Origin of the sequence: Agrococcus sp. Marseille-Q4369 (genome assembly GCF_018308945.1) — a bacterium.
Lineage (GTDB): Bacteria > Actinomycetota > Actinomycetes > Actinomycetales > Microbacteriaceae > Agrococcus.
Window position 1 is genome coordinate 1,948,115 of sequence record NZ_CP070501.1, and the last position, 222,972, is coordinate 2,171,086.

Annotated in this window: 222 protein-coding genes, 1 tRNA gene, 4 pseudogenes and 1 riboswitch (2 of these 228 only partly in view); of the genes and pseudogenes, 112 read left to right on the forward strand and 115 right to left on the reverse strand. The window is 71.5% G+C overall.

Annotated features, from left to right (window positions below; genetic code table 11):
- The 3 genes from paaK to JSQ78_RS14030 form a co-directional block, all read left to right on the forward strand.
- Positions 1-1,007 carry the 3' portion of a phenylacetate--CoA ligase PaaK gene (gene paaK, locus JSQ78_RS09780; RefSeq protein ID WP_211447274.1) on the forward strand. Its footprint begins 334 nt before the window's first position, so 1,007 of the gene's 1,341 nt are visible here — the last part of the coding sequence; its start codon lies beyond the left edge, outside the window; the stop codon is at positions 1,005-1,007.
- Positions 1,004-1,615, forward strand: coding sequence for a TetR/AcrR family transcriptional regulator (locus JSQ78_RS09785; protein WP_211447275.1), 612 nt, complete (start codon positions 1,004-1,006; stop codon positions 1,613-1,615). Before paaK ends, JSQ78_RS09785 begins: the two co-directional genes overlap by 4 nt.
- A 274-nt stretch (positions 1,616-1,889) precedes the next feature.
- On the forward strand, positions 1,890-2,570 hold the full coding sequence (locus JSQ78_RS14030) for a LysM peptidoglycan-binding domain-containing protein (RefSeq protein ID WP_283245018.1): 681 nt from the start codon (positions 1,890-1,892) through the stop codon (positions 2,568-2,570).
- A 60-nt stretch (positions 2,571-2,630) separates the two neighbouring features.
- Here the strand turns inward: JSQ78_RS14030 and paaZ are convergent, their stop codons facing one another.
- The 5 genes from paaZ to JSQ78_RS09815 all read right to left on the reverse strand — a co-directional run bounded on the left by paaZ (position 2,631) and on the right by JSQ78_RS09815 (position 8,134).
- Positions 2,631-4,751 carry a phenylacetic acid degradation bifunctional protein PaaZ gene (gene paaZ, locus JSQ78_RS09795; RefSeq protein ID WP_249295614.1) on the reverse strand — a complete coding sequence of 707 codons (2,121 nt, stop codon included), beginning with the start codon at positions 4,749-4,751 and terminating at the stop codon, positions 2,631-2,633.
- Between the two features lie 135 nt (positions 4,752-4,886).
- Positions 4,887-5,807, reverse strand: coding sequence for a 3-hydroxyacyl-CoA dehydrogenase family protein (locus tag JSQ78_RS09800; protein WP_211447276.1), 921 nt, complete (start codon positions 5,805-5,807; stop codon positions 4,887-4,889).
- Entirely contained in the window at positions 5,804-6,565 is a 762-nt protein-coding gene (locus tag JSQ78_RS09805; protein ID WP_211447278.1) for an enoyl-CoA hydratase/isomerase family protein, read from the reverse strand. Before JSQ78_RS09805 ends, JSQ78_RS09800 begins: the two co-directional genes overlap by 4 nt.
- A 121-nt stretch (positions 6,566-6,686) precedes the next feature.
- Positions 6,687-7,871: a thiolase family protein gene (locus JSQ78_RS09810; protein WP_211447279.1), complete on the reverse strand. Its 1,185-nt coding sequence runs from the start codon at positions 7,869-7,871 to the stop codon at positions 6,687-6,689.
- Between the two features lie 113 nt (positions 7,872-7,984).
- On the reverse strand, positions 7,985-8,134 hold the full coding sequence (locus JSQ78_RS09815; RefSeq protein ID WP_021009582.1) for a hypothetical protein: 150 nt from the start codon (positions 8,132-8,134) through the stop codon (positions 7,985-7,987).
- A 167-nt stretch (positions 8,135-8,301) separates the two neighbouring features.
- On the opposite strand from JSQ78_RS09815, the gene JSQ78_RS09820 reads away from it, so the two are divergent.
- The 4 genes from JSQ78_RS09820 to JSQ78_RS09835 all read left to right on the forward strand — a co-directional run bounded on the left by JSQ78_RS09820 (position 8,302) and on the right by JSQ78_RS09835 (position 9,574).
- On the forward strand, positions 8,302-8,517 hold the full coding sequence (locus JSQ78_RS09820) for a BrnT family toxin (RefSeq protein WP_211447281.1): 216 nt from the start codon (positions 8,302-8,304) through the stop codon (positions 8,515-8,517).
- An 11-nt stretch (positions 8,518-8,528) separates the two neighbouring features.
- Positions 8,529-8,768 (forward strand): hypothetical protein, encoded by a 240-nt coding sequence (locus JSQ78_RS09825; protein ID WP_211447283.1) that lies wholly within the window; start codon positions 8,529-8,531, stop codon positions 8,766-8,768.
- Positions 8,769-8,795: 27 nt separating this feature from the next.
- Positions 8,796-9,314, forward strand: coding sequence for a DinB family protein (locus JSQ78_RS09830; RefSeq protein ID WP_211447285.1), 519 nt, complete (start codon positions 8,796-8,798; stop codon positions 9,312-9,314).
- Positions 9,315-9,397: 83 nt separating this feature from the next.
- Positions 9,398-9,574: a hypothetical protein gene (locus JSQ78_RS09835; protein WP_211447287.1), complete on the forward strand. Its 177-nt coding sequence runs from the start codon at positions 9,398-9,400 to the stop codon at positions 9,572-9,574.
- A 16-nt stretch (positions 9,575-9,590) separates the two neighbouring features.
- Here JSQ78_RS09835 and JSQ78_RS09840 read toward each other — a convergent pair whose 3' ends face one another.
- From JSQ78_RS09840 to ku, 3 genes are all read right to left on the reverse strand, one after another.
- On the reverse strand, positions 9,591-10,748 hold the full coding sequence (locus JSQ78_RS09840; RefSeq protein ID WP_211447289.1) for an acyl-CoA dehydrogenase family protein: 1,158 nt from the start codon (positions 10,746-10,748) through the stop codon (positions 9,591-9,593).
- Positions 10,749-10,841: 93 nt separating this feature from the next.
- Complete coding sequence (locus JSQ78_RS09845) at positions 10,842-13,322, reverse strand: ATP-dependent DNA ligase (protein ID WP_249295615.1); 2,481 nt, start codon at positions 13,320-13,322, stop codon at positions 10,842-10,844.
- A gap of 1 nt (position 13,323) precedes the next feature.
- Positions 13,324-14,349, reverse strand: coding sequence for a non-homologous end joining protein Ku (ku, locus tag JSQ78_RS09850; protein ID WP_211447291.1), 1,026 nt, complete (start codon positions 14,347-14,349; stop codon positions 13,324-13,326).
- A 109-nt stretch (positions 14,350-14,458) separates the two neighbouring features.
- On the opposite strand from ku, the gene JSQ78_RS09855 reads away from it, so the two are divergent.
- Positions 14,459-14,824, forward strand: coding sequence for a glutamate-cysteine ligase family protein (locus tag JSQ78_RS09855; protein WP_211447292.1), 366 nt, complete (start codon positions 14,459-14,461; stop codon positions 14,822-14,824).
- An 81-nt stretch (positions 14,825-14,905) separates the two neighbouring features.
- On the opposite strand, the gene JSQ78_RS09860 is transcribed toward JSQ78_RS09855, so the two are convergent.
- On the reverse strand, positions 14,906-15,562 hold the full coding sequence (locus JSQ78_RS09860) for a dienelactone hydrolase family protein (protein WP_211447294.1): 657 nt from the start codon (positions 15,560-15,562) through the stop codon (positions 14,906-14,908).
- Between the two features lie 57 nt (positions 15,563-15,619).
- Here JSQ78_RS09860 and JSQ78_RS09865 point away from each other — a divergent pair, with 57 nt between their 5' ends.
- Positions 15,620-16,465 carry a DUF1206 domain-containing protein gene (locus JSQ78_RS09865; RefSeq protein WP_211447296.1) on the forward strand — a complete coding sequence of 282 codons (846 nt, stop codon included), beginning with the start codon at positions 15,620-15,622 and terminating at the stop codon, positions 16,463-16,465.
- Between the two features lie 184 nt (positions 16,466-16,649).
- Here JSQ78_RS09865 and JSQ78_RS09870 read toward each other — a convergent pair whose 3' ends face one another.
- Positions 16,650-17,144, reverse strand: coding sequence for a hypothetical protein (locus JSQ78_RS09870; RefSeq protein WP_211447297.1), 495 nt, complete (start codon positions 17,142-17,144; stop codon positions 16,650-16,652).
- A 96-nt stretch (positions 17,145-17,240) separates the two neighbouring features.
- Between JSQ78_RS09870 and dcd the strand changes: the two genes are divergently transcribed.
- Positions 17,241-17,819: a dCTP deaminase gene (gene dcd, locus JSQ78_RS09875; protein WP_211450597.1), complete on the forward strand. Its 579-nt coding sequence runs from the start codon at positions 17,241-17,243 to the stop codon at positions 17,817-17,819.
- Positions 17,819-18,709: a hypothetical protein gene (locus tag JSQ78_RS09880; RefSeq protein ID WP_211447299.1), complete on the forward strand. Its 891-nt coding sequence runs from the start codon at positions 17,819-17,821 to the stop codon at positions 18,707-18,709. Before dcd ends, JSQ78_RS09880 begins: the two co-directional genes overlap by 1 nt.
- 8 nt (positions 18,710-18,717) lie before the next feature.
- Here JSQ78_RS09880 and JSQ78_RS09885 read toward each other — a convergent pair whose 3' ends face one another.
- From JSQ78_RS09885 to JSQ78_RS09925, 9 genes are all read right to left on the reverse strand, one after another.
- Positions 18,718-19,251: a 2'-5' RNA ligase family protein gene (locus JSQ78_RS09885; protein WP_211447301.1), complete on the reverse strand. Its 534-nt coding sequence runs from the start codon at positions 19,249-19,251 to the stop codon at positions 18,718-18,720.
- A 96-nt stretch (positions 19,252-19,347) separates the two neighbouring features.
- A complete protein-coding gene (locus JSQ78_RS09890) occupies positions 19,348-20,154 on the reverse strand; it encodes a hypothetical protein (protein ID WP_211447302.1) in 807 nt (268 codons plus the stop codon).
- Positions 20,151-20,762 carry a hypothetical protein gene (locus tag JSQ78_RS09895; RefSeq protein ID WP_211447304.1) on the reverse strand — a complete coding sequence of 204 codons (612 nt, stop codon included), beginning with the start codon at positions 20,760-20,762 and terminating at the stop codon, positions 20,151-20,153. The genes JSQ78_RS09890 and JSQ78_RS09895 overlap by 4 nt, the downstream gene beginning before the upstream one ends.
- On the reverse strand, positions 20,762-21,370 hold the full coding sequence (locus tag JSQ78_RS09900) for a hypothetical protein (protein ID WP_211447305.1): 609 nt from the start codon (positions 21,368-21,370) through the stop codon (positions 20,762-20,764). The genes JSQ78_RS09895 and JSQ78_RS09900 overlap by 1 nt, the downstream gene beginning before the upstream one ends.
- A 30-nt stretch (positions 21,371-21,400) precedes the next feature.
- Positions 21,401-22,636, reverse strand: coding sequence for a hypothetical protein (locus JSQ78_RS09905; protein WP_211447307.1), 1,236 nt, complete (start codon positions 22,634-22,636; stop codon positions 21,401-21,403).
- Between the two features lie 8 nt (positions 22,637-22,644).
- A complete protein-coding gene (locus JSQ78_RS09910; RefSeq protein WP_211447309.1) occupies positions 22,645-22,944 on the reverse strand; it encodes a hypothetical protein in 300 nt (99 codons plus the stop codon).
- 104 nt (positions 22,945-23,048) lie between these two features.
- A complete protein-coding gene (locus JSQ78_RS09915; RefSeq protein ID WP_249295616.1) occupies positions 23,049-24,491 on the reverse strand; it encodes an MFS transporter in 1,443 nt (480 codons plus the stop codon).
- A 116-nt stretch (positions 24,492-24,607) separates the two neighbouring features.
- Complete coding sequence (locus JSQ78_RS09920) at positions 24,608-25,222, reverse strand: endonuclease domain-containing protein (protein ID WP_211447311.1); 615 nt, start codon at positions 25,220-25,222, stop codon at positions 24,608-24,610.
- Positions 25,223-25,454: 232 nt separating this feature from the next.
- Positions 25,455-26,144, reverse strand: coding sequence for a DUF1345 domain-containing protein (locus tag JSQ78_RS09925; RefSeq protein ID WP_211447313.1), 690 nt, complete (start codon positions 26,142-26,144; stop codon positions 25,455-25,457).
- 236 nt (positions 26,145-26,380) lie between these two features.
- On the opposite strand from JSQ78_RS09925, the gene dnaK reads away from it, so the two are divergent.
- The 7 genes from dnaK (at position 26,381) to JSQ78_RS09960 (ending at position 32,996) form a co-directional block, all read left to right on the forward strand.
- Positions 26,381-28,240 (forward strand): molecular chaperone DnaK, encoded by a 1,860-nt coding sequence (gene dnaK, locus JSQ78_RS09930; RefSeq protein ID WP_211447314.1) that lies wholly within the window; start codon positions 26,381-26,383, stop codon positions 28,238-28,240.
- A gap of 2 nt (positions 28,241-28,242) precedes the next feature.
- On the forward strand, positions 28,243-28,911 hold the full coding sequence (locus tag JSQ78_RS09935; RefSeq protein WP_211447316.1) for a nucleotide exchange factor GrpE: 669 nt from the start codon (positions 28,243-28,245) through the stop codon (positions 28,909-28,911).
- 54 nt (positions 28,912-28,965) lie between these two features.
- On the forward strand, positions 28,966-29,931 hold the full coding sequence (locus JSQ78_RS09940; protein WP_211447318.1) for a DnaJ C-terminal domain-containing protein: 966 nt from the start codon (positions 28,966-28,968) through the stop codon (positions 29,929-29,931).
- Complete coding sequence (locus JSQ78_RS09945; RefSeq protein ID WP_211447320.1) at positions 29,931-30,365, forward strand: heat shock protein transcriptional repressor HspR; 435 nt, start codon at positions 29,931-29,933, stop codon at positions 30,363-30,365. Before JSQ78_RS09940 ends, JSQ78_RS09945 begins: the two co-directional genes overlap by 1 nt.
- 68 nt (positions 30,366-30,433) lie before the next feature.
- Entirely contained in the window at positions 30,434-31,660 is a 1,227-nt protein-coding gene (locus JSQ78_RS09950; protein ID WP_211447322.1) for a hypothetical protein, read from the forward strand.
- Positions 31,657-32,253: a hypothetical protein gene (locus JSQ78_RS09955; protein WP_211447323.1), complete on the forward strand. Its 597-nt coding sequence runs from the start codon at positions 31,657-31,659 to the stop codon at positions 32,251-32,253. The genes JSQ78_RS09950 and JSQ78_RS09955 overlap by 4 nt, the downstream gene beginning before the upstream one ends.
- 77 nt (positions 32,254-32,330) lie before the next feature.
- A complete protein-coding gene (locus JSQ78_RS09960) occupies positions 32,331-32,996 on the forward strand; it encodes a dihydrofolate reductase family protein (protein WP_211447324.1) in 666 nt (221 codons plus the stop codon).
- A gap of 6 nt (positions 32,997-33,002) precedes the next feature.
- Here the strand turns inward: JSQ78_RS09960 and JSQ78_RS09965 are convergent, their stop codons facing one another.
- A complete protein-coding gene (locus JSQ78_RS09965) occupies positions 33,003-33,611 on the reverse strand; it encodes a uridine kinase family protein (RefSeq protein WP_211447325.1) in 609 nt (202 codons plus the stop codon).
- Between the two features lie 108 nt (positions 33,612-33,719).
- On the opposite strand from JSQ78_RS09965, the gene JSQ78_RS09970 reads away from it, so the two are divergent.
- From JSQ78_RS09970 to JSQ78_RS09985, 4 genes are all read left to right on the forward strand, one after another.
- Entirely contained in the window at positions 33,720-34,397 is a 678-nt protein-coding gene (locus JSQ78_RS09970) for a response regulator transcription factor (protein WP_211447326.1), read from the forward strand.
- Positions 34,390-35,733, forward strand: a complete 1,344-nt coding sequence (locus JSQ78_RS09975; RefSeq protein ID WP_211447327.1) for a sensor histidine kinase — start codon at positions 34,390-34,392, stop codon at positions 35,731-35,733. The genes JSQ78_RS09970 and JSQ78_RS09975 overlap by 8 nt, the downstream gene beginning before the upstream one ends.
- Positions 35,734-35,789: 56 nt before the next feature.
- On the forward strand, positions 35,790-36,527 hold the full coding sequence (locus tag JSQ78_RS09980) for a hypothetical protein (protein ID WP_211447328.1): 738 nt from the start codon (positions 35,790-35,792) through the stop codon (positions 36,525-36,527).
- Between the two features lie 153 nt (positions 36,528-36,680).
- Positions 36,681-37,970: a D-alanyl-D-alanine carboxypeptidase family protein gene (locus tag JSQ78_RS09985; RefSeq protein WP_211447329.1), complete on the forward strand. Its 1,290-nt coding sequence runs from the start codon at positions 36,681-36,683 to the stop codon at positions 37,968-37,970.
- A 3-nt stretch (positions 37,971-37,973) separates the two neighbouring features.
- On the opposite strand, the gene JSQ78_RS09990 is transcribed toward JSQ78_RS09985, so the two are convergent.
- From JSQ78_RS09990 to JSQ78_RS10000, 3 genes are all read right to left on the reverse strand, one after another.
- Complete coding sequence (locus tag JSQ78_RS09990; RefSeq protein WP_249295617.1) at positions 37,974-38,738, reverse strand: alpha/beta fold hydrolase; 765 nt, start codon at positions 38,736-38,738, stop codon at positions 37,974-37,976.
- A gap of 89 nt (positions 38,739-38,827) precedes the next feature.
- On the reverse strand, positions 38,828-39,325 hold the full coding sequence (locus JSQ78_RS09995) for an Hsp20/alpha crystallin family protein (RefSeq protein ID WP_211447330.1): 498 nt from the start codon (positions 39,323-39,325) through the stop codon (positions 38,828-38,830).
- A 167-nt stretch (positions 39,326-39,492) separates the two neighbouring features.
- Positions 39,493-40,260 (reverse strand): hypothetical protein, encoded by a 768-nt coding sequence (locus tag JSQ78_RS10000; RefSeq protein ID WP_211447331.1) that lies wholly within the window; start codon positions 40,258-40,260, stop codon positions 39,493-39,495.
- Positions 40,261-40,642: 382 nt separating this feature from the next.
- On the opposite strand from JSQ78_RS10000, the gene JSQ78_RS10005 reads away from it, so the two are divergent.
- Genes JSQ78_RS10005 through JSQ78_RS10015 form a run of 3 tightly spaced genes read left to right on the forward strand, consistent with a single transcriptional unit; the run spans position 40,643 to position 42,637 of the window.
- Positions 40,643-41,023, forward strand: a complete 381-nt coding sequence (locus JSQ78_RS10005; protein WP_249295619.1) for an ArsR/SmtB family transcription factor — start codon at positions 40,643-40,645, stop codon at positions 41,021-41,023.
- Complete coding sequence (locus JSQ78_RS10010) at positions 41,007-41,945, forward strand: cation diffusion facilitator family transporter (protein ID WP_211447333.1); 939 nt, start codon at positions 41,007-41,009, stop codon at positions 41,943-41,945. Before JSQ78_RS10005 ends, JSQ78_RS10010 begins: the two co-directional genes overlap by 17 nt.
- A gap of 56 nt (positions 41,946-42,001) precedes the next feature.
- A complete protein-coding gene (locus JSQ78_RS10015) occupies positions 42,002-42,637 on the forward strand; it encodes a copper resistance CopC family protein (RefSeq protein ID WP_211447334.1) in 636 nt (211 codons plus the stop codon).
- Here the strand turns inward: JSQ78_RS10015 and JSQ78_RS10020 are convergent.
- Positions 42,634-43,728, reverse strand: coding sequence for a M23 family metallopeptidase (locus JSQ78_RS10020; RefSeq protein WP_211447335.1), 1,095 nt, complete (start codon positions 43,726-43,728; stop codon positions 42,634-42,636). The genes JSQ78_RS10015 and JSQ78_RS10020 overlap by 4 nt on opposite strands.
- A 505-nt stretch (positions 43,729-44,233) precedes the next feature.
- On the opposite strand from JSQ78_RS10020, the gene JSQ78_RS10025 reads away from it, so the two are divergent.
- Positions 44,234-45,547 carry a M23 family metallopeptidase gene (locus JSQ78_RS10025; protein WP_211447336.1) on the forward strand — a complete coding sequence of 438 codons (1,314 nt, stop codon included), beginning with the start codon at positions 44,234-44,236 and terminating at the stop codon, positions 45,545-45,547.
- Positions 45,548-45,716: 169 nt separating this feature from the next.
- Here the strand turns inward: JSQ78_RS10025 and JSQ78_RS10030 are convergent, their stop codons facing one another.
- The 5 genes from JSQ78_RS10030 to JSQ78_RS10050 all read right to left on the reverse strand — a co-directional run bounded on the left by JSQ78_RS10030 (position 45,717) and on the right by JSQ78_RS10050 (position 49,898).
- Entirely contained in the window at positions 45,717-46,022 is a 306-nt protein-coding gene (locus tag JSQ78_RS10030; RefSeq protein WP_211447337.1) for a hypothetical protein, read from the reverse strand.
- A gap of 4 nt (positions 46,023-46,026) precedes the next feature.
- Positions 46,027-46,662 (reverse strand): signal peptidase II, encoded by a 636-nt coding sequence (locus tag JSQ78_RS10035; protein ID WP_211447338.1) that lies wholly within the window; start codon positions 46,660-46,662, stop codon positions 46,027-46,029.
- Positions 46,659-48,563 carry a heavy metal translocating P-type ATPase gene (locus JSQ78_RS10040; RefSeq protein ID WP_211447339.1) on the reverse strand — a complete coding sequence of 635 codons (1,905 nt, stop codon included), beginning with the start codon at positions 48,561-48,563 and terminating at the stop codon, positions 46,659-46,661. The genes JSQ78_RS10035 and JSQ78_RS10040 overlap by 4 nt, the downstream gene beginning before the upstream one ends.
- Positions 48,560-48,916 carry a Cd(II)/Pb(II)-sensing metalloregulatory transcriptional regulator CmtR gene (cmtR, locus tag JSQ78_RS10045; RefSeq protein WP_211447340.1) on the reverse strand — a complete coding sequence of 119 codons (357 nt, stop codon included), beginning with the start codon at positions 48,914-48,916 and terminating at the stop codon, positions 48,560-48,562. Before cmtR ends, JSQ78_RS10040 begins: the two co-directional genes overlap by 4 nt.
- 199 nt (positions 48,917-49,115) lie before the next feature.
- Complete coding sequence (locus tag JSQ78_RS10050) at positions 49,116-49,898, reverse strand: NlpC/P60 family protein (protein WP_211447341.1); 783 nt, start codon at positions 49,896-49,898, stop codon at positions 49,116-49,118.
- Between the two features lie 153 nt (positions 49,899-50,051).
- Here JSQ78_RS10050 and JSQ78_RS10055 point away from each other — a divergent pair, with 153 nt between their 5' ends.
- Genes JSQ78_RS10055 through resB form a run of 3 tightly spaced genes read left to right on the forward strand, consistent with a single transcriptional unit; the run spans position 50,052 to position 53,099 of the window.
- The gene (locus JSQ78_RS10055; RefSeq protein ID WP_249295621.1) at positions 50,052-50,729 is read left to right on the forward strand and encodes a TlpA family protein disulfide reductase; all 678 of its coding nucleotides are present in this window, start codon (positions 50,052-50,054) and stop codon (positions 50,727-50,729) included.
- The gene (locus JSQ78_RS10060) at positions 50,726-51,487 is read left to right on the forward strand and encodes a cytochrome c biogenesis CcdA family protein (RefSeq protein WP_211447342.1); all 762 of its coding nucleotides are present in this window, start codon (positions 50,726-50,728) and stop codon (positions 51,485-51,487) included. The genes JSQ78_RS10055 and JSQ78_RS10060 overlap by 4 nt, the downstream gene beginning before the upstream one ends.
- Positions 51,471-53,099 carry a cytochrome c biogenesis protein ResB gene (gene resB, locus JSQ78_RS10065; protein WP_211447343.1) on the forward strand — a complete coding sequence of 543 codons (1,629 nt, stop codon included), beginning with the start codon at positions 51,471-51,473 and terminating at the stop codon, positions 53,097-53,099. The genes JSQ78_RS10060 and resB overlap by 17 nt, the downstream gene beginning before the upstream one ends.
- Positions 53,100-53,525: 426 nt before the next feature.
- On the opposite strand, the gene JSQ78_RS10070 is transcribed toward resB, so the two are convergent.
- Complete coding sequence (locus tag JSQ78_RS10070) at positions 53,526-54,485, reverse strand: cytochrome c oxidase assembly protein (RefSeq protein ID WP_211447344.1); 960 nt, start codon at positions 54,483-54,485, stop codon at positions 53,526-53,528.
- Between the two features lie 571 nt (positions 54,486-55,056).
- Between JSQ78_RS10070 and ccsB the strand changes: the two genes are divergently transcribed.
- The 3 genes from ccsB to JSQ78_RS10085 all read left to right on the forward strand — a co-directional run bounded on the left by ccsB (position 55,057) and on the right by JSQ78_RS10085 (position 58,451).
- Positions 55,057-55,941: a c-type cytochrome biogenesis protein CcsB gene (gene ccsB / locus JSQ78_RS10075; RefSeq protein WP_211450601.1), complete on the forward strand. Its 885-nt coding sequence runs from the start codon at positions 55,057-55,059 to the stop codon at positions 55,939-55,941.
- Positions 55,942-56,165: 224 nt separating this feature from the next.
- Entirely contained in the window at positions 56,166-56,852 is a 687-nt protein-coding gene (locus JSQ78_RS10080) for a DsbA family protein (protein WP_249295623.1), read from the forward strand.
- Positions 56,853-57,137: 285 nt separating this feature from the next.
- On the forward strand, positions 57,138-58,451 hold the full coding sequence (locus tag JSQ78_RS10085; RefSeq protein WP_211447345.1) for an Nramp family divalent metal transporter: 1,314 nt from the start codon (positions 57,138-57,140) through the stop codon (positions 58,449-58,451).
- Positions 58,452-58,479: 28 nt separating this feature from the next.
- On the opposite strand, the gene JSQ78_RS10090 is transcribed toward JSQ78_RS10085, so the two are convergent.
- Entirely contained in the window at positions 58,480-59,430 is a 951-nt protein-coding gene (locus JSQ78_RS10090) for an arsenic resistance protein (RefSeq protein ID WP_211447346.1), read from the reverse strand.
- Positions 59,431-59,746: 316 nt separating this feature from the next.
- Here JSQ78_RS10090 and JSQ78_RS10095 point away from each other — a divergent pair, with 316 nt between their 5' ends.
- Positions 59,747-61,144 (forward strand): CPBP family intramembrane glutamic endopeptidase, encoded by a 1,398-nt coding sequence (locus JSQ78_RS10095; RefSeq protein ID WP_211447347.1) that lies wholly within the window; start codon positions 59,747-59,749, stop codon positions 61,142-61,144.
- A 151-nt stretch (positions 61,145-61,295) separates the two neighbouring features.
- Here the strand turns inward: JSQ78_RS10095 and lnt are convergent, their stop codons facing one another.
- The 6 genes and pseudogenes from lnt to JSQ78_RS10125 form a co-directional block, all read right to left on the reverse strand.
- On the reverse strand, positions 61,296-62,852 hold the full coding sequence (lnt, locus tag JSQ78_RS10100; protein ID WP_211447348.1) for an apolipoprotein N-acyltransferase: 1,557 nt from the start codon (positions 62,850-62,852) through the stop codon (positions 61,296-61,298).
- Positions 62,849-63,235: pseudogene (locus JSQ78_RS10105) on the reverse strand (heavy metal translocating P-type ATPase); the annotation flags it as partial. The gene lnt and the pseudogene JSQ78_RS10105, both read right to left, overlap by 4 nt.
- A gap of 248 nt (positions 63,236-63,483) precedes the next feature.
- Positions 63,484-63,999 (reverse strand): GNAT family N-acetyltransferase, encoded by a 516-nt coding sequence (locus JSQ78_RS10110; protein WP_211447349.1) that lies wholly within the window; start codon positions 63,997-63,999, stop codon positions 63,484-63,486.
- Between the two features lie 194 nt (positions 64,000-64,193).
- On the reverse strand, positions 64,194-65,234 hold the full coding sequence (locus JSQ78_RS10115) for a S66 family peptidase (RefSeq protein ID WP_211447350.1): 1,041 nt from the start codon (positions 65,232-65,234) through the stop codon (positions 64,194-64,196).
- Between the two features lie 84 nt (positions 65,235-65,318).
- Positions 65,319-66,092: a toll/interleukin-1 receptor domain-containing protein gene (locus tag JSQ78_RS10120; RefSeq protein WP_211447351.1), complete on the reverse strand. Its 774-nt coding sequence runs from the start codon at positions 66,090-66,092 to the stop codon at positions 65,319-65,321.
- A 371-nt stretch (positions 66,093-66,463) separates the two neighbouring features.
- Positions 66,464-66,823 (reverse strand): hypothetical protein, encoded by a 360-nt coding sequence (locus JSQ78_RS10125; protein WP_211447352.1) that lies wholly within the window; start codon positions 66,821-66,823, stop codon positions 66,464-66,466.
- Between the two features lie 306 nt (positions 66,824-67,129).
- On the opposite strand from JSQ78_RS10125, the gene JSQ78_RS10130 reads away from it, so the two are divergent.
- A tRNA-Leu gene (locus tag JSQ78_RS10130) sits at positions 67,130-67,214 on the forward strand.
- Between the two features lie 274 nt (positions 67,215-67,488).
- On the opposite strand, the gene JSQ78_RS10135 is transcribed toward JSQ78_RS10130, so the two are convergent.
- Genes JSQ78_RS10135 through JSQ78_RS10150 form a run of 4 tightly spaced genes read right to left on the reverse strand, consistent with a single transcriptional unit; the run spans position 67,489 to position 72,885 of the window.
- Positions 67,489-69,108: a TniQ family protein gene (locus JSQ78_RS10135; RefSeq protein ID WP_211447353.1), complete on the reverse strand. Its 1,620-nt coding sequence runs from the start codon at positions 69,106-69,108 to the stop codon at positions 67,489-67,491.
- Complete coding sequence (locus JSQ78_RS10140; protein ID WP_211447354.1) at positions 69,077-70,144, reverse strand: ATP-binding protein; 1,068 nt, start codon at positions 70,142-70,144, stop codon at positions 69,077-69,079. Before JSQ78_RS10140 ends, JSQ78_RS10135 begins: the two co-directional genes overlap by 32 nt.
- Complete coding sequence (locus JSQ78_RS10145; protein ID WP_249295624.1) at positions 70,141-72,150, reverse strand: TnsB C-terminal domain-containing protein; 2,010 nt, start codon at positions 72,148-72,150, stop codon at positions 70,141-70,143. Before JSQ78_RS10145 ends, JSQ78_RS10140 begins: the two co-directional genes overlap by 4 nt.
- Before the next feature lie 21 nt (positions 72,151-72,171).
- The gene (locus JSQ78_RS10150; RefSeq protein WP_211447356.1) at positions 72,172-72,885 is read right to left on the reverse strand and encodes a TnsA-like heteromeric transposase endonuclease subunit; all 714 of its coding nucleotides are present in this window, start codon (positions 72,883-72,885) and stop codon (positions 72,172-72,174) included.
- Positions 72,886-73,086: 201 nt separating this feature from the next.
- Between JSQ78_RS10150 and JSQ78_RS10155 the strand changes: the two genes are divergently transcribed.
- A complete protein-coding gene (locus tag JSQ78_RS10155) occupies positions 73,087-75,327 on the forward strand; it encodes an ATP-dependent Clp protease ATP-binding subunit (RefSeq protein ID WP_211447357.1) in 2,241 nt (746 codons plus the stop codon).
- Between the two features lie 86 nt (positions 75,328-75,413).
- Positions 75,414-76,880: a sugar porter family MFS transporter gene (locus tag JSQ78_RS10160; protein ID WP_502756149.1), complete on the forward strand. Its 1,467-nt coding sequence runs from the start codon at positions 75,414-75,416 to the stop codon at positions 76,878-76,880.
- Between the two features lie 17 nt (positions 76,881-76,897).
- On the opposite strand, the gene JSQ78_RS10165 is transcribed toward JSQ78_RS10160, so the two are convergent.
- A complete protein-coding gene (locus tag JSQ78_RS10165; RefSeq protein WP_211447358.1) occupies positions 76,898-78,220 on the reverse strand; it encodes a cytochrome P450 family protein in 1,323 nt (440 codons plus the stop codon).
- A gap of 456 nt (positions 78,221-78,676) precedes the next feature.
- Here JSQ78_RS10165 and JSQ78_RS10170 point away from each other — a divergent pair, with 456 nt between their 5' ends.
- Positions 78,677-80,224 carry a DEAD/DEAH box helicase gene (locus JSQ78_RS10170; RefSeq protein WP_211450604.1) on the forward strand — a complete coding sequence of 516 codons (1,548 nt, stop codon included), beginning with the start codon at positions 78,677-78,679 and terminating at the stop codon, positions 80,222-80,224.
- Positions 80,225-80,484: 260 nt separating this feature from the next.
- Here the strand turns inward: JSQ78_RS10170 and JSQ78_RS10175 are convergent, their stop codons facing one another.
- On the reverse strand, positions 80,485-81,438 hold the full coding sequence (locus JSQ78_RS10175; protein WP_211447359.1) for an ROK family protein: 954 nt from the start codon (positions 81,436-81,438) through the stop codon (positions 80,485-80,487).
- Between the two features lie 60 nt (positions 81,439-81,498).
- Here JSQ78_RS10175 and JSQ78_RS10180 point away from each other — a divergent pair, with 60 nt between their 5' ends.
- On the forward strand, positions 81,499-82,260 hold the full coding sequence (locus tag JSQ78_RS10180; RefSeq protein ID WP_211447360.1) for an endonuclease/exonuclease/phosphatase family protein: 762 nt from the start codon (positions 81,499-81,501) through the stop codon (positions 82,258-82,260).
- A gap of 19 nt (positions 82,261-82,279) precedes the next feature.
- A complete protein-coding gene (locus tag JSQ78_RS13890) occupies positions 82,280-83,419 on the forward strand; it encodes a pyroglutamyl-peptidase I family protein (protein WP_249295625.1) in 1,140 nt (379 codons plus the stop codon).
- Here JSQ78_RS13890 and JSQ78_RS10195 read toward each other — a convergent pair.
- Entirely contained in the window at positions 83,404-84,093 is a 690-nt protein-coding gene (locus JSQ78_RS10195) for a YdeI/OmpD-associated family protein (protein ID WP_211447361.1), read from the reverse strand. The two genes, JSQ78_RS13890 and JSQ78_RS10195, sit on opposite strands and share 16 nt — an antisense overlap.
- Before the next feature lie 168 nt (positions 84,094-84,261).
- Here JSQ78_RS10195 and JSQ78_RS13895 point away from each other — a divergent pair, with 168 nt between their 5' ends.
- The 3 genes from JSQ78_RS13895 to JSQ78_RS10205 are packed head-to-tail and all read left to right on the forward strand — an operon-like array spanning position 84,262 to position 86,425.
- Complete coding sequence (locus JSQ78_RS13895; RefSeq protein WP_249295627.1) at positions 84,262-85,320, forward strand: ATP synthase subunit B family protein; 1,059 nt, start codon at positions 84,262-84,264, stop codon at positions 85,318-85,320.
- Positions 85,321-85,367: 47 nt separating this feature from the next.
- Positions 85,368-85,787 carry a phage holin family protein gene (locus JSQ78_RS13900; protein ID WP_349305118.1) on the forward strand — a complete coding sequence of 140 codons (420 nt, stop codon included), beginning with the start codon at positions 85,368-85,370 and terminating at the stop codon, positions 85,785-85,787.
- Positions 85,784-86,425, forward strand: coding sequence for a DUF3618 domain-containing protein (locus JSQ78_RS10205; protein WP_211447362.1), 642 nt, complete (start codon positions 85,784-85,786; stop codon positions 86,423-86,425). The genes JSQ78_RS13900 and JSQ78_RS10205 overlap by 4 nt, the downstream gene beginning before the upstream one ends.
- A gap of 58 nt (positions 86,426-86,483) precedes the next feature.
- Here JSQ78_RS10205 and JSQ78_RS10210 read toward each other — a convergent pair whose 3' ends face one another.
- On the reverse strand, positions 86,484-87,542 hold the full coding sequence (locus tag JSQ78_RS10210; RefSeq protein ID WP_502756150.1) for a threonine aldolase family protein: 1,059 nt from the start codon (positions 87,540-87,542) through the stop codon (positions 86,484-86,486).
- A 134-nt stretch (positions 87,543-87,676) separates the two neighbouring features.
- Here JSQ78_RS10210 and JSQ78_RS10215 point away from each other — a divergent pair, with 134 nt between their 5' ends.
- The 4 genes from JSQ78_RS10215 (at position 87,677) to JSQ78_RS10230 (ending at position 89,978) form a co-directional block, all read left to right on the forward strand.
- Positions 87,677-87,922, forward strand: coding sequence for a hypothetical protein (locus tag JSQ78_RS10215; protein WP_211447364.1), 246 nt, complete (start codon positions 87,677-87,679; stop codon positions 87,920-87,922).
- Positions 87,923-87,932: 10 nt separating this feature from the next.
- Positions 87,933-89,282, forward strand: coding sequence for a cryptochrome/photolyase family protein (locus JSQ78_RS10220; protein WP_211447366.1), 1,350 nt, complete (start codon positions 87,933-87,935; stop codon positions 89,280-89,282).
- Between the two features lie 106 nt (positions 89,283-89,388).
- A complete protein-coding gene (locus tag JSQ78_RS10225) occupies positions 89,389-89,670 on the forward strand; it encodes a hypothetical protein (protein ID WP_211447368.1) in 282 nt (93 codons plus the stop codon).
- A 125-nt stretch (positions 89,671-89,795) separates the two neighbouring features.
- Positions 89,796-89,978: a hypothetical protein gene (locus JSQ78_RS10230; RefSeq protein ID WP_021009644.1), complete on the forward strand. Its 183-nt coding sequence runs from the start codon at positions 89,796-89,798 to the stop codon at positions 89,976-89,978.
- Between the two features lie 66 nt (positions 89,979-90,044).
- Here JSQ78_RS10230 and JSQ78_RS10235 read toward each other — a convergent pair whose 3' ends face one another.
- From JSQ78_RS10235 to JSQ78_RS10275, 9 genes are all read right to left on the reverse strand, one after another.
- Entirely contained in the window at positions 90,045-90,785 is a 741-nt protein-coding gene (locus JSQ78_RS10235) for a hypothetical protein (protein WP_211447370.1), read from the reverse strand.
- An 11-nt stretch (positions 90,786-90,796) separates the two neighbouring features.
- Positions 90,797-91,696, reverse strand: coding sequence for an ABC transporter ATP-binding protein (locus JSQ78_RS10240; protein ID WP_211447371.1), 900 nt, complete (start codon positions 91,694-91,696; stop codon positions 90,797-90,799).
- Positions 91,693-92,052 (reverse strand): GntR family transcriptional regulator, encoded by a 360-nt coding sequence (locus tag JSQ78_RS10245; RefSeq protein WP_211450607.1) that lies wholly within the window; start codon positions 92,050-92,052, stop codon positions 91,693-91,695. The genes JSQ78_RS10240 and JSQ78_RS10245 overlap by 4 nt, the downstream gene beginning before the upstream one ends.
- 98 nt (positions 92,053-92,150) lie before the next feature.
- Positions 92,151-92,963, reverse strand: a complete 813-nt coding sequence (gene erm / locus JSQ78_RS10250; protein ID WP_211447373.1) for a 23S ribosomal RNA methyltransferase Erm — start codon at positions 92,961-92,963, stop codon at positions 92,151-92,153.
- Between the two features lie 232 nt (positions 92,964-93,195).
- Positions 93,196-94,344: an ABC transporter permease gene (locus JSQ78_RS10255; RefSeq protein ID WP_211447375.1), complete on the reverse strand. Its 1,149-nt coding sequence runs from the start codon at positions 94,342-94,344 to the stop codon at positions 93,196-93,198.
- Positions 94,341-95,222, reverse strand: a complete 882-nt coding sequence (locus tag JSQ78_RS10260) for an ABC transporter ATP-binding protein (RefSeq protein WP_211447376.1) — start codon at positions 95,220-95,222, stop codon at positions 94,341-94,343. Before JSQ78_RS10260 ends, JSQ78_RS10255 begins: the two co-directional genes overlap by 4 nt.
- Positions 95,223-95,358: 136 nt before the next feature.
- Entirely contained in the window at positions 95,359-96,174 is an 816-nt protein-coding gene (locus JSQ78_RS10265; RefSeq protein ID WP_211447378.1) for an MBL fold metallo-hydrolase, read from the reverse strand.
- Complete coding sequence (locus tag JSQ78_RS10270) at positions 96,171-96,641, reverse strand: SRPBCC family protein (protein ID WP_211447380.1); 471 nt, start codon at positions 96,639-96,641, stop codon at positions 96,171-96,173. The genes JSQ78_RS10265 and JSQ78_RS10270 overlap by 4 nt, the downstream gene beginning before the upstream one ends.
- A 41-nt stretch (positions 96,642-96,682) precedes the next feature.
- Positions 96,683-97,078, reverse strand: a complete 396-nt coding sequence (locus tag JSQ78_RS10275) for an ArsR/SmtB family transcription factor (protein WP_349305119.1) — start codon at positions 97,076-97,078, stop codon at positions 96,683-96,685.
- Between the two features lie 105 nt (positions 97,079-97,183).
- Here JSQ78_RS10275 and JSQ78_RS10280 point away from each other — a divergent pair, with 105 nt between their 5' ends.
- Complete coding sequence (locus JSQ78_RS10280; RefSeq protein WP_211447381.1) at positions 97,184-98,050, forward strand: DUF72 domain-containing protein; 867 nt, start codon at positions 97,184-97,186, stop codon at positions 98,048-98,050.
- A gap of 3 nt (positions 98,051-98,053) precedes the next feature.
- On the opposite strand, the gene JSQ78_RS10285 is transcribed toward JSQ78_RS10280, so the two are convergent.
- Both JSQ78_RS10285 and JSQ78_RS10290 read right to left on the reverse strand, forming a co-directional pair.
- The gene (locus JSQ78_RS10285) at positions 98,054-99,922 is read right to left on the reverse strand and encodes a hypothetical protein (protein ID WP_211447382.1); all 1,869 of its coding nucleotides are present in this window, start codon (positions 99,920-99,922) and stop codon (positions 98,054-98,056) included.
- 28 nt (positions 99,923-99,950) lie between these two features.
- Complete coding sequence (locus JSQ78_RS10290) at positions 99,951-100,361, reverse strand: arsenate reductase ArsC (protein ID WP_211447383.1); 411 nt, start codon at positions 100,359-100,361, stop codon at positions 99,951-99,953.
- 210 nt (positions 100,362-100,571) lie between these two features.
- Here JSQ78_RS10290 and JSQ78_RS10295 point away from each other — a divergent pair, with 210 nt between their 5' ends.
- Positions 100,572-100,919 carry an ArsR/SmtB family transcription factor gene (locus tag JSQ78_RS10295; protein ID WP_211447384.1) on the forward strand — a complete coding sequence of 116 codons (348 nt, stop codon included), beginning with the start codon at positions 100,572-100,574 and terminating at the stop codon, positions 100,917-100,919.
- 27 nt (positions 100,920-100,946) lie between these two features.
- On the opposite strand, the gene JSQ78_RS10300 is transcribed toward JSQ78_RS10295, so the two are convergent.
- Positions 100,947-101,630 (reverse strand): response regulator, encoded by a 684-nt coding sequence (locus JSQ78_RS10300; RefSeq protein WP_211447385.1) that lies wholly within the window; start codon positions 101,628-101,630, stop codon positions 100,947-100,949.
- A 95-nt stretch (positions 101,631-101,725) separates the two neighbouring features.
- Here JSQ78_RS10300 and JSQ78_RS10305 point away from each other — a divergent pair, with 95 nt between their 5' ends.
- From JSQ78_RS10305 to JSQ78_RS10310, 3 genes and pseudogenes are all read left to right on the forward strand, one after another.
- Positions 101,726-102,472: a hypothetical protein gene (locus JSQ78_RS10305; protein ID WP_211447386.1), complete on the forward strand. Its 747-nt coding sequence runs from the start codon at positions 101,726-101,728 to the stop codon at positions 102,470-102,472.
- Between the two features lie 105 nt (positions 102,473-102,577).
- Positions 102,578-102,724, forward strand: a pseudogene (locus JSQ78_RS13905) (cell wall-binding repeat-containing protein); the annotation flags it as partial.
- Positions 102,704-103,408 (forward strand): cell wall-binding repeat-containing protein, encoded by a 705-nt coding sequence (locus tag JSQ78_RS10310; protein WP_349305143.1) that lies wholly within the window; start codon positions 102,704-102,706, stop codon positions 103,406-103,408. The pseudogene JSQ78_RS13905 and the gene JSQ78_RS10310, both read left to right, overlap by 21 nt.
- Positions 103,409-103,418: 10 nt before the next feature.
- On the opposite strand, the gene JSQ78_RS10315 is transcribed toward JSQ78_RS10310, so the two are convergent.
- On the reverse strand, positions 103,419-104,705 hold the full coding sequence (locus tag JSQ78_RS10315) for a sensor histidine kinase (RefSeq protein ID WP_211447388.1): 1,287 nt from the start codon (positions 104,703-104,705) through the stop codon (positions 103,419-103,421).
- Between the two features lie 128 nt (positions 104,706-104,833).
- Here JSQ78_RS10315 and JSQ78_RS10320 point away from each other — a divergent pair, with 128 nt between their 5' ends.
- The 3 genes from JSQ78_RS10320 to JSQ78_RS10330 all read left to right on the forward strand — a co-directional run bounded on the left by JSQ78_RS10320 (position 104,834) and on the right by JSQ78_RS10330 (position 105,796).
- The gene (locus JSQ78_RS10320; RefSeq protein ID WP_211447389.1) at positions 104,834-105,115 is read left to right on the forward strand and encodes a hypothetical protein; all 282 of its coding nucleotides are present in this window, start codon (positions 104,834-104,836) and stop codon (positions 105,113-105,115) included.
- Positions 105,102-105,299: a hypothetical protein gene (locus JSQ78_RS10325; protein WP_211447390.1), complete on the forward strand. Its 198-nt coding sequence runs from the start codon at positions 105,102-105,104 to the stop codon at positions 105,297-105,299. The genes JSQ78_RS10320 and JSQ78_RS10325 overlap by 14 nt, the downstream gene beginning before the upstream one ends.
- 119 nt (positions 105,300-105,418) lie before the next feature.
- Complete coding sequence (locus JSQ78_RS10330; protein WP_211447391.1) at positions 105,419-105,796, forward strand: hypothetical protein; 378 nt, start codon at positions 105,419-105,421, stop codon at positions 105,794-105,796.
- Between the two features lie 18 nt (positions 105,797-105,814).
- Here the strand turns inward: JSQ78_RS10330 and JSQ78_RS10335 are convergent, their stop codons facing one another.
- From JSQ78_RS10335 to JSQ78_RS10365, 7 genes are all read right to left on the reverse strand, one after another.
- The gene (locus tag JSQ78_RS10335; protein WP_211447392.1) at positions 105,815-106,948 is read right to left on the reverse strand and encodes an MFS transporter; all 1,134 of its coding nucleotides are present in this window, start codon (positions 106,946-106,948) and stop codon (positions 105,815-105,817) included.
- A 176-nt stretch (positions 106,949-107,124) separates the two neighbouring features.
- Positions 107,125-108,801, reverse strand: coding sequence for an HNH endonuclease signature motif containing protein (locus JSQ78_RS10340; RefSeq protein WP_211447394.1), 1,677 nt, complete (start codon positions 108,799-108,801; stop codon positions 107,125-107,127).
- 160 nt (positions 108,802-108,961) lie between these two features.
- The gene (locus JSQ78_RS10345) at positions 108,962-109,786 is read right to left on the reverse strand and encodes a MetQ/NlpA family ABC transporter substrate-binding protein (protein WP_211447396.1); all 825 of its coding nucleotides are present in this window, start codon (positions 109,784-109,786) and stop codon (positions 108,962-108,964) included.
- Between the two features lie 9 nt (positions 109,787-109,795).
- Positions 109,796-110,623 carry a methionine ABC transporter permease gene (locus JSQ78_RS10350; protein ID WP_211447398.1) on the reverse strand — a complete coding sequence of 276 codons (828 nt, stop codon included), beginning with the start codon at positions 110,621-110,623 and terminating at the stop codon, positions 109,796-109,798.
- The gene (locus JSQ78_RS10355) at positions 110,620-111,600 is read right to left on the reverse strand and encodes a methionine ABC transporter ATP-binding protein (RefSeq protein WP_211447399.1); all 981 of its coding nucleotides are present in this window, start codon (positions 111,598-111,600) and stop codon (positions 110,620-110,622) included. The genes JSQ78_RS10350 and JSQ78_RS10355 overlap by 4 nt, the downstream gene beginning before the upstream one ends.
- A 127-nt stretch (positions 111,601-111,727) precedes the next feature.
- A complete protein-coding gene (locus JSQ78_RS10360) occupies positions 111,728-112,723 on the reverse strand; it encodes an HNH endonuclease signature motif containing protein (protein ID WP_211447401.1) in 996 nt (331 codons plus the stop codon).
- Positions 112,724-112,780: 57 nt separating this feature from the next.
- Positions 112,781-114,154, reverse strand: coding sequence for a DNA cytosine methyltransferase (locus tag JSQ78_RS10365; protein ID WP_211447403.1), 1,374 nt, complete (start codon positions 114,152-114,154; stop codon positions 112,781-112,783).
- 18 nt (positions 114,155-114,172) lie between these two features.
- On the opposite strand from JSQ78_RS10365, the gene JSQ78_RS10370 reads away from it, so the two are divergent.
- The 5 genes from JSQ78_RS10370 (at position 114,173) to JSQ78_RS10390 (ending at position 124,255) form a co-directional block, all read left to right on the forward strand.
- Positions 114,173-115,159: a NaeI family type II restriction endonuclease gene (locus JSQ78_RS10370; RefSeq protein ID WP_211447405.1), complete on the forward strand. Its 987-nt coding sequence runs from the start codon at positions 114,173-114,175 to the stop codon at positions 115,157-115,159.
- Positions 115,160-115,164: 5 nt separating this feature from the next.
- On the forward strand, positions 115,165-117,186 hold the full coding sequence (locus tag JSQ78_RS10375; protein WP_211447406.1) for a hypothetical protein: 2,022 nt from the start codon (positions 115,165-115,167) through the stop codon (positions 117,184-117,186).
- Positions 117,183-118,115 (forward strand): hypothetical protein, encoded by a 933-nt coding sequence (locus tag JSQ78_RS10380; protein ID WP_211447408.1) that lies wholly within the window; start codon positions 117,183-117,185, stop codon positions 118,113-118,115. Before JSQ78_RS10375 ends, JSQ78_RS10380 begins: the two co-directional genes overlap by 4 nt.
- Before the next feature lie 21 nt (positions 118,116-118,136).
- On the forward strand, positions 118,137-123,563 hold the full coding sequence (locus JSQ78_RS10385) for a DEAD/DEAH box helicase (protein WP_211447410.1): 5,427 nt from the start codon (positions 118,137-118,139) through the stop codon (positions 123,561-123,563).
- 74 nt (positions 123,564-123,637) lie between these two features.
- A complete protein-coding gene (locus tag JSQ78_RS10390; RefSeq protein ID WP_211447411.1) occupies positions 123,638-124,255 on the forward strand; it encodes a PD-(D/E)XK nuclease family protein in 618 nt (205 codons plus the stop codon).
- A gap of 659 nt (positions 124,256-124,914) precedes the next feature.
- On the opposite strand, the gene JSQ78_RS10395 is transcribed toward JSQ78_RS10390, so the two are convergent.
- Together JSQ78_RS10395 and JSQ78_RS10400 are read right to left on the reverse strand one after the other, a co-directional pair.
- Positions 124,915-126,303 carry an LLM class flavin-dependent oxidoreductase gene (locus JSQ78_RS10395; protein ID WP_211447413.1) on the reverse strand — a complete coding sequence of 463 codons (1,389 nt, stop codon included), beginning with the start codon at positions 126,301-126,303 and terminating at the stop codon, positions 124,915-124,917.
- Complete coding sequence (locus JSQ78_RS10400; protein ID WP_211447415.1) at positions 126,300-127,697, reverse strand: MFS transporter; 1,398 nt, start codon at positions 127,695-127,697, stop codon at positions 126,300-126,302. Before JSQ78_RS10400 ends, JSQ78_RS10395 begins: the two co-directional genes overlap by 4 nt.
- A gap of 90 nt (positions 127,698-127,787) precedes the next feature.
- A riboswitch (SAM riboswitch) is annotated at positions 127,788-127,875 on the reverse strand.
- 142 nt (positions 127,876-128,017) lie between these two features.
- On the opposite strand from JSQ78_RS10400, the gene JSQ78_RS10405 reads away from it, so the two are divergent.
- Together JSQ78_RS10405 and JSQ78_RS10410 are read left to right on the forward strand one after the other, a co-directional pair.
- Positions 128,018-128,572: a KwaA family protein gene (locus JSQ78_RS10405; protein ID WP_211447416.1), complete on the forward strand. Its 555-nt coding sequence runs from the start codon at positions 128,018-128,020 to the stop codon at positions 128,570-128,572.
- An 11-nt stretch (positions 128,573-128,583) separates the two neighbouring features.
- On the forward strand, positions 128,584-129,579 hold the full coding sequence (locus JSQ78_RS10410; protein WP_211447417.1) for a hypothetical protein: 996 nt from the start codon (positions 128,584-128,586) through the stop codon (positions 129,577-129,579).
- 220 nt (positions 129,580-129,799) lie between these two features.
- On the opposite strand, the gene ocd is transcribed toward JSQ78_RS10410, so the two are convergent.
- From ocd to JSQ78_RS10430, 4 genes are all read right to left on the reverse strand, one after another.
- Complete coding sequence (gene ocd / locus JSQ78_RS10415) at positions 129,800-130,825, reverse strand: ornithine cyclodeaminase (RefSeq protein WP_211447418.1); 1,026 nt, start codon at positions 130,823-130,825, stop codon at positions 129,800-129,802.
- 26 nt (positions 130,826-130,851) lie between these two features.
- Positions 130,852-132,102 carry a M24 family metallopeptidase gene (locus JSQ78_RS10420; protein WP_211447419.1) on the reverse strand — a complete coding sequence of 417 codons (1,251 nt, stop codon included), beginning with the start codon at positions 132,100-132,102 and terminating at the stop codon, positions 130,852-130,854.
- Positions 132,099-133,391: an MFS transporter gene (locus JSQ78_RS10425; RefSeq protein ID WP_211447420.1), complete on the reverse strand. Its 1,293-nt coding sequence runs from the start codon at positions 133,389-133,391 to the stop codon at positions 132,099-132,101. The genes JSQ78_RS10420 and JSQ78_RS10425 overlap by 4 nt, the downstream gene beginning before the upstream one ends.
- A 125-nt stretch (positions 133,392-133,516) precedes the next feature.
- Positions 133,517-134,398 carry a LysR family transcriptional regulator gene (locus JSQ78_RS10430; protein ID WP_211447421.1) on the reverse strand — a complete coding sequence of 294 codons (882 nt, stop codon included), beginning with the start codon at positions 134,396-134,398 and terminating at the stop codon, positions 133,517-133,519.
- A gap of 270 nt (positions 134,399-134,668) precedes the next feature.
- On the opposite strand from JSQ78_RS10430, the gene JSQ78_RS10435 reads away from it, so the two are divergent.
- Together JSQ78_RS10435 and JSQ78_RS10440 are read left to right on the forward strand one after the other, a co-directional pair.
- Positions 134,669-134,923, forward strand: coding sequence for an addiction module protein (locus JSQ78_RS10435; RefSeq protein WP_211447423.1), 255 nt, complete (start codon positions 134,669-134,671; stop codon positions 134,921-134,923).
- Positions 134,920-135,237 carry a hypothetical protein gene (locus JSQ78_RS10440; RefSeq protein ID WP_211447425.1) on the forward strand — a complete coding sequence of 106 codons (318 nt, stop codon included), beginning with the start codon at positions 134,920-134,922 and terminating at the stop codon, positions 135,235-135,237. Before JSQ78_RS10435 ends, JSQ78_RS10440 begins: the two co-directional genes overlap by 4 nt.
- A 38-nt stretch (positions 135,238-135,275) precedes the next feature.
- On the opposite strand, the gene JSQ78_RS10445 is transcribed toward JSQ78_RS10440, so the two are convergent.
- Positions 135,276-137,045 (reverse strand): nuclease-related domain-containing DEAD/DEAH box helicase, encoded by a 1,770-nt coding sequence (locus JSQ78_RS10445; RefSeq protein ID WP_211447427.1) that lies wholly within the window; start codon positions 137,043-137,045, stop codon positions 135,276-135,278.
- Between the two features lie 94 nt (positions 137,046-137,139).
- Between JSQ78_RS10445 and JSQ78_RS10450 the strand changes: the two genes are divergently transcribed.
- The 8 genes from JSQ78_RS10450 (at position 137,140) to JSQ78_RS10485 (ending at position 145,127) form a co-directional block, all read left to right on the forward strand.
- On the forward strand, positions 137,140-138,036 hold the full coding sequence (locus JSQ78_RS10450) for a LysR family transcriptional regulator (RefSeq protein WP_211447428.1): 897 nt from the start codon (positions 137,140-137,142) through the stop codon (positions 138,034-138,036).
- A gap of 108 nt (positions 138,037-138,144) precedes the next feature.
- The gene (locus JSQ78_RS10455) at positions 138,145-139,443 is read left to right on the forward strand and encodes an aminotransferase family protein (protein ID WP_211447429.1); all 1,299 of its coding nucleotides are present in this window, start codon (positions 138,145-138,147) and stop codon (positions 139,441-139,443) included.
- On the forward strand, positions 139,440-140,918 hold the full coding sequence (locus JSQ78_RS10460) for an NAD-dependent succinate-semialdehyde dehydrogenase (RefSeq protein ID WP_211447430.1): 1,479 nt from the start codon (positions 139,440-139,442) through the stop codon (positions 140,916-140,918). Before JSQ78_RS10455 ends, JSQ78_RS10460 begins: the two co-directional genes overlap by 4 nt.
- A 19-nt stretch (positions 140,919-140,937) precedes the next feature.
- Entirely contained in the window at positions 140,938-142,059 is a 1,122-nt protein-coding gene (gene ald / locus JSQ78_RS10465) for an alanine dehydrogenase (protein ID WP_211447431.1), read from the forward strand.
- A gap of 87 nt (positions 142,060-142,146) precedes the next feature.
- The gene (locus JSQ78_RS10470) at positions 142,147-142,350 is read left to right on the forward strand and encodes a hypothetical protein (protein ID WP_211447432.1); all 204 of its coding nucleotides are present in this window, start codon (positions 142,147-142,149) and stop codon (positions 142,348-142,350) included.
- A gap of 88 nt (positions 142,351-142,438) precedes the next feature.
- Positions 142,439-143,032 (forward strand): helix-turn-helix domain-containing protein, encoded by a 594-nt coding sequence (locus JSQ78_RS10475; protein WP_211447433.1) that lies wholly within the window; start codon positions 142,439-142,441, stop codon positions 143,030-143,032.
- A 65-nt stretch (positions 143,033-143,097) separates the two neighbouring features.
- Positions 143,098-143,499 carry a hypothetical protein gene (locus JSQ78_RS10480; RefSeq protein ID WP_211447435.1) on the forward strand — a complete coding sequence of 134 codons (402 nt, stop codon included), beginning with the start codon at positions 143,098-143,100 and terminating at the stop codon, positions 143,497-143,499.
- A 125-nt stretch (positions 143,500-143,624) separates the two neighbouring features.
- Positions 143,625-145,127 (forward strand): SulP family inorganic anion transporter, encoded by a 1,503-nt coding sequence (locus JSQ78_RS10485; RefSeq protein ID WP_211447437.1) that lies wholly within the window; start codon positions 143,625-143,627, stop codon positions 145,125-145,127.
- A 46-nt stretch (positions 145,128-145,173) separates the two neighbouring features.
- Here JSQ78_RS10485 and JSQ78_RS13910 read toward each other — a convergent pair whose 3' ends face one another.
- The 3 genes from JSQ78_RS13910 to mgtE all read right to left on the reverse strand — a co-directional run bounded on the left by JSQ78_RS13910 (position 145,174) and on the right by mgtE (position 147,294).
- A complete protein-coding gene (locus JSQ78_RS13910; protein WP_249295629.1) occupies positions 145,174-145,422 on the reverse strand; it encodes a PIN domain-containing protein in 249 nt (82 codons plus the stop codon).
- A gap of 149 nt (positions 145,423-145,571) precedes the next feature.
- Entirely contained in the window at positions 145,572-145,823 is a 252-nt protein-coding gene (locus JSQ78_RS10495) for a type II toxin-antitoxin system Phd/YefM family antitoxin (RefSeq protein ID WP_211447438.1), read from the reverse strand.
- A 97-nt stretch (positions 145,824-145,920) separates the two neighbouring features.
- A complete protein-coding gene (gene mgtE, locus JSQ78_RS10500; RefSeq protein WP_211447440.1) occupies positions 145,921-147,294 on the reverse strand; it encodes a magnesium transporter in 1,374 nt (457 codons plus the stop codon).
- A 163-nt stretch (positions 147,295-147,457) separates the two neighbouring features.
- On the opposite strand from mgtE, the gene JSQ78_RS10505 reads away from it, so the two are divergent.
- From JSQ78_RS10505 to JSQ78_RS10525, 5 genes and pseudogenes are all read left to right on the forward strand, one after another.
- On the forward strand, positions 147,458-147,985 hold the full coding sequence (locus JSQ78_RS10505) for an HNH endonuclease (protein ID WP_211447441.1): 528 nt from the start codon (positions 147,458-147,460) through the stop codon (positions 147,983-147,985).
- 88 nt (positions 147,986-148,073) lie between these two features.
- Positions 148,074-148,775: pseudogene (locus tag JSQ78_RS10510) on the forward strand (alcohol dehydrogenase catalytic domain-containing protein); the annotation flags it as partial.
- 28 nt (positions 148,776-148,803) lie between these two features.
- Positions 148,804-149,274, forward strand: a complete 471-nt coding sequence (locus tag JSQ78_RS10515; protein WP_249295631.1) for a transporter substrate-binding domain-containing protein — start codon at positions 148,804-148,806, stop codon at positions 149,272-149,274.
- Positions 149,271-150,278 carry a cation diffusion facilitator family transporter gene (locus JSQ78_RS10520; protein ID WP_211447443.1) on the forward strand — a complete coding sequence of 336 codons (1,008 nt, stop codon included), beginning with the start codon at positions 149,271-149,273 and terminating at the stop codon, positions 150,276-150,278. The genes JSQ78_RS10515 and JSQ78_RS10520 overlap by 4 nt, the downstream gene beginning before the upstream one ends.
- Before the next feature lie 36 nt (positions 150,279-150,314).
- Positions 150,315-150,992 (forward strand): DNA alkylation repair protein, encoded by a 678-nt coding sequence (locus JSQ78_RS10525; protein WP_211447444.1) that lies wholly within the window; start codon positions 150,315-150,317, stop codon positions 150,990-150,992.
- Positions 150,993-150,995: 3 nt separating this feature from the next.
- Here the strand turns inward: JSQ78_RS10525 and nhaA are convergent, their stop codons facing one another.
- The 3 genes from nhaA to JSQ78_RS10540 all read right to left on the reverse strand — a co-directional run bounded on the left by nhaA (position 150,996) and on the right by JSQ78_RS10540 (position 154,640).
- Positions 150,996-152,255 (reverse strand): Na+/H+ antiporter NhaA, encoded by a 1,260-nt coding sequence (nhaA, locus tag JSQ78_RS10530; protein ID WP_249295633.1) that lies wholly within the window; start codon positions 152,253-152,255, stop codon positions 150,996-150,998.
- Positions 152,256-152,379: 124 nt separating this feature from the next.
- A complete protein-coding gene (locus JSQ78_RS10535) occupies positions 152,380-153,342 on the reverse strand; it encodes a glycosyltransferase family 2 protein (protein ID WP_211447446.1) in 963 nt (320 codons plus the stop codon).
- Positions 153,343-153,353: 11 nt separating this feature from the next.
- Complete coding sequence (locus JSQ78_RS10540) at positions 153,354-154,640, reverse strand: M18 family aminopeptidase (protein ID WP_211447448.1); 1,287 nt, start codon at positions 154,638-154,640, stop codon at positions 153,354-153,356.
- 117 nt (positions 154,641-154,757) lie between these two features.
- Here JSQ78_RS10540 and JSQ78_RS10545 point away from each other — a divergent pair, with 117 nt between their 5' ends.
- Positions 154,758-155,324, forward strand: a complete 567-nt coding sequence (locus tag JSQ78_RS10545) for a dihydrofolate reductase family protein (protein WP_211447450.1) — start codon at positions 154,758-154,760, stop codon at positions 155,322-155,324.
- A 110-nt stretch (positions 155,325-155,434) separates the two neighbouring features.
- On the opposite strand, the gene JSQ78_RS10550 is transcribed toward JSQ78_RS10545, so the two are convergent.
- Entirely contained in the window at positions 155,435-156,262 is an 828-nt protein-coding gene (locus JSQ78_RS10550; protein ID WP_211447451.1) for a class I SAM-dependent methyltransferase, read from the reverse strand.
- A 131-nt stretch (positions 156,263-156,393) separates the two neighbouring features.
- On the opposite strand from JSQ78_RS10550, the gene JSQ78_RS10555 reads away from it, so the two are divergent.
- Positions 156,394-157,161: a winged helix-turn-helix transcriptional regulator gene (locus JSQ78_RS10555; RefSeq protein ID WP_211447452.1), complete on the forward strand. Its 768-nt coding sequence runs from the start codon at positions 156,394-156,396 to the stop codon at positions 157,159-157,161.
- A 208-nt stretch (positions 157,162-157,369) separates the two neighbouring features.
- Here the strand turns inward: JSQ78_RS10555 and JSQ78_RS10560 are convergent, their stop codons facing one another.
- From JSQ78_RS10560 to JSQ78_RS10575, 4 genes are all read right to left on the reverse strand, one after another.
- Positions 157,370-157,639: a ribbon-helix-helix domain-containing protein gene (locus JSQ78_RS10560; RefSeq protein WP_211447453.1), complete on the reverse strand. Its 270-nt coding sequence runs from the start codon at positions 157,637-157,639 to the stop codon at positions 157,370-157,372.
- A 66-nt stretch (positions 157,640-157,705) separates the two neighbouring features.
- Complete coding sequence (locus JSQ78_RS10565) at positions 157,706-158,137, reverse strand: LapA family protein (protein WP_211447454.1); 432 nt, start codon at positions 158,135-158,137, stop codon at positions 157,706-157,708.
- A 160-nt stretch (positions 158,138-158,297) separates the two neighbouring features.
- Positions 158,298-158,534 carry a putative acetyltransferase gene (locus JSQ78_RS10570; protein WP_211447455.1) on the reverse strand — a complete coding sequence of 79 codons (237 nt, stop codon included), beginning with the start codon at positions 158,532-158,534 and terminating at the stop codon, positions 158,298-158,300.
- A 22-nt stretch (positions 158,535-158,556) separates the two neighbouring features.
- Positions 158,557-160,062: an SDR family NAD(P)-dependent oxidoreductase gene (locus JSQ78_RS10575; RefSeq protein ID WP_502756124.1), complete on the reverse strand. Its 1,506-nt coding sequence runs from the start codon at positions 160,060-160,062 to the stop codon at positions 158,557-158,559.
- Between the two features lie 269 nt (positions 160,063-160,331).
- Here JSQ78_RS10575 and JSQ78_RS10580 point away from each other — a divergent pair, with 269 nt between their 5' ends.
- The 4 genes from JSQ78_RS10580 to JSQ78_RS10595 all read left to right on the forward strand — a co-directional run bounded on the left by JSQ78_RS10580 (position 160,332) and on the right by JSQ78_RS10595 (position 163,985).
- Positions 160,332-160,580, forward strand: coding sequence for a toxin HicA (locus JSQ78_RS10580; protein WP_249295636.1), 249 nt, complete (start codon positions 160,332-160,334; stop codon positions 160,578-160,580).
- Positions 160,577-160,906 carry a type II toxin-antitoxin system HicB family antitoxin gene (locus tag JSQ78_RS10585; RefSeq protein WP_211447457.1) on the forward strand — a complete coding sequence of 110 codons (330 nt, stop codon included), beginning with the start codon at positions 160,577-160,579 and terminating at the stop codon, positions 160,904-160,906. The genes JSQ78_RS10580 and JSQ78_RS10585 overlap by 4 nt, the downstream gene beginning before the upstream one ends.
- Positions 160,907-160,941: 35 nt before the next feature.
- On the forward strand, positions 160,942-163,449 hold the full coding sequence (locus JSQ78_RS10590) for a DEAD/DEAH box helicase (RefSeq protein ID WP_211447459.1): 2,508 nt from the start codon (positions 160,942-160,944) through the stop codon (positions 163,447-163,449).
- Between the two features lie 92 nt (positions 163,450-163,541).
- On the forward strand, positions 163,542-163,985 hold the full coding sequence (locus JSQ78_RS10595; RefSeq protein ID WP_211447461.1) for a nitroreductase family deazaflavin-dependent oxidoreductase: 444 nt from the start codon (positions 163,542-163,544) through the stop codon (positions 163,983-163,985).
- 2 nt (positions 163,986-163,987) lie between these two features.
- On the opposite strand, the gene JSQ78_RS10600 is transcribed toward JSQ78_RS10595, so the two are convergent.
- From JSQ78_RS10600 to JSQ78_RS10635, 8 genes are all read right to left on the reverse strand, one after another.
- Entirely contained in the window at positions 163,988-164,149 is a 162-nt protein-coding gene (locus JSQ78_RS10600; RefSeq protein WP_249295638.1) for a hypothetical protein, read from the reverse strand.
- Between the two features lie 37 nt (positions 164,150-164,186).
- Entirely contained in the window at positions 164,187-164,375 is a 189-nt protein-coding gene (locus JSQ78_RS10605; RefSeq protein ID WP_211447463.1) for a hypothetical protein, read from the reverse strand.
- Positions 164,372-165,010, reverse strand: coding sequence for an SDR family NAD(P)-dependent oxidoreductase (locus JSQ78_RS10610; RefSeq protein WP_211447464.1), 639 nt, complete (start codon positions 165,008-165,010; stop codon positions 164,372-164,374). Before JSQ78_RS10610 ends, JSQ78_RS10605 begins: the two co-directional genes overlap by 4 nt.
- 17 nt (positions 165,011-165,027) lie before the next feature.
- Entirely contained in the window at positions 165,028-165,408 is a 381-nt protein-coding gene (locus JSQ78_RS10615) for a hypothetical protein (RefSeq protein WP_211447466.1), read from the reverse strand.
- Between the two features lie 157 nt (positions 165,409-165,565).
- Positions 165,566-165,757 carry a helix-turn-helix transcriptional regulator gene (locus JSQ78_RS10620; RefSeq protein ID WP_211447468.1) on the reverse strand — a complete coding sequence of 64 codons (192 nt, stop codon included), beginning with the start codon at positions 165,755-165,757 and terminating at the stop codon, positions 165,566-165,568.
- Positions 165,757-166,227, reverse strand: coding sequence for a hypothetical protein (locus JSQ78_RS10625; protein WP_211447470.1), 471 nt, complete (start codon positions 166,225-166,227; stop codon positions 165,757-165,759). Before JSQ78_RS10625 ends, JSQ78_RS10620 begins: the two co-directional genes overlap by 1 nt.
- A 110-nt stretch (positions 166,228-166,337) precedes the next feature.
- A complete protein-coding gene (locus JSQ78_RS10630; RefSeq protein ID WP_211447472.1) occupies positions 166,338-166,979 on the reverse strand; it encodes an NAD(P)-dependent oxidoreductase in 642 nt (213 codons plus the stop codon).
- Between the two features lie 310 nt (positions 166,980-167,289).
- Positions 167,290-168,663: a DUF6421 family protein gene (locus JSQ78_RS10635; RefSeq protein ID WP_211447474.1), complete on the reverse strand. Its 1,374-nt coding sequence runs from the start codon at positions 168,661-168,663 to the stop codon at positions 167,290-167,292.
- A gap of 287 nt (positions 168,664-168,950) precedes the next feature.
- Here JSQ78_RS10635 and JSQ78_RS10640 point away from each other — a divergent pair, with 287 nt between their 5' ends.
- Positions 168,951-169,415: a hypothetical protein gene (locus JSQ78_RS10640; protein ID WP_211447476.1), complete on the forward strand. Its 465-nt coding sequence runs from the start codon at positions 168,951-168,953 to the stop codon at positions 169,413-169,415.
- 8 nt (positions 169,416-169,423) lie between these two features.
- On the opposite strand, the gene JSQ78_RS10645 is transcribed toward JSQ78_RS10640, so the two are convergent.
- Complete coding sequence (locus JSQ78_RS10645; protein WP_211447477.1) at positions 169,424-169,768, reverse strand: hypothetical protein; 345 nt, start codon at positions 169,766-169,768, stop codon at positions 169,424-169,426.
- Between the two features lie 43 nt (positions 169,769-169,811).
- A complete protein-coding gene (locus JSQ78_RS10650) occupies positions 169,812-170,624 on the reverse strand; it encodes an exodeoxyribonuclease III (RefSeq protein WP_211447479.1) in 813 nt (270 codons plus the stop codon).
- Between the two features lie 72 nt (positions 170,625-170,696).
- Here JSQ78_RS10650 and JSQ78_RS10655 point away from each other — a divergent pair, with 72 nt between their 5' ends.
- The 3 genes from JSQ78_RS10655 to JSQ78_RS10665 all read left to right on the forward strand — a co-directional run bounded on the left by JSQ78_RS10655 (position 170,697) and on the right by JSQ78_RS10665 (position 172,974).
- Positions 170,697-171,308, forward strand: coding sequence for a DinB family protein (locus tag JSQ78_RS10655; RefSeq protein WP_211447481.1), 612 nt, complete (start codon positions 170,697-170,699; stop codon positions 171,306-171,308).
- A gap of 51 nt (positions 171,309-171,359) precedes the next feature.
- Complete coding sequence (gene pyrE / locus JSQ78_RS10660; RefSeq protein WP_211447483.1) at positions 171,360-171,917, forward strand: orotate phosphoribosyltransferase; 558 nt, start codon at positions 171,360-171,362, stop codon at positions 171,915-171,917.
- Between the two features lie 130 nt (positions 171,918-172,047).
- Positions 172,048-172,974, forward strand: coding sequence for an AEC family transporter (locus JSQ78_RS10665; RefSeq protein ID WP_211447484.1), 927 nt, complete (start codon positions 172,048-172,050; stop codon positions 172,972-172,974).
- Here JSQ78_RS10665 and JSQ78_RS10670 read toward each other — a convergent pair.
- Positions 172,971-173,345: a hypothetical protein gene (locus JSQ78_RS10670; RefSeq protein ID WP_211447487.1), complete on the reverse strand. Its 375-nt coding sequence runs from the start codon at positions 173,343-173,345 to the stop codon at positions 172,971-172,973. The two genes, JSQ78_RS10665 and JSQ78_RS10670, sit on opposite strands and share 4 nt — an antisense overlap.
- Positions 173,346-173,406: 61 nt before the next feature.
- Here JSQ78_RS10670 and JSQ78_RS10675 point away from each other — a divergent pair, with 61 nt between their 5' ends.
- A complete protein-coding gene (locus tag JSQ78_RS10675; RefSeq protein ID WP_211447489.1) occupies positions 173,407-173,799 on the forward strand; it encodes a hypothetical protein in 393 nt (130 codons plus the stop codon).
- Positions 173,800-173,836: 37 nt separating this feature from the next.
- Here JSQ78_RS10675 and JSQ78_RS10680 read toward each other — a convergent pair whose 3' ends face one another.
- Positions 173,837-174,556, reverse strand: coding sequence for a TetR/AcrR family transcriptional regulator C-terminal domain-containing protein (locus JSQ78_RS10680; protein WP_211447491.1), 720 nt, complete (start codon positions 174,554-174,556; stop codon positions 173,837-173,839).
- Between the two features lie 146 nt (positions 174,557-174,702).
- On the opposite strand from JSQ78_RS10680, the gene JSQ78_RS10685 reads away from it, so the two are divergent.
- From JSQ78_RS10685 to JSQ78_RS10695, 3 genes are all read left to right on the forward strand, one after another.
- The gene (locus tag JSQ78_RS10685) at positions 174,703-175,242 is read left to right on the forward strand and encodes a hypothetical protein (RefSeq protein WP_211447493.1); all 540 of its coding nucleotides are present in this window, start codon (positions 174,703-174,705) and stop codon (positions 175,240-175,242) included.
- A 136-nt stretch (positions 175,243-175,378) separates the two neighbouring features.
- On the forward strand, positions 175,379-176,533 hold the full coding sequence (locus tag JSQ78_RS10690; RefSeq protein ID WP_249296049.1) for an NAD(P)-binding domain-containing protein: 1,155 nt from the start codon (positions 175,379-175,381) through the stop codon (positions 176,531-176,533).
- Complete coding sequence (locus tag JSQ78_RS10695) at positions 176,530-177,129, forward strand: hypothetical protein (protein ID WP_211447497.1); 600 nt, start codon at positions 176,530-176,532, stop codon at positions 177,127-177,129. The genes JSQ78_RS10690 and JSQ78_RS10695 overlap by 4 nt, the downstream gene beginning before the upstream one ends.
- Before the next feature lie 41 nt (positions 177,130-177,170).
- Here the strand turns inward: JSQ78_RS10695 and JSQ78_RS10700 are convergent, their stop codons facing one another.
- Complete coding sequence (locus tag JSQ78_RS10700) at positions 177,171-177,989, reverse strand: HAD-IIA family hydrolase (RefSeq protein WP_026372756.1); 819 nt, start codon at positions 177,987-177,989, stop codon at positions 177,171-177,173.
- A gap of 242 nt (positions 177,990-178,231) precedes the next feature.
- On the opposite strand from JSQ78_RS10700, the gene JSQ78_RS10705 reads away from it, so the two are divergent.
- The 5 genes and pseudogenes from JSQ78_RS10705 to JSQ78_RS10725 all read left to right on the forward strand — a co-directional run.
- Positions 178,232-182,857, forward strand: a complete 4,626-nt coding sequence (locus JSQ78_RS10705) for a SpaH/EbpB family LPXTG-anchored major pilin (RefSeq protein WP_211447499.1) — start codon at positions 178,232-178,234, stop codon at positions 182,855-182,857.
- A 72-nt stretch (positions 182,858-182,929) separates the two neighbouring features.
- Positions 182,930-183,889: a class C sortase gene (locus JSQ78_RS10710; protein WP_211447501.1), complete on the forward strand. Its 960-nt coding sequence runs from the start codon at positions 182,930-182,932 to the stop codon at positions 183,887-183,889.
- Positions 183,890-183,906: 17 nt separating this feature from the next.
- Positions 183,907-184,050, forward strand: coding sequence for a hypothetical protein (locus tag JSQ78_RS10715; protein WP_211447503.1), 144 nt, complete (start codon positions 183,907-183,909; stop codon positions 184,048-184,050).
- A 48-nt stretch (positions 184,051-184,098) separates the two neighbouring features.
- A complete protein-coding gene (locus JSQ78_RS10720) occupies positions 184,099-185,352 on the forward strand; it encodes an integrase core domain-containing protein (protein WP_211447505.1) in 1,254 nt (417 codons plus the stop codon).
- Positions 185,353-185,413: 61 nt separating this feature from the next.
- Positions 185,414-185,956: pseudogene (locus JSQ78_RS10725) on the forward strand (TrmH family RNA methyltransferase); the annotation flags it as partial.
- A 209-nt stretch (positions 185,957-186,165) separates the two neighbouring features.
- On the opposite strand, the gene JSQ78_RS10730 reads toward JSQ78_RS10725, so the two are convergent.
- Complete coding sequence (locus JSQ78_RS10730; protein WP_211447506.1) at positions 186,166-186,966, reverse strand: DNA-formamidopyrimidine glycosylase family protein; 801 nt, start codon at positions 186,964-186,966, stop codon at positions 186,166-186,168.
- Between the two features lie 28 nt (positions 186,967-186,994).
- Positions 186,995-191,716 (reverse strand): DEAD/DEAH box helicase, encoded by a 4,722-nt coding sequence (locus JSQ78_RS10735; protein WP_211447508.1) that lies wholly within the window; start codon positions 191,714-191,716, stop codon positions 186,995-186,997.
- A gap of 132 nt (positions 191,717-191,848) precedes the next feature.
- Between JSQ78_RS10735 and JSQ78_RS10740 the strand changes: the two genes are divergently transcribed.
- The 3 genes from JSQ78_RS10740 (at position 191,849) to JSQ78_RS10750 (ending at position 193,675) form a co-directional block, all read left to right on the forward strand.
- The gene (locus JSQ78_RS10740) at positions 191,849-192,361 is read left to right on the forward strand and encodes a DUF2231 domain-containing protein (protein ID WP_211447510.1); all 513 of its coding nucleotides are present in this window, start codon (positions 191,849-191,851) and stop codon (positions 192,359-192,361) included.
- A gap of 61 nt (positions 192,362-192,422) precedes the next feature.
- The gene (locus JSQ78_RS10745; protein ID WP_211447512.1) at positions 192,423-193,058 is read left to right on the forward strand and encodes a hypothetical protein; all 636 of its coding nucleotides are present in this window, start codon (positions 192,423-192,425) and stop codon (positions 193,056-193,058) included.
- 53 nt (positions 193,059-193,111) lie between these two features.
- The gene (locus JSQ78_RS10750; protein WP_249296054.1) at positions 193,112-193,675 is read left to right on the forward strand and encodes an RES family NAD+ phosphorylase; all 564 of its coding nucleotides are present in this window, start codon (positions 193,112-193,114) and stop codon (positions 193,673-193,675) included.
- 3 nt (positions 193,676-193,678) lie between these two features.
- On the opposite strand, the gene argG is transcribed toward JSQ78_RS10750, so the two are convergent.
- Entirely contained in the window at positions 193,679-195,100 is a 1,422-nt protein-coding gene (gene argG / locus JSQ78_RS10755; RefSeq protein WP_211447514.1) for an argininosuccinate synthase, read from the reverse strand.
- Between the two features lie 175 nt (positions 195,101-195,275).
- Between argG and JSQ78_RS10760 the strand changes: the two genes are divergently transcribed.
- The 4 genes from JSQ78_RS10760 (at position 195,276) to JSQ78_RS10775 (ending at position 197,840) form a co-directional block, all read left to right on the forward strand.
- Positions 195,276-195,701 (forward strand): SRPBCC family protein, encoded by a 426-nt coding sequence (locus JSQ78_RS10760; RefSeq protein WP_211447515.1) that lies wholly within the window; start codon positions 195,276-195,278, stop codon positions 195,699-195,701.
- Positions 195,702-195,740: 39 nt separating this feature from the next.
- Positions 195,741-196,223, forward strand: a complete 483-nt coding sequence (locus JSQ78_RS10765; RefSeq protein WP_211447516.1) for an SRPBCC family protein — start codon at positions 195,741-195,743, stop codon at positions 196,221-196,223.
- A gap of 77 nt (positions 196,224-196,300) precedes the next feature.
- A complete protein-coding gene (locus tag JSQ78_RS10770) occupies positions 196,301-197,650 on the forward strand; it encodes a TIGR01777 family oxidoreductase (protein ID WP_211447517.1) in 1,350 nt (449 codons plus the stop codon).
- A gap of 43 nt (positions 197,651-197,693) precedes the next feature.
- Positions 197,694-197,840, forward strand: a complete 147-nt coding sequence (locus JSQ78_RS10775) for a hypothetical protein (RefSeq protein ID WP_211447518.1) — start codon at positions 197,694-197,696, stop codon at positions 197,838-197,840.
- 66 nt (positions 197,841-197,906) lie between these two features.
- Here JSQ78_RS10775 and JSQ78_RS10780 read toward each other — a convergent pair whose 3' ends face one another.
- Entirely contained in the window at positions 197,907-199,916 is a 2,010-nt protein-coding gene (locus JSQ78_RS10780) for a YhgE/Pip domain-containing protein (RefSeq protein ID WP_211447520.1), read from the reverse strand.
- Positions 199,913-200,560 carry a hypothetical protein gene (locus tag JSQ78_RS10785; RefSeq protein ID WP_211447522.1) on the reverse strand — a complete coding sequence of 216 codons (648 nt, stop codon included), beginning with the start codon at positions 200,558-200,560 and terminating at the stop codon, positions 199,913-199,915. Before JSQ78_RS10785 ends, JSQ78_RS10780 begins: the two co-directional genes overlap by 4 nt.
- Before the next feature lie 92 nt (positions 200,561-200,652).
- Between JSQ78_RS10785 and JSQ78_RS10790 the strand changes: the two genes are divergently transcribed.
- Both JSQ78_RS10790 and JSQ78_RS10795 read left to right on the forward strand, forming a co-directional pair.
- Positions 200,653-201,210 carry a TetR/AcrR family transcriptional regulator gene (locus tag JSQ78_RS10790; protein WP_211447523.1) on the forward strand — a complete coding sequence of 186 codons (558 nt, stop codon included), beginning with the start codon at positions 200,653-200,655 and terminating at the stop codon, positions 201,208-201,210.
- A gap of 38 nt (positions 201,211-201,248) precedes the next feature.
- Positions 201,249-202,535 carry an adenylosuccinate synthase gene (locus tag JSQ78_RS10795; protein WP_211447525.1) on the forward strand — a complete coding sequence of 429 codons (1,287 nt, stop codon included), beginning with the start codon at positions 201,249-201,251 and terminating at the stop codon, positions 202,533-202,535.
- Between the two features lie 19 nt (positions 202,536-202,554).
- Here JSQ78_RS10795 and JSQ78_RS10800 read toward each other — a convergent pair whose 3' ends face one another.
- From JSQ78_RS10800 to JSQ78_RS10810, 3 genes are all read right to left on the reverse strand, one after another.
- Entirely contained in the window at positions 202,555-203,877 is a 1,323-nt protein-coding gene (locus JSQ78_RS10800; protein ID WP_211447527.1) for a glycosyltransferase 87 family protein, read from the reverse strand.
- A gap of 59 nt (positions 203,878-203,936) precedes the next feature.
- On the reverse strand, positions 203,937-205,283 hold the full coding sequence (gene gdhA, locus JSQ78_RS10805; RefSeq protein WP_211447528.1) for an NADP-specific glutamate dehydrogenase: 1,347 nt from the start codon (positions 205,281-205,283) through the stop codon (positions 203,937-203,939).
- 80 nt (positions 205,284-205,363) lie between these two features.
- A complete protein-coding gene (locus JSQ78_RS10810) occupies positions 205,364-205,987 on the reverse strand; it encodes a maleylpyruvate isomerase N-terminal domain-containing protein (RefSeq protein ID WP_211447530.1) in 624 nt (207 codons plus the stop codon).
- A gap of 56 nt (positions 205,988-206,043) precedes the next feature.
- Between JSQ78_RS10810 and JSQ78_RS10815 the strand changes: the two genes are divergently transcribed.
- From JSQ78_RS10815 to JSQ78_RS10825, 3 genes are all read left to right on the forward strand, one after another.
- Positions 206,044-206,652: a GNAT family N-acetyltransferase gene (locus JSQ78_RS10815; protein ID WP_211447531.1), complete on the forward strand. Its 609-nt coding sequence runs from the start codon at positions 206,044-206,046 to the stop codon at positions 206,650-206,652.
- 95 nt (positions 206,653-206,747) lie between these two features.
- Positions 206,748-208,280 carry a glycosyltransferase family 2 protein gene (locus JSQ78_RS10820; RefSeq protein ID WP_211447532.1) on the forward strand — a complete coding sequence of 511 codons (1,533 nt, stop codon included), beginning with the start codon at positions 206,748-206,750 and terminating at the stop codon, positions 208,278-208,280.
- Positions 208,281-208,323: 43 nt separating this feature from the next.
- Positions 208,324-208,614, forward strand: a complete 291-nt coding sequence (locus JSQ78_RS10825; protein ID WP_211447533.1) for a chorismate mutase — start codon at positions 208,324-208,326, stop codon at positions 208,612-208,614.
- Between the two features lie 6 nt (positions 208,615-208,620).
- On the opposite strand, the gene JSQ78_RS10830 is transcribed toward JSQ78_RS10825, so the two are convergent.
- From JSQ78_RS10830 to purS, 7 genes are all read right to left on the reverse strand, one after another.
- The gene (locus JSQ78_RS10830) at positions 208,621-209,130 is read right to left on the reverse strand and encodes a TM2 domain-containing protein (protein WP_211447534.1); all 510 of its coding nucleotides are present in this window, start codon (positions 209,128-209,130) and stop codon (positions 208,621-208,623) included.
- Positions 209,131-209,144: 14 nt separating this feature from the next.
- Positions 209,145-209,612: an SRPBCC family protein gene (locus tag JSQ78_RS10835; RefSeq protein ID WP_211447535.1), complete on the reverse strand. Its 468-nt coding sequence runs from the start codon at positions 209,610-209,612 to the stop codon at positions 209,145-209,147.
- Entirely contained in the window at positions 209,609-210,046 is a 438-nt protein-coding gene (locus JSQ78_RS10840; RefSeq protein ID WP_211447536.1) for a DUF1761 domain-containing protein, read from the reverse strand. Before JSQ78_RS10840 ends, JSQ78_RS10835 begins: the two co-directional genes overlap by 4 nt.
- A gap of 52 nt (positions 210,047-210,098) precedes the next feature.
- Positions 210,099-212,381, reverse strand: coding sequence for a phosphoribosylformylglycinamidine synthase subunit PurL (purL, locus tag JSQ78_RS10845; protein WP_211447538.1), 2,283 nt, complete (start codon positions 212,379-212,381; stop codon positions 210,099-210,101).
- A gap of 108 nt (positions 212,382-212,489) precedes the next feature.
- Complete coding sequence (locus JSQ78_RS10850) at positions 212,490-212,984, reverse strand: DUF3817 domain-containing protein (RefSeq protein WP_249295640.1); 495 nt, start codon at positions 212,982-212,984, stop codon at positions 212,490-212,492.
- Positions 212,985-213,049: 65 nt separating this feature from the next.
- Positions 213,050-213,739 (reverse strand): phosphoribosylformylglycinamidine synthase subunit PurQ, encoded by a 690-nt coding sequence (gene purQ, locus JSQ78_RS10855; protein WP_211447539.1) that lies wholly within the window; start codon positions 213,737-213,739, stop codon positions 213,050-213,052.
- Positions 213,736-213,996: a phosphoribosylformylglycinamidine synthase subunit PurS gene (gene purS / locus JSQ78_RS10860; protein WP_211447541.1), complete on the reverse strand. Its 261-nt coding sequence runs from the start codon at positions 213,994-213,996 to the stop codon at positions 213,736-213,738. Before purS ends, purQ begins: the two co-directional genes overlap by 4 nt.
- Before the next feature lie 119 nt (positions 213,997-214,115).
- On the opposite strand from purS, the gene ypfJ reads away from it, so the two are divergent.
- Positions 214,116-215,015, forward strand: coding sequence for a KPN_02809 family neutral zinc metallopeptidase (gene ypfJ, locus JSQ78_RS10865; protein WP_211447543.1), 900 nt, complete (start codon positions 214,116-214,118; stop codon positions 215,013-215,015).
- Positions 215,016-215,039: 24 nt separating this feature from the next.
- Here ypfJ and JSQ78_RS10870 read toward each other — a convergent pair whose 3' ends face one another.
- Both JSQ78_RS10870 and purD read right to left on the reverse strand, forming a co-directional pair.
- The gene (locus JSQ78_RS10870; RefSeq protein WP_211447545.1) at positions 215,040-215,909 is read right to left on the reverse strand and encodes a phosphoribosylaminoimidazolesuccinocarboxamide synthase; all 870 of its coding nucleotides are present in this window, start codon (positions 215,907-215,909) and stop codon (positions 215,040-215,042) included.
- A complete protein-coding gene (gene purD / locus JSQ78_RS10875; protein WP_211447546.1) occupies positions 215,906-217,165 on the reverse strand; it encodes a phosphoribosylamine--glycine ligase in 1,260 nt (419 codons plus the stop codon). Before purD ends, JSQ78_RS10870 begins: the two co-directional genes overlap by 4 nt.
- Positions 217,166-217,318: 153 nt before the next feature.
- Between purD and JSQ78_RS10880 the strand changes: the two genes are divergently transcribed.
- Genes JSQ78_RS10880 through JSQ78_RS10895 form a run of 4 tightly spaced genes read left to right on the forward strand, consistent with a single transcriptional unit; the run spans position 217,319 to position 219,969 of the window.
- A complete protein-coding gene (locus tag JSQ78_RS10880) occupies positions 217,319-217,825 on the forward strand; it encodes a DUF2243 domain-containing protein (RefSeq protein WP_211447548.1) in 507 nt (168 codons plus the stop codon).
- Positions 217,826-217,827: 2 nt separating this feature from the next.
- Positions 217,828-218,640 (forward strand): cytochrome c oxidase assembly protein, encoded by an 813-nt coding sequence (locus JSQ78_RS10885; RefSeq protein WP_211447550.1) that lies wholly within the window; start codon positions 217,828-217,830, stop codon positions 218,638-218,640.
- Between the two features lie 36 nt (positions 218,641-218,676).
- The gene (locus tag JSQ78_RS10890) at positions 218,677-219,042 is read left to right on the forward strand and encodes a sterol carrier family protein (protein WP_211447552.1); all 366 of its coding nucleotides are present in this window, start codon (positions 218,677-218,679) and stop codon (positions 219,040-219,042) included.
- A gap of 21 nt (positions 219,043-219,063) precedes the next feature.
- Positions 219,064-219,969: a hypothetical protein gene (locus JSQ78_RS10895; RefSeq protein ID WP_211447554.1), complete on the forward strand. Its 906-nt coding sequence runs from the start codon at positions 219,064-219,066 to the stop codon at positions 219,967-219,969.
- 33 nt (positions 219,970-220,002) lie between these two features.
- On the opposite strand, the gene JSQ78_RS10900 is transcribed toward JSQ78_RS10895, so the two are convergent.
- On the reverse strand, positions 220,003-221,376 hold the full coding sequence (locus JSQ78_RS10900) for a short-chain fatty acid transporter (protein ID WP_249295641.1): 1,374 nt from the start codon (positions 221,374-221,376) through the stop codon (positions 220,003-220,005).
- A 56-nt stretch (positions 221,377-221,432) separates the two neighbouring features.
- On the reverse strand, positions 221,433-222,972 hold the 3' portion of the coding sequence (locus JSQ78_RS10905) for a cation-translocating P-type ATPase (RefSeq protein WP_249295642.1). Its footprint extends 1,355 nt past the window's final position; the window shows 1,540 of its 2,895 coding nt (coding positions 1,356-2,895); its start codon lies beyond the right edge, outside the window — the gene reads right to left on this strand; its stop codon occupies positions 221,433-221,435.

The following is a 222,972-nucleotide window of genomic DNA, read 5'->3' on the forward strand; positions in this document are numbered from 1 at the left end:
AGGAGGACCTCGACAACTGGGCCGATGTCGTCGCGCGCTCGCTGCGCGCTGCGGGGGTGCGGCCGGGCATGAAGGTGCACAACGCCTACGGCTACGGCCTGTTCACCGGCGGCCAGGGCGCGCACGGGGGCATCGAGCGGCTCGGCGCGACCGTCATCCCCGTCTCGGGCGGGCAGACGACGCGGCAAGTGCAGCTCATCCGCGACTTCGAGCCCGACGCGATCATGTGCACGCCGTCGTACCTGCTGACGATCGCCGATGCGTTCGAGGACGCCGGCTTCGACCCGCGCGGCACGTCGCTCAAGGTCGCGATCTGCGGCGCCGAGCCGTGGACGAACGAGATGCGGCACGAGCTCGAGCAGCGCATGGGCATCGATGCGGTCGACATCTACGGGCTCTCGGAGGTCATGGGCCCGGGGGTCGGCAGCGAGTTCGCCTCGACCAAGGACGGGCCCACGATCTGGGAGGACCACTTCCTGCCCGAGATCATCGACGGCGAGACGGGCGAGCCGCTGCCCGACGGCGAGGTGGGCGAGCTGGTCTTCACGTCGCTGACGAAGGCGGCGTTCCCGGTGGTGCGCTACCGCACGCGCGATCTCACGCGGCTGCTGCCGGGCTCGGCGCAGCCGACCATGCGGCGGATCGAGAAGATCACCGGGCGCAACGACGACATGATCATCCTGCGCGGCGTGAACCTCTTCCCCACGCAGATCGAGGAGCTCGTGCTCGCGATCGAGCACCTCACGCCGCACTTCATCCTCGAGCTCACGCGCTCGGGCCGCATGGACGACCTCACGGTCAAGATCGAGCCGACGCCGCACGTGCCGCACGAGGTGTCGGAGGCGGCTGCGCACATCCTGCGGGTGCGCATCAAGGAGCAGATCGGCACCTCAGTGCGCGTGCAGATCGTGCCGTGCGGCTCGCTGCCGCGCTCGGAGGGAAAGTACAAGCGCGTCTACGACTTGCGCGGTGGAGCTGCTGAAGAGGCTGGGAGACTGGTGAGATGACGACCGCCACCGAGCCCGCCCGCCGCGGCCGCCCCGGCTACGACCGCGACTCGATGCTCGAGGTCGTCGTCGAGGTCTTCAACGAGCGCGGCTACGACGCGGCGTCGCTCGGCTCGATCGCCGACAAGCTCGGGCTCTCGAAGTCGGCGATCTACCACCACTTCGCGTCGAAGGAGCAGATGCTCGAGGTCGCGCTCGGGCGGGCGCTCGACGCGCTCGAGGCCGTCTTCGAGTCCCCGGGGGCGACGACGGGGCCGGTCGTCAGCCGCATCCGTCACGTCGTCCGCGGCGCGGTGCTCGTGCTGTGCGAGGAGATGCCGTTCGTGACGCTGCTGCTGCGGCTGCGCGGCAACACGCCCATCGAGCTCGAGGCGATGCGCCGCCGGCGCGAGTTCGACCGGAAGCTCCGCGCGCTGTTCGAGCTCTCGCGCGACGAGGGCACCCTGCGCGCCGACATGGATCCGCGGATCGCTGAGCGGCTCACGTTCGGCATGGTCAACTCGATCGTCGAGTGGTACCGCCCTGACGGGACGATCACGCCCGAGCAGCTCGCCGACTCGGTGCTCGAGCTCGTGCGCACGGGCCTGCACGACCCGGCTTCGCTCTAGCAAGCGCCTCGATAAGTTTATCAAGGCGCTCACCGCTCGGTAAATTTATCGCCCACCGCGCAAGACCCGAGCGCGGCGACGGGAGCTCGAGTCCGCGCGTTCGCGCTCAGCGGAATTCGTTACCAAACCGTGATCTTCGCGTAGTGTCGTCACCCTGAACCGCGAAGGGCAGCCGTCGTGTCCGCCCCGAGAGCCCTCGCGCCATCGAATCCAATTGCACCGGTCGGGCGGTCGCGCGCCCTGAGCGCCGCGAGGCGGGACCGCGGAGTTCATCGTGACCAAGCAGCACACCACCACTCGCGCGCGCCGTTCGAAGCGAGCCATCGGCGGGATCGTCGCCACCGGCATCGCGACCGTCGCGGGCGCCGTCCTCGTGCCGACCGCGGCGAACGCGGCATCCGACTCCACGTGGGACGCGCTCGCGCAGTGCGAGTCGGGCGGCAACTGGGCCATCGACACGGGCAACGGCTACTACGGCGGCCTGCAGTTCTCGCTCTCGACCTGGCAGGCCTACGGCGGCACGGGCAACCCTGCCGACGCGTCGCGCGCGGAGCAGATCCGCGTCGCCGAGAACACCCTCGCCGGGCAGGGCTGGGGCGCGTGGCCGACGTGCTCGGCACGCATCGGCGCGAGCGGCGCGGCCGAGCCGCGCGCGGCCGCCCCGCAGCCCGCGCAGCAGGCCCAGCCCGCGCGGCAGGCCGCTCCCGCCCAGGCGCCCGCCCAGCAGGCGCCGTCCGCGCAGCCCGCGCAGGCTGCGCCCGCCGCCCTGCAGCTCCCCGACGTGCAGCCGGGCGACGACACCTACGAGGTCGTGCCGGGCGACACGCTCTTCGAGATCGCCGAGGCGCAGGGCGTCGAGAGCGGCTGGCTCGGCATCTTCGCCGTCAACCAGGACGAGCTCTCGAACCCCGACCTCATCATGGCCGGCCAGCAGCTCGTGCTCCCCGCCGAGTAGCAGCGACGCGAGAGCGCCCCAGCACGCGACGTGCTGGGGCGCTCTCGCGACCGCGACCGATCAGGCCGAGGCGACCGGCGGGTTCGAGGCGTCCTCCTGCGTCTTCGCGACGTAGGTGAGCAGGTCGTACTGCGCGACGACCTCGTCGTCCTGGTTCGTGAGCACCGCATCCCACCGCACCTCGCCGTAGGGGTCGGTCTCGCGGGGCGTGATCTGCTTCGCCGTGAGCGTCACCCGCAGCGAGTCGCCGGGCGAGACCGGCGTCATGAAGCGCAGGTTGTCGAGACCGGTGTTGGCGAGCACCGGGCCCGGCGCCGGCTCGACGAACAGGCCCGCCGCGAACGACAGCAGCAGGTAGCCGTGCGCGACCCGGCCCGGGAAGAACGGGTTCGCCTCGGCGGCGGCCTGATCCATGTGCGCGTAGAACTTGTCGCCCGTGAACTCGGCGAAGTGCTCGATGTCCTCGAGCGAGATCTCGCGCCGTTCCGAGACGACCTGATCGCCGATCGCGAGATCGGCGAGCGACTTCCGGAACGGATGCGGTGCCTCCGTCGACGACGGAGCACCGGGGTGCCAGACGCCCGTGAGCGCCGTGAGCATGGTCGGCGAGCCCTGGATCGCGGTGCGCTGCATGTAGTGGAGCACCGAGCGGATGCCGCCGAGCTCCTCGCCGCCGCCAGCGCGACCGGGGCCGCCGTGCACGAGCATCGGCAGCGGCGAGCCGTGGCCGGTCGAGGCGCGCATGTCGTCGCGGTCGAGCAGCAGCACGCGGCCGTTGTGCGGCGCGATCCGTCGCGTGAGCTCGGCGACGAAGACCGGATCGTGCGAGGCGACGGAGGTGACGAGCGAGCCGCCGCCGCGCGCGACGATCTCGGCGGCCTGCTCGGGCGAGCCGTACTCGACGAGCGACGAGACGGGGCCGAACGCCTCGATCTCGTGCAGCGCATCCGCCTCGGCGTCGCGGAACGCGAGCAGCGTCGGCGCGACGAACGCGCCGCCCTCGGCGACGCCCCCAAGGACGGATGTCACCGTGCCGTCGGCGAGTCGCAGCTCGACGTCGCCGCCGACGACGATCTGCCCGCCGCCCTCGCGCAGCTTCATGACCTGCCCGAGCACTTCGTCGCGCTGCTCGATCGAGGCGAGCGGCCCCATCGTCACGCCCTCGGCGCGCGGGTCGCCGACGACCACCTTCGCGACGATCCGCTCGCGCACCGCGTCGGTCACCGCCTCCGTGAGCCCTGAGGGCACGAGCGCGCGGCGGATGGCCGTGCACTTCTGGCCCGCCTTCGACGTCATCTCGCTCACCAGGCCGCGCACGAACGCGTCGAACTCGGGGGTGCCGGGCTCGGCGTCCGGGCCGAGCACGGATGCGTTGATCGAGTCGGTCTCGACCGTGAAGCGCACGCCGCCCGTCTGCACGGCATCGTGGAGCCGCAGGCTCGCGGCCGTCGACGCGGAGCCGGTGAAGCTCACGGTGTCGCCGAGCCGCAAGTGGTCGAGGATGTCGCGCGCCGAGCCGGAGACGAGCTGGAGGCCGCCTGCCGGGAGGAGCCCCGACTCGACGAGGATCCGCACCATGTGCTCGGTCACGTAGCCCGTCGGGGTGGCGGGCTTGATGATCGTCGGCATCCCGGCGAGGAACGCCGGCGCGAGCTTCTCGAGCGCGCCCCAGACGGGGAAGTTGAACGCGTTGATCTGCACCGCAACGCCCGGAAGGGTCGTGCAGATGTGGCGGGCGAGGAAGGAGCCGTCCTTCGAGAGCTGCTCGACCGGCCCGTCGAGGTAGATCGTCGACTGCGGCATCTCGCGGCGGCCCTTCGACGAGTAGGTGAAGAGCACGCCGATGCCGCCGTCGATGTCGACCCACGAGTCCTGCTTCGTCGCGCCCGTGCGGCTCGAGAGCTCGTAGAGCTCGCCCTTCCGCTCGGTGAGCGCGAGCGCCATCTGCTTCAGCAGGATCGCCCGCTCGTGGAAGGTGAGCGGCGCGAGCGAGTGCTGGCCGACGGAGCGAGCGTGCTCGAGCGCGGCGGGCAGGTCGAGGCCGCTCGTCGAGACGCGCGCGACCTCCTCGCCGGTGGAGGCGTCGCGCACGACGGCGGCGCCCTCGTCGCTCGCGGGCTCCCACCAGGCGTCCTGCACGTAGCTCGGCAGCAGTCGGGTGCGGGTCATCGTGTCGGTCATCGTCGTCTCCATCACTCGTCGGGGTGCATGTGCGGAACGCCGGCCGGTCGCGCTCCGTCGAACTTCCCTCTCCGGCGGGCTCGGGCGCCGGAGAGCCTCGGTTTCGGGAAGTTCGACGGCATCGGGGGCGGGGGATCAGTCGTTCCAGTCGTAGAAGCCGCGGCCGCTCTTCTTGCCGAGCCGGCCCTCGGCGACCATGTCGCGCAGCAGCTGCGGCGGCGCGAAGCGGGGGCCCAGCTCGCGGTGCAGCTGCTCGGCGATGCCGAGGCGCACGTCGAGGCCGACGATGTCGGTCGTGCGCAGCGGCCCCACGGGGTGCTTGTAGCCGAGCTCCATCGCGAGGTCGATGTCGCCGGGGCTCGCGACGCCCTCCTCGACCATGCGGATCGCCTCGAGCCCGATCGCGACGCCGAGCCGGCTCGAGGCGAAGCCGGGCGCGTCGTGCACAGTCACGGGCGTCTTGCCGATCGCCTCGACCCACGCGCGGGCGTCGTTCGCGAGCGCGGGGTCGGTGCGCTGGCCCAGCACGATCTCGACGAGGGCGGATGCGGGCACCGGGTTGAAGAAGTGGAGGCCGAGGAAGCGCTCGGGGCGCGAGAGCGCCGCGGCGAGCCGGTCGATCGAGATCGACGACGTGTTGCTCGCGAGCGACGCGGACGGTGACACGACCGCCTCGACGCGTGCGAGCGCATCCGCCTTGAGCCCCTCGTCCTCGGGCACGGCCTCGATCACGAGGTCGCAGTCGACGAACGCGCTCGCGTCGAGCGCGACGCGCAAGCGCCCCTCGAGCTCGGCGAGCGGCTCGGCCCAGCCGCGCTCGACGCTCTTGCGCAGGCTCTGGGCGACGCGGTCCTGGGCGGCGCTCGCGGCGGCGGGGTCGCGCTCGACGACGACGACGCCGCTGCCGGCGAGCACGAAGGCGTGCGCGATGCCCGCCCCCATGCGGCCGCCGCCGAGCACGCCGACGCGCTCGGGGGCGCCGGCGCCGACCTGCGCGTCGGTGTCGTCGGCCTGCGGCCGCTCGTCGGGGGCGACCGCCTCGGTCACGTCGGTCATCGGGACTCCTTCATCGCTCGCTGCTCGCCGCGGCGCTCGAGGAACTCGGTCATGCGCCGCTGCTTCTCGGGGCTCTCGAACAGCACCGCCTGCTCGGCGAGCTCGATCTCGGGGTGCGCGCTCGCGGGCGCGATCAGCGCGCGCTTCGTCGCCTGCGTCGCGGCGGGGTCGAGCGCCGCGATGCGCTCGGCGAGCGATGCGGCGTGCTCGAGCGCCGCGTGCGACTCGACGACCGTGCTCACGAGCCCGGCGGCGAGCGCCTCGTCGGCGCCGAGGATGCGGCCCGTCAGCAGCATCTCGGCCGCGAGCGCGTCGCCGACGATCTCCTTGAGCCGCCACGTCGCGCCGGCGGCGGCGATGATGCCGAGCCCGGTCTCCGGGTTGCCGATCTTGAGGCTCGAGGTGCCGATGCGGATGTCCGCGGCGTAGGCGAGCTCGGCGCCGCCGCCGAGCGCGTAGCCGTCGAGCACGGCGATCACGGGCATCGGCAGGGCGCGGATGCGCTGGAAGCAGCGGGTGTTGATGCCCTTGAGCGCGTCGGTCGCGCGCCGCTCGCGCAGCTGCGCGATGTCGGCGCCGGCCGCGAACGTGCCCCCCGAGCCGGTGATCACGAGGGTGCGGCGCTCGACCTCGAGCCGCGCGCACAGCGCGTGGAGCGCATCCACCAGGTCCTGGTCGATCGCGTTGCGCTTCTCGGGCCGGTCGAGGGTCGCGAGCACGAAGGCACCGCGGTCCTCGACGCGCAGGGACTCGCTCATCGCTGCACCTCCCCGCCCGCGCCACCCGAGGGATCTTCAACCGGATAGCCGGTAGGGCGCGACAGATATCGGCTCGCCGCACCGGTCATCCGGTTGAAGATGGCTCGAGTCGCGGGCCCGCTCACGCGCGCTCCAGCAGGATCGAGGTGCCCTGGCCGACCCCGACGCACATCGTCGCGAGGCCGATCTCGGCCTGCTCGCGCTCCATGCGGCCGAGCAGCGTCACGATGAGGCGCGTGCCGGACGAGCCGAGCGCGTGGCCGAGCGCGATCGCGCCGCCGTCGGCGTTCACGATGGCGTCGTCGAGACCGAGCCGCCGGATGGTGCCGATCGACTGGGTCGCGAACGCCTCGTTGAGCTCGATCGCGCCGATGTCGTCGATCGCGTAGCCCGTGCGGGCGAGCAGCTTCTCGGTCGCGGGCACGGGGCCGAGGCCCATGATCTCGGGAGCGATGCCGGCGCTCGCGCCGCCCACGATGCGCGCGCGGGGCGCGAGCCCGAAGCGCTCGACCGCGGCTTCGCTCGCGACCACGATCGCCGAGGCGCCGTCGTTGAGCGACGAGCTGTTGCCGGCGGTGACGACCGAGCCGCCGCCCACGACGGGCCGCAGCGCGGCGAGCCGCTCGAGGCTCGTGTCGCGGCGAGGCTGCTCGTCGACCGTGACCTCGCCGCCGCGCGTCGGCACCGCGACGATCTCGGCCTCGAAGCGGCCCTCGTCGATCGCGGCGATCGCGCGCTGCTGGGAGCGCAGCGCGAACTCGTCGGCCTCCTCGCGCGTGATGCCGTCGACGCGCGCGACCTCCTCGGCCGTCTCGGGCATCGCGAAGGTCGCCTTGTCGCGCGCGACGAGCCTCGGGTTGGGGAACCGCCAGCCGATCGACGTGTCGTACGCCTCGCCCGGCTTCGCCCACGCGCGCTCGGGCTTCGCCTGCACCCACGGCGCGCGCGTCATCGACTCGACGCCGCCCGCGATGACGATGTCGGCGTCGCCGGCCTTCACCATCTGTGAGGCCATGATGACGGCCGACATGCCGGATGCGCACAAGCGGTTGACCGTGATGCCAGGGATGTCGTCGGGGAGACCGGCGAGCAGCACCGACATCCGGGCGACGTTGCGGTTGTCCTCGCCGGCCTGGTTCGCGCCGCCGAGGATGACCTCGTCGATCGCGTGGGCGGGGATGTCGGCTCGCGCGATCGCCTCGGCGACGACGAGCGCCGCGAGGTCGTCGGGCCGCACGCCCGCGAGCGCGCCACCGTAGCGGCCGACCGGGGTGCGGGCTCCGCCGATGAGGAAGGCCTCGGGCAATGGGGGCTCCTGACTCCGTCGTCGTGACACCGGATGCGGTCGTGAATTAGTGACCGATCGTTCAGGAATACCTTACGGGGCGGCTCGAGGCCCCGCAACATGCGTGCGTCGCGTCAGTGGCGCCGCGTGCGGCGCACGAGCTCGCCGGCGCCCCACGCCGTCACGATGACGGCGCCGCCGACCGCGAGGATCGTGGCGGCGGCGATCGCGAGGGCGGCGAGCGCGAGGTCGGCGGCGACGAACAGCAGGTCGAAGATCTCCATGCTCCGACGGTAGGAATCGGCGCGCATCCGCCGCGTCCGCCCGAGGTCGACGGATCGTCATCCTTCGGGATGATCCCGTCGGGAAGCGGCTGGGACTGCCGCCGACGCCGCCGCGTCGCCGTCAAGTTGGTCTTGACAGCAGCGATGCTCCACGAGATGGTGGACGAGTGGAGATCCGACCGTCGGCTCGCAAGCACGGGGTCGACGACGCGGACATCGAACACGCGTGGAGGAACGCGATTCGCCTGGTCGAGTACGACTACCAGGGTGAGGCCCGACTGCTGGCGATCGGCCCCGAGCTTGTCGCGCTCCCCGTGGAGGCGCCCGCACGCATCATCCATGCCGACAGGCTCCGGCCGAAGTTCTACGACTGCTTGAGATGAGGTGACCGGCGATGAGCACCCGAACCGACCCCGACCGATCCGGACTGAACGCGCTGGATCCGGACGAGACGACCGCCCGCGACGCCGTCCACTTCCGGCGGATCCTGGCCGCGCGTGCCAAGCTTGCCGCGGCCGAAGCCGAGCTGCGCGAAGCCGTCAGTGCCGCTCGCGAAGCCGGTGACTCCTGGACCATCATCGGTGCAGCGCTCGACACGAGTCGACAGGCTGCACAGCAGCGATTCGGGGGCTGAACGACCGCCAGGTGGCATGCTCGACCCATGCCGATCGAGCCCGACACGAAGGACTGGACCTGGGTGCTGCGCGAGCGGTGCCCCGAGTGCGGCTTCGACCCCGCGCTCGCCGAGCGGGGCGAGCTCGGCCCGCGCATCCGCGATGCCGCCGCCGCGATGCACGCGCGGCTGCACGGCGACGCCGTGACCGAGCGGCCCGACGACTCCACGTGGTCGCCGCTCGAGTACGCCGCGCACGTCCGCGACGTCTGCACCGTGATGCGCTCGCGGCTCGACCAGATGCTCACCGATGACGACCCCGAGTTCGCGAACTGGGATCAGGACCGGGTCGCGATCGACGGCGACTACGCGAGCCAGGAGCCCGAGCACGTCGCGGTCGAGCTCGACCTGGCGGCAGCGGAGCTCGCGAACGCGGCGGATGCGGTGCCCTCCGACGCGTGGGACCGCGCCGGCACGCGCTCCAACGGCTCGTCGTTCACCGTCGAGACGCTGCTCGTGTACGCCCTGCACGATCTGGAGCACCACGTGCAGGACGTGCAGCGCTGAGCGAGGAGCATCCGGGGCACGACGCCTCGGGGGAGAGCGCGATCGCGCTCGGAGTCGTCGCGGTCGCGTGCCTCGCGCTGCCGATGGTGGGCGACGTCGTCTCGCTGCTCGTGGCGCTCGCGGCGGTCGGCGTCGGCCTGCTCGGCATCCGGCGGCACGCGCGCGGCCGCGCGAAGCGCGTGTGGCCCGCGCTGCTCGGCACGATCGCCGGCGGCCTCGTCGCGCTCGTCGCGGCGGTGCTCCTCATCGCGTCGCTCTGACCCTGCGACGAGGGCGTCAGCCGCGGAAGGCGCTGATGCCCGTGAGTGCCTGGCCGATCACGAGCGTGTGCACCTCGTCGGTGCCCTCGTAGGTGCGCACGCTCTCGAGGTTCGCGGCGTGCCGCATGGGCGAGTACTGGAGCGAGACGCCGTTGCCGCCGAGGAGCGCGCGTGCCTCCCGCGCGACGTCGATCGCCGCGCGCACCGAGGCGAGCTTGCCCATCGAGATCTCGTGCGGGCGCAGCACCCCGGCCTCCTTGCGCCGCCCGAGGTGCAGCGCGAGCAGCTGCGCCTGCTGCAGCGCGAGCGCCATCTCGGCGAGCCTCGCTTGCGTCAGCTGCATCGCCGCGAGCGGCTTGCCGAACACCTCGCGCTCGGCGGCGTAGGCGAGCGCCTGCTCGAGCGCGTCGCGGCCCGCGCCGAGCGCGCCCCACGCGATGCCGAACCGCGCCTCGTTCAGGCACTCGAACGGCGCCCGCAGCCCGCGCGCCTCGGGCAGCCGCATCGACTCCGGCACCCGCACCCCCTCGAGCGCGATGTCGCACTGGATCGACGCGCGCATCGAGAGCTTCGGCTCGATCGGCGTCGCCGTGAAGCCGGGCGAGGAGGTCTCGACGAGGAAGCCGCGCACGCCCTCCTCCGTCTGCGCCCAGATGACGGCGACGTCGGCGATCGAGGCGAGCCCGATCCACCGCTTCGCGCCGTCGATGACCCAGTCGTCGCCGTCGCGCCTCGCGAACGTGCGCATCGCACCCGGGTCGCTCCCCGCATCCGGCTCGGTGAGGCCGAAGCAGCCGATCGCCTCCCCGCGCGCCATGCGCGGCAGCCACGCCTCGCGCTGCGCCTCCGAGCCGTGCTTCGCGATCGCCGACATCGCGAGCGAGCCCTGCACCGACACGAAGGTGCGGATGCCGCTGTCGCCCGCCTCGAGCTCCTGCATCGCGATGCCGTACTCGACCGCCCCGCGGCCCGCGCAGCCGTAGCCGGTCAGGTGCATGCCGAGCAGGCCCGCCTCGCCGAACACCGGCACGAGCTCGCGCGGGAAGACGCCGCGCTCGAACCACTCGGCGATGTGCGGGCGCACCTCGCGGTCGACGAGCGCCCGCACCCGTGCGCGGGTCGCGCGCTCCTCGTCGGTCAGCAGCGACTCGATGTCGAGCAGGTCGGTCGTCATGGGGCTCCTTCGTCGGTCGCGGGGTGCGAGAGCCAGGCTCGCACGGATGCGTCGTGCAGGGCGGGAGCGAAGAGCGGTGATCGAGACGGCGGCTCAGCCAGCGGTGGGATTCAGGTCGGCGAGCGCCTTGTCCGGCCGCAGCCCCTTCCACACCGGGTGCCGCAGCGCGCCCGACGTCGTCTGCTCCGTGTGCTCGACCTCGGCGACCGCTGCGCGCACCCACCGCACCTTCCGCGCGACGTCGCTCGGGAGCCCCTCGAGCGCCGGCGCCGTCCGCCGCGGGCGCAGCTCGTCGCGCAAGCGGTCGCGCTCCTTGCTCGAGAGGCCCGTGCCCACCCGGCCGGCGTAGCGCATCCGCCCGCCTTCTCCGGGGAGCGCGAGCACGAGCGAGCCGACCGTGCCCGAGAGCGACCCGTTGCCCTCGAGCCAGCCGACCACGACGACCTCCTGCGACTGCTGGTGCTTGAGCTTGCGCCAGTCGTCGCTGCGCTTGCCGGGCCGGTAGCGGCTGTCGTGCCGCTTCGCCATGACGCCCTCGAGGCCGCGCTCCCGCGTGACCTCGAGGATGCGCGCGAGCGAGCCGCGGAGCGGCTTCGAGACCTTCACTCGCCGGCTCTCGTGCACGAGCTCGTCGAGCCGCGACTGCCGGTCGTCGAGGCGCTCGTCGACGAGCCGCTCGCCGTCCTCCTCGAGCAGGTCGAACAGCACGAGCGTCGCCGGGCTCGCCTTCGCCGCCCGCGCCGCCTGGCGCCCTGAGAGCCCGCCGCGATCCTGCAGCGCCTCGAAGTCTGCGACCCCGCGCTTCAGCATCACCACTTCGCCGTCGAGCACGGCGTCCGCCTCGATCGCGGCCGGCACCGCCTCGACGAGCTCGGGGAACGCGCCAGAGAGGTCGCGGCCGTTGCGGCTCAGCAGCCGCACCGCGTCGCCACGGCGCTCGACGAGCACGCGCCAGCCGTCCCACTTCACCTCGAACGACCACTCGCGCTCGTCGTCGATCGCGGATGCGTCGCTCTGCGTCGCGAGCATCGGGCGGAGGTCGGTCGGGCGGTCGCCCTTGTCGCGGGCGGTGGCGCCGCCGAGCCGCTTGCCGAGCCGCCGCTTCGGCGCCGCCGCGGGCGCGGCCGGTGCCTCGTCGTCGCCCTCGCCCCGCGCCGCCCGCGCGGCGGCAGCCTTCGAGGGCGCGTAGCCCTTGAGCCGCGCGTCGCGCTCGGCGTCCTGCTCCTTCATGCGGTGCACGAGCCACTGCCGCTTCTCGGCGTCGGTGCGGATGAGCGCGAAGCGGTACGGCTCCCCGCCGAGCCCACCGTCGGGCCGCCCGTGGAGCGTCGCGATCACCTCGTCGTCGCGCCACTTCTCGAGCTCGTACGTGCCCGCGTCCCAGATCTCGACGACGCCCGCGCCGTACTCGCCCTTCGGGATCGTGCCCTCGAACGAGCCGTACTCGAGCGGGTGGTCCTCGGTCTGCACGCCGAGCCGGTTCTGCTTCGGCGTCGACGGCAGCCCCTTCGGCACCGCCCACGAGACGAGCACGCCGTCCTGCTCGAGCCGGAAGTCGTAGTGCAGCCGGCTCGCCCGGTGCTTCTGGATGACGAACGAGCGGCCGTCGGTCGACGTCGGCGGCTCGGCCGGCACGGGCTCGGGCGTGCGCGCGGCCGAGCGCATGCCGCGGTACTTCGCGAGCCGGTCGGGCGGCGGGTCGAGCGAGGCGATGAGGTCGCCGTCGCGCTCGAGCCGCTCGAGCACCTCGGTGTACTCGAGCTGCTCGAGCCCGCCGGCCTCGATCTCGTCCCACGTGCGCGGCGCGGCGACGGTCGGCCGCAGCCGCCCGCGCAGCGAGTAGGGCGCGACGGTCGTCTTCGAGCCGGAGTTCTGGCTCCAGTCGAGCAGCACCTTGTTCGTGCGCAGCGCCTTCTTCATGTCGCTCACGATGAGCTCCGGATGCATCTGCTCGAGCGATCGCGCGAGCGTGTGCGCGACCTCGCTCGCCTGCTCGCTCGTGACGGTGCCGTCGAGCCGCGCGTAGAGGTGGATGCCCTTCGACCCGCTCGTGAGCGGCACGGGGTGCAGGCCGATGTCCTCGAGCAGCTCGCGCACCCACAGCGCGACGCGCGCGCAGTCGTCCAGGTCGGCGCCGGGCCCCGGGTCGAGGTCGAGCACGAGCCGGTCCGGGTTCTGGCGGTCGCCGTCGAGCATCCGCCACTGCGGCACGTGCAGCTCGAGCGCCCCCATCTGCGCCATCCACGCGAGCACCGCGGGCTCGGTCAGCACGGGGTACTGCTTCGGCCCCGTCGAGTGCTGCAGCTCGACGGTCTGCACCCACTCGGGCGCGCCCTTCTCGAGCGTCTTCTGGAAGAACACCTGCCCCGGCTTCTTCTCGGTGCCGACGCCCTCGGTCCAGCGCTTGCGCGTGACGGGGCGGCCGCCCGCGTGGGCGATGATGGGCTCGGATGCGCGCAGCACGTACTCGAGCACGTCGCGCTTCGTCGTCCCGGTCGACGGGTACAGCACCTTGTCGGGGTTCGAGAAGCGCAGCGACCGCCCGCCGACGACGATCCGATCGGCCGCCGCCACGTCAGGCGGACTTCCGCTTGCTCGCCGCGGTCGCCGTCGTCTTCGCCTTCGTGCTCGTGCCGGTCGACTTCTTCGCAGCGGGCTTCTTCTCCGCAGGCTTCCGCTCGGCCGGCTTCTTCGCGGCAGCGCCGCTCTTGGCCGTCCGCTTCGCCGTGCTCCTCGCGTCGGAGGCGGCGGCCTTCGAGCCGGTCGCCTTCGACCCCGACGGCTTCCCGCCCGAGTCCTCCGACGCATCCGACCCCGACCCCTTCCGCTTCTCGACCGAGCGCTGCAGCGCCTCGAGCAGGTCGATGACCTCGGCGCCCTCGTCGTCGTCGGTCTCGCCGAAGGTCGCAGCCGTGTCGAGCGCGTCGCCCTGCTCGAGCTTCGCCTCGACGAGCTTGTGCAGCTGCTCCTGGTACTCGTCGACGTACTGCTCGGGGTCGAAGTCGGCCTCGAGGTCGCGCACGATCGAGCGCGCGAGGTCCATCTCGCGCTTGCCGACTGTGACGTCGTCGCCGAGCGAGTCGAACTCGGCCGCGCGCACCTCGTCCGACCAGCGGATCGTCTGCACGAGCAGCACGTCGTCGCGCACGCGCATCGTCGCGAGCCGCGTGCGCTGCCGCAGCGAGATGCGCACGATCGCGGTGCGCTCGGTCTCCTCGAGCACGCGCCGCAGCAGCACGTAGGCCTTCGGGCTCTTCGAGTCGGGCTCGAGGTAGTAGGAGCGCTCGAACAGGATGGGGTCGATCTGCTCGTTCGGCACGAACTCGAGCACCTCGATCTCGCGCGAGCGCTCGGCCGGCAGCGCCTCGAGGTCCTCGCCCGTGAGCACGACCGTCTGGTCGCCGTCGTCGTAGGCCTTGTCGATGTGCGCGAACTCGACCTTCTTGCCGCACACCTCGCACTTGCGCTGGTAGCGGATGCGGCCGCCGTCGGCGTCGTGCACCTGGTGCAGCTGCAGGTCGTGCTCCTCCGTCGCCGAGTAGAGCTTCACCGGGACGTTCACCAGCCCGAAGGTGATCGAGCCCTTCCAGATCGCGCGCATGGCGACACTCTCCACCATGGGTGCGCGCTCCACCATCTGCGACCTCTCAGGGAATGAGGGATGCGTCAGGCACGACGGTGCCGGCGCGGCGCGTGCGAGAATCCCGGCCATGACGGCATCGCGGCCGGCAGGACCGCCTCCTCTCACCTTCGGGGTCGAGGAGGAGGTCGTGCTGCTCGACCCCGCGACCCCTGACCCCGTCGACGACGCCGGCGAGGTCGTCGCCGAGGTGCGCGCGGCCGATCCGGCGGCGCGCGTCGGCCACGAGTTCCTGCAGGCGCAGCTCGAGTTCGCCCCGCCCGTGCTCGAGGCTGCCGATCGCGCCGTGCGCGGCTTCCGGCTCGGCGAGGCCCGCGACGACGCCGCCGTTCGACCGCTGGCACATCGCGCTCCACAGCGCGAAGAACCACGCGACGGCGCGCGTGTGCGGCGTGATCGGCTGCTGCGCGCCGAGCAGCTGGGATGCGCGCGATGAGCTCGCGCAGCCGCGGCTAGCGCGACTCCGACGGCTAGGACATCATGAGCATCGATCAGCGCAAGATCGGCTCAGGCCCGATCAGGGCTCCCGGTTCAGGCGCGAGCGGAGGAACTGCTTCGTCTCCGCCCAGGCCGCCTCCGACGCATCCCGGCTGTACTTCGGCACATCCGCGTTCTGGAAGCCGTGGATCGAGGCCGGGTAGGAGCGCACGTGCACGTCGTCGTAGCCCTCGGCTTCGAGCCGCGCGCGGTAGTCCTCGGGCGCCTCGCGGCCGCTCCAGTCGTCGCTCTCGGCGAGCTGGAAGAGCACCGGCACGCGCGGGCCCGACTCGATGCCGGGGAAGGGCGCGCCGTAGTAGGCGACGATCGCGTCGAGCGTCGGCTGCTGCGCGGCGTACATGAGCGCGATCGTCGAGCCCATCGAGAAGCCCACGACGCCCGCGCGGCGGCTGCCGCCCGCGCGCGCCTCGCCGAGCGTCTCGCTCAGGATGTGGAGCGCGCCCTCGAGGTCGGCGTAGCGCTCCTGCAGCAGCTCGCCCGCCTCGGCGTCCTCGCGCGTCGACCGGCCGGCGTAGAAGTCGGGCACGGCGACGCGGAAGCCCTCGTCGGCCAGGCGCCGGCCGAACGCATCGATCCACGGCAGCCGGCCGTTCCAGTCGTGCGCGAGCACCACCACGGGGTCGCCCTCCGCGCCGTACCAGCGGGTCGCGGTGTCGTCGGTCGTCTCGATCGCCATGCTGCGCTCCTTCGCTCTCTCCAGGGAAACGGTAGCCCAGCCACGTACGGTGCCCCCATGGCAGACGGAGAGAGCTCGCGCATCCATCCATCGAGGGCAGCGGATGCGGCGGGTCGCGCAGGCGACAGGGCGCAGGACGCGGCGGGGCGGGCGAAGCGCCACCCGGCCGCGTCGATCGCGCAGGGCGTCGGCCAGGTCGCGAACGGCATCGTGCACCTCATCATCGGCGGCATCGCGCTCGGGATCGCGTTCGGCGCCGGCGGCTCGGCCGACCAGTCGGGGGCGATGCGGGCGCTGCAGGACACCCCGGTCGGCGCGATCGCCATCTGGTTCGTCGGCATCGCGCTCGCGGCGCTCGCGGTGCACTCGGCGGTCACCGCGATCGCCGAGTCGCGCGAGGGCTGGAAGGAGGCGGTGCGGCCGGGCGGTCGCGCGGTCGCGTACGCGGCCGTGTCGGTCACCGCGCTCAGCTTCGCGCTCGGCAGCGGCAGCGACAGCGAGGAGGGCGCGCAGTCGGTCTCGGCGCAGCTGCTCGCGACTCCCTTCGGGCCCTGGCTCGTGGGCCTGCTCGGCCTCGCTATCGTCGCGGTCGGCGTCGCCTTCGTCGTCCGCGGCGCGAAGCGCGAGTTCCGCGAGGACGTGTCGCCGCCCGCGCGCTACCGGAAGGCCGTCGACGTGCTCGGCACCGCCGGCTACATCGCGAAGGGCGGCGCGGTCGCGATCGTCGGCGTGCTGTTCGTCACCGCGGCCTCCCAGCAGGACCCCGAGGAGGCGGGCGGTCTCGACGGAGCGCTGCAGTCGCTCACGACCGTGCCCGGCGGCGTGATCGTGCTCGTGGCGATCGCGCTCGGCCTGATGCTCTACGGCGTCTACTGCTTCGCGCGGGGTGCCTGGTCGCGCTGACCGCCGGGCGCGCTCGCCGCGCGACTCGACCGGTTCGCGCCGACCGGAGCCCTTGCAGCGGGTCGCCTCGGCGAGAACCGGTCGAGTCGCGGCTGCAAGCGGTCGGCTCGACGAGCAGGGGTCGGCTCGGGGAGCAGGGGTCGCCTCGGCGAACTCCGCGACCGCTGCCGCGCGGCCTGACGGCTCAGCGTGGCCCCGGCCGCGTGCGCGGGTGCGGCAGGATCGGGTTCCGCAGCCGCAGCAGCTCCTTCGCGAGCTCCGCGGGGGTCTTGCCGCCGCGCTCGCGCACCGGCAGGTCGTCGAGGGTCGGCTCGGGGTTCCGGCCGGATGCGTCGTCGTCGTCGAGCGCAAAGCCGGGCTTCGCGCGTGGCGCGCGCGACGCATCCGCCGCCTCGCGCTCCGCGCGCCCGGCGTCCTCCGGCGCTTCGGGCACGTGCGGGTGCGGCTCGACGTGGCCGCGCAGCCGCGCGTCGAGCACCGAGAGGTCGGGGCTCGTCGCCTGCAGGTCGCGACCCATCGTGCGCAGCACGCGCACGGTCGTCTCGTAGTCCTCGTCGGAGACGGAGCGCTCGACGCGGCGCGAGACCTCCTCGTCGCCGAGGGAGCGGCGGGCTCGCTCGACGGCTGCTGCGGCGAGCTCGACCCAGTCCTCGAGCCGGCGACCCCGGTGCACGGCCATGGCGACCTCCTTCCCCCCATCGTGCTCCCTCCGGCTGTGAACCGCACGCCCCGACGCGGCGCGGCGCGGCGCGCGACGGGCGATACGCTCGGGCTCGTGCTGCTCAGCGATCGCGACATCCGCGCCCGGCTCGCATCGGGCGACCTCGGCCTCCACCCGCTCGATGTGCAGATGGTGCAGCCCTCGAGCGTCGACGTGCGGCTCGACCGCGCCTTCCGGCTCTTCGACAACCACAAGTACCCGTTCATCGATCCCGCCGAGGACCAGCCCGAGCTCACCCGGCTCGTCGAGGTCGGTCCCGACGAGGCGTTCATCCTGCACCCCGGCGAGTTCGTGCTCGGCGCGACCTACGAGCGCATCACGCTGCCCGACGACGTCGCCGCGCGGCTCGAGGGCAAGTCGTCGCTCGGCCGCCTCGGCCTCCTCACGCACTCGACGGCGGGCTTCATCGACCCGGGCTTCTCGGGCCACGTGACGCTCGAGCTCTCGAACGTCTCGACGCTGCCGATCAAGCTGTGGCCGGGCATGAAAATCGGGCAGGTCTGCTACTTCCAGCTCTCGTCGCCCGCCGAGACGCCCTACGGCAAGGGCGGCAACCTCAACCGCTACCAGGGCCAGCGCGGACCGACCGCGTCGCGCTCGGCGCAGTCGTTCCACCGCACGCGCATCGACTGATGGCAGGTCCCCTGCGGGTCGAGCGCGACGTCTCCGTCGCGGCCTGGCTCCCGGACGCGCTCGCGTGGGGCGGCACGACCGCGACGGTCGTGCCGCCGATCTTCGATGCCTACGCGCGCATCCTGCACCCCGCGACGCTCGAGACACCCACGGGCGAGGCGGATGCGTGGGGCGCTCCGCAGTACGCCGACCGCCCACTGCGATGGGACGAGGCGGCGCAGCTGCTCGGCGAGCGCACCCCGAAGCCGACCGACGCCGCGTTCGCGGTGTGGGAGGCGCGGTTCGGTCAGTCGCCGTTCGAGCTGCGCGACGGCCGCCGCATCATCGAGCCGCAGCTGGGCGACATCCCTGTCGCGACGCTCGCCGCGCTCGCGACGCTGCTGCTCGACGAGCACGGCGACGCCGAGGTGCTCGCCGCCGTGTGGGAGGGCAGCGGCCTCGACACGAGCGGCGTCGGCTTCATGTTCTGGGCCGGCCCCGGCGAGCCGCCCCTCACCGACGCCGACCACCGTCGCCTCGAGCGCGAGCGGCGGGCGGAGCTCGACGCGTCGATCGACCCCGAGGTGCGCGCGGCGATGGCGGATCGCGCGCTGCTGCCGCTGCCGGAGGGCACCGGCCGCGACCACGTGCTGCTGCGCGGCCGGCTCGAGGCCTTCGCCGACCCGGCGTGGGAGTGCGCGGCCGGTCTCGGCTGGCAGCCCGGCGGTCGGGGCCGCACGCCGAACGCGCTCTGGCCGACGGAGCCGCCGGGCGCCCCGGCGTGGTTCGTCGCGACCGACATCGACCTCGACGTGACGCACGTCGGCGGCAGCGCGCACCTCATCGGCCGCGTGCTCGGGCATCCCGCGCTCGAGGCCGAGCGCATCCGCCCCACCGACCCGCTGCTCTGACGCCCGCGTCACGGGGCGACGTGCGTGACGACCCGGGTCGACGCATCCCATCGCCGCACCGCGACGCCGCGGGCCTCGATCGCCGGACCGAGCAGCGCGAGCGCCGCCGCGAGGTCGACGACGCGCAGCCGGCGCGCGAGGGTGACGTGCGGCAACCAGCGGCCCGGCAGCAGGTGCGGGGGGTCGTCGCCCTCGCCCGCCGCGCGCAGCACGGCGGCATGCAGCGCGAGGAGCGCTGCCGAGGGAACGACGGCGCGCGCGAGCACGCGCCGCTCGCCCGAGCCGAACAGCAGCGGCGGCCCGAGCTCGATCGGGATCGGCAGGCCGGCGTCGATCGAGAGCGGATGCGGCACAGGGCTCGAGCGCATCGCGAGCGTGACGTGCGGGCGGTTGCTCGCCGCGGTGTGCCCGGCGAGGCTCGAGAAGCCCGCCGCGGCGAGCGCGTCCCACTCGCGGCGCACGGCCTCCTCGGCGGCCTCGTCGAGCAGCAGCTCGAGGCTCGTGATCGCCTTCGTCCCGTCGCCCGGCTCGCGCGGCTCCATGCGGCCATCCTCGCGCATCCGCTCCGAGCACGGCCGAGGGGCGGCCGGGACGACCGGTCACTGGAGCCAGCGGCTCCGCGGCGGGATCGATCCGGCTCAGGCCGTCGCGCGCTCGGGCGCCATCGTGGCGGCGAGCTCGCCGAGCCGCGCGGCGCGCGCGCGGCGCGCCTCGGCCGCGTCGATCGCGCCTGCCCGCTCGAGGGTGTCGATCGCCGCGCGGACGTCGAGCGCGATCTCCTCGCGGCGCCCCAGCGGCAGCGCGCCGACCGCGTCGGCGAGCCGAGCCACGGAGCGCTCGCTGCGCAGCGTCGGCGCGGAGCGGGCGCCGCGGCGGGCGAGCAGCACGAGCGCGACGCTCAGCACCGCGTCGGCGACCATCGGGATGACCCACGCGCCCGAGACGGGGATGCCCGACCCGACGAGCGAGTCGTCGACCTCGGCGCCGGAGGAGAGCCACGCGATCGCGCCGATCGCGCCGAGCACCGCCGGCACGCCGCGCACGATCCAGACGCCGGCGCCGGCGCGATCGGCGCCGCGCGAGCGCAGCTCGCCGACGAGGCCAGGGATCCCGAGCAGCAGCGAGACGGTCGCGATGATGCCGAAGCTCGCGACCGCGAGGCCGCCGCCGTCGCCGAGGAAGATCCACGCGAAGACCGGCAGCCCCCAGACGAACGTGAGGGCGAGCCCGCCGATGATGAGCGCGACCTTGGGGACGCTGAGGGCGCGCTGCCACGCGGGCGCGCCGCGCCGCTCGCCGCGCAGCATGAGCGCGAGGTGGCCCGGCGCGGTCAGCGCGAGCGCGTCGCGCACGCGATCCTCGCCGCGGAACGCTGCCGCCTCCATCCGCCACCAGTCATCGGCCGTGAAGCTCGAGCGGTGGGCGGCGTAGCCGGCGGCGCTCACGGGTTCCAGCTCTCGACCGGCGGCACGACCTCCACGAGCCGCGAGCGCTGCTCGAGCCACGGCCTGCCGTCGAGCTCGAGCCCGATGGGGCGGGCGCTGCCGACGACGGCCTCGGCGTAGGGCCGGAACGCCGCGATGCCCTGGGGCGGGAGCGGGCCGAGCGAGACGATCACCGAGCCGCCCTCCCGCACCGCGAGCCACTGCACGAGCGAGTACGGCTCGCCGGCGCGCTCGGCGAGCACCTGCATGCGCAGCGCCTCGCCGAGGCCCGCGAGCTCGACGACGTCGAAGCGGGGCGGGAGCGTCGCGGGGGGCTCGAGGATCGTGCGCTGCACCTCGTCCGGCAGCGCTCCCTCGATCACGTCGAAGCGCAGCACCGCGAGCGCGCTCAGCTGCGGCGAGCGCACGGCGAGCGTGTAGGTCGCGGTCGGGGCGACGCCGCCGCGCACGGCGTCGAGCCAGCGCACGACGCCCGCGCGGTCGTCGAGCAGCCCGGGGTCGTGCGCGCCGAGGCGCTCGAGCTCGGCCTGCGCCCAGCCGGGGAAGGGCTCCTCGCGCGGCACCTCGACGGTCAGCGTCGGGTCGAAGTCGACTTCGATGCCGTGCATCAGGGCTCCCAGGCGAAGGTCGCGACGTGCGCGTCGATGAGCGCGATCCACTGCTCGAGCACCTCGTCGTCGGCGGGCAGGTCGGTCGGATGCGTGATGACGGCCGTGAGCTGCAGGGCACGGCGCCGCCCGGTGCCCGGCACGGCGATGAGGTAGACGATCGAGGTCGTCGCGCTCGACTCGCCGTCGAGCGCGACGTCGCGGCGCTCGAGCCAGCGGACGATGGCGCCCTTGTCGTCGAGCGGCTTCGCGCCCTTGCGGCGGATGGCGTCGATGACGACCTCGCGCACCGGCGCGTCGGGCGTGCTGACGCGCTCGACCGCGGTGATCGTCGCGGGGAGGAAGAGCGACTGGGGCGTCCCCTCGCCGGGCATCATGATGAGGATCGCGCGCTGCTCGCGCAGCTGGCTGAAGGCGGTCGCGGCGTGCCGGCGGAGCTGCACGAGCAGGTCCGGTCGGCCGGCCGTCGCGAGCCGCTTCGCGGCTGCGCCGAGGAGCTCCTCCTGCGTCTGCTCATCGGGCCGGTGCGAGGTCCAGCCCTGTGGCAGCAGCATGCGGAACGCGGGCACCTTGCCGTCGCCGCGCAGCAGCGTGCGCAGATCACTCATCCGGCCACCTCCGCGGCCAGGCTATCGGGGTCAATACGTCGGCCAGCGCAGCTGCTCGTAGGTGCCAGGGATGCCGGTGAAGAGGCCGACCGTGTCGCGCACGACGCCGGGGAGGACGCCGAAGTAGTTGCCCATCGTGTCGCCGATGTGCGCCAGGGTCCACGGCAGGTGGTCGATGCTGCCGAGCGCCTCCCACGTGTCGTCGCCGTGCGTCGACAGGAACTCCCCGACGATCTCGAAGCTCTCGCCGGCCAGGTACCCGGCCTCGGGCGCGAGGCCGCGCATGTTGGCGACCCAGGCCTTCGGGTTCAACCCGGAACCGGTCGCCGACAGGCTCCAGCGCGCCGCGTCGTCGCCGAACGACATGCCGCCCGACATGCCGACCCAGCTCTTCATGCCGGTCTTGAAGCCGCCCGAGGCGAAGTCGCCGAGCGAGCCGATCGGCAGCACGCCGACGATCGCGAAGCCGAGGTCCCAGCCGCTCGCGTCGCCGCGCGCGAACTGGTAGATCGTCAGGCCGAGCGCGACGACGCCCACGATGAGCGCGAGGAGGCCGACGATCGGGCCGCCGACGATGAGCGCGAGCGCGGCGAGCACGAGCCCGGCGACCGAGAGCACGGTCTGCACGAACTCGACGAGCCCGTCGAGGTTGTCGAGCCAGCTGTCCTCGAGGCCCTTGCCGTTCTGCGTCTCGATGCCCTTGTACGCATCCTCGAACTCGCCCCACCACGTGTCGTAGGCGGTGTCGTAGTCCTTCGCCTCGGCCTCCCAGTTCTCGTACGCGGTGTCCTTCGCCTGCCGCGCCGTCTCGACGGCGGTCTCCTTGGCCGACTCCGCCTGCGAACGCGCGGTCGGATCGTCGGCGTCCTCGCCCGTCGGGTAGGCGACCGGCACCGCGAGCGCGTCGTGGTAGGCCTCGAGCTTCGTCTCGTAGATGCCCCAGAGCCGCTCGCACTCGGGCACGATGCGCTTCATGGTCGACTGGGCGGTCGACAGGGCGGTGCCGTAGTCGCGCACGTACGGGCCGACGCGCATGTAGAATGTGCCGGCCTTGTCGAGCTCCTGATAGACCTCCTTCGAGACCTCCGTGAGCTTGTCGACCCACTGGCCCTCCTGCTCGGCGCCATCGGTGACGAGCGTCTCCATCGTCGAGGCGGCGAGGGTCATCTTGACGCCGAGGCTCACGATGTCGCTGCCGCGCTGCCAGATGTCGGACGCGTTGCCCTCCAGCACGTGGATGTCGTGCTTCCCGGGGGACTGCTCCATCGCGGCCACTACTGCTCCTCGCTCTGCATGCCCTCGGCGAGCTCCTTGTCGCCGGTCTGCCATCCCTCGCGCAGCTTCGTCGCGCTCTCCAGCACCGCGTCGAGGCCCTCGCGCAGCTGCTTGCGGCGGTCGTCCCACTGAGACTCGAAGTCGTGCACGCGGCTCTGGAGCTCGCCGTGCCCGTCGGGGCGGCCGGCGGCTGCGGCGAGGTCCTCGCGGCGCGCGGAGGCCTGCTCGAACTCCTCGATGATCTCGGCGACGCGCGACTCGAGCCGCTCGAGCATCGCGTAGTTGACCTTGATGTCCATGGGGCTTCCGGGTCGGGGAACGGGGACGCCTCAGACGATAATCACTCAGCTCTGAGCCCGCGATGGGGACTACTCCCCGCCGGGCGCCGTGAGCGCGGTCGGGCTCAGTCGCGGTCGTCGATCGTCGTGGGCTTCGGGTGCACCGGCAGCACGAGCAGCAGGCCCGCGAGCAGCACGAGGATGATGCCGAGGATGCCGAAGCGGGTGTCGCCCGTGAGCGAGACGAAGACGCCGAAGAGGGTCGCGGTGAGGAAGGAGACCGAGCGGCCCGTCGTGGCGTAGAGCCCGAACATCTCGCCCTCGCGCCCCTCGGGCGTGATGCGGGCCATGAAGCTGCGCGACGCCGATTGCACGGGGCCGACGAAGGTCGCGAGCGCGAGCCCGCAGAGCCAGAACATGTGCTTGCCGTCGACGAAGATGACCGCCGATCCCGAGGCCACGAGCACCGCGAGCGAGATGATGATGACGAGCTTCGGCCCGAAGCGGTCGTCGGCCCAGCCGCCCACGAACGTGCCGATGCCCGCCGTCACGTTCGCGGCGATCGCGAAGAGGATGACCTCGGTCGGGCTGAAGCCGAACACCTGCGCCGCGATGATCGCGCCGAAGGTGAAGACGCCCGAGAGCCCGTCGCGGAAGATCGCGGAGGCGAGCAGGAACAGCAGCGTCTTGGGCGCGCGGCGGCCGATGCGGCCGATCGTGCGGAAGAGGATGCGGTACGACTCGAGGATCCCGACGCGCTTCGGTGCGGCGCCGGTCGGCGGCACCTCCGGCACGCGCACGAGCAGCGGGATCGCGAAGGCGAGGAACCACACGGCGCTCGCGAGCACCGCGAGGCGGACGTCGAGGCCGCCGCCGTCGCGGCCCGCGGGCACGTCCAGGATGCCGTTGCCCTCACGGCCCATGTCGAAGATGAACAGCACGAGCAGCAGGCCGAGCAGCACGATGCCGCCGACGTAGCCCATGCCCCAGCCGAAGCCCGACGTGCGGCCGAGCGCCTCTTTCGTCGACACCTGGTGGAGCATCGCGTTGTAGTTGACGCTCGCGAACTCGAAGAAGAGGTTGCCGGCGGCGAGCAGCGCCGCGCCGAGCCAGATGCCGCCCGGCACCGGGGTGACGAAGAACATCCCGAGCATCGCCAGGATCGTGAGCCCCGTGTTGACCGCGACCCACAGCTTGCGGCGGCCGCCACCGTCGGAGCGCTGCCCGACGATCGGCGCGAGCAGCGCGACGAGCACGCCGGCGATCGCGACGGCCCACGCGACGATCGAGGCGTTGTCGGCGAGCGCGCGCGTGAGCGGGGCGCCGCCGGCCTCGGCGACGTCGGCGTCGACGAAGAGGCTCGAGGCGAGGTAGGTGCTGAAGATGAACGTCGTGACGACCGCGTTGAACGAGGCGGAGCCCCAGTCCCACAGCGCCCACGCGCGGGCGCGGCGCTTGAGCTCGCGGCGCGGGACGGGCGCGAGCCCCGCTTGCGACGGCTGCACGAGGTCGTCGGGCGACGGCTTGCGGGTGACGGATGCCTCCATGGGCTCCTGCGAGACGCTCATGGGCTGAGCGTATGGCCGCGAGGCGAACGGCGGGTGCCGCGCCACGGTCGCGGTCGAGGGTGGTACCGATTCGTCGCCTGGAGCCCGTCCCGAGCGACCATTCGGTACCACCCACGTCAGGCGGCGCCGAGTCGTCGCGCCCGAGCGGCGCGCACTCGCGTCACGAGCGAGCGCCCGCCGTCGCGCAGGTCCGCCTTCGTCGCCCGGATCACGATCCAGCCGAGTGCCTCGAGTCGCTCCTGGCGCCGGATGTCCTTCGCCCACCGCGCGCTGTCGGTGCGGTGGTGGTCACCCTCGTACTCGATCGCGATCCGCAGCTCGGGGTAGGCGAGGTCGAGCTCGGCGACGAGCCCGCCCTCGTGCCAGACCTGGTGCTGCACGACCGGCTCCGGCAGCCCTGCCGCGACGATCGCCAGGCGCGAGCGCGACTCACGGGGCGAGTCGACGCCGAGCCGCCCAGCCGCGATCGCGGCGAGCAGCGCGGCGGCGCCGGGCGCGCGCCGGTACTGCTCGACCGCCGCCGAGAGCTCGTCGAGCGTCGCGTATGGCCGCTCGAAGCGCAGGTCGCGGTAGCGCTGGGAGGGCGTGACGAGCGCATCCACGAGCATCACGAGCTGCTCGTGCTCGGCGCTCCGACCCATCGTCACGAAGGCGCCGATCGGCCCGAGCGTCGGCAGCCCGTCGATCTCGCCGACGCTGAGCCTCGAGCTGGCGAACTGCAGGGATCGCACCCCAGCGGCTCGAGTCCGCGCCATGCCGTCGGGCACGCCGATGACGAGCGGCTCGCCGAGCTCCCACGCCGGATCGACCGGCAGCCCCCACAGCCGAGCCGCAGCGCCGCTGCGGTCGAGAAGGCGCCGCTCGCGAGCGGCTCGGGCAGCGGTGCGGGACGCGGCATGCGTGCATGGTGCGCCGTCCCGGGTGCCGACGCAGACGCATCCGCCCACCGGTGTGGAGAGCGCGTCAGGCGGCGAGCGAGATGAGCAGCGACGCGAAGACGGCGATGATGACCGTGCTGTAGGCGAAGCCGACGATCGACTGCACCGTGACGAGGCGCCGAGCCGGCCGGGTGGTGAGGGCGACGTCGGCCGATGAGAACGTCGCGGAGAGCTGCACCGAGAGGTAGACGAAGTCGGAGAAGTCGCGCTCCTCCTCGCCGGGGAACTCGAGCCCGCCGCGCTCTGCCCAGCCGCGCATGTGCTCGACGGCGAACACCGCGACGAGCAGCACCCACGTGCCCCCGACACCCAGCACGCACGACGCGATGAGCCAGAGGTCGATCGAGTCGCCGCTCGTCGCGAGCAGCACGACCGAGATGACCCCGACCACGACGATGAGCACCGCCCACGACGTCGGCCCGCCGCCGTAGAGCACGCGCACGATCGCGCTCAGCTCCTCCGAGCGGCGCAGCCGCGCGCGGAGCCGATCGCCCGAGAGCGAGCGGAAGGCGAGGTGCGAGAGCCACAGGAACGCCGGCCCGTAGGCGCCGAACGCGAGCGTCAGCACGCTCGCGAGCGACGACCGCATCGAGAGGTCGACGCCGCCGAGCGCGCTCATGCCGAGCACCGCGAGCGCGGCGGAGGCGCCCGCGATGAGCGACGCCAGGGTGTGCCGGGTGCTCTCGCGGTGGAGCCGCCGATTGCCTCTCGCCACGGCGTCAACGCTACCCGCGAGCGGCGAGACTCTCGGCCGATGCACAGGTGCGAAAGTTGACACGGTTCGACTCAAGATGAGAAAATTGAGCCATTGCGACTCAAGTCAGCAGCGCCCGCCGGGCGCGGTCGCAGCCGGGGTTCCGGGAGACGGACTCACCGCCATGCACGTCGGCGGGCTCGTCTGCCGGAATCAGGCAATGAGCGCAGCGCGAGCTGCGAACAGGAGGCAAGCACATGGCACGAGCAGTCGGCATCGACCTCGGCACCACCAACTCCGTCGTCGCGTTCCTCGACGGCGGCGAGCCCACCGTCATCGCGAACGCCGAAGGATTCCGCACCACCCCTTCGGTCGTCGCGTTCGTCAAGGATGGCGAGACCCTCGTCGGCGAGCCGGCGAAGCGACAGGCGGTCACGAACGTCGATCGCACCATCACGTCGGTCAAGCGCCACATGGGCACCGACTGGAAGAAGGAGATCGACGGCAAGCAGTACACGCCGCAGGAGATCTCGGCGCGCATCCTCGGCAAGCTCAAGCGCGACGCCGAGACCTACCTCGGCGAGAAGGTGACGGATGCGGTCATCACCGTGCCCGCGTACTTCAACGACGCCGAGCGCCAGGCGACGAAGGAGGCCGGCGAGATCGCGGGCCTCAACGTGCTCCGCATCATCAACGAGCCCACCGCGGCGGCGCTCGCGTACGGCCTCGACAAGGGCAAGGAGGACGAGCTCATCCTCGTCTTCGACCTCGGTGGCGGCACGTTCGACGTCTCCCTCCTCGAGGTGGGCAAGGACGACGACTTCTCCACCATCCAGGTGCGCGCGACCGCCGGCGACAACCGCCTCGGCGGCGACGACTGGGACGACCGCGTCGTCGAGTGGCTCAAGCAGCGCTTCAAGGAGCAGTCGGGCGTCGACGTCTCGAACGACAAGATCGCGATGCGCCGCTTGAAGGAGGCCGCCGAGCAGGCGAAGAAGGAGCTCTCGTCGTCGGCGACCACGAGCATCCAGCTGCCCTACTTCTCGCTCACCGAGAACGGCCCCGCCAACCTCGAGGAGACGCTCACCCGCGCGCAGTTCGAGAACATGACGAAGGACCTGCTCGAGCGCACCCGCAAGCCCTTCGAGGACGTCATCCGCGAGGCCGGCATCAAGGTCGACGACATCGCGCACGTCGTGCTCGTCGGCGGCTCGACCCGCATGCCCGCGGTCACCGAGCTCGTCAAGCAGCTCACCGGCGGCAAGGAGCCCAACAAGGGCGTCAACCCGGATGAGGTCGTCGCCGTCGGCGCCGCCCTGCAGGCCGGCGTGCTGCGCGGCGAGCGCAAGGACGTGCTGCTCATCGACGTCACCCCGCTCTCGCTCGGCATCGAGACCAAGGGCGGCATGATGACGAAGCTCATCGAGCGCAACACCGCCATCCCGACGAAGCGCTCCGAGACCTTCACGACCGCCGAGGACAACCAGCCCTCGGTCGCGATCCAGGTCTTCCAGGGCGAGCGCGACTTCACGCGCGACAACAAGCCGCTCGGCACGTTCGAGCTCACCGGCATCGCGCCGGCGCCGCGCGGCGTGCCGCAGATCGAGGTCACCTTCGACATCGACGCGAACGGCATCGTGCACGTGTCCGCGAAGGACAAGGGCACGGGCAAGGAGCAGTCGATGACGATCACGGGCGGCTCGAGCCTCTCGAAGGAGGACATCGACCGCATGGTGAAGGACGCCGAGGCGAACGCGGCAGCCGACAAGGCGCGCCGCGAGGCCGCCGAGCTGCGCAACACCGGCGAGACGCTCGTCTACTCGGTCGAGAAGGTGCTGACCGACAACGCAGAGCAGCTGCCCGGCGACGTGAAGAACGACGTGCAGGCGGATGTCGACGCGGTGAAGTCGGCGCTCGCGGGCGACGACGACGAGGCGGTGAAGACGGCGGTCGAGAAGCTGCAGCAGTCGCAGTCGAAGCTCGGCGAGGCGATCTACCAGCAGGCGCAGGCACAGGGCCAGCCGGATGCGTCGGGTGACGAGCCGCAGGCCGCCCCGGCGGAGGACGACGATGTCGTCGACGCCGAGGTCGTCGACGACGAGGACGAGAAGAAGTAGTCATGACGGGTCACGAGGACGACAAGCGCGACGAGACCGAGGGCCGCGAAGAGCCCAGGGTGCACGACAAGCGCCGCATCGACCCCGTGACGGGGGAGCCCCGCGAGGCGGCAGCCGACGCTGCCGCCTCCGGGGCCGCCCCGTCGGAGGGCGCGGCGCCCGAGGGTGCCGCGAGCGACGACATGAGCGAGGCCGACCGCGCCCTGCTCGCGGGCGAGGCCGCGGCCATCGAGGCGGAGCGCGCGGCGCTGCAGGCGAAGTCCGAGCAGCAGCAGGACGAGCTCGCGCGGCTCAAGGCCGAGTACGTCAACTACCGCAGCCGCACCGAGCGGGAGCGCGCGGGCGACCGCGACGCGACCATCGCATCCGTCATCGCCTCGATGCTGCCGGCGCTCGACGACCTCGATCTCGCCGACAAGCACGGCGATCTCGTCGAGGGCCCGCTCGCGATCGTGGCGCAGAAGCTGCGCGCCTCGTTCGAGCAGCTCGGCGTCGTGAAGCTCGGCGAGGTCGGCGAGGCGTTCGACATCGACAAGCACGAGGCCGTCGCCCAGCTGCCGAACCCGGAGGTGACCGAGATGGTCGTCGCCGACGTCGTGCAGGCGGGCTACCGCGTGGGCGACCGCGTGCTGCGCGCGGCCAAGGTCGCGGTGTTCGTCCCGGCGGAGTGATGCCGGCGCGAGAGGGGAGCGGCGTGAGCCGCGGGTGGCCGAGGGAGGTGGAACATGGCTAGCAACGACTGGTTCGACAAGGACTTCTACGCCGTGCTCGGCGTGCCCAAGGACGTCTCCGAGGCCGACCTCAAGAAGACCTACCGGAAGCTCGCGCGGCAGTACCACCCGGACTCCAACCCGGGTGACGCATCCGCCGAGGCGAAGTTCAAGGAGATCTCCGAGGCGCACGCCGTGCTCTCGGACCCGAAGCAGCGGCAGGAGTACGACGCCGTCCGCGCGATGGCGGGCGGCAGGCCGCGCTTCGCGCCCGGCGGCTCCGGCGGCTTCGAGGACATCTTCGGCGGCTTCGGCGGCGGTGGCGGCGGCCCGCGCGTGCAGTACTCGCAAGGCGACTTCGAGGACCTGCTCGGCGGCATGTTCGGCGGCCAGAGCGGGTTCGGCGGGGGCTTCGGTGCCCGTCGGCCCGCGAAGGGCCGCGACGTCACCGCGCGCGCGGCGCTCGACTTCACCTCGGCGGTGCAGGGCGACACGCTCAAGCTCACCGTCGGCGGGAAGACCATGACCGTCAAGATCCCGGCGGGCGTGCACGACGGGCAGAAGATCAAGCTGCGCGGCAAGGGCGACCCCTCGCCCTCCGGCGGCGAGCCGGGCGACCTCATCCTCACGGTGCAGGTGCGCCCGCACCCGGTCTTCACGATGGACGGCCTCAACCTGCGCGTCGACGTGCCGGTGACGTTCGCCGAGGCGGCGCTCGGCGCGACGATCGAGGTGCCGACGCTCGGCGGCAACCCCGTGCGGCTCAAGGTCGCCCCCGGCACCCCCTCGGGTCGCGTGCTGCGCGTGAAGGGGCGCGGCGTCGCCGGCAAGCAGGGCACGGGCGATCTGCTCGCGACCATCCAGGTCGTGGTGCCGAGCCACCTCACGAAGGCGCAGGTCGAGCACCTCGAGGCGTTCGTCGAGGCGGGCCCGAAGGAGTCGCCGCGCGCCGAGCTGCTCGCGAAGGCGAAGGCGTCGTGATGCGTGCAGCGCCGTCGGGCCTCGACGAGACGTCGCCGATCTTCTCGATCGCGGCGGCCGCCGAGCTCGCCGGCCTGCACGCGCAGACGCTGCGCCAGTACGACCGGCTCGGGCTCGTCGAGCCCGCCCGCACCGCGCGCAACACGCGCCGCTACTCGATGCGCGACGTCGGGCGGCTCAAGCAGGTGCAGCTGCTCTCGAGCGAGGGCGTCTCGCTCGAGGGCATCCGCCGCATCCTCGCGATGAGCGACGAGAACCGCGAGCTGCGCGCGCGGGTGCGGGAGCTCGAGGCGGCACTGGCGGATGCGGTGATGCAGCAGCAGGGACGCCGCGTGTTCGCGGCGGGCTCGGCGGGCATCACGACGCTCCGCGCGGGCGCACGCCCCTCGAAGCCCGGCTCCGTCGTGCTCTGGGGCACGCAGCCGCGCGACTGAGCGGCAACCCCGGGTCGGTCGCGCCGCCGCAGCCGACGCATCGAGACACCGATGCGATGATGGTGCCCGTGGACGACCCGGCACGCCGCGACAGCGCAGAGCGCGGCGCTCGCGACGAGCCCGGGCCCGCCCGGCCGGATCCCGCCGCGCCGCCGCTGCCCGGCACGGCGACGCCCGTCCCGGTCGACGCGGCGGCGCGGGCGGCCGCTGCCGGCAGAGCACACGCTGTGCGCGCCGAATCCGCGCCGGCTCGCGATGCGCTCGTCCCGACGACCGCGCTGCAGACCCGCGCGGCCGAGCGGGAGCGCCGCCGCCGCGAGCGCGAGCGCGAGCTCCAGCTCGCCGCGATGCCCGCGTACGCGCCGCCGCCCATCCTCCAGCCCCCGCACGCCGCCGCGCCGCCGGTCGCCCCTTCCCTCCCGCCGCGGAGTGTCGGCACTCTGCTGTCCGGCGGCCCCGCAGCAGCAGAGTTCCGGCACTCTGCGCCGGTCGCGGCGGCGCTGCCCGGCTATGCGCCCGCGCCGGGCTACGGTGCGCCCGCGGGCTACGCCGTGCCGATGCACCCGGCGGCGCCGTACGCATCCGCAGCCCCGTACGCCTCTGCGGCCTACCCGCCACCGCCACCGCCGCGGCTGCCGTGGTCGCGCCGGCAGACGCGCGCCGCGGTGCTCAGCTCGTGGCTCGGGCAGACCGTCATGGCGCTCGCGACGCACTTCCTCGTGACCTACTTCTCGATCGTCGGGTTCGCGTGGCTGCTGCACGCCACCGGCGAGCCGATCGGCACGATCGAGGCCGACTCGCTCACCTCGACCGTCGCGCTCTGGACGATGCCCGACCGCGTCGTGGCCACCGCGATCATCGGGGCGATCGTCGGCGGCGGGCTGCTCGCGCTCGGCGCGATCCTCAGCCGCCAGTGGGGCAGGGCCGCCGGGCTCGCGAAGCCGCACCGCTCGGCGTGGCTCGCGTGGCTGTGCACGACCGCCGTGACGGGGCTGTTCGGCTTCGCCTACTGGCCGGGCGCGATCGTGTTCGCGTTCGTCGCGACCGTCGCGAGCTCCTCGGCCTCGCTCACGCTCGGCTCGATGTGGGCGACGCTCTTCGGGCTGCTGGGGATGGCGGTCGTGCTCACGGGCGGCGTCGGGCTGCTGTTCGGCTGGCTCTTCCTCTCGACGTCGCGGCCGCGCGTCGACCCGCGCGCGATCGCCGCCGCGCAGGAGGCCGCCGCCGAGGCGGCGGCTCGAGCGCGCGACGAGGCCGAGCTCACCGAGGTGCGGCTGCGCGGAGCGCGCGCGTGAGCCGAGCCGCTCGCGCGCCGCGACCCGATGTGCTCGACGAGGCGCAGCGCGCGGCGGTGCGGTCGGCGGGCGCGGTCGGGCTCTCGCTCGTCGCCGCGGGCGCCTCGCTCGTGTGGGGCATGCTCGCCGCCGCGCTCGTCGTCATCGTGCTGCGCGCCGCGATCATCGACCTCTTCGACGACGCCGAGTGGGGGCTCGCGGTCGTCGACTGGATCGAGCGGCTCGACGCCTCGTGGCTCGTGCCCGTCGTGCTCGTGCTCGTCGTGCTCGCCGTCGCCGCCGGCGCGCTCGGCTGCTGGCTCTCCACCCGCCGCATGCGGCGGGCCGGCGTCGTCGCCGCGGCAGCCGTGACGTTCCGCGGCGCGGCCCTCGGCACGGCGCTGCAAGCGGCGCTCTCGACGCTCTCGAGCTGGCTGCTCGGGCTGCTGACGCTCCTGACCGGCACGCTCGGCTTCTGGATCGTCGCCGGCATCTGGGTGCTCGCCTCCATCGCCCTCTCGACGCTCATCGGCTGGCTCGCCGGCCCGCGCACGTGGCTCGCGATCGCGCGCCGCGAGGCGCGGCGAGCGCAGGAGGCCAGCGCGCTCTCCTGACCCTTGCGCGCCCGCACGCCGCCGAGCATGCTCGGAGCCGCGGCGGCGCGCGCGTCGCCAGGAGCGAGGAGGCACGGATGCGACTGGTCGCGCACGAGTTCATGACCCTCGACGGCGTCATGCAGGGCCCCGGCGGCCGCGACGAGGACACCGAGGGCGGCTTCCGCTGGGGCGGCTGGGTCGGGTTCGGCTTCGACGAGGCGGTCGGCGAGGCCGTCTCGGGCTGGTTCGAGCGCACCGATGCGCTGCTCTTCGGCCGCCGCACCTACGACATGATGGCCGGCTACTGGCCGCGGGTGACCGACGACGGCGATCCCGTCGCGCAGCGGCTCAACTCCGCGCCGAAGCACGTCGTCTCGACGACGCTGCGGCTCGACGAGGCGCCCTGGGCCGGCACCGAGTCGGTCATCGCCGACGACGTGCCCGAGCGCATCCGCGCGCTCAAGTCGGCGGGCGACGGCGAGCTGCAGGTGCACGGCTCCTGGCTGCTGCTGCAGACCCTGATCGCCGAGCACCTGCTCGACGAGCTGCGGCTCATCGTCTTCCCCGTCGTCGTGGGCGCGGGCAAGCGCGTCTTCGACCGCGTCCCGCAGCCGACCGGGTTCGAGGTGGCGGATGCGCGAGTCGCGCCGAGCGGTGCCGTGGCGATGTCGCTCACCCCGGCGCCGTTCCGCACCGCGACCTACGAGGTCGTCGACGGCCGCGAGGTGATGGTCGAGGAGGAGCGCGACGACCTCGACTGACGCGGTTCAGCGGGCCGCGACGGCCTTCGCGAGCATGCGCCTGGCCGCGCGCACGCGCACGGGCCGGCAGCCCGCATCCGTGAGCCTCGCGATGATCTCGGGCTCGCGGCCGGCGAGGATGAGGCCCCGCTTGACGAGGAACGCCGGGCTCTTGCGCCGCTCGCGCAGGTCGCGGGCGAAGCGCAGCGTCATCGTGAGCCATCGCGAGCGGTGCACGCACAGCGCGTCGGCGAGGATGCCGCGCCGCTCGGCCTCGGCGACGACCTCGGCGACGAAGACCCCCTCGGCGACGAACAGGCGCGCGCCGTCGAGCGCGACGGGATGCTCGCCCACGGTCGCGCTGCGGGAGATGTCGTAGACGGGCGCGGTCGTGCGGCCGGTGCGGGCGAGCTGCTCGAGGGCGTCGAGCGCCCGCTCGCGGTGCCACGAGCCGGGGTGGTCCCAGTCGACCTCGCCAGTCTCGAGCCGAGGGAGCGCGGGGTCGTCGCCCTCGCGGTAGAAGTCGTCGAGCCGCAGCACCGGGAGCCCGGAGCGCTCGGCGATGCGCGACTTGCCGGAGCCGGAGGCCCCGCCGATGAGCACGACGCGCGCGAGGGGCTCGTCGGCGGCGGGCATGGGCTCCATCTTCTCACGGCGCCCTCGAGGCCCTGGTCGCGGCGCCGCCGTCGGCGAGCGCGCGTGCCGTTCAGCCGCGCGTCAGTGGCGAGCCGCCATGCTCGAGGCATGCGCGTGCTCCTGGTCGACGACGAGGTGCGCCTCGCCGACGGGATCCGGCGCGGCCTGCTCGCCGAGGGGATGACGGTCGACGTCGCGCACGACGGCGTCGACGGGCTGTGGCGCGCGCGAGAGTTCGCCTACGACGTCGTGCTGCTCGACGTGATGATGCCCGGCATGAGCGGCTATCGCGTGTGCCAGGCGATGCGCGCCGAGGGCATCTGGACGCCGGTGCTCTTCCTCACCGCCAAGGACGGCGAGTGGGATGAGGTCGAGGGGCTCGATACCGGCGGCGACGACTGGCTGACGAAGCCGTTCTCCTTCCCCGTGCTCGTCGCGCGCATCCGCGCCCTCGCGCGTCGCGGGGGCCGCGAGCGGCCGGTCGTGCTGGAGGCGGGCGACCTGCGGCTCGACCCGGCGGCGCGCACCGCGCATCGCGGCGACGAGCGGCTCGAGCTGAGCGCTCGCGAGTTCGCGGTGCTCGAGCTGCTGATGCGGCGGCGCGGCGAGGCGGTGACGAAGCGCGAGCTGCTCGACGACGTGTGGTCGGAGGACTTCGAGGGGGATCCGAACATCGTCGAGGTGTACGTCGGCCGGCTGCGGCGGAAGATCGACCGGCCGTTCGGGCGCGAGGCGATCCAGACCGTGCGCGCCGCGGGCTACCGGCTGGCGGCCGACGGTGGCTGACGACGCGGCCGAGCGGCGACCGCGCCGCCGCCCGTCCATCCGGCTGCGCATCGTCGCCGCCGCCGTCGCGGTCGTCACCGCCGCGCTCGGGGTCGGCGCCGCGACGCTCGTCTGGACGCTCGAGCGCATGCTGCAGGCATCCGTCGCCGAGCAGCTCGCCGACGAGCTCGACGCCCTCGCGCAAGGCATCGACGAGGGCACCATCCAGACCGCGGCGCTCGTGCAGCGCGACGACGACGTGCTCGTCGCGCTGCGCTCGCCGACCGGGGTCGTCGTCAACACCGACGCGGCTGCCGCGCTGCCGGTGCCGGAGGGGCGGGCACCGATGACCGCGACGGTCGACGGGGAGCGCTTCGTCGTGGTCGCGGCGGAGGCGGAGGCCGGCACGATCGTCGTCGCGCGATCGCTCGCATCGGTCGACGACGCCGCGCGCTCGGCGACCGCGCTGCTCGCGGTCGCGGTGCCGCTCGCCGTCATCCTCGTGGCGACGGTGGTGTGGATCGTCGTCGACCGCGCGCTCGCGCACGTCGACCGGATGCGGGCGCAAGTGGACGACATCGACGCGACCGGGCTCGACCGCCGCATCGAGGCGTCGAGCCGCGGCGATGAGCTCGACCGGCTCGCGGCGACCATGAACCGCATGCTCGACCGCATCGAGGCCGACGCGCGGTCGCGCCGCCGCTTCGTCTCGGATGCGTCGCACGAGCTGCGGTCGCCGCTCGCCTCGATGCGGCAGTTCGCCGAGCTCGCGCGCGCCCACCCGGACGCGGTCGCGCCGGGCGAGCTGTCGGAGGTCGTGCTGCACGAGGGCGAGCGGATGCACGGCATCGTCGAGGCGCTGCTGCTGCTCGCGAGGCTCGACGAGCGTGGCCGCGGGAAGCTGCAGCCGGTCGACCTCGACGGCCTCGCGCTCGAGGAGCTCGAGCGCACCCGCGCCCTCGGGCTCGCCGTGGACGGCGCCGCACTGCGCGCCGCGCCGGTCGAGGGCGACCCGCGGCTGCTCGCCCGGGCGACCCGCAACCTCGTCGACAACGCGCTGCGCCACGCGCGCGAGCGGGTCGCGCTCGGCTCGGTCGTGCGCGACGGCCGGGCGATGCTCTGGGTCGACGACGACGGCGCGGGCGTGCCGATCGAGGACCGGGAGCGCGTCTTCGAGCGCTTCGTGCGGCTCGACGAGGGGAGGGCCCGCGACGACGGCGGATCCGGGCTCGGCCTCGCGATCGTGCGGCAGGTGGCGCGGACCCACGGCGGTGACGCCTGGGTGACGGGCGCACCGCTCGGCGGGGCGCGGTTCGTGCTCGAGCTGCCGGCAGCGCCCGAGCCGCGCGGCGCCTGACACCGCGTTCAGCATCGTTCAGTCGTGCGTCAGCGCCGGCCGAGGAGGGTGGAGCCATGAACGAGCACCAGCACCCAGAGGACCAGACGCGCGACGCCATCGGCGCCGACGACCCGACGCCCCGGCACCCCGACGCGCCCGCCGAGGCCGACACTCCCGACATCATCCTGGACGACGCGGCCGAGCCGACGGCGCGCCGTCGGGGCCGCGGCATCCTGCGGCCCATCCTCATCGGCACCGGCGCCGCCGCGGTCGTCCTCGCGGTCGCGGGCGTCGGCCTCTCGATCGCCGACGCGATGGACGACGACGATCCCGCGCCCGCCGCGTCGTCCTCGGCCTCCGCCGAGCCCGGCGACGACCGCGACGACGACGTCGCCGCAGTCGCGGACGGCACGGTGCCCGCCGAGCCCGCCGACCTCGAGGCCGCGATCGAGGCCGCCGTCGTCGCCGCGGGCGGCGGCGACGCGACGAGCGTCGAGGTCGAGCGCGACGGCTGGAAGGTCGACGTGCGGCTCGCCGACGGCAGCGAGGTCGAGGTGCGAGTGCCCATCTCGGGCGAGCCGGTCGTGCGCGCCGACGACGACGGCGACGACTCGAGCGACCTGCCGCTCGACCCCGCGCGCGTCGCGGAGATCAGCGAGGCGGCGATCGCGGCCGCGGGCGGCGGCGTCGTGGTCTCGATCGAGACCGAGGACGACGTCGACGTGCGCTTCGAGGTCGAGGTCGTCCTTGGCGGCGAGGATGTCGACGTCGAGCTCGCGGAGGACCTGTCGGTGCTCTCGGTCGAGCCCTGACACGTCCGGAGCGCCCGGCGAGCCCCGCTCGTCGGGCGCTCCGGCTGTGTCGGGGGCGCCGGATCACCGGGACGACACGCCGAGGCGCGTGGAATCGGGGGCGCAGGATGCGCGTTCCCGATGCCGTGCGCGCAGTCCTGGCGCGCGCAGCGCATGGGGGAGAGCAGGCTGCAGATCGAGCACGAGCCGGCGCCGGAGTACGCGTCCGGCACGCCCGCGTCGGGCGCACGACGCCGACGGATGAAGCAGGATCCTCGGATCGCCGTCGCGGCCCTCGCCGCCGCGGTCATCGCGATCGCCGGCGTCGGCGGCACCGCCGTCGCGAGTGCGGTGCCCCCGACCGCGCCGCTGAGCGTCGCTGACGTGCACCCCGAGGTGGGCGCGGCCGAGGTCGACTGGCCGGCGGGCGTCGCCGCAGCGGCCTTCCGGGTCGAGGGCGTCGACGGTGCTGTCGGCAGCGCGGGCGAGGCTGGACCGCTCCCCATGGCGAGCATCGCGAAGCTGCTGTTCGGCCTCGTGCTCCTCGACGCGCAGCCGTTGGCGGCCGGCGAGGAGGGGGCGTCGATCACGCTCGACGACAGCGACGTCGCCCACCTCGTCGATGGCGTGCGCGACGGCGCCTCGGTGCTGCCGGTCGCGGTGGGCGACGTGCTCACGCAGCGCCAGCTGCTCGAGGCCGCGATGCTCATGAGCGCGTCGAACGCCGCGATGACGCTCGCCGACTGGGCCTTCGGCAGCCACGACGGCTACCTCGCAGCCGCCGAGCGCTATCTGGCCGAGCGCGGCATCGAGGGCATCCAGGTCGCCGACGCGAGCGGCTTGAGCGACCGGGGGGTCGCCAGCGCCGCCGGCCTCCTGCAGCTCATGGGCGCTGCCGATCGCGAGCCCGCGCTGCTCGAGATCACCGGCACCGCCACGACGACGCTGCCGCGCGTCGGGCAGGTGAGCAACACCAACGAGGCGCTCGGCCGCGCCGGGATCGACAGCGGCAAGACCGGCAATCTGCACGCGCACGGACGCACGGTGCTCGCGGGCGCGACGCGCACCGTCGACGGAGCGCCCGTGCGCATCCACGTCGCCCTGCTCGGCATCCAGCCGGGCGTCGACCGGGGTGCGGCGGCCGCCGCGCTCGTCGACAGCGTGGTCGCGAACGTGCACTGGCTGACCGTGCTGCCCGCTGGCGCCGCGGTGGCGCAGTATGACGTGCCGTGGGACGACCCGGTCGCGCTCACGACGACCTCGCCCATCCGCTTCCTCCATTGGCGCGGAGCGACGGTGACGGTGACGGTGGATGCGCCGCCCGAGTGGCGATCGGAGGGCGCGGCGGCGCTCCGGGTCGACTCGAGCGCGACCTCCTGGGCGCTCGAGGCGGCCCGGCAGCCGAGCGAGCCGAGTCCCTCCTGGCGGCTGCAGCAGGCCGCGGGCGCGTTCCTTGCGCTGTAGGCGTCAGGCGGCGTCGACGAAGCGCGCGAGCACCTCGGCGAACACCTTCGGCTGCTCGGAGTGCACCCAGTGGCCCGCGCCCTTGATCGTCACGCGGCGCACGTTCGGGAAGCGCGCCTCCATCTGCGGAGCGAACTCGTCGCGCACGTAGCCCGAGTCGGCGCCCGCGATCCAGAGCACCGGGCCGTCGTAGACGGCGTCGGTCTCCGGGAAGCCGCGCAGCACCGCGAGGTCGCGGCGCAGCACCTCGAGGTTCGGCAGCCACCGCCAGCCGTCGCCCTCGCGCTGCAGGCTCTGCAGCAGGAAGCCGCGCACGCCCGGATCGGGTGCGGCCTCGGCGAGCGCCTCGCTGGCCTCGGAGCGGGAGCCGAGCGCCGACAGGTCGATCGCGAGCATCGCGTCGATGTAGCGCGCGAACTCGTCGGTCGAGCGGTAGGCGACGGGCGAGACGTCGACGACGCACAGCCGCTCGACCTTCTCGGGGTGGCGCAGCGCGGCGAGCATCGCAGCCTTGCCGCCCATCGAGTGGCCGACGAGCGCTGTCGGCTCGTCGATCGCGCTCGCCACCGCATCCGCCATCTCGAGGTAGTCGAGGCGCTCGGTCCAGCCGGAGCGGCCGTGGTTCGGCATGTCGACGAGCGTGACGCGGTGCCGGTCGGCGAGCGCCTTCGCGATCTGCGTCCAGTTCTTGCCCTGCCCGAAGAGCCCGTGGCAGAGCATGACGGGCGAGCCGCGCTCGCCCAGGCGGGTCAGGTGCAGGTCGGTCACGTCGCCACGCTACCGGCGCGACCCGCGAAGGCAGCAGGAAGGCGCGGCGACCGCCGGGTGGCGGTGCCGCGCCTGCGGAGCGGCACGGCTCAGCTCGTCGAGCCCGCGGGCGCCGTCGCCGAGTCGCTCTCGCTCGAGCGCGAGCCCTCGCCGGTGCCGATCTGCGTCTGCCCGCCGCCGGCGTGCTGCACCTCGATCTTGCGCGGCTTCGCGCGCTCGGCGACCGGGATGGTGAGCGTGAGCACGCCGTGCTCGTACGACGCCTCGATGCGGTCGAGGTCGACGTCGTTGCCGAGGCTCAGCTGGCGCATGTAGCGGCCGGCGGGCCGCTCCTGCGCGATCCACTGCCGCTGGTCGCCGCCGCCGATCGTGCGCTCGGCCTGGATCGTCAGCGTGCCGGCGTCGATGCCGAGGTCGATCGAACCCGGGTCGATGCCCGGCAGGTCGACGTGCACGACGTAGTGATCGCCGGAGCGGTAGAGATCCATCGGCATCCAGCTCGAGGCCGCCGCGGCGCCACCGGCGCCGCTCAGCAGTCGAGCGGTCATCCTGTCCATCTCACGGAACGGGTCGAAGGTCAGTGCCATTGACAACCACCTCCTCCACGTGCGGCCGCGCCCTGTGCGACGGCCGTCGGTGTCTTCGGCAGCTCCCTCGGGCTCTGCCCCGAGGAGCGCCTCCATTTTAGCACTCGACCCAAGAGAGTGCTAACGCCTCGCTTCGAGACTGCTGGGAGCCGGAGGCGTGCTGGCGGCTAGCTGCGATCGCTCACGTCGAAGCCCGCGCGATCCACGCGGCGGTGGAAGCGCATGCCCGCGAGGCCGCCGAGCACGGCCCCGATGAGCGCGACGACCGCGACCACGACCGCCGAGATGATCGTCGCGAGCGTCGCCTGGTCCTCCGGGAGCGGCAGGGTCGGCATCGAGCCGGGCGGCAGCGCGAAGTTCTGCCCCGCGACGAGCCCGATGATCGCTGCGACGATCGCGATCACGACCGCCCACACCCAGACGGCGACGCCTTGCTTCGCGCCGTCGAAGCGCGCCATCCGGCCGGCGACGTAACCGCCGCAGTAGTAGGCGATGAACCAGATGACGAGCAGGATGACCGCGCCCCAGATGCCGGCGGACTGCAGGTCCTGCTGCGCTCCCTCGACGACGTCGTCGACGTCGCGGCCGGAGAGCGATGCGATGAGCGCGCCGATCGCGGCGGCGAGCGCGATGAGGAGCACCACGGCGCCGGTGGCGGTGAGCCAGCCGAAGAACGCCGCGCCCGCCTTCACCCCGCCGAAGCGCTCGCGCTCGCGCGCGACGACCGCCTCGCGATCGTGGCGCAGGTCGCCGGTCACGCGGTCGTCGTCGTGCCGCCGCTCGCGAGCGTCGGTGGCTCCGGAGCGGTCGTCGTCGTGCCGGTGCGCTCGCGCCTCGGTGGCAGCGGAGCGGCCGTCGTCGAGCGTCGAGGCATCCCGGTCCGGATCGTAGGGGCGGCTCCGCGGAGTGGAGTCGTCCGGGCCCTGTGCGGTCATGTCGAGCTCCTCACATCGGTCACGTCGTCGTGGTCGATCGGGGCGCCGGTGCGGCGACCGTCCCTTCAGTATCCGCCGCCGAGCTGTAGGTTCTCGCGCGCCGTGCCGCACGAGATCCCCGTGGTTCCGGGGAAGTCGGGCGGCAGTTGTGCGCCCGCGATTCTCACGTTCTTGTCGCACTCTTCAGGGAACGGCTGAGGCCGTGGTGCTGCGGCTTCCGCCTCTTGCGTGATTCCCAGAGCTGATAATCGGGTTCGCCAACGAATCCGATGTCTGAGCTGTCTGCTCGATCCGCGGACCGGGTGCCTTCATCTGGCGCGACAGCATCGTTCTACGGTGATAACATCGTCGTATGTCGATAACTAGGCGCCGAGTCTCCTTCTTGGATGTCGAAGCCACAGACGCGTTCGCGCATCTATTTCAGGCGATGGCCGATCGGTCCCGGCTGAGCGTGCTTCAGCATCTCTCCTTGGGTGAACACCGCGTGCGCGACCTGGTGGAGCACCTGGATCTTGCGCAGTCCACGGTCAGCAAGCACATCGCGTTTCTTGGCGAGTGTGGCTTGGTCGATGCGCGGATCGACGGGCGGTCAACCTGGTATGCGTTGGCGGAGCCGGTGGCGCTCGGCGCTTTGATTGTCGCGGCAGAGCGGCTGCTTGAGGCTACCGGCTCGCGGTATGCGCTTTGCGCGCATCTGACCGCGGCCGCGCGCAGCGTCGAGGGCGCTTCACGGGAGGAGGATGTGCATGGGAACGACGCATAGCCACGGGTCGAGCAGCGGCACTGGGGAGGCGGGTGACTTCCGAGTCCGGCTCGGCATCGCTTTCGGTCTCACGATCACAATCGTTGTTGCGCAGTTGATCGGCTCTATCGTGACGGGGAGCCTCGCGCTTCTCACCGACACGGCGCACGCCATTACTGACGCCTCAGGGCTGTTGGTCGCGCTGATCGCGGCGACACTCATGCGGCAACCGTCAACGTCAAAGCGAACATGGGGATTCAGGCGCATCGAGGTAATCGCTGCACTGGGGCAGGCCACGCTGCTGCTCGCCGTGGGCGTGTATGCGGCCGTCGAAGGCATTCGTCGGCTCTTCGAGCCTCCCGAGATCCCAGCATCCGAGTTGATCGTGTTCGGCGTGGTCGGACTCGTCGTGAACATCATCGCGATCGTGGTGCTCTCCGCGAATCGCGGCGCGAACTTCAACATGCGGGCCGCGTTCCTCGAGGTGCTGAACGATGCGCTGGGTTCCCTCGGCGTCATCGCCGCCGCAATCATCATCTGGACGACCGGCTTCCAGCAGGCGGACGCGATCGCCGGCCTCTTCATCGCCGCGCTGATCGCGCCGCGAGCGTTCCTCCTGATGAAGGAGACCGCGGGTGTACTCATGGAGTTCACCCCGAAGGGGCTCGACCTTGACGAGGTCCGTCGCCACATCCTCGAGCTCGAGCACGTGGTCGCTGTCCACGACCTGCACGCCTCCACCGTCGCGACAGGATTGCCGACGATCAGCGCGCACGTGGTGGTCGACGACGAGTGCTTCACCGACGGGCACGCAGCCGAAGTCCTCCAGGACATTCAACAGTGTGTCGCCGGGCACTTTTCGATCGCGGTGCCGCATTCGACCTTCCAGATCGAGACCGCGCGGATCAGTGAGCAGGAGGCGACTGGCGTCAGGCATCCGTAGGTGGTGCCGACGCCGGGTCACGCTGCAGAGTCCTGGTGTCGGCCTAGCATGGGAGCATGCTGCTTATCGTTGCCGCCGCTGCGGCTGTCATCCTCCTGCCTTCCCACGCATCCGTCACCGGCTCGACTCCGGCCAACGGAGATGTGGTCGTGGAGCAGCCGGGCACGTTCAGCGTCGTGATGAACGAGGAGATCCTTGCGATCGAGGGGGCGAGCGGGGCCAACGTGATGCAGTTGACGGGCGCCGAGGGGTTGTTCTATGGCGATGGCTGCATCGCCGTAGAGGGCGGAACCATCGCGCTCGACGCCGAACTCGGTGGAGCTGGCGACTATACCTTGACGTATCAGCTCGTGTCGGCCGATGGACACGCGGTCGACGGTGTCATCGATTTCGCGTTCGAACCAGCATCGGGTGCTGGAGGTGCGAGGGGCGGTGAAGCCGCACCGGTGTGTGGAGACAGCGCTCCCGCGTCGTCGGCGCCCGCTTCCCCGGAGACGGGCGACAGTAGTTCATCGAGCTCGCCGGAGGCTACCGCGGCGGCTGAGACGGGTGCTGAGGACCAGGCGGCAGAGGGAGGCAACCTGCCGCTGTTGGTCGCCGGAGGGATCGCAGCGATTGTCGTGGCCACGGGGATCGTCTTCGCGATCAAGCGCCGCTCTGGCCGGGGGGGCGGGGGAGCCGACCCGAGCTAACGGCTCTCGAGCCGCGTTTCGCGGGTCTGCAACCAGAGCAGGGGGTCGAAGGACACGTAGTCGCTGTTCTTCAGTTCGAGGTGCAGGTGCGGTCCGGTGGATCTGCCGGTGCTGCCGACCTGACCGACGACAGTCGACACGTCGACGACCTGACCGACTTCGACCCGGATGGACCCCGCCTGCATGTGCGGGTACCAGGACTGCACGAATTGACCGTTGATGTTGTGGTCCACGAAGACGGCATAGCCGCCGCCGCCCGGGTTGTTGCCCTGCCAGACGGCTGAGACGACGCCGTTAGCGATCGGGCGGATCTCCTGCCCAGGGGGAAGCGGGATGTCGGTGCCACCGTGCATGCCACCGGACCGGTATCCGAAGCCACTCGAGATCGGCAGCTGCGAAATCTGCGGAAACGGTGTCTGCACATAGTCGGTCTCGAGCATCGACCAGGCATCGGGGAAGGCGGGGCTCCCGCCGTAGTACGTGCCGCCGCGCTCCGTGTCCGCGACCACCTGGATTGCGGCTCGTTCCTCGGGTGACATCAGCGCCGCTTCGAGGGGGTCGTTGACGATGATCTCGTCGCGGGCGAAGAGGGTCGTCGCCTCCGCGGTGACGGGATCCAGTGCTTGCACATCCGGTTCGAGCTGCGCGACCTCGGGATCGAGCTCGGCGGGAAGCTGCATCGCTTGGGCGGGCAAGGACGTGACGACGACGAGCGAGCCGATGAACAGCAGGGCCGCACCGGCGGTCACCTTCCGCGCGATCCGGCGGAGGCGCCTGGACGCCGTGTCGGATGGGCGCGACGGCGGGGCAGGAGGGGCGGCCCGGAGCGGCAATACGCGAGCGGCCCGAATGGTGGGAACATGCTCGCCGCCGTTTCCCAGCGCCGCGGCGTCGACGACGATGTGCGAAGCGCGCGCCGGCTCGGCAAGCTGGACAGGGATGGCGCGCGCCGTGCGCGTGGCGGCTTCGCGGATGGCGCGGCGGCTCGTGTAGATCGGTGGCGAGCCCTCCGCCACGGTGGCCCGCGCGCTAGTACGAGCTTCCGCCGCGGTCTGCGCGATCTTCGCAGCAGCACGCTCGCGCTCGCGCATCGACTTACGAGTCAAGACCTGAGGCGTGTCTGGCGAGGCGGTTTCATGTAGTGCGCCAGCTGACCGGTCGGGTTCTGGTGTCACGCGTAGCTTGGTCCTTGGTTGGGAACGATCAGTATCGACATTCGAGACAAGGCATGAAGCAGGTCATGCTCATGCCGTCGTCGCGCGCGCAACCTGTGTCGCCAGCGCAATCCTCCGTCTAAAGTAACGGAACGGTAACGGAGGGGCAAGTCTTGACTGCGCGCCTGCAAGGGAGGTGCCGGCGCCAGCGCTGATTCCAGACACGCCCCGCCAGCCTTCGCCGATCGCGACTCTCAGGTGGAACATGAATGTTGATATCTTGGCCAGGCTCGGCTTTGGCCGGGCTTGGCTTGCGACGACTGGCTTGAGTCAGCGGGTAGTGCAGCGCTTTAGTGCTGCCGGACGGGAAGAGATGGCACAGTCTGACGGGCGGGCACTCGGCGCGCGTTCGCGTTCGCGCTGGAGCAGCCTCCGATTCGGCATGGCCGCGACCGTCGCCGTGGGTGCCATGGTTGCGACGTTGATCGCGCCGGGCGTGCCGCGGGCCGATGCTGTCGACGAGTACGGCTTCCCGACCTGGGCGGAGGTCGAGGCCGCCCGCGGCAATGTGAGCGCCAAGAACCAGCAGATCAGCGAGATCCGCGCCCTCATCTCGCAATTGGAGACCGACGCGGTCAACGCGCAGGCCCTCTCCGACCAGCGCGCTGCCGAGGCGATCGAGGCCCAGCGCGTCTACGACGAGGCCGTCGCGGTCGCCGAGCGGCTGCAGGAACAGGCCGACGAGGCCACGGCGAGTGCCGAGCAGTCACAGCTCGCTGCTGGCCAGCTCGCCGCCCAGCTCGCGCGCTCCGGCGGCACGGGCGACATGAGCGCCGAACTCTTCGCCAACCCCGGTTCCGCCGACACCTGGCTCCACCGCCTCGACATGATGGATCGCGCTGCCGGCACCGCAGACACGCTCTACGAGCAGGCGCAGCAAGATGCCAACACCGCGCAGGCGCTGCAGGACCAGGCCGCGGTCGCCCGCGACGAGCTCCAGGCGCTCAAGGTCACCGCTGATGAGGCCTACGCAGTGGCACAGGCTGCGGCGATCGCGGCGCAAGAGGCCGTCGAGGCCCAGCAGGAGCGGCGGGTCGAGCTCGAAGCGCAGCTCGAGGTGCTGGTCGAGGACCGTGCCGCGACCGAGGACGACTACCAGGCAGGGCAGCGTCACCGCGCGTGGCTAGCCGAGCAGGAGCGGCTACGGCTTGAACGTGAGGCGCGTGAGCGCGAGGAGGCCCGCCAACGCGCGCTCGAGGAGCAGCGACGGCTCGCCGAGCAGGCCGCTCAGAATGGTGGCGGGTCGGGTGGCGGCGGCTCCGTGCCGCCGACTGGCCCGAGCAGCAGCGGCTGGGTCACGCCGCACTACGGCCGCTTCACTTCTGCCTACGGCTGGCGCAACGACCCGCTCGGGCAGCTGGGCCGCAAGTTGCACGCCGGCGTGGATATCGCCGCCGGCTGCGGCACCCCGATCTACGCGGTCGCCGACGGCACCGTCGCGCTGCGCTCGCGCGACACCTATGGCGCGAACATGCTCTACATCGACCACGGCGGCGGCGTGCAGAGCGAGTACTTCCACATGATCCGCCCCGCGAACGTCTATCCCGGGCAGCGCGTGAGCGCTGGACAGGTGGTCGCCTACGAGGGCTCGACGGGCTACTCGACGGGCTGTCACCTGCACTTCCAGCTGCGCGTCGGCGGTACACTCACCAACCCGGAGTCGTTCTTGAACTCGCGCGGAGTCTCCCTACGCTGAGATGTAGGCGCTGCGACCAAGTTGGCAGGGCGGATCGCGCGTTGGCATGGCTGCTGCCGGAATTGGTCCGTGGCTGAATGTGGCGGGTCTTCGACGTGCGGCTCGTCTGATGTTCGTGGGGGCGGTTCGCGCAGATCGGAGTGGCTAACCGGAGCCGACGAGTTCGCGCCTAGAGACGATCGCGCAGCGCCTCCTCGAGCTGTGCCTGCGTTGGCGCCCCAGCGAAGCCTTTCTCCGTCGCGTAGACCCGGCACGCTAGCGAGCGGACCGGCGTCGCCGGGAACAGATCGGCCCCATCGACCAGGGCCGTGGGGGAGCCTCCAAACCGGTTGCTCGTAGCCTCTGCTTCGGTGCGAATCGTCACCGATTCGATGAGCACGTCGGTGAGACCCAGTGTGTCCAATGCCCCGCGCGTACGCGCTTCGGCGTCCCCAGTGTTCGGGCAATCGTCGAGGTGCAGCAGCTGCACTTTCATGCGGTCAATCCTCTCGCTCGTTCCTCGAGAATGGCCGCCCTTCGCGGGCGGCGAACTGAGGGCGACCCCGGCGCTCCCGGTCCTGCACGATTCCTGCCCGGTCCGACTTGAAGAGAAGCAGGCAGAGGAGTGCGACCCCGGCGAGGACGAGGATGTCGGCGACGTTCCCGACGAAGAGGTCCCCGTACGCGATGAAGTCCGTGACGTGCCCGTGCCCGAACGACGGCGGGTTCACGAGCCGGTCGACGAGATTGCCGCCCGCACCGCCGAGGATCAGCCCCAGGGTGAGGCCCCACCGAACGCCGCGCAGTCGCGTGGCGAAACCGATCGTCACGATGACCGCGGCGGCGGCGGTGATCGTGAACACCCATGTGGCGCCGGAACCGATCGAGAACGCGGCTCCGGGGTTGGAGACCAACGACAGACCCAGCAAGTCGCCGACGAGCGGGACGCGATGGCCCGGCTGCAGCTGGGCCGACGCGAGCGCTTTCGTCCCCTGGTCGAGGATCAGCCCGACTCCAGCGACGGCGACGGCGATGCCGAGCGCGCGCCGGGGGGTAGTCCTGGACCTGCCCCCCGGCGGCCCGGCGTGCGCCATGGTTGACTCGGCGGCGCGTGTCCCGTCCTCTCGCGCGCTCATGAGGCCGCCTTCCGCGTGCGCGCGGCGCGGAGCCCGTTGAGGATCACGATGACCTCTGCGATCTCGTGCACCAGGACAACGGCGGCGAGTCCGAGGACGCCGAAGAGCGCGAGTGGAAGCAGCGCGGCGATGATCAGCAGAGACAGGATGATGTTCTGGTTGATGATGCGGCGTCCGCGGCGGGCGTGGTCGAACGCACGCGGGATGAGGCGCAGGTCGTGGCCGGTGAAGGCGACGTCCGCGGACTCGATCGCGGCGTCGGACCCGGTCGCGCCCATCGCGATCCCGATGTCCGCGGCGGCGAGGGCGGGGGCATCGTTGATGCCGTCGCCGATCATCGCCGTGGGTGCAGCGCGGGACAGTTCGACGATCGCCGTCGCCTTGTCCTCGGGGCGGAGTTCGGCGCGCACGTCGTCGATTCCGGCGCGCTTGGCGAGCGCGTGCGCGGTACGCGCGTTGTCGCCGGTGAGCATGGTCACGCCGACGGACTGACCGGCGAGCGTGCGGACGACCTCCGGAACCTCGGGCCGCAGCTCGTCGCGGACGCCGATCGCGGCGACCGGCGCCTCGTCGCGGTGGACGATCACGACGGTCATGCCCTGCTCCTCCAGGCCTGCGACCTGGCTGGCGAGCAGGCCCGCATTGAGCCAGCGGGGGCTGCCGACGGTGATCCTCGCCCCATCGACGGTGCCTGCGATGCCGTGTCCGGCCTGCTCGGTCACATCGACCGCCGCGCGGGCAGCGGGCGCTGCGGCGGTGATCGCAGCGGCGAGGGGGTGCGTGCTGCGCTGCTCCAGCGCAGCCGCCCAGTCCAGCGCCTGGTCCTCTGACACGTCGTCGGCGGTGAGGACCGCGGTGACGGCGGGCTCGTTGCGGGTGAGTGTGCCGGTCTTGTCCATGGCGACGTGGCGGACCGTGCCGAAGCGCTCGAAGACCGCGCCGGACTTGATGATCACGCCGAACTTGCTGGCAGCGCCGATCGCGGCGACGACCGTGAGCGGTACCGAGATAGCCAGCGCGCACGGCGACGCGGCGACGAGCACGACAAGGGCACGGGTGATCCACAGCTCAGGGTCACCGAGCAGCGAGCCGACGAGCGCGACCAAGGCTGCAAGGATCAGCACACCAGGCACAAGCGGTCGCGCGATCCGGTCGGCGAGGCGGGCCCGGTCGCCCTTCTCGGCCTGCGCTTGCTCAACGAGCTCCACGATCGTGGTCAGGGAGTTGTCGGTCCCCGCCGCGGTCGTCTCCACCTCGAGCGCACCAGCGGTGTTGATCGCCCCGGCCGACACGGCGTCGCCGGGCTCGACCTCGACCGGGATCGATTCCCCGGTGATCGCGGAGGCGTCCAGGCTGGAGCGTCCCGAGCGGACGATCCCATCCGTCGCGATCCGCTCCCCGGGACGGACCAGCATGATCTGCCCGACCGTGAGGTCCTTCGCCGCGATCTCGGCAGTGGCCCCATCGCGGCGGATGGTCGCGGTGTCGGGGACGAGCTTCAGCAGTGCCCGTAGCCCGTCGCGGGCACGGTCCATCGCCTTGTCCTCCAGCGCCTCCGCGATCGAGTACAGGAACGCCAGCGCTGCGGCTTCCTCGACGTAGCCGAGGATGACCGCGCCGACCGCGCTGATCGTCATCAGCAGCCCGATGCCGAGCTTGCCCTTGAACAACTTCCGGATCGCGCCGGGGGTGAACGTCGACGCGCCCAGCACCAAGCCAATCCAGAACAGCACCAGCGCCGGGATCTCCGCCCCGGACCATTCACAGAGCAGCCCTGCGAGGAACGCCATGCCGGAGAAGACTGGGACGAGGATCCCTCGATCCTTCCACCACGGCCCGTCGTGGTCCTCGTCCTCGTCGATCACGGGCCCGTCCACTGGGGCCTTCGTCACGGACCTCATGCGTTCACTCCCGCGCAGCAGTCTGGCACGGTGCACGAGGCGTCCACGCACGGCGCGCTTTCGTCCACGGCCAGCGTCACGTCCACGAGGGAGGTCAGGGCCGCAGCGAGGTGAGGGTCGGCGATCTCGTAGCGGGCCTGCCTACCCTCGGGCTCGGCGACCACGATGCCGCAGTCACGCAGGCACGTCAGGTGATTCGACACGTTCGATCGACTCAGCCCCAACTCGCGCGACAGCACAGCGGGGTAGCTCGGCCCCTCGAGCAGGGTCATCAGGATCCGGGAGCGCGTCGGGTCGGCCATCGCCCGGCCGAGCCGGTTCATGGCGTCGCGACGCGAAACAATAGTCAGCATGCAATGACTATACAGTTCTCGATGAACTGAAGTCGCATCCCTCCGGCTCGCGCAACGGCCGAGTTAGCTCGGGCACCCGATCATCCGTCGACGTCCTATGACGTCCACAAGCGATGGCGGTCGGAGTGGCTGCGACGCGACGTGGAGTCGGGTCACGCGGCGCCGAGGTCCGCTGTTACGGCGGCGCGGGCTCTCTTGCTCAGGTGATGTCGATGAACACCGGTGCCGAACCTCCGATGTCGACACCGGCGATCACGGTGTTGAAGCCTGACCAGCCGCCATGCACGGCGCGTCCGCCTCCGATGTAGATGCCGATGTGCGCGCGACCCACCCCGCCGTCTGCGTAGTAGATGACGTCGCCGGGCGAAGCAGCCGACATCGGGATCGTCGGACCGAGGTTGAACAGCGAGCTCATTCCCGAGTACGGCAGTCCCGCGGCCCCGATTGCGCGGCGCACCATGGCGACGCAGTCCTGGGAGACGCCGACCTGCGCGATTGCGGCATCCGCGATGACGCTGCCGGTGGCTCCGGCTGCAGTCACGGGCTCCGCCTGCGTGGCGCTCGGCGCTGCGGCACCATTGCCCGCGGTACCGGTCGCGGCTGCCTGTCCTGCCTGTTCCTGCCGCTCCAGCGCTTCCTCGCGTTCTAGCGCTTCCTCGCGTTCGAGCGCTGCTTCCAGTTCTGCGCGGATCTGGGAAAGCTCTTCGGCCGTCGTGGCCTGGACATCGAGGCGGTCGTCGCTGAGGCCGTTGTCGCCGGCGGTCACGACGCCCGATACCGCCTGTGCGCCGGTCACCATGTTGGGCAGCGGCTGCCCGGAGCCGGGGTCAGCGGCGAGGGCCGGCAGTGCGAGAGGTGTCGCGAGGGCGGCGGCGATGGTGATCACGCCGACGCGTCGCGCGCCTCGAGCGATGGAGGCTCGGGTCACGCGCCCCTTGTTGCGCGAGTCGGTGGGGTTGGTGTTGTCGATCGGGGTTGGCACAGGCAGCTTCTCCGTGGGTTCGGGTGCCAGCGGCACAGGAGCCGACGTTACCAATCCGTTACCTGCCTGTCACCTGACACGCAGAGTTGGCGGCGTGCCGCCTGCAACAGCGTGCGCGCACCATTCATCGGAGCGATCAGTATGCTCGAAGGGATGCTCACCCGGTACTCCATGGTTGGCGCTGCAGAGCGCGCTGACCGATCCCAGCGTGGGCCCAAGCTCTCGACACTGCGGTTCCGTGGCCGCAGCCGCCGCTACACAGTCCGTGGCCTTTTGATCCCGGCGGTCACGTTGAGTGCGCTGGTACTCACCGGCTGCGGCGGCGCAGCAGGTGTCGACGGCCAGGCCGGCGATGCCGGCTACATCGCGGGCGACGGCATCGTCACGGAGATCGCGCCGGAGGCACGCGCCGCTCCCGGATCGTTCACCGGCCCCTTGACCACCGGCGGCGAGTTTGACTCCGCAACGCTCGACGGGGTCGCGCTCGTCAACTTCTGGTACGCGGCCTGCCCGCCCTGCCGCGTCGAGGCGCCCGTGCTCGCGGACCTGCACGCCGAGTACGGCGACCGAGTCGACTTCGTCGGGATCAACGTGCGCGATGGCGCCGCCCAAGCGCTGGCCTTCGAGGAGGAGTTCGGCATCGAGTACCCCTCGGTGCTCGACGACCGATCCGCTCAGGGCCAGCTTGCGTTCGCAGGCATCGTCGCCCCCAACGCGGTGCCAACGACGATCATCCTCGACGCCGAGGGTCGTGTCGCTGCGCGCGTCTCCGGTGCCGTCACGGACACCAGCATCCTCGCGACCCTGCTGCAGGAGGAACTGGAGCGATGACCCTGCTGCTCGTGCTGAGCGGTGCCCTGGACCCAGGCGGGGCCGTGCTCAGCGGGCAGCTGCTGCTCTCCGCCCCGATCGCGTTGCTTGCGGGCATCGTCTCCTTCGCGAGTCCCTGCATCCTGCCGCTGGTCCCGGGTTATCTGGGCCTGATGGGGTCGCTGGTCGGGGAGGAGGGCGGCCGTGCCAGGCTCATCACCGGCGTGGCGCTCTTCGTCGGCGGCTTCACCGCCGTGTTCGTGCTCGGCACCGCCCTCGTCGGCGCCATCAGCTCATTCCTGCTCGTTTGGTCCGCGGTGCTCGTGCGCATCCTCGGCGTGCTGCTGATCCTGCTGGGGCTGGTGTTCATCGGGCAGCTCCGGGTCCTCCAACGCGTCTGGAAGCCGCCGCAGCTGAAGGGCGGCGGAATGTGGACAGCGCCCCTCGTGGGGATCATCTTCGCACTCGGCTGGACCCCGTGCTCGGGCCCGACCCTCGCCGCCATCAGCGCCCTCACCGTCACCACCGGCAGCGCCTGGCAAGGCGCCCTCCTCGGCTTCGCCTACGCCCTGGGGCTGGGCATACCGTTCCTGCTGCTCGCGGTGGGGCTTGCTTGGATGGGCTCGGCGATGGCGTGGATGCGACGGCATATCCGGGCGATCAACATCGGCGGAGGGGTCACGCTGATGATCATCGGCCTGTTGATGGTGACCGGCGTCTGGGACGCGATCATGAACGAGATGCAAGGGTGGATCTCCTCGTATGTCACCATCATCTAGCCGCGATCACGCGGCCGCCACGGACCCGTTGCGCCCGGCCGACCACGTCGATGAGCCAGAGCGCGACGAGCTCGCCTCCGGTAGCGGGCCGAAGCTCGGCGTCGCCGGCTGGCTGCGCTTCCTGTGGCGGCAGCTCACCTCGATGCGCACGGCGATCGTGCTGCTGCTGCTGCTCGCAGTCGGTGCGATCCCCGGCAGCCTCGTGCCGCAGCGATCGAGCGACCCGAACGGCGTCATCCAGGTGCGCGCCGACAACCCCGATCTGGTCTGGCTCTACGACGCGCTCTCGCTCCACGACGTCTACACCAGCCCGTGGTTCTCCGCGATCTACATCCTGCTGTTCACCTCCCTGGTGGGCTGCGTCATCCCGCGCCTGGCGCACCACTGGAAGGCCATGCGCGCGCTGCCGCCGCGCACGCCCGCCCGCCTGTCTCGCCTCGTCGGCTTCCAGACCGTGGCGGGCGGCGCATCCGACCTCGACCGCGCGGATGGGGTGCTGAAGAAGCTCGGGTACCGCACGACGCGCTATGGCGACTCGGTCTCCGCCGAGCGCGGCTACCTGCGCGAGACGGGCAACCTGCTGTTCCACATCTCGCTGCTGGCGATGATCCTGGTCGTCGGGCTGGGCTCCGGCTTCGGCTACAACGGGCAGCGCCTCGTGGTCGAGGGTCGCGGATTCGCGAACACGCTGTCGAGCTACGACACGTTCTCGGAGGGTCAATGGTTCGACGACGCGACCCTGCCGCCGTTCGCGGTGCAGCTCGACGAGCTCGACGTGGTCTACGAGACCGAGAACCCCAATGCCATCGGTGCCCCGCTCGACTTCACGGCGCACGTGTCGGTGACCGAGGGCGGCGAGTCGCGTGAGGAGCAGATCAAGGTGAACGAGCCGTTGGGCGTGGCCGGCGCCGACCTCTACCTGATCTCCAACGGCTACGCGCCGCGCATCTCGGTGCGCGACGCCGTGGGCGAGCTCGTCTACGACGAGTACACCCCGTTCCTCGCGCAGGATGACCTGATGACGAGCCTGGGCGTCATGAAGCTGCCGGACGGCCTCGAGGAGCAGCTGGGCCTGCGCGGCTTCTTCTACCCGACGGCCGTGGAGCTCGACACCGGTGCGCTCGCGTCCGCCTACCCCGACATCGCCAACCCCGTGCTGTCACTGCAGGCGTTCACCGGCGACCTGGGGCTCGACGCCGGGATCCCGCGCTCGGTGTACGCGCTCGAGACCGACGAGATGACGCAGATCGCCGGCGGCGACTCCGACACGGCGGCACTCATGCTCGCGCCCGGCCAGACGGTCGAGATCCCCGGTGGGCTCGGCACCATCACGTTCGAGGATGTGCGCCGCTACGGCGTGATTGAAGTGCACGTCGACTACACGCAGACGCCGGTGCTCTGGATCACGGTGGTGCTGTTCCTCTCGATGCTGGGTTCGCTGCTTATCCCGCGTCGCCGCCTGTGGGTGAAGGCTGCGGGAGGGAGGCTCGAGCTCGCTGGGCTCGCGCGCGGCGAGGACCCGTCGCTCGAGCGGGCGGTCGGCGACCTGGCAAAGCGCATTGGGGGCGACGCGGTCGCCGCCAATGACGGCGTTGGCCGGAGATTCGACTAACCGTATGAAGTGACCGGTGGGCGGGCGGGCATCGGCAAAGGGGTTCCGAACGACCGCTGTGCACGGGTCAAGGGCGAAGGTGCCGCAGTCTTAGTTGCTGGCAGTGCAGTGGGTGCCTCGTCAGATCTTGGCGCCGGAGACTGTTGCAGACCAGCAGTGTTGAGGAGAGCGGCATCGCGCCGGCTGCGATGCGCGGATCGAGGAGGGCCAGCTGCGGCGGTCGGGATCGCCGCAATGTGGCGCTGGGTAGTTGTGGCCCGGGGCGGGCCCACCACCGTCCCGACGAAGAGACCTCGAGCGCGGATTGGATGTCGTCGGTCAGCGTCGAGCGGTCGGCACGGGGTCAGCACGACTGCTGGAGCACTGGCTCGGCGCCTGGACAGCCTGGGCGGCAGCGCGGTTACGATCGCTCCCGGGTTGGGCTGTTCAGCTCTGCCGGTCCGCGTCGCTGCCCTGGGCCCGCTGCTGCATCTGCCGCAGGTACTCGTTGTATGCCTCCGTGTCTTCATCGGCGCGGCGCTGGTCCCGCCCGGCTTGCCTCGTGTCTTGGCGTCGCCATCGTGCGAGCGTCACGATCAGCATCGCCAGCAGCGGCAACTCTCCGAACGTCCATGCCAGAATCCCGGCTACCCCCTGGTCGCGAACCGGGTCGACCTCCCAAGATTCCGGAGCAGCGGCGGCGAAGTAGGGGACGACCGGCGTCGCCGAGAACAGCATCACAAGCCCGAAGGCGGCATGAACCTGCATCTCGAGAAAGACGTCGAACATCCGGCTCGGATACGAGGTTCGCCGCGGGAGCGGATCCGAGGACACCAGTGGCGCGGTGATCAGGATCCCCACAATGAGGAACACGACTTCGAGAAGGATGTGGCCGAACCAGAATCGCAGCACCATATCCGCGATGCCACCGACGTAGAGTCCGAAGAATGACAGCAGCATCAACGGGATGACCAGCGCCGGATGCAGCGCGAATCGAGCTGCTCTCGAACGCAATCCACACAGCGCGACTCGGAGCACCGTGTTGCCCAGGCCACGATGCGGTGTGGCGCGCAGGAGCAGGGTTCCCGGGGATCCGAGAACGAGCAACGGGGCGATCACCACCATCAACGCGAGCTGCTGGAACATGAATATGGAGAACATCAGCCGGCCATAGGCGTCGACGCCTGCGCCCGTGACCACCGCCATCAGCAGGCAGGCGAGCAGGAAGCAGGCGGTGCGCAGCCACGGCCAACGATGTCCGTGCCGTCGCAATCGCACGACCCCCGCCACGTAAACGATGGCGAGCAGAACGGAGATCGTCGGCAACACAGGCACGGACGAAGAGACCGCGAGCAGGAACTGGTCGAAGCTCGGGGGCGCCAGACCGACGGCGTCGGCGGCGCTCATCACCGAAGGTCGCGATCTGCTGCGACGGCCCGGCGATCACACGCAGTTCGATGCCGGTGCTGAATGCATCGTGAGTGGCTCACGACACCCACCACAACTGCGACATGGTCCACTCCTGGTTCGCTGGCCGCGTGTTGCCGCAGCACTGTCCCGGTGCGCCTTCACGAGCGCGCGCGCTGCTGTCCATCCGCGGCTGATCTCACGCAGCTGGCAGCAGATCTGCGCGCTTCTGGGGCAAGCGTAGTCGGCACAGGCAAGCCGGCGCCGCGAGGCATCCATCTGACGACCGCGCGCACTCTCCTGACGAGAGGCAGCGAACTCCGATAGCTGGGGGACTGGACGGCACCAAGCTGCGCCGAGAGCCGCTCTCTGGATCTCAAGTCGCGGCTGCGGTCGTGGGCGGCTGGTCCGGCGTGACCGCCATCGTCCCTGCCAAGCAGGATTGGGGACGGTCCACGATGCGTCGCTGCAAGTGTTGGGGTTCGATGGGGCTCTCAACACGGAAAGGTACAATCGACCCGTGCCCGCCGCTGATCTCGACTCCTACTCGCTGCTGCTCGTTTACTCAGCGATGGCGGTGTACACGCTCGCGTTCATCGCCTACGCGGTCGACGTCGCACGCCGCTCGGCCACAAAGATCGTGCCCGCCGAAGCGCGCATGCTCGTCGGCGCTGGCGCGCCAACCTCTGCGGCCGAGCCGACGGTAGCCGGCACCCCGAGCGCGGCAGCCGGGCGCGGCGCCCGCATCGGCTTCACCCTCACCGTGCTCGCATGGGCGCTCCACCTGGGCGCGACACTGCTGCGCGGACTGGCTGCCGGACGTGTGCCGTGGGCGAACATGTACGAGTTCGCCCTCACCGGCGTCGCCGTCATCGTGGGCGTATTCGTGCTGTCGCGGCTGTGGAAGGACCTGAACTTCTTAGGCGTGTTCTTCACTGGGCTTGCGACCGTGTTCCTGGGCGTTGCGACGGTGAACTACTACGTGGCGCCCACACCGCTACCGCCCGCCCTGCAGACGTACTGGCTCGTCATTCACGTCTTCGTCGCGACGCTCGCGACGGGCTTCATGGGCCTCGGCACGGGCCTGAGCATCCTGCAGCTCATCAAGGAGAAGCGCGACAACGGCTTCCTGCGGTCGCTGCCGAGCCCGGTGCAGCTCGAGGATCTCGCCTACCGCGTCGGGGTGATCGGGTTCATCTTCTGGACCTTCACGCTGATCGCCGGCGCGATCTGGGCGGAGCACGCCTGGGGCCGCTACTGGGGCTGGGACACGAAGGAGGTGTGGACCTTCGTGATCTGGGTCGTGTACGCGGGCTACATCCACGCGCGTGCGACGCGCGGCTGGCGCGGCTCTCGCTCTGCCTGGCTGCAGATCATCGGCTTCGCCGCGATCATCTTCAACTTCACGATCGTCAACCAGTTCTTCACCGGCCTGCACGCGTATAGCGGGCTTTGACTGTCAGCACTCACCTCCACCACGAGTCGATCTGTGTCGTGTCCTAGGTGCTAGCGCGGCCAAGGCAGGAAGCGATAGGCAGCGTTGAATGGCGCTGCAGGCTGACGATTTCGCATCGTCGTGACGTGGCGCCATCGTCGTGACGTGGCGCCGAGGCAGGAGAGGCGAACGCAGCCGCGTGCTGCGCTTCGAGCAAGCCCGAGGCGGGAGGTAGAGTGAGGAGAGTGCGTACCCGCCCCGTTGTTGCTGTCTCGATCATCGTTGCGGCCGCGGCTGTCGTCATCATCGCATTGCTGCTCGTCGTGCGGCCCTGGGAGGGGAGCGGCTCACCGGTCGTCAGCGAAGAACCGGTCGACTCTCTTGCTTCCCCCGCTGCGCTGCCACCACTCGTGGACGAATCGACGCACATCCTGAACGACGCGGGCCCCGGCGCCCCTGTCGTGGTCGAATTTCTCGACTTCGAGTGCGAGGCCTGCGGAGCCGTGTACCCCACGATGGAAGAGCTCCGTGAGAAGTACGACGGCGAGGTGACCTTCGCTGTCCGCTATTTCCCACTGCCCGGGCACTCGAACTCCGTCAATGCGGCCCTCGCCGTCGAAGCGGCTGCGCAGCAGGGCGCGTTTGAGGCGATGTATCAGCGCATGTTCGAGACGCAATCCGAGTGGGGAGAACGACAGGCCTCGGAAGCCGACCGATTCCGCGGCTATGCCGAGGATCTAGGCCTCGACGTGGCGGCCTACGACGCTGCCGTCTCGGACCCTGCGACGCTGGCCCGCATCGAGCAGGACTTCCAGGCCGGCGCCGAGCTCGGCGTCGACCGGACGCCGACGATCTTCGTCGACGGCGAGCGGCTGGAGCTATCGCAGCTGAGCGACATCGAGACGGCGATCCAAGCAGCGATGCCCGAGTAGGCGCTTCCGACTTCACGCCGGAGAGTCCTTGACAACGGCAGAGCGGGCTCGCCTGGCACCGGCAGGGTGTGTGCCGACAGGTCGCTGCTACGCCATACCTCACAAGGGCACGGAAGAGACGCGAGGCTCAGAGCCGGTGCCGAGTCGCCGTGACCGCAACAGCTAAGTAAGTCACGCCGGGCGGCGGTAGGCCCCTGCCCCGGCGGCTTCGTCGCGAGCTTGCGCTCCGGGAGCGGGTGTGCTGCCAGCTATCGTCAGTACGCGGAAGCGGCATAGGATTTCGGTATGCCGAAAACCGTGCGTGAGAAGCGTCGTTCGCAGCCCGGGGCGCAGACAACGCGGCAACGTCCATCTGCTCCCCGGTTGGTATGGCTGCTGGGCCCCGCTCTGGTGGCGGGGGTCGCCTATCTCGACCCCGGCAACGTGGCCAGCAATATGACGGCCGGCGCGCGCTACGGGTATCTGCTGGTCTGGGTGGTGGTGCTGGGCAATGTCATGGCGTGGCTCATCCAGTACCTCTCGGCCAAGCTCGGCATCGTCACGGGCAGCAGCCTGCCGGAGATGCTCGGGGTACGCATCCGCAATCCTTGGGTGCGCCGTGCGTACTGGTTGCAGGCCGAGCTGGTGGCTATGGCGACCGATATCGCCGAGGTGATCGGTGGTGCCGTCGCGCTGAATCTGCTGTTCGGCATTCCGTTGCTGTGGGGAGGACTGATCACCGGAACCGTGTCGCTGGTGCTGCTGGTGATGCAGTCCCGGCGCGGTGCACGCAGCTTCGAGTTCGTCGTCATCGGACTGGTCGCGATCATCGCGATCGGCTTCACGTTCGGAGTGTTCGTCGCGCCCCCGGACCCGGGCGGTGTCGCAGCCGGCCTCCTGCCCCGATTCGAGGGCACCGACTCCGTGCTGCTCGCGGCATCCATCCTGGGTGCCACGATCATGCCGCACGCGATCTACGCGCACAGCGCCCTGGCCCGAGATCGCTTCGCCCCTTCGCAGTCGCAGGTGCGCTTCACGGTTCCGCTGGAGGAGTTACGAGGCATCTCGACCCGTCGCCTCCTGCGTGCGACGCGCTGGGATGTCAGCGTCGCGATGCTGATCGCGGGCACCGTCAATCTCTGCATCCTGTTGCTGGCGGCTGCCAACCTCGCTGGCGTTCCGGGGACTGACACCCTCGAGGGCGCCTATGCCGCACTACGGGACGGGATCGGGCCGCTCGTCGCGACTCTCTTCGCAGTCGGCCTGCTCGCCAGCGGCCTCGCGAGCACCTCAGTGGGCGCGTACGCCGGTGCTGAGATCATGCATGGACTGTTGCGCGTGCGCATTCCGCTCATCGCTCGACGGCTCGTCACCCTCATCCCCGCGCTCGTGATCCTCGCGCTCGGGGTGGACCCCACCCTCGCGCTGGTGTTGAGCCAGGTCGTGCTTTCGTTCGGCATCCCGTTCGCGCTCATCCCGCTCGTCGCCCTCACCGCCAAACGCGAAGTGCTCGGCGAGTTCCGCAACCGCGCGGTGACGACCGCAGCCGGGATCGCGGCATCCGTCGCGCTCATCGCACTGAACGCGATGCTGCTCTGGCTGGTCGCGTCCGGCACGTGACGGTGCGACCGGATCAGTGCACCGAGGTTTAGAGCCGTGCTGCTCGCGGCGGGAGCAGTCGGGGGATCAGCCTGACGTAGGTGGCCATGCCGATGAGTTCGACGAGGGTCTGCGTCACGATGACGGCGGCCGCCAGCTGGAGGTCTGCCGGAAGCGCGAGGGCGAGTGGGAGGACGACGAGCGAGTTCCTGGTCGCGCCGCTGAACACGAGCGCCCTGCTGCGAGAGACGTCGAGGCGTGCAAGCCGCGCGACGCCGGCCCCGAGGGCGGCCATGATCGCAAGGAACGCGATATAGATCGGCACGAGCCCAACCAGCAGGACTAGGTCGCTGGCGATCGCCGGCGTCTGCGACGCGACGACGACGAGCAGCACGAGCATCATCAGCGGCACCATCGCGTGCAGCGCGTTCGCCGTGGTGACCGCGGCGAGACGCACGCGCCGCGCGGCCCACTGGGTGAGCGTTGCAGCGCCGAGCGGGATCAGGATGAGCAACACCAGAGCCTCCATGAACGGTCCCGGCTCCACGCTCTCGGTCGCAACGGGGCCCGCGATGATGAACAGGTAGAGCGGCAAGAGAAGCAGCTGCAGCACCATCAGCAGGGGAGTGGCGGCGAGCAGCCGCTCATGCGCGCCGCCGGCGGCGGCCGCGAACACGATCACGTAATCGACACACGGGGTCAGCAGCACGAGCAGCACGCCGAGCAGGAGCGCATCATCATGCGCCACGAAGCGGGAGAGGCCGACGGCCACGACGGGCACGATGACGAAGTTCAGCACCAGCAGCGCGGTCAAGAATCGCACGTCGCGGAACCCGCGCGCGATCTCAGCAAAGGGCACGCCGAGGAAGGTGACGAACAGCAGCACGGCGATGGCCGGGTTGATCGCGACCGCGAGCCGCTCCGTCTCCGGTGCCAGCAGCCCAAGCGTGAGGCCGGTGACGATCGCGGCGAGGTAGAGGCGGACTTGGTGGCGTTCCATCCATGACGCGAACGCCGGGGCGCTACTCGTCACCTGGCGAGTGGGCCGGTGAGCTCGGCGACCTCTACAACGGAACCGGCTCGCTCGAATGTGCGCGCACGTGTTCGTCGCGTCAACCAGCAGGCACCCACGTACCTAACGTAATGCCTGTAGCGGAGGATCTCTCGCAGCCTCTACTGACGACTCGACGAACTGCTGCTGAGAGGAGCCACGATCTGCGACATGCTCGGGTGCCAGCCGGGTGGCCTGTTCCCGGTCGACGCTCACGGAACGCAAGGCTGAGGTCGATAGCCTCGGGGGGACAGACGCGAGGAGCATGGTGACCGATCAGTCCGCCCAGCCCTGGGATCACTCGCAGCAGGGGCAGCAGCCTCGGCCTGCCTACAATCGGCAGCTGCCGCACGGCCAGCAGCCGCCTTACGGCGCTGCTCCCGTCGGCTCGCCTGCGCTCGGTTACGGATACTCCGGCGACGGCCAATCGCCCTATGGACAGTCGCCCTACGGTCAGCCGCAATACGGGTACGCCTTCCCGCGGCAGCTGGGCTTTGCGATGCAGCCGCCCAAGAAGCCGGCACTGCTGGCTGCCGCGCTGCCGATGGCGGGAATGTCCTTCGCGATGGTGCTTCAGCCGCTCGAGCAGCGCGTCGGCCGCTGGTTCCTGGCATGGGCGATCGCGATCGGCTTCTTCTTCGCTGGGCAGGTCATCTCGCTCGCGCTGCTGATGCCGGGCCTGGTCGCCTTCTTCCTGCAGCGGGACCCGACCGCGACCCCGACCGACGAGGCGGAGCTCACGGCCGACATGCTCGCCGAGGTGATTGGCTCGCCGCTGGGCATGGCCGGGGTGAACATGGCCTGGGCCGCGATGATCCCGGGCGTCATCGTCGCGTTGGCGGCCTTCGGCAAGGGTGCGGCCGGGTATGCCTCCAGTGTCGTCGGCCGCTGGCGCTGGGGTGCTGTGGCCCGCTCGGCGCTGCTGATCCTCCCCATCTTCGCGATCTACATCGGCGTCTCGCTCTGGATGGACCCGAGCGTCGAGTGGCAGTGGAATCCCAACTGGGGCCTCGTCGCGGTGGTGCTGCTGACCACACCGCTACAGGCGACCGGCGAGGAGTTCACCTTCCGCGGGCTGCTGCCGCAGCTGATGGGCGGCTGGCTGCGCCACCGCTACGTGCCCGCGCTCGTCATGCTGCTGCCGGTGCTGACTGTGATCATGCTGCAGCCAGCGACCTGGTACCTCTCGCTGCTCTCGCTGGTCATCGCGGCGGTCGGGCCATGGGTGCTGCGTGGACCGCTGGGGAACGCGGTCTGGACCGGCCTTGCGACCGGTCTGCTGTTCGGCGCGATGCACACGCACCCGTCGATCGCGGCGACGCTGCAGCTCTCGCTGGTCGGCTTCACCTGCTCGATGCTCACCTACCGCACGGGCGGGCTCGAGGCGGCGTCGGTGCTGCACACCGCCAACAACGTCTTCATCATGGTTCCGCTCGCGCTCACGGGCGTCTCAGCGTTCTCATCCGCGCAGCCGGTCGCCGGCGAAGACTGGCTCTCCTTCGGTATCACCGCGCTGGCGCTCGGCCTCGCGTACCTCGCGGTGCACTTCGCCATGCGCGGGGCGCAGCGGTTTACGACGGGGGTGCCTGCTGCCGACCTGCTCGTGCCGCAGCCGCAGCCGCAGCCGCAGCCGCCAATGGCGGCACCCACCGTGACGCGCTGAGCCGAGTCGCGCGCTGCTGAGGATTCAGCGATGAGCGTCGTCGCGCGCTGCGAAAAGATTCGGCGCTGACCGGTGTCTCGAGCGACCTATGCATTGGGTAGGGGTGGGTGCGGCGTCGCACTTCGCGTCCACCACGTTCCTCCTCTGATGCTCACCGGAGTGCGCGACGGGCGGGCGAGGCGGCGGCGCCGGCGAGCACGGTGAGCAGCGCTGCGATCGCGATGGCGACCTCGATCCCGCGGCCGAAACGGATGGCGGGCGTGACCGTGGCGGACAGCGGTAGCGTGGCGACCATCGCGCCCGGCTCGTACTGCGGCAGGCGTTGCAGGATGCTGCCGTCCGCGAGCACGATTGCGCTCGTGCCGACGGTGGAGATCATGACGAGCGACCGTCCGCTCTCCATCGCACGCAGTCGCGCGATCGCGAGTTGCTGCACGTTCTGCGCACTGCCCTCGCCGAAGTCGGCGTTGTTCGACGGAACCAGGATCAGTTGCGCGCCACGATCGAGGACCATCTCGCGGGCGAGTGCATCATCGACGACGTCGAAGCAGATGGCCAGGCCCGCGCGGACGCCGCCGACGTCGAAGACGTTCGCGCTGTCGGGGTCGATCGAGAAGTCCCGCGGGATCAGATCGAGGAACCCGAACGCATCCAGCACGGGGGCGAGCACGGCACGGCTCGGGAGGTACTCGGCAAAAGGGACCGGGTGTCGCTTGTGATAGACCGCGTCGACGCCGTCATCCCAGAGCAGCAGCGAGTTGTACGTCCGCGTGCCCTCGGCCGTCACCGCTCCCAGGATGATGGGGGCCGTGAACTGCCGCTGCAGGTCTTCCAGCAGCGCGATGGTCGGGGGGTCCGTCTGCGGCTCGCGTTCGCCTGCGTTCTCGGGCCAGACGAGCAGATCGAGATCCTCACCGTCGAGGAGCGTGGTCGCGGCGGCATGCTCGGCGATGATCTGGCCTGGCTCGTAGGGGGCGAGCAGTCCAGCCTCCGACGCCCCCTGAGCAGCCCCGACCCGGATCGTCCCATCGTACTCGACGGGGACGGCGGGAACGAGCGCGAGGATGGCTGCGACGGCTACGGGTGCGACGGCGCGGCGGGTCACGTGGGCCCGGGAAGCGGACCTCACCGTCACCGCGGCTGTGGCGCCGAGCAGGGCGATCGCGAACGTCAGGCCCGCGATCCCCGCCCAACCGACGACAGGCCCGAAGGGGCTGTCCGCCTGGGAGTAGGCGAGCCGCCCCCAGGAGAACCCACCCCAGGGGATGGTGGATGCGAGCAGCTCGCGCGTCGTCCACACGGCGGCGAGTCCGATGATGGCGAGCACCGTCGAGAGCCACCTGGCCGCAGGGACGAGTCGCCACACGGAGGAGCTCGCGATGCCGCCGAGCCCGAACCACGCCGCCATGACGATGGTGAGGCCGAGCAGCGGCGCGGGTCCGAGGTAGACCGTGATCCATGAGATGTGGACGGCGTACTGGGTCACGCCCGTGATGAACCCCAACGCGAATGCGGCACCCGGAGTGCTGCCGCGGACGGCCAGGAGTGCCAGGGCGACCCCGACCGGGGCGAATGGCCACAGGTCGTACGGCGACCCGGATGCGGCCAGCGCTATCCCGCCGCCGGCCGCCAACAGTACCCGTGCGAGATCGACACGCGCCCGGTCGTCCTGACCGGGCGTGGCGGCAACCCGCTCGTGGCCGCTCACGCGGACGCGAGCGTCCGGACCGCGGACGTGACGGATACCGAGAGGATCGCTGGCCACCGGGCGGCGCGCACGCCGTTGAGGATCACGATGACCTCCGCGACCTCGTGGACCAGCACGACACCGCCGAACCGAGCACGCCGAAAAGCGCGAGCGGGAAGAGGATCACGATGATGAGCAACGCGAGGACGATGTTCGCGGCCCAGATGCGTCGGCCGCGACGCGCGTGACGGATGGCGGCAGGGATCAGTCGCAGGTCGCGGCCGGTGAAGGCGACGTCCGCGGACTCGATCGCGGCAACTGACCCCGTCGCGCCCATAGCAATCCCCCACGGTCGCTTCGGCGATTGCCCGGGTGACGTTGATCCCGTCACCGATCATCGCCGTCCAGCGCCGCTCATGCCTTCGAGTGTGCGCTACGACAAGTTCGTGGACACGTTGCGACACACGTGCGACAAGAACGTGGGATTACGACAACTTAGTCGGGATCCGACATGTAGGTTCTCACGCTCCGTGCCGCACGAGATCCCCGTGATTCCGGCGAAGTGGGGCGGCCGTTGGGCGCCTGCGATTCTCAGGTTTGTGTCGCAATCCGCAGAATCGGTGAGGGATCCAGCCGAGTGCAGTCCCGTGTCCTACCTGACGTCGATCGGAGCAAGCCCGCGCTTCATGATCAGGCTTCGGTACCGCTTGCCGGGCCACTGGACTTTGTCGACGGTCGTGAAGCCCCACCTTGCGTACAGCTCCACGAGGTGGCCGGCGGGCTCAGCGGTGTCGAGACCGATCGATGTGGCGCCCTGGTCAACGCACCAGGCGTATCCGGTGTCGCGGAGACGCTGGGCAAGTCCTTGACTCCGATAGTCAGGATCGACCGCGAGTTGATTGAGCCATGCCCGAGCAGGAATGCGGGCCTCAGGTGTCAGATCGCGTACCGTCTGCTCGGCAGGCCAAGAGATCGTCATCGTCGCCACCGTGCGGTCGCCGTCGACGAGCACCCACGACGCGCCAGCCGAGGCTCGGCGCAGCGTCGTCTCCTCATCCTGGTCGACGGCCGTGAAGTTCAGTCCGCGATCACCGAGCTCCGCGTAGGCGCGATGCAGCAACGTTGTCAGATCTGCGGCGTCGGCGGGCCTGAACGGTCGGATCTCCACGCCCCCATCGTGTCGTATGGAGTAGCCGGCGACCGACCTCTCATGGCGACCGTTACTCATGAGTCCGCGAGGACCTGTGCCACGAATTTGAGAACGGTATGCCAACTCTGCCCCGTGGACCGACAGGTGGTCCAGCGAGAGCACCGTGAAGGGTCATTGCGCAGTGGACAGCCGGCCGCCGTGACTTCTGTCCACTACGGCGTCGCGGCTCGCGCGGAGCGCGGCCAACTTTGCTTGATCTGACGAACGTGATCGTCGACGGTAACCCGGGCGAGCGCGCCGTTTAGGAGAGGCAGATGTGGCGGAACGTGCCCTATCTCCATGTCGAAGATGATTGGCAGCCCAAGTCCGCCAGTCGCGTCGAGCACCGCCTCGCGCTGGGTCAGGCCGCCGTCGCCCGGCGCGGCTGGAGCGCTCGTACGCCCGATGAGGATTGCGACTGCGTGATCGAACCATCCGGCGTATCGAAGGTTATGGAGGTGCCGACAGATGGCAAACGCGTCTTCCTCGGCGGCTTCGAGGTACACGATGAGGTTTCCGTGTTCCTGACCGAACGCCCGAACGTCGCCATAGGGCGTGCCCGCGATTCCCGCCATGACCTCGATGCAGCCACCGATTAATGTGCCGGAGACGTCTAGAGCGCGCGCGCCATGAAGTTGCCACCTCCCGGGTGTGGGGTCCTTCCATTCGGTGGCCGTTGCGTTCATCAGGGAGTGCCATTCCGCAACGACCTCGCTGTCGCGCTGGATCACGGTCGCCTCCGAGGTCGCGACATCCAGCCAATGCGCGAGCCCACTTGGCGTCCGGTACGGCGTGTCTGCCAGGTTGTCACCATGGAGCGTGGGCAACCCCGCGCGGAGGGTGAGTGGGACCATCCACGCTGATGAATCGGAGTACCCGACAACCCAGGTTGGCTCCGCCTTTGCGATCGCGTCGTAGTCCAGCTGGTCCAGCAGGTCGGGTGCCGTCCCTGCGCCGCCCCAAGGTGGAACCACGGCACGGATACGGGGGTCGGTGAGCATTGCGGTCAGCTCGGTGGCGCGTTGCTCCTTGGATCCGGAGACCCACCGGTCAGCCGACATGCAATCACCAACGATGACTTCGAAGCCGCGCTGTCGTAGCCAAGTGATGGAGAAGTCGATTCGAGCACGTCCCCGCTCACCAACTCCTGCCGATGGGGACGTCACCCCAATTCGATCGCCCAGTCGGAGCGGTTCCGGGAAGTGCAGCTGCATGAGGTTGATTCAATCAGTGGACCGCCGACTGCAAGTCGCGAGCGGCCAGCGCCGTCGGCTGGCCGCTCGCGACTCCACAGTGCGTCAGGCGACCGCTTCCTCTTGCGGCAGCACCGCGGCCGCGATCTTCTCCGCGATCGCGTCGGTCGTGTCGCGGCAGGTCTCGAATCCGGCGAGGTCGGGGAGGATGCCGCTGTATTCCGCGACCTGTTCGAACGTCACGTTGTGAAGGACCGGGATCAGGGTCCGCTTGTGCAAGAGTGCGCCGAGCTCACGCTCGGTCCAGAATCGCCCTGCGAGGTACGCCGGGGTCAGTAGCGCAATGCCACAGCGCGCCGATCTGAGGCCACGGTCCATCTGCAGGGACTGGCTCTGGCCGGGGGTGATTGTCAGTTCGTCGAACCAGACCGAGACTCCCATTTTCTCGAGAGCGGTCCGCAAGCTCTGCGCAACGTCTGCCCCGTCGATCCGAGCGTAACTGAGGAACGCGTCCCACTTCCGATCTGGGTGCTTCGTGGCCTCTGCCTGGATGCGGTCGGCCAGGACTTGCTCGTTCGAGGTGAACGAAGGGCGACCAGACCCTGCGCGCAACCGGCGGTTGGCTTCCGCGACGGCTGCGGCGTTGTCGACCGAGACCCGTTTATTGTGCTCGTTGACGCGCTGTACCTCGCGGTTGTACGCGTCGACCTTGCGCTGTGCTTCTTGCGTCACACGGGCGTTGTGCTGCCGCACTTTCCGGTTGTGTTCCTCGACGCGCCGTCGGTTCTCGCGGTTCACCCGGTCGACCTCGGACTGGACCTTGCGTTGTGCTGCACGCAGGTTGGCCTCGAACTGTGCGCGATTGAGACGTTGTGCCATGGTGGCGTTCCGTTCTGGACGCCCACGCCTCACCCGACTCGACCAAACTCGGCGCCGAATGCGCCAGCCTGCTCATTGCTGGGCTTAGGCTCTGGGTGATCGCCTACCAAGAGATCATCCAGGACCCCGAGCCGCCTGACCGTCTTCCGCGTCCAGTGCGAGCGCGGGGTCTTGGCGTCCACCTTCCAGTGTCGCTGGGGGAACGTACGTTCGACGTAGCGACACACGTACGACCGCCGGGTCCGCCAGACACTGTCGGCGACGCGCGCCGGTTTGCGTTGCACGGCGTCGGGAACCGACCGAGCGTCATTGTCCCTGCGAGTGCGATCGCGATTGCCCAACGGCGTTGGAACGCCGGCGGCTACCTGCTGCTACCGGCCGGTCGCTGCGCGATGCAACTCGGCACTTGTGCGGCTTCCAAGGTCGGTGCCGTCTGCCAGCCGCGTCACCACCTGATCGACGTGCGGCCGGAGTCGGAGGCCAAGCTCATCATCGAAGGCGATGACGGCACCCATGAAGTCCGCGACGTTCTCGAATGCGCTCGTGTCGCGCAACGCTGCCGTCGTCACCCCAGCGATCGCTGGATCGAGAATGATCGACACCGTTCGATGTTCGTATCGGATCGAAGCAACCGAGCGAGCCAGGGCCACGCCGGCTGCCGCCCGCTCTGCCAGGAAGTCCTTGAATGCTGACTCGATTTCGTGCGCGGTGGACTCGTCATCGTTCGTCATCCCGACACCGTAGCCGTGCCCACCTGCATTGGCGTGCGTAGTTTCAGCACGGAACGACGAGGGCGGTCCGCGCGATCCCGCCGGACGAGCACTCTGATGCAGTTGCGGAGGCCGAGGTCGCCATGCGCATCACGGGTTGCCAGGGTCGACGACCACCGCCTGTTCCCCGGTGACAACGCTGTCTCCCCGCGCCGCTTCGCGATGACCAGCTCAATGAATGCGCAATTGTCCAGCGACCTGCTGGACAATCTCCATGAGAACCTGCCACGGGCGTGGGAAGGGCCGGACGGCCTATGCTCGATGCGGGCCGACGTGGCTGGAACTGGCAGACGCGGCGCATTCAAACTGCGCTCCACGGACGTGGGTGCGGGTTCGACTCCCGCCGTCGGCACTCACCATCTCCTGCCGGCAACCACGAGGTCGTCCGCACCCCGGCTTGGGCTGTCGAGCTGCCATTGCAGCGCGGCCTCTCGCTCGACAGCGACCGCTGCGACCGGGCCGAGCGTCTGCTCGACCACAAGTTCGCAGGAATCCTCGGCGGGCCAGTCGAAGGTGCCGGAGTGGGCGTACTCGTCGCTGGCACCGGGGCTGTTGAGGCTGGGCGCGGCGAGGTAGCCGATGAACTCCTGCAGGGGCCGTGGCTTGATGCGCCAGTGCTCGTTCCTTCATGGTGGCCGTCGCGGTTTCGCGGGTCTCAGTGCTGCCGCGACGAGCGCAAAGCCCGCTTCGTCGATCGGCCGGTTCTCATCGCCTGGACTGACCGGCGTGTAGGCGGGAGGGGCGAGCGCGGGGTGGCTGGCGGTGTACCAGGCCCAGAAGTGGGTGATGGTGGTCTCGTCGGCGACGAGCCCGGCCGTCTCGAAGGCTTCGGCGACGGCGAGGTAGTCGATCGCGGTCCGGCGTCTTGCGCGGAAGTCGATGGTCGGGGGATCGCCCTGCAGCTGCTCGAAGTGCGCTTCGAGGCGATCGAGATAGACGTGCCAGTCGGGGTCGGCGACGTGTCGGAGCCGTGCGGCGGCGACGCGCTGGATGTCGACTGGCAGGCAGAGCTCGAGGGCGAGTTCCGCCCAGCTGTCGGCGCGGCCCAGCGCGAGAAAGCAGAGCGCGTTCAGCGAGCCTCCGATCGCGTCGCACCGCCACGGCGGCGACACGAGACTGTCGGGCAGGAACGCCGGCACCCACTCCGCCGGCGGACTCGGGCGGGTCATGGCGTGTTCGGGGAGGTGGTCGATCTTGACGTTGAGCTTCACCTGGTGCGCTGGCGGTGCGGCGAGGTTCCTCCTGCCTGCGCGCCAGGCGAGCTGAGCGCGCCGGCTGAGGTGCTCTCGTTGCCGGTTCGCGAACCAGGTGAGCAGGATCGGGTTCACGTCGATCGGGTGCTTGGGCTGCTGTGCGAGGAAGTACCGCTGGAAGTGGTGCGTCGTCGTTGCGCGGTGCAGCGCGGGGTGCTCGTCGCGGCCGTCACGCAGCGCCTCGAACGCGGCGACGGCCGCGATCGCCGCCTCGATGGGGTCGTGCGTCTCGGCGCCTGCGGCCAGTTCGTAGAAGCAGTGCAGCAGGCCCGCCTGCTGCTTCGAGGTGACGAGCATGCCGGCGAAATCCCGGTGCTCGCCGCTGCGCTGCTCGCCGACGGCGTGCGTACGCTGGAGCACCTGCTGCGCGTGCGCGGCCCGCTCATCGACGGGGACGTGGGGTGCGTCGCCGAGGTCGCTGCCGCACCAGTTCCTGCCGGTGCGGCCCCCGACGCGCTGTGCGCACATTGCCGGCTTCAGTCTGAGGGTGAGCCATGCCCTGTTGTGCCAGGGTCGGCCGCCGCAGGCGGGGCAGCGGTCGAGCAGTCGGAGGCGGTGCTGCGGGCAGATCAGCGCCCACGGCTCGCGCCAGCTACTGCGCCAGATGCCGTCGTCGGCCAGGCATGCGGGGCAGTAGCGGCCGCCGTCGGGGTGCGCGTCGAGCTGCCAGCCGCGCAGGTTCTCGCGCTTGGGGATCGCGGGGTCCGGTGAAGGCATGGGGAAGCCGAGCAGTGCCGGTGCCCGGTCGGCGGAGCGGATCCACGTGTTCAGGTGGCTCGTGGCGGCGAGCGGTCTGGGGGAGAGGGCTTGCAGCATGCGCTTGGGGGTGAGGCCGTGGCGGTGGCTGGCGCGGCGTAGCCAGCCGAGGGTCGTCTCCCCGTCGGACGGGGGCACGTGTAGGGGCCAGCCGGTGAGAGAGTAGCCGCCGGGGATGCTCCGCAGACTCGCCTTGGCGGGCGGGTCAGGCGCTGCGGCGGGCTTGCTCTGCGGCATGGTCGACGCTCACCTGCTGGAGGATGTCGGCATCGAGGGCTTCGCTGCCGTCGCGGATGGTCCGGTAGCAGGCGCGGTCGATCAGCGTCGTCAGTGACGCGATTCTGCCCTGGGTGCGCTCGTGCAGCAGCCGGGCGTGGGTGGCGAGGTTGCCGGGCTGATGGGCGGCCAGGTGCAGGTGTGCCTCGAGCCGGTCGAGCATCAGCGTCCAGGCGCGCATGCCAGCGTCGCTGGTGATGGAGAAGGCGGGGACGGTGCAGCGGGTGGTGCGGCGGGAGGTCTGGGCCATGGCGCGCTCCTCGCCGACGAGGCCTTCGTCGAGGAAGCGCTTCTCGGTCAGGCCGACGCCGACGAACACGAAGGTGGCCGGGATCTGGTTCGCGAGCCCTTTGAAGTGGTTGCTGACGTCGAGACCGTTGCGGACGCGCAGGTTCACGAAGTGGACCTCGTCGATGATGATGAGCTTCGTCTCGCAGCTGGTCGCGCAGTCGACCACCGCCCGGGTGAGGTCGGTGGTGGACGCGGCCTGCGCAGTGGGGTGGCCGTAGAAGCGCAGGATCTGCCGATTCAGACCCTTCAGCGTGACGTCGGCGGTGAGTGGCACGTACGCGACCGGCAGTCGCTGGTGCCCGTCGGTCGTGCGTGGCCCGTAACGGCGGTACTGCTGCCGGTGCAGCCGCTTGGCGTAGCCGGTCGCGATGGTGGTCTTCCCCTGCCCGGGCTGGGCGTCGATGACGACCGCACCGCGCAGCCGATCCCCGTCACGCCTTGCGGAGGCCAGCACCTGGTCCATCAGCTCGAAGGCGTGCTCCATCTGCGGGGTGCGGATCGTCGGCGGGTTCGCGTTCCACACATGCCGCGCCTCGTCGCAGTCCGCGCGCTCATCATCGTTCATCGCCCGCAGCTCGGCGAGCGAGAGGTCGGGCGGTCGCGGCCGGGCTGGCGCGTTGACAAAGGCGTCCCAGCCGGTCTTGGTGGCGAGCTGGAACGGCTGCGTGTCCCAATCGCGCAGCCACACCGCCCACGAGTTGGTCATTCTTCGAGCCCGATCTCGTCATGGTCGAGGAAGTACTGCTCGAATAGCGCATCGACATCGTCTTGCGCCTCGAGCTGGCGGCGTTGCTCGCGCTGCATGGCGAGGTCGATGACGACGGACACGTCCAGCGTCTGCAGTGGAGTCGTTGCCGTGACGCTGCCCCTCGACGCGCGGGTGCCGATCTTCCGTGCGGCGGAGCGGTGTTTGCGGTCGAGTCGTTCATCGGATGCCCATGCGTCGAGCAGCTGCCGCACCGCCTCGCGTGGATCCACGAAGCGGTCCTTCTGGAGTGCGAGCCGCTTCACGTACTCGGCCGCGTCCTTGGAGAACGGTTGGTCGAGCGCTGCTGTGTGTTCCCACGCCAGCGGCTCGTACTGGCGCGTCTCCGGGTCCTGGAACCAGACCGTGCGCACGTCGTGGCTGTCGACAAAGATCGGCCACTTGCCGGCGTGCGCTCCGCCGAAGGTTGAGCGCTGGTTGCGGTAACGGGTCAGCGCGGCCCCGTCGTAGCGGCGCCCGTCGATCTCCACGCCGTAGTGCTGGATCGTGCGCCAAGCGACATCGAGGAACAGGAACGGCAGGTCGGGGTCGGTGGGGATGTAGAGGCCGCCCGTCTTCGCCAGGCCGACCTCGAACATCTCCGCTGGCGAGAGCGGCTGCCCGGGCAGCTCGGGTACGCAGAGCCCGTCATGCTTGGTGCGGTGGTAAATCGTGCCGACCCAGTCGCGGATGATCTGCTCCAACTCCTCGACCAGGTAGAACGACTGCCCCTCGACGTCGGCACCGCGGTGGTGCACGTCGGGGCCTTTGTAGCCGGGCAGGTGCTGCAGCAGGCCCTCGCGCAGGGTGCGGAAGAAGCGCTCGATCGTGGGCTTGTCGGTCGGCTTGTGCGGGATCGCCGGCTGGACCGTGATGCCCAGCCGCGCGCAGGCGGCGATGATGTGCGCCGACAGGTAGGGCGCGCCGTGATCGACGATGATCGCCTCCGGCAAGCACGCCGGCAGCCCCGCGACTCGCTCTTGCGACACGCCGTCCGGCACCTCGGTGCGGATCAGCAGATTGCGGGGCACGCCGTGGAACGGCCAACTCTGCTCACTGTCGACATCGAGGCGCGTGGTCGTGCACTGGTAGAGCACGCTCGCGACGTCGGAGGCGCACGTCGACCCCACCGTCAGCCGCAACCCCAGGATGCAGCGCGTGTAGAGGTCCTGCGCGACCGTCAGCTCCGCCGGGAGCCACCGCCCGGTCGCCGCCTCCATCGCATAGACGTCCAGTGGTGTCGTGTCGAGCACGACATACTCGCCGGGTCTCGTGGGGCGAAGCCTGCCGAACGGGCCGGCGGGCCGATCGGCAACCGAGCGGCGCTGCTTCGCAGACCCGAACGCGTGCCGACCCTTCGACAGCTCCTTCACTCGGCGATACGCCGTAGTCCGTGCAGGGCAGACGACCACGTCCTCGCCGTGCGCCTCGAAGACCCGGCGATTCGTCCGATCGATGACGACATCGATGGTCGGGGTCGAGGCGGACACGAACTCGCGGAGGACCGCCAGGCAGGCTTCGTCCCAGCGTGAGTCAACGGACGACCGCTGGGAGGCGACCCGTGAATCGACGAGCCCGGCGGGACCAGCATCCGTGTACGCCGACACCCAGCGCCGCAGGGTCCTTGAACTGACCGGCATCGAAGCCTCAAGCTCCTCGCAAGCACCGCGAGTCGACGTGCCCGTTTCGCACAGTGCCATCACGGCCGCCACTGCCTGGAGCCGCGTCTCGAGGTTCCGTCGATCGCGGTCGGTGAGGTTGCTCAAGACAAGGTTGGACGCCGCGGCCGGACCCGATTCTGCTGGGTCAGGGTCGACGTTGAGTGGTGCGGCGTGCAGCAGCACCTCACGCGCGGGTACGGTGCGCAGCGCCCCGCCCGCCTCGAGCACAATCGTGTCCGATCGGAGTTCGCGCACTTCGACGAGCTCGCCCTCGAACCACAGCTGCGACCCGGTCACGACTTCCACGACTCGAGCACGCATTGATACCTACCGCAGCCAGACCTCTGTGCGCCCGTCTACGGGTCGCTCGAAGTCGATATCCAGGATGCCTTCCCAGACGAGGCGCATGATGCCTTGTCGGCCGACGGCATCAACGAGGGCAAGCTCATCGATGGTCACGCCAGGCAGGACAGCTTCGGCAACATGCCCGATCGTTGTCCGATTCGGTAACGGTCGGCGGCGCGCGACCGCGATCGCCTGCACCCCAGCGACGCGCGCACGGCTCACTTCACCGGTCCAGACTTCGTACGCGAGCCCGCGGGCGGAGCAGACCCGCCGAGTCCATTCGAAGACCCGAGCGACATCTGCTCTGGCCGCGAACGCCGCGGGCTTCACGTCGACGACGAGCAGGCAAGCGTCATGCCGCAAGACGCAGAAGTCCGGCACATGTCTGATCGAGCCGTCAGCGTCCGCGCCCCGGAGCTGAAACGGCTGAGCCGCGAGCCAGATGGTCACGGGATCACGATCGGCGAGCAGGAGTCGCTCGAGCTCGAGCCGACTCTCGTACGCGACATGTGTCCGAGTGCGGAACGACCAGTACAGGCCCGAGTAGTGGCGCTGGCCCCGATGGGAACGGATCCGGCGGATCGGTTGGGAATGTGACACCCGGTCCAGATCCATCGCCCCGACGGTCGTCGTGACGTCCTCGCCGGTATCCGTGAGGTAGCGAACCTCGGTGTCAAGCAGCCCCGTGCCGCTCATGCCTCCGAGTGTCCGCTGGGACAACCTCGTGGACAGTTTGCGACACGCGTGGGACAAGAAAGTGGGACTGGGACAACTTAGATGGGATCCGACACGAGCGCATCGGGCCCGGTTTTCCTAGCCAACGTCCAGCATCCGTAGTAAACTTGAGCCAACGGCACTCAAGTTCGGATTGCCAGGACCAGCAACGATGGAGGAGCCATGGCACGCATGGGCGGCATGATGCCGGGCCAGGAGGAGCAGCAGTCGGCGCTCGAGCAGTTCGGCACCGACCTCACCGAGATCGCCCGCTCGGGGCGGCTCGACCCCGTGATCGGTCGCGACGAGGAGATCCGGCGCATCAGCCAGGTGCTCTCGCGCCGCACGAAGAACAACCCCGTGCTCATCGGCGAGCCCGGCGTCGGCAAGACGGCCGTCGTCGAGGGCCTCGCGCAGCGCATCGTCGCGGGCGACGTGCCCGAGAGCCTCAAGGGCAAGTCGCTCGTCGCGCTCGACGTCAACGCGATGATCGCGGGCAGCAAGTACCGCGGCGACTTCGAGGAGCGCATGAAGAACGTGCTCGCCGAGATCGCGAAGGCCGAGGGCCGCATCGTCACGTTCATCGACGAGCTGCACATCATCATGGGCGCCGGCGCGGCCGAGGGCAGCCAGGGCGCGAGCAACATGCTCAAGCCGATGCTCGCGCGCGGCGAGCTGCGCCTCATCGGTGCGACGACGCTCGACGAGTACCGCGAGTTCATCGAGAAGGACGCCGCGATGGAGCGGCGCTTCCAGCAGGTCTACGTCGGCGAGCCGAGCGTCGAGGACACCGTCGCGATCCTGCGCGGCCTCAAGGAGCGGTACGAGGCGCACCACAAGGTCACGATCGCCGACAGCGCCCTCGTCGCAGCCGCATCCCTCTCGAACCGCTACATCACCGCCCGCCAGCTGCCCGACAAGGCGATCGACCTCATCGACGAGGCCGCGAGCCGGCTGCGCATGGAGATCGACTCGGCCCCGACCGAGATCGACCAGCTGCGCCGCACGGTCGACCGCATGGAGATCGAGCGCCTCGCCCTCAAGCGCGAGCGCGACGACGCGTCGAAGGAGCGGCTCGCCGAGCTCGAGGCTACGCTCGCGGAGCGCCGCACCGAGCTGAAGGCGCTCGACGAGCGCTGGCAGACCGAGCGCGCGAGCCTCAACCGGATCGGCGGGCTGCGCGAGCAGCTCGACGAGCTGCGCGGCCGCGCCGAACGGGCGCAGCGCGAGGGCGACCTCGAGCGTGCCTCGCGGCTGCTCTACGGCGAGATCCCGCAGGTCGAGCAGCAGCTCAAGGAGGCCGAGGCGCAGGCCGCGGCGTCGGGTGCGCGCATGGTCGGCGACCAGGTGACGGAGGACGACATCGCCTCGGTCGTCGCGGCGTGGACGGGCATCCCCGTCGGCCGCCTGCTGCAGGGCGAGACCGAGAAGCTCCTCGCCCTCGAGGACGAGCTCGCGAACCGCGTCGTCGGCCAGCGCGAGGCGGTCTCGGCGGTCTCGGATGCGGTGCGCCGCAGCCGCGCGGGCGTCTCGAACCCGAACCAGCCGACGGGCTCGTTCCTGTTCCTCGGCCCGACCGGCGTCGGCAAGACGGAGCTCGCGAAGGCGCTCGCCGAGCTGCTCTTCGACGACGAGAAGGCGCTCGTGCGCATCGACATGTCGGAGTACGGCGAGAAGCACTCGGTCGCGCGCCTCGTCGGTGCCCCTCCCGGCTACATCGGCTACGAGCAGGGCGGGCAGCTCACCGAGGCCGTGCGCCGCCGGCCCTACTCGGTCGTGCTCATGGACGAGGTCGAGAAGGCGCACCCCGAGGTCTTCGACCTGCTGCTGCAAGTGCTCGACGACGGCCGCCTGACCGATGGGCAGGGTCGCACGGTCGACTTCCGCAACACGATCCTCATCCTCACCTCCAACCTCGGCTCGGCCTTCCTGACCGATCCGACCATCTCGACCGAGACGGCGCGCGAGCAGGTCATGGGCGCGGTGCGGGCCGCCTTCAAGCCCGAGTTCATCAACCGGCTCGACGACATCGTCATCTTCGACGCGCTGACGCAGGAGGAGCTCGGCGCGATCGTCGGCATCCAGGTGCACGCGCTCGACCGGCGCCTGCGCGAGCGCCGACTCACGGTCGACGTGACGGATGCGGCGAGGCAGTGGCTCGGGGAGCGCGGCTACGACCCCGTGTACGGCGCGCGGCCGCTGCGCAGGCTCATGCAGCGCGAGATCGACGATCGGCTCGCGCGGGCGCTGCTCGCGGGCGAGGTGCGCGACGGCGACCGGGTGATCGTCGACGTCGCTCCCGGCGGCTCGGGCCTGTGGGTCGGCGCCGAGGGCGCGGAGCGGCCCGCGCAGTGGTCGTTCGACGCCGACGTGGTCGACGACGTCGACGAGGTGATCGACGCGGAGCCGCTCGACGAGCCCTGACGGTCGTGCACGGGGCGGATGCCGTGCGGGCGCGCTGAGCACGGCAGAATCGAGCGGTTGCCCATCGCTCGTCGACCGGAGGACCCATCGTGGCGATCGCCCCGCCCAGCTCCGGCAGCGAGGCGGCGCTGCCACCGCTGAGCGGCGGGCCGCATCGCTCGCGGCTCGGCGTCATCTCGATCGTCGCGTGCTTCGGCGGTCTGCTGTTCGGCTACGACACGGGCGTCATCAACGGCGCGCTGCAGCCGATGAGCGCGGAGCTCGGCCTCGAGGCGCTCACCGAGGGCATCGTCACGAGCTCGCTCGTCTTCGCGGCGGCCCTCGGCGCGCTGCTGGGCGGGCGAGTCTCGGATGGCGTCGGCCGGCGCTCGATGCTCATCGCGCTCGCGGTGCTGTTCTTCGTCGGCACGTTCGTGGTCGTGCTCGCGCCGGGCTTCCCCGCCGTCGTGGTCGGTCGCGTGCTGCTCGGCCTCGCGGTCGGCGGCGCCTCGACCGTCGTCCCCGTCTACCTCGCCGAGCTCGCGCCGTTCGAGATCCGCGGCTCGATCTCCGGCCGCAACGAGGTCGCGATCGTCTCGGGACAGCTCGCCGCCTTCGTCGTCAACGCGGTGCTCGGCAGCACCCTCGGGCACGTCGACGGCGTGTGGCGCATCATGTTCGCGGTCTGCGCGCTCCCCGCGATCGCGCTCTTCGTCGGCATGCTGCGCATGCCCGAGTCGCCGCGCTGGCTCGCCGAGCGAGGGCGGCGCGACGAGGCGCTCGCGGTGCTGCGCTCCGTGCGCGCGAGCGAGCGCGCCGAGGCGGAGCTCGAGCACATCGAGGCCCGCGTCGCCGCCGGGGTCGCGCCGCGCGGCCGGGCTCGGCTGCGCCCGCTGCTCGCGGACCGCTGGCTGCGCCGCGTGCTCCTCGTCGGCGTCGGCGTCGGCGTCGCGCAGCAGCTCACCGGCATCAACGCGATCATGTACTACGGCACGGCCGTGCTCGAGGAGTCGGGCTTCGACCGCTCGGCGGCGCTCATCGCGAACATCGCGCCGGGCATCATCGCCGTCGTCGGCGGGCTCGTCGCGCTCCGGCTCATGGACCGCATCGACCGGCGCACGACGCTGCTCACGGGCTTAGCCCTCACGACGCTGTGCCACGCGCTCATCGGGATCGCATCGATCGCGCTCGAGCCGGGGGACCCCATCCGCCCCTTCGTGCTCCTCGCGCTCGTCGTCGCCTTCGTCGGCGCGATGCAGACGTTCCTCAACGTCGCGACCTGGGTCTACCTCTCCGAGATCTTCCCGCTGCGCGTGCGCGGCCTCGGGATCGGCGTCGCCGTCTTCGCGCACTGGCTCGCGAACGGCGCGCTCGCGCTCGCGTTCCCCTCGCTGCTCGAGGCGGTCGGCATCACGGGCGCCTTCTTCCTCTTCGCCGCCGTCGGCGCGCTCGCGCTGTGGTTCATCGCGACCCACGTGTTCGAGACGCGAGGCCGCAGCCTCGAGGGGCTCGAGGCCGACATCGCGAGCGGCGAGCTGTTCGCGCGGACGAGGCGAGGCCGCGCGCGCGACTGACCTCAGTGGCCGCCCGATCAGTGGAACGGGCAGCGCCCGCCCGTGCCGCTGCTGCGCGGCCGGCGGTGCGCGCTCCGCACGATGCCGCCCGAGGCGGGCTTCGTCGGCATGCGCCGGCGGCCCACGTCGAGACCCTCGCCGAGGATCGTCACGCGCGGGTCGCTCAGCGCGGCGATCGCGCTCGTGAGCGTCGAGAGCGTGACCTTCTCGCCCGGGCAGCGGTGGCCGGTCGAGGGATGCCCGCCGCCTTGCGGCACGAACGCGCCCATCGCCTCGATCTCCGCCCAGTCGTCGATGCCGACGAAGCGCTCCGGGTCGAACTCGCCCGCGCGCTCCCAGCTCGACTCGTCGAGGTCGGTGCCGAGCACGTCGAGCAGCAGCAGCGCGCCCGCGCTCACCCTCTCGCCGTCGAGCTCGACCTCGTCGATCGCGCGACCCGGGAGCATCGGCACGAACAGCGCCGTGCGCCGCACCTCGTGCGCGAAGGCGGTCGCGAGCGCGCCGCCCGTGAGCTTCCCCCGCTCGGCGGTCTCGGCCGCGATGCGCTCGCGCCACTCGGGCCGCTCGTGGAGCGCCTTCGCGGCGAAGGCGACGAACCGGCACACCGCGATCGCGGGTCGGAAGGAGTTCTGCAGCTCGATGCCCGCGAGCCGGGCCGGCAGCAGCTCGCCCTCCTGGTCGCGGTGCCAGGCCCAGGCGTGCAGCGCGGTGCCCGCCGTCGCCTCGAGCTCGCCCGCGCGCACGGCTTCGATGAGCGCGCTCGCGTGCCGGTCGGACCACCAGCGGTTGGCCATCGTCAGCAGGAACTCGGGGGAGTAGGGGACGCCGAAGCCGTCGACGATCTGCGCCTGCCGCCTCGCCCAGCGGGTCTTGGCCTCGGGGGTGCCGGGCAAACCGGCCCAGCGCTGCATCGCGCGCCCGATCGCGCCGATCGCCGCGTCGTACGCGGAGCGCTCGCCGCCGGCGATCCAGTCGGCGAGCTCCTCGCCCCACTCGCGCTCGAGGTGCGGCTCGAGGCGGCGCACCTCGGCGTCGTCGTACGCGAGCCCGAGGAAGGTCTGCTTGCGGTGCCGGTGGGCCGCGGTGTCGAGCGAGTGCACCGAGCCGTGGCCGAAGAGCGATTCCTGGATCGCCATCGGCATCGCGCCGTGCCTGCGCACCTTGGACTCGTCGTAGAAGAGCTCGACCGCCTCCTCACCGCGCATGAAGAGCGCGTCGCCGCCGAGCGCCGTCGTCCGCACCGCGCGGGCTCCCGGGCGAGCCCGCTGCCAGATCGCCTCGCTCGTGTCGTAGCCGCGCGTGAGCAGCAGGAGGGCGTCGTCGTTCAGGGGGTTGGCCATGCTCCGGACCGTATCGAGCGCACCTGAGCGCCCCTGCGGAGCCGCGGCCCCGCGCGCTGTCCGCGACCGAGGTCGTGCTCGTCAGCCGGAGTACGCCTTCCTGGCACTCGACGGCGCCGGGGCTAGGCGATGTCAGACCGCTGCTGATAGGCTGGGGTCACTGCGCGAGCAGGGCATCGCTGCCGGCTCGCCTGCGTCGTTGAACGCTCCTCTCTCCGCCCGGTTCTCGGGCGTCGATGAACCTTCCACGGCGAACGATCGCGGCCACCGCCGCGCTCGCCGAACTGCGTCGACGCATCCACCCAAGAACCCTGCCCGCACGAGTGTGCGGTCGGCCCGGATGCGCGTGCACGCTCACAGAAAGAGCAACCGTTGACTGACACCATCACCCCCGAGGTCACCACGACCTTCGCCGAGCTCGGCGTGCCCGCCAAGCTCGTGACCGCCCTGAAGGCGATGGACCGCGAGCACCCGTTCCCGATCCAGGCCGACACCCTGCCCGACACGCTCGCCGGGCGCGACGTGCTGGGCCGCGGCAAGACCGGCTCGGGCAAGACCCTCGCGTTCTCGATCCCGCTCATCGCGCGCCTCTCGGGCGAGCTCGCGGGCGGCAACCGCCGCAAGGGGCTGCCGCTCGGCCTCGTGCTCGCCCCGACGCGCGAGCTCGCGACGCAGATCGCGACCGAGATGGCGCCGCTCGCGAAGGCCGCCGGCCTCACCGTCACGACCATCTTCGGCGGCGTCTCGCAGCGCCCGCAGGAGACCGCGCTCCGGAACGGCGTCGACATCGTCGTCGCGTGCCCGGGCCGCCTCGAGGACCTCATGAAGCAGGGCATCGCCTCGCTCTCGGCGATCGAGATGACCGTCATCGACGAGGCCGACCACATGGCTGACCTCGGCTTCCTGCCGGTCGTGACGAAGATCCTCGACAAGACGCCCAGCTCGGGCCAGCGCCTGCTGTTCTCGGCGACCCTCGACAACGGGGTCGACAAGCTCGTCAAGCGCTTCCTCACGAACGAGGTCATGCACTCGGTCGACGAGGCGAACTCGCCCGTCGCCGCGATGACGCACCACCTCTTCGAGGTCTCGCCCGACGACAAGAACCTGCTCGTCCGCCGCCTCGCGTCGGGGCTCGGCCGCCGCATCCTCTTCACCCGCACGAAGCACCAGGCGAAGAAGCTCGCGAAGCACCTCACCGCTTCCGGCATCCCCGCCGTCGACCTGCACGGCAACCTGTCGCAGAACGCCCGCGACCGCAACCTCGCCGCCTTCAGCGACGGCTCGGTGCGCGTGCTCGTCGCGACGGATGTCGCCGCTCGCGGCGTGCACGTCGACGGCGTCGAGCTCGTGGTGCACGTCGACCCGCCCATGGAGCACAAGGCCTACCTGCACCGCTCGGGCCGCACGGCTCGCGCCGGCACCGAGGGCGACGTCGTGACGGTCATGCTGCCCGCGCAGCGCGGCGACACGATGTCGCTGCTGCGCAAGGCGAAGATCGGCGTCCAGTCGCAGCCGGTGACGGCGTCGTCGGATGCGGTGGACGCACTCGTCGGACCGTACGCGCCGCACGTGGCCCCGGTCCCCGGTGGCCCCGGCTCGGGCAACGAGATCCAGCAGCAGCAGGGCGGCGGCGGCCGCTCGACCGGTGCGAACGCGCGCCGGAAGCGCGCGGCGCGCGAGGGCGTCGCCGGCTCGGGCGCGCACGGCGCGACGGTCGGCGCGGCGCGCTCCGAGCGGCCCCGCAAGGACCGCTCGGGTCGACCCGAGGTCAAGCAGGGCGCCGGTGCAGGCGGTGGTCGCGGCGGCCAGGGCGGCGCCCGCTCGGGCGGCCGCGCCGGCGGCCAGCGCTCGGGCGGTCAGCGCTCGGGCGGCCAGGGCGGCGCGCCGCGCGGCGGCTCGGCCGTCGCGTGGTCGTCGAGCGGCGGCGGCTCGCTGCAGTCGGGCGCGGCCCCGGCCCGCTCGGGCGGCCAGCAGCGCCGCGGCCCGCGCCGCGCGCAGGGCTGAGCCCAGCACCTGCATCTACGCAAGAACGGCCCCCGGCTCGCGCCGGGGGCCGTTCCGCGTCCCGTGGCACGCGGATGTGCACGCTCTTGCGGCCTGATCGGGCTGCGAGCGACAACAGCGTGCACATTGCTGCAGAGCAGCGGGCCGCGCCGCGGTCGGCGCCGCGACGCACCACTCGACGATGGGATCGAAGCCTCGCTCGGCGCCGCTCGCAGGCGACGACTCGGTACCACCGAGCGAGGGCGGCGGCCGGGCGTCGATCAGCGCGCGGCGAGCACCGCCGCGCCGATCGCCGCCGCGTGGTCGCCGAGCCGCGCGAGCTCGAGCCGGCGCGGCTGCGGCACGCCCTGCAGCGGCGCGTGCTCCGCGAGCTCCCGCTCGATGACCGGCAGCAGCAGGTCGGCCGTCTGCAGCATCACGCGACCGCCGAGCACGACGACCTCCGGGTCGAACGCCGGCAGCAGCCGCCGCAGCCCCGCCGCGACCGCGCGCCCCGCGCCCTCGAGCACCTCGAGCGCCCGCGCGTCCCCGGCGCGCGCCGCTTGCTCGAGGTGCATCGCGCTCGGCCGCCCGCCGGGCGCGAGCGCGACGGCCGCCGCCACCGCTGCCGCGTCGCGCGCGAGCGCGTTCCCGCCGGCGAACGCCTCGACGCAGCCGCGCGCCGTGCACGAGCACACCGGCCCCGCCTCGTCGACCGTCACGTGGCCGAGCTCGCCCGCGAGCCCGTGCGCGCCGATGAGCGGCCGCCCGTCGGCGACGAACGCGCCGCCCACCCCGGTGCCGAGCGCGAGCAGGAGCGACGACGACGCATCCGCCGCGGCCCCCATCGCCGCCTCGCCCATCAGGTAGCCGTCCGCGTCGTTGTGGATCGTGACGGGCATGCCGAGCCGCTCGGCGAGCGCGGGCCGCAGCGCGAAGTCGCGCACGCCGAGGTGCGCGGCCCACGTGATCGACTCGCGGTCGCGCGGCATCCACGCGGCGATCGCGAGCCCGACGGCCTCGATGGGCGCGCGCCCCGCCGCGGCGAGCTGCTCGTCAAGGTCGCGCACTGCCGCCTCGAGCGCGTCGAGTAGCGCTTCGGGCCCGTGGATGCGGTGGGGCCGGTGGCTGCGCGCGAGCACGTCGTCGACGTCCCAGCGGGGCACCGCACCCCTCGGCGCGAGGGCGGCCCCCGCGATCTTCGTCCCGCCCACGTCGAGGCCTGCGATCGTCATCGCCCCATCTTGCCTGCTCGGCCTGCCACCTCGAGCCGCCGCGAGCGGCAGGATGGGCGCATGCGGCTCGCGACCTGGAACATCCTCCACGGGCGCACGCCCGCCGACGCCGCCGTCGACGGCGACCGGCTCGCCCGGGCAGTCGAGGCGCTCGGCGCCGACGTGCTCGCGCTGCAGGAGGTCGACCGCGGCCAGCCGCGCTCGGACATGCTCGACCTCACGGCGATCGCGGCCGAGGCGATGGGCGGGGCCTCGTCGCGCTTCGCGCCCGCCCTCATCGGCGATCCGGCGCGGCAGTGGCGGCCCGCGCGCGACGACGACCTCGACGCGACCGCCGACGGCTACGGCGTCGCGCTCGTGAGCCGCCACCCCGTGCTGCGCTGGCACGTGCTGCGGCTCGAGCCCTCGGCGCGCTTCCGCGCCCCGCTCCGCGAGCCCGGCGCACAGGAGGTCACGTGGATCCGCGACGAGCCGCGCGTCGCGATCGCCGCGACCATCCGCACCCCGACGGGCGATCGCACGATCGCCGCGACGCACCTCTCGTTCGTGCCGGGCGTCAACGTGCGGCAGCTGAAGCGCACCCTCCGCTGGCTCGAGGTGCTCCCCGGCCCGCGCATCCTCATGGGCGACCTCAACCTGCCGGCCGCGGTCGTGCGGCGCATCGACGGCTGGCACTCGCTCGCGCGGCAGCGCACCTTCCCGGCCGATCGGCCGATGGTGCAGCTCGACCACGTGCTGAGCGATGAGCGGCTGCCCGCCCGCCGCATCCGCGTGCCCAGACCGCCGCTCTCGGACCACCTGCCGCTCGTCGTCGAGCTCTAGCCGAGGCACACTGGGTGGCATGCGCATCCTGGTGACGGCCTTCGAGCCCTTCGGCGGAGATCCCGAGAACGCGAGCCTCGAAGCGGTGCGGCGCCTCGAGCAGGCATGGCGCGACGATCCGCAGCCCCGCATCGAGCTCGTGACGGGCACGCTCCCGGTCGCGTTCGCCGCCGCGGGGCCGGCGCTCGCGGCGCTCGTCGAGCGGCATGCCCCGGATGCGGTGCTCGCGGTCGGCGAGGCGGGCGGACGCTCGGCGATCACCCCGGAGCGCTGGGCCGTCAACGAGGACGACGCGCGCATCCCCGACAACGTCGGCGACCAGCCGCGCGGCACCGCGATCGAGCCGGACGGCCCGGCGCGGCGCCCCTCGGGCCTCGACACCGACGCGCTCGTGAGCGCGATCCTCGCGGTCGGGCTGCCGGCGCACGCGAGCGACGACGCCGGCCGCTTCCTCTGCAACCACGTCGCCTACCTCGTCGCGGGCCTGCCGGTCGCGGGCGGCTTCATCCACGTGCCTGCGGTGCGCTCGAGCGGCACGGCGGGCGTCGGGGACGAGACCGATCCGGGGTCGTCGGCCGACGCATCCGTCGTCACGCACGACGGTCGCGCGCTCTCGTTCGACGACCTCGCGCTCGCGCTCGCCGCGGCGGTGCGGGCGATCGCGCGCGGCGACCGCGAGCCGCACGACGGGCGCGCCGAGGCCGCCGCGCGCGTCGACCGCGCCGACACGATCGTCGCCGCCCCGCCGCAGCGCGTGTACGAGGCGCTGCTCGACGCGAACGCGCTGCGCCAGTGGCTCGCACCCGACGGCGCGACCGCGACGATCGAGGCGTTCGACGGGCGCGAGGGCGGCGGCTTCCGCGCCGTGCTGCGCTTCGACGCGCCCGTCGACGCGAAGTCCGGCGACGACGTCGACGTCTCGCGCGTCACGTTCGTCGAGCTCGTGCCGAACGAGCTCGTCGTGCAGCGCGTCGCGTTCGAGAGCGCCGAGGAGCGCTTCGCCGGCGACATGCTCATGACGTGGCGGATGCAGCCGGTCGAGGCGGGCACGCGCGTCACGGTCGCGGCGTCCGACGTGCCGCCGGGCATCTCGCCCGCCGACCACGAGCTCGGCCTCGGCCAGTCGCTCGCGAAGCTCGCCGCCTACGTCGAGGGCTGACCGCCGGCCGCCGCCGCGGCGGCCGCGGCGCGCTCGACCCACTTCGGAGTCTCACCGTAGCGCTGCGGCGGGATGAGCCGGCCGGCCGCGGAGTCGTCGGCGAGCTGCCTCGCCCGCTGCTCGCGCGTCGCCTCGCGCTTCGCGCCGAGCACCCACGCCATCGCCCCGCGACGGTAGGTCGCCGTCGCCTCGCCGAGGAACGCGAGCGCCGCGGGCTGCTCGTCGAGGTGCCGCTGCAGCTCGGGCGGCAGCGCTCCGTCGGCGTTCTCGTAGGCGTAGACCGCCGTGCGATCCGCCCGCCGCGCCTCGAACGCGGCGATGCCCGCTGGTCGCATGCGCCCCTCTGCGAGCAGGCGCTCGACGTGCGCGACGTTGACGGCCGACCAGTTCGAGCCGGTCTTCCGCGGCGTCCACCGCTGGCGGCGCGCGTCGTCGTCGATGCGCTGCGAGAGCGAGTCGATCCAGCCGAAGCACAGCGCCTCGGGCACCGCCTCGGCCCACGTGAGCCCGCGCGGCGAGACGTGCTTCGCGTTGAGCCCCATCCACAGCTCGGTCGCGGTCTCGTGGTTCGCCTCGAGCCAGGCGCGGAACTCAGCGGCGTCGCGGAAGAAGACCGCCGGGCGCTCCGCCGTGCCGCCACGGGTGCCCGGTTGCGCGTCGTCGAGAGCGTCCATGCGAGACAGCGTGACAGAACTGACCCATATACCACTCGACCTTCAGGTCGCGCTTGACCGCCATGCGGCCCATTCGCCGCCCACTCCCAGGTTCGAGGTACATCGTCGGGAGCACGGCAACACACCGCAGCGGAGGCACGCCTCCGCCCGAATCAGGATGGACGGACGATGACGAACGTGCAGCAGCCCGGCGGCCCCACGGAGGACCGGACCACGGTCGGCGGAGCAGCGTCGGGAGCCGGCATGCCCGGCCAGACGACCGCCGGCGGAACCAGCAGTGCGACGAGCGGCACCACGAGCGGTGCCCACGCGGCAGGCAGCGGCAGCAGCGGCTCCGGCAGCGGCGGCTCGAGCGGCGGCGGCAAGGCCGACGCGGCGAAGGAGGAGGCCTCGAAGCTCGGCGGCACCGCGAAGGACGCCGGTCGGCGCGTCGCGGGCACCGCGAAGGAGGAGGCCCACAACGTCGCCTCGGAGGCGAAGACGCAGGGCAAGCGCCTGCTCGACCAGGCGATGCACGAGGCGTCGTCGCAGACGAAGGCGCAGCAGCAGCGCGCGGCCGAGGGCATCAGCACCTTCGCCGGCGATCTGCGCGGCATGGTCGACGGGTCGGGCGGCGGCGAGGGCTTCGCCGCGCAGCTCGTCACCGAGATCGGCGACCGCGTCGAGGCCGCCGGCCGCTGGCTCGAGGACCGCGAGCCGAGCGACCTGCTCGACGAGGTCAAGTCGTTCGCGCGCCGTCGCCCCGGCACGTTCATCGCGATCGCCGGCGTCGCCGGTCTCGTGGTGGGCCGCCTCACGGCAGGCATGATCAGCCAGGCGAAGGCGGAGCACGACCGCGAGAGCGGCTCGGGCTCCTACAGCGCGAGCTATGGCGCCGGCTCCTACGGCACGACGCCGACGGGCGCGTACGGCTCGAGCGGCTTCGACGCGACCGGCACCACGGGCTACGGCACGACCGGCACCGGCACGACGGGCTACGGCACGACGGGCACCGGATCGTCGGGCTACAGCACGGCCGACTACACGACCGGCACCGCCGGCGCCGGCGTGCAGGGCTCCGCCGCGACGGGCACCTACGGCTCCGGCCACGCGGCGACCGACGCGCAGACGAGCGGCACCGACCCGGCCATCGGCGGCTACGACGCCGACACGGCCTACCCGGGCGCCGACGAGTCGGGCAGCCCCGCCGACCGCCAGCCCGGCACGCGGGGGGAGAGCGGGCTGTGACCTCCGAGTTCAACGCCACCGGGCGCCACTCGCCGGAGGATCCCGCGGTGATCGCCGCGGACACCCCCGCCGAGACGCGCGCGGCGAGTCAGTCGGTCGGCGACATTGTCGGCGACCTCATGCGCGACATGTCGCAGCTCATGCGCGACGAGATCGCGCTCGCGAAGGCGGAGGGCACGCAGCAGGCGAAGCGCCTCGGCAAGGGCGCGGGCATGCTCGGCGGTGCCGGGTACGCGGGCCACCTGCTCGTCCTGTTCCTGTCCCTCGCGCTCATGTTCGTGCTCGGTGACCTCCTCGACCACCTCGGCTGGGGAGCCCTCATCGTCGGCGTCCTGTGGGCGATCGTCGCGGCGATCCTCTACTCGATGGGCCGCAAGGCCCTCAAGGAGGTCGAGCCCATGCCCGAGACGGTCGACTCCGTCAAGCACATCCCAGACGCACTGCACACCAAGGAGGAGAACCGATGACCGAGACACCCGAGGAGATCCGCGCGCGGATCGATCGCACGCGCGAGAGCGTGAGCGGGGACGTCGACGCGCTTGCCGAGAAGGTGTCGCCGAGCGGCATCGTCGGCCGGGAGACCGAGCGAGTGAAGGGCAAGGTGAACGAGGTGAAGGAGCGACTGTTCGGCTCTGACGACAGCAGCGACCACGGTGTGGTCGGCCAGGCCGGCCACGACGTCCGCGGAGCGGTCGGCCACATGGGCGAGAACGTGCGCGGCACGGTCTCGAACGCCGGCGACAGCGTCCGCCACGGTGCCGACATGGCCGTGCGGAAGGCGAAGGGCAACCCGCTCGCGGTCGGCCTCATCGCCTTCGGTGTCGGCGCGCTCATCGCCTCCCTCATCCCGGCGAGCGAGCCCGAGAAGCAGGCCGCCCAGAAGGTGAAGGAGGGCGCCGAGCCGCTCGTGGAGGGCGCGAAGGACGTCGCCAAGGAGGCTGCGGAGAATCTCAAGGAGCCCGCCCAGGAGGCGGCGCAGCACCTGAAGGACACCGCGCAGAGCGCCGGCGAGCACGTCAAGGGCGAGGCGCAGGGCGCCGCCAGTGACGTGAAGTCCGACGCCGAGCAGGCTCGCGACCGCGTGCAGGGGCAGTCCGGCTCCTGATCGTCAGCCACAAGATCGAGGCCCCGGCGGAGTACCGCCGGGGCCTCGATCGTGCAACCTACGAGGCCGCGGCCTCGCGCACGGCGCGAGCGAGCGCATCCACGTCGTCCTCCGTCGTGTCCCACGTGCACATCCAGCGCACCTCGAGGGCGGATGCGTCCCAGTCGTAGAAGAAGAAGCGCTCCCGCACGCGGTCGGCGACACCCGCGGGCAGCCGCGCGAACACGCCGTTCGACTGCGTCGGGTAGGCGAAGGAGACGCCCGGCACGTCCTCGACCGCAGCGCGCAGGCGCGCCGCCATCGCGTTCGCGTGCTCGGCGTTCCGCCGCCACAGCTCGCCGTCGTAGAGCGCGACGAGCTGCGCCGAGATGAAGCGCATCTTCGACGCGAGCTGCATGTTGAGCTTGCGGAGGTAGACGAGCGCCTCACCGACGCGCTGCTCACCGGCGCGCGCCGAGAGCACGACGACCGCCTCGGCCCCCATCGCGCCGTTCTTCGTGCCGCCGAGCGAGAGGATGTCGACGCCCGCGTCGGTCGTGAATGCGCGCAGCGGCGCGTCGAGCGCGACCGCGGCGTTCGCGAGCCGCGCGCCGTCCATGTGCAGGAGCATCCCGCGCTCGTGCACGTGGTCGGCGATCGCTCGGATCTCCTCGGCGGAGTAGAGGGTGCCGAGCTCGGTCGACTGGGTGATCGAGACGGCGAGCGGCTGCGCGCGGTGCTCGTCGCCCCATCCCCACGCCTCGATGTCGATGAGCTCGGGGGTCAGCTTGCCGTCGGGCGTCGGCACGGTGAGCAGCTTGATGCCGCCGACCCGCTCGGGCGCGCCGCCCTCGTCGACGTTGATGTGGGCGGTCTTCGCCGAGACGACCGCGCCCCAGCGCGGCAGCAGCGCCTGCAGCGCGACCACGTTCGCGCCCGTGCCGTTGAAGACGGGGAAGGCCGAGGCGGCGTCGCCGAAGTGCTCGCGCACGACCTCCTGCAGGCGCGCGGTGAAGGCGTCGGCGCCGTAGGCGGTCTGGTGGCCGCCGTTCGCTGCCGCGATCGCGTCCAGCACCTCGGGGTGCACGCCGGAGTAGTTGTCGGAGGCGAAGCCGCGGAGGTCAGCGTCGTGGAGCATCTGCACGCATCCATCCTCGCAGGATCCGGATGCGCGAGCATCGCCGCGCGAGACGTCCAGTGCCGTCCCAGCCGCGGCGGGAAGACTGCTCGACACACGCGGCGCCGCGGCGCCGCTCGAGGATCGGAGGACGGATGCCCGACAGCACGCAACCCGGAGACGGCGTCGAGGCGGTCGACCCCGCCGCGAGCGACGCGAGCCTCGGCGCCGCCGAGTGGCCCGCCGGCGAGGCCGACGAGCCGCACGGGCGGGCGCAGGTCGCCGACTCGATGCACGGCACCGCCGCGGAGCAGGCCGCCGAGGAGCAGGGGGCTGACGCCGGGGGCGGCGGCACGGAGCGCGAGAGCGACGACGGCGAGCTCACGCCGAGCGACTCCTAGCCGCCGACGCGTGGCCGCCCAGCTCGTCTGGTTCCGCCGCGACCTGCGCGTGCGCGACCACCCCGCGCTCGTCGCCGCGGCCGCCGCGGGCGAGGTGCTGCCCGTGTTCGTCGCCGACCCGGCGTTCGCGGGCGCCGGCGCACCGCGCACCGCCGCGCTCCGCACGGCGCTCCGCGCGCTGCACGAGGCGACCGACGGCGCGCTCGTGGTGCGATCCGGGCGGCCCGAGGAGGTCATCCCCGCGCTCGTGCGCGAGGCAGGGGCGGATGCGGTGCACGTTTCGGGCGAGTCGACCCCGTACGGGCGGCGGCGCGACGCGCGCGTCGAGGCGGCGCTCGACGTGCCGCTCGTCGCGACCGGATCGCCCTACGCCGTGACGCCGGGCCGCGTGCGGAAGGGCGATGGCTCGCCGTTCCGCGTGTTCACCCCCTTCTCGAGGGCGTGGCTCGAGCGCGGCTGGCGTGCGCCCGCCGAGCGGCCGAGCCCGCGCTGGGTGCGGCGCGTCGAGGGGGAGCCGCTGCCCGAGCCGCCCGAGACGAGCGCCGGGCTCTCGTGGGCGAGCGAGGAGGGCGCGCGCGAGCGCTGGGCGACGTTCCTCGACGGGCCGATCGACGACTACGACGCCGCGCGCGACCGGCCCGACCTCGACGGGACGTCGCGGCTCTCGATCGCGCTCAAGCTCGGCACCGTGCACCCGCGCACGCTGCTCGCCGACCTCGACGCGGTCGCGCCGCGCCGCAGCAGGGCGGCCCAGCGCTCCCTCAAGCGCTTCCAGGCCGAGCTCGCCTGGCGCGAGTTCTACGCCGACGTGCTGCTCCACCACCCGCGCTCCGCCTGGCGCGACCTCGGCGCGCAGCTGCGCGGCATCGCCTACGACGAGCCGGGCCAGCTGTTCGAGGCGTGGTGCGCGGGGCGCACGGGCTTCCCGTTCGTCGACGCCGGCATGCGGCAGCTGCTCGCCGAGGGATGGATGCACAACCGGGTGCGGATGGTGACCGCGAGCTTCCTGACGAAGGACCTGCACGTGTGGTGGCCCTACGGCGCGCGCTTCTTCCTCGAGCACCTCGCCGACGGCGACCTCGCCTCGAACAGCCACGGCTGGCAGTGGACGGCCGGCACCGGCACCGATGCGGCGCCCTACTTCCGGGTCTTCAACCCCGTGCTGCAGGGCCAGCGCTACGACCCGGACGGCGACTACGTGCGCCGCTGGGTGCCGGAGCTGCGCCACATCCCCGGCGCCGCGGTGCACGAGCCGTGGAAGGTGCCCGTCGGCCTCGCGCACGGCTACCCGCAGCGCATCCTCGACCACGCCGTCGAGCGGCGCGAGGCGCTCGACCGGCTCGCGGCCGTCTCGGCGTGACGACGGAGCGATTGCTCAGTCGCGGCCCAGGTGCACGGGCGAGACTCGCTGCAGCGGAGTCAGCGGTGCCGCCCGGCGTCGCCCGCTCGGAGCGAGGGAGATCCCGATGACGGATGCAACGGACGACGGCCTGCAGCCCGGCGGCACGACCGGCGCCGAGCACGACGGCGGCGAGCAGCAGGTCGCGGCGGAGTCGCAGGACGCGCTCGACGAGGCGCTCGACGGCCGCTCGCCCACCGGGGCGGAGCGCCCGGTGAGCGGCGGGAACGCCGACCCGCTCGCGGGCTCGGGCGCGCCGGCGGAGGGCGCGACGGGACCGGAGCTCGGCGGCGCCGGCCAGGTCATGCAGGACGGGGCGAGCGACGACGGCGCCGACGCGCAGCCCTGAGGCGGGCGAACCCGCGGAACTCCTCACGCGCTCCACAGTCCCTCACCAGGTTGGGGTACGAGACTGAGCGATGCGGAACCAGCGGCGCCAGCCGGTGCCGCCCGCGCAGCTGGAAGGAGTTCCAGATGACGGACGCGCCCCAGACAGGTTCGATGACCGCGATCCCGGAGGAGGCTCACGCCATCCCTCCGGTGGGCGAGGGGATCGAGCCCAAGGGCGACGCCGATGTGCCCGGCACGACGCGGCACCTCGATGCCGGCGAGCAGCCGCCCGGCGGCCTCCCGCAGCAGGCGGACCCGCTCGGCTGACGTCGCGAAGAGGGCCCGCCCACGAGTCGCAGTCGACTCGCGGGCGGGCCCTCTCGCTGCGCGCGGCTAGCGTGCCTGCGCCCGTCGCACGAGCGTGAACCAGATGGCTCCGCCGATCGCGCTGAGCGCCGCGGCGACGACCATCCATGGCATCCAGCCCATCGCGGCGATGTCGACGACGAGGCCGCGGAAGCCCTCCGAGAGCAGCGCGCCGGCGAGGATCCCGACGACGATCGTGGCGAGCGCGATCCAGAAGATCCAGAGGAACGGCTGCCCCCAGCGGTGGAATGCGCTCGTGATGGCCGCGCCGATGAGCGCGACGCCCAGGATGAGGATGAAGGTCTGGATGAGCGTCTGCCACCACTCGCCGACGCCGGTGTAGACGACGTCGAAGAAGCGCACGCCGAGCCCGTAGCCGCCGGTCGCGACTTCGATGACCTTGCCGATCGTGACGATGACGGCGTAGAACGCGGCGTTGAAGGCGAAGACGAGCGCCGTGCCGATGGCGAACTCGCGGCGCGTGAGGCCGAGGCCGAGCGCGAGCGGGAAGTACTGCCCCATCGCGGTGAACCCGAACCCGATGAGCGGCCCGAGCAGCGCGAAGATCGCGCCGTTGAACATCATGCCGGTGTTCATGCCCTCGCGGGCCTCGGCGAGCGACTCGGCGCCGGCGGCGGTCGCGACGTTGACGACGATGCCGCCGATCACGAGCACGATCGCGAGCGACGCGAGCATGATGAGCAGCGGCCAGCCGAAGGCCTGCATGCGGTTGACGGTGTGGAGCTGGATGACGTTGCGGATGCGCATGGTCAGTCCTCTCAAGCGGTCGCGACCGGAGTCGCGGGGTCGGTGGCGGATGCGTTGGCGGTCGTGAGGCGCACGAACAGCGCCTGGAGGGAGACGGGGGAGATGTCGAGCCCCGCGGCGCGCGCGGCGCGCTCGTCGCCGTCGCGCGCGGCGAGCGTCGCGGTCGCGAGGGAGCCGAGCCGGGTGTGCTCGAGCGGCTCGCGGCCGGCGAGGAACGCATCCACGTCGTCCGCTCGGCCCGACACGGTGAGCGCCGCGTCGTGCAGCTCGTCGGTGTCGGCGTCGAGCAGCACCTTGCCCTGGTCGAGGATCACGACGTGCTCGAGCAGGTTCGCGACCTCGTCGATGTGGTGCGTCGAGAGCACGATCGTGCGCGGGTGCTCGGCGAAGTCGTGCAGCAGCGCGTCGTAGAACATGCGCCGCGCGACCGCGTCGAGGCCGAGGTACGGCTCGTCGAAGAACGTCAGCGGTGCCCGCGAGGCGAGCCCGAGGACGATGCCGATCGCCGAGAGCTGGCCGCGCGAGAGCTTCTTGATGAGGCGCTTCGTCGGCAGCTGGAACCGCTCGACGAGCCGGTCGGCGTACGCCTGGTCCCAGTTCGGGTAGGCGCCCGCCGCGATGCGCAGCACGTCGATGGGCCGGAACGTGTCGGGGTACTTCTGGCTCTCCTGGATGAACGCCGTCTGCGAGAGCACGTCGACGTTCTCGACCGGGTGGCCTCCGAGCACCTCCATCGAGCCGCGCGAGGCGAAGATCTGGCCGGTGAGCAGCTTCATGAGCGTGGTCTTGCCGGCGCCGTTGCGGCCGAGGAGCCCGTGGATGCGGTGCTCCTCGAGCGAGAGCGTCACGCCGTCGAGGGCGTTGACCTCGGCGTAGTGCTTGGCGAGGTCGGTGGTGACGATGGCGGTCATCGGGCGACTTCCTTCGTGATCATGTTCGCGAGCTCCTCCGGGCTGAGCCCTAAGGCTGCTGCCTCGCGAAGCAGGGGTGCGATGAACTGGTCTTCGAACGCGAGCTTGCGGCGCTCGCGGAGCGCCGCTCGGGCGCCGGGGGCGACGAACATGCCGATCCCTCTCCTCTTGATGAGCACGCCCGCGTCGACGAGGAGGCCGAGGCCCTTGCCGGCGGTCGCGGGGTTGATGCGGAGGAAGGCGGCGAGCTCGTTGGTCGAGGGCACCGCCGCATCCTCCGGGTAGCTGCCGTCGAGGATGCCGTCCTCGATCTGCTCGGCTACCGCGACGAAGAGCGGCTTGCTGTCGTCTAGAATGCCTGCCTCCTAGTGGTCGGGAGAGCGCTGCGCATCGGACTCCATGGGTTCATTACTCGACTAATGAACCATCGAACCAGCGTTGTGTCAAGCACGAGTCACGGAGCGTGCGTCCGGCGGTGGGCGAGCCACAGGTCGGCCCAGTCCTCCGGCCCGAGATCTCGAGGCAGGCCGCCGGCGCGGGAGCGCTCCCGCAGCCAGCGCTTCGCGGCCGCGCGCGGCAGGACGCCGGCCGCGGGGAGGATCGCGGCGAGCCCGGCCCCGGGGCTCGCGAAGACTCGCGCGACCATCGCGGCGTACTGCCGGCGATCGGCGGGATCGACGAGCGGCTGCGCTCGCCGCTGCACCGCGAAGAGCCCGGCGTCCACCTGCGGCATCGGCCGGAACGCCGAGCGCGGGATGCGCCGGCCGAGCGAGAACTCGAACCACGGGGCCGCCTGGGCGGTGAGCTGCGTCGCGCCGCCCACGCCGGCACGGCGGCGGGCGACCTCCCACTGCGCGATGAGCACCGCATCCGTCCATCCGGGCGCCGCGAGCAGTCGCCGCAGCAGCGCGGTCGTGATGTGGAACGGCAGGTTCGAGACGACGACGTGCGGATGCGCGTCGAAGCGGTGCGCGAGGGCGTCGGCGTGCTCGACGCGCACGCGCCCGGGCGTGCGGGCGTCGAGCCGGGCGGCGCGGCGCGCGTCGAGCTCGAGCGCGCGGATGGGGCGGCCGAGGCGCGCGAGCGGCAGCGTCAGCGCGCCGTCGCCCGGGCCGATCTCGAGGATCGGGCCGCGGGTCGCGGCGACCCGGTCGACGACGTCGGCCACCGCGCGGCGGTCGACGAGGAAGCTCTGGCCGAGCTCGTGCCGGCCGGGGGCGTGCAGGGGTGCGCGAGAGGTCGCGCGCGACGGTGTCCGTCGGGACATGGGGAGTGCTCCACTCTGCGGGAGCCGGGCAGCCTGAACGAGCCGCACCGGCGGTCGGAGAGCGGCGAGCTGCGAGTGTTCAGCGGGATCCGGAGCAGCTCGCCGTCAGCGGCGGCGCATCCGGATGCTGGAGATCATGCCCATGCGCCCACTCTAGGCACCTGTCCCGGGCACGATGCAAGCCCGCACGCGGGATCGCGTGCGGGCTTGCGCTGTCGTGCGTGCGTGAGGGCTACGCCTTCAGGGCGTCCCGCCACTTGACCATCGAGCCGGTCTTCAGCAGCGACCGCTCGTAGATGCGCGCGGCGACCCCGATCACGAGCACGGTGAAGAGCGCGAGCACGCCGAGCGAGAGGTAGGGCTCCCACCACTCGGTCGTCTGCAGGTAGACGCGCATCGGCACGGCGACCGGTGCCGAGAACGGCACGTACGACATGATCTGCAGCGCGAGCGGGTTGTTGTTGAAGATGATGACGAGGAAGTACGGGATCATCACGAGGAAGATCAGCGGGCTCGTGGCCGAGCCGAGGTCCTCGGCGCGCGAGACGAGCGCCGCCGCCGCCGCGTAGAGCGCCGCGAGCATGATGAAGCCGACGGTGAAGAGCACCACGAACCAGACGATCGGCATGCCGAGCCCGTCGAGCAGCAGCTGCGATCCCGTCAGCGCGCCGCCGATGAGCACGACGCCGGCGATGAGCGCGATCTGCCCGAACGCGAGCACCGAGTTGCCGATCACCTTGCCGGCGAGGATCGCGCGGGCCGGCACGGTCGCGAGCATGATCTCGACGATGCGCGACTGCTTCTCCTCGACGACCGACTGCGCGATCGTCTGGCCGAACGTCATCGCCGACATGAAGAACACGAGGCCGAAGGCGAGGCCGATGAAGTAGGTGAGCATCGGGTCGGGCGCGTTCGGGTCGAGCAGCTCGACGTCGGGAGTGACGCTCAGCAGCTGGATGAGGCCGCTGTCGGCCTCGCGGTCCCCGACGACGGTGAGGCCCGAGGGACCGTCGCCCGCGATGACGCCCGCGTCGACCGAGCCGTCCCGCACGGCGTCGCGCACCGCATCCGCATCGTCCGCCGGCACGACCGCGAGGCCGTCGATGGCCTCGAGCGTCGGCGCGATCTCGGCCGTGGTGGCGACCTCGGTGTCCTCGTCGAACAGCGCGGGGCCGAACGACGAGAAGAGCACCGCGCCGAACACGAGCGCGAGCGTGATGAGCGTCGAGATGATGAACGCCTTCGAGCGCAGCTGCATCATGATCTCGCGCTGCGCGACGATGCCGGCCGCTTGCGCGAAGCGCGTGCGACCGCGGTCATTGCCGACGGATGCGTCGGCACGGCCCGGTCGGTTCGGGCGGCTCGGAGCGGTGGTGGTCATCGGACGACCTCCTGGAAGATCTCGGTCAGCGGGCGGATGGAGGGGGCGAAGCTGCGGACGGTGCCGCGCTCGAGGGCCTCGCGCAGCACGCGGTCGGCGTGTGCGTCGGAGTCGGCGGCGAACCGCACGTGGCCGCCGTCGAAGTCGATGACCTCGATGCCCGGGATGCCGCGCACGAAACCGGCGTCGTCGGTCTCGAGCAGCCACTCGGGGCGCGTGTGGGCGGCGCGGATCTGCTCGCGCGTGCCGGCGGCGCGCACCTGGCCGTGCGCGAGGATGACGAGCGAGTCGCACAGGCGCTCGACGAGGTCGAGCTGATGGCTCGAGAAGAGCACGGGGGCGCCGGTGCGGGCGACGTCGCGCAGCACGCCGAGGGTCGTCTCGACCGCCATCGGGTCGAGGCCCGAGAAGGGCTCGTCGAGCACGAGCGCCGTCGGCTCGTGCACGAGCGCTGCGGCGATCTGGGCGCGCTGCTGGTTGCCGAGGCTGAGCGACTCGAGCTTGTCGTCGCGGCGCTCGGTGAGGCCGAGCTGCTCGAGCAGGTCGTCGGCGCGAGCTGCGGCGCGGGCCGAGGCGAGCCCGTGGAGGCGGCCGAGGTAGACGAGCTGCTCGTGCACCTTCATCTTGGGGTAGAGGCCGCGCTCCTCGGGCATGTAGCCGAACTGCGCCCGGTCGTCGGCGGAGACGGGGCGGCCGTCGACGAGCACCTCGCCCGAGTCGGGCGACAGCACGCCGAGGATGATGCGCATGGCCGTGGTCTTGCCGGCGCCGTTCGCGCCGACGAAGCCGGTCATCAGGCCGTCGCGCACGTCGAAGGAGACGTCCTTGAGCGCCTGGTGCCCGTTGAACGAGCGGGAGATGGAGCGGATGGAGAGCATGCTTCGAATCTATGGAGCGGCGGACTCGGGGGCCTCCCCCCGACGGCTGGAATCAGCGCTCCGCCGCTCGGGGGAGCGCTGTCCCCCGCCGCTGGCTCCACCGATCTGCTCCGCCTCGATGCGCGCGCTCCGCGCGCTACTCGACGAGCGGTCGCCTCGCGAGGGCGTCGGCCTGCGCGCGATGCACGTCGGCCATCCAGTCGAGCGGAGCTGACGGCCCGATGCGCGGATCGTCGGGCTCGCGGCCGTCCCGGAGCGCCGTCACGTACGCGCGGTCGAGCGCGATTCGTGCCCGCAACTCCGCCCCATCGCCGACCGAGCCGTGGCCCGGCACGAACGCCTCGGCCGCGTCCGTCACGCCCTCGAGCACGTCGAGCCCCGCGAGGTAGTCGCCGATCGGGTCCGGCCCGCCCATGTCGAGGAACGGCACGAGGATGTCGGAGACCATGTCGCCGGCGATGAGCACGCCGCGCTCCTCCACGAGCAGCGCCGCGTGGCCCGCGGCGTGCCCGCGGTGCTCGAGGATCCGCACCGCCGAGCCATCCCACGGCACGTGCGTCGACGCATCCGGCACCGCGGTGATGAGGCCGAGCAGCTCCAGCGGGATGTCGTCGACGAACTCGGGCGGCAGCCACGGCGCGAGCTCCTCCTGCCAGCCCGACCGCGCGCGCAGCTCGGCCATGGCCGTCGCGCACGCCGCCGTGCCGAAGCGCGGCGCCTCGCCGAGCGCCTCGTGCCACAGCACGTGGTCCCAGTCGGGATGGGTCGCGAAGGCGGCGACGGCCGGCTGCTCCAGCTCGCGCAGCGCGGCCGCGATGCCGGCGAGCTCGGCGCGAGTGATGCCGGGGTCGACGACGAGCGCACCCGAGGGGCCGAGCACGACGGTAGCGCGGCTCTGGATGCACTCGCTCTCGTGCACGAGCACGCCCTCGGCGACGGGCTCGAGCGTCATCGCGCGACCGCCTCGCCGGCGGCGCTCGCGAGCGCGTCGTCGAGCTCCTCGAAGGCCTCGGTCCAGCCCTGCGAGACGTTCTCCGAGCTCACGCGGTCCTCGTCGAGGCCCTGCAGGTGGAAGGTCATCTCGCAGCGGCCGCCGTCGAGCTCGACGAGGTCGATCGTGATGAGCATCGCCTCGTCGACCGTGTCGCCGGGGTCTGCCCACGAGAAGCGCAGCCGCGAGGGCTCCTCGACCTCGAGGTACTGCCCGCCGGTCGGGTACTCGCTCCCGTCGGGCGCGATCATGAGGTACTCGTACGTGCCGCCGACCCGCAGGTCGATCCGCACCGACTCGGGCGGCGTGACGACCTCGTGCGGGTGCCACCACTGGGCGGCGACCGCGGGGTCGATCCACGCGCGCCAGACGGCCTCGCGCGGCGCCGCGAACTCGCGGATGATCGTGAACTGCTTCCTCGTGTCCATCACTGCTCCTTTGCGGTGTGGGTGCGGACGGGGCGTCCGCGTCAGGCTTCGGATGCGTCGCGACCGTGAGTCGCGTCGTCACCGGTCGTGGGGTGGGTGTCGCCGGCACCGCCGGTCAGCCCGGCGAGCGCCGCGTCGAGGCGGTCGAACCGCGACTGCCACGCCGCGCGGTGCTCGGCGACCCACGCCTCGGCGTCGTCGAGCCCCTCGGGGCGCAGCGCGCACGAGCGCCACTGGCCCTGCCGGGTGCGCTCGATGAGCCCGGCCTCCTCGAGCACCCCGAGGTGCTGCGAGATGGCCGGCCGGCTCACGGCGAATGGCGCCGCGAGCTCGCCGACGGTCTGCGACCCAGCGGCGAGCCGCTCGAGCATCGCCCGCCGCGTCGGGTCCGCGAGCGCGAAGAAGATGCGGCTGAGCGGATCGGTCGCGATCGGCACCCGCCCACCTCCTTTGCGTAAGCAAGTGCTTACATGATGCGCCCACGCATCCGCCGTGTCAAGGGCGCTCAGACCGATCCGACGTCCGGGTGCGAGAGTGACCGCATGACCCCGACCCGCCCGAGCGCACCCGCCGGTCGCGCGCGCATCGGCATCTCGGGCTGGCGCTACGCGAGCTGGCGCGGCGACTTCTACCCGAAGGGCCTCGTGCAGCGGCGCGAGCTCGAGTACGTCGGCGAGCGCATGTCGAGCGTCGAGCTCAACGGCTCGTTCTACTCGCTGCAGCGGCCGGCGAGCTACGAGCGCTGGCGCGACGCGGTGCCCGAGGGCTTCGTGTTCGCGGTGAAGGGGCCGCGCTTCATCACGCACATGCTGCGGCTGCGCGGCGCCGAGACCGCGATGGCGAACTTCTTCGCCTCCGGCGTGCTCGCGCTCGGCGCGAAGCTCGGCCCCATCCTGTGGCAGCTGCCCGAGCGGCAGGAGCTCGACGCCGCGGTGCTCGAGGCGTTCCTCGCGAGCCTGCCGCGCTCGACGGGCGAGGCGCTCGAGATCGCGCGGCGCCACGACGAGCGGATGACCGGCCGTGCTTGGCTCGAGGAGGTGACGGATGCGCCCCTCCGGCACGTGCTCGAGCCGCGGGCGCGCTCCTTCGAGACGGCGGAGGCGGTCGAGCTGCTGCGCAGGCACGATGTGGCGCTCGCGGTCGCCGACACCGCGGGGCGCTGGCCCGCGTTCGGCGAGGTGACGAGCGACTTCGTCTACATCCGGCTGCACGGCTCGCGCGAGCTGTACGCGAGCGGCTACACGCCCGAGGAGCTCGACGGCTGGGCCGAGCGCATCCGCGGCTGGACGAGCGGGTCGGTGACGCCGGATGGCCGCCCGCGCGACGTGTACGCCTACTTCGACAACGACATCCACGGGCACGCGCCGCACGACGCGGTCGCGCTCGCGAGCCGGGTCGAGCGCCGCTGACGGTCAGTCGTCGAGCTCGTCGTCGATGTCGATGATCGTGAGCGCGAGCACGGCCCCGCGAGCGACGACGCTGGCAAGCGCGGCGGGCACGGCGAGCTCACGCGACTCGTCGACCTGGAGCAGTCCGGCGCGCACGAGCTGCCGCAGCATCCGCAGGGCTCTGGGCGCGAACATCGTGTCAGCCGATTGATCGGCGGAACGCTCATCGGCACCGTCGCCGTCCGGCCGCGGCAGCGCGAGCAGCAGCCGGCGGATCGTCTCGGCCACCGCCTCCTCGTTGTAGTAGCCGCGCGCCAAGCGCGCCTCCCACGTGACGGCGTGCGCGACGAACGCGCCGGCGAGCATCTCGGCGTCCTCCGGCGGCGGCGACCCGGTGGCCCACCGACTCGCCTGCGGCCCGGGGCGCACGCGCGATGCGGTCGTCTCGATGACCTCGGCGGTCAGCAGCGCCTCCCACCACGCGTCGAGCATCGGCACGTCGAGCATCGACATCGCCTCGACGGCATCCTCGGGGCGAGCCGCCGCGGTCATGACGGCGGGGTCCCTCACGATGGGCTCCTGCCGGGGGCCGCTGCTCACCCCGACGGCGTCGATGCCGAGCAGTCGAGCCACGTCCTGGATGTCGGCGCGTCGCAGGGCACCGGAGGGGGTGATCGGTCGGCCCTTGCCGATCCACTCCAGGAGCGCCGGCACGGCCTCGATCACGCGGGTGCGAGCGAGCGCTTCCTGCCGCACCTCCCGTGGGATGCTCGCAGCGGCGTCCAGCGCGCGTCCGATCGCGTCCGAGGCAGGGGAGCCGTCCTCCGCGGTCGCCTCCTCGAAGTAGTCGTGCACGTCCTTCCACTCCTGGGGCGCATCCGCCGTCTCGATGCGGAAGTGCAGGTAGTCGTCGAGGGCGTCGATCAGCACGTCGACCACCCGGGCGTCCTGGCTCTCGCGCGCGTCGACCAGCACGTCGATGAGCAGGTCGACATCGGCGGCATCGTGCGGATCGAGCTCCGACAGGCGAGCCAGCTCGAACACCATCGCGACCGCGCGCGTGGCGGTCGCCGCCTCGGCGGGCTCGTAGTCGTGCTCGCGCCTCAGCCATCGACCGAGCTCGAGCCCGAGTGCCCGATCGGCCGCTTCCGCCGAGGGCCCCGCACTCGACGGCTGCGGCTTGCGGAATGCGCTGCCCGTGACGGGCGTGGGGGCGGATGCGTCGGCCGAGTCGGCGAGCACGCGCGCCGCCGTCGCCTCGACGGTGGACTGCTCATGCGCTGCCCGAGCGGCGATCGCCGCGGCGAGCGCGAGGCACGCGCCCTCGTGCACCGCGAGGCCGCGGTGTCGGGCGTGCAGGCTCGTCAGCGCGTCGAAGGCCCGCCCCTTGCGCGCGAGCGCGACGATGTCGGTCGCGGAGGCGCGGACGCGCCGGTCTGCCCAGCGCGGCACGCGCGCGGCGGCAAGCGCGCGAGCGCCCGCGGCGTCGCCGCTCCAGCTGTCCAGCACGCCGAGCGCGGCGCCGATCACGTGCGAGACGGCGGGCTCGCTGCCCGCCGGCTGGCTCGGGGTGCTCGCGATGAGGCTGCGCACGCGCTCTGCGTCGCCGTCCGCGACCGCGACGCTGAACTGCTCCAGCAGCCGCAGGGCGCCGGCGCGCTGCGCGCCGACCGGCGTGAAGAGCATGAGGTTGTGCTGCTCGGTCGCGCGCGACAAGGCGGCGTTGAGCGCGTCGAGGCCGAGCTCGGGTGCCGGCTCGTCGAGGTCGACGCCCTCGGCGGCGAGCAGCGGCGCGAGCTCCTGCATGAGCTCCTCCGCCATGCCGGGGCGGTGCACGATGCCGAGCCGCTCCATCTCGGCTCGAACGTCCGGGTCGTCGAAGGGGTCGGTCATGCTGAGCAGGGTACGGTCATCGCCCCAGTCAGGCTGAGGGCGCGAGCTCGGCGAGCAGCGCCTCGACGCGCCGCTTGATCTCGTCGCGGATCGGCCGCACCGCCTCGAGCCCCTGCCCGGCGGGGTCGTCGAGCTCCCAGTCCTCGTAGCGCTTGCCGGGGAAGATCGGGCACGCGTCGCCGCAACCCATCGTGATGACGACGTCGGACTCGCGCACCGCATCCGTCGTCAGCACCTTCGGCGCGTTGGCGGCGATGTCGATGCCCTCCTCGCGCATGGCCTCGACGGCGACGGGGTTGATCGCGTCCTTCGGCGCCGAGCCGGCGGAGCGCACGTCGACGCGGTCGCCGGCGAGGTGCTGCAGGTAGCCGGCGGCCATCTGCGAGCGGCCGGCGTTGTGCACGCAGACGAACAGGACGGTGGGCTTGTCGTGGGTCATCGTGGTCCATTCTCGAGCAGGGGCCGCCCCCGGTGCACCAGGAGCGGCCGGTCGGTCGGCTCAGCAGCAGTCCTGGTCGAGCTCGGGCGGGCAGCCCAGCTCGCCGCACAGCGTCTCGGCGTCCATCGCGCACCTCCTCCCATCGATGTTCGTCGATGCATTGTGATCGCATCCATCGACGGTTGTCAATGCATGTGCGACGATGGATGCATGCCGACCGCGCTGCTCCCGCTCACCGACCTGCAGGCGTGCTGCTCGCCCGTCACTCGAGCGGTGATGGACACGGATGCCGCAGCGACGCTCTCGCGCGCGCTCAAGGCGCTCGCCGACCCGGCGCGCCTGCGGCTGCTGTCGATGGTCTCGGCGCACGCCGACGGCGAGGCGTGCGTGTGCGACCTGACCGAGCCGCTCGGCCTCTCGCAGCCGACCGTCTCGCATCACCTCAAGGTGCTCGTCGACGCCGGCTTCCTGACGCGCTCGAAGCGCGGCACCTGGGCGTACTACCGGCTCGTGCCGGGCGCGCTCGACCAGGTCGCGGGCCTGCTCGCGAAGCCGTGACCGAGCGCGGTCGCGCTCGCGGCCGCCTCATCCACGGGGCGCGATCACCCCGTGCTCGTACGCCCAGATGACGGCGTGGATGCGGTCACGGATGCCGAGCTTCAGCAGCACGTTCGACACGTGGGTCTTCACGGTCGCCTCGCCGACGAAGAGCTCCTTCGCGATCTCGGCGTTCGATCGGCCGCGTGCGAGCAGCAGCAGCGTCTCGCGCTCGCGGTCGGTGAGCGGGGCAAGATCGGCGGATGCGTCGGGTGCCGTCGGTGCGGACGCGACGCCCGCGGGCACGGACCGAGTCGCCGCGAACCGCTCGATCACGCGCCGCGTCACCTCGGGCGAGAGGAGCGCGTCGCCGCGGGCGAGCGCGTGCACCGCGTCGATGAGCTGCTCGGGCTCGGCGGTCTTGAGCAGGAAGCCCGAGGCGCCGGCCGAGAGCGCCTCGAAGAGGAAGTCCTCGCGGTCGAAGGTCGTGAGCATGAGCACCGCCGCGTGCGAATCGCTCGCGCAGATCGCGCGCGTCGCCTCGAGCCCGTCCATCAGCGGCATCTGCACGTCCATGCAGACGACGTCGGGCTGCAGCTCGGTGGCGAGCCGCACGCCCTCGGCGCCGTCCTTCGCCTGGCCGACGACCTCGAAGCCGGGCTCCGACGAGAGGATCGTCTCGAAGCCCGCGCGCACGAGCGCCTGATCGTCCACCAGCAGGATGCGCGTCACCCCTCAACGCTACCCGCGCGATGCGCACCCGTATGCTGACGGCGACCCCGCTGCCCGATGGAGGACGACGGATGCGCACAAGATCACGGGCGATCGTGGCCGTCCTGATCGCCGCGCTCGTCGGCTCCCTGCTGGCGGTCGTCCCGTCACCCGGACCCGAGGGCAGCGCGAGCGCCGCCGTCGCGGCCGACTTCGATCCGGGCCTCATCGTCTCCGACGAGCGCTTCTACGATGGCCTCGCGATGACGGCTGCCGAGGTGCAGTCGTTCATCGATGTCAAGAACACCCGCTGCGAGCCCGGCTACACGTGCCTCGACACCTACGCGCAGCGGACTCCGACCATGGCCGCCGACGCGTACTGCGACGCGGTGCCGGGCAGGGCGAGCGAATCGGCGGCAAGCATCATCGCCCGCGTAGGGCAGGCGTGCGACATCTCGCAGCGCTACCTGCTCGTGCTGCTGCAGAAGGAGCAGTCGCTCGTCACCCGCGCGGCACCGACCACCGTCCACTACGCGAAGGCGACCGGATTCGGCTGCCCGGACACGGCGCCATGCGACCCCACGGTCGGCGGCTTCTTCTACCAGGTCTACTACGGCGCTCGGCAGTTCCAGCGCTATGCAGCGCACCCGGAGCGCTGGAGCCACCGGGCCGGCGTCGTGAACCAGGTGCGCTTCCACCCGAACGCCGCGTGCGGCTCGAGCCCCGTGCTCATTCGCAACCTCGCCACCGCGGGCCTGTACAACTACACGCCGTACCAGCCGAACGCGGCCGCGCTCGCGAACCTCTACGGCGAGGGCGACGCCTGCTCGGCCTACGGCAATCGCAACACCTGGCGCATCTAGACGGACTGGTTCGGCGACCCGACCGAGCCGCTCCCGACCACGCAGCGCGTCGCCGGCGCCGACCGCTACGCCACCGCCGTCGAGGTCTCGCGACGCTCGTTCCCGGCGCGCGCGGAGGTCGTGTACCTCGCGAGCGGCGAGAGCTTCCCCGACGGCCTCGCCGCCGGTCCCGCAGCGGCATCGCAGGGCGGTCCGGTGCTGCTCACGCCGCGAGGCAGCGCACCGGCCGTCGTGCTGCAGGAGATCCAGCGGCTGCAGCCAGCGGAGGTCGTGATCGTCGGCGGCGAGCCGTCGGTCTCGGCGGCGGTCGAGACCGCCGTGCGGCAGCTGGCGCCGCCCCGCCCGATCGTGCGCCTCGGCGGCACCGACCGCTTCCACACCAGCCGGCTCATCGCCGAGCACGCGTTCGGATCCGCGTCCGACGCCCTCATCGCGACAGGCCTCAAGTTCCCCGACGCGCTCGCGGCGGGACCGGTCGCGGTCCGCCGTGACGGCCCGGTGCTGCTCGTCAACGGCGAGAGCGGCGTGCTCGACACCGCGACGCGCGCGACGCTCGAGCGGCTCGGTGTCGGATGGGTCGGGGTCGTCGGCGATGCGAGCTCGGTCTCGGCGGGCATCGCCTCGGGCCTCGGCGGCGCGGGCATCGACGTCGACCGCTACGCCGGCGCAGATCGCTTCGCAACGGCGGCGCAGCTCGCGCGCGAGTTCGGCGTCGTCGGCACCGCCTACCTCGCGAGCGGCACGGGCTTCTCCGACGCGCTCGCCGGCGCGGCCGCGGCCGGCCGCGACGGCGCGCCGCTACTGCTCTCGCGGCGCGAGTGCATGCCCGCGGCGACGCGCAGCGCCCTGCTCGCCGCGGAGCCCGACCGGGTGCTCGTGCTCGGCGGGCAGCCGACGCTCAGCCAGGCGGCCGCAAGCTACACCCGCTGCCCCTGATCGCCGCTCGTCAGCCGGCGGACGCGCGAGCGGTCGACGGCTCCTCGGACTGCTCCGGGATCGCGTCGGTCGGCGTCGCGCGACCGCCGTGCGCGGGGATGCGCGCGCGCACGAGCCAGCCGCCGCGCGAGCGCGGGCCCACCTCGAGCGAGCCGCCGAGCGCCGCGACCCGCTCGCGCATGCCGAGCACGCCCGCACCGGCGCCGTGCTGGCCCGCGCCGCTGCCGTGGCCGTCGTCGGCGACCTCGACCTCGAGCTCGTCCGGCAGGAAGCGCACGCGCACGTCGACGTCGGCGACGGGGCCGGCGTGCTTGCGGGCGTTCGTGAGCGCCTCCTGCACGACGCGGAACGCCGTGAGTCCCACCATCGGCGTCACGGGGCGCGGCTCGCCGATCGTCGCGAGCGTCACGCGCTGGCCGCTCGCGTGCGCCGACTCGACGAGCGCGGGCAGCGCCTCGAGGTCGGGCGCGGCGGCGGCGCCGTCGTCCTCCGAGCGCAGCGTGACGACGAGCGAGCGGAGCTCGGTGATCGCCTCCCGCGCCGACGCCTCGACGTGCCGCAGCGCATCCGCCGCCTTGTCCTGATCGGTCGCGAGCACGCGCCGCGCGGCACCGGCCTGGATGCCCATCGCCGAGACGTGGTGCGCGACGACGTCGTGCAGCTCGCGCGCGATGCGCAGGCGCTCGAGCGAGACGGCCTGCTCGGCGAGCTGCGCCTGCTGCGCCTCGATCTCGGCGTGCGCGGCGGCGAGCCGCTCCTGCTCGATCGCCGAGCGCCACGCGCGGTCGCCGAAGATCCAGCCGCCGCCGAAGTACGCGGCGTTGACGACGACCTGGATCATGAGGAACGCGAAGAACGCCGAGACGCCGCGCTCGCCCGTCTCGGGGTCGGAGAACCCGCGGATCGCCGAGGCGGCGAGCCACGCCGCCATGAGCAGCGAGATCACGACGCGCGACCAGAACGCGCGCCGGCGGTCTGGATCCCACGCACCGATCGAGTAGAAGCCCATGAAGAGCGCCACTTGCGACGCGTAGAGCTCGAGCGCGCCCGCCTCACCTGCGCCGACGTAGATGACGATCTGCGCGATCGCGGCGGGCACGGGGAAGTGCCGTCGCCACATGAGCGGCGCAGGCAGCAGCAGTGCGGCGAGGAGCGGCGCCCAGATGGGCATGCCCTCGAACTGCAGCCCGGTCATGTCGGTCAGCGCGACCATGAGGCACCCGACGGCGGCGAGCACCCCGGCGAGGATGGCGTCGGCTCGCGTCGAGCTCGCGTCGGGGGCCTTGCGCACGGGCATGCGTCGAGCCTAGGACGACCGTCGGGAGCACGCCTCAGCCGTCGGGAGGGGAGCTCGCGGTGGCGGATCTCCGTCGCGCGGGGGAGGCCGAAGACGTGAGGAAACCTATCGTCCACCTATGTACCCCAGTGGAGTACGCTCGACGCATCACCATCGACTCAGTCAAGAACGTCGCCTCCACGGATGCCGACACCGACGAGATCCTCGCCGAGCCGAACGCATCCCCCGCCGGTCATCATCGCAGATCCGCGGCCCTCTCCTCCCCGTCGCACCAAGAGATCGCACTCCCCATCGCAGGAGCGGGCGTGAATCGCGTTCACCTCGCGGACGCCACCGAGCACGGCGCATCGATCGAGCACACGCTCGTCGAAGGCGCCTCGAAGCGGGTGCGCCATCATGCCGCTCACTGAGCTCCTCGATCCCGCCGTGCTGCTGGCGGCCGGCACCGCCGTCGCGTTCCCCATCGTCGTCGTGATCGGGGTCGCCGTGCTGCGCCGCATCGTCGCGCGTCGGAACCCCGAGCTCGCGCCGGTTCCCGCAGAGGCGGATGCGCCTGCGCCGCCGCGCACGAATCGCGAGGCTGGGCTCGCCTAGCACCGCTTTTCCGCGTTCTTCTCGCCGACAGGCACGGAGATCCTCAGTTTCGGTTGAGTGTCGGCACCGGTAGGCCCTACTGTCACCCATGGCACTTCGCGCCCCGAGGGAGAAGACGGATGCTGCAGGACGACCGGGCACTGAGGGTGCCCGAGCCGAGCGTGTGGGCTGGATGGCGCCGCGCGGACGCCGAGGCCTGGACACAGGCGCTGCTCGCCTTCCCGCGACGTGAGGGCCCGGCGGCCATCTCGCCGATGCTGCGTCTCGTCCTCTGGCATGACTGGACCCTGCGGCGAGCCCTGCCCGAGCTCGAGTGCTGGGCGACCCTCACGGCCGACTTCGAGCGCCAGGGCGTGACGGCGGATGTGTTCACGCGCTTCCACGAGACCGCGAGCGTCGCGCCGTGGTCACCCGCCGATGACGCGCCCGCGGGCCGCGGCGCTGCGGCTGCTGCGACCGACGCGCCGCCCGCCGTCGCCGAGGTCCCCGCGGCCTGAGTCGCGCGGCGCAGCGCGTCAGCGTGAGCGCGGGAACGCGAGCATCGTGAGCGCCCCCACGAGCCAGACGGCCCCCGAGGCGGCGAGCAGCAGCAGCGGATCGAGCCCGGCGAGGAGGCCGGCGACGGCCGTACCGGCCGCGCTCGCCGTCGTGCGCAGCGCGGAGCCGACCGTGAAGACCTGCGCGACCACGTCGTCGGGGCTCTCGAGGCGTCGGAGCGTCAGCATCGCCGCGGTCGGCGCGGCGCTGAACGCGCCGGAGAGGCCGACGAGCACGATCGTCCACCAGAAGCCGAGGTCGAGCGCGGCGGCGAGCGTCGCGAGCCCCGTGAGACCGAAGCCGACGAGCATCGTCGCCTGCGCGGACGCGTTCGTGCGCCGGATGGGTTCGATCATGGCCCCGATGAGCGCGCCGATCGCGAAGGCGGTGACGATGAAGGCGCTCGCGGCGGCGTCGCCCGTCGCGAGGAGCGCGATGCCGATCGCGGCGATGGGCATGATGCCGCGGCCGAACTCGACGAGGGTGCCCGAGACCGTGATCGTCGCGAGCGGCCGGTGCGTCGAGAGGGCGACGAGCCCCGCGCCGATCGAGCGCCACAGGCCCTTGCGCTCGGCCTCCCGCCGCTCGATGCGCAGCAGTGGGTAGGCCGCGAGCGAGACGAGGCCGATCGCCGCCATCGAGGCGAGCGCCCAGCGCGGACCGAGCGTCGGCGCGAGCAGCGCGACGAGCGCGGGCCCCGCGACGCCCGAGAGGTTGTAGCTGAGGGCATCGAGCGCGTAGGCGCGTCGGGCGTCGGTGCCGGCAGGTGCGACGAAGCTCGAGAGCCCGCCGAAGCCGAAGGGATTGAGCAGGCCGCTGATGACGAGCGCGACGGCGACGAGCCCCACGGGCAGCGGGTCGAGGGCCGCCGCGAGGCCGTACGCGACGGCGGTGCCGGCGGCCGCGCCCATCATGAGCGGCCGAGGCCGGTGCACGCGGTCGAGGATCGCGCCGACGAGCGGCGCGGCGATGATGCTCGGCACGAGCGCGAGCGCCGCGAGCGCAGCGCCGAGCGCGAGGTCTCCGGTGATCGAGACGACGAGGATCGGGATCGCGATCTGCGCGCCGCTCGCGGCCGTGCGGATCGGCACCGAGGCGGCGAGCTGCCGCATCCCCGCTGCCTTCCCCTCGTGCGCCGTGGCGGGGGCGGCCGACGATGCGGACGCAGACGGGTGTCGACTGGCGTCACGAGGGGAGTGCATCCCTCAAGCATGCCCGTCCTGCGCCGCGAGGAGGGGCACGCGCGGTGCACGCGCCGCACCGGCGGCCGTCCGATCAGCACGACCGATCAGCGGCGCAGCACGATCCCGGGTCTCGGCAGCAGATCGATGCGGGCTCGGTGGTCGCGAGCACGGCCGTGCCGCTCGTGCATCGCGCCCAGCCGCCGTTCGGTCACGCTGCCCGGGCGCCGATGCCGTCGCGGCGGTCGTGCGGCAGGTGCGAGGCGTCGCTCGACGCCGCGCCCGGGAAGCTCGGGGAGCTTGACCGCGAGCGAGGCGGAGGCGGCAGTGGGGAGGCTTCGCGTGCCCACGGGCTCCATCGCCCGCTCGACCGCCGGGTGGGCGGCGCCGGGCATAGCGAGGAAGGCGGTGCGGAGACGCGCGGGCTGGAGCTCCGGCACGATGCGCCACTGACCGGGCTCCGGCCCGGCCTTCTCGACCCGCAAGCGACCGGCGTGGATCTCGTGGTGATGGTACTCGCAGACGAGGATGCCGTTGTCGACGTCGGTGAGGCCGCCGAGCTGCCAGGGGATGATGTGGTGGGTCTGGGTCCAGGCGACGGGCATGGCGCAGCCCGGCACGCGACAGCCCTTGTCGCGCTTGGCGAGGGCGAGCTTCTGCGCCCGGGAGAACAGGCGCTTGGAGCGGCCGAGCCAGAGCGGGTGGTCGTGCTCGTCGACGATCATGTGATGGATGACGCTGTGGCACAGGAGCTCGTCGACCCGCTCGATCGGCACGAGACAGCCGGTGTGCTCGATCGTCACCGTGCGCTCGGAGTGGCAGACGTCGCGCACGTACGCCTCGTAGGCCTCGACGGTGCCGGTGAAGACGAGCGTCGGGGTTTCGCCGCCGGTGATCGGCGCGTCGCCCGAGGCGGCGTGCGCCTTGACCATGGCGATGATCGCGTCGTGCCCCTTCTGCTCCGGCGTGCGGTCGTCGAGCGATGCCTCGGCGGTGCTGCAGTCGGCGCCGTCGCAACCGCCCTGCGCGCAGCTCTCGTCGTGGAAGGCGACCTTCGCGCGCGGGCCGGTGTATGCATCGATCAGCGCCTTGAGCGCCGAACCGTCCTCGGCCGGGGAGCGGATGGTCGTGAGCCATGACCCGTCGAGCTGCTGTCGGATGCGCAGCGACCGCAGCGCCCGTTGCCGCTCGTCGTTGGGCAGCACCCCGTCAGGATCGAGGAGCGCGACGCAGCGGCGAGCGAGCACCGTGAGCTGCTCGGGCGGTAGCGGCATGGCCGGGTCGGTCGCATGCCGGACGAGCGTCTGCTCTGCTAGGGCGAGCTGCTCCACGTCCGCGCGGGGAGCGGCCGGGGCGAGCGTGGTCACGATCGCGTGCGCCTGCGCGAACGACAGCTCGCCGTCCGTGAGCGCGGCCGCGACTGCGGGGTAGCTCGCGGGGATGTCGGCGCCGGTGAGTCCCATCGACGGCGAGGTCGCGCGCGCCATCGCGAGCAGCTCTTGGGCTCGGCCGGGGCGGATACCGAAGGCGCGACCGACCGCCTCCTTCGCGTGGCGGGCTCCGAGCAGCAGGTACAGCGGCTCGTCGTCGGTCGGGCGCTGCGAGCGCTCCTCGATCTCGTGGGCGAGCCGCACTTGCAGCGCTTCCACGACCCGGCCCAGCTCGGCGACGCCGCCGAGCATCTCGATCATCTCGACGTCGGACGCGCGAGGAAACGATGTGGCGCCGGCGAGCAGCGCGCGAGCGGCCTCGACGGCCGCCCTGACCTGCTCGGTGCTCGACATCGCTGCCTCCCTCGCGAGGAGGCTAGATGGGGCCACCCACATCCACTCCCGACCTCGTTGCGCGAAGACTACGGGTGACCACTGACACGCGTCCGGGCGCCGAGACGACGACCGCGCCGCGTGCTCAGAGCACGCGGCGCGGTGAGAGGAAGGCGGTCGGTCAGCCCGCGATCGGGACGATCAGGCCGCCCCACGTGTCGAGCATGTACTGCTGCGTCTCCTCCGCCGTGAGCAGCTCGTAGAGCTTCGCGATGCGCGGGTCGCTCTCGAGCTCGGGCGTCGTGGCGAGGATGTTGAAGTACTCCGAGTCGTCGCCCTCGGTGAGGATCGCCTGCTCCTGCGACAGGCCCGCGGGGAGCGCGAACGAGGCGGTGACGAACACCGCGTCGTTGTCGGGGATCGCGAGCGGCAGCGTCGCATTCTCGACCTCGGTGAAGCGGAAGTTCGAGGGGTTCGCGGTGATGCCGTCGAGGTTCGTCGCGCCCTCGGCGATCTCGATGAGCCCCTCGGCCGCGAGGATCTCGAGCGCACGCGCCTCGTTGGTCGGGTCGTTCGGGATGGCGATCGTCGCGCCCTCGCCGAGCTCGTCGATCGACGTGATCGAGTCGGAGTAGAAGGCGGCGGCCGGCAGGTAGACCTCGCCGACCGAGACGAGGTCGCCGCCCGCCTGCGAGTTGTAGGTCTCCATGAACGTCGAGTTCTGGAAGAGGTTCGCTTCGGTCGAGCCGTCGGTGAGCGCGGGGTTCGGGGTGTTGTAGTCGGTGAACTCGACGTACTTGATGTCGAGACCCTCCGCATCCGCGAGGTTCTCGTCGACCCAGTTGAGGATGTCGCCGGCCGGCACGGGGAGCGCGCCGACGCGGACGGTGCCGAGCGAGCCGTCCTCGGGGGCGGCGGTGTCGGCGGCGCCGGAGGAGCACGCGGTGAGCGCGACGACGGTCGCGCCGGCGGCGAGGGCGGTGAGCAGGGTGCGGCGGTTGGCCATGGGTGGTTCCTATCGGGTGGGGGAGTCGGTGTCGCCGCGGGCCGGATCCTGGCGGGCGGGCGCGGAGACGATGGATGCGTCGTCGAGGTCGAGCGCGGCGCGCTCGTTCCGTCGGGCGGTGCGGCCGGCGGCGGGGGTGGCGCCGCTGAGGCGTCGTGCGAGCCGAGTGAGCAGCCACTGCACGACCTGCACGATGACGAACAGGATGATGACGACGAAGACGATGTGGAGCGCGCTGTAGCGCTGCATGCCGTAGGTGAGGGCGACGTTGCCGAGGCCGCCGCCGCCGACCACGCCGACCATCGCCGAGAAGTTGATGATCGAGGTGACGGTTGTGGCGGTGCCGAGCGCGATCGCGGGCCACGCCTGCGGCAGCAGCACGCGCCGCACGACGAGCCAGCGGGAGGCGCCGAGCGACTCGGCCGCCTCGAACAGGCCCGGGTCGACCTCGCGCACGGCGATCTCGACGACGCGCACGAAGAAGGGGATCGCGACGAGCGTGAGCGGCACGATCGCGGGGCCGGTGCCGATGAACGAGCCGAGCAGCCAGCGCGTGACCGGGATGAGCGCGATCATCAGCACGATGAACGGCACCGAGCGGCCGAGGTTGACGACGAATCCGAGCACCGCGTTGATCGCGCGGCCGAGCCAGCGCTGCCCGAGCGGCGCCTCGAGGAAGCGGCCCGGCTCGGTGCCGACGAGCACGATGCCGAGCGGCAGCCCGACGACGAAGGTGATCGCCATCGCGATCGCCGTCATGTAGAGCGTCTCCCACGTGCCCTCGAGGAGCACGGCGAAGAGCTGCGGCCAGAACTCCGGCGCGGCGGGGTCGATCATGCCGTCACTTCCCAAGCGGTGATGCCCTGCGCCCGCAGCGACGTGAGCACTTGCGTCGTGGACGCATCCGGCACCGCGAGCCGCGTGCGGCCCGCTTGCACGCCCGCGACGTTCTCGATCGCGGCGCCGAGGATCGACAGGTCGATCTCGAAGTCTCGCGCGAGCTGCGCGATGACGGGGCGGTCGGCCGAGAGGTCGGCGTAGGTGATGTCGACGATCGAGTGACCGGGGATGCGGTGGGCCTCGCCGACGGGGAAGAGCTCGGCAGCGACGCGGCTGCCGGGCGTCGTGATGAGCTCGGCGAGGCGGCCCTGCTCGACGACGCGGCCCTGCTCCATGAGGGCGGCGGAGTCGCAGATGCGCTTGACGACGTCCATCTCGTGGGTGATGAGGAGCACGGTGAGGCCGAGCTCGCCGGACAGGCGTTTGATGAGGTCGAGGATCTGCCGGGTCGTCTCGGGGTCGAGCGCGCTCGTCGCCTCGTCGCTCAGCAGCACGTCGGGCTGCGAGGCGAGCGCGCGGGCGATGCCGACGCGCTGGCGCTGGCCGCCCGAGAGCTGCGCCGGCCGGTCGTTCGCGCGGTGGGCGAGGCCGACGAGGTCGAGCATCTCGAGCGCGCGGCGGCGGCGCTCGTCGCCCTTGACGCCGACCGCCTCGAGCGCGAACTCGACGTTCTGCGCGACGGTGCGGTTGCCGACGAGGTTGAAGTGCTGGAAGACCATGCCGATCTTGTGGCGGGCCTGCCGCAGCGCCGCGCCGTCGAGCCCGGTGATGACGGTGCCGTCGACGGTCACGGTGCCGGAGTCGGGCCGCTCGAGCGCGTTGACGGTGCGCAGCAGCGTCGACTTTCCGGCGCCCGACTGGCCGACGACGCCGAAGATCTCGCCGCGCCGCACCTCGATCGAGACGTCGTCGAGCGCGACGACGGCGTCGGGGCCGTCGCCGAAGCGTCGGCTGACGTGGTCGATCGTGATCATGGAACTCCAAGCGGGGCGCGGTCAGCGCCCTAGCGGTGTGGTGGATTCGCCCGTCGCGGATGACGGGCTATCAGACATTGTGTCGCGGATGCGTCGCTCAGGCGAGCATGTGACGTTCCGTGACGCTTCAGCGAGCAGCGACTGCTCGTTGAGCCAGGTCGTGCTGCGCCCAGTGCTCCTTCAGCCAAAACTTATGGGCATCTTTGAGCCGCGATGCGAGCGGCGATCCCTCAAGCCCTCGATAGCTCTCGGACGCGAACGCGGGCTCGCGCATTCGGAGCCGCCAGGTGTCCGGTTCGACTCCGATCAAGCCTTCATCGAATAGTCGATGAAGGTCCCGCCGCATCAGCAGACCACCATGCTCCCGGTGTTGACCGACCTTCGCGTACGAGTAGAGGTGCGCCGCTTCGAGCGCCTCTTGAGGAGCCGGACCCGATACGACGCATGATGCGCCGAAGTCCCTGAGCAGGGCCGTCCGGAACTCGGCCTGACCGATCCGCACGCGGACCGTGCGCTCTCGATGTCCGTGCCGCACGCCTTCCCATCCAAAATCTGTCCGCGCGAGCTTGACCGATTGGAGGAGCAGCGGCCCGAGCGCCTGGACGGTGCGCGCTCTATGCAGTTCCCGGATGCTGTGCTGTGAGTCCGGGGAGATACACAAGGGGCGGAGCTCAGCTGCCAATAGCGCTGCGCCGTCCAATGGAATCCAACCCGGTTCGTGGAACGTCGAGTACGTCCGAACCGGTACCACCTCGGCCTGGGGTTCATCGAACTCGAAGCCGCAGCCCGTCTGGCAGCGGTAGAGCGGTCGTCGATTCGACCGGCGCTTGATGCTTGTCGTGAGGCACCGTGGACACTTGTAAAGCGTCTTCATGGCGCTGCTCTGGTCGATCCGATCGATGATCGATACACCGACAGCCGCGACTTTGTCCCAGACGAGCACCACATCACCTTCCCGGAGGTGCTTCGTATTGGGCACTCTGTCATCCGACTCGTAGCGGGATGACGGATCATCGTTGTATCCGGCGTGGCCGCCGAATGACCGGGCGGCCCCGGCCGCAAGACATAGCCACATCCGGCGGTCGCCGAGGCGTTCACGCAGGGTTGCCTCGAGGTCGGCCATGACAAGACTATATCCGGTCACGATTCGCCGACCGCAAATCGACCCAAGCTAAAGAGCTCAGCTGACGCGATTCCGGTGTTTCTCGAAGTACTGCCTCCGCGCGTGCTCGCCCTGCCCGACGAATCCCTTGAAGTCACCGAGTCGGTACCGCGTGCCGCCAGGCCCGTCTTCGACTAGTAGTTCGAAGTCGTTAGAAAGGCTCGCGAGCCGACGCTCGACTGCGGCCACGTTTCCCAAGGACTCCGCCTTCACCAACGATTCGATCGACACGAAGTCCCGGGCATTCGCGAGAGCCGTGTAAACGGGGTCATGAACGTTCCTTTGCCCAGAGGAGAGTTCGCTGGAGGGCTCGCCGACTCGCATTAGGGCGTCAGCAATTGCGCCGCCGACTGCTCGGGCCACGGGCGGGGGGAACGCGTTCCCGATCTGGCGGTACTGCGACGTCTTGCGGCCAGCAAACGCCCAGTTGTCGGACTCGCTCCAGCCTTGCAGTCTCGCGACCATCTCAATCGTCAGTCGTGGCATGACCTCACGCGGGCCGGGAGCATCTGGGCCGGGTGCGGAGTCTGCGACGCCCTTGCCGTCGACGAAGAGCTCTCGCCAGGCTTGCTTCGCTCGGGTTGGTCCTAGGTCGGCACCGCCATGCTTCTTGCTTCCACCGACCAAAGTCGGAGCGATCCCATTCGCGAGCTGCGCCCACTCGTCGGCATAGGGCCAGCCGTTCGCAGCCATCAGGTCCCGGAGCAACGGACCGACATTTCGATCGCGCGGCTGTGGCGTCGGCCAGTGAAAGTACGGCGCATCCTCGGGGCGCAGCGCCACCAGAATGAAGCGGGGCCGCAGCTGAGCAACCCCGAAGTCGGCGGAGTGCAGCAAGCGCCAATCGGCGATGTAGCCCAGGGCCGACAGTCGATCGATCACGCGTTGCCGGTAACCGGAGAAGCGGCTCGCCGCCAGCCCGCGCACATTCTCAAGCAGCACGGCGCGGGGCTTCATGACGGCAACCTGCTCAACAGCCCAGGCAAATAGGTCACGCTCATCGTTCGATCCGAGCTGCTTGCCGGCGATCGAGAACGGGGGACAGGGGACTCCCCCAGCGAAGAGGTCAACGCCTTGGAAATCGGCAGGCGACCAGACTTCCGGGTCGGCGACGTCACCGACCGCGACCTCGATCCTCAGGTTGCTCCGCAGGGTGTCGGCCGCAGTCGGGTCGAGCTCGACCGCGAACAAATGGTGGAAGCCGGCTTCCGTCAGCCCCAGCGCCTGTCCGCCCGCGCCCGCGCAGATCTCGACGGCAGTGAAGCGATTGCTGTCAGTTCTCAACGCGGGCCCTTCCAAGCGATCGAATGTGTGTTCGATCTTAGACCGATTCGGGAGCAGCGCAAGTGTGACACGCGCTCGTTGCGGATTGTGGCCCTGAGGCTTGCTCATGTGGGGTACGTTGAGGTGGTGTTGGCCATCGACGGTCCTGATCCCCAGCTGGACCTGGTTCGTGAGGCGCTGCTCCGTGCCGATCCGACGGCGGAGCGATGGGGCCGGGTGTTCCGACGCAGCTTCGACCAGATCTACGACGGCGTGCATACCGGTCGGTACAGCATCGACCAGCTGTCGAAGACCGAGAAGGCGCACCTTGGTTCGGTGGTCGAGATCGCCATACGGCGCGAATTCGATGACGTGATCGAGGACGGAGATCGGCTCGATTACAAGATCGGCGGTGTCGACGTCGACTGCAAGTTCAGCATCGCGTACAGCTGGATGATCCCGCCGGAGGCGGACGGCCAGATCCTGCTGATTGTCACCGCCAACGATCCGGACTGCGAGTTCGCGGTAGGGCTTATAAGAGCCAGCGGCTCGAATCTCACCTCCTCCGTCAACAGGGATCGCAAGCGGCAGATCTCCAAGTTTGGCCGCGGAGCGATCGACTGGCTCTGGCATGGCGAGCTCCTGCCGCCGAACGTCCTCCTAGAGCTTGAGGACGACGAGCGCGAACGGATCTTCGCGGGCAGGTCTGGCCAGCAGCGCGTCAACGAGTTGTTCCGCATCGCCCAGGGTCGCCGGGTGAGTCGCAACGTGGTCGCCACCGTGGCGCAGCAGCACGATTACATGAAGCGAGTCAGGGCCAACGGTGGGGCGAGGACCGCGCTGGCAGCCGACGGGATTGCGATCTTTGTCGGCGACTACCGGCCGCAGCGCCGAGCTGCCGAGGCGCTCGGGCTGCCGGTTCCGTTGGCGGGTGAGTTCGTCAGCGCTCGTCTGACTCCCGCAGAGCCGGACGATCCGAATGTCGTCGAGCTCGGTGGCTCGGCGTGGCGGCAGTGGACGCCTGGGGATGGAGAACCGAAGCCGCTTCCGCCGACGAAGGGCAACAGGGCGATCGACCGGGATGCGCAAGGGCATTGGCCGACCCTACTGACAGCAATCGACCCGGTCGGCTGACGCGCATGGAACAGCGGCCTCCGGAGAGCTTCGATGACTGGCAGCAGTGGATCGAAGAGGAGTACCTGCGAACGTCCGGTCCCGTATTGCTGTTCGCGGACGACGAGTCGTTCGAACGGCGACTCGGGAGCGGTGGCATCTACGCCGCAGCGGCGCTCGCCGCAGCCGTCCGCTCACGCATCGACCTCCGAGCGTCCCGAGCCTTCGACCCGCTCAAGCCTGCCGCGGATGCCTGGCGGCGCTCGTCCCAGGCTTGTCCGCCTCCTGTTCTGCCGGTGCTGCTCCTCAGCGTCTACGCCGCAACGCGCATGCATACGAACGAGAAGTTCACCGCTCACAACTACTACGACCGGCTTGCCGAGGCGGTCGTCCTCGGTGACACGGATCACGATCCAGCAGCAATCCGCACGACGCTTTCGGAGGGCTTTCCTCAGGTGGCAGACTGGTGGCGTCTGCTCCACGGATGGATCGAGAACGGGGCTGGTTCGCGAGGGAAGTCCACCATCCGTTCGCACCCGCGGCTGACGAGGATCGGCTATCCGTTGTCGCAGGCGATAGTCCGGGAGGCGGATAAGGCCGCGCTGACCCAGTTCTTCGAGCGCAGCCTTACCGTCCATGACGCGGTACCAGATGTCGATCGGCTCGTGCTGCTTCTGCAGCTTTGGGCCGGCCGACGGACCGAGCTCGGCGCCGCGTTCCGGCATGCGCTTGGTTCCCGCCTATCTACCGATGAAGACGCGGCGAGCCTGGCGCGAATGTTGGGCGAGATCGTCGCAGAACTCGCTGCAGCTTGGGACGGCATCGTCCGTACGAATGATGGGCGCCAGAGGCTCCGGTTGCGCGTCGTGCTCGACTTCGACCGATGGGAGCGGTCATGGCGCGTATTTGGGCCGACCGGGCCAACCGTGTTGACGGCAGTGGTCGGGGATGAGTCGGTCGAGCTGACGAAGGACGACGAGTCCGGCTACTACTTCGGAACGGAGCTGCCGTCAGGCGACGACCTCTTGCTGAGGAACGGCTGGAGTGTGCTTGCGGGCGCCGCGCGCCTCGTCCACCGCGGGGCAGATTTCCTCTTGTTCCGAGCGGACCGACATCTGGGCGCATGGTCGTCGGTCGAGAGCCTGATCCCATTCGAAGCCCACGCACTTGCTGTCGCCCGCCGCCTCGCACCTGTCGTGCACGATGCGTTGCGCGACGCAGGCGTGGAGTTCGCATTAGCTCCGGAAGCCAGCGCAGCAGAGCTGGTACCCGGCTACGAGCTCTTCTTGTACGTCACTGTGCTGGATGTCGGTATCTGGGAAGACGCGATGCGCCGGGCCGACCTGGCAGATGTGGAGGAGCTTTCCATCGAGCTCGCGGGTCGGCCTCGTTTGGTGAACGGCCTCCGGGCTCCCGCCTTGCTCGGCCCTCGCGCGTACATCGAGGGCGCGGCACCGGACCTCCTCATCCCCGCGGGCATCGAGCCGCGCGCGGTGGAGGTGAGCCTAAATGGAGTCCGGCAGGTGTTTCAGCAGAGCAGTGTGGGCAGGGAGCTCTCCCGGATACCGATGGGAAGCGGCCCGTATCGCCTCGTTGTCGAGAACACTGAGCTCGACTTCGAGATACTCTCGCTCGACGAGCTCGCGCACGCACTGGGAGACGGACGCTTCGCACAGGCGAATGACTTCTCCAGCCTTCAGCCAGATGCGCTGTGCCGAACGGGCGCGCGAGCGCCAGAGGCGCGCCGCGGCCGCGACCGCTACTGCTGGCTTATGGAGGACGATTCGGTCCGCGAATTCGCCGAACCCGACGAGCCTGCTCTGCTCGACGCACTCGGCTTGCGGGGGGCGGGGGTATTCACGCCCCAGGTCCCGCCGGGCGCCATCTGGCTCGCGTCGAGCCGCCGAGGTCGTTGGTTCTGCGACCCGATAGAAGAAGCTCTTAGCGGTTTCGACACCGAGTTTGATGTCCCGGCGCTCTGGACTCGGCGGGCCCGCAGCGAAATGGCCGGGGCGTTCTGGGCGCGGCAGCTAGGAGAAAGCAGATGACCCAGCCGCATCCTGGCGAACTCCTCCTTGGCTGGATGAGCGCTCACGCCACCGGCACCATCCTCGTGCTGACGCAGCGCATCCTCTGGCTCTCGAAGGTCCGCGACCTCGACGTCGACGCGGGCACTGCCCGCCGACTGATGCGCTATATGGCAGCACTGGGCTACATCGATATGGACTGGGCGACGGGCCGCTGGAGGATGATCCGTCCGACCGTGGTCCTGTTGCCGGACTCCGATGGTACGGCCATCATCACCGGCGCGGCTGCCCCCCAGTTTCTGGCGAGATCGGCGATCGAGCCGGTCCTCTCTGAGCCGGTCACGAGGGGGGCTGGTCCGATCGGAGCTCTGCTGCCGCGGCTTCGGGCCCTGCAGGTCGATGACAGCGTTGACTTCGCCAACGAGGTCCGCGATGCCGGCCTTGCTTGGGCCGGCGACTTCGCTCGACGCGCCTTATCGTCACTCAGCCCGATCATGTTGGCCGAGAGGTCCGCACCGCCCGCCAGCGGAAGCCCGGTCGAAGAACTCGTGTCGTCGCGCCCGCGCACATGGCGCATTGCGTCGAATTGGGAGTTGGAACGGGGCCCGGGCTTGTATCGCCGCTCCGGCCTCGGTCGCCCGGTGCACCTTTACAAGAGCGAGGGCCGTTGGTGGAAGACCGACCTCGCTGCTGGGCTCGCGCTCGAACTCCACCGCCGCGGTGAGCAGTTCCTTGCCTGGTCCCCCGAGAAGGGGCGGGGGCGCGGCCACGTCGGGCGCCTCTCAGTGAGTCGGGGGGCGTTGCTGCCTCCCCAACATGAACGGGCCGCCGTGCTGTGCAGCGGTGTCGCTCCTAGCCAAAACTCCGAAGCGCTCGTCTACGAGAACGTCCCGCGAACCGTGGCCCTGCGGATTGCGGCATCACTGCACCAGCCCTTGGTCCCTGACTGAGCGGACCCAAAAGGAGAGATCATGGCCGATCACCGAGCGGTTTCCGCCTTCGGCGCCTTCGACAAGCTGCGCGACGCCTACATGCGCTACTACGACACACCATTCGGGCTCGCACTCCCTCAGCTCGAGCACGAACGACGGCGACTCCTCGACCGCGACGGGGGCGTATACCGAGATCCGCTCCTCGAAGTCCGGCCTGAGTACGCGACGGTGGGCCGCTCGCTCATTGACTCGGTCAGGGAAGCGGGTGCCGTCGAGGAGCTCGCGGAGTTTGCGCAGCAGGGACTGCTGCCGCCGGGGCGCGCGTTGTACGGCCATCAGGAGGCGGCTCTGAAGGCTGGTGTTGCTCCGGGTGAGCACATGGTGATCACTGCCGGAACGGGGTCGGGCAAGACCGAGTCGTTCATGCTTCCGCTCCTCTCGAGCCTGCTGGAGGAGTCGCGGTCGTGGGCTCCGACCGCGGGACATCGCCGTGAGAAGTGGTGGGACTCGCTGACCCGCAAGTTCGAACCCCAGCGAGGGGTCGAGGAGCGGCGACACGTCGCGACGCGCGCCATCGTGCTCTACCCCATGAACGCGCTTGTAGAGGATCAGCTTGTGCGCATGCGGCGGGCGCTCGATAGCGACGGCGTCCGCGGCTGGTTGGACGAGCACCGAGGAGGGAACCGCCTCTACTTCGGTCGCTATACAGGCGCGACACCAGTCTCCGGTGACCCGGGGAACGCGAACAGGCTCAACGATCTCCGGCGGTGGATGCGGGCGACTGAGTCGAGGTCCGAGCGCGCGGCAGAAGTAGCAGATCGCACCGGCAACGACGACGTCCGATACTTCGTACCGCGGTTCGACGGGGCCGAGATGCGCTCGCGCTGGGACATGCTCGCATCCCCCCCTGACGTCCTCATCACGAATTACTCGATGCTCAACGTGATGCTGCTCCGAGACCGTGACAACCGCTTCTTCGAGAGCACTGCGGCGTGGCTCGAAGATCCGGCGAACCGCTTCACCCTGATCGTCGACGAGCTCCACAGTTACCGCGGCACAGCGGGCAGTGAGGTCGCGTACCTCGTGCGAGCCCTGAAGAGCCGCCTCGGGCTCAGTACGCGTCCCGAGCAATTTCGGGTGCTCGCGGCTTCGGCGTCGCTCACCCCCGAGTCTGACCGCGATTACCTCGAGAGCTTCTTCGGCGTCGACGGCAACGCGTTCACCTTCATCGAGGGGACTCCTCGCGAAGCGAAGGACGTCAACCTCACGTCGTCCGACCTCGAGCTGCTCGAGACATTGGAGGGCGAGGCGCTCACCGCGCATGTTGTCTCCCGCGGCCTCGGTGATGCGTTCCGCTTCCGATCAGGCGGTCAGGCGCTCACCGCGAGCGGGATGGCGGAGCGTCTGTTCCCCTCGGTGGCCAGCGAGCGAGGTGCGACCGCGGTGCGCAAGCTCGTGGGGGCGTTCGGGCAGCTGGACGCCACGCAAGCGCCCCGGCTTAGAGCTCATCTGTTCTTCCGGAACGTGGCGGGGATGTGGGCGTGCAGCGATCCGGAGTGCAACGCCATGCAGACGACCCGGGATCCCGATCGGACGGTGGGACGGCTGTTCGCCGAGCCTTTGACGCGATGCCCCTGCGGCGCTCGAGTACTCGAACTCCTGTATTGCCAGACTTGCGGCGACGTCTTCCTTGGAGGATTCACCGCGGAGGGCGCGGCCTCGAAGCCGCTGGTCGACGCGCACCTGCTGGCTGACGTCCCAGAATTGGCGAAGCTTCCGGACCAGGCGACGCTCGCTCGCACAGCGGCGAACTACGTCGTGTACTGGCCGCGGCCAGAGGCCTCCCTTCCGAACATTGACAAGGCGACATGGCAGCGCTCGTCGTCGCACGGTAAGCACAAAGTTAAATTCAGGTTCGTGCGCTCGGTCTACACGCCATTCGACGGCCGTCTCATCAACAGAGCCATCGGGAGCACGGGGTGGAGCTTCCACGCCGAGCCGGTCGCGGGAAGCGAGCTCGAAGCGGCTGCGCTCTCACCGTTCCCGAATGTCTGCCCCGCGTGCGGCGACGACTGGGAGCTGACATCAGTCCAAGGGAAGGGCGCTCTTGCGCTCACTGATCCACTTCGACAGCGTTCGCCCATCAGGGCGATGAGGACTGGTTTCGAGAAGGTGAACCAGATCCTCACGACCGAGCTGATCAACGAGCTTCCCGCGCCGGAGCGGAAGGTTGTCGTCTTCACGGACTCCCGGCAAGACGCCGCGAAGCTCTCCTCGGGCATGTCCCTGCGGCACTATCAGGACTTGCTGCGCCAGATCCTGATAGAGCAGACCCGGCGCGCGCCACTGACGACGGCGGATCTCGATCTCGCAAAGGCACACCTCGACATCGAGAGGCGTTCCGCGGACACGCTCGCCGCGACGCAGCGTCTGCGCGAGAAGGACCTTGTCAGATACACCGCGCTGCGCGACGTCTGGGACGGATTCGGGACGAGTTCGGATGAGTCGGGTCTTCGCGCAGCGTTCACCGCTCCGCTTTCACTGGCGGACCTCTCGCAGCTGGTCTTCCGCGAGCTCTTGGCTCTGGGCGTCAACCCAGGCGGCCCGAAAGCGTCGCTGCAGAGCTCACAGCCTCAGGGCGGAGGCGTCGGAGGCGAGCATTGGACACTCCTCTTCGACTGGTCCGGCGATCAACCCCGGATGGCCGAGAAACTCAGCGCCGCGCAGAGCGTGCTGATCGAGAAGATCGAGACCGAGCTGCAGAGGGAAGTCGTCGATGCGCTGTTCTCGGGGGCGGGACGGGACGTCGAGAGCCTCGGCCTCGGATGGATCACCGCGCTGACAGATGTCGGCCCAGCCGACGAGCAGGAGCTCGGCGCAGGCGTGCTCAGAGCCTCCCTGCGAGTCCTGGCGCAGTTGAAGCGGTTCACAGGCGTCAGGGATGGGCGCGACGAGCCGCCCGCGCGGCTCAAGAAGCACTGGCGTGCTGTGGCGGAAGCCGCAGGTACTGACTTCGACACAATCGAGTCGGTCTTTCGCGCGAAGAGCTCCTCGGCTGTGAGCGACTACCTGATCGACCCCGCCCAAGTCACCCTTCGGGCGGCTCAGCCGGACGCGTGGGAGTGCACCAGATGCAAGCGGCCTCACGCAAACCGGGCGGCCGGTAGGTGCACGCGTTGTGATGCTCGGCTCCCGGCTTCCGCGGGACCGCTCGAGCCGGAGGCTGACTACTACGCCTGGAAGGCGCTGCGCGCGGACGGTCGATTTCGCCTTACAGCGGCTGAGCTCACGGGTCAGACCGATCGAGTCGATGCGCAGACGCGTCAAGCACGCTTTCAAGACGTCTTCTTAGAGGGGGAGACGGAGCGGACCCACGGCATCGACTTGCTCTCTGTCACGACCACGATGGAAGCCGGCGTCGACATCGGAGCGCTCTCCGCTGTCGTCATGGGCAACATGCCACCGACCCGCTTCAACTACCAGCAGCGAGTCGGGCGCGCGGGACGACGCGGCTCGCCCGTCGCCATAGCGCTTACGGTTTGTCGAGGAAGATCGCACGACGAGCACTATTTCCAACATCCCGAGCAGATCACCAATGCGCCGACGCCGCCGCCCCAGCTCGTGCTCGATCGCCCGCAGTTGTTCGATCGCGCGCTGCGCAGCGGCGTCCTCCGCGCAGCTATGAGCGCGCTCGCACGGGTACACGACGGCATCGAATGGACGACGAACGCGCATGGGGCGTTCGGTCGGGTGGAGGACTGGCACTCAAAGTTGCAAAAGCCCTTGGGGGAGTGGCTCTCGCAGAATCAGGCGAGTGTGAACGCGCTCGCACTGGCGCTCTCTGATCGGTCTGCCGTTGACCACGCGGAACGCTCGCGCCAGGTGTCCAACAGCCTCCTCGATGACATCGCGAAAGCCACAGCCGGCGTCGGTCACGAAGACCTCAGCCAGCGGCTGGCGGAGCGCGGCCTCCTGCCGATGTTCGGCTTTCCGACCGGCGTGCGCAACCTCTACCTAAGTCGGCCAAAGCCAAGCCAGGAGTGGCCGCCGACGGCCACGGTGGACCGTGATGAGGCCATGGCGGTCAGCCAGTTCTCGCCTCTCAGCGAGATCGTCCGCGATGGCAGGGTGCACAGGGTGGTCGGCTTCGCCCACTTCCGCCCGGTAGGACCCAAAGTGGAACCGGCCGCAGACCCGCTCGGCGCCATGCGGCAACTCGCGCTCTGCCAGCATTGTGCGTATGTCGAAGAAGTGATCAAAATGCCTGGCGAGTCCGACACGTGCCCCATCTGCGGCGCAGCTCCCGGCCCCTTCAGAGCGGTGCGCATGCACTCGCCTCTCGGCTACCGTGCCGGCGACCGGCCGACCGACTTCGACGGCCAGTTCTCCTGGTCGACGCGCGCCATGGCGGCGCGGGCACACACCGAGCTGAGCCAGCTCAGCAGTCGCCAGAGCGGGATAATGAAGGTCGCGTACGGCGCAGGCGACCGATACACGGTCAACGACAACGGCGGCCGTCAGTTCTCGGTGCGTCAAGCCTCGGAGCAAGCGTGGTGGGGCGGTTTCGTCTCCGATGAAGCGGTTAGGGCGGGTGAGCTGCCCAGCAGCTCCGCCGTTGGGGAGGCCTTCAACATCGCGCTAGGCACGCGGCAGCCGAGCGACTTGCTGTTCGTCGGCTGCGAACGCCCGGTCTTGGAGACCGGTGGCCTTCGGTTCGATCTCCGTGGCGGCATCACGCAGTTGTCCGGCTGCGATGAACCGCACCAAGGGCGCCGGGCTGCCTGGTTCTCGCTTGCTTTCCTCCTGAGAAAGGTCGGGGCCACGCTCCTCGACGTGAACCCTCTCGAGTTCAACGCGGGCATCTACACCACGCAGGGGCCGACTGGAGCCGGCACCTACGCGTTCCTCGCTGACACGTTGGAGAACGGTGCAGGCTTCAGCACCCAGCTCGGGGGAGCGTCGTTCGACGCACTCGTCGAGGCTGTGTCGCATGCCATCGAGGAGTTCCAGCGACCAGAACACGCGGATCTGTGCGGAGCCTCGTGCTATTCATGCCTACGCGACTTCGGAAACCTCGCCTACCACGCACTCCTCGACTGGCGCCTGGCGCGTGATCTCTGGCTGACGTTGAGTACCGGCTCGCTCGCGCCGGATCTCGAGCGTGAGCGCCGGGCGATCGCCGCGTGGGCGAAAGCGGCCGGCGGAACGTTGACGGAACTGGACGGCGTCGCAGCGGCTCGCTACTTCAACAAAAAGCATGGTGGCTCCATTGTTGTCGTGGCGAAGCACCCGCTAGAGGCGATTGAGGATGCAGGAGCACAGCGCGAGCGGCTTCGCCATGCGTTCGAGCAAGCGAACTTCGCATCGGAGCCGCCGATCGCGATCCTCTTCGCGGACACATTCTCGCTTGATCGGGATCCAAGACTCATCGAACAGATGACAGAGCAGGCTGTAGCTGGAGCATGATTACCTTGGCGGGCCCGGGGGCGTGGCTTACTGCCACGGGCTCCGCCCGGGCGATCGCCTGCCCTGCATCCCTCGTGGACTCGGGTCCGCCGCTGCGCTCCTTCGAAGCGTCGGCCGCAACGGCCGGTTCTGTAGTCCACGCCGCGCTGCAGCTCTGGTTGGAGCGCGAGTCCTGGACGGGGAGCGAGCCGCTGACTGCGCTGCGGTCGGCGCTGAAGGCGGCGGAGCTCTCGCTCGATACGCGGCTTATGGCACTTCCATCAGGCGGTCGCGCATTGCAAAGCCTCCGCTCGATCGCCACGCATCTGTCCGAGCTCCTCGTGGTAGAGGGAGCGCGATCGCAAGACCTGAGCGTCGAAGTCCTGCTGGTATCGCGGGTCGACCGCTTCTGGGGAGTGCCCGACCTGGTGGTCGAAGCGACGCGCACCTTGATCGTGGACTTCAAGACAGGGCTGCAGACCGCCCAGGCCTCCGAAGCCGCACAGCGGCAGTTGATGTTCTACGCGCACCTGCTGCGGTCCCAGACAGGTCGGGCCGCCGACGAGCTGGTTGTGCTCTCACCCGCGCGCGCAGATCGAGTCCGCTGCGATGAGAAGGAGGTCGAGCTGTACATCGAGCGCCTGCGATCGCTTCGCGAGACGAGCTCCCGCAACGCCGCACCGGAGCAAGGCTTGTGCACATACTGCCGATAAGTCCACCACCCCGGGGGACGCAACCCCACAAGCCTGTATGCGATGCCCGCATCGCGCCGATGTAAAGCAGGTCCTCCCATCGTGGTGAGGAGCCGTCGACGTCGCTGAGCACGACGACGTTAGCCTCGAGCCCCTTGTGGGCGTGCACGGTGCCCCACGGTGTCGGCGCGTGGGACATCACCTGCAACGCGGTCTGCCCCGGCCCGATCGAATCGCCCATGACGGCCGGCGCCGCATACGGCGTCGACGATTCACGGTGCGGCGCGTGGCCGCGCCAGTCGAGGTCGCCGCCGCGGTGACCTGCCGCGTGGGACCCGACTTGGGCTACACCACCGGAACCGCCATGCACGTCGACGGCGGCTACGTGATGGCCCGACCTAGGCGGCTGGATCGCAACGGGCCCCGCGAGCTCCTGCACATCGGCTCGGCGCGTCGCATCCCGGCGCGTGCGCACCGCAATCCCCGCGGTCATGCAGGAGCTCCCTTGCGGTTATTCGGCGGCGCAGCCCGCGGCAAGCGAGGGAGGCCGGTGCGGGCGAATCGGCGCCGACGCCGATCGGCTGAGCCGATCGTCCGCAAGCTCTCGGAAAGCAACGGAGTCTCGATCGCGATACGCCGACGAGCGCTTCGAGACCTACGCCCGCCGACGCCCTGGCGTCCTAGGCGGCCTGCGCCGTGGCCCGCCGGAAACGCGCCCCCCAGTGATCCACCGGGAGCTGCGCCCCAGCCCCCGTCAGCGCCTCCCGCAGCGTCCGCCCCTTCGGCTCGTCGCTTGCCTCGGTGAGCAACCCGCGCCGCCGCAGCTCCGGCGTCACGAGGTCCACGAACCGCTCGATGTCTGCCGGCCGCACAGCCGCCGTGATGTTGAACCCGTCGACTCCCGACTCCTCGCGCCAGCGCTCGAGCTCGTCCACGACCGTGGTGGGGGAGCCGACGATCACCGGGCCGCGGCCGCCGATCGCGACGAATTCCGCGAGGTCGCGCACCGTCCACTTCCGGCCGGACGAGAGGGTCGTGAAGGACGCGAGCGCCGAGTGGTTCGCCTCCGTCTGCACGTGCTCGAGGGTCGCATCGGGGTCGAGGCCTGAGAGGTCGACGCCGGTCCAGCCGCCGAAGAGCGCGAGCGCGCCCTCGATGTCGACGTGCTGCCGATACTCCTCGAGCCGCGCCTGCGCCTCCTCATCGGTCTCGGCGACGATCACGGTCGCGATCGTCAGGATGCGCACCGCATCCGCCGACCGTCCACGCTCGACGAGCCCCTCGCGCACGCCGTCGACCCAGCGCCGCACGAGCTGCGGCGTCGACCCCGAGAAGAAGATCGCCTCGGCGTGGTCGAGCGAGAACGCCTGCCCGCGGCTCGACGCGCCCGCTTGGAAGAGGTAGGGCGTGCCCTGCGGCCCTGGGTGAGCGAGCGCATAGCCCGGCACCTTGAACCACTCGCCCTCGTGCTCGATCGGGTGCACGCGGTCGGGATCGACCCAGACGCCCGACTCCTTGTCGGCGACCACCGCATCCGGCTCGAACGAGCCCTCGAAGAGCTTGTACATGACCTGCATGTACTCGTCGGCGCGGTCGTAGCGCACGTCGTGCGGCAGCTGCTTGTCGTAGCCGAGGTTGCGCGCGGCCGAGTCCTGGTAGGACGTGACGATGTTCCACGCGATGCGGCCGCCGGTGAAGTGGTCGAGCGTCGTGAGCGTGCGCGCGAGCAGGTAGGGCGACTCGTAGGTGACCGACGCCGTGACGCCGAAGCCGAGCCGCTCGGTGACCGCCGCCATGGCCGGCACCGCGACGAGCGGGTCGAGCACCGGGTACTGCACGCCGCCGCGCGCGGTCGCCTCGATGCCGTCGCCGTAGACGTCGTAGACGCCCGGGATGTCGGCGAGGAACAGCGCCGAGAAGCCGCCGCGCTCGAGCGTCTTGGCGAGGTCCGTCCAGTACGCGAGCTTGTCGAAGTCGCGCGCCTGCGACTCAGGGTGCCGCCAGAGTCCCGGCGACTGGTGGTTGGGCACGAGCATCTCGAAGGCGCTCAGCAGCAGGGGGCGGGTCATCGTGCGGTCCTCTCGGTGGTGGCGAGCGCGGGCTCGGCCTCGGTCGGGGTGGTCTCGTGGTCGGAATCAGGGCGGATGCGCTCGGTCGCGCCGTGCAGGTCGCCCAGGTCGGTGCCGGGCCGGTCGCGCGCGGGGTCGGCGGCGAAGAGGGCCGCGACGATCGAGAGCGCCGCGAGCACTGACAGGTAGCCGGCGATGAGCCACGGCTCGTTGCCGCCCGCCGAGAACAGCAGCGCTGCGATCATCGGCATCAGCCCGCCGCCGAGCACGGAGCCGATCTGGTAGCCGAGGCTCACGCCCGAGTAGCGCACGTGCACGGGGAACTGCTCCGCGAACCACGCAGCCTGCGGCCCGTAGACCGAGTCGTGGGTGATGTTCACGCCGATCACGACGATGAGCGGCAGCAGCGCCAGCGGGCCGGCGTCGAGGAAGGCGAAGAGCGCCCAGCCGAAGACGCCGATGGCGGCGTAGCCGAAGATCGAGACGCGGCGGCGGCCGACGCGGTCGGAGAGCCAGCTCCACAGCGGCGTCGCGACGAGGCCCAGCGCCGAGGCGATCATCACGGCGGTGACGCCCGAGGTCGTGTCGCCGCGTTCGCTCGAGAGGTAGCTGAGCATGTAGACGGTGATGAGGAAGTAGACGGCGTTCTGGCCGAGCCGCAGGCCAATCGTGATGAGCAGCGGGCGGCGGTGGTTGCGCAGCAGCTCGGCGACCGGTGCGCGCGTGACGCCGGTCGAGCGGTGCTGCTCGAACTCGGGCGCATCCTCGACGCCGAGCCGGATCCACAGCCCGAAGGCGACGAGCACCGCCGAGATGAGGAACGGGATCCGCCAGCCGAAGTCGGTGAACTGCTCGGCGCTGAGCGTCTGCTGCACGATGAAGAAGGCGCCGGTCGCGAGCAGCATGCCCGCGGAGGAGCCGAGCTGCGTGAACGAGCCGAAGAGCCCGCGATGCCTGGCGGGCGCGTGCTCGACGCTCAGCAGCGCCGAACCGCCCCACTCGGCGCCCGCCGAGAGGCCCTGCAGCACGCGCAGCACGATGAGCGCGCCGACCGCCCACCAGCCGATCGTGGCGAAGTTCGGCAGCAGCCCGATGATCGTCGTCGCGACGCCCATGAGCAGCAGCGAGGCGACGAGCAGCGACTTGCGGCCGATGCGGTCGCCGAGGTGACCGGCGATGATGCCGCCGAGCGGCCGCACGACGATGCCGACGGCGAGCGTCGCGAACGATGCGATCGTGCCGGCGAGCGCGCTGCCCTCGGGGAAGAACTGCGTGCTGAAGATGAGGGCGGATGCGGTGCCGTAGAGGTAGAAGTCGTACCACTCGATCGTGGTGCCGACGAAGGAGGAGGCGAGCACGCGCCGTCGTTGCGCGCCCCGGTCGATGCTGGTCATGCGGTCGTCCTCTCGTAGCCCAAGGGAGCCGCATCCGGGCACGCCAAGCGCGCTCGGTCGATGCCGGCCAGTGCCGGTGTCGATGCGGGAGATCCATCGGTCCTGGCCGAAGCACCCGCGCGATCACGGGTTGCTGCGGCGTCGTTGAGCCAGGTCTCTCAGCCGCTCTGGATGGTGTGCTCTCAACGTAGGAGCGGCTGGCGGGGGCTGCACGGGTGCGGCGTCATGGACGGTAACAGAGCGGGCGCGCGTGCGAATCTCCAGTCCGCCCACAGGTCCGACTTGTCGGCGGTGCGGGATAGGTTGCACGAGGAGGTGCTATGGACAAGAGCTTGAGGGTGCGCAAGAACATCCAGGCGGCAACTCAGATTGCTGCGCTCGTCTCGAGCGCTATCGCGCCTATGTTCGCAGTTCTGACGATCCGGCTGCTGCCTGCTGCGACGCCATGGCTGTGGGTTTGCATCGTCATCACGGTTGCGGGACTGCTCGGCGGTCTGTACTTGAGGTACTTGGCAGGGGGGCGTCCCGCGGAACCGAAGATCACACAGGTCGCCGCCGCCGATGGTGAAGCGATCACCTACGTCGGGTCGCTACTGCTCCCTCTAGTTGCTGCAACGACCCCATCGCTCAACGACGCAGTTGCATACTTGGCGGTTACTGTCGTTTTTGTTGTGATCTTGTTCCAGACGCGCGCGCTTGCTGTCAACCCCGTGCTATACCTTCTCGGTATCAAGGCCTGGAAAGTGAAGGCAGACACCATCCCTGGGGGCGAGATGATCTTGCTCGGCCGCAATGAGCCGCGCGAAGGAGAATCGTACGCGGTACTGGTGGGTCGCTTCAGCTTGTTCGAAGATCGAAAGGCAAGCACAACTTGAACGCAGATGCCATGGATTGGCGCCGAAGCGAACCGAGCTTCTCCGATCCGAAACTCTTCATGGGCCGCCGCGGACCCAAGGGATTCCAGTTCGGGCGAGTTCAGATTGCGCCCGACGTCAAGTCAGAACTCACAGAGCTCGTCGCAAACGCCAGCAGTCGACTGCGTGAAGGCGAGGGCGTCCGGTACTCCGATACCCGCTTGCTTGAGGAGCATGAACACATGCGCGCTTCGTGGGAAGACATCCTGGGGCCGGATGACTCTAGCGCGGATTCGCTGGATGGCCGCAGCCACGCATCTCCCGCGGCGCATGGCGCTCTCTCGCACAGTGCGTCTTTGCCGACCGGGTTGGCGCAGCTCGACGAGTTTGCCCACTACGTCAGCTTGGACGACCTGCGGACGATTCCCTTCACGTTCTATGCTGTGCTGGTCACCGCCGACGATGGTTCGTCCTGGGTGTTCGTCCGCAGAGTCCGCGGGTTCAGGGTGGCTAAACCGGGTCGCATGCTGTTCAGATATGGGGACGCCCTCGCGAAGTTCGAGGAGCCCCTGTTCCGCATCGAGTACGACTTTGATTTCGTTGTCCGGGGCGAGGAACTGGCTGTCTGGCGACCAGACGACCTGCTTGCCTTGCTGACTGACACAGAAGCGATGGCACGAGCTGTCCCGGCGTATGTGAGCAACATCGAGAGCGCCATCTCCGCTCGGCTAACGCAATCAACCATCGAGTTCGTGAAGACGCGCGGTGCATCAGGAACCCGAGCCGCCCAACAGCTTCGTCGGTTGTCCCGAGCGAACTGGCTGGCAGAGGTCACGGAAGCGGCGCTCGAGATCGCAGTCTCCGATGTGTCAGAAGTCGCTCCTGGAATCCGCGCGACGCCACAAGGACTCGAGGTCCCGGAAGCTGACATCCCGATCTTCCTCAACGTACTGGAACAGCGCGTGTGGCGCGGAGCCTTCGATCGCGAGGTGAGACAGGCTCAAGCGTTCTCGACTGTTCGCGAGTAGGCCACGATCGCCAGTAGCGGGCGAGGTACGGAGAAGTGACCAGCGTGCATCGCGCGGCGCGCTGAGCTTCGAGTCCCGGGTGCGGAGCAAGTCGTCTGACCGCGGTCGCCGTCGGCCCGCGGAGCGCGGTCTCCTGGGCATTGCCCCGGTTCGCCATAGACTCATTCTTGTGGCGAACGGGGCCCAACTGCCAGTGACTCTTAGACGAGGCCAGTGACTCTTAGACGAGGACGGGCGCGCCGATCATCCCGTAGAGGTCCTTCGGGTCCTCGGGCTCTGCGATGAGGTCGATCGGCTCCGAGAAGCGCGTCGTCGCGGTCGCCCTCTGCACGTAGCGGAGCGCCGTGAAGTCCTCGATCGCGAAGCCGACCGAGTCGAAGACCGTCACCTGCTCGCTCGAGGTGCGCCCCGCATCCGCCCCCGTGATGACGCGCCAGAGCTCGGTGACGGGCGAGTCGGCAGGCAGCAGCTGGATCTCGCCCTCGATGCGCGTCTGCGGCTCGTGCTCGACGAAGACGCTGTGGCGGCGCACGATCTCAAGATCGAGCTCGGTCTTGCCAGGGCAGTCGCCGCCGATCGCGTTGAGATGCGCGCCGGCCGGCACCTCGTCGACGCGCAGCACCGTCGCGTTCTGCTTGTCGGCCGTGCACGTCGTGATGACGTCGGCGTCGCGCACGGCGTCGGCGGCGGATGCCTCGATCGAGACCTCGAAGCCGAGATGGCGGAGGTGCCGAGCCGCGGTCTCCGCGGTCGGGCCGTCGACGTCGAAGAGGCGCAGCCGCGTGACGCCCGGCAGCTGCGAGCGCACGGCCAGCGCTTGGAAGACCGCTTGCGAGCCGGCGCCGATCATGCCCATCCGGGTGCTGTCGTGCCGGGCGAGGTGCTTCGCCGCGAGGCCCGACACCGCCGCGGTGCGGAGCGCCGTGAGGATCGTCATCTCCGACAGGAACGTGGGGTAGCCGGTCATGACGTCGGCGAGCACGCCGAACGCCGTGACGGTCTGGAAGCCGCGCGACGGGTTCGACGGGTGACCGTTGACGTACTTGAAGCCGTAGGCGGTGCCGTCGCTCGTCGGCATGAGCTCGATGACGCCGAGCGGCGAGTGGCTCGCGACGCGCGGCTCCCGCTCGAACTGCTCCCAGCGGCGGAAGTCGGTTTCGAGCTCGTCGACGAGGTCGGCGATGATGCGCTCGGGACCCGTCTCGCGGATCCACGCGCGCATGTTGGCGACGCTGACGAAGCGCATCCTGCTCCTCTCCTTGCCTCTGCTGGCTAGCGGCGCGGCTCGACGACCGCGAGGTCGTGCGGCAGCGTGTGCAGCAGCTCGGCGCCGTGCTCGCGGATGACGACGAGGTCCTCGATCATGATCGCGCCGACGTCCGGCGTGTAGGTCGGCACCTCGACCGCGAAGACCATGCCGACCTCGACCGGCACGTCGCACGCGGGCCCGATGAACGGCGGCTCCTCGTGGAAGGTGTCGATGCCGATCGAGTGACCGACGTGGCCGCGGTTGAACGTCGGGTAGCCGTGGCTGTGCACGTGGCCGATCGCGTTCACGAAGGCGTCGCCGATGCGCGCGCCGGGCACGAGGGAGTCGCGGGCGATGCGCTGCGCCTCGGCGAGCACGTCGTAGAGCCGCTGCGCCTCGGCGCTCGGCTGCCCGAACGCGAACGTGCGGCCGCCGTCGCTGCGGTAGCCGAGCACGGTCGTGCCGCAGTCGAACTTCACGAGGTCGCCCTCCTGCAGGCCGCCGGCGGTCGCGCCGTAGCCTGCGGAGGTCGTGCCGCCGATCGTCGGCAGCACCCAGTTGTCGGTGTAGCCGGCGAAGCGGGGCTCGCCCATCGCGGCCTGCGCGACCGAGAGCTGGTAGGCGGCGCGGATGTCGCCCGCCGTCATGCCTTCGCGCGCGAGCTCCATCGCGCCCACCATGCCGCGCTCCGAGAGCTCGACGGCGGTGCGCAGCCGCTCGACCTCCCACTCCTGCTTGATGAGTCGCACCTCGTAGACGTCGTCGGTGAAGTCGACCCACTCGACGCCGGGCGCGGCGCGCTGCAGCCGCTGCCACGTGTCGATGGTCATGTGGGGGAGGTCGGTGGCCACCCGGCCCGCGTCCATGCCCAGGTCGCGCAGCGCATCCGTCGTGATCCGGTCGAGCTCGGCCGCGTCCCACTGCTCGGGGCGCTGCGCGACGGGCGCGGAGGGCTGCCCCATCTGCTCGGCGGTCGAGAGGTCGACCCAGAGCCGGTAGGTGCGCAGGTCGACGCCCGGCGCGGCCGCGGCGGCCGTCTTCTCCTCGAAGTCGCCGAGCATGAGCGTCACGGGCTTGGCCTCGTCGGCCGGCACGAACGCGAGCACGGTGCCGTGCAGCCGCCACCACTCCGAGACGAAGTAGCTGCGGAAGCCCGTCGCGTAGAAGAGGTTCGAGGGCGTGAAGGCGACGTAGCCGGCGAGGCCGCGCGCCTGCAGGCGGGCGCGGATCTGCGCGATGGCGTGATCGGTGGATGCGTCGGTCAGGGTGGTCATGCGAGCTCCTTCCGCGTCGTCTCGCGCGCGAGCAGCGACGCGACGACGGCGATGACGGCGGTGATGGCGACGTAGACGCTCACCGAGAACGTGCTGCCGAACGTCTGCGTCAGCAGGGTGGCGAGGAACGGCGCGAGCGCACCGCCCGCGATGCCGGCGACCTGGTAGCCGAAGCTCGAGCCGGTCGAGCGCACCTTGGTCGGGAACATCTCGGTGATGAACGCCGCCATCGGGCCGTACATGATGCCCTGCGCGGCGATGCCGGTCGCGATCGCGACGACCGCGAGCGCGGCGTTCGCGGTGTCGATGAGCGGCCAGGCGATGAACGCCCACACGCCCACTGCGATCGCGCCTGCCATGTAGACGGGGCGGCGGCCGACGCGGTCGGAGATGTGCGCGCTCACCGGGATGACGACGAACTGCGCGAGGCAGCCGACGATGACGCCGGTGAGGCCGACGCTCGCGGGCATGTCGAGGTTGCCGGTGATGTAGGAGAGGGCGAAGACGGCGAACACGTAGTAGGAGACGTCGCTCGCGATGCGCAGGCCGATCGTGAGCAGCACCTGCCGCCAGTGGCCGCGCAGCATCGTGCGCAGCGGCGTCTTCTCGCGCTCGCCCGCGTCGAACAGCGGCGACTCGGCGACGGTCGCGCGGATCCAGAAGCTCAGCAGCACGAGCACGGCGCTCGCGAGGAACGGCACGCGCCAGCCCCACGCGATGAACGCCTCCTCCGAGAGCGTCGACTCCATGACGAAGAGCGCGGCGACGGCGAGCAGGTTGCCGGCGGGCACGCCGAGCTGCATCCACGAGGCGATGAGGCCGCGGCCGCTCGCGCGGCCGGCGCCGTCGGCGTGCTCGGCCGAGAGGGTGGCCGCGCCGCCCCACTCGCCGCCGAGGCCGAGGCCCTGCACGATGCGCAGCAGCACGAGCAGCACCGGCGCCCAGAAGCCGATCGTGTCGAAGCCGGGCACGCAGCCGATGAGGAACGTGCCGATGCCCATCACGAGCAGCGTCGCGATGAGCACGTTCTTGCGGCCGATGACGTCACCGAGCGCGCCGAAGACGATGCCGCCGAGCGGCCGCACGACGAACGCGACGCCGTAGGTCATGAACGACAGCAGCAGGCCGATGCCGGGCTCCGACTCGGGGAAGAACACCTGCGGGAAGACGAGCGCGGCGGCGGAGCCGAAGAGGAAGAAGTCGTACCACTCGATGCTCGTGCCGGCGAACGTGGAGAGCACGACCCGGCGCAGCGAGGAGCGCTCCGGGCGTTCGGTCGTGGTGCTCACGGGAGGCCTTTCGTCGATGGAAGGTGCTCGCACGCTAGCGGCGCGCTTCGTGCACCGTCCAATATCGGATCGAGCCGCTTCGATGCCTGGCGGGAATCAGGCGACGGCGGATGCGTGTGGTCGCGTCAGCGCTCGATCGGCACGGCGGGCAGGTGCTCGAGCACGCGTCGCGCGGCGAGCGGCACCATGCCGGGGTTGCTCGCGACGGCGAGCTGCAGCGGTGCCGGCCGGTCGAGCGGCACGTAGGCGACGCCCGGGATCGCGACGCGCTCGGCCGACGCGGGGACGATGCTCACGCCGATGCCGAGCGCGACCTGGCCGAGGATCGTCGTGACGTGGGCGGCGCTGCGCACCGGCTCGAACTCGATGCCGGCGTCGCCGAAGAGCCCGGCGACGCGATCCCAGTAGCCGATGCCCGCGGATCGCGGGAAGAGGATGAGCGGATGCTCGGCGAGCTCCGCGACCGAGACCGCCGACAGCTCTGAGAGGCGGCTCGTGTCGGGCACCGCGGCGACGAACTGCTCGACCCAGACGGTCTCGACGCGCAGCCCGTCGGCGATCGGAGGGCGCACGAAGCCGAGCTGCATCTCTCCGACGCGCAGCGCATCCACGAGCTCCGGCGTCTCGAGCTCGTCGACCTGGAGCGTCACGCCGGGCAGCGCCTCGCGCACCGGCGCGAGCAATCGGGGGAGCGCCTCGTAGAACGCGGAGCCGACCGCGCCGATGCGCACGACGCCGCGCTCGCCGGCGCGCAGCTGCTCGGCGGCGCGCTGCATCGCCCGCCAGCCGCCGAGCATCGTGCGGGCGTGGCCGAGCAGCTCGTGGCCGGCCGGCGTGAGGGCGACGCCGCCGGGGCCGCGGGTGAAGAGATCGGTGCCGAGCTCGGCCTCGATGCGCTGCACGCGCTTCGAGAGCGCCGGCTGCGCGATGCCGAGCCGGAGCGCGGCGCGGTGGAAGTGCAGCTCCTCGGAGAGCACGGCGAGGGCTTCGAGGTCGCGCACATCCATGCGGCCAGTGTGCCGGGCGTTCACGCATCGGACGCGCGGACGGCCGGCGGGTCACCCGTCGATGTGCGGAGTGAGCGTGATCGACACGAGGACGCCGGGCAGCGGGTCGGTCCAGGAGCGCTGCCATGGACGGTCTCGTTGAGGCTGGTCGGCACGGATCACGTGCTGCTGCCATGCGTTGCGGGCACCAGCCGGTCGGCGGACGTGGGGCTATCCACATGTGCCGGATCCGCCTGCGCGGAGCGCTGGGCCGCGGCCTACACTCGGGGCATGACCTTGGCGGAGCTGATCCGAGCGGCGCGTGACCTATCACCCGCTGACCGTGTCAGGCTCGCAGACGAGGTCATGGCTGATCTCGAAGAGAACGCTGAGGACAGCACGCGGGTGGATGACGCTTGGCACGCAGAGCTCCGCCTCCGCATCGCGGAGGTCGAGGACTCTCGAGTCGAGCTCGTCGACGGACGCGAGACGATGCGGCTCGCCCGCGCGCGGATCGCTTCGCGTCGTGCGCAAGCGGACATGTGACGCTGTCCGACTGGAGCGAGCATCCTGCGGCGCGCGCCGAGCTGCTCGCGGCTGCGGATCGACTGCCGATCGATGCCGCCTCCATGCTGATCGACGCCGCCGAAGGCGCGGTGGAAGACGTGCTCGCTCGCCCCGACGCTTGGCCCGCCCTCGCGACCGCGGGGACGAACGCGACGATTCGGCGACGCAGCATCAGGCCGTTCCGCATGAGCGTCGTCTACGTCGTCGCCCACCAGCGAGTTCGCGTGCTTGCGTACGCGCACGAGCGGCGCCGGCCGGGCTACTGGGCGAGCAGGGTCCAAGACTTCACCTGAACGACGTGGCCGGCATCATCTCGTCGGCCTTCCACCGCTCAGTGCTGCAGTGGGGCCCGTCCGGCGATCTCGTCGAGACTCGTGAGCACGACGAGCCGCTCGGTCGCGCGCGTCGCGCCGATGTAGAGGAGGTCGTGCCAGCGCGCGCTCGTGCCGTCGACGTCCGTCAGCACGACCGCGGGCGCCTCGAGCCCCTTGAACGCGTGGACGGTGCCCCACGGGGTGCCGTTCGCGTCACCGTCGTGGCTCGCCAGCGCATCCGCCACCGCGCCCGCGGCACGGCTCGCCGCCGACGCCCGCCGAGGGGAGAGGATGAGGATCTCGCGCGGATCCCAGCCGTCGTCCCACAGCGCCATGAGCGCGCTCGCGAGCTGCTCCTGCTGCTCGGCCTCGGTGCGGTAGCGCAGGATCGTGAGCGGAAGGTCGTCGGGCTCCTCCTCGGTGTCACGGTCGAAGCCGATGTAGAGCTCGTCGTCGAGCAGCTCTTCGATGAGCGCGGCGAGCTGCGGGGTCTGGCGCACGTTGGTCGTGAGGGTCATGGTGGCGGTGTCGGGGATGCGGTCGGTGATGGGGCTCGGTCTCGATACGCCCGACTGCGTCGGGCTACTCGACCCACGGTCGGGTTGCGTCGGGCTACTCGACCCACGGGTGGGTTGCGGCGTGTAGATGTCCTGGCGGGTGAAGTCGCCGGCGAGCACGACGCGGGCGCCGGCGAGTCCGCCGACGAGCAGGCTGTCCAGCACGTCGAGCGTCGAGTCGCGCGCGAGGTCCTGCGCCTCGTCGGCGATGAGGCTCGTGAACGGCGGCTCGAAGCCCGGTGCGCGCGTGACGGCGAGCACGGCGTCGGGCAGCGTGCCGTTCCACCAGTCGTCGCCCGCGTCGTCCGGCGGGGTGAGGCCGGCGAACGCGAGCATGAGCTGGTGCACGCGCGCGACCGTCACGTCGTCGCGGTCGCGGAGCCGCCGCTGCAGGTCGGCCTCGAGCCGGCGGTTGAAGCACGTGAGCAGCACGCGCTCGTCGCGGTTCGCGTCGAGCAGGGCCGCGCGCACCGCGACGTTGGTCTTGCCCGTGCCGGCCGGCCCGGTCACGAGCAGCCGCGGGCTCGCGGCGAAGTACTGCAGAGCCCGCTCCTGCCGCTCGGTCGCCTCGCGCAGGTCGCGCTCGCGCTGCTCGCGGCGCTCGTTCATCGCGCTCGCCCACGAGATCGACGGCTGCAGCGCCTCTCGCACCTCGGCGATGTCCTGCTCGTCCGGCCGGCCCGCCTGGTAGGCGGGCACTCGCCGCTCGAGCTCGCGGCGGCCGTGCCGCAGCACGCCGACGATGCTCGTGACGAGCCGGGATGCGTCGAGGTCGGCGCGCGAGAGCGTCGCCTTCGCGGGCACGTCGATGCGCTGCTCGAGCTGCGCCACGAGCTCGCCGCCGCGCATCGGGAACCACACTGCCTGCCAGGTCGGGAAGGGCAGCACGTGCGCTCGCCGCTCGATCCACTTGCGGATGCTGCGCGAGTTGTCCCACACCTGGTCGTAGGGGGAGCGGGGCGTCGGCTCCTGGCCGCCGAGCCGCCAGAGCCCGTCGTCACCGACCTCGACGCGCTCGTGCGACTTCACCTCGACTACGAGCATCCCCTCGCCCGGGATCACGATGACGAAGTCGGCCTCGCCCTCGACCTGCGTCTCGTGGTGGCGGATGGGCAGCCCGTGCCAGACGATCCAGTCGGCGGTGCCGGGGTGGTCGCGGAGCGCCTCGAAGACCTTGAACTCGCCGGGCGGCGTGCCTGGGCGGATCAAGCCGGGGATCATCGTGGCCATGGGCTCAACGTAGTGGGGCGCCGGGCCGACCCTGCGCGCGACGGTCCGCGGCAGTGGAGCGCCCGCGCCCGCGCCCGCGGCATAGGCTTCGACCGTGCTCGACCTCACGCGACTGCTCATGCTGCGGGCAGTGGCACTGCACGGGAGCATCACCGCGGCCGCGCGCGAGCTCTCCTACAGCCACTCCGCGATCTCGCAGCAGCTCTCGCTGCTCGAGCGCGAGACGGGCGCCGTGCTGCTCGAGCGCGTCGGCCGCACCGCGCGGCTGACGCCCGTCGGCCACGCGCTCGTGCAGAACACCGAGGCGGTGCTCGCCGCGCTCGAGCACGCCGAGGCCGAGCTCGCCGCAGCTCGCGAGCAGCCGCGCGGCGTCATCACCGTCGCGGTCTACACCTCGATCGGCCGGATCGTCATGCCGACGGCGCTGCAGCGGCTCGCCGAGGAGCACCCGGGGCTCGACGTGCGGCTGCGCCGCGCCGACCCGGAGGAGGCGGTGCTGCGCCTCGTCTCGCGGCAGGTCGACGCCGTCGTGACCGACACCTTCCCCGGCACGCAGCTGAGCCCGACCGGCGCGATCGAGGCCTCGGTCATCGGTCGCGACCCCGTGCGCGGCTACCTGCCCGAGCGGTTCGCGCACGCGTCGTTCCAGGACATGCGGGGGATGCCGTGGGTCATGGAGCGCCGCGAGGCCCCGTCGACCGCGTGGGCGCTGCGCGTGTGCCGCGAGCTCGGGCTCGAGCCGCTCGTCGCCCACGAGTCCTCCGACCTGCTCTTCCACCTGCGGCTCGTCGAGGCGGGGCTCGCAGCGGCGTTCCTGCCCGATCTCGTCGTCCGGGAGGCGGGCTCCGCACTCGAGCCGAGCCCGCTGCTGCCCGCGAACGAGGAGCGCGACATCCTCTTCCTCGTCCGCCCGGGCGCCGGCGCGCATCCGTGGTTCGGCGTCGTGCGCGACGCGATCGCCGCGGCGCTCGCGGATCGTCAGCAGAGGTGACGATCGATCGTCGGAAAGGGTCGCTGTACCTGACGCTTGACGCGCCCTAGCGTGGAGGTGCGCGCCCGCTCGAGGCGCGCGACCCACGTCTGCGATGAAGGAGATGCGATGACGCTCACCGATGCCCACGCCGCCACCGACACCGCCCGGGTGCTCGACGCGCCCGCGCTGTGGCCGGCCCAGGCGCATGTGCCCTCGATCGTCGGCCGCCAGCTGGTCATCGACCGCGGCGAGGGCTCCTACGTCTTCACGACCGAGGGGCAGCGACTCTTCGACGGCACCGCGGGCCTGTGGCACGCGAACGTCGGCCACGCGCACCCCGAGCTCGCGCGCGCCGCGTTCGAGCAGATGCAGCGGCTCGAGACGTACCACATCTTCGCCCGCTACTCGAACGACAAGGCGCTCGAGCTCGGCGAGCGGCTCGCCGCGCTCGCGCCGATCGACCGCGCCAAGGTCATCCTCAACTCCGGCGGCTCCGACGCGATCGACGTCGCGTGCAAGCTCGCCCGCCGCCACTGGCAGCAGCAGGGCCGCCCGTCGAAGCAGATCATCCTCAGCCGCGAGCACGCGTACCACGGCCTCCACGCCTACGGCACGAGCATCGCGGGCCTGCCCTTCAACCGCGAGGGCTACGGCACCGAGTCGCTCGTGCCCGAGACCGCGCGCGTCTCCTTCGACGACCTCGCGCAGGTCGAGGAGACGATCGAGCGCATCGGGGCCGACAGGATCGCGGCGATCGTCGCCGAGCCCGTGCAGGGCACCGGCGGCGTCAACCCGCCCGAGCCCGGCTACCTCGAGGGCCTGCACCGCCTCGCGCGCGAGCACGACATCCTGCTCGTGCTCGACGAGGTCATCACGGGCTTCGGCCGCACGGGCGAGATGTTCGCCGCCCAGCGCTTCGGCATCGAGCCCGACCTCGTGACCTTCGCGAAGGGCGTCACCTCGGGCTACGCCCCGCTCGGCGGCGTGCTCGTCGCGCCGCGGCTGTGGGAGCCGTTCTACGTGGATGCGCCCGAGACGCCCGTCTTCCGGCACGGCGCCACCTACGCCGGCCACGCGACCGCAGCCGCCGTCGCGCTCGCCAACCTGGACATCCTCGAGCGCGACGGGCTCGTGCCGCGCGTGCGCGAGCTCGAGGAGGTGCTCCGCCGCGAGCTCGACGCGCTCCGGCAGCGGCAGGAGGCCGTCGTCGACGTGCGCGTCGCCGGCTTCCTCGGCGGCATCTCGCTCGACGAGCGGCTCGGCAACGAGCGCGTCGCCGACCGCGCGGTCGACCTCGGGGTCATCACGCGGCCGCTGCGCGGCAACACCCTGCAGCTGAGCCCCCCGTTCATCGTGAGCGACCGCGAGGTCGTCGACTACGTCGCCGCCATCGAGCAGGCGATCATCGAGGAGGCCGGCCGATGAGCACCATCGCGACCGACGCGCTCATCGCGCACGACGCATCCGCCGTCGCCACCGCCGACGCGGTGATCGCGGGCCTCGACCTGCCCGCCGAGGGCATCGGGGTCGACGACCCCGCCACCGGCGAGCGCATCGCGCACATCGCCGACATCGACGTCGACGGCGCCCTGCGGGTCGTCGAGACGGCGGATGCGGCCGGTCGCGCCTGGGCGCGCACGACCCCGCGGGAGCGCGCGAACGTGCTGCACGCGTGGCATGCGCTGCTCGTCGAGCACACCGAGGAGCTCGCGCACCTCATCTCGCGCGAGATGGGGAAGCCGCTCGCGGAGGCGCGCGGCGAGGTGAAGTACGGGAGCGACTTCGTGCGCTGGTACGCCGAGGAGGCCGTGCGCCCCGCGGGCGGGTTCCGCGACGCGCCCGACGGCGGCGCGAGCATCCTCACGCGGCGCGCGCCCGTCGGGCTCTCGGTGCTCATCACGCCGTGGAACTTCCCGCTCGCGATGGCGACGCGGAAGATCGCGCCCGCGCTCGCCGCCGGCTGCGCCGCGGTGGTGAAGCCCGCGACCGCGACGCCGCTCACGACGATCTTCGCCGTGCAGCTCGCGGTGCGGGCCGGCGTGCCGGCCGACCTCGTGCAGGTCGTCACGACCTCGAGCTCGTCGCGCTTCAGCGAGGCGGTGCTCCGCGACCCGCGCGTGCGGAAGGTCTCGTTCACCGGCTCGACCGAGGTCGGGCGCACGCTCATGCGGCTCGCGTCCGACAACGTCCTGCGCTCATCGATGGAGCTCGGCGGCAACGCGCCGTTCCTCGTCTTCGACGACGCCGATCTCGAGCGCGCGATCGACGGCGCGTTCGCGGCGAAGCTGCGCAACGGCGGCCAGTCGTGCATCGGCGCGAACCGCTTCTTCGTGCAGGACGGCATCGCCGACGCCTTCGCGGAGGGACTCGCCGAGCGCTTCCGCCACGTGCGCGTCGGCGGCGGGCTCGGCGCCGGCACCGTGCTCGGCCCGCTCATCGATACCCGTGCGGTCGAGCAGATGGGCGCGTTCACGAGCGACGCCGTCGAGCGCGGCGCTTCGCTCCTCGCGGGCGGCGAGGCGCTCGGCGACGGCCGCTTCTTCGCGCCGACGGTGCTCGACCGGGTGCCGGCCGACGCCGACCTCGCGCGCGAGGAGATCTTCGGCCCGATCGCCGCGATCCAGCGGTTCTCGACCGAGGCGGAGGCGCTCGAGCGGGCGAACGACACCGAGTTCGGCCTCGCCGCCTACGTCTTCACCGAGAGCCTCGACCGCGCGCTCGACGTCGCCGACCGGCTCGAGAGCGGCATCGTCGGCATCAACCAGGGTGTGCCGTCGAACGCGGCAGCGCCGTTCGGCGGCGTCAAGCAGTCCGGCCTCGGCCGCGAGGGCAGCGCCGAGGGCCTCGAGGAGTACCAAGCGGTGCGCTTCTACAACATCGCGCGACGCGCGAGCAGCTGAAGGACGAAAGGACAGGCGGATGCGCATCGCAGTCGTCAAGGAGATCAAGCCCGGTGAGGCGCGGGTCGCGCTCACGCCCGCGGGTGCCGAGGACCTCGTGCGCTCCGGGCACACCGTGCTCGTCGAGCGGGGCGCGGGCGAGCTCGCGGGGTTCCCCGACGAGCAGTACCTCGCCGCGGGTGTCGAGCTCGTCTCGCGCGAGGAGGCGTGGGCGGGAGCGGAGCTGCTCGTCAAGGTGAAGGAGCCGACGCCTGCGGAGTACGCCTTCCTGCGCGACGACCTCGCGCTCTTCACCTACCTGCACCTCGCGGCCGACCGGCCGCTCACCGAGGCGCTGCTCGAGTCGGGCACGCTCGGCATCGCCTACGAGACCGTGAGCGACGGCGGCAGCCTGCCGCTGCTCGCGCCCATGAGCGAGATCGCCGGCAGCCTCGCGGCGCACGCCGCCGCCGCGCATCTCATGCGGCCCGCGGGCGGCCCGGGCGTGCTGCTCGGCGGCGCCCCGGGCGTCGCGCCGGCGCGGGTGCTGATCATCGGCGGCGGCGCCGTCGGCACGCACGCCGCGCAGCTCGCCCTCGGCATGCAGGCCGAGGTGACGGTGCTCGAGATGTCGCCCACGCGCATCCGTCAGCTCGACGCGCTGCTGCACGGGCGCGCCCGCGTGCTGATGTCGGACGTCGCGACGCTCGAGGCCGAGCTCGCGCAGGCCGACGTCGTGATCGGCGCGGTGCTCGTGCCGGGCCGCGCGGCGCCGAAGGTCGTCTCGCGCGCGCAGCTCGCGCTGCTGAAGCCGACAGCGCTGCTCATCGACGTCGCGATCGACCAGGGCGGCGCGTTCGAGACGTCGCACGCGACGACGTACGCCGACCCGACCTTCGAGGTCGACGGCATCCGTCACTTCTGCGTCGCCAACATGCCGGGCGCGGTGCCGCAGACCGCGACGCGCGCCCTCTCGAACGCGACGCTGCCGTACATCCACCGCATCGCGCAGCAGGGAGCGGAAGCGGCCATCGCTGCCCACCGCACGCTCGCCGCGGGCGTCAACACGCGAGCCGGCCGCATCGTGCACGCCGGTGTCGCGGAGGCGTTCCCGGACCTGCCCGCCGGGGATGCCGACGACCGGTCGCTCGCGCACGCGTAGTCGAGCGCAACCACCTGACGAGCCGCCCGCGCCGCATGGCGCCGGGCGGCTCGTCCGCTGCGCTCACCGTGCCGATAGCCTCGGCACATGGACGAGTCGACGATCACCCCGGTAGAGCTGTCGCGCGAGCTCGGCATGGATCGCAAGGGCAAGCAGATCCGCGGCTTCCTGCGCAACCCGACCGATGGCGGCGGCCCGTTCGAGGGTCACGAGATCGGCACGGAGTGGCACCTCACGCCAGAGCAGGCCGACCGCATCCGGAAGCACTTCACTCGAACCTCAGCGGACTGAGCGACGTTCCTGTTCAGGGCAAGTCGCCATCGGGCTCGGCGATAGGAGTGCTTGAAAGTCTCTTTAAGCGCAAGATATCATCGCAAATGTGAAATCGTCGGTGCCAACGCTCTCTCCGCTGCTGCGATCGGACACTCAGGGGAGGCTCCTCGCCGAGCTGTATCTGAATCCGGATCGGGAGCGCACAGTCACCGAGCTCGCGGCAGCGGCCGATACCGCGGTCGCCAACGCATCTCGCGAGCTGCGGCGGATGGTTGAGGCGGGATTCCTGCTCGCGCGCACCGTCGGGCGCAGCCGACTCATCAGAGTCAATGACGAGCATCCGCTCTACCGGCCCGTCGCCGAGATCCTTCGCTACGCGTACGGACCGACCGCCGTGCTCGCGCCGCTCCTGCGCGATGTTCCGGGAGTCGATGAGGCGTACATCTACGGGTCGTGGGCCGCCCGGCTCCACGGCGAGACTGGATCCGATCCGCGAGACGTCGATGTGCTGGTCGTCGGTGATGAGATCGATCCCGCGGCGCTCGACACGGCTGCGGAGACTGCGCGGAAGCGCCTCGGTCGCGAGGTGAATCCGCGCGCGGTCTCGCATCGCGCCTGGGGAGACAAGGACGACCTCTTCCTGCGGCATCTGTACGATCGGCCGCTCGTGAGCATCCCGTTGCGCGAGGAGGACGCATGAGTTTCGGGTGGCAGCCGGGGCGAGGCGAAGTCGACGCCCTGCTCGAGGCGAAGCACCTCGAGCGAGTGCCGGCGAATGCCGAGCTTGCACACGCCTACCTCACACAGGCTCGCGCGCACGTCGCGACGTCGAAGGCGAGCATCGAGGCGGATCCGATCGGCTCCTTCCAGCTCGCCTACGACGGCGCACGGAAGGCGCTGGCATCCCTTCTGCTCGTGCAAGGCATCCGTCCGACGGGAGCAGGCGGTCACATCGCCGTCTATGACGCCGTCGACGCTCAGTTCGGCAGGGTCATGGGCACGACGATTCGACCGTTCCCTGGGATGCGGAGACTGCGCAACAGCAGCGAGTACCCGTCGGTGGAGAAGCCGGTCGCGACCGCTGATGACGCTCGCCGCGCGCAAGCGGACGCCGCGGCGATGATCGAAGCCGCAGCCAAGGTCATCGATCGTCTGCCGGTGTACTGACGGTCACCCGGCAGCCACCCGCCAGTAGACTGAGCCCGTCGGGCTCTCCGACGTTCCCTTCCTCTTCTCGCGCGTCGCCGCGCATCCGTTTCCTGGCGCGCCCCAGCGTGCCGCCGAGGAGCCCCATGGCCACCACCGCCCCCGGCGCCCGCGAGCGCTACCGCGACGACCCATCCGTCGTCACCGTGCTGCGCACGCCGCGACTGCTCACGCGCGAGGTGCTCGCGGGGCTCGTGGTGGCGCTCGCGCTGATCCCCGAGTCGATCGCGTTCTCGGTGATCGCGGGCGTCGACCCGCGCGTCGGCCTCTTCTCGTCGTTCGTGATGGCCGTCTCGATCGCGTTCCTCGGTGGCCGGCCCGCGATGATCTCTGCCGCGACCGGCGCCGTCGCGCTCGTCATCGCCCCGATCATGCGCGAGCACGGCTTCGACTACTTCATCGCCACGGTGATCCTCGCCGGCATCATGCAGGTGCTGCTCGGCGTCGCGGGCGTCGCGAAGCTCATGCGCTTCATCCCGCGCAGCGTCATGGTCGGGTTCGTCAACGCGCTCGCGATCCTCGTGCTGCTCGCGCAGCTGCCGCACCTCATCGGCGTGCCGTGGCTCGTCTACCCGCTCGTCGCGGTCGGGCTCGTCATCATCGTGCTCTGGCCACGCGTCACGAAGGCCGTGCCGGCGCCGCTCATCGCCATCATCGTGCTGACGGCCGCCGTCGCGATCTTCGGCTTGGCCGTGCCGACCGTCGGCGATCAGGGCGAGCTGCCCGAGAGCCTCCCGTCGCTGTTCGTGCCGGATGTGCCGCTCACGCTCGAGACGCTCGGCATCATCGGTCCGACCGCGTTCGCGATGGCGCTCGTCGGCCTCATGGAGTCGCTGCTGACGGCCAAGCTCGTCGACGACGTCACCGACACGCGCTCCGACAAGACGCGCGAGTCGTGGGGCCAGGGCGTCGCGAACGTGCTCTCGGGCCTCTTCGGCGGCATGGGCGGCTGCGCGATGATCGGCCAGACGATGATCAACGTCAAGGTCTCGGGCGCCCGCTCGCGCCTCTCGACGTTCCTCGCCGGCGTCTTCCTGCTCGTGCTCGTCGTCTCGCTCGGTGATGTCGTCGCGATGATCCCGATGGCCGCGCTCGTCGCGGTGATGATCATGGTCGTCTGGGCGACGTTCGACTGGCACAGCGTGCGGCCGTCGACGCTGCGCCGCATGCCGCTGTCGGAGACGCTCGTCATGGTGACGACGGTCGCGGTCGTCGTCGTGACCGAGAACCTCGCGATCGGCGTCATCGTCGGCGTCGTCGTCGCGATGGTGCTCTTCGCCCGCCGGGTCGCGCACTTCGCGACCGTGACGCGGACTGTGACGGATGCGTCGGCCCACTACGCCGTGGAGGGCGAGCTGTTCTGGGCCTCGTCGAACGACCTGACGACGCAGTTCTCCTACGTCGACGACCCTCAGCGCGTGGTGATCGACCTCTCGCGCTCGCACATCTGGGATGCGTCGACCGTCGCCGCGCTCGACGCGATCGAGACGAAGTACGCCCGGCTCGGCAAGACGGTCGAGCTGCACGGGCTCAATGCCGCGTCGACGAAGATGCACGGTCGGATGACGGGGCAGCTCGGCGGCGAGTGAGCCGCACGGCGGTCGATCACGCGATGGTCGATCACGCGATGGTCGATCACGCGACCGGGTCGAAGGTCCGCAGGCCGAGCTCTCGTGCGACGGCGTCCATGGTGACATCGTGCGTGACGACGATGGGGTCTCGTCCGATGGCGAGGGCGCTCGCGAGGTGAATGGCGTCGAGCGTCTTGACGTGAGGCACGATCGCCTCAGCTTGCTGCAGGATCCCCTCTGAGAGCGGCACCAGGCTGAGGCCGACCAAGAGGCGGTCGCGCTCGCTGCCCGGAATCCCTTCGCGGCGCAGCACTCGCGTCAGCTCGGTGCGCAGGATCCGAGACGAGACGAGGTCGACCGACTCGTCGCGGTCCGCGGCCTCGATTCATGCAGCGGCCTTCACGCTGTGGCCGAGCAGCGCGTGCACCGCCACCGAGGTGTCGAGGTAGTACCAGCCGCCGCTCACCATGCGCGGTCGAGGTCGTCGAGCAGCGCTTCGACCGTCGGGGCCGAGCGCAGCTCGTGCGGCTCTCGCCCCGTCAGCTGCATGCCGCCGGGCCGCGGCGCAGGAATCAGCGCGATCGCCTCGTCGGGGGGAAGGATGCGGCCGACCTCCCGACCGTGGCGGGTGATCCGGTAGGTCTCGCCCGCCGCGACCTCGGCGAGCATGACCGCGGGGTTCTGCCGCAGCTCGCCGACCGAGATCGTCTTCATACGGTCAAGGTAGGCGGTTTGTCTACCCATGTCCACGATCGCATCGGGGCGCTGGGGCGCGGGCGCCGAGATCCTGACGGGGGCCGCCGCTCGGCGGCTACAGCCCGAGCACCGCTCGCGCGATGAGGAAGTAGACGACGAGGCCCGCGGCATCCACGAACGTCGTGATGAACGGGTTCGAGAAGACCGCCGGATCGACGCGGATCGCCTTCCCGACGAGCGGCATGACGCCGCCGACCGACGCCGCGAGTGTGCAGATGCACAGCAGCGTGAGGCCGATCACGGCGCCGATGCCCGGACCGTAGAAGAGCGAGGCGACCGCGAAGCCCGCGCCGCCCAGCACGACGCCGAGGCTGAGCCCCGTGCGCGACTCCCGAGCGAGGACGGCGAGGATGTCGCGCGGCGTGACGTCGCCGAGCGCGAGCGCGCGAGTGACGGTCGTCGCCGCCTGGTTGCCGGTGTTGCCGCCCGTGCCGATCAGCAGCGGGATGAAGACCGACAGGACGACCATCTGCGCGATGGTCTCCTCGAAGCCCTCGAGCACCTGCACCGTGAGCGTCGCGCCGATCGCGAGCACGAAGAGCCAGACGACGCGCGAGATCACGAGCTTCCGCACGGGCGTCGACAGGTAGGGGCGGCGCAGCGGCTCGGATCCCGCCGACCTGGCCACGTCCTCGCTCTCCGCGTCCTCGAGCAGGCTCAGGGCATCCTCGACCGTGAGGATCCCGACCGCGCGCCCCTCCGCGTCGACGATCGGCAGCGCGAGCAGCTTCCGGTCGGCGCAGCGGCGGGCGGCGAGCTCCGCCGATTCCGTGACGGTCGCGGCATCGGCCTCGAGGTCGGCGGGCCGCATGATGCTCGCGATCGGCGAGTCCTCTGCGGCGCCGAGCACGTCGCGGAGCGCGACGGTGCCGATGAGCCGCCGCTCGTCGTCGACCACGAGCATCGTGTAGACGGTCTCGGCGTCGGCGAGGCGCGCTCGCACGCGCTCGAGCGCTTCGGCCACAGGGTCGTCGGCGCGCAGCACGATGATCTGGGAGCTCATGTGGCGGCCGATCGAACGCGCCGGGTAGCCGAGCACGACCGACGTGCGCGTCCGCTCGTCGTCGGGCAGTGCTCGCACGAGACGGCTGGCGACCGACGCGGGGAGCTCGTCGAGCAGCACCGCGCGGTCCTCCGGGTCGAGCTCGCCGAACATGTCGGTGACCTCGACCTCGTGCAGCCCTTGCACGACGTCGGCCTGCACCGCGGGGTCGAGCCGGTCGAACACCTCGATCGCGAGCGACTTGGGCAGCACCCGGAAGACCACCGCGCGGTCGCGGAAGGAGAGCCGCTCGAGCACGGCGATCAGCTCGCGGGCGGGCATCGCGGCGGCGTCCTCTGCAAGCGCCGTCAGCTTCCCCTCCCGCACGAGGCGGCGGAGCCGACGGGTCGATGCGTCGTCGCTGCGGACCGACTCGGATCCAGCCATCGCGCCCCTCCTCGTCACGTCACGGAGCCGACCGCGGCGAGCGCGCTGCGCGGCGCCTGCCGCGGGGCCCGGTGCAGTCTACGGGCGGTTTGGCTCGGGTGCCGGTGAGCGGCCATGATCGAGTGCGCGCGACACCGAGGTCCGGACGCGGTGAGGGGATGCGGTGGACGCGATCGCATGGCAGGTGCTCGAGCTGTCGATCGAATGGCTCGCGCCGCACGCGTGGTGGATCATCGGCGCGATCGTCGCGGTCGCGGTGCTGCGGATGCCGCTGCTCACGCGAGCGCCGCTCACGCCTCGCCGCGACCCGTGGCGCACGTTCCGCTTCGGCCCTCGCGCTGCGGTGCTCGAGCGCGCCGGCGGTCGCTGCGAGGCGGCGCTCTTCTTCCTCGTCGGTCGCTGCGGCGCTCGGGCGACGCAGGTCGACCACATCATCCCGTGGTCGCGCGGCGGACCCACGATCGAGCGCAACGCGCAGGCGCTGTGCGCAGCGCACAACCGCTCCAAGGCCGCTCGCGTGCCGGCCTGGTGGTACATCGTGCGGCTCGAGCGCAGCCGTCGCGGCTACTTCCCCGAGGGGGCCGACGTGCGCGTGCTCGCACGGATGAGCGACGAGGACCGCGCCGCGCGACTCGCGCCCCGCGTGCCCGAGCCGGGCCGACGCATCCGCGCCTCGACGGGCGACCGGTGAGTGGATTCCCAGCCGCCACGCCTTGAAGCGGGCGCGGGCCCCTGCAACGCTGGCTCACCGATCCACCAGGAGGCGAGCCGATGCGAGGACCCGGGTCGGCACGACCTTCGGGCACGAGTTCATCGGCGTCATCGACGAGGTCGGCCCCTCGGTGCAGAGCCTCGAGGTCGGCGACCGCGTGATGGTGCCCGCCAACATCTCCTGCGGCTCGTGCTTCTACTGCGCCCGCGGGCTCTACTCGAACTGCCACAACGTCAACCCGAACGCCACCGCGGTCGGCGCGCTCTACGGCTACTCGCACACCACCGGCGGCTACGACGGCGGCCAGGCGGAGTTCGTGCGCGTGCCCTTCGCCGACGTCGGCCCGTCGGTGATCCCCGAGTGGATGGACGACGAGGATGCCGTGATGCTGACGGATGCGCTGGCCACCGGCTACTTCGGAGCCCAGCTGGGCGACATCGCCGAGGGCGACACCGTGGTCGTGTTCGGCGCCGGTCCGGTGGGGCTCTACGCCGCGAAGTCGGCGTGGTTCATGGGCGCGGCGCGCGTCATCGTCATCGACCACCTCGACTACCGGCTCGAGAAGGCCCGCACCTTCGCGCACGCCGAGACCTACAACTTCGTCGAGTACGACGACATCGTCGTGCACCTCAAGCGGATCACCGACAGGGTCGGCGCCGACGTCGCGATCGATGCGGTGGGGGCGGAGGCCGACGGCAGCTTCATCCAGCACGCGGGCGCTGCTGCGCAGCACGCGGTAGGCGCCCGGCTCCAGCCTGCTCTACGGTGGCGGGGCTACTGTCCGAACCATGGTGAGGATGCGGTTGGCGCTCGCGAGCGCGACGGTCGCGGCGCTCGCGCTGAGCGGGTGCGGCGCGCAGTTCCCCAACGACCCGGAGGGCACGCTCGACCGCGTGCGCGGCGACGTGCTGCGCGTCGGCGCCACGGAGCGCCGGCCCTACGTCGAGCTCGACGACGTCGACGAACCGACGGGCTCGGAGCCCGCGCTCGTCGAGCAGTTCGCCGAGCGGCTCGACGCCGACATCGCCTGGGAGACCGGCAGCGAGGCAGAGCTGGCCGACGCGCTCGAGCAGGGCGAGCTCGACCTCGTCATCGGCGGCTTCCTCGACGACACGCCCTGGAGCGAGTTCGGCGCCGCGACCCGCCCCTACCTCGAGGCGCCCGCCGCCGACGGCACGGTCGAGAAGCACATCATGCTCGCTCCGCTCGGCGAGAACGCGTTCCTCGTCGAGCTCGAGACCTTCCTGCATGAGGAGACGGGACGATGAAGGCGCGCACCGACCGCTTCGGCCGCACGGAGCTGCCCGAGCGCCAGCAGCAGGCGCTCAAGCGCGCGATCCGCATCGAGTGGTTCACGCTGCTGTTCCTCGCCGTCGCGATCACGCTCGTGTTCCTCGTCATGGGCAGCTCGCAGGCGATGAAGGCCGCCTGGATCGAGGACCTGCTCTCGCTCGCGCCGCCGATCGCGTTCCTGCTCGCCGTGCGGCTCGTCAACAAGACGCCGACGAGGAAGTACCCCTACGGCTATCACCGCTCGGTGGGCGTCGCGCACCTCGTGGCGGGCGTCGCGCTGTTCACGATGGGCGCGTTCCTCATCTACGACTCGATCTCGGGGCTCATCCTCGCCGAGCACCCGCCGATCGGCACCGTCGTGATCTTCGACCAGCAGTTGTGGCTCGGCTGGCTCATGATGCTCGTGATGGCGCTCACCATCCCGCTGCCGATCTACTTCGGCAGGGTGAAGATGAAGCTCGCCGAAGAGCTGCACGACAAGGTGCTCTACGCCGACGCCGACATGAACAAGGCCGACTGGATGACCGCGGCGGGCTCGATCGTCGGCGTCGCGGGCATCGGGCTCGGGCTCTGGTGGGCCGACTCTGCGGCCGCGCTCTTCATCGCCGCGAGCATCCTGTGGGACGGCGTCAAGAACATGAAGGCGGCGATCACCGACCTCATGGACACGCGCGCGACGACCTTCGACGACGACGAACCGCATCCCGATGCCGCCGAGATCGACGACTACCTGCGCGGCCTGCCGTGGGTGGCGGAGGCCGGTTCGCGCGTGCGCGACCAGGGCCACGTCTTCCACGTCGAGTCGTTCGTCGTGCCGCGGCACGGCATGCAGCCGACGCTGCAGCAGCTCCTCGACGCGCGGGACGGCTGCATCGACCTCGACTGGAAGATCCAGGACATCGTCGTCGTCCCGATCGACGAGCTGCCGGAGGAGGTCGGCGGTCCGAGCGCGAGCCACCAGTCGGAGCGCAACCGCTGAGCCGGCTCTCGTCCTAGGCTTGCCGGGGAGGCCACGATGTCCGAGACCGTCCCAGAGCTGCTCGCCGAGCTCGCCACCCTGGAAGACCCGCGCATGCGCGAGGTCAACGAGCGCCACGGCGACGATCACGGCGTCAACCTCGGCACGCTGCGCGCGATCGCCAAGCGCCTGAAGACGCAGCACGAGCTCGCCCTCGAGCTGTGGGCGACCGACGACACGGCAGCCCGGCTGCTCGCGCTGCTCATCTGCCGCCCGAAGTCGTTCTCGCGCGACGAGCTCGACGCGATGCTGCGCGAAGCCAGGGCCCCGAAGGTGCACGACTGGCTCGTCAACTACGTCGTGAAGAAGCATCCGGATGCCGAGGCGCTGCGCCTCGCGTGGCTCGGAGACGCGGATGCGGTGGTCGCGAGCGCGGGATGGGCACTGACGAGCGATCGCGTCGTCAAGCGTCCCGAGGGGCTCGACCTCGCCAGCGTGCTCGACACGATCGAGGCGGAGCTGCGCGATGCGCCTGACCGGCTGCAGTGGGAGATGAACACGACGCTCGCGCAGGTCGGCATCTCGCATCCCGAGCACCGCGCGCGGGCGCTCGCGATCGGCGAGCGCCTCGAAGTGCTGAAGGACTACCCGACCCCGCCGAACTGCACGTCGCCGTTCGCGCCCACGTGGATCGCCGAGATCGTGCGGCGGCAGGAGGCTGCTGCGGCCCGCTGACGGTCAGTCGCCGATCCGCGCCTGCTGCGAGTCGGGGATGCCATCCGCGTTCTCGTCGATGCTGCGGGCGCGGCGCGCGTCCCAGCGCAGCAGGGGTGCGGCGAGCAGCGCGGCGATACCGGAACCCATGAGCACGGCGAGCTTCGCGGCATCGGTGCGGGCGGCGTCGTCGAACGAGAGCTCGGTGATGAGCAGCGAGACGGTGAAGCCGATGCCGGTGAGCAGGGCGACGGGCACGAGATCGCGGATGCCGATGCCGTCGGGCAGCCGCAGCGGCGTCAGTCGGGTGACGATCGCGGTGACGCCGAGCACGCCGAGCAGCTTGCCGAGCACGAGGCCCGCTGCGACGGCGAGCAGCACCGGCTGCGCCGCGAGCTCGGCGAAGCCGCCGCCGTCGGCGACCGAGACGCCCGCGGAGCAGAACGCGAACACCGGCAGCGCGATCGCGGTCGACCATGGGCGCACGGCCGCCTCGTGGCGGTGCGTGCGCGACTCGCGCTCGCCGTAGAGGCGTTCCGCCGGCACGGTCGCGCCGAGCACGACGCCCGCGATCGTCGCGTGGACGCCCGACTCGTGCATGAGCCACCAGGCGACGAGGGCGATCGGGATGAGCACCCACGGTGTGCTGAACCGGCTGCGCACGAGCAGCGCGAACGCCGTGACGGCGAGGGCCGCGCCGAGCAGCGCGAACAGCTGCACGGCCGCGGTGTAGAAGACGGCGATCACGACGATCGCGAGCAGGTCGTCGACGACCGCGAGCGTCAGCAGGAAGGTGCGCAGGCCGACCGGCAGCCCGCGACCGAAGATCGCGAGCACCGCGAGCGCGAAGGCGATGTCGGTCGCGGCCGGGATCGCCCAGCCGCTCAGCGCCGCCGGGTCGCCCGCCACGAGCACGACGCTGACGTAGACGACCGCGGGCAGCGCCATCCCGCCGATCGCGGCGAGCACCGGCACGGCGGCGCGCTTCGGATCGCGGAGGCTCCCAGCGACGATCTCGTGCTTGAGCTCGACGCCGACGACGTAGAAGAAGACCGCGAGCAGCCCATCCGCCGCCCACGCGGCCACGCTCAGATCGAGGTGCAGCGCCGCGGGACCGACGCGCAGCTCCATGAGGGATGCGTACGACTCGCGCCACGGCGAGTTCGCCCAGATGAGCGCGGCGGCAGCGGCGACGAGCAGCAGCACGCCGCTCGTCGTCTCGAGTCGCAGCGCTTGCGCGATGCGCGCGCGGCGCGCGCCGGTGGGTGTGCGGGTGGGCTCCACGGGGCTCCTCTCGACGCCGCCGAGCCTCGTGCCCGGCGGCACGCCGACCAGGCTTCCCGGCACACCAGCTGCCAGGGTACGGCAAGCGCCGTCCTGCGGGCTGGATGTCGCCGGTCGCTCCTCGCTAGCGCTGGGCGCGCCCACCCGCGAGCGCGTGCCGCGACGAGGCTGCGGCGTGCAGCCTGCCGCCCGCATAGGGCACGCCGCCGAGCAGGCGCCAGCCGAGCGCGAGCCACGCCGCGACCGCGCGCTCCGCGACCCATGCCGGCGCCCACAGCGCCGCGGTCGGGCGGTACACGCCCCGCCCGCCCGCGGCTCGGCGGCCGCGCTCCGCGACGGCGACCGCGGCGGCCGCCCACAGCAGGTAGCCGAGGGGGCGCCGCGCCTGCAGCAGCAGCGCCGGCAGCAGCGCGAGCTCTGCTGCGAGCCGGGCCGGCTGCGCGAGAGAGTCGTACGCCTGCCGGATGCGCTGCGACCGGAAGTGCGCGGGCGTCGGCGGGCGGCGCTCGACGTAGAGGTCCTTCGCCCACTCGACGCGGCCGCCGCGCGCCTCGACCGTGCGCAGCAGCTCGAGGTTCTCGAACAGCACGTCGCCGCGGTAGCCGTCGGCGGCGAGCTCGCGCCGCACGACGAGCGTGCCGGGATAGTCGGCGCCGAGCGCGCGGTTGATGAGCGAGCGGGCAGTGTCCCAGCGCGCGTGCCAGGGGAGCGGCCGGAAGTGGTTCTGTGGCGCGACGATGCCCGCGCGGCCGAGCCGGCCCACCGCATCCGCCAGTGCCGCCTCGGAGTAGCGCACGTCGTCATCGGCGATCACGATGCGCGGCTGGTCGGTCGCCTCGATGCCGGTGAGCACACCCGCGACCTTGCCGTTGGGCGTCACGCGGTCGGGTCGGATGTGGCGCACGAGCGGCGACCACGCCCGGCGGTGCTCGGCGAAGACCGGCTCGGCGGAGCCGTCGACGACGACGACGTCGGCCCAGTCGCGCAGCCGCTCCAGATACGCGCTGAGCTCGGCGCGCTCGCGGCGGGAGGTTGCCGCATCCCAGCGCAGCGGCAGGATGTAGTCGACGCCCGTCCGCTGGCCCACCGGCGCTCGGCTCAGATCTCGGTGCCCGAGAAGAACGCCTCGGCGACCCTCGCGAGGTCGAAGAGGTCGCTCACGCCCGCGAGCTCGCGCGCCGAGTGCATCGACAGGATCGGGATGCCGACGTCGACCGTGCGGATGCCGAGCCGCGTCGCGGTGATCGGCCCGATCGTCGAGCCGCACGGCACGGTGTTGTTCGAGACGAACGCCTGCGATCGCACGCCCGCCGCAGCGCACCAGCCGTGCCACGCGGCGGCGCCCGCGCCATCGGTCGCGTAGCGCTGGTTGGCGTTGATCTTCAGGATCGGCCCTGAGCCGAGCAGCGGCTGCACGATCGGGTCGTGCTTCTCGGGGAAGTTCGGGTGCACCGAGTGACCGACATCGCTCGAGACGCACCACGACGACGCGAGCGCGCGCATCCGCTCGCCGCGGTCGCCGCCGAGCGCGAGGCCGATGCGCTCGAGCACATCCTCGAGGAAGGGACCGGCCGCGCCCGAGCGTGTCGCCGAGCCGATCTCCTCGTGGTCGAAGACCGCGAGCACCGGGATGTGGTCGCCGTCGAAGCCGTCGGCGGCCCTCGCGAGCGCGACGACGCCCGCGTGCACGCTCGCGAGGTCGTCGAGGCGGCCGGCGGCGAAGAAGACGTGGTCCTTGCCGAAGAGGGCACCGCGGGCGGCATCGGCGGTCGTGAGGTCGTAGCCGCGGATGCGGCTCGCGTCGATGCCGGCGGATGCTGCGAGCTCGGCGAGCAGGTCGGCCGACTCGGGTGCGCCCAGGCCCCACACCGGCTGCGTGTGCGCCTGCTTGTCGAGCGTCAAGCCGTCGTTCGCGGCGCGGTCGAGGTGGATCGCGAGCTGCGGCAGGCGCAGCAGCGCGCCGGAGTCGGCGAGGACCTCGGTGCCGTCGTCGAGCACGAGCCGACCGGCGAGGCGCAGCTCGCGGTCGAGCCACGAGTTGATGAGCGGCCCGCCGTAGACCTCGACACCGGCTTGCAGCCAGCCGAGCCGGCCGGTCGTCGGCTGCGGCTTAAGCTTGAAGCCGGGGGAGTCGCTGTGCGCGCCGAAGACCCGCACGGGCGTCGTCGCCGTCGCACCCTTCGGCACGACCCAGGCGATGACGGCGCCGTCGCGCACTACCAGGTGCTTGCCCGGGGTCTCGGACCACGCATCCGTCTCGTCGAGTGCGGTGAAGCCGGCCTCCTGGAGGCGTCGCGCGACCTCGGCGGCGGCGTGGAAGCTCGAGGGGGATGCGTCGACGAAGTCGGCGAGATCCTCGGCGTGGAAGACGGGTGCGTAGGGCACAGAACCTCCAGGTCAGGTGCTTTGAGCCTAGCCGCGGGCAGCCGACGGGTTGTCGCGCGCGGCATGGCGGCCTAGCGTCGGACGCGCGAGGTGCTGACCGAGGCGGAGGAGCTGACCGTGCAGACCCTGACCGTGGACTTCATCTGCTCGCTCGATGACTACGGCGCCGCCGAGGGATGGCCCGGCTGGTGGGGGATGGAGAGCCCCGAGTACCTGCGCTGGCTCGAGGAGTCGCCCGAGAAGGACGATCCGATCCTCATGGGTGCGACGACCTATCGGCTCATGTGGAGCCTGCTGCAGGGCGGCGAAGCCGGCACCGAGCAGCTGCTCGAGGTGCCGAAGCTCGTCTTCTCGTCGACCCTCACCGCGCCGCTCGAGTGGCCGAACAGCACGCCCGTGGCCGGCGACGCGGTCGCGGCGGTGCGCGACCTCAAGGAGGGATCGGCGCGTCCGCTCCGCACGCTCGGCAGCGTCGCGCTCTGCCGCTCGCTGCTCGCGTCCGGTCTCGTCGATCGCTACCGCGTCGTGCTCTTCCCCGTCATCACCGGCGCGAGCGGCCGCGATCGCATCTTCGACGGCTACCCCGACGTGCGGCTCGAGCTCGTCGAGAGCCGCGCGTTCGAGGGCGGGATGCAGCTGCTCGAGTACGTGCCGACGGTGCTCGACGGGCCGCCGGGCGTCTGAGCTGGCGGTCGCCGCGGCTGTCGATGCAGGTGTAGGGCGAGTCGCTCGAATGCGGAGCGCTTCGGAGCGACTCGCCCTACACCTGGCGTGAGACAAGCCAGCGGTGGGGGCTACCGCACCGTGCCCGTCGTCAGCAGGTACTCGAGCTGCACGAGATCGCCGTCGCGGTAGCGCTCGCCGAGCGCCTCGAGCTCGCGGTCGAGCTCGGCGACCCGCTCCGGCTGGTCGGCGATGCCGCGATAGGTGACGATCGTCGGGCCGTAGGTGCGCTTGAAGAAGTCGCGGAAGTCGGCACCGCTGCCGAAGCGGCGCACGTCGAGCAGCTCCTTGCGGAAGGTGAGCTCGACCCGCGCGCCGAGCAGCTCGCGGACGTGCGCCTCCGAGCCCCACAGCACCGCGGGCTGCGCTCCGGGCGGCGGCGCGGGCGCGAACGGCTTCATGATCGTGAACATCTCGCCGATGAAGCCCTCGGGCGTCCACGCGAGCAGTCCGATCCGGCCGCCGGGCCGCACGACGCGCACGAGCTCGCGCGCCGCCGCCTCGTGGAAGGGCGCGAACATGATGCCGACGCACGAGATGGCGACGTCGAACTCGTGCGTCCTGAACGGCAGGGCCTCCGCATCCGCCGCCTGCCACGTGATGTCGAGCCCGGAGTCGGCCGAGCGGGCGCGCCCCGCCTCGAGCAGCTCGGGCGTCAGGTCGCTCGCGACGACGCTCGCGCCGCGCTCGGCGGCGGGCACGGATGCGTTGCCGTCGCCCGCGGCGATGTCGAGCACGCGCTCGCCCGCCTGGATGTCGACGGCCTCGACGAGGCGCGGGCCGGTGGCGGGGATGACCTCGTGCGCGACGGCGGGGTAGTCGCCGAGCGCCCACATGGCGGCGTGCTTGGCCTTGATCTCCGAAGCGGACGTGGTGACCGCTGCAGCGATGGTGCTCATCTGTCGGGTGATCCTCTCTGATCGTTCGCGATCGGTGATCGCGGGCACGACTGTCCTCCGGCAGCGCGTCGCCATCCAGTGCTGGATCTGTACTGACCCCGGTGCTCGATCGGCACCGGATCACCCCTGGCGTGAGCGCCGCGACAGGCGTTCACGGGGTGCCGGATGCGGAGGCCGACATGAGTGGATATGGCCAGTTCTGCCCGGTCGCGAAGGCGATGGAGCTGCTCGACGAGCGGTGGACGCTGCTCATCATCCGCGAGCTGCTCGCCGGCTCGACGCGCTTCAACGACCTGCGCCGCGGCGTGCCGCACATGTCGCCGGCGCTGCTGTCGAAGCGGCTGCGGCGGCTCGAGCACGCGGGCCTCGTGCGGAAGCGCGTCGAGGGCACGCGCACCGACTACCGGCTCACGCAAGCGGCGGAGGAGCTGCGGCCGATCGTCGACGGGCTCGCCGCGTGGCGCGTGCGCTGGATCGGCGAGCTCGGGCAGGAGGACTTCGACCCGCACTTGCTGCTGTGGGACATGCGCCAGCAGATCGACGTCGAGGCTTGGCCGCGCCGTCGCACGGTCGTCGCGATGCGCTTCACCGACGTGCTGCCCGGCGCCTCGCAGTGGTGGCTCGTGTGCCACGAGGGCGATCTCGACCTCTGCGACTTCGATCCCGGCTTCGCGGTCGCGGCGACCGTGACGACGCGGCTGCCGGTCATGACGCGCATCTGGCGCGGCGACCGGTCGTGGCAGCACGCGCTCCGAGCGGAGGAGTTGCGCATCGACGGCGACGCGGATGCGGTCGGTCGCGTGCCCGGGTGGCTCGGCCAAGCGGGGTGGGCGTCCGTGCCGCGGCCGAGCGAGCGCGAGCTCGCGGCAGTGCGCGAGCCGGCGCTCGCCGGGATGTGAGGGTCGCCATGGTCACCGCCGTCGCACCCGACCGGCGCCGCCCGGCGCGCGGCTCGCGGGCACGGGATCCACGCCGATCATGAGCCAACGGCGAGGGTCGTCCTCGTCATCGAGAGGGCAAGAGTGGAGGACGTGCGCTGCGGCATGGAGCACGTCCGCGTCATCGAGACGATCGCGTCGGTAGTGCTTCCGTGCCGACTGATGAAGATCAGGCAAGGTGCGCCCACTCGCGCACCGCCGCCCGAATCGCGTCGGAGCGTGTGGCGATCCCCTCAGCCTCCGCGCGAGCGGATAACGCAGCGATGGTCGTGGCGTCGAGTCGTACCGGGACGACGATCCCGGGTCCGTCACCCACGGGCGGGCGACCGCGTCGGGGGCTCGGGAGCTTCGAAAGGTCGTAGCCCTCCTCCGCCTCGTCCGCCCACGACTGGATCTGCTCGTCCGACACCGGCTGGCCGTGAAGGAGGTGCTCGCTCATGCGCTTAGCGTATACGGAAAGGCTGGGATTCTGTGTACGGAATCCGGAAGGGGCCCCTACCCTGGGTCAGCGCAGCGCCTGCTTGATCTGCTCGCGCTCCTTCTCGAGCTTCCGCACCCGGCGGCTCACCTTGAAGAGGCGCACCGAGCCGAGCAGTGCCGTGATGAGCACGCCCGCGATCGCGGCGAAGAGCATCGCGACGCCGAGCGGCAGGCTGAAGTCGAGCCCGAGGAACGCGAAGTCGGCCGGCTCGTTGTTCTGCAGGATGAAGATGAGCAGCAGCACGAGGATGACCGTGCCGAGGATGAGCGCGAACCACGTCGCGCCCGAGATGCCCTGCCGCTGGTGGCCGTCGAGGGTCGGGTCGAGCCTGACCTCCTTCGGCTGGGCGGATGCGGTGGTCGAGCCGGTCGAGGACGCCTGCGTCTCGGCGCGGGCTGAGGTGGCGGGCACACTGCGCGGGGCGGGCGTCGTGGTCGGGTCCTGGTCGTCGGCCATGGCGGCTCTCCTTGCTCGCGGCTTGCGCTGGTGGGGACACGCTAGCCAGGTGAGGCTGAGATCCGGTGTGCGCGGCCGTGTCCGCCCGCGCTCCGCCGGCGGGCTCATGCTCGTCAACCGGTCTCCTGTGCACCCGACCGGATAGTCCGGCCGGCGGAACTCAGGGCCGGTCGCGCCGCGGGTGCCGCTCCGACGGCGGCGGCACCGTCTTCGCCGCGACGATGTCGGCGATCGCGATGACGACCTCGCCGCGACGGGTCGCGACCGTGCACGCGGCGTCACCGACGTGCACGAGCTCGCCGAGCGCATCCGTCGCCTTGTGGGTGTCGCCGTGCAGCCGGTAGCGCACGACGACGCGCGTGCCGATCGGCAGCGCGTGCAGCTCGGTGGGCGTCATCGGCACATCACCAGGAGCTGCATCACCACGAACCCGGCGCGTAGTCCTTCAGGAAGACGCCGAAGAGGTCCTCGCCCGCCTCGCCGCGCACGATCGGGTCGTAGACGCGCGCGGCGCCGTCGACGAGGTCGAGCGGGGCGTGGAAGCCCTCCTCGGCGAGCCGCACCTTCGTGAAGTGCGGGCGCTCGTCGGTGATCCAGCCCGTGTCGACGGCGGTCATGAGGATGCCGTCGCTCTCGAACATCTCGCGGGCGCTCGTGCGGGTGAGCATGTTGAGCGCGGCCTTCGCCATGTTCGTGTGCGGGTGGCCGGGGCCCTTGTAGCCGCGGCCGAAGACGCCCTCCATCGCCGAGACGTTCACGATGTACGTGCGGCGCGCGGCGGAGGCGGCGAGCGATGCGCGCAGCCGCGAGACGAGCAGGAACGGCGCCGTCATGTTGGCGAGCTGCACCTCGAGCATCTCGAGCGGCTCGACCTGGTCGACGTGCTGCGTCCACGAGTTCACGTGCGCCTCGTCGGGCAGCAGGCCGCCCGCGTCGATCGCGGTGCCCGCCGCGAGCCGCTCGAGCGACGACGAGCCGGCGGCCATCGCCTGCTGCGAGAGCTCCTCGGCCGTCACGGCGGCGCTCGCGAGGATCGGGTGGCTCGCGACCGAGGCCGCGAGGGCGAGCGGATGCGCGTCGTTCGTGTGGCCGAACGTCACGAGCTCGGGGAGCCGGCCGCCGTTGGGAGCAGACACCGGCAGCGGCGCGAGCTCCGCCTCGACGAGCGGCGCGTAGGCGCCCGCCGAGCGGCGCACCGTCTGGGCCGCGTTGTTGATCAGGATGTCGAGCGGACCGGCGGCGGCGACCTCCTCGGCGAGCCCGATGACCTGCGCCGGGTCGCGCAGGTCGATGCCGACGACCTTGAGCCTGCCGAGCCACTCGCCCGAGTCGGGCATCGCCGAGAACCGACGCACCGCATCCCGCGGGAACCGCGTCGTGATCGTCGTGTGCGCGCCGTCGCGCAGCAGCCGCAGCGCGATGTGCATGCCGATCTTCGCGCGGCCGCCCGTGAGCAGCGCGCGCTTGCCGGTGAGGTCGGTGCGGGCGTCGCGCTTCGCGTGGCTCATCGCCGCGCAGTCGGGGCAGAGCTGGTGGTAGAAGGAGTCGACGACCGTGTACTGCTGCTTGCAGATGTAGCAGCCGCGCGAGCGGAGGAGCGTGCCGGCGGTGGGGGATGCGCTGCGGGTCTCGAGCGGGATCCCGCGCGTCTCGTCGTCGATGCGGTCGGGCGCGCCGGTGGCGGTCTTCGCGACGACCGCGCGATCGGCGGCCTGGATGCGCGCGTGCTTCGCCTTGCGGCTCGCGAGCTTGACCTCCTTGAACATGTTCGCCGTGGCCTGCCGGACGGCGACGTAGTGGGGGTCGTCGCGGTCCATGCGGTGGAGCGTCTCGAGCACGCGGAGCGTGGTGGCGACGTCGTCGGCGGAGAGCGTCTCGGGGGCGTCTGCGGGCGCGCCGGAGGGAGCCGGATCGTGGGGGAGCACAGGACAGTCTACCGAGGCCGCATCCGTGTGCACGGTGCTGCGCCAGCCGCCCGCCGCAGGCCGCAAGAGCGTGCACATCGTTCCGCGCGTCGTCGCTTCCCTCGCGAGCTTGTGCACGCTGTTGCGGCCTGCGCGCCCGCCGAGCCGCATGAAGGTGCACATTGTCCGCGAGTCGTCCAAGCCGTCGCGGTCAAGCGCTCTGCCGTCTCATCGAGCGAGACGCCCGATGCAACGTGTCGAATGGTGGCAATAGTGCTACCATCGCAGTCGTGGGGAAGCTCGAGAAGCGACTCGCTGCCATGCGCAACGCCCCGACGAGCGTGCGCTTCTCCGACTTGCGAGCGGTGTGCGAGCACTACTTCGGGGAGCCCAGGCAGAGCGGCGGCTCGCACCTCGTGTTCGCCACGCCTTGGCCGGGTGACCCCCGCGTCAACATCCAGGATCGCGACGGTGCCGCAGCGCCGTATCAAGTGCGGCAAGTGCTCGCGGCAATTGAGAAGCTCGAGGAGGAACGATGAGCAGCAGCCTGCACTACGGTTACCGCACGGTGTGGTCAGAGGAGGACGGAGCCTTCGTCGCCACCGCGGCGGAGTTCCCCTCGCTGTCGTGGGTGGCGGACGAGGCGCCGGAGGCCCTGCGGGGCCTGGAGGCACTGATCGAGTCGGTCGTCGCTGACCTGCGCGAGCAAGGGGAGGAAGTGCCGGTGCCGCTCGTCGACCGGACGTACTCGGGGAAGCTCAGCGTGCGCATCTCGCCGTCGCTCCACAAGAAGGTGGCCATGCGGGCCGCGGAGGAGAAGGTGTCGATCAATCGGCTGATCTCGCAGGCGCTCGCCGAAGTCTGAGGCTGCCCTGCGGCGAGTGCGACAGACTCGAGGCGATGCCCCTCCTCGACCTCGCCCCTTCGCCCTGGGACCCCGACGCCGCCTTCGACGCGTTCGCCGAGTGGTCGGCCGAGCGCGGGCTGCCGCTTTACCCGGCGCAGGAGGAGGCGCTCATCGAGGTCGTGAGCGGCTCGAACGTCATCCTCTCGACGCCGACCGGCACGGGGAAGTCGCTCGTCGCCGTCGGCGCGCACTTCGCCGCCCTCGCGCAAGGCAAGCGCACCTTCTACACCGCGCCGATCAAGGCGCTCGTGAGCGAGAAGTTCTTCCAGCTCGTCGACGTCTTCGGCGCCGAGAACGTCGGCATGGTCACCGGCGACTCGTCCGTGAACGCCGACGCCCCGATCATCTGCTGCACCGCCGAGATCCTCGCGAACCTCGCCCTGCGCAACGGCGACAAGACCGACGTCGGCCAGGTCGTGATGGACGAGTTCCACTTCTACGCCGACCCGCAGCGTGGCTGGGCGTGGCAGGTGCCGCTCCTGACGCTCCCGCAAGCGCAGTTCATCCTGATGTCGGCGACGCTCGGCGACGTCTCCCGCATCGCCGACGACCTCAGCCGCCGCACCGGCCGCGAGACCGCGCAGGTCACGGGAGTCGAGCGCCCCGTGCCGCTCACGTACGAGTACGCGATGACGCCCGTGCACGAGACGATCGAGGAGCTGCTCGCCACCCAGCGCTCGCCCGTCTACATCGTCCACTTCGCGCAGGCCGCGGCCCTCGAGCGGGCGCAGGCGCTCACCTCGGCGAAGATCACCACCCGCGAGCAGCGCGACGAGATCGCGCGCGCGATCGGCGACTTCCGCTTCACGACACGCTTCGGCCAGACCCTCTCGCGGCTCGTCCGGCAGGGCATCGGCGTCCACCACGCGGGGCTGCTGCCGAAGTACCGCCGGCTCGTCGAGCAGCTCGCGCAGCAGGGGCTGCTGCGCGTCATCTGCGGCACCGACACCCTCGGCGTCGGCATCAACGTGCCCATCCGCACCGTGCTCCTCACGGGACTCACGAAGTTCGACGGCACCCGGATGCGTCACCTCACCGCGCGCGAGTTCCACCAGATCGCGGGCCGCGCCGGCCGCGCCGGCTACGACACCGCCGGCACCGTCGTCGCGCAGGCGCCCGAGCACGAGGCCGAGAACGCGAAGATGCTCGCGAAGGCCGGCGACGACGCCAAGCAGCGCCGCAAGCTCGTGCGGAAGAAGGCGCCCGAGGGCTTCGTCTCGTGGGGCAAGCCCTCGTTCGAGAAGCTCATCGAGGCCGAGCCCGAGCCGCTGCAATCCCAGATGCGGATCAGCCACTCGATGCTGCTCAACATCATCGGCCGCGGCCGCGACGCCTTCACCGAGGTGCGCGAGCTCATCGAGTCGTCGCACGAGCCGCGCGCGCGCCAGCTCGAGCTCAAGCGGCGCGCGCTCGCGATCTACCGCACGCTCCGCACCGCGGGCATCGTCAAGCAGCACCCCGATCCCCGAGACGCCGACGCGCCCCCGCGCATCCGCCTCACCGTCGACCTGCAGCCGAACTTCGCGCTCAACCAGCCGCTCTCGCCGTTCGCGCTCGCGGCGATCGACCTGCTCGATGAGGCCAGCCCGACGCATCCGCTCGACGTCGTCTCGGTCATCGAGGCGACGCTCGACGACCCGCGCCCGATCCTGTCGCAGCAGCAGTTCCTCGCGCGGGGCGAGGCGGTCGCGGCGATGAAGGCCGAGGGCATCGAGTACGAGGCGCGCATGGAGCTGCTTGAGGACGTCACGCACCCGAAGCCGCTCGAGGAGCTGCTCACCGAGGCGCTCGCGATGTTCGCCGAGTCGCAGCCGTGGGTGCGCGACTTCGAGCTCTCGCCGAAGTCGGTCGTGCGCGACATGTGGGAGCGGGCGATGACGTTCGCCGACTACGTGCAGCACTACGGGCTCTCGCGCTCGGAGGGGCTCGTGCTGCGGTACCTGTCGGATGCGTTCCGGGCGATCCGGCAGACGGTGCCCGATGAGGTCAAGGGCGAGGAGCTGCTCGACCTCATCGAGTGGCTCGGCGAGGTCGTGCGGCAGGTCGACTCGAGCCTGCTCGACGAGTGGGAGGAGCTCATGCACCCCACAGCGCCGGGGGAGGCGCCCATCGCGCCCCCGCCGCCGCCCTCGGTCGTCGCGAACCCGCGCGCGTTCCGCGTGCTCGTGCGCAACGAGCTGTTCCGTCGCGTGCAGCTCGCGGCGCTCGACAAGCACGAGGAGCTGGGCGAGCTGGATGCGTCCTCGGGCTTCGACGCGGATGCCTGGGGTCAGGCGCTCGACGCCTACTACGACGAGCACGGCTCGATCGGCACGGGGGCGGATGCGCGGAGCTCGCGGATGCTCGTGATCGACGAGGGCCCGCAGGTGTGGGAGGCGCAGCAGATCCTCGCCGACCCGGCGGGCGACCACGACTGGCGCATCTGGGCGACGATCGACCTCGCGGCCTCCGCCGAGGAGGGCCGCGCGGTCGTGCGGGTGACGAAGGTGGGGCGGCTCTAGCCCTCCCGCTGGCTGAACCGGTCCGCGCGCAGTCCTGGCTCAGCGGACGGGGTGCATGCTGAGAGCAGCACCGAGCTGACGAAGGAGCTTGCATGCCGCTGCAGGGGGAGTACGCGCCGAGCGAGTCGGCGTGGGCGCGCAAGCAGGCCGAGACGTTCGAGGCCACGGGCGGACGCGAGGCCAACACGCTGCGCGGCAAGCCGATCATCGTGCTCACGAGCGTCGGCGCGAAGAGCGGCAAGCTGCGCAAGACCGCGCTCATGCGCGTCGAGCACGAGGGGGAGTACCTCGTGGTGGCGTCCAAGGGCGGCCACCCGACGCATCCGACCTGGTACTGGAACCTCAAGCGCAACCCGCACGTCGAGCTGCAGGACGGCGCCGAGAAGCACGACTACCTCGCGCGCGAGCAGGAGCCGGGCGAGGAGCGGGATGCGTGGTGGGCGCGCGCGGTCGAGGCCTGGCCCGACTACGCGAGCTACCAGGTGAAGACGGAGCGGCTCATCCCGGTGTTCCTGCTGACGCGCATGGAGCGCTGAGCTCAGAGGCGGCCGAAGGGCGACGGCTCCGCGTCGGTCGCGAGGCGGAGGAGTCGCACGGTGCGGCCGGAGTCGCGCTCGTACTGGCGGTAGCCGGGCCACTGGCGCCCGATGCGCGCCCACGCGGCGTCGCGCTCGGGGTGGGTGATCTGCTCTGCGCGCACGCGGTGGACGCGCGATCATGGCAGAACCGGTGTGCGGTCAGGGCCGCTCGTCCGACTCACCCGCGACCGCCGTGCCCGAGCGGAACCAGCAGAAGCTCGCCACGAGGAAGACCGTTGCGGCGATCGGTTGCGGCACGAGCGTCGCCGTGACGAGGCAGACGAGCGCGACGATCGCGACCAGCAGCCACGCGAAGCTGCTGGGCGTCGGGCGCCAGGGGCGGTTCACCGGTCGGCTCCTGCCGGGGGGTCGGCCGCGAACTCGGCGGCGAGCTCGGCGGCGAGCTCGGCGACGTCGGTATGGCCGGCGAAGTCACGCTCGGGCTGCGCGGCTCGGTCGGCGTCGGAGACGAGCGCCTTGACCCGCTTCACGACCGTGCGCGCGGGCGTGCTGCGCAGCTCGTGCCCGACCGCGGCGAGCCACGTCTCGGCGGCGGCCTTGAGCGCGACGTAGTTCGCGTTGCCCGCAGTGGGCCGCTCGAGCCCGGTCGTCGAGACGATCGCGATGACGCCCGCCTCCGAGCGCCCGATCGCGGGCGCGAGCGCGCGCGTGGTGTTGCGCAGCGTGCCGACGACGCGCTGCTCGAGCCACGCCCAGTCCTCGTCGGACTGCCCCGCGAGGCCGCCGCCGCCGCGCCAGCCGCCCACGAGGTGCACGAGCCCGTCGAGCTCGCCCACCTCCTCGGCGAGCGACCGCACCGCCTCGAAGTCGGTCAGGTCGCACTCGAAGCGAGCCGACGCATCCACGAGCCCGAGGCGGTCGGCGTTCGAGCCGACCGCGATGACGTGGTGGCCTGCTGCGAGCAGGGCGGATGCGGTGGCGTGCCCGAGCGCGCTCGTGGCGCCGGCGATGAGGATGCGCATGCGCCCAGTCTGCCCGGCTAACGGTCGGCGTCGATCATCGCGAGCTCGATGCCGCCGATGATCGAGGCGGTCGCGAGCGCGAGGCCCAGGATCGCGGTCGGCCACGCTCGCCGGCCCTGCGCGACGAGCAGCAGCACCAGCAGGGCGGTGAGGGAGGCGATGGCGACCAGCGCGCCGAGCGTGAGGACGTCGATCGCGGCGCGCACGCGCTCGACGGTGTCTGGGCCGCAGCCCGCGGCCATCCGCGCGGGGCAGGCGCTCGCCGGCGTGATCGGCGGCAGCTCGGGCAGCAGGATCGACCGCAGCGCGACGACGAGCGGCAGCGGCAGCAGCAGGGCGATCGCGAGCACGGCGTTCCGGCGCCGAGCCGTCCTCGGCAGCGGCGCCACGATGCTCATGGTCCCGTAGCGGCGAGGAGCAGCGGCAGCACGAGCCCGACACCCATCGACGCCATGATCACGGCGACACCCATCGCCGCTGCGGGGAGCGTGCGGCGACGGCGCACGGCGAGCACGACGACGGCGAGCGGTCACGGCGCCAGGATCGGCGGGCGGCTCACTCCGGCGAGAAGAGGTCCTCGATCGTGCAGCCGAAGACCGCTGCGAGCCGGAACGCGACCGGGAGCGAGGGGTCGAAGCGACCCTTCTCGATCGAGATGACCGTCTGCCGCGAGACGCCGAGCTCGTTGGCGAGCCGCTGCTGCGACCAGCCGAGCTCCGCCCGGCGCTCGGGAAGGGCGTTGCGCATCAGGCATCCGCTCGCTTCGCGAGCTGGTAGCGCACCCCGAAGTCGGCCATCACCATCGTGCCGAGCACGATGAGCAGAATGCCCGTGTTCACCTGCAGCTGCGTGAACGAGAACAGCGCGGCACCGATGCCGACGGTGATGAGCACGTCGTGCATCGTGCCCTCGGCCGCCTTCGCGTACCAGCGCGACTCGATCGAGTCCTCCGGCCGCTCGATCGAGCCCTTGAGCGACGAGCGGTCGACGAGCAGCGCCCACGGCAGCATGGCACTCACGGGCAGCGTCACGACCGCGACGATCGCGAAGCGCACCCATGCCTCGCCGGTCTCGCCGATCCAGGCGTAGAGCCCGCCGAGGCCGCTCGAGATGGCGAGCCCGATGAGCAGCGAGACGAGCACGAGCGCTGACGTGCCGCCGCCGAAGCGGGCTCGGCCGATGGTCGACTGCGGGGCGGATGCGGTGGGGTCGCTCATGGCGTCTCCTTCGGTCGAGCGTAGGTCGATGTCAAGGAGACTGTACGGTCAAGTTCGCTTGACTGTCAAGTACACTTCACTCACCCCGCCGCGCGCTCCGCGCCGGCCGCTCAGTAGGCGAAGGAGATGTGCTCCCGGCGGTGCGCGCCCGCCTCGATCTCGTCGACGACCGCGAGCGCGAAGTCGGGGCCGGAGATGACCGAGCCGCCGTCCGCCTCGAAGAACGCGTCCTCGCCGCCCGTGCGGTACTCGCCGCGGCGCGTCTGGTCGGGCACGAAGCCGCCGAACGTGCCGGCGGGCGAGACGTAGGTCCAGTCGACCCCGTCCGTCGCCGCGACGCGCTCGTAGGCCGAGAAGAGCTCGAGCGACTCCGGCTTGTACTCGGGCGCGAACGCGTCGGTGTTCACGATCCGCTCGCCGTCGGCGTCCTTCAGCGAGCCGAACCCGCCGACGATGAGGAACCGCGCACCGGTCTCCGCGACGCGCGTCGCGACATCCGCATACGCATCCGCCACCCTGCCCTCCATGTCGCCGCGCGGTGAGAGCGCGCCCACGACGACCTCGGCGCCGTCGAGCGCCTGCGCGAGCACGTCGCCGTCGAGCACCGAGCCGCGGATGACGCGCGCGCCCTCGGGTGCGTCGCTCGGCGTCGAGCGGGAGACGAGGGTGAGCTCGTGGCCGCGGCTCGCGGCCTCCTTCGCGATCCATCCGCCCGCGAACCCCGTCGCGCCGAGCACCGTGATCTTCGCCATGCCATCCTCCTCGAGAAGCTTGTGTCTCAGTGGCAACCCACGGACTCGACGGGGCATTCCTCGTCGCTGTCAACCGACTCCCAGGATGCTCGGATGCGACGCTCGTACGCGCCCAGCCCGGGCTCGGCGTGCCGATGCCGCGGCGACGCCGAAGCCGAACACGATGGAGAAGATCGCCGGCGAGGTGCAGGACAAGCTCCACATGGAGTGAGCCGCGCCGCCCTGCGACAGGTGCAGGACGACCGACGGGGTGCCGGCGAACCAGCACCCCGTCGGTGCGAGCGCACCCGTTGCGAAGGAAGAGCGGCAGCTACACCGACTCGGCGGTGATGCCCTTCGTCGAGGCGATGACGTCGCGCATCTTCTTCTCGAACGCCTCGTAGAACATCGACAGCGGGAACTCGTCGTCCATCACGAGGTCGGTGAGCTGACGCGGGGTGCCGTCGAGCGGCAGGTTGCCGGCCTTCCACGCGGATGCGGGGTGCGGCTCGACGACGGAGGAGACGAGCTCGTAGGCGGCGAGCCAGTGCGCGACCTTGGGGCGGTCGATCGACTTCCAGTAGAGCAGCTCGATCGCCTCGCCGAGCTTGTTGACGACGTCGGGCACCTCGTCCCAGTCGAAGGCGAGCTGCGTGTCGGTCCAGTGCAGCACGCGGTGCTGGTGCAGCCACGCGAAGAGCAGCTGCCCGCCGAGGCCGTCGTAGTTGCGCACGCGCGAGCCGGTGATGGCGAAGCGGAAGATGCGGTCGAAGATGACCGCGTACTGCACGAGCTTCGCGTGCTTCGCGAGGTCGCGGTCGGCATCCGTCGCCTGGTCGTCGGCCGCGATGCGCCGCTCGATCGCGACCGCCTCGCGGAACGCGGTGAGGTCGCAGCGCAGCTCCTCGAGCGAGTAGAGGAAGAACGGCATGCGCTGCTTGATCATGAACGGGTCGAACGGCAGGTCGCCGCGCATGTGGGTGCGGTCGTGGATGAGGTCCCACATCACGAAGGTGCGCTCGGCGAGGCCCTGGTCGGCGAGCATCTCGGCGGCGTCGGCGGGCAGCTCGAGCTTCGTGACGTCGCACGCGGCCTCGACGACGCGGCGGAAGCGGGCCGCCTCGCGGTCCTGGAAGATCGCGCCCCACGTGAACGTCGGGATCTCGCGCATCGCGACGGTCTCGGGGAAGAGCACGGCCGAGTTGGTGTCGTAGCCGGCGGTGAAGTCGATGAACCGCAGCGGCACGAAGAGCTTGTTCGAGTAGTCACCCGCCTCGAGATCGGCGATGAACTCGGGCCAGATGACCTCCACGAGCACGGCCTCGACCTTGCGGTCGGGCGAGCCGTTCTGGGTGTACATCGGGAAGACGACGAGGTGCTGCAGGCCGTCGACGCGGTGCTCCTGCGGCTGGAACTGCACGAGCGCGTCGAAGAAGTCGGGCTCGCCGAAGCCCTCGGCCGCCCAGCGCTCGAAGTCGAGGGCGGCCTGCTCGAGGTAGGCGGCGTCATGCGGGACCTCGGGGGCGATGTCGCGGATGCCCTGGGTCAGCTCGGCGACGTGCGCGCGGGCGCTCTCGTGGTGCGCGGCGTCATCGATCGCGCCGCTCTTCGACTGGAGCGGCTGGAGCGCGGTCGCGGCGGCCTTGATGCGGAGCCAGGCGGGGTGCTGGCGGAGGTCGGCGGCGGTGGCCTGGGTCATCGTCATTGGGGCCTCCCTGGCGGTCGGTGCGGGCTGCGGATCGGCGGGCCGGATCGGGCCGTCGCACGCACCAGCGGTGCGTGTTTCCAGCGTATGGGCGGCCCGGTGCACGTATCTTGCGTTTCGGCGGTCCTTTCCTGCCGGTTCCGGGTGCTACGGCCGAGCCTGCGGTCTCGCGCAACGCTCTTGCGCGGAGCGCTGAGCATCGCCTCAGGAGGCCGACAAGTCGGCTCGGCGGCACTCGCGCGTTCGCCACGCTGGAGGCTGGCCATCGAGCAGGAGCGGGAGGCGCCGTGGAGGGGGCTTCGCTGTCGTCGCGCGCCGGGGTGCCGGTCGGCGGGCGGATCGCCGCCGCGATCGCGCTGCACCTGCTCGCCGCCCTCGCGCTTGAGCACACCGCTTCGCGCAGCATGAGCGAGCTGCTGCACGTGCCGCTGCCGAGCGGCGGCGGGATCGCCGCGGCGCTCGCGGGCTGGGCGCTGCCGTCAGCGGCGCCGCTCGCCGTCTGGGCGCTGCTCGTCGTCGGCCGGGCGCGCCTGCTGCAGCGGGGCTACTCGGCGTTCTGGTTCGTGGGCGCGGCGCTGCTCGTCGCGGCGTCGACCTTCCCGATCGTGTTCGTGCAGGCGCTCGTCACGGGCAGTCGCGAGGCCGTCGCCACGGCGCTCGCGGCGTGGCTCATCCCGCCGTGCGCCGCCGCGGTCGCGGCGATCGCGCACGCGGTGCGCTGGCGGCCCGACGAGCGTCGGGCGTCCCTGTAGGCAGCGGTCTAGACGAGCGTCGACGCGACCAGGAAGCCGGTCCAGCTGCCGACCGCTGCGGCGATGGGCGCGACGATCGCCCAGCGCTGCTTCGTCGCGGCGGCCGCGGCCCCGATGCCGTTGCCGATGAGCGTGCAGGCGAGCAGCGTCACCCAGAAGACGAGCCGCGCCGGGCCCTCATCGGCACCCGTTGCCCGGGCAGCCTCGACGAGCGAGCCGTCGCCGACCGGCGCGAGCAGCAGCAGTCCGAGGATGTTCGCGAACACGAGCACCCACGTCGCGAGCCGCCAGCGGTCGGCCGGCGTCCACTCGCGCTGCGGCTCGAGCTCCTCGTCGTCCCACTGCATGCTCACGACTGCACTGCCTCGAGCGCGGCGCGACCCGACGCATCCGCCATCAGAAGATCATCGGGCGGTCGTCGTCGAGCTCGGTCTCGAGGTCGAGGTCGACCACGACCGGCACGTGGTCGCTCGGGGCGTCGCCGGAGCGCTCGTCGCGGTGGATCGCCGCGCGCGTGACGAGGTCGGCGAGCTCGGGGCTGCCGAGCACGAAGTCGATGCGCATGCCCTCATCCTTGTTCCAGCGCCCGGCCTTGTAGTCCCAGTAGGTGTAGCCGGGGGCGCGGTCGCGCACGACGTCGACGAGGCCCGCCTCGAGCAGCGCGCCGAACGCCTCGCGCTCGGGCTGCGACACGTGCGTCGAGCCGTCGAACGCGCCGATGTCCCACACGTCGGTGTCGAGCGGCGCGATGTTGAAGTCGCCCATGAGCGCGAGCGGCTGCCCGCGCCATTCGTCGAGCAGGCCCGTGAGCACCCGCAGCCACTCGAGCTTGTAGCCGTAGTGCGCGTGCGTGAGCTCGCGGCCGTTGGGCACGTAGAGGCTCCAGAGCCGCACGCCCTCGACGGTCGCCGCCATCGCGCGCGCCTCGACCACCGGGTCGCCGGTGTTGGCGTAGCCGGGCTGGCCCGGGAAGTCGCGCTCGACCTCGGTCATCGGCAGCCGCGACGCGATCGCGACGCCGTTCCACTGGCTGTGGCCGTGCGCCTGCACCTCATAGCCCGCGGCCTCGAACGCGGCGTAGGGGAACTGCTCCGTCTTGCACTTGATCTCCTGCATGGCGAGCACGTCGACGTCGCTGCGCTCGAGCCAGTCGACGATGCGGGCCGAGCGAGCGCGCACGGAGTTCACGTTCCAGGTGGCGATGCGCATGCTCCGAGCCTAGATGGGGTCGCGGATGCGCGGGGTTGGGGCGCGCACGTACCCCTGGTGCACACTGGACGCATGGGAACCGCGCGCGAACGCTATCTCCAGGCGCTCGATCTCTTCTCCGCCGAGGCTCGAGCCGGAGCGGACCGACTGGGTCTGCCGTCGGCGTGCTCCGATTGGTCGATCGCCGACGTCGTCCGCCACGTCTCCGGCGTGCAGGCCGAGCACGGCGGGGCGGCGCTGCTGGGCGGAGACCCCAACTCCGATGAGCGGGAGCACCTCGAGATCATGGGTCCGGGCGGCGACTTCGAGGCCGTCGAGCGCTGGGAGGAGCTCGCGGCACAGCTGCGCCACGCGGCGCACACCGCGGTCGAGGAGCGCTTCGCGGAGCTCGCGCTGCCGACGTTCGACATGGCGCTCCACGCGTGGGACGTGCGCTGGGCCTCCGCCCGCGTGGGCCTCTCCGGCAACCTCGAGTTCCCCGCCGACCTGCTCGAGTGGATGGAGGCGTTCCGCGACAGCGCCGACGAGGCGGCCGTGCGCCAGCCCGGCATCTTCGACGCGCCGATCGAGCCGCCGGCCGGCGCGACGCGGTCGGAGCGCCTCGTCGCGTGGGCGGGCCGCGACCCGCGCACGGGCATGCGGCCGCGCGCCGACAGCGTGCCCGTCCCGACCGACGCGTCCTGACGCATCCGACCACCGGTCGACGCATCTGGGGTGCCGGCGCGAAGTAGCCTGGTGGGCGTGACCGCGCGCGACCGACTCATCCAGCTCATCCGCGACGAGGCCGTCTTCCACGGCGACTTCGTGCTCACGAGCGGCAAGCGCGCGAGCTACTACATCGACCTCCGCAAGCTCTCGCTCGACCACCGCGCCGCGCCGCTCATCGGCGATGTGCTGCTCGACCTCATCGCCGACATCCCGGGCGTCTCTGCGGTCGGTGGCCTCACGATGGGCGCCGACCCGCTCGCGAACGCCGTGCTGCACCGAGGGCTCGCGCGCGGGCTCGAGGTGGACGCGTTCGTCGTGCGCAAGGAGCCGAAGGACCACGGGCGCGGTCGGCAGATCGAGGGACCGGAGCTCGCGGGCAAGCGCGTCGTCGTCGTGGAGGACACGTCGACGACGGGCGGCAGCCCGCTCAAGGCGATCGAGGCGCTACGGAAGGTCGGTGCCGAGGTCGTGGCCGTCGCCGTGATCGTCGACCGCGCGACCGGCGCCCAAGCGGTGATCGAGGCGGCGGGCGTCGAGTACCGCGCGGCGATCACCCTCGACGACCTCGGGCTCGAGCCGCAGTAGCCCCGCCCCGACACACGTCGAACTTCCCTCTCCGGCGGGCTCTCGTGGCGGGAACCCGCACCTCAAGGAAGTTCGGCCAGAGCGCCGTGTCAGACTTGCTATCTGACAAGCGGCGGATGCGGGAGGTCACGTGGGCGGAGTGCTCATCGGCTTCGGCATCATCGGCTTCGTCATCCTCGTCGGCTGGCTGCTCGCGCGCTTCCGGATCGTCGATCAGGAGGGGCGGCTCGTGCTCAACCGCACGAGCTTCTTCGCCGCGAGCCCTGCGCTGCTCTTCACGGTGCTGAGCGAGGCCGACGTGGGCCTGCTGTTCTCGAGCGTGCTCGCGGTCGCGTTCGTCGCGTTCGTCGCGGTCGCACTCCTCTATGCCGTCGTCGCGCGCATCTGGTTCACCCGCGATCCGAGCCGGATCGCGATCGCCGCGACCGCGACCGGCTACTCGAACATCAACAACATCGGGCTGCCCGTCGCGATCTACGTCATCGGCGACGCGAGCTTCGTAGGGCCCATGCTGCTGCTCCAGCTGCTGCTGCTCGCCCCCGCCCTGCTCGCGACCCTCGACATCCTGACCGCAGGCCGCGCATCCGTCTCGCGCATCCTCACCCAGCCGCTCCGCAACCCGATGCTCATCGCGTCGGCCCTCGGTGCGCTGGTCTCGGCGCTCGAGATCGAGCTGCCCGCCCCGGTGCTCGCGCCGCTCGAGATCCTCGGCGGCGCTGCGGTGCCGCTCATGCTGCTCGCGTTCGGCATCTCGCTCAGCGGCGACCGGCCGCTGCAACCGGGCTCCGGCCGCAAGGAGGTGGCGCTCGCGGTGCTGCTGAAGTCGCTCGTCATGCCGGTCGTGGCCTTCGCGCTCGCGCGCTTCGCCTTCGGCCTCGACGAGCAGCTCGTCTACGCGTGCACCGTGATGGCGGCGCTGCCGAGCGCGCAGAACATGTACCAGTACGCGCTGCGCTACGACCGCGCGACCCTCATCACCCGCGACATCGTGCTGCTGACGACCTTCGGATCGCTGCCGGTGATGCTGCTGATCGCCTGGCTCCTCGGGCCTGCTTAGGTCGCGGCTCCCGGCCACTCGGTGAGCGGCGGCGCCGGCCGCAGCCGGCCGGTCTCGGGCACGGGCAGCTCCCAGAAGCGGGCGTCGCCGCCGACCGCGCCGAGGTCGTCGCGCTTGACGCGCACCCGCTCGGGCGTGAGCTCCGTGACCCGCACGCGCACGTCACCGTCGTCGACCGAGAGCAGGAAGGCATCGGTCAGCCACGCGATCGAGTGCTCGTCGAGCGCCTCCTCGGCGGCGAGCCAGTCGGCTGCCTCAGCGAGCGGGCGGCCGAGCAGGTCCATCGGCTGGAAGTCGTCGCCGACCATCCGCACGTAGCCGACGGTCTCGCCGTCGGGCCGTCGGTGGGGCATCCAGTCGCTCGGGATCATGCCGACCACGATACGGCGGATGCGCTGGGGCACGTCGCGCGGGATGGCCTACGGTGTGCGCATGAGCGACGCCGCACCGCAGCACCCACCGCTCGCGACGGGCGGGCGGCCGCCGCAGCAGTACGCGCCGCCGCCCGCGCGCCGCGGCGGCCGGACGTTCGCGATCCTGGCGCTCGTCGTCGCCGGCCTCGAGGTGCTCACCGGGCCGCTCATGGTGCTCGTGCTCAGCGGAGCGATCCGCGCTGGCCTCGACCCCTCGGGCATCGGCTTGCTGAGCGGCGGCGTCGGCGCGCTCAGCGCGGTGCTCGGCGCCATCGCCGCGGCGCTCGCGATCGTCTCGATCCTCCGCGGCGAGCCGGCGCGCGTGCTCGCCGGCATCGCGCTCGGCATCGCGATCTCGGCGCTCGCGTCGCTGATCGCGTCGGCCCTGCAGGTCGTGCTCTTCTCGTTCTGAGCCGCGGGCGCGGCGGGGCCCACGGGCGTCGCGGCCGCTACTGCGAGAGCTCGCGGTCCAGGCGGTCGATCAGCGCCTCGAGCGAGATCTCGAACTCCTCGTCGCTGCGATCCTCGCTCAGCAGGGGGCGCAGACGAAGGACCTCCGGCGCGTCGTCGAGCGTGAGCTCGCCGTCAGCGTGCGGGATGGTCGCGTCGCCCTCGTCGAGCGGCTCCTCGACCGGACCGGTGTCAGCTCCCCGCACCGACGACTCGAGCAGCAGCTGCCCGAGCAGGAAGCTGCTGAAGAGGCGGTAGGTCGTGACGGCCTGCTGATCGCTGAAGCCCTGCTGCACAAGGGTGCTGAGCAGGGTCTCGACGACCTCGACGCTGCGCAGCGGCGGGCGCAGCCACGGTGCCGCCGGGTGCCGGGTCGCGACGAGCGGGAAGGCCTTCGGGTGCTCGATCGCGATGCGACGCACCCGATGCGCGAACATCTGGAGGAAGCCCTGCCAGTGCTCCGCGAGCTCGTCGTCGAGCTCTGCCGTCAGGTCGCCCATGAGCCGGTTCACGACGCCCTCGAGCAGATCCTCCTTGCCGTGCACGTAGCGATACAGCGCCATGGCCTCCACGCCCAGGTCCTGCGCTAGCGACCGCATGGTGAGGCCGTGCGGCCCTGATCGGTCGATGTGCGCGAGGGCGGCGTCGATGACCAGCTCTTGGCTCAGCCGCCGCGTGGGCGCGGCCGACGCCGGCTTGCTGGTCGATCGCTTCGTCATCCGTCTTCCCTCTCGGTGCGGTGGCCCGCGCTCGCGCCCAACGCTACGGTGGTTCACGTTACTGTGGTTTACGTTGTAAACCGATGGCTCACGACGACACCGTCACCCATCGATCCACGACCCGACCACGCTTGCGAGGAGCAGCCGTGCAGCGCACGAAGGAGACCGACGGCCTCATGACGCACCTGTCCGCCGCGATCTCGACGCGCGCGGACCGGGCGAGGCTGCGAGGCGCACGCCGCCAGGCGCCCGTGACGACGGAGTTCGAGATCCGCATCCTCCGCGAGGGCGACCGGAAGGTGCTCCACGCCGGTGCGGTCTCGTCGCTCGTCTCCACCGCCTTCCTCGAGGCGCTGTTCATGACGACGAACGACGCGACGCTGCAGCGCCTCGTGCCGAGGAACCCGCGCGCGCCGCTCTGGGTCATCGCGCGCGGCGTGCACCGCGACTTCGACGAGGCGGCGCTCGCGAGCTTCGCGAGCCGCATGGGCCGACCGGATCTCGCAGCTGCGCTCGGAGAGCCCATCGCCGACGGCACGGTCACGATCGAGGAGCGCTGGGTCGCGATCGGCGGCGGTGCGCCGCCGCTGCTCGAGCCGAGGCTGCGCTGCGGCGACGCATCCGTCGGGCACGAGCCGACGGGCGACCCCGACGATGACGGCACGGCTGGAGCCCGCCGCGACTGAGCTGAGCGCACGGGCTCGGTGCGGCCCGCGGCGAGGACGCGGCCCGGGAGCGCGCCGACGAGGGTGCGCTCGCGGAATCGCCAAGCCGACGCATCCGTTGCATCAGTCGTTGCGGTTCGGACGAGCGGGCGAGAGGGTGGCGGTGCGCGAGCAGGGGGAGCGGCGAGCGGCCGTCGTGGTCGTCGGCGCGGGTCAGGCCGGGCTCTCGGCCGGCTACCACCTGCAGCAGCGTGGCTTCGCGAGCGCGATCGACGAGCGGGAGGCCGAGCGCACCTTCGTCATGCTCGACGCGGATGCGGCACCCGGCGGCGCCTGGCAGCACCGGTGGGAGTCGCTGCGGATGTCGACGGTCAACGGGATCTTCGACCTGCCGGGCTTCCCGCAGCCGCCGATCGACCCGGCCGAGCCGAGCCGCACCGCGGTGCCGCGCTACTTCGCTGCCTTCGAGCGCGAGATGGCGCTGCCGATCCTGCGGCCCGTCGCCGTGCACGCGGTCGAGCGCGCCGACGACGACCCCGAGGGCGAGCTGCTGGTCGAGTCGAGCGGGGGCCGCTGGCGCACGCGGGCGATCATCAACGCGACCGGCACGTGGAACAACCCGGTGCTGCCGCACTACCCGGGCGCCGAGCGGTTCCTCGGTCGCCAGCTGCACACGCGCGACTACACGTCGGCCGTCGAGTTCGCCGGGCAGCGCGTGGCCGTCGTCGGGGGCGGCATCTCCGCCGTGCAGCTGCTCGAGGAGCTCTCGCGCGTCGCAGACACCCGCTGGTACACGCGCCGCGAGCCGGTCTTCCTCGAGGGCGACTTCGAGCCCGAGATCACGGGCCGCAAGGTGATCGAGCAGGTGACGGCCGATGCCGAGGCCGGCCGGCCGACCGGCAGCGTCGTCTCCTACACCGGCCTCATCTGGACGCCGTACGCCCGCGCGGCGAAGGCGCGCGGCGCGCTCGAGCGGCGGCCGATGTTCGTCTCGATCGAGCCGCATGGCGTTCGCGAAGCCGACGGCACCCTCACGACCGTCGACGCGATCCTCTGGGCGACGGGCTTCAAGGCCGACCTCGCGCACCTCGAGCCGCTGGCCTTGCGGAACGAGCTCGGCGCCGTGCAGGTGCGCGGCACCCGCGTCGTCGAGGAGCCGCGCGTGCACCTCATCGGCTTCGGCCCGAGCCAGTCGACGGTCGGTGCCAACCGCGCCGGCCGCGCGGCGGCGCGCGAGCTCGACCGGCTGCTCTCGCGGGCCGACGACCGGGCGCTCGCGGCTTCGGGCCAGCGGCGTAGCGTGGAGGCGTGAGCCTCGCCGACCGCCTCCTCAAACCGCCGCCGCGCATCGTCGCCGGCGAGCCGGGCACGGGCTGGCTGGGGCTGCTGACCTCCTGGGCGGCCGTCGGCTACGGCGCGGCCGCCGCGGCGAAGGCAGGCGGGCTCCTCATCTCCTTCGACGACGGCGCGTGCGGCATCCACTCGGCCACGGTCTGCCAGGTGGCCGGCTGGGGCGGCCTGCTCATGGGCGTCGTTGTGCTCGGCGTCGCGGCGCTGCTCTCCATCGTCGTCGCGCGCGGCTTCGGCCCGCCGACCACGTGGTGGGTGCTGCCGGTCATGCTCGGCGCGCTCGCGCTCGCGCCGTTCCAGGCCGCGCCGGGCGCGAGCATCGCGTGGGTCTGGCTGCTCGTCTCGGCGGCGGCCGCTGTCGCGGCGATCGCGCTCGCGAGCATGGTCGTGCGGCGGGGGAGGGCGGCGCTGTTCGGCTGGATCCGGCTCGACGGGCTCGACGCGCGCGAGGTGCCGCACCGGCCGCTCGACCAGCTCGTGGCGCCCGCCGCCGTCGCCGTCGCGACCGGCGGGGGCTTCTTCGCGGCCAACGTCGTGCGTCTGCTCTCGGAGGCTTGAGCGCCCGACGGCCTCACCGCATCCGTCGTGCCGTCGACCCGTCAGACGTCGACGTGCGGCTCGTCGAGCTCCGACTCGACGGGGGCGCGCTCGACGAGCTCGTGCACGCCCGCGAGCATCTCGTCGGGCCGGAACGGGTAGGTCTCGACGAGGGCGGCGTTCGAGATGCCCGTCATGACGAGCACGGTGTGGAGGCCCGCCTCCATGCCGGCGACGATGTCGGTGTCCATGCGGTCGCCGATCATGCCGGTGACCTCGGAGTGCGCGCCGATCTTGTTGAGCGCGGATCGGAACATCATCGGGTTGGGCTTGCCGACGATGTAGGGCACGCGGCCGGTCGCCTTCGTGATGAGCGCGTTGATCGCGCCGGTCGCGGGGAGGATGCCGGCCTCGCTCGGGCCGGTCGCGTCGGGATTGGTCGAGATGAAGCGGGCGCCGTCGGCGATGAGCCGGATCGCCTTCGTGATCGCCTCGAACGAGTAGGAGCGGGTCTCGCCCACGACGACGAAGTCGGGATCGGTGTCGGTCATCGTGAAGCCCGCGTCGTGCAGCGCGGTGATGAGGCCCGCCTCGCCGATCACGTAGGCCGAGCCGCCCGGCATCTGGTCGTGCAAGAAATCGGCGGTCGCGAGCGCGCTCGTCCAGATGCGCTCCTCGGGCACGACGAGGCCGGATGCGCGCAGGCGCGCTGAGAGGTCACGGGGCGTGAAGATCGAGTTGTTCGTGAGCACGAGGAACTCGACGCCCTGCGACTGCCACTGCTCGAGCAGCTCTTGCGCGCCCGGGAGCGGGTGCTCCTCCTTCACGAGCACGCCGTCCATGTCGGTGAGCCAGCACTCGATGTCTGCCCTGGTGCGCATGGAAACAGCGTACGGGCACAACTGTTGCGATTTCTCATCCTTCGAATTTGAAGCGACTTTGGACGATGCTGAGGTTTCGTCAAGCGAAACTCAGCCGCCCCTGCGGCTTTGAAACCGGTTACTTGAGTTCGACTCAATACGTTGAAGACATCCCACCGGAGGGCACCGTGCCGCCCAGCGAGAGCTGGCCGTGCTCCCGGTCACCCCTTCATTCCAACTCCGTCACGAGGAGCAGAATCCGCATGCGCACGCGCACTTTCGCAGCCCGACGCTCGTTCCGTGCCGTCGCCACTGCCATCGTGCTCGCGACCGCGGTGGTGCTCCCGCTGACGCCCCTCGCCCCGTCCGCAGCCGAGGCGTCGGCGACGAGCACCGCTCCCCAGCCGGTACCGCCGCCGGAGCCGACGGCGGCGCCCGAGCCCCCTGTCGCCTCTGTGGCAACGGAGCCGACGCCCGCTGCAAGGCCGACCCCCGAGCCGGCGCCGACGCCGACGCTCACGCCGACGCCCGCGCCGACGGCAGGTCGCGTGGCGCCCGCGCCCGCGTCCTCGGCCGCACCTGAGCTGGGTGGCGCCTCGCCGATGACAGCGACATCTGACGAAGTGGCTGCTCGCACCTCGCTGACGACCACCGCCGCAGATCCGCAAGCCGGGACCATGGCGGTGGGCGCAGCCGAGACGAGCGCTGAGGTGCCGTTCTTGCATTGGCGAGTGTCGCCGGCGGTTGCAGGCTCGTCCTTCCAGGTCGAGTATCAGGCGCGCTCGGGCACGTCGATCTTCGGGTTCGTCTGGTGGGGCCGCTGGTCCAGCTGGTCGAGCATCGTGATCAGCGACTGTGAACGCGCGTGTGGCACACACGATCTCGACCCTGACCGGGGCGAGTTCCAGGTCACGCACATCGGTACCCACCGCGTAGCGAACGACACAGCCGCTTCGCAGTTCCGGTATCGCGTCACCCCTGCGACTGCTCCGGCAGGCTACGAGTGGAGCAACGCTGACGCACGCCCATCGGCACAGGGAGCGAACCCGGGAGGAGCCGCCAACCTCGGGGTCTTCGAACTGGGGTTGAACCCACCGGCGACGTGCACCGCCGGGACGTTCTATGCACTCACGACGACCGGCAGTGTTCAGGAAGTCACTTCGCGCGGCACCATCAGTGAGTTCGGGCGCTTCGTCGGCGTCCCCGACGGTGCGCAGATGAACAGTCTCGGCATCGGCTCAGGGGGCTCTGTCGTGTACGCCCTCGAGCGCCAGAGCGGTAGCGCGTCGGGTGCCGAGGCGATCCACAGGTACTCCGTGCAGGACGGTTGGCAGCGGCTGCCGAACACGTCGGTCGTCGACGAGGTTTCCTTCATTGCGGGTGCCGTCAACCTGGCCGACGGCCGGTACTACTTCGGCGGCTACCGCGGCACCGGGGCCAGCACATCGTTCGAGCTGTGGGTGTTCGACCCCACCACTGGCCGCTCGTCGGTGCGTGGCTCGTTCAACACGGCGCTCACCAGCACGACAGGCCGCAACAGCAACGGTGACATCGCGTTCGACGTGTTGGGCAACCTCTTCGTCGTGCAGGACGTCTTCACGAGTCAAGGTGCCCGCCATGGCTCGCGCATCTACACTGTGCCGGCCGCTTCGGTTCGGGCGGGAGGCGCGCTGGCCACGACGGTGACGTCACCCAACTTCTCGGGCTTGAGCACGGCGGTCAACGGTGCCGCATTCGATGGCAACGGCACCATCATTCTGGGTAATTCGAACACGGCGCGGGTCTACGACCCCGCCGTCGGGGCGCTCCGCACCGGTAGCGTTACGACATCGCTGCCGACGAGCGGCGACCTCGCGAGCTGTCTCTCTCCGGCGACTCTCACCGTCGAGAAGCACGTCGTCGGACGAGTCGCTTCTGGCGACCAGTTCACACTCTCTGTGTCTCGCGGCGCGACGCTAGTCGCGTCGGCGAGGACTTCCGGCGTCGCAAACGGACTGCAGGAGGAGCAGGTCGGACCGGTCACGGTCCTCACCGGCCAGACGTACTCGATCGCCGAGACTGCAACGTCGAACGCCGACCGGTACGCGTCGACTTACTCGTGCCGCGACGAGAACGATCTCGAGGTGGCATCGGGAGATGGCACGTCCGGGACGGTCGCGATACCACCGCGCGGTGGCGCGTCGATCGTGTGCACGTTCAGGAATGCGCCGCTGACTGGTTCCGTCGTCGTGCGGAAGATCATCGAAACCACGTCGGGCGTGCGGTCACCCGTTCGCGACTGGCAGGTCTCGGCCGGCGTGCAGGCCTCGAGCGGAGTAGTCGACGTCGACAGCACGGTGACCCAGCGGACGAGCGCCCAGGGCGAGGCACGCTGGAACTTGTCGTTCGGATCGTCCGCCGCGCGGGCCAGCGTCTCCATCGCCGAAGTGCAGCAGGACGGCTACGCGTTCCGAGAGGGAGCGTGCCTCGTCACGCCCATATCCGGTGAGCCGACGACGGTGACCCTACGGAACTCGCCGGAGGACGTGGTGAGAGGCATCGCTCCCGGCACGAGCGTTGAGTGCGAATTCGTCAACCGCGAGCTGCCGACGACGCTGACATTGGTCAACACCATCGACTTTGGGAGCGCTTCCACTTCGCAGTGGACGTTGATCGGGGCCAATCCGCACGACCCATTGCCGGGACCCAGTGGCGCGACTGGCGTCACGGCCAGCGTCAGCCCGGGGGTGGCTTACGAGCTGGACGCACGGGGCCCGGCAACGTACGCGCAGATCGGCACATGGGTGTGTCGAGATCAAGACGGCGACGCAGTGTCCGTCGCAGCATCCGGTGTCGCGCTCGAGAAGGGCACGCAAGCTACTTGCACCGTCACTCACTCAACGGCGCACATGACGCTCTTGAAGCACATCGACGCATCGAACGGCGGTGCGCTCAAGCCCGAGATGTTCACGCTCCAGGCGGCGCCCGACAGCTTCGACGGGCTCTCCATCACATCGGTGCGCGGCAGTGAGACCGAGATCGCGAACGGCGTGAACGCGAACCGCTTCGATGTCCGCCCGGGCCACGGCTACACGCTCACCGAGACGAGCGACTTGGCAGCTCTGGGGCTGAGGCTCGAGCGGCGGACAGGCTTGAACACCTGGGTCACCGTGACGAACCCCGCGGTGCAGGTGCCCGCCGGTCAGCACTACGTCTACCGCTTCGTCAACGCCCCGGTGCCGGCGCTCGCGCTGCCGCTCACCGGCGGCATCGGCTCCGACAGCTACGTGCTGGGCGGTGGAGCCCTCGTGCTGCTCGCCCTCGCGTTCCCCCTCTTCCGCTCGCGCCGGTCGGCACAGCGAGAGCCGGGGCTCGTGGCGAGCCCCACCACCAAGACCCCGTCCATCAACTTGCTCTTTGCACGTATCCAGAAAGGAACTGCCGCCATGGCAACCATCAAGAAGAGCCGTGCGGCGCGCATCGCCGCCGGCCTCGGCGCGGCCGCGATCGCGACCGTGACGATCCTCGGCGGGGCGCTGCCCGCATCCGCCGCGGCGAACATTGATCCGGCCCCCCCGGTCTCGCCGTCTATCACCATCCACAAGCACGAGCAGCCCGCTACTCCGGGTCAGGCCGGCACCGGCAGCCCGACCGACCCTGTGGCCGGTGAGCCGATCGCGGGCGTGCAGTTCTCCATCCAGCGCGTCACGAACCTGGATGTTCTTGACAACACGACGTGGGATCTGCTGCGCGCGGACCGTGCGGGCGGCGCCTTGGACGCGAATGAGGTGCTCTTTGAGAACCCCAGCGCGTATACCGTCGCGCCTCTGGCCGACGCGTCCAACGCGTGGACTGTCACCACGGCGACCGACGGCGTCGTCGAGCAAAACCTACCGCTCGGCATCTACCTGGTGCGTGAGCTCAACGCTCCGGCGTCTGCCGGCGTCGTCATCCCGGCCCAGCCGTTCCTCGTCGCCGTGCCGCAACCGGCCGCTGATGGCACCTGGAACTACAACGTGCACGTGTTCCCCAAGAACACCGTGACGGACGTCGTCAAGCACGCCGACGTGTTCGCCCAGGAGGGCCTCGGCTCGGACGTCACCTGGACGCTGGACATCGGCGTCCCGGCGGCAGTCGAAGGCACGCGCCTCAACAGCTTCGTCATCAAGGACAAGCTCGATCCGCGGCTGACATACAACGTCGCGGATGCCTCGGCGGTCTCCGTGCGAGTCGGAACCGACGTGCTGACGCGCGTCGACGACTACGAGGTGACCCTCGCCGACAACACCGTCTTGATCACCTTCAGCGAGTCCGGCCTTCAGGCGCTCCGAGACAACCGCGGCGCCCGCGTGGCTGTCACGCTCGTGACCGAGGTCTCGTCCTTCACCGCGGCGAACGGGACGATCGCGAACACCGCTTCTGTCATTGTGAACGGCGCCGAGGTCTTGTCGAACGTCGCCAACGACTACTGGGGCGGGATCGAGCTGCAGAAGCACGACGACAACGGGCAGCCGCTAGCCGACGCAGTCTTCGAGGTCCGCGACGCGAACGGTGACGCAGTCGCAATTGGTGACCGAACCGAGTTCCGCAGCAATTCGGACGGCATCGTCGAGATCCATGGTCTTCGGACGAACGCGGCCGGCAACGCCCAGTACACCGTCGTGGAGATCGCAGCCCCCGCTGGATACCGCCTCGGCACGCAGACCTCATGGAACATCGAAGTGCCCCTCGGCGCGCCTTCGGGCGTCGAACTGACGGTCGTCAACGAGCAGGTGCCCGCCTACGCCCTCCCCATCACCGGTGGCAGCGGCCAGGCCGCCTTCATGATCGGCGGCGCCGGCCTCATCCTCGGCGGGCTCGGCTTCGTGCTGCTCCGCCGCCGCAAGGCCCAGGCCGAGAACCAGGCCTGATCCAGACCGAGCCCCCGCAGCAGCGACCCCAGCCGCCGCTGCGGGGGCTCGACCCTTTCCAAGAGGAGCAGCATGACCGCCATCGCAGCAGCGCCGGCACCGGCCAACCCCGCCGCCGCGCCGCAGCGCCGCCGGCGCAAGGCGAGCGCGACCTCGTTGGTCGCCGCGCTGATGGTGATGGCGGGCGTCGCGATCCTGCTCTACCCGACGATCGCGAGCTGGTTCTCGCAGCTCGAGCAATCGCAGCGCGTCAGCGCCTACGCCGAGGTCATGGAGCAGCTCGGCCCCGAGGGCCGCGAGCAGGAGCTCGCCGAGGCGCGCGCCTACAACCGAACCCTCACCGGCGGCGCGCTCATCGATCCCTACGGTCGCACCCCGCTGAGCGACCAGCGGGCGATCGTCGCGGCGTACGAGGAGCAGCTCGACCTCGGTCCCGCCGAGGTGATGGCACGCATCCGCATCCCCTCCATCGACGTCGACCTGCCGATCTACCACGGCACCGACGAGGAGACGCTGCGGAAGGGCATCGGCCACCTGCTCGGCTCGGCGCTCCCCGTCGGCGGCCCCGGCACCCACAGCGTGCTGACCGGCCACCGCGGCCTGCCCGAGTCGGTGCTCTTCAGCGACCTCGACCAAGTCGTCGTCGGCGAGACCTTCGAGCTCGACGTCTACGGCGAGGTGCTGACCTACCAGGTGCGCGACGTGCAGGTCGTCGAGCCCGGCGACACCGAGCTGCTGCTGCCCGAGTCGGGCCGCGACCTCGTGAGCCTCGTCACGTGCACTCCGCTCGGCATCAACAGCCACCGCATCGTCGTCGTGGGGGAGCGCATCCCGACCCCCGAGGCCACAGCCGAAGCCGCCGCCATGCCCGAGATCCCCGGGCCGCCGTGGTGGGCCGTCGCGCTCTCGAGCGGCTGGGCGATCGCGGTCGGCGGGCGCAGCCTGAGCGCCAAGCTGGTCGCGCGACCGGCGCGCTCGCCCAGGCGCGAGCGCGAGGCGGCGCCCGTGACGGGTCCGTTCCTCATCCTCTGAGCGCCTAGCCTGGGTCGGTGCAGCCCGCCGACGAATCCCAACTCGAGGTCGGCGTCGGGCCGTGGGCGGGCGAGTGGCCCGACGACGAGCGCCTCGACCCTGAGCTGCTCGATGTCATCTCGCAGGACATCGGTGACAGTTCTGTGTCAGGACATCGGTGACTGTTCGGGTGGTCTTGGTGGTGACTCTTCTTCGGGTCGAATCGGCGTGTGAAGCGTGTTGAGCCAGTTGATCCTCGTGTCCGTCTCGCGATCGTCCGGTGGCCGGATGATGCTCCGCGCGGGGCGGTGACGACGTTCTGCGCGGAGCATGGGATCACGCCGAAGACGTTCCACGCGATCCGGAAGCGGGTGCGGGAGGAAGGACCGGCGGCGGCGCTTGAGCCGCGCTCGCGGCGCCCTCGGTCGAGCCCGACCAAGATCGGCGACGACGTGAAGCAGCAGGCGCTGGACGTGCGTGCCGCGCTGGAGCGCTCCGGCCTGGATCACGGGCCGATCAGCGTGCACGACAAGATGCTGGCGCTGGGTCTTGCGGCCCCGTCGGAGTCGTCGCTGGCGCGCATCTTCCGGGCCGCGGGCGTGGCCCGGCGGGAGCCGAAGAAGAAGCCGCGCGCCGCGTACCGCCGCTTCGTCTATCCGGCCCCGAACGCATGCTGGCAGCTGGATGCGACCGAATACGTCCTCACCGGCGGGCGGCGCTGCGTCATCTTCCAACTCGAGGACGATCACTCTCGAGTCGAGGTCGCCTCGCATGTCGCGGCCGGCGAGACGGCCGAGGCGGCGCTGACGGTAATGAAGAAGGGCATCGCGGCGCGCGGCGTCCCGCAGCGGCTGCTGACCGACAACGGATCGGCGCTGAACCCGACCCGGCGTGGCTGGCAAGGGCCGCTGGTGACGTACGTCACCTCGCTCGGCGTCGAGGCGATCACCGGCCGCCCCTACCGGCCGACCACCCAGGGCAAGAACGAGCGCCTCCACCAGACGCTGTTCCTCTGGCTCAACAAGCAGCCGCTGGCCGAGAGCCTCGCCGAGCTCCAGGCGCAGGTCGACGCGTTCGATGCGATCTACAACCACGAGCGCGGCCACCAGGCGCTCCCCGGCCGGATGACGCCGCAACGGGCGTGGGACGCGACACCGGTCGCCGAGCCGCCACGACCCGATCCCGACCGGCCAGCGCCGACCCCGCCGGCGCCGCCGGTCCCGACGGCGTGGATCCGGCACGGCGCGCACGGCGACCAGCAGCGCACCGTCCACGCGAGCGGCTACGTGAAGCTGCACGGCGTCCGTTTCCAGCTCGGCGCTATCCATGCCGGCAACCTCGTCCAGGTCGTCTGGGACCCGGAGAACGTGCTCTTCTTCGACGGCGACGGCACGCTCCTGATCGCGCACCACTGGCCCAAACCCGGCGTCACCTACGTCGGCAACCGCCCCCGCGCCCAACCTGACCTGTCACCGATGTCCTGACACATCAAACGTCACCGATGTCCTGACCCAGAACTGTCACCGATGTCCTGAGACATCACACCCTGAGCTGCTCGAGCACGGCGACCGCCGCAACGTCGTCGACCGCTACCGCTACTGGCGGCTCGAGGCGATCATCGCCGACCTCGACACTCGCCGTCACGGCTTCCACGTCGCGATCGAGAACTGGCAGCACGACCTCAACATCGGCTCGATCGTGCGCACCGCCAACGCCTTCGCCGCATCCGCCGTGCACATCATCGGCAAGCGGCGCTGGAACCGCCGTGGTGCGATGGTGACCGACCGCTATCAGCGCATCGAGCACCACGAGACGACGGATGCGTTCGCGGCGTGGGCGAGGGACGCCGGCCTCACGATCGTGGCCGTCGACAACACCGAGGGGTCGGTGCCGGTCGACGCGGCGCCGCTGCCCGAGCGCTGCGTGCTGCTCTTCGGGCAGGAGGGGCCGGGGCTCACGGAAGCCGCGATGGCGGTCGCGGATGCGCACGTGCAGATCCGGCAGTTCGGGTCGACGCGCTCGATCAACGCCGCGGCCGCGGCGGCGATCGTGATGCACGAGTGGGTGCGGGTCCACGCGGCGCGCTGAGCCGCCGCGCGCGACCGGACCGCTTCTCGGCGAGTCGACCCGATCTCAGTAGCGATCCGACCCTCTTGCGGCGACTCGACCCGATCTCAAGCGCGAGCTGACCCTCTCTCGGCGACGCGACCTGCTGCAACAGGTCGCGCGCGCGGAAAGCGGTCGAGTCGGATGGAAGGGGCGTCGACACGATGTGCGCGCTTCGCGCGCGCAGCGGCTCAGTCGGCGGATGCTGGGGCGGGCTGGCAGCGCGGGCACCACTGCACCTGCCGCAGCATGCCGTCCTCCATGCCGAGCATCGCGTCCCGGATGCGCGTGCCGCAGCGCAAGCACGGCTGCCCGCCGCGGCCGTAGACCCACGTGCGGCGGCCGCGCCGCGCATCGCCCGTGAAGGTGCGCTCCGTCCGGTCGCGGTTCGCGATCATGAGCCGGCGCGCGAGCGCGACGATCGGCTCGACGTCGACCTCGCCGATCGGCGTGGCGGGGTGCACGCCGCGCAGGAAGCACAGCTCGCCGCGGAAGACGTTGCCGAGCCCCGCGACTGCCGTCTGGTCGAGGAGGGCCACGCCGACCGGCACCCCGGTCGCGCGCAGCCGCCTGGCCGCCTCGGCCGCATCCGCCTCGTCCCAGTCGGGCGAGAGCAGGTCGGGGCCGAGGTGCGCGACGGCATCCCAGTCGTGCTCGCGCGGGAGCAGCTCGAGCACCGGGAGGGCCGACCCGACGATGTCGTGCTCGTCGGTGGCGAGCACGACCCGGATGGTGTGGGCCGGCACGGGCGCGCGGCGACCGTGCTCGAGCACGTGCCATAGCCCATCCATGCCGGCGTGCGAGTGGATCGTGTGCCGCTCGCCGCGCATGAGCAGGTGCTTGCCGACCGAGCGCACCTCCTCGATGCGCTCGCCGACGAGGTCGGCGGTCGCGAGCCGCGGCACGCGGAAGTCGCTGCGGGTCAGCACGCGCCCGGCCATCGCCTGCCTTAGGCGGACGGCCGCGCGGTAGATCGTGTCGCCCTCGGGCATCAGCCGCCGCCCATCGAGTCGCGGCCCATCAGTGGCCGATCCGGAACCCGCGCGGCGTGCGGCGCAAGCCCGCGCGGTCGAGCAGCGGCGCGACGTCGGGCTCGAGCGACGAGCGGCCGTCGACCGTCTCGACGACGCGACGCCGACCGCCGAGCCGGATCACCGCATCCGTCATGCTCGACAGCGCCTTGACGAGCACGTCCTCGTCATCGCTGAACGTCAGCAGCGAGCGGCCGCCGCGCTCGAGGTGCAGCACGCAGCGCCCAGAGGCGATCGTCGTGAGCGCGCCGACGCGGCGGGTCGGGCGGTGGTCGCCGCGCGCTTCCGGCCACGGCAGCGCGGCGCCGAACGGGTTCGCGGGATCGACGGCCGGCACCGTCGCGACCGCCTCGCTCACGCCGCCCGACTGGCGCGCCCGCAGCGCGTCGACGACCGGCCCGTCGGCGAACTGCGCCGCCCCGAGCCCGTCGACGAAGTAGCCGCGGCGGGTGTGGCCGGCCTCCTCGAAGGCCTTCAGCACTTGGTAGACGCCGTGGAAGCCGCCCGGCACGTCCTCCGCGACGACGCTCCCGCGCGTGACGACGCCGTAGCGCGCGAGCAGCGCATCCGCCACTTGCGCGGCGCGCTCGGTCGTCGAGCCGGCCGGCTTCGACGCGAGCAGCCACCGGCCCGCGAGCGTCGGCAGCGTCTCCGCCCGGATCGGCCGCGCGGTCGCGAGCCGCCGCCGGCTCACGGGCGCCGCCCGCCGGCTGGGCGCCGGGGGCGTGCGTGCGCGAGCGCCGAGCAAGTGGGCGCGCAGCGGCGCGATCGTGTCGTTCGTGATGCGGCCCGCCCACACGAGCGGCCACAGCACCTCGCCGAGCCGCACGAGGTCGAGCGCGGCGATCTCGCTCAGCTGCCGCGCGAAGAGCGCCCCGCCGCCGCCGAGCGCCTCGAGCACGGCGGATGCGTCGGGGTCGTCGTGCGCCGTGTCGCGGCGCTGCTCGACGGTGTCGGCCGCGCGCAGCACGATGCGGCCGTCGCGCGCGCTGAACTCGCCCGCGCCGACCCACGTGACGAGCCCGGCGGCGGTCACCTCGTCGAGCATCGACGGCCGGTAGTCCTTCACGCGCGAGGGCAGGATGAGCGTCTCGAGGGCGCTGAGCGGGAGCGGCGTGCCGTCGAGCCGGTCGATCGCCTCGAGCAGCCCGTCGACGCCCGAGAGCGGCCGCGTGACGCGCTGGTGCGCGAGCAGGTGGTCGGCGAAGACGGCGTGGTCGACGGGCTCGACGTCGCTGCGCAGCGCCTGCAGGCTGCGGCGCTTGAGCCGCGAGAGCACTTGCGCGTCGATCCACTCCTCGCCCGTGCCGCGCGCGCGATAGGCACCCGGCACGACGCGCCCCTGCCGCTCGAGCGCGCGGAGCGCCGAGCGCACGACCGCGGGCGCGAGCGTGAGGCGAGCGGATGCCTCGTCCACCGTGAACGGACCGTGCGTGCGCGCGTGCCGGGCGACGACGTCGCCGATGGGGTCGGCGACCGCGTCGAGCAGCGCCGAGGGCACCCCGGGCGGCGGCGGCACGCCGAGCGCGTCGCGGAGCCGCGCGACGTCCTCGATCGCGGCGAGCCGCTCGTCGCGGCCGATCCGCACCCGCACGACGCGCCGCGCGGTGACGAGCTCGTCGGCGATCGCGGCCGCGGCGGCGATCGTGAGGTGCCCGGGGGCTGCAGGTGACGCATCCGGTGCCGACGCATCCGGTGCCGACGCATCCGCCGCATCCGTCACCGGCTCGCCGGCCTCGACGGTCGCGCCCGGCACGCCCTCGAGCCGCACCGCGAGCTCCTCGACCGTGAGCGGGCCGAGCAGCCGCAGCAGGTCGGCGGCGCCCTCGACGCCGCGCGCCCGGCGGTCGGGCGCGAGCCGCTGCAGCTCGAGCTCGGTGCGGGCGACGATCTCCTCGTCGAGCAGCTCGCGCAGCGCCGACTGGCCGAGCACCTCGGCGAGCAGCGCCGGATCGAGCGTGAGCGCGGCAGCGCGGCGCTCGGCGAGCGGCGCGTCGCCCTCGTAGAGGAACGCGCCGACGTAGCCGAACAGGAGGTGGTGGGCGAAGGGGGAGGGGCTCGGCGTCTCGACCTCGACGACGCGGATGTCGCCGTGCTGCAGCCGCTCGGCGATCTGGCGCAGCGCCGGGAGGTCGTAGGCGTCCTGCAGCACCTCGCGGAGCGCCTCGAGCACGATGGGGAAGTCGGGGTAGCGCTTCGCGACGTCGAGCAGCTGCGCCGCCCGCTGCCGCTGCTGCCACAGCGGCGCGCGGCGCGAGGGGTCGCGCTTGGGCAGCAGCAGCGCGCGCGACGCGCACTCGCGGAAGCGGCTCGCGAACAGCGCGGTGCCGCCCGCCTCGGTCTCGACGATGCGCTCGAGCTCGTCGGGCTCGAAGCGGATGAGCTCGGCGCCCGGCGGGTCGGCGTCGGAGTCGGGGATGCGGATGACGATGCCGTCGTCGGAGGCCATCGCGGCGGCGCCGAGGTCGCGGTCCTCGCGCAGCCGGCGGTCGATCGCGAGCGCCCACGGTGCGTGCACGCGCCGGCCCCACGGGGAGTGGACGATGAGGCGCCAGTCGCCGAGCTCGTCGCGGGAGCGCTCGACGACGAGCTGCGCGTCGGTCGGCACCGCGCCGGTCGCGGCGAGCTGGTCGCGCACGTAGGCGTCGAGGTTGCGGATCGCCCGCTCGTCGGAGTGCGGCAGGTCGATGCCGGTGCCGGCGGCGAGCGCCGCGGTCGCGCGGCCGATCGAGCGGCCGAGGTCGGCGGGCCTGCCTTCGGCGTCGCCGTGCCAGAACGGCAGCTTGCCGACCTCGCCGAACGCGGGCACGACGAGCACCCGGTCGTGCGTGATGTCGACGACGCGCCAGCTCGTCGCGCCGAGCGCGAAGACATCGCCCGCGCGCGACTCGTAGACCATCTCCTCGTCGAGCTCGCCGACGCGCGCGCCCGGCCGGCCCTCCTGCCCGGCGAGGAAGACGCCGAACAGGCCGCGGTCGGGGATCGTGCCGCCACTCGAGACGGCGATGCGCTGCGCGCTCGGCCGGCCGGTGATCGTGCCCGCGTCGCGATCCCACACGACGCGCGGGCGCAGCTCGGCGAACTCGTCGCTCGGGTAGACGCCCGAGATGAGGTCGAGCGTCGCGTCGAAGGCGCTGCGCGGCAGCTGCGCGAAGGGCGCCGAGCGCCGCACGGTCTGGAACCAGTCGTCGACGACGAGCTCGTCCATCGCGGCGGCCGCGACCGTCTGCTGCGCGAGCACGTCGAGCGGGTGCCGCGGCATGCGGATGGGCTCGAGCTCGCCGCGCGCCATCCGGTCGGCGACGACCGTCGCGTGCAGCAGGTCGGCGCGATGCTTCGGGATGAGCACGCCGCGCGACGCGTCGCCGACCGAGTGGCCGGCGCGGCCGACGCGCTGCAACCCGCTCGCGGTCGACGGCGGCGACTCGACCTGCACCACGAGATCGACCTCGCCCATGTCGATGCCGAGCTCGAGGCTCGAGGTCGCGACGACGCAGCGCAGCCGCCCCGACTTCAGCTGGTCCTCGATCTCGGCGCGCTGCTCCTTCGAGACCGAGCCGTGGTGCGCGCGAGCGAGCGGCGGCGCATCCGCGTCGTCCCCGCCGGCCTCGCGCGCCGCGGCGCGCTCGGCGAGGCGCAGGCGGATGTGCTCGCGCACGTCGCGCAGGACGACGCCGTCCGCGCTCGCGCGCGACCGCGCATCCGCCCCGCCCTCGTCGCCGAGGCCCTCCGCCTCCGCCGCGTCGAGCCGCTCGGCGTCGAGCTCGTTGAGCCTGGCGGTGAGCCGCTCGGCCGCGCGGCGGGCGTTGACGAACACGATCGTCGAGCGGTGCCGGTCGACGAGCTCGAGCACCTCGCGCTCGATGTGCGGCCAGATCGACTGCTGCTCGGGCTGCTCCTCGATCGAGCCGAACGCGCTGCCGGTCGGTGCGGACCCCGACTGCTCGCGGCGCTGCGGCGCCCGCAGGTCGGTCATGTCGTCGACCGGCACGGTGATCGTGAGCTCGATCGTCTTCTCGCTCGGTGGCGCGACGATCGTGACGGGCGCCGGCCCGCCGAGGAACGCGGCGACCTCCTCGACCGGGCTCACCGTCGCCGAGAGGCCGATGCGCTGCGCGGGCCGCGCGAGCTGCGCGTCGAGCCGCTCGAGGCTCAGCGCGAGGTGCGAGCCGCGCTTCGTGGGCACGACCGCGTGCACCTCGTCGAGGATCACCGTCTCGACGGTGCGGAGCGTCTCGCGCGCGCGGCTCGTGAGCAGCAGGAAGAGCGACTCGGGCGTCGTGATGAGGATGTCGGGCGGGTGCTTCGCCTGCGCGCGCCGCTCCTCCTGCGGGGTGTCGCCCGTGCGGAGGCCGATGCGGATCGGCGGCGGCTCGAGCCCGTCGGTGCGACCCTGCGCCGCGATGCCCGCGAGCGGAGCGCGCAGGTTGCGGTCGACGTCGACCGCAAGCGCCTTGAGCGGCGAGACGTAGAGCACGCGCACCCCCGGCTCGCGCTCCGCGTGCGGCTCGGCGTCCTCGCGGTGGAGCCGGTCGATCGACCACAGGAACGCCGCGAGCGTCTTGCCCGAGCCGGTCGGGGCGACGACGAGGGAGTGGTCGCCGCGCGCGATCGCGGTCCACGCCGCCTCCTGCACCGGCGTCGGCGCGGCGAACGCCCCCGTGAACCACGCGCGGGTCGCGGGGGAGAAGAGGTCGAGGGCGGCGCCCATCCGGTCAGTACAGCACAGCGGCGCTCAGCGTCCGCCCGGCCGGCGCTCGGGAAGCCCTCGACGCTCTCGGGTCGCGCGGCTACTGTGAGCCAACCCGACGCGGCGAGGGTCGCGACCGAGCGAGGAGGAACCGTGCCGGATCAGCTCGACTTCGACCGCGGCAAGCGCCCGCGCACCGTGCTCCAGGGGTGGTACGGGCACCCGTTCCATCCCGTGCTCATCACCGTGCCGATCGGCTCGTGGATCGCGAGCCTCGTCTTCGACGTGCTCGCGATCTTCGCCGATGACCCGTCGGGCTACCTGCTCGGCGCGCAGGTGCTCATCGCGATCGGCATCGTCGGGGCGGTGCTCGCGGCAGTCGTCGGCGTGCTCGACTACTCGGTGATCCCGGGCCGGACGAAGGCGAAGCGGATGGGTCTCATCCACGGGCTGCTCAACACCGTCGCGCTCGTGGTCTTCGCGATCGGCTGGTTCGTCCGCTCGAGCGAGGGGCATGACGAGCTGAGCGTGGCCGCCGTGGTGATCAGCCTCGTCGGCATCGCGCTCGTCGGCGTCTCGGGGTTCCTCGGTGGCGAGCTCGCGTACCACTTCGGCATCCGCGTCGCGGCCGAGAAGGACCAGGCGGAAGGCGTCGCGCAGCGGTGATCGCCCGCAGCCGAGCGGCTGATGCATTGAGTGACCCTGTATCGACGCGTATCATTCCGGCATGATGAGCGAGACGATCTCGGCAGCGCCGGCACTCGGGCTGACGCCGAGCGCAGCCTCCGAGGGCTTCCGCGAGCGGCTGGGTGCAGTCCTGCAGCGGCGAGACGTGGCGCTCGATCCGAAGGAGTTCGTCGACATCCTCCTGGAGGCCAGCGCTGACCCCGAGCCGCTCACCGCTGGAGAGCGCTCCTTCCTGATGCAGCACGCGGGCATCGAAGAGGCGAAGCTCTCCGACCGATCGTTGCGGCGTGCCGTCGCGGTCGTGGGAGTGAGCACGAGCATGGCGCAAGCCCGAGCTGGTGAGGCTGCGATCACGACAGCGGAAGCAGCGGCACTCACCGGCATCGCTCCTTCCAACATCCGCCGCCTCATCGCCGGCGGACGGCTCCTCACCCTCGGGCTCTCGAAGTCGGGATCGCACCTCTTGCCCCGATGGCAGTTCACCGAGGCGGGTCTCGTGCCGGGCATCCGCGAGGTCGTGCGGGCGTTGCCTGCCGATTACCACCCGCTCGACATCGCGGCATTCATGCGGACTCCGGTCGTCGAGCTGGGCGGTCGCGCCCCGGCGGAGTGGCTCAGTGGCGGAGGCTCGGTCGACCGAGTCGTCGAGCTCGCGGCCGAACGCGCGTGGGAGTGAGCGCGAAGAACCCGACGCGCCCGGCTGGGCCGCTGGCGCTCGAGCCGGGAGACGTGCGGCGATACCGGGACGCGCTCTTCCGCATCCACGCGACCGCCGGGGCGCACCCCTCGCGTTGGGATGAGCTGCGCGAGTTCGGACCTCTCTCGGTCATGCGATGGGATCCGCAGCCGCTGCCGCAGGGAATCCACGCGGGTCGAGGCGTCGCCTACACCGGAACGGACGTGACGACTGCGTTCGCGGAGGTGTTCCAGTCGCGAAGGACCATCCGCCTGACCGCGGGACGCACGCTCAGCGGCTGGCTGCCATCGAGAGAGCTGGAGCTCCTCGACCTCACCGGTGTCTGGCCGGTCAGGCAAGGCGCCTCTGGCTCGTTGCACGCTGCAGCGAAGAGCACATGCCGCACGTGGGCGGCGGCCATCCACGACCAGCTCGGCGATCGCATCGATGGGCTCCACGTGCTCTCGACCATGACCTCGAGGCCGATGGTCGTGCTCTTCGACAGAGCAGCGGACGCGTTCCCCGGGGCGCCCGAGTTCTCCCGGCCGCTCGCGCACGCCGCGGTGCAGATGCTCGCTGTGGACGCGGCCGATTCGCTCGGCTGGCCGGTGATCTGAGCGCTAGTCCGTGCCGAGGTCCATCGCCGCGCGGTCGTTCCACTGCTCGATCGCCTCGGGGTCGGCGTCGGGCGACGCCACGATCTCCTCCGAGCGGCCGATCTCGAGCGCGCCGAGCAGCTTCGCCGTCTCGCCCTCGACGAGGCCCGCCGCCGCGTAGCCCTCGAGCCGCGAGCGGGAGTCGGCGATGTCGAGGTTGCGCATCGTGAGCTGGCCGATGCGGTCGGAGGGGTCGAACGCCGCGTCGCCGACGCGCTCCATCGAGAGCTTGTCGGGGTGGTACGAGAAGGTCTCGCCGCGGGTGTCGACGATCGAGTAGTCCTCGCCGCGGCGCAGCCGCAGCACGACCTCGCCCGTGACCGACGAGCCGACCCAGCGCTGGATCGACTCGCGCAGCATGAGCGACTGCGGGTCGAGCCAGCGGCCCTCGTACATGAGGCGCCCGAGGCGGCGGCCCTGCTCGTGGTACGTCGCGATCGTGTCCTCGTTGTGGATCGCGTTGAGCAGCCGCTCATAGGCGATGTGCAGCAGCGCCATGCCCGGCGCCTCGTAGATGCCGCGGCTCTTCGCCTCGATGATGCGGTTCTCGATCTGGTCGCTCATGCCGAGCCCGTGCCGGCCGCCGATCGTGTTGGCCTCGTGGACGAGGGCCACCGCATCCGGGAACTCCACGCCGTCGATCGAGACGGGTCGACCGGCCTCGAAGCGGATCGTGACGTCCTCGGTCGGGATCTCGACCGACTCGTCCCAGAACTTCACGCCCATGATCGGCTCGACGACCTCCATCGAGGTGTCGAGGTGCTCGAGCGTCTTCGCCTCGTGCGTCGCGCCCCAGATGTTCGCGTCGGTCGAGTAGGCCTTCTCGGTCGCATCGCGGTAGGGGTAGCCGTGCGCGACGAGCCACTCCGACATCTCCTTGCGGCCGCCGAGCTCGGTGACGAAGCGCTCGTCGAGCCACGGCTTGTAGATGCGCAGGCCCGGGTTGGCCATGAGGCCGTAGCGGTAGAAGCGCTCGATGTCGTTGCCCTTGTAGGTCGACCCGTCGCCCCAGATCTCGACGCCGTCCTCCTTCATGGCGCGCACGAGCAGCATGCCCGTGACCGCGCGGCCGAGCGGCGTGGTGTTGAAGTACATGCGGCCGGCCGAGCGGATGTGGAACGCGCCCGTCGCGAGCGCGACGAGGCCCTCCTCCACGAGCGCGTCCTTCGCGTCGACGAGTCGTGAGCCCTCCGCGCCGTAGGCGGTCGCGCGGCCGGGCACCGCGTCGATGTCGGGCTCGTCGTACTGCCCGATGTCGGCGGTGTACGTGTACGGCACGGCGCCGTTGTGGCGCATCCACGCGACGGCGCACGAGGTGTCGAGGCCGCCCGAGAAGGCGATGCCGACGCGCTCGCCGACGGGAAGGGAGGAGAGGACCTTGGACATGCCCCAATCCTACGTTCGGGTCGGATGCGTCCCGTCCGTCGGGCGCAGGCCCGCAACCTGGGAGCACGCCCATTGCCGCCCTCAGCGAGCCGTGCCACGCTTCGCTTGGGGGACACGACCTGTCCCCCGCCAGCTTCTCGCGACACACCAGCTCGCGATTCGATCGGAGGCGACGATGCAGGTCGATGAGCAGTTCGAGGTCGATGCGCCCCGCGCAGCGGTGTTCCGCCTGTGGACCTCGTTCGAGCACTACCCGGAGTTCCTGACCGGGGTCGACTCGGTGTACGCCGAGACGAGCGAGCGGATGCGCTGGCGCGTGTCGCTCGGCGGGCTGCCGTCGAGCTTCTACGCGGTCGTCACCGAGCACGTGCCCGACGAGCGGCTCGCGTTCGCGAGCGTCGACCAGTCGACGCTCGGCTGGTGGGTCGACCTCGCGGAGGTCACCCCGCACCGCACGCGCGTCACCGTGCGAGTGATCGTCTCGCCGCGCGGCGACGTGCCGCGCCGCGCCGGCGACAAGGAGCTCGACGAGCTGACCATCCGCTGCGATCTGCTGCGGCTCCGAGCACTCTCCGAGGGCACGCTCAGCCAAGCGGCATAGCGTCGCAGACCAGATCCACAACAGGTAAGGAACATCGCCATGCCGCAGGTCACCGACAGCATCGACGTCAAGGCCCCCATCAGCGCCGTCTACGCGCTCTGGACGCAGTTCGAGGATTTCCCGAAGTTCATGGGCGGCGTCGAGTCCATCACGCAGCAGACCGACACGATGCTCCACTGGGTCGTCTCGATCAAGGGCGTCGAGCGCGAGTTCGACGCCGAGATCACCGAGCAGCACCTCGACGAGCGCGTCGCGTGGCGCAGCACGGACGGCGAGACGCACGCCGGTGTCGTGACCTTCCACCGCATCGACGACGACATGACGCGCGTCAACGTGCAGATCGACTGGAAGCCCCAGGGCGTCGTCGAGGCCGCCGGTGCGCTGCTGCAGGTCGACGACCTGCAGATCAAGCAGGACCTCAAGCGCTTCAAGGAGCTCGCCGAGGCCGCGCCCGCCCAGCAGGCGGTCGACCAGGGCTGGGACGGCGACGTCGAGCGCCCGGCCGACCGGCTCGGCCAGTAGTCGGGAAGTCCAGCCAGCACCGCAGGCTCGGCCGATCCACAGCCGACGGCTGGGTGCGCTCGCGTAGCGTCCGCTCCATGGGCATCGAGCACTCGAGCATCGTCGACGCGCGTCTCGCCGACGTCTTCGCCTGGCACACGCGCCCGGGGGCGCTGCAGCGGCTCTCGCCGCCGTGGCTCCCCGGGCGCGTTCGCCGTGAAGCGGGCTCGCTCGCCGACGGTCGCGCCGAGCTCGCGCTCCCCGGCGGCATCGTCTGGGCGGCGCAGCACGACCCGAGCGGATTCGAGCCTGACCGCGCTTTCGTCGACGAGCGAGTGGATGCGGGGCTCGGCTCGATCCCGCTCGCACCGCTGCGCTGGCGCCACGAGCACCGCTTCGAGCCGCGCGGCGAGGATCGCACCCTCGTGCACGACCGCGTCGAGACGATCGTCGGCTCGCGGGCGCTGCGCCCGATGTTCGTCTACCGGCACCGGCAGCTCGCCGACGACCTCGCCGCGCACCGATCGGCGGCTGCCGAGCCCATGACGGTCGCCGTCACCGGCGCGAGCGGGCTCATCGGCACCGCGCTCACCGCGCTGCTGACGACGGGCGGCCACGACGTCGTGCGGCTCGTGCGGCACGAGGCGTCGTCGAGCGGCGAGCGGCGCTGGGATCCCGACGCGCCGGCCGCCGACCTGCTCGAGGGCGTCGACGCGGTCGTGCACCTCGCAGGTGCGTCGATCTTCGGCCGGCTCGGCGAGCAGCATCGGCGGGCCGTGCGCGACAGCCGCATCGGACCCACGCGCAAGCTCGCCGAGATCGCCGCCGCGAGCGGCGCGCGCGCGTTCGTGAGCGCCTCGGGCATCGGCCGCTACGGCGTCGACCGCGGCAGCGAGCAGCTCACCGAGGCCGCGGGCCCCGGCGACGACTTCGTCGCTCGCGTCGTCGTCGACTGGGAGGCGGATGCGGCGGTCGCCGCCGAGGGACGCATGCGTGCCGTGCAGGTGCGCACCGGGCTCGTGCAGTCGCCGCGAGGCGGGGTGCTGCAGGTGCTCGCACCGCTCTACGCGGCGGGCCTCGGCGGCCCCCTCGCCGGCGGGGAGCACTGGCAATCGTGGATCGACCTCGACGACCTGCTCGACGTCTACTTGCGGGCGCTCACCGACGAACGGCTCTCGGGCCCGGTCAACGCCGTCGCCCCGCACCCCGTGCAGCAGCACGAGTACGCCGAGACGCTCGCTCGCGTGCTGCGCCGCCCCGCGCTCGTGCCGACGCCCGCGCTCGGGCCGCGCGTGCTGCTCGGGCGGCGCGGTGCCGAGGAGCTCGCGCTCGCCGACCAGCGGGTCGTGCCCGCCCGGCTGACCGAGCTCGGCCACCGATTCCGGCGGCCCCGGCTCGAGGACTCGCTGCGGCACCAGCTGGGCCGCATGCGCGAAGCGGGCCGCTAGGCCCGAACTGCCCGCCAGAGCGGCGGCGACGAGAGGAGACGAGATGACCGGCATCGACCCGAACGCACAGGACCCGGGCCAGGACGAGGCGGCAGAGGAGACGAACGCGCACACGCGCGCGGAGCAGGATGAGAGCCCCGCGGAGGCGCAGCGCGAGAACGCCGAGGAGTCGGACGGCTACGGCTACTGAGTCGGCGGGGGCGGCCCGGTCCAGCGCTGACGGGCCGCCTCGGCCAGCAGAGCGGCGGGCGACGCCTCAGCCGATGAGGCTCGGCTGCAGGTCGCGGAGCGTGCGGTGGTCGACCATCCTCGCGACGCCCAGCACGATGAGCGTGAGCGCCCCGGCCCCGAACGCGACGAGCACGAGCGCATCCGCGCCCGCGGCCGCCATCGAGCCGCCGTACATGAGCTGCCGGAGGCCGTCGACGGCGTAGCTCATCGGCAGCGCGTGGTGCAGGGCCGCGAGCGGCGCCGGCAGCGTCTGCCACGGGAACGTGCCGCCCGCGGTGACGAGCTGCACGACCATGAGCACGAGCCCGAGGAACTGCCCGACGGAGCCGAGCCACGTGTTCAGCGCCACGATGATCGCCGCGAACGTCGCGACGGCGAGCACCATCATCCCGAGCATGAGCGCTGGATGCGCGATGGGGAACCCGAGCGCGAGGCCGACGATCGCGAGCAGCGCCGCCATCTGCGCCGCGCCGATGAGCGTGGGGATGAGCCAGGCCGCGAGCGAGACGCGCACGGGTGAGCGCAGCGCGGTGATCGCGCGCCGCGAGAGGGGCTTGAGGATGAGCATGAGCGCGTACATGCCGATCCACGCGGCGAGCGACAGGAAGAAGGGCGCGAGGCCAGCGCCGTAGGAGCCGGCGGAGGCGACCGCGTCGGCGTCGGTCCGCACCGGATCGGAGATCATCGACGACTGCGCGGCGCGCTCCTGCTCGGTCGTGGCGGGGATCTGCGCGACCGCGTCGCCGAGGCCGTCGCGCAGCTGCGCGGTGCCTTCGTCGAGCCGCCCGAGACCGTCGTCGAGCGCGTGAGCGCCGGTGGCGAGCTCGCCGGCGCCGCTCGCGGCGGACGAGGCCCCATCGGCGAGCCGGACAGCGCCGTCGTGCGCGTCCGCGGCGCCGTCCGCGAGGTCGCCCGCGCCGTCCGCGGCGTTCGCGATGCCTGCGGCGAGCTGCGGCGAGGCGCTCGCGAGCCGCTCGGCGCCGTCGGCGACCTGCTGCGCCCCGGCCGCGAGCCGGTCGAGCTGCGCGCTCGCGTCCTGCACGCGGGCGTCCGCCGCCGCGACGTCGTCGCCCAGGCCGTCGAGCGGGCCGAGCGCGACAGCGATCTGCGCCTCGTCGAGGCCCGCCTGCTGCAGCCGTTCGACGATCGCCGCGCGCGTCTCCGGCACCCGTGCGGCGACCGGCGCGACCGCGTCGGCCACCTCGCCGCCGATCGCGGCGATGTGCGCATCGCCGTCGGCGACCTGCTGTGCGCCGTCGGCCAGCTGGCGGGTCTGCGCCGGCAGGGACGCGGTCGCCTGCTCGAGCTGCCCGAGCCCGTCGTCGAGGCGGCCCGCGCCGTCGGCGAGCCTGCCGGTGCCGTCGGCGAGCGCGGTGGCACCGGTCGAGAGCTGCCCGGTGCCGTCGGCGAGCGCATCGGCGCCGCTCGCGAGCCGCGAGGCACCCGAGGCGGCGTCGTCGGCGCCTTCGGTCAGGGTGGCCGCGCCGTCGTGCGCGTCGACGAGGCCGTCGCGGATGTCGCTGATCGCGAGCAGCATGCGCGAGGCCGCCTCCTCGCCCACCGATCGCGCGACCGCAGAGCGGATGCGCTCGGCGGCCTGCGTGCCGATCGTCGTCGCGAGGTAGCTGTTCGCGTCGTTCGTCGACAGCGCCACGACCGCCCGGTGCGGGTCGTCGCCCGCTGCGCTCGCGAGGTCTGCCGAGAAGGAGGCCGGCAGCGTCACCGAGAAGTCGTACGTCGCGTCGGCGACCCCGGCCGACGCCTCCTCGGCGCTCACCCGATGCCAGTCGAAGGCGCCGTCGGCGACGAGCCGGTCGGCCACCTCCTCGCCGACGACGCGCCCGTCGTCGCCCGCGTCGTCGACGACGAGCGCGACGGGCAGCTCGTCGAGCTGCGCGTACGGGTCCTGGTTGGCCCACAGGTAGACGCCGCCGTAGAGCAGCGGCACGAGCGCGAGCGCGAGGAGCGCGAGGCGACCCATGCGGGTGGCGACGAGGCGGCGGAGCTCGGCCGCGATGAGCTGCGGGACGGTCATGCGGCGGCCTCCTCTGGCTGCGCGTGCTCGGCGCCCTCGGCGGACTCGGGCGTCCCGTCGGCGCGCAGCACGGCGTCGGCGGCCTCGCCGCACACGACGAGCACGGCGAAGCCTCGATCGGCCAGCCGTCGCGCCTCCGCCCACCACGCGCGGGGGTCGCCGCCGTGGCGGTCGGGGCTCACGAGCACGATCGCCTCGACGCGGTCGCGGAGCACCGCGAGCTCGGCGAGCACGCGGATGCGCACAGCCGGCTCGACGTCGGCGATCGGCAGCGCGCGCAGGTGGTCGACGCCGAGCTGCGCGGCCCAGCGGCGCACGCTGCGGGGGTCGCCGGGCACGCCGGCGTAGAGCAGCTCCTCGGCGATCGCGCCTCCGAGTGACACGTCGGGCTCGGGATCGCTCACCCGCGGCGCGTCGACGAGAGCCGTGCGGTGACGCACCTCGCGGCGGCGGCCGCGCTCACCGTCGAGCAGCAGCGCCCCCGCGTCGGGCCGCATCCGTCCGGACGCGAGCAGGCCCACCACGGTCGGCCGCTGCTCCGTCTCGACCACCAGGCGCACCGCCTCGCCGCTCTCGAACGCGAGCGACGTCGGCGGCAGTGCCTCGCCGCGGCCCTTCGCCGCGTCGATCAGCTCGATGCGCATCCGCTGCTCCTCTCTCCGTCGCGATCGTAATCTATACTGACTGGTCAGTACAAGAATGGATGCGACGAGATGCTTCCGCACGAGGAGGAGCCATGGCACGCCCCAACCGCAGCCGCGACAAGGTGCTGGTCGCGGCCTCCGAGCTCGCCGCCGAGCGCGGCGTGAGCGCGACGACGGTCGACGAGATCGCCGCGCGCGCCGGCGTCGCGAAGGGCAGCGTCTACTACTCCTTCCCCTCGAAGGAGGCGATCTTCGAGTCGCTCATCGACGAGGCCATCGCGCGCGTCTCGGGGCGCATCCGCGACGCCCGAGAGGATGCCGAGCCAGGCGCCGCGCTCGATGCCGTCGCGCGCGCGATGCTCGAGGGCCTCGAGGTCAACCCGCACGTCGCGAAGGTCGTCGTGGGCGAGCTCTTCCGCACCGACCGGCCCTGGCGCGCGACGCTCGCGGGCCACCGCGCCGTGCTGCTCGACGAGCTCGGCGCCGCCCTCGCGGCCGACGGCCGCCCCGCATCCGGCCTCGACGCCGCCGCTCGGCTCGGCGCGCTCATCATGGTGGGGTTCGAGCGGCTCGCGTTCTCGCCCGATCGGAGCATCGACGAGTGCGTCGCGGCGGTCGGCTCGGGAGCGCCCGGCACAGCCGCCCGATAGGCTGGGGCGTACGCCGCACCCGTCCGAGGGGGAGACCCATGCCAGGAATCGTCATCGTCGGCGCCCAGTGGGGCGACGAGGGCAAGGGCAAGGCGACCGACCTGCTCGGCAGCCGCACCGACTTCGTCGTGAAGTTCAACGGCGGCAACAACGCCGGCCACACGGTCGTCGTCGGCGACGAGAAGTACGCGCTGCACCTGCTGCCCTCGGGCATCCTGACCCCGGGTGTCACGCCCGTGATCGGCAACGGCGTCGTCATCGACCTCGAGGTGCTCTTCCACGAGCTCGAGGCGCTCTCGGCGCGCGGCGTCGACGTCTCGCGGCTGCGCATCTCGGCGAACGCGCACATCATCACCGACTACCACCGCACGCTCGACAAGGTCACCGAGCGCTTCCTCGGCAAGCGCTCGATCGGCACGACCGGGCGCGGCATCGGGCCGGCCTACGCCGACAAGATCAACCGCGTCGGCATCCGCGTGCAGGACCTCTTCGACGAGTCGATCCTGCGGCAGAAGATCGAGGGCGCGCTCGACTCGAAGAACCACCTGCTCACGAAGGTCTACAACCGCCGCGCCGTCACGTGCGACGAGATCTTCGACGACCTCACCTCCTACGTCGAGCGGCTGCGGCCGATGGTCGCCGACACGGGCCTCGAGCTCTCGCGCGCCCTCGACGACGGTCGCACCGTCGTGTTCGAGGCCGGCCAGGCGACGATGCTCGACATCGACCACGGCACCTACCCGTTCGTGACCTCGTCGACCGCGACGGCCGCCGGTGCGGCCTCCGGCTCGGGAATCGCCCCCTCGCGCCTCGACCGCGTGATCGGCATCGTCAAGGCGTACACGACGCGCGTCGGCGCGGGCCCGTTCCCGACCGAGCTCTTCGACGAGTGGGGCGAGCTGCTGCGCAAGCAGGGCTTCGAGTTCGGCACCACGACCGGGCGCCCGCGCCGCTGCGGCTGGAACGACACCGTGCTGACCCGCTACGCCTCGCGCATCAACGGCCTCACCGACATCGTGCTCACGAAGCTCGACGTGCTCACCGGCATCGAGTCGATCCCGGTGTGCGTCGCGTACGACGTCGACGGCGAGCGCTTCGACGAGCTGCCCGTCTCGCAGAGCGACTTCCACCACGCGAAGCCGATCTACGAGTCGCTGCCCGGCTGGAGCGAGGACATCACCGGGGCGCGCGAGCTCTCCGACCTCCCGGCGAACGCGCGGGCCTACGTGCGCTTCCTCGAGGAGCGCTCCGGCAGCCGCATCTCGGCGATCGGCGTGGGCGCCGACCGCGAGGCGATCGTGCAGGTGCACGACCTCATCGACTGAGTGCCGCGCGGCCCTCGCGTCAGACGATCGCGAGCGGCTCCGTGTTCGTCGAGACCGTCGCGCGGGAGCCGAGCCCGCCGGCCCGGCCGAGCTGGACGAGCTTCGCGATCGCCGCGAGCAGCAGGGCCACGAGCAGCAGGTTGCGCGCCGAGAGCAGCAGCACCGCGAACCACTCGAGGCGCACGAGCGGCATGTAGAAGATCGGGAAGACGAGCGTCGTCAGCAGCGACGTGACGAGCAGCAGCGCCGTCATCCGCCGCCACCAGGCGGTGGGCCGCGCCATCGCGACCGCGGCGATCGGCAGCAGCCACAGCAGGTACTGCGGCGAGCCGACCTTGTTGAAGACGATCGATGCGGCGACGAGCGCGAAGGCACCGACGAGCAGCAGCTCGCGCGAGTCGGCGCCGCGCCGCCTCGCCCAGAGCAGCAGCACCGCGATGCATGCGACCGCGGCGATGAGCAGCGGCGTCGAGAGCAGGATCGCCCCGCCGTCGAGCGGACCGACGACCTCGCGCGTCGCGAGCGCCCGGTTCTGATAGACGCGGGAGCCGAACACGTCGAGCGCTGCCGCCCACACCCACGGCGTCGCGATCGGCGCCTCGAGCTGCAGCGCGCGGTCGGTCTGCATCGTGAGGAAGCTCATCAGGTGCGGGATGCCGCCGAGCGTCGCGCTGATCGCGGCGGTCGCGGCGGTGACGCCGAAGCCGGCGAGCACGACGAGCCAGCGGTCGCGGTGCACCGCGACGATCGCCGCGATCACCATCGCGGGCCACACCTTGATCCAGGTCGCGACCGCGAGCAGCGCGCCCGCGACGAGCGGGCGGCGCGAGAGCCACACGAGCCCGACGATGACGAGCGGGCCGGTGATGCCCTCGAGGCGCAGCAGCGCGACGGGGCTCAGCAGCAGGAAGCCGAGCATGAAGGCGTGCGCGGCGAGCATGCCCCGACGGCTGCGACCGCCATCGCTCAGCACCCAGACGGCCCACCAGTTGAGCGCGGCCGTCATGAGGAACCACAGCAGCTGGTAGAGCGGGGCGCCGAGCAGGTTGGCCGCGCCGATCGGCAGCCACGCGAGCAGCGGGTAGACCCAGTCGGCGTCGATCCCGACGATCTCGTCGCCCTCGAACGCGGCCATCGCCCACTCACGGTAGAGCGGCAGGTCACCGACCGTGCCGCCCGCGATGATCGCCGGCAGCAGGGCGAGCAGCGAGGCCCCGTGCAGCAGCAGGAAGGCGCGCACGAGCCAGCGGCGCGTGAGCATGCGGTCGGCGAAGTCGGCGGCCTGGGCCCGACGGATGATCCGCGGAGCGACTGCCGCGCGATCGTTCGTCTGCCCAGTCAAGCGATCTCCTCGTCCCGTGTGCCGCGTCAGCGTATGGCGCGTTGCTGAGAGCCTGCCAGTCAGATGACGCCGAGCGCCAGCATCGCGTCCGCGACGCGGTTGAAGCCGGCGATGTTCGCGCCCGCGACGTAGTCGCCCGGCCGACCGTACTCCTCCGCCGTCTCGGCGCAGCGGTCGTGGATGCCCTGCATGATCTCCCGCAGGCGCGCATCCGTGTGGTCGAAGGTCCAGGAGTCGCGCGAGGCGTTCTGCTGCATCTCGAGGGCGCTCGTCGCGACGCCGCCGGCGTTGACGGCCTTGCCGGGCGCGAACGCGATGCCCGCCGCGGCGAAGACGCGGGCCGCGCCCTGCGTCGCGGGCATGTTGGCGCCCTCGCCGACGACGGTGCAGCCGTTCCGCACGAGCGTCGCGGCGTCGTCCTCGTCGAGCTCGTTCTGCGTCGCGCACGGCACGGCGATGTCGCACGGCACGGTCCAGATGGATGCGTCGGCGGTGAAGGAGGCGTGCGGTCGGCGCTCGACGTACTCGGCCATGCGGCCGCGGCGCACCTCCTTGATCTCCTTCACGAGCTCGAGGTCGATGCCCCGCTCGTCGACGACGAAGCCGGAGGAGTCGCTGCACGCGATGACGGTGCCGCCGAGCTGCTGCACCTTCTCGATCGCGTAGATCGCGACGTTGCCGGAGCCGGAGACGACGACGCGCTTGCCCTCGAAGCTCTCGCCGCGCGAGCGCAGCACCTCCTCGAGGAAGTAGACGGTGCCGTAGCCGGTCGCCTCCTTCCGCACTTGCGAACCGCCCCACGTGATGCCCTTGCCCGTCAGCACGCCCGACTCGTACTCGTTCGTCAGCCGCTTGTACTGGCCGAACATGTAGCCGAGCTCGCGGCCGCCGACGCCCATGTCGCCCGCGGGCACGTCGGTGTACTGGCCGATGTGGGTGCGCAGCTCGGTCATGAACGACTGGCAGAAGCGCATGATCTCGGAGTCGGACTTGCCCTTCGGGTCGAAGTCGCTGCCGCCCTTGCCGCCGCCGATCGGGAGGCCCGTGAGGGAGTTCTTGAAGATCTGCTCGAAGCCGAGGAACTTGATGATGCCGAGGTAGACGCTCGGGTGGAAGCGCAGGCCGCCCTTGTACGGGCCGAGCGCCGAGTTGAACTGCACCCGGAAGCCGCGGTTGATCTGCACGACGCCCGCGTCGTCGATCCACGGCACGCGGAAGATGATCTGCCGCTCGGGCTCGACGATGCGGTTGAGGATCTGCGCGTCGACGTAGTCCGGGCGCTTCGAGACCACCGGACCGAGGCTCTCGAGCACCTCGAAGACGGCCTGGTGGAACTCGGCCTCGCCGGGGTTGCGGTGCAGGACGTCCGCGTAGACCGGCTCGAGGTGGGGGTGGAGCTGCGACAAACGAGGCCTCCGTCACGTGTCAGACAACCGGTCGATCGTACCGCAGGGGTGCCGGAGGCCCCCTGCGGGTCGTCGCCCGCTCACGCTCCGGCGCGCAGCACGCCCTCGAGGCCCGCGTCGGGCCGCCGACCGGTGAGCAGGCGGAGGGCCTCGATGCCCGCGCCGCGGGCGGATGCGTTGGCGGCGGCGAGGTGCAGGGCGTCGAGCACGTGCGCGGGCACGGGCGCCCACGCGATGCCCGCGGCGTCGGCGATGTCGATGCCGTGCACCGTCAGCTCGAACACCCGCGTGCGCAGGTACTCGCCGAGCCGCATCGCGATCGTCGCGCCGCCGCCGATCGCGATGCGGCGGTCGAGGCCGGCGGCGGCGATCGCGGTCGCGGCCTCGACGTGCATCGCCTCGATCTCGGCGGCGAGGTCGTCGCCGAGCGCCGCGCCGGCCGCGCGGCCGCGCAGCAGGATCGCCTCGTCGTCGCCGTGCTGTCGCAGCACGACCTCGAGGTACTCGCTCGCCGAGTGGATCGTGATCGCTTGAGGCTCCGGAAGCTCGAGGTAGGCGGTGACGGTCGTGATGGCCCGGGAGGTGTGCCCGATGAGCTCGCGGAGCGTCCACTCGCCGAGGCCCGGTCCGTCGAGCAGCTCGCGCGGCACCCGCCGGACGAGCTCCGCGAGATCGCTGACGGCGTCGTCGAATCGCACGGTCATGCGCGCATGTTGGCACGCCGTTCGGGCGGCGGCAACGGTGCCGCCAGAATGGCCGGGTGAGCATCCTCGACCCGGTCGTCCTGACGCATCCGCTCGTCACCCTCGAGCCGCTCGGCCACGAGCACGCGCCGGCGCTCGCCGACGCGGCCGCCGAGGGGGAGCTCTGGCGCCGCGCCTGGTACACGAGCGTGCCGGAGCCGGGCGAGGTCGCCGCCGAGATCGATCGGCGGCTCGCGCTCCACCGCGCCGGATCGATGGTGCCGTGGGCGATCGTCGTCGGCGGGCGTGCCGTCGGCATGACCACCTACATGCACGTCGAGCCGGAGACGCCGCGGCTCGAGGTCGGCTCGACGTGGATGGCGGTCTCGGCGCAGGGATCGGGCGTGAACCCCGCGATCAAGCTCATGATGCTCGAGCGCGCGTTCGACGAGCTCGGCTGCGTCGCTGTCGAGCTCCGAACCCACTGGCACAACCGGCAGTCGCGCGACGCGATCGAGCGGCTCGGCGCGAAGCTCGACGGCGTGCTGCGCAGCCACCAGGTCTACAAGGGCACGCTGCGCGACACGGTCGTCTACTCGATCATCGCCTCGGAGTGGCCGGCCGTGCGGCGGGGGCTCGAGGCACGGCTCGAGGCACGGCTCGGAGCCCGGCTCGACGTGCGCTGAGCCAGCCCGCTCGCGGCTGGCTCCCCAGGAACGCGGAGCCGGCGTCGTTGGCCTCCCTCCATCGCGCCGCGACCGCGGTGCGGGGAGGAGCCTGCGTGACCCGCATCGACCGGCGGCCCGGACTCCCGCCTGCCGAGGCGCCGAGGGCGGTCGATGCACCCGTGCGACTCGTCGCGGCGTGGATGGCGCTCACCGCGATCGTCGCGCTCGCGATGGCGAGCCTCTCGACGCCGACCTCGGTGGTCGGTTGGGTGGCGCTCGCGATCGCGGCGCCGGTCGTCGGGCTCGCGCTCCTGACCGGTTCGCGGCACGTCGCGCTGCTCCTCGCGGCGAGGCGCGCGTCGACCGCCGCTCCCCGCGTCGACGCGGCGTCGAGCGACGAGCGCGTCGCGATCCTGTTCCCGGTCGTCGACGACTTCCGCGCCGACGTCGTGCGGCGCTCCGCCGAGCAGTCGCACCCCGGCACCCGCACGGTCGTGCTTGACGACTCCTCGCTGCCCGAGACGCGCGAGCGCATCGACGCGCTCGTCGCCGAGGGCCTCGTCGAGGTGCACCGGCGCTCGGGCAGCGGTGGCGCGAAGGCCGGCAACCTCAACGCGTGGCTCGACCGGCACGGCGACGAGGTCGACTGCATCGTCGTGCTCGACGCCGACCAGGAGATCCCGGACGACTTCGTCGAGCGCGGGCTCGCGCGCTTCGCCCTGCACCCGGATGCGGCGGTCGTCCAGGGCAGCATCGGCATGCGCCGCGCGGGCACGTCGTTCGTGCGCGACTTCGGCGGCCTCTTCGCGCGGCACGCCGCCATGCAGCTCGCCGGCCGCGACGCGCTCGGGGTGAGCGTCTTCTGCGGCCGCGGCGCGATGCTCGACGTCGCCGCGGTGCGTGAGGCGGGCGGCTTCCCCGAGCTCGTGATGGAGGACACCGCGCTGTCGGTCGAGCTCGCGCGGCGCGGCCACCGGCTCGTCGCGGCGCCGGAGCTGCGCTCGCTCGAGGACGCCCCCGTCGACCACGCCGCGTTCGCGGTGCAGTTCGGGAAGTTCGTCGAGGGCGCGGTGCAGCTGCTCGCGCGCTCGCGCGGCAGCCTCGTCGACGGGCGGCTCGGGGCGCTCCGTCGCGCCGACCTCGTGCTCGACCTGCTCGTGCCCGTGCTCGCCGCGCTCGTGCCGCTCGTGCTGTTCGCCTTCTCGCTCGTCGCCGCCGCGACGCTCGCACCGGCCTTCCCGTGGCAGGTCGGCATCGTGCTCGGCGCGCTCGGGCTCGCGCCCCTCGTGCCGGAGGCCGCGCACCGCGCGCGCACGCGCGGGCTGCTCGCGAGCGCGACGTTCACCGTGCGCGCGGCGATGCTCTACGCGTCCGTCTCGCTCGTCGCCACGCGCGCCATCGTGATGGTGCTCGTCTCGGGACGGGCGCGCTTCCACGTGACGCCGAAGCAGGGCGCGGGCGCGGGCGTGCTCGCGGTCGTGCAGCGGCGCGGCATGGAGGTCGCGGTGGCTGCCGGGGCGACCGGGCTCGCGGCCGTCGCGGTCGAGCGGCCCGACATGGCGCTGCCCTTCGTCGGCATCGCGGCGGCCGGGCTCGCGTTCGGCTGGCGCGACGCGCTCGAGCCGCAGCCGGTCCGCGCGGACTGAGCCGTGCGGCGCGAGCGGCTGCGCGCGGACCTAGGCTGGGGGCATGACGAGTCCCGAGGAGCAGCTGCTGCGCCTGCGGCGCTCGATCGACAACGTCGACGCCGTCCTCATCCACACGCTCGCGGAGCGCTTCAAGCTCACGCAAGCGGTCGGCGAGCTCAAGGCGGCGAACGCGATGCCCCCGTCCGACCCGGACCGGGAGGCGACGCAGATCGCGCGGCTGCGCCGGCTCGCCGAGGAGGCGGACCTCGATCCGGAGTTCGCGGAGAAGTTCTTGAACTTCGTGATCGCCGAGGTCATCCACCACCACGAGCGCATCGCGAGCGCCGAGTAGCTCGGCTCAGGCCGACGGCCAGCCGCGATAGACGCCCGGTCGGGGCGCGGGCGTCTCGCGCGCGTTCTCCTCGCGCACCATCCGGCGCGTGAGGACGATGTCGACGAGCCACCACGCCGCGGCGGCGAGGATGAGCGGCACCCCGACGACGATGAGCATCGTGCTGACGAGCGTGAGCGAGAGCAGGCCGAGTGCCGTGCCGGTCCTGCAGAGGTAGAAGCGGTGGGCGCCGAACGGGCCGAGGAGGACCACGAGTACGTACGCGATCGCGAGCGACTTCGCCGGCTCGTCGTGCGCGCGTCGCTCGGGCTGAGCGGGGCGGGCCGAGGCACTCGGCGTCGGATCGTGCAGCAGTCGCCGATCGAGCTGCAGCGGCGTCGAGCCCGCAGCCTGCGGCCGCGGAGCCGCGGCCGAGCGCTCGTCCCACGGCGCGTACGCGCCCCAGCGCTGCCCATCCCACCAGCGTCGGCGGCCGTCGGGGTCGTCGTGCCAACCGGGCGATGCGGGCGTGCTCACTCGGAGAGCCTAGATCAGCTGCGCTCGGCGGCAGCGGCGATGTCGGCGAGGTCCTGCTCCATGGCCTTCCGGGTGGCGGCCATGCCGAGCCGCGCCGTGAGCTTCGCGGCGGCGCGCTGGATCCACGACGGCGACTCGTAGGAGCCCGAGAAGCGCATGCGCAGCAGCGTGCGTGCTTCGCCCTCGATCGGCTCGAGCGTGAACTCGGTGCGGTAGCGCATGCCGTGCGACTCGGCGGCGATCGTCGTCGAGCGCCCGGGCACGATGCCGACGACCTCCAGCTCCTCGGTCGCCTCGCGGCCGAGCATGGTGCGCGTCTCGCGCCACCGCGTGCCGATCGAGTAGCCCGCGCCGGCGAGCCGCTCCACGCGCGTCACGCCCGAGAGCACCGCCGCGGTGCCCTCGAGGTCGGTGAGCACGCGCCACACCGCATCCGTCGAGGCATCGATCGACCGCTCGAGGGTCAGCGAGAGGTCGCTCATGCTGCCGGGGGCCAGACGCCGATGACGAGCGCTATCGCGGTGACGACGAGCAGCTCGTTGAGGATCGTGAAGCCCGCGACCTTGAGGCCCCGCGGGTCGAACGCGTCGTGCACGAGCACGCGCGCGGCGGTGAAGCCGACGAAGAGGATCCAGCCGGTCACGAGCGCGTCGAGCAGGAAGCTGCCGCCGTAGAACTGCTGCGAGATCCAGGCGGCGCCGGCGAGCACCCACGCGGTGACGAAGGCGCAGAGGATGAGCATCGGGTACACCCACGGCTTCGGCCCGCTCGCGACGCTGTCGGAGGTATGGCCGACGGCCTTCATCCACGCGTTGCCGAGCACCTTCGGCTGGTAGTAGACGAAGCCGACGACCATCGCCGCGGCGGTCGCGAGCAGCACGGCCCAGATGTTGATGGCGGGGACGGTGAGCTCCATGGTTGGAGCATAGGCTCGCGCGGCCGCCGCCGCACCGCGCGAGCCGCGCAGGTCAGGCGAAGCGGGCGAGCGGTGCGCGGTTGGCGGCGCTCAGCTCTTCGAGCGGGATCGTCGCGATGTCCTGGATCTCGATCGCGCGGCTCTCGGCGTCGGTCACGCCGATGCGCAGCACCGGTACGCCGCGCGCCTCGCACATGCCCGTGAACTTCACCTCGTCCTCGCGAGCGACCGCGACGATCGCGCGCGCGCCGGTCTCGGAGAAGAGCGCAGCGGTCTCGTCGATCCCGTCGCGCTCCATGAGGCCCGAGAGCCAGATGCGGGCGCCGATGCCGAAGCGCAGGGCACCCTCGACGACGGCGGCGCCGAGGCCGCCCTCCGAGAGGTCGTGCGCGGCGGTCGCGAGGCCGTCGAACGCGACGCCCTGCATGAGGCCCGCGAGCTGCCGCTCGGCGGCGAGGTCGACGCGCGGCGGGAGGCCGCCGAGGTGGCCGTGGACCGTGCCTGCCCACGCCGAGCCGTCGAGCTCGTCGCGCGTCGTGCCGAGCAGGAAGATCGCCTGGCCGTCGTCCTGCCAGCCGGAGGGGAGGCGGCGGTCGACGTCGTCGATGACGCCGAGCACGCCGACGACCGGGGTCGGGTGGATCTGCGTCTCACCGGTCTGGTTGTAGAACGAGACGTTGCCGCCCGTGACGGGGATGCCGAGCTCGACGCATCCGTCGGCCAGGCCGTCGACGGCCTCGGCGAACTGCCACATCACCGCGGGGATCTCGGGGTTGCCGAAGTTGAGGCAATCGCTCACGCCCACGGGCGTCGCGCCCGTGACGGCGACGTTGCGGTAGGCCTCGGCGAGCGCGGCCTTCGCGCCCTCGCGCGGGTCGAGCTGGCAGTAGCGGCCGTTCGCGTCGACCGCGACGGCGAAGCCGAGCCCCGACTCCTCGTCGATGCGCACCATGCCGGCGTCGTCGGGCTTCGACAGCGCCGTGTTGCCGAGCACGTAGTCGTCGTACTGGTCGGTGATCCACGACGGGTCGCCGAGGTTCGGCGAGCCGATGAGCGCGCGCAGCTGCTCGCCGAGCTCCTCGCGAGCGGCGCGGGGGAGCGAGGCGGCCGAGTCGGCCTGCAGCGCGTCCTGCCACTCGGGGCGCGCCATCGGGCGGTCGTAGACGGGGGAGTCGATCGCGACGGTCTTCGGGTCGACGTCGACGATCACGTCGCCCGAGTGGGTGATGACGAGTCGGCCGTCGCCGGTGACCTCGCCGAGCACGCTCGTCTCGACATCCCACTTGCCCGTGATCGCGAGGAACTCGTCGAGCTTCTCGGGCGCGACGATCGCCATCATGCGCTCCTGCGACTCCGACATGAGGATCTCCTCGGCCGTGAGCGTCGGGTCGCGGAGCAGCACGTGATCGAGCTCGACGCGCATGCCCGAGTCGCCGTTGGCGGCGAGCTCGCTCGTCGCGCACGAGATGCCCGCGGCGCCGAGATCCTGGATGCCCTCGACCACGCCCGCGGCGTAGAGCTCGAGGCAGCACTCGATGAGCACCTTCTCGGCGAACGGGTCGCCGACCTGCACGGCGGGCCGCTTCGCGGGGCCCTCCTCGTCGAACGACTCGGAGGCGAGGATCGACGCGCCGCCGATGCCGTCGCCGCCCGTGCGGGCGCCGAAGAGCAGGACCTTGTTGCCCGCGCCGGTCGCGTTCGCGAGGTGCAGGTCCTCGTGCCGCAGCACGCCGACGGCGAGCGCGTTCACGAGCGGGTTGCCCTGGTAGACGGCGTCGAAGACCGTCTCGCCACCGATGTTCGGCAGGCCGAGGCAGTTGCCGTAGAACGAGATGCCGCCCACGACGCCGTGCACGACCCGCGCGGTGTCGGGGTGGTCGATGTCGCCGAAGCGCAGCGCATCCATCACCGCGACCGGCCGCGCGCCCATCGAGATGATGTCGCGCACGATGCCGCCGACGCCCGTCGCCGCGCCCTGGAAGGGCTCGACGAACGAGGGGTGGTTGTGCGACTCGATCTTGAAGGTGACGGCCCAGCCCTCGCCGACGTCGATGACGCCCGCGTTCTGGCCCATGCCGACCATGAGCCGCTCCTGCATCTCGGGCGTGACCTTCTGCCCGAAGGTCCGCAAGTGCTTCTTCGAGGACTTGTAGGAGCAGTGCTCGCTCCACATCACCGAGTACATCGCGAGCTCGGCGCTCGTGGGCCGACGACCCAGGATCTCGCGGATGCGCTCGTACTCGTCGGGCTTGAGGCCGAGGGCGGCGAACGGCTGCTCGCGCTCCGGGGTGGCGGCGGCGCGCTCGACGGTGTCGCGTGGAGTGGAAGCGGTCACGACTCTCCTAGGAGGTGGCTCGGCGGTCCCTCGATCCTATCGAGCGGGCGGATGCGTCGGCTCGCGCGCCGTCGTCGGCGTCGGTCGCGCGGCGCCCCGGTCAGCAGGTCAGTCGAACCACTCGGTCGGCGGCCCTGCCGTGAGCAGCGCGGCGAACACGATCGCGACGAGCACGAGCGCGATGACCGCGAGCAGGATCGGGTGGGTGATGCCCCAGCGGAAGGCGCGGTCGATCCAGCGGTCGTCACCCGGCTCGCCGGTCGGATCCGTGCGCCAGCCGCCCTCGAGGGCGTCGGTGCGCACGAGGCGGCGCTCCCACGGGATCGTCGCGTACGGGATCACGGCGGTCAGCACGCCGAGCGCCACGGTGCCGAGGCGCCAGCGCTGGTTGTGGCCGACGATGAGCTGCATCGCGGCGTAGGAGAGGAAGACGAAGCCGTGGATCGGGCCCGCGATCGGCACGAGGGCGTCCACCTCGAAGCCGTACTTCGCGATCATCGCGATGATGACCAGCGTCCACGTGACCGCTTCGGCGATCGCGAGGAAGCGGTAGAGCCGCTTCGGAGTGAGCCCGGTCGCGGTGTCGGTCGACGCATCCATCATGTAGCCAGTCTACGCATCTCGATGCGCGGCGACCACGGGCGGCCGCTGCTCGATGACCGGGTCGATCAGGCCGCGACGGCCTCCAGCGCCGACTTGAAGATCTCGAGCCCGTCGATGCCGGCCTTCATGCGCGTCGTCGTCGGGCCGAAGCCGAGCTCGACCGCGTGCTCCGGGTGCGGCATGAGCCCCATGACGTTGCCGGCCGCGTTCGCGATGCCTGCGATCGCGTCGATCGAGCCGTTGGGGTCGTCGCCGAGGTAGCGGAAGACGACGAGCCCCTCGGCCTCGATGCGCTCGATCTCGTCGGGCGTCGCGACGAAGCGGCCCTCGCCGTTCTTGAGCGGGATGACGATCTCCTGGCCCACCTCGAAGCGGTTCGTCCACGCGGTGCTCGAGCGCTCGACGCGCAGCCGCTGGTCGCGGCGCACGAACAGGCCGGAGGCGTTGCGCACGAGTCCGCCCGGCAGCAGCCGCGCCTCGGTGAGCATCTGGAAGCCGTTGCAGATGCCGAGCACGGGCATGCCCCGCTCGGCGGCTTCGACGACCTCGGTCATGATCGGCGAGCGCGCGGCGATCGCGCCGCAGCGGAGGTAGTCGCCGTACGAGAAGCCGCCCGGCAGCACGAGCGCGTCGACGCCGTGCAGGTCGTGCTCGCCGTGCCACAGCGCGACGGGCTCGTGGCCCGCGAGGCGCACCGCGCGCTGCGCGTCCCGGTCGTCGAGCGTGCCGGGGAAGGTGATGACGCCGACCCTCATCGGGCGGCCTCGTCCTGCACCCGCACGCCCACGACATCCTCGATCACGGTGTTCGCGAGCACGTCGTCGGCGATCTGGCGCACCTGCTCGAGCAGCGCATCCGTCACCTCGCCCTCGACGGTGAGCTCGAAGCGCTTGCCGAGGCGCACGTCGCCGATCTCGCCGTGACCCAGTCGCGCGAGCGCGCGGCTGACCGCCTTGCCCTGCGGATCGAGGATCTCGGCCTTCGGCATGACGTCGACGACGATGACGGCCATGGGTCTCCCTAGCTTGCGGGCGGGTTGGGGTCACCTCATTCTATGGATGCGGCGCGTGCGACGGTCGGACCGTGCGGATTCCCGGGCGATCGTCGGGTCCCCCCGGCTATGGTGCCGCCATGACGTTCAGGGGCAACGCGAACTTCGACACCTCGACCGTGAGCCGGGGCGGGGGCGGTGGTGGCGGTCGCGGTGGCGCGCTCGCGGTCGGCGGCGGCGGTCTCGTGACCGTCATCCTCGTGCTCGTGTCGATGTTCTTCGGCATCGACCTCACCGGGCTCGCGCCGCAGCAGCCGATCGATCCCGCCTCGCAGTCGCAGGGCGAGGAGGTCACCGGGTGCACGGGCGAGGCGGCGAACGACCCCGGCAACGTGACGTGCCGCATGGAGGGCGGCGCCGACTCGATGTCGCAGTTCTGGGAGGCGACGTTCGCGGCGAACAACCTCGAGTACCGCGACCCGAGCGTGCAGCTGTTCGACCGGCAGGTGCAGACCGGTTGCGGTGCGGCGACGAGCGCGGTCGGCCCGTTCTACTGCCCGGCAGACGAGCGCATCTACATCGACACCACGTTCTTCCAGCAGATGCGCGACCAGTTCGGTGCCTCGGGCGGCTCGCTCGCGCAGCTCTACGTGCTCGGGCACGAGTGGGGCCACCACATCCAGCACCTCACCGGCGATCTGCAGCGAGTGGAGCGCGGCGACTCCGGGCCGCAGTCGAGCGGCGTGCGGTCGGAGCTGCAGGCCGACTGCTACGCGGGCGCGTGGATGAACGGTGCGTCGCAGACGCGCGACGACGACGGCGGCGACCCGGTGCTCATCGCGCCGACGCAGCAGGAGATGAACGACGCGATGGACGCCGCGTCGACGATCGGCGACGACCGCCTGCAGGCCCAGAGCGGGGGCGGCGTGAACCCCGAGACGTGGACGCACGGCTCGAGCGAGCAGCGGCAGCGCTGGCTCGCGACGGGCTACAACGAGGGCGTCGGCAGCTGCGACACGTGGCGGGCGCCGGAGGTCTGAGCCACGCGCGCGAGGCCGCTCAGCTCAAGCGGCGGTCAGTCGGTCGAAGAGCTCGCGGTAGCGCGCGGACGTGCGCTCGACGACGTCGGCCGGCAGCCGCGGCGGGTCGCCCTGCCCGTCCCAGTTCGCCGCGAGCCAGTCGCGCACGATCTGCTTGTCGAACGACTCGACGCGGCCATCGGTGAGCGCGTCGGCGTCCCAGTACCGCGAGGAGTCGGGCGTGAGCACCTCGTCGGCGAGCACGAGCTCGCCCGTCAGTCGGTCGCGGCCGAACTCGAACTTCGTGTCAGCGAGCACGAGCCCCGCCTCCTCCGCGATCGCGGCGCCCATCGCGTAGACGCTCAGGCTCATGTCGCGGATGGCGCCAGCATCGGCCGCGCCGACGAGCTCGACGGTGCGCTCGAACGAGACGTTCTCGTCGTGCTCGCCTTGCGGCGCCTTCCACGCGGGCGTGTAGATCGGCTCGGGCAGTGCATCGCCGTCGCCGAGCCCCTCAGGCAGCGCGACGCCCGAGATCGAGCCGACCTGGCGGTACTCCTTGAGCCCCGAGCCGGTCACGCGGCCGCGCACGACGCACTCGACGGGCAGCATGTCGAGCGTGCGCACGAGCATCGCCCGCCCCCGCACCGCCTCGGGCGTGCGGTCGTCGGCGCCCTCGGCGAGCTGCGTCGGCAGGCCGAGCCGCTCGGTCCACCAGCGGGTGAGCGTCGTGAGCAGCTCGCCCTTGCCGGGGATCGCGGGCTCGAGCACGCGGTCGAACGCCGAGACGCGATCGGAGGCGACCATGAGCATCTCCGGCGCCTCGTGCAGCGTCGCGCCCTCCGGGACGTAGAGGTCGCGCACCTTGCCGCTGTAGGCGAGGTGCCAGCCGGCGAGCTCCGCGGCGCCCGTCATGCGCCCGCGCCGATGTCGGAGCGCGCCTGCCCGCCCTCGAGCGAGATCGCGGCGAGCCCCGCGTAGGCCCGCTCGCGCGCCTCGGCGAGCGTCGCGCCGGTGCCGACGACGTTGAGCACCCGGCCGCCCGTGGCGGTGAGCCCCTGCTCGCCCGCGCCGGTCGCGGCATGCAGCACCCGCACGCCCTCGATGCGCCCCGCCTCGTCGACGCCGTGGATCGGCCGCCCCGTGATGGGGTCGCAGGGGTAGCCCTCGCTCGCGAGCACGACCGCGACCGCGGCCGAGTCGCGCCACGACAGCGGCGCGACGGAGGCGAGGCTCCCGTTCGCGGCCGCCAGGAGCGCATCCGCGAACCCCGACTCGATGCGCGGCAGCACGACCTGCGTCTCGGGGTCGCCGAAGCGCGCGTTGAACTCGATCACCTTGACGCCCGCGTCGGTGATGATGAGGCCGCAGTAGAGCAGCCCGCGGAACGGCGTGCCCGCCTCGGCCATCGCCCGGATCGTCGGCAGCGCGACCGTCTCGACCACTTCGTCGACGAACGCCTGCTCGCCGCCGAAGCGGTCGGCGAGCCACGGCAGCGGCGAGTAGGCGCCCATGCCGCCCGTGTTGGGGCCGGTGTCGCCGTCGCCGAGCCGCTTGAAGTCCTGCGCGGGCGCGAGCGGCACGGCGTGCGTGCCGTCGGTGAGCACGAACAGGCTCACCTCGGGCCCCTCGAGGTACTCCTCGATGAGCAGCGGGCCGTCGGGCAGGAACGCCTCGGCATGCGCCTCGGCTGCCGCGCGGTCGTCGGTCACGATGACGCCCTTGCCCGCGGCGAGGCCGTCGGCCTTGAGCACCCACGGGGGTGCGGATGCGTCGAGCGCGGCGCGCACGTCGTCGAGCGTCGAGGCGGTGGTGTCGGTGCCCGTCGGCACCCCGGCGCGCGCCATGACGTCCTTGGCGAAGGACTTCGAGCCCTCGATTCGAGCGGCGGCCCTCGTGGGGCCGAAGACCGGCACGCCCACGCGCTCGAGCTCGTCGGCGACCCCGGCGACGAGCGGGGCCTCCGGGCCGATCACGACGAGCTCGAAGCCGCCGTCGACGGCGAGCTCCGCGACGAGCTCGGGGCTCTTGATGTCGAGCCGCACGGTCTCGACCTCGGTCGCGATGCCGGCGTTGCCGGGCGCGGCCGTGATCTCGTGGCCGCCCTCCGCGAGGAGCGCCGTGATGATGGCGTGCTCGCGCGCGCCGCTGCCGAGGACGAGGATCCGCACCCGCCCATTCTAGGAGCGGGGCGCGCGGCCCGCCCGCGTGCCGCGATGCATCCGCCCTGAACCGGCGCTCGCGCGGATGCCGCTCCCAGCCGCTGCCCCGACAATGGCCGCACGCAGGGCCGCGGCGCTCGCCGCGCCCGGAGGGGGAGCCCGATGACGAGCACCGGCCGCCGCGGCAGCGCGGGCGCGAGCGACGCCGGCGCGAGCGACGCCGGAGCTGAGCCGATCCGGCGAGTCGTGCTCTCGGGCGTGCTGTTCGGCGCGGGCATCGCCGCCTCGGTCGTCGACCTGCTCCTGTTCCACCTCGTGCTGCAGTGGCACCACTTCTACGACCTCGGCACGACCGAGATGGCGATCGCCGCCGACGGCTTCTTCCACGCGGTCGCGTGGGGGATGACCGTCGCGGGGCTCTTCCTGCTCGTCGACGCGCGGCGGCGGGCGCCGGTGCGGTGGTCGCGCTGGACGGGCGCGGTGCTCGCAGGGCTCGGCGGGTTCCAGCTGCTCGACGCGGTCGTCAACCACAAGCTGCTCGGCATCCACCAGGTGCGCTACGACGTCGACCTGCTGCCCTACGACATCGCCTGGATCGGCTCGGCGGTCGTCGTGCTCGCGATCGGGCTCGTCGTGCTGTGGCGCTCGCGGGGGCGGACGGAGCCCTGAGCATGCCGAGCCACGACGGTCACGGCGGCGCGGTGCCGCTGGCGGCGGATGCGTCGTGGGCGCTGCTCGACGCGCTCATCGTCGCCGCGCTGCTCGTCGCCGTCGGCGGCTACCTGCAGGCGCTGCGTGCCGCTCGCCGCCGCGGGCCGTGGCCGGTGCTGCGCACGACGAGCTGGATGCTCGGGGCGCTCTGCGCGGGCGCGGCGACGCTCGGCCCGATCGCGATCGTCGCCCACTCGAGCCTCACGGGCCACATGCTCGCGCACCTCCTGCTCGGCATGCTCGCGCCGCTCCTGCTCGTGCTCGGCGCGCCCGTCACGCTGCTGCTGCGGGCGCTCCCCGCCTCCGCCGCGCGCCGCCTGACGCGCGTGCTGCGCAGCGCGCCGCTGCGCGTCCTGACCCACCCGGCGACGGCGGCGGTGCTCAACGCGGGCGGCCTGTGGGCGCTCTACGCGACCGACCTCTACGGCCTCATGCACGCATCCGCCCTCGTGCACGGCATCGTGCACCTCCACCTGCTGCTCGCGGGCTACCTGCTCACCGCCGCGCTCGTGGGGGTCGACCCCGACCTGCACCGCGCGTCGATCGGCGTGCGAGCGGCCGTGCTGCTCGCCTTCATGGCCGTGCACTCGATCATCGCTAAGCGCGTCTACGGAGCGCCGCCCGCGGGCGTCGAGGCGGCCGATGCGCACGTCGCGTCGCAGCTCATGTACTACGGCGGCGACGTCGTCGACGTGACGCTGCTCGTGCTGCTCGGGCTCGCGTGGCTGCGCGCGACCCGGCCGCGCCGAGCCGCGGTGCCCGCGGCGGCCTGACCGGCCCGCGTCGGCGCCGCCGCGTAGCCTGGCGGCATGCCCAAGCGCATCTCCGACCTCGACGGCATGGCGGCCGTGCGCGCCGCCCTCGCGTCCGAGGCGAGCCGGCAGGACCGCGCGCTCGCGGTGCGCTACTCGCTCCAGTGCCTCGCCGAGCGCGCGCCCGGCAAGAGCGTCGAGGTGCGGGTGCCGCCGTTCGGCGCGGTGCAGGCGGTCGAGGGGCCCGGCCACACGCGCGGCACGCCGCCCAACGTCATCGAGACCGACCCGACGACGTGGCTCGCGCTCGCGACGGGCGCGGAGTCGTGGGCGGATGCGGTGGGTCGCGGCGCCGTGCACGCCTCGGGCGTGCGCGCCGACGTCTCGGCGTGGCTGCCGGTGATCCGCCTCCCCGGGCGGTAGCCGCACCGCCATACTGGCCCCATGGCACAGGTCGTCCGTCCGCAGGGCTTCATCGGCCCGATCGTCCTGCTCATCGTCGGCGTCGTGCTGCTCATCAACGGCGTGCCGGCGCTCATCCAGTGGATCGGGTGGGTCGCGCAGGTCTCGCTCGTCTCGGGCGTCGAGCGCGCGATCGAGCAAGCGGCGGGGCCGCTGCTGCTCGCGGCCGGGTCGACGTTCGTCGGCTTCCTGCTGCTGCGCGGCGGCTGGAACGCGCTCATGGGCCTCGCCCGCACCGCGAGCAAGCGCGCACAGGAGCAGGTGCGCACCGGCGCGCAGCAGGTGCGGCGCGAGGTCGACGAGCGCCGCCCCCAGGCGACGGGGCAGGCGCAGCACCTGCAGGATCGCGTGCCGCAGTCGTGGCGCGAGCGCATCGACGCCGCCGCGCGCGAGGTCGAGGCCGAGCGCGCCCGCCGCTCTGGGCAGCAGCCCGACGTCTACGCGAACTCGCAGTGGCAGTCGCCGCAGGGTCAGCAGCAGCGCCCGCAGCAGGCGCCGACGCAGCAGCAGCCGATGCAGCAGCCGGTGCAGCGTCCCGCGGCGCAGCAGGTCGGGCAGCGGGCGCCCGGCGCCGACCGGCTCGCGCGCATCGAGCAGCTGCGGCAGCAGGTCGACTCCCGCTCGCAGCAGGCGGGACGGCTGCAGGATTCCGGCACGAGCGCCGCGCAGCGCGTGCGGCAGGCGGCCGTCGATGAGGCCGCTCGCGTGCAGCAGCGGCAGCTGCCGAACCCCTCGGTCGAGGTCTCGGCGCTCATCGGCCGCCTCGACGCGGTCGACACCGAGCGAATCCGCCGGCGCGGCTCCTCGCTCACGAGCTCGTCGCTGTCGACCTCGGCGCTGTCCAAGACCTCGCTGACCCTCGACTCGCTGCTGCGCCACCGCCGCTGACGCCCGCCGTCGGCGAGCGCCAGCGGCGATCGGTCACAGCGACCAGATGATCAGGATCGCCGCGAACACGAGTCCGGACGCGATGAGCGTCACCGTCGTGTAGCCGAGGATGTCGCGCATCTTGAGCCCCGCGATCGCGAGCAGCGGCAGCGCCCAGAACGGCTGGATCATGTTCGTCCACTGGTCGCCGTACGCGACGGCCATGATCGGGATCGCCGGGTCGACGCCGATGCGCTCCGCGGCATCGAGCAGGATGGGCGCCTGCACCGCGAACTGCCCGCCGCCCGAGGGCACGAAGAAGTTCACGAGGCCAGCCGAGAGCAGCGCGAGCACGCCGAACGTCGTCGGCGTGGAGACGGCGACGAACCAGTCGGAGAAGACCTGGATGAGACCCGAGTCGGTCATCATGCCGAGGATGCCCGCGTAGAGCGGGAACTGCAGCAGGATCTCGCCGACGTTCGAGGCGGCCTCCTTCGTCAGCCGGATGATCTCGAAGGGGTTCTTCACGAGCAGGAAGATGAGCGCGAGGAACGACCAGTTGACGATGTCGAGGGTGAGCGTGCCGCCCTGCACGAAGTGCACGACGAGGTAGAACACGAGCGCCGCGCCGACGAGCAGCGTGACGATGCGGCTCGCGTCGATCCGGTCGGCAGGGGTGACGACCTCCTCCTCGGTCTCGACGAGCTGCTCGCGCAGGTCGATCTCGAGCTCGACGATCCTGTCCTTGCCGCGCGGCGCGATGAGCGCGAGCGCGACGGCCACGACGACGATCGTCGCGACCGCGCCGATCAGGTTCGGCAGCGCGAGCGTCGTCTCGGTGATCGGCACGACCTCGCCGCCGAGGTGCTCGGCGATGAACGAGTCGGGCGTCGCCGCGGTGAGCGGGCCCGAGCCCGAGTAGCCCATGTGCCACACCACGAAGCCCGAGAAGCCGGCCGCGACGAGCATCGGGAAGTGCAGCCGCAGTCCGCGCTCCCTGCCGGAGGCCGCGACCTCGCGGGCGAGCAGGCCGCCCACCACGAGCCCGAGTCCCCACGTGATGAGGGATGCGACCGAGGCGACCACGAAGACGAACAAGTAGGCCTGCACGGGCGTCTGCGGCAGCGACGCGAGCTTCGAGAGCAGCTTCCGCACCGGCCGGGTGTTGGCGAGCATGTGCCCGAGGAGCAGGATGAGCGCCATCTGCGTCATGAAGGCGAGGAGCCCCGAGAGGCCGTCGCCCCAGCTCTTGACGAGGTCGACGGGATGCGTCTGCGTCACCGTCAGCGCGAGCAGCGCGACGACGAGCGTCAGCACGATCGCGAAGACGAGCGCCGACGGGATCCACCGCTCGACGACGTTGTTGATGGGCCGCATGGTGCGCGCGAGCGGCGCGCCCGATCGCTTCTCAGCGGTCGCGTTGGACATGGTTCACCTCGTCGTGCATGGGTCGACGCAAGGGGCGATGCGCCCCACGCCAGACACTACCGAGGAGCCGGAGCCCCTCCGCGCCGACCGCGCGAGCGCATGACGAGCTTCCGCAGCTCGTCGAACCACAGCACGCACGACGCGAGCGCGAGGCACGTGAGCCACTGCGCGAGCGAGAGCGGCGCGGTGCCGAACCCTGCCTGCAGCAGCGGCACGTGCACCACGAGGACCTGCGTCACGACGCCGAACGCGATCGCGGCCCACAGCCACCGGTTAGTGAAGAGCCGGTGGAACGCCGAGGCCTGCTCGGAGCGCGAGTTCAGGGCGTTGAAGAGCTGCGCGAGCACGAGCGTCGTGAAGGCGGCGGTGCGCGCGGTCGCGACGTCCTCCGAGCCGTCGACGAGGCCGCCCGGCAGCTGCAGGTCGAGCGCGAGCAGCGTGACGGCGGCCATGACGACGCCGATCGAGAGGATGCCGCCCCACATCCGCGCGTCGATGACGCGCTCGTCGAGCCGCCGCGGCCGCCGCGCCATGACGTCCTCCGTCTCGGCGTCGACGCCCATCGCGAGCGCGGGCCCGGAGTCGGTGATGAGGTTGATCCAGAGGATCTGCGTCGCGAGCAGCGGCACGACCATCGCCTCGCCCTGGCCGGCGAGCCCGAGAAAGCCCGCGAGCAGCACGCCCAGCAGCATCGTGAGCACCTCGCCCATGTTCGACGACAGCAGGTAGCGCAAGAACTTCCGGATGTTCCCGAAGATCACCCGCCCTTGCCGCACGGCGGCGACGATGGTCGCGAAGTTGTCGTCGGTGAGGATCATCGCGGCCGCCTCCTTCGAGACCTCCGTGCCGGTGATGCCCATCGCGACGCCGATGTCGGCCCTCTTGAGCGCCGGCGCGTCGTTCACGCCGTCGCCCGTCATCGAGACGATCTGCCCCTCCGCCTGGAAGGCGCCGATGATGCGGAGCTTGTGCTCGGGCGCGACGCGCGCGAAGACCGAGACGTCCCGCACGGCCGCGCGCAGCGCATCCGCGTCCATCGCGTCGAGCTCGGCGCCCGCGATCGCGCGGTCGCCGCGTCCCGCGATGCCGAGCTCGCGCGCGATGCGGAGCGCCGTCGCGGGGTGGTCGCCCGTGATCATGACGACCCGGATGCCGGCCCCGCGCGCCGCCTCGACCGCCGCGGCCGCCTCCGAGCGCGGCGGGTCGATGATGCCGACCGTGCCGACGAAGATGAGGTCCTCCTCGAGCGCGAGGCCGGCGTCGGAGTCGAAGCCGCCCGAGGCGGTGACGGATGCGTGCTCGTCGGCCTCGAGCGGACGGTACGCGACGGCGAGGGTGCGGAGCGCCTGCGCCGACATCGACTCGACCGCCTCGTGCACCCGCGCGCGGTCCTCCGCCGTGAGCGGCCGCACGGCCATGCCGATCCGCACGCGCGAGCTGTGCTCGAGCAGCACGTCGGGCGCGCCCTTCGCGATCAGCACCGGCTGACCCTCGCCGCCCTCGACCGGGTGCTCGGCGTCGGCCACGACGACCGACATCATCTTGCGCTCGGAGGTGAACGGCACCTCGCCGATGCGAGAGAAGCGCTGCTCGCGG

Coding starts and splice junctions, on each gene's coding strand:
- JSQ78_RS09785 (WP_211447275.1), top strand. CDS start 1,004: ATGACGACCGCCACCGAGCCCGCCCGCCGCGGCCGCCCCGGCTACGAC.
- paaZ (WP_249295614.1), bottom strand. CDS start 4,751: ATGACCGACACGATGACCCGCACCCGACTGCTGCCGAGCTACGTGCAG.
- JSQ78_RS09800 (WP_211447276.1), bottom strand. CDS start 5,807: ATGACCGACGTGACCGAGGCGGTCGCCCCCGACGAGCGGCCGCAGGCC.
- JSQ78_RS09805 (WP_211447278.1), bottom strand. CDS start 6,565: ATGAGCGAGTCCCTGCGCGTCGAGGACCGCGGTGCCTTCGTGCTCGCG.
- JSQ78_RS09815 (WP_021009582.1), bottom strand. CDS start 8,134: ATGGAGATCTTCGACCTGCTGTTCGTCGCCGCCGACCTCGCGCTCGCC.
- JSQ78_RS09825 (WP_211447283.1), top strand. CDS start 8,529: ATGAGCACCCGAACCGACCCCGACCGATCCGGACTGAACGCGCTGGAT.
- JSQ78_RS09830 (WP_211447285.1), top strand. CDS start 8,796: ATGCCGATCGAGCCCGACACGAAGGACTGGACCTGGGTGCTGCGCGAG.
- JSQ78_RS09835 (WP_211447287.1), top strand. CDS start 9,398: ATGGTGGGCGACGTCGTCTCGCTGCTCGTGGCGCTCGCGGCGGTCGGC.
- JSQ78_RS09840 (WP_211447289.1), bottom strand. CDS start 10,748: ATGACGACCGACCTGCTCGACATCGAGTCGCTGCTGACCGACGAGGAG.
- ku (WP_211447291.1), bottom strand. CDS start 14,349: ATGCGCGCGATCTGGAAGGGCTCGATCACCTTCGGGCTGGTGAACGTC.
- JSQ78_RS09855 (WP_211447292.1), top strand. CDS start 14,459: ATGACGGCATCGCGGCCGGCAGGACCGCCTCCTCTCACCTTCGGGGTC.
- JSQ78_RS09860 (WP_211447294.1), bottom strand. CDS start 15,562: ATGGCGATCGAGACGACCGACGACACCGCGACCCGCTGGTACGGCGCG.
- JSQ78_RS09865 (WP_211447296.1), top strand. CDS start 15,620: ATGGCAGACGGAGAGAGCTCGCGCATCCATCCATCGAGGGCAGCGGAT.
- JSQ78_RS09870 (WP_211447297.1), bottom strand. CDS start 17,144: ATGGCCGTGCACCGGGGTCGCCGGCTCGAGGACTGGGTCGAGCTCGCC.
- JSQ78_RS09880 (WP_211447299.1), top strand. CDS start 17,819: ATGGCAGGTCCCCTGCGGGTCGAGCGCGACGTCTCCGTCGCGGCCTGG.
- JSQ78_RS09885 (WP_211447301.1), bottom strand. CDS start 19,251: ATGGAGCCGCGCGAGCCGGGCGACGGGACGAAGGCGATCACGAGCCTC.
- JSQ78_RS09895 (WP_211447304.1), bottom strand. CDS start 20,762: ATGCACGGCATCGAAGTCGACTTCGACCCGACGCTGACCGTCGAGGTG.
- JSQ78_RS09900 (WP_211447305.1), bottom strand. CDS start 21,370: ATGAGTGATCTGCGCACGCTGCTGCGCGGCGACGGCAAGGTGCCCGCG.
- JSQ78_RS09905 (WP_211447307.1), bottom strand. CDS start 22,636: ATGGAGCAGTCCCCCGGGAAGCACGACATCCACGTGCTGGAGGGCAAC.
- JSQ78_RS09910 (WP_211447309.1), bottom strand. CDS start 22,944: ATGGACATCAAGGTCAACTACGCGATGCTCGAGCGGCTCGAGTCGCGC.
- JSQ78_RS09915 (WP_249295616.1), bottom strand. CDS start 24,491: ATGAGCGTCTCGCAGGAGCCCATGGAGGCATCCGTCACCCGCAAGCCG.
- dnaK (WP_211447314.1), top strand. CDS start 26,381: ATGGCACGAGCAGTCGGCATCGACCTCGGCACCACCAACTCCGTCGTC.
- JSQ78_RS09935 (WP_211447316.1), top strand. CDS start 28,243: ATGACGGGTCACGAGGACGACAAGCGCGACGAGACCGAGGGCCGCGAA.
- JSQ78_RS09940 (WP_211447318.1), top strand. CDS start 28,966: ATGGCTAGCAACGACTGGTTCGACAAGGACTTCTACGCCGTGCTCGGC.
- JSQ78_RS09945 (WP_211447320.1), top strand. CDS start 29,931: ATGCGTGCAGCGCCGTCGGGCCTCGACGAGACGTCGCCGATCTTCTCG.
- JSQ78_RS09960 (WP_211447324.1), top strand. CDS start 32,331: ATGCGACTGGTCGCGCACGAGTTCATGACCCTCGACGGCGTCATGCAG.
- JSQ78_RS09965 (WP_211447325.1), bottom strand. CDS start 33,611: ATGCCCGCCGCCGACGAGCCCCTCGCGCGCGTCGTGCTCATCGGCGGG.
- JSQ78_RS09970 (WP_211447326.1), top strand. CDS start 33,720: ATGCGCGTGCTCCTGGTCGACGACGAGGTGCGCCTCGCCGACGGGATC.
- JSQ78_RS09980 (WP_211447328.1), top strand. CDS start 35,790: ATGAACGAGCACCAGCACCCAGAGGACCAGACGCGCGACGCCATCGGC.
- JSQ78_RS09985 (WP_211447329.1), top strand. CDS start 36,681: ATGGGGGAGAGCAGGCTGCAGATCGAGCACGAGCCGGCGCCGGAGTAC.
- JSQ78_RS09995 (WP_211447330.1), bottom strand. CDS start 39,325: ATGGCACTGACCTTCGACCCGTTCCGTGAGATGGACAGGATGACCGCT.
- JSQ78_RS10000 (WP_211447331.1), bottom strand. CDS start 40,260: ATGACCGCACAGGGCCCGGACGACTCCACTCCGCGGAGCCGCCCCTAC.
- JSQ78_RS10010 (WP_211447333.1), top strand. CDS start 41,007: ATGGGAACGACGCATAGCCACGGGTCGAGCAGCGGCACTGGGGAGGCG.
- JSQ78_RS10015 (WP_211447334.1), top strand. CDS start 42,002: ATGCTGCTTATCGTTGCCGCCGCTGCGGCTGTCATCCTCCTGCCTTCC.
- JSQ78_RS10020 (WP_211447335.1), bottom strand. CDS start 43,728: ATGCGCGAGCGCGAGCGTGCTGCTGCGAAGATCGCGCAGACCGCGGCG.
- JSQ78_RS10025 (WP_211447336.1), top strand. CDS start 44,234: ATGGCCGCGACCGTCGCCGTGGGTGCCATGGTTGCGACGTTGATCGCG.
- JSQ78_RS10030 (WP_211447337.1), bottom strand. CDS start 46,022: ATGAAAGTGCAGCTGCTGCACCTCGACGATTGCCCGAACACTGGGGAC.
- JSQ78_RS10035 (WP_211447338.1), bottom strand. CDS start 46,662: ATGAGCGCGCGAGAGGACGGGACACGCGCCGCCGAGTCAACCATGGCG.
- JSQ78_RS10040 (WP_211447339.1), bottom strand. CDS start 48,563: ATGAGGTCCGTGACGAAGGCCCCAGTGGACGGGCCCGTGATCGACGAG.
- cmtR (WP_211447340.1), bottom strand. CDS start 48,916: ATGCTGACTATTGTTTCGCGTCGCGACGCCATGAACCGGCTCGGCCGG.
- JSQ78_RS10055 (WP_249295621.1), top strand. CDS start 50,052: ATGCTCACCCGGTACTCCATGGTTGGCGCTGCAGAGCGCGCTGACCGA.
- JSQ78_RS10060 (WP_211447342.1), top strand. CDS start 50,726: ATGACCCTGCTGCTCGTGCTGAGCGGTGCCCTGGACCCAGGCGGGGCC.
- resB (WP_211447343.1), top strand. CDS start 51,471: ATGTCACCATCATCTAGCCGCGATCACGCGGCCGCCACGGACCCGTTG.
- JSQ78_RS10070 (WP_211447344.1), bottom strand. CDS start 54,485: ATGAGCGCCGCCGACGCCGTCGGTCTGGCGCCCCCGAGCTTCGACCAG.
- ccsB (WP_211450601.1), top strand. CDS start 55,057: ATGGCGGTGTACACGCTCGCGTTCATCGCCTACGCGGTCGACGTCGCA.
- JSQ78_RS10085 (WP_211447345.1), top strand. CDS start 57,138: ATGCCGAAAACCGTGCGTGAGAAGCGTCGTTCGCAGCCCGGGGCGCAG.
- JSQ78_RS10090 (WP_211447346.1), bottom strand. CDS start 59,430: ATGGAACGCCACCAAGTCCGCCTCTACCTCGCCGCGATCGTCACCGGC.
- JSQ78_RS10095 (WP_211447347.1), top strand. CDS start 59,747: ATGGTGACCGATCAGTCCGCCCAGCCCTGGGATCACTCGCAGCAGGGG.
- JSQ78_RS10115 (WP_211447350.1), bottom strand. CDS start 65,234: ATGCAGCTGCACTTCCCGGAACCGCTCCGACTGGGCGATCGAATTGGG.
- JSQ78_RS10120 (WP_211447351.1), bottom strand. CDS start 66,092: ATGGCACAACGTCTCAATCGCGCACAGTTCGAGGCCAACCTGCGTGCA.
- JSQ78_RS10125 (WP_211447352.1), bottom strand. CDS start 66,823: ATGACGAACGATGACGAGTCCACCGCGCACGAAATCGAGTCAGCATTC.
- JSQ78_RS10135 (WP_211447353.1), bottom strand. CDS start 69,108: ATGCCGCAGAGCAAGCCCGCCGCAGCGCCTGACCCGCCCGCCAAGGCG.
- JSQ78_RS10140 (WP_211447354.1), bottom strand. CDS start 70,144: ATGACCAACTCGTGGGCGGTGTGGCTGCGCGATTGGGACACGCAGCCG.
- JSQ78_RS10150 (WP_211447356.1), bottom strand. CDS start 72,885: ATGAGCGGCACGGGGCTGCTTGACACCGAGGTTCGCTACCTCACGGAT.
- JSQ78_RS10155 (WP_211447357.1), top strand. CDS start 73,087: ATGGCACGCATGGGCGGCATGATGCCGGGCCAGGAGGAGCAGCAGTCG.
- JSQ78_RS10165 (WP_211447358.1), bottom strand. CDS start 78,220: ATGGCCAACCCCCTGAACGACGACGCCCTCCTGCTGCTCACGCGCGGC.
- JSQ78_RS10170 (WP_211450604.1), top strand. CDS start 78,677: ATGGACCGCGAGCACCCGTTCCCGATCCAGGCCGACACCCTGCCCGAC.
- JSQ78_RS10175 (WP_211447359.1), bottom strand. CDS start 81,438: ATGACGATCGCAGGCCTCGACGTGGGCGGGACGAAGATCGCGGGGGCC.
- JSQ78_RS10180 (WP_211447360.1), top strand. CDS start 81,499: ATGCGGCTCGCGACCTGGAACATCCTCCACGGGCGCACGCCCGCCGAC.
- JSQ78_RS13890 (WP_249295625.1), top strand. CDS start 82,280: ATGCGCATCCTGGTGACGGCCTTCGAGCCCTTCGGCGGAGATCCCGAG.
- JSQ78_RS10195 (WP_211447361.1), bottom strand. CDS start 84,093: ATGGACGCTCTCGACGACGCGCAACCGGGCACCCGTGGCGGCACGGCG.
- JSQ78_RS13895 (WP_249295627.1), top strand. CDS start 84,262: ATGACGAACGTGCAGCAGCCCGGCGGCCCCACGGAGGACCGGACCACG.
- JSQ78_RS10205 (WP_211447362.1), top strand. CDS start 85,784: ATGACCGAGACACCCGAGGAGATCCGCGCGCGGATCGATCGCACGCGC.
- JSQ78_RS10210 (WP_502756150.1), bottom strand. CDS start 87,542: ATGCTCCACGACGCTGACCTCCGCGGCTTCGCCTCCGACAACTACTCC.
- JSQ78_RS10215 (WP_211447364.1), top strand. CDS start 87,677: ATGCCCGACAGCACGCAACCCGGAGACGGCGTCGAGGCGGTCGACCCC.
- JSQ78_RS10225 (WP_211447368.1), top strand. CDS start 89,389: ATGACGGATGCAACGGACGACGGCCTGCAGCCCGGCGGCACGACCGGC.
- JSQ78_RS10230 (WP_021009644.1), top strand. CDS start 89,796: ATGACGGACGCGCCCCAGACAGGTTCGATGACCGCGATCCCGGAGGAG.
- JSQ78_RS10235 (WP_211447370.1), bottom strand. CDS start 90,785: ATGCGCATCCGCAACGTCATCCAGCTCCACACCGTCAACCGCATGCAG.
- JSQ78_RS10240 (WP_211447371.1), bottom strand. CDS start 91,696: ATGACCGCCATCGTCACCACCGACCTCGCCAAGCACTACGCCGAGGTC.
- erm (WP_211447373.1), bottom strand. CDS start 92,963: ATGTCCCGACGGACACCGTCGCGCGCGACCTCTCGCGCACCCCTGCAC.
- JSQ78_RS10255 (WP_211447375.1), bottom strand. CDS start 94,344: ATGACCACCACCGCTCCGAGCCGCCCGAACCGACCGGGCCGTGCCGAC.
- JSQ78_RS10260 (WP_211447376.1), bottom strand. CDS start 95,222: ATGCTCTCCATCCGCTCCATCTCCCGCTCGTTCAACGGGCACCAGGCG.
- JSQ78_RS10265 (WP_211447378.1), bottom strand. CDS start 96,174: ATGACGCTCGAGCCCGTCGCCGAGGGCGTGCTCGTGCACGAGAGCGAG.
- JSQ78_RS10270 (WP_211447380.1), bottom strand. CDS start 96,641: ATGGACACGAGGAAGCAGTTCACGATCATCCGCGAGTTCGCGGCGCCG.
- JSQ78_RS10280 (WP_211447381.1), top strand. CDS start 97,184: ATGACCCCGACCCGCCCGAGCGCACCCGCCGGTCGCGCGCGCATCGGC.
- JSQ78_RS10285 (WP_211447382.1), bottom strand. CDS start 99,922: ATGACCGACCCCTTCGACGACCCGGACGTTCGAGCCGAGATGGAGCGG.
- JSQ78_RS10290 (WP_211447383.1), bottom strand. CDS start 100,361: ATGACCCACGACAAGCCCACCGTCCTGTTCGTCTGCGTGCACAACGCC.
- JSQ78_RS10295 (WP_211447384.1), top strand. CDS start 100,572: ATGCCGACCGCGCTGCTCCCGCTCACCGACCTGCAGGCGTGCTGCTCG.
- JSQ78_RS10315 (WP_211447388.1), bottom strand. CDS start 104,705: ATGCCCGTGCGCAAGGCCCCCGACGCGAGCTCGACGCGAGCCGACGCC.
- JSQ78_RS10325 (WP_211447390.1), top strand. CDS start 105,102: ATGCCGCTCACTGAGCTCCTCGATCCCGCCGTGCTGCTGGCGGCCGGC.
- JSQ78_RS10330 (WP_211447391.1), top strand. CDS start 105,419: ATGCTGCAGGACGACCGGGCACTGAGGGTGCCCGAGCCGAGCGTGTGG.
- JSQ78_RS10335 (WP_211447392.1), bottom strand. CDS start 106,948: ATGCGGCAGCTCGCCGCCTCGGTGCCGATCCGCACGGCCGCGAGCGGC.
- JSQ78_RS10340 (WP_211447394.1), bottom strand. CDS start 108,801: ATGTCGAGCACCGAGCAGGTCAGGGCGGCCGTCGAGGCCGCTCGCGCG.
- JSQ78_RS10345 (WP_211447396.1), bottom strand. CDS start 109,786: ATGGCCAACCGCCGCACCCTGCTCACCGCCCTCGCCGCCGGCGCGACC.
- JSQ78_RS10350 (WP_211447398.1), bottom strand. CDS start 110,623: ATGATCGACCCCGCCGCGCCGGAGTTCTGGCCGCAGCTCTTCGCCGTG.
- JSQ78_RS10355 (WP_211447399.1), bottom strand. CDS start 111,600: ATGATCACGATCGACCACGTCAGCCGACGCTTCGGCGACGGCCCCGAC.
- JSQ78_RS10360 (WP_211447401.1), bottom strand. CDS start 112,723: ATGGCCGACCTCGAGGCAACCCTGCGTGAACGCCTCGGCGACCGCCGG.
- JSQ78_RS10365 (WP_211447403.1), bottom strand. CDS start 114,154: ATGAGCAAGCCTCAGGGCCACAATCCGCAACGAGCGCGTGTCACACTT.
- JSQ78_RS10375 (WP_211447406.1), top strand. CDS start 115,165: ATGGAACAGCGGCCTCCGGAGAGCTTCGATGACTGGCAGCAGTGGATC.
- JSQ78_RS10380 (WP_211447408.1), top strand. CDS start 117,183: ATGACCCAGCCGCATCCTGGCGAACTCCTCCTTGGCTGGATGAGCGCT.
- JSQ78_RS10385 (WP_211447410.1), top strand. CDS start 118,137: ATGGCCGATCACCGAGCGGTTTCCGCCTTCGGCGCCTTCGACAAGCTG.
- JSQ78_RS10395 (WP_211447413.1), bottom strand. CDS start 126,303: ATGACCCGCCCCCTGCTGCTGAGCGCCTTCGAGATGCTCGTGCCCAAC.
- JSQ78_RS10400 (WP_211447415.1), bottom strand. CDS start 127,697: ATGACCAGCATCGACCGGGGCGCGCAACGACGGCGCGTGCTCGCCTCC.
- JSQ78_RS10405 (WP_211447416.1), top strand. CDS start 128,018: ATGGACAAGAGCTTGAGGGTGCGCAAGAACATCCAGGCGGCAACTCAG.
- JSQ78_RS10410 (WP_211447417.1), top strand. CDS start 128,584: ATGGATTGGCGCCGAAGCGAACCGAGCTTCTCCGATCCGAAACTCTTC.
- ocd (WP_211447418.1), bottom strand. CDS start 130,825: ATGCGCTTCGTCAGCGTCGCCAACATGCGCGCGTGGATCCGCGAGACG.
- JSQ78_RS10420 (WP_211447419.1), bottom strand. CDS start 132,102: ATGACCACCCTGACCGACGCATCCACCGATCACGCCATCGCGCAGATC.
- JSQ78_RS10430 (WP_211447421.1), bottom strand. CDS start 134,398: ATGGATGTGCGCGACCTCGAAGCCCTCGCCGTGCTCTCCGAGGAGCTG.
- JSQ78_RS10435 (WP_211447423.1), top strand. CDS start 134,669: ATGACCTTGGCGGAGCTGATCCGAGCGGCGCGTGACCTATCACCCGCT.
- JSQ78_RS10445 (WP_211447427.1), bottom strand. CDS start 137,045: ATGGCCACGATGATCCCCGGCTTGATCCGCCCAGGCACGCCGCCCGGC.
- JSQ78_RS10455 (WP_211447429.1), top strand. CDS start 138,145: ATGACGCTCACCGATGCCCACGCCGCCACCGACACCGCCCGGGTGCTC.
- JSQ78_RS10460 (WP_211447430.1), top strand. CDS start 139,440: ATGAGCACCATCGCGACCGACGCGCTCATCGCGCACGACGCATCCGCC.
- ald (WP_211447431.1), top strand. CDS start 140,938: ATGCGCATCGCAGTCGTCAAGGAGATCAAGCCCGGTGAGGCGCGGGTC.
- JSQ78_RS10470 (WP_211447432.1), top strand. CDS start 142,147: ATGGACGAGTCGACGATCACCCCGGTAGAGCTGTCGCGCGAGCTCGGC.
- JSQ78_RS10485 (WP_211447437.1), top strand. CDS start 143,625: ATGGCCACCACCGCCCCCGGCGCCCGCGAGCGCTACCGCGACGACCCA.
- JSQ78_RS10495 (WP_211447438.1), bottom strand. CDS start 145,823: ATGAAGACGATCTCGGTCGGCGAGCTGCGGCAGAACCCCGCGGTCATG.
- mgtE (WP_211447440.1), bottom strand. CDS start 147,294: ATGGCTGGATCCGAGTCGGTCCGCAGCGACGACGCATCGACCCGTCGG.
- JSQ78_RS10515 (WP_249295631.1), top strand. CDS start 148,804: ATGCGGTTGGCGCTCGCGAGCGCGACGGTCGCGGCGCTCGCGCTGAGC.
- JSQ78_RS10520 (WP_211447443.1), top strand. CDS start 149,271: ATGAAGGCGCGCACCGACCGCTTCGGCCGCACGGAGCTGCCCGAGCGC.
- JSQ78_RS10525 (WP_211447444.1), top strand. CDS start 150,315: ATGTCCGAGACCGTCCCAGAGCTGCTCGCCGAGCTCGCCACCCTGGAA.
- JSQ78_RS10550 (WP_211447451.1), bottom strand. CDS start 156,262: ATGAGCACCATCGCTGCAGCGGTCACCACGTCCGCTTCGGAGATCAAG.
- JSQ78_RS10560 (WP_211447453.1), bottom strand. CDS start 157,639: ATGAGCGAGCACCTCCTTCACGGCCAGCCGGTGTCGGACGAGCAGATC.
- JSQ78_RS10565 (WP_211447454.1), bottom strand. CDS start 158,137: ATGGCCGACGACCAGGACCCGACCACGACGCCCGCCCCGCGCAGTGTG.
- JSQ78_RS10570 (WP_211447455.1), bottom strand. CDS start 158,534: ATGACGCCCACCGAGCTGCACGCGCTGCCGATCGGCACGCGCGTCGTC.
- JSQ78_RS10585 (WP_211447457.1), top strand. CDS start 160,577: ATGAGCAGCAGCCTGCACTACGGTTACCGCACGGTGTGGTCAGAGGAG.
- JSQ78_RS10590 (WP_211447459.1), top strand. CDS start 160,942: ATGCCCCTCCTCGACCTCGCCCCTTCGCCCTGGGACCCCGACGCCGCC.
- JSQ78_RS10595 (WP_211447461.1), top strand. CDS start 163,542: ATGCCGCTGCAGGGGGAGTACGCGCCGAGCGAGTCGGCGTGGGCGCGC.
- JSQ78_RS10610 (WP_211447464.1), bottom strand. CDS start 165,010: ATGCGCATCCTCATCGCCGGCGCCACGAGCGCGCTCGGGCACGCCACC.
- JSQ78_RS10615 (WP_211447466.1), bottom strand. CDS start 165,408: ATGAGCATCGTGGCGCCGCTGCCGAGGACGGCTCGGCGCCGGAACGCC.
- JSQ78_RS10620 (WP_211447468.1), bottom strand. CDS start 165,757: ATGCGCAACGCCCTTCCCGAGCGCCGGGCGGAGCTCGGCTGGTCGCAG.
- JSQ78_RS10625 (WP_211447470.1), bottom strand. CDS start 166,227: ATGAGCGACCCCACCGCATCCGCCCCGCAGTCGACCATCGGCCGAGCC.
- JSQ78_RS10630 (WP_211447472.1), bottom strand. CDS start 166,979: ATGGCGAAGATCACGGTGCTCGGCGCGACGGGGTTCGCGGGCGGATGG.
- JSQ78_RS10635 (WP_211447474.1), bottom strand. CDS start 168,663: ATGACGATGACCCAGGCCACCGCCGCCGACCTCCGCCAGCACCCCGCC.
- JSQ78_RS10650 (WP_211447479.1), bottom strand. CDS start 170,624: ATGCGCATCGCCACCTGGAACGTGAACTCCGTGCGCGCTCGCTCGGCC.
- JSQ78_RS10655 (WP_211447481.1), top strand. CDS start 170,697: ATGGGAACCGCGCGCGAACGCTATCTCCAGGCGCTCGATCTCTTCTCC.
- JSQ78_RS10670 (WP_211447487.1), bottom strand. CDS start 173,345: ATGATCCCGAGCGACTGGATGCCCCACCGACGGCCCGACGGCGAGACC.
- JSQ78_RS10675 (WP_211447489.1), top strand. CDS start 173,407: ATGAGCGACGCCGCACCGCAGCACCCACCGCTCGCGACGGGCGGGCGG.
- JSQ78_RS10680 (WP_211447491.1), bottom strand. CDS start 174,556: ATGACGAAGCGATCGACCAGCAAGCCGGCGTCGGCCGCGCCCACGCGG.
- JSQ78_RS10700 (WP_026372756.1), bottom strand. CDS start 177,989: ATGCGCACCAGGGCAGACATCGAGTGCTGGCTCACCGACATGGACGGC.
- JSQ78_RS10705 (WP_211447499.1), top strand. CDS start 178,232: ATGCGCACGCGCACTTTCGCAGCCCGACGCTCGTTCCGTGCCGTCGCC.
- JSQ78_RS10710 (WP_211447501.1), top strand. CDS start 182,930: ATGACCGCCATCGCAGCAGCGCCGGCACCGGCCAACCCCGCCGCCGCG.
- JSQ78_RS10730 (WP_211447506.1), bottom strand. CDS start 186,966: ATGCCCGAGGGCGACACGATCTACCGCGCGGCCGTCCGCCTAAGGCAG.
- JSQ78_RS10735 (WP_211447508.1), bottom strand. CDS start 191,716: ATGGGCGCCGCCCTCGACCTCTTCTCCCCCGCGACCCGCGCGTGGTTC.
- JSQ78_RS10745 (WP_211447512.1), top strand. CDS start 192,423: ATGATGAGCGAGACGATCTCGGCAGCGCCGGCACTCGGGCTGACGCCG.
- argG (WP_211447514.1), bottom strand. CDS start 195,100: ATGTCCAAGGTCCTCTCCTCCCTTCCCGTCGGCGAGCGCGTCGGCATC.
- JSQ78_RS10760 (WP_211447515.1), top strand. CDS start 195,276: ATGCAGGTCGATGAGCAGTTCGAGGTCGATGCGCCCCGCGCAGCGGTG.
- JSQ78_RS10765 (WP_211447516.1), top strand. CDS start 195,741: ATGCCGCAGGTCACCGACAGCATCGACGTCAAGGCCCCCATCAGCGCC.
- JSQ78_RS10770 (WP_211447517.1), top strand. CDS start 196,301: ATGGGCATCGAGCACTCGAGCATCGTCGACGCGCGTCTCGCCGACGTC.
- JSQ78_RS10775 (WP_211447518.1), top strand. CDS start 197,694: ATGACCGGCATCGACCCGAACGCACAGGACCCGGGCCAGGACGAGGCG.
- JSQ78_RS10780 (WP_211447520.1), bottom strand. CDS start 199,916: ATGACCGTCCCGCAGCTCATCGCGGCCGAGCTCCGCCGCCTCGTCGCC.
- JSQ78_RS10785 (WP_211447522.1), bottom strand. CDS start 200,560: ATGCGCATCGAGCTGATCGACGCGGCGAAGGGCCGCGGCGAGGCACTG.
- JSQ78_RS10790 (WP_211447523.1), top strand. CDS start 200,653: ATGGCACGCCCCAACCGCAGCCGCGACAAGGTGCTGGTCGCGGCCTCC.
- JSQ78_RS10795 (WP_211447525.1), top strand. CDS start 201,249: ATGCCAGGAATCGTCATCGTCGGCGCCCAGTGGGGCGACGAGGGCAAG.
- JSQ78_RS10810 (WP_211447530.1), bottom strand. CDS start 205,987: ATGACCGTGCGATTCGACGACGCCGTCAGCGATCTCGCGGAGCTCGTC.
- JSQ78_RS10825 (WP_211447533.1), top strand. CDS start 208,324: ATGACGAGTCCCGAGGAGCAGCTGCTGCGCCTGCGGCGCTCGATCGAC.
- JSQ78_RS10835 (WP_211447535.1), bottom strand. CDS start 209,612: ATGAGCGACCTCTCGCTGACCCTCGAGCGGTCGATCGATGCCTCGACG.
- JSQ78_RS10840 (WP_211447536.1), bottom strand. CDS start 210,046: ATGGAGCTCACCGTCCCCGCCATCAACATCTGGGCCGTGCTGCTCGCG.
- JSQ78_RS10850 (WP_249295640.1), bottom strand. CDS start 212,984: ATGATGGATGCGTCGACCGACACCGCGACCGGGCTCACTCCGAAGCGG.
- purQ (WP_211447539.1), bottom strand. CDS start 213,739: ATGAGGGTCGGCGTCATCACCTTCCCCGGCACGCTCGACGACCGGGAC.
- purS (WP_211447541.1), bottom strand. CDS start 213,996: ATGGCCGTCATCGTCGTCGACGTCATGCCGAAGGCCGAGATCCTCGAT.
- ypfJ (WP_211447543.1), top strand. CDS start 214,116: ATGACGTTCAGGGGCAACGCGAACTTCGACACCTCGACCGTGAGCCGG.
- JSQ78_RS10870 (WP_211447545.1), bottom strand. CDS start 215,909: ATGACGGGCGCCGCGGAGCTCGCCGGCTGGCACCTCGCCTACAGCGGC.
- JSQ78_RS10880 (WP_211447548.1), top strand. CDS start 217,319: ATGACGAGCACCGGCCGCCGCGGCAGCGCGGGCGCGAGCGACGCCGGC.
- JSQ78_RS10885 (WP_211447550.1), top strand. CDS start 217,828: ATGCCGAGCCACGACGGTCACGGCGGCGCGGTGCCGCTGGCGGCGGAT.
- JSQ78_RS10890 (WP_211447552.1), top strand. CDS start 218,677: ATGCCCAAGCGCATCTCCGACCTCGACGGCATGGCGGCCGTGCGCGCC.
- JSQ78_RS10895 (WP_211447554.1), top strand. CDS start 219,064: ATGGCACAGGTCGTCCGTCCGCAGGGCTTCATCGGCCCGATCGTCCTG.
- JSQ78_RS10900 (WP_249295641.1), bottom strand. CDS start 221,376: ATGTCCAACGCGACCGCTGAGAAGCGATCGGGCGCGCCGCTCGCGCGC.